Here is a 230,686-nt window from a genome sequence, read left to right as displayed (position 1 = left end):
ATCATTGGAAGCAGGATCACAAAGAAGGGCCTCGTCACTTCCTGGATATGGAAGCCTACGGCAGTCCGGATCAGATCTCCCTCTCGCTGGATGAGGCGCAGGTCAAGCTCGGCGGCGACTTCTACCGCCAGGGCGTGGTGCCCTGGATCATCCAGGACCGCTGGCGGGATCTGGTGGATGCCTTTCGCGGCGGCGATCCCGCCGAGGTCGCGATGGCCACCGCCATCCTGGGCCACTACATCGCCGATGCCCACGTACCCCTGCACACCACCGTGAACCACGACGGAGAACTCACTGGCCAGAAGGGTGTGCACAAGCGCTGGGAGACCGGCCTGGTGGAACGCTTCATCGTCGAGGATGACCTGGCCGCCCTCCCGGCCCAACCCGATGCGGCCCTGCTCGTCCGCCCCTGGGCCTGGCTGCGCGCCTCCCATGCCCTGGTGCCCCAGCTCCTGGAAGATGACCGCGCCGCCGACCGCACCACGCCCGTGGGTGGGCGCGGGAAACAGCGCACCGACGCCTACTGGGCGATCTTCTGGACCAAGCAGCGGGCCGTCGTGAAGCAGCAGCTACAGACCGCGGGCCAACACCTCGGCGACGCCATCCTCAGCGCGTGGATTCAGGCGGGCCGGCCCGCCCCCCGGGTGAAACCGGTCCACTGAAACCGCCCAGGCAAGCGCCCAGTCAAGCTCAGGGCGCGGTTTCCCAACGCCGCCGGTCCAGCCAGACCTGCTCGTCCTTGCCTCGCGGATCCTTGCCCCGCCAGTGGAGCTTCAGGGGGCCCTGGGCGTCCTTCTTCGTCACGGAGACGCCCGCGCCTTCCCCCGTGCGCAGGAGCTTCAGCAGGGCCTCCACGCTGGGGATCTGGGGCAGGAAGGGCAGCGGCAGCTGGGACAGCGAGGCGGCCCGCTGATCCACCTTCTGCCGCGGCACCTGCAGGCGGTAGCCCGAGGCAGCGTCTCCTTCGAGCAGGAGCAGCCGTTCGCCGGGCGCGTGCAGTTCGATGACGAGGCGGCCGCTGACGGGCTCCATGAGCAGGCTCAGGGTGCCGACGCCCTCGCCGTCGGGGCCTGCGTAGCCCCAGCCGTACTGGGCCCGGATGGGCGCCGGGGTCATGGGAGCGGGGGTGGACAGGGCGGGCGGCGCCTGCAGGAAGATCACAGGTCATCCTCCTCATCGTCGGGCTTCAAGGTGGGCGCCGATGGAGGAGGCGCGACCATCTCCAGCTTCCGGGCCTGCTCCTTGGCGATGCGCACGCGAAGATCGCCCAGGCGCTTTTCCAGGGCCGTCCGATCGGGGAAGACGAAGGCGAGGGCTCGGTCCCACTGCTCGGCGGCCTCGGTGAGCTTGCCCTGTTTCACCAGGACTTCGCCGAGGTGCTTGCGCACTTCGGGACTGAAGGGATTCAGCTCCGCGGCACGACGAAGGGTGGCTTCGGCCTCGGCGAGGCGGCCCAGCTTGAACTGCGCCCAGCCCAGGCTGTCCACCACGTTGCCGTTGTCCGGGGTGGCCTTGGCGCTGGCCTCGATGAGGCTCGCGGCCTCTTCGAGATCGCGGCCCTGTTCGAGCAGCGAGTAGCCGAGGTTGTTCTGGACGAGGGGGTTGGTGGGCTCCAGGGCCTGGGCCTCGCGCAGCACCGCCAGGGATTCCACCTGATGGCCCAGCTGATCGTAGGCCTGGCTCAGGGTGATCAGCATGTCCACGCGGCGCACCGGCGAAAGGCTGCGGGATTTTTCGAGGGCTTCGAGGCACTTGTCCCAGCGTTGGAACTCCTGCCACAGGGCCGCCATGCCTTCCAGATGCAGCTGCTCCAGGGCGGCGCGGGTCTCCTTCCGATGGAAGAAGGAATACTCCAGATACTTGGGCGGCAGCTTGGCGGCCTGCTGGAAGAAGGGCACCTTCGGATAGAGGGCGATGCCCTCCTTCAGGGCTTCGAGTCCGCTCTTCCAGTCGTTGAGGCTGATGAGAGCCTGGGTCTTGAAGACCTGCGCTTCGCCATCGGTGGCGGGGCGCGGGCGCCGCTCCTTCAGGAAGGCCAGCAGCGCCTTCCCCTTGCCCTGCAGCAGCAGGGATTCCGCGTACAGCATCGGCGCACCGTCCGCGACCCGCTGCGGCTCGACCTCCTGATTCACGATGGTCTTGAGGCGCTTTTCCGCTTCTTCGAACCGCCCCAGGTTCATCAGGGCGCTCGCCGTGTTGAACGTCAGGGCCGGACTGGGTTTCAGCGCCTCGGCCTTGGCCAGGGTTTCAAGCGCTTCCGAGAACCGGGAGGTCTGGAGACGCACGAGGGACACGTTCTCCCAGAGCCCCGCCTCCTGGGGCAGATGGCTGGCCAGCAGGAGGAAGCTTTCTTCGGCATGGGCGAGGTAGCCCAGCTGGATCTGCTCGCGCGCCAGTTCCTCCAGCATCCGCAGGTGCCGGTCTTCGGGGTTCCGCGCATTCAACGCCAGCAGCGCTTCGCGCTTGCCCTCGTAATCCTGGGTGGCCCGGGCATGAATCAAGGCGCGCTCCCAGGCTGGGGCGAAGCTGGGCCGCAGGCGGCCCAGCCGGAGCCAGGCCCGCAGCGCCCCTTCGTTGTCCTTGGTCTGTTCGGAGACCTCGCCGAGGCGGGCCCATAATTCGGGATCCTGGGGCAGCCGCAGCGTCGCGGTCCGCAGTTCCCGCACGGCTTCGGGGGCGAGGCTGGCGTCCTTCTGCGCACGCTGGTACTGAAGCAGGGCCAGGTGCGCCTGGGCTTCGGCGTTCTGCGGCGCCAGTTCCACGGCCTTGCGCGCCGGAGCCACGGCCGCATCCGCATCCTGCGCTTCCTGCAGCGATTCGGAGAGGCGGAGATTCGCTTCGGCGCTTTCGGGAACCTGGGCCAGCACACGACGGTAGAGCGCCGCGGCGGCTGCCGGATCGGCGCCTCCGCCCCGCAACTGGAGGGCCCTCGCCTGCAGCATGAGGGCGCGCACATCCTCGGCGGCAAGGGGCGCCGCCGCGAGCGACAGCGCAAACAGGGGAAGCAGCATGGCAGCGCGCATGGGGAATCGGCGATCAGGCACGGACACCCTCCTGGTGGAGCGTGGACAGAAGCCGGGCGTGGGCGGATTCCCAGGCCTGGGGCGGCAGGGCCCGCTGCACGGCGGGTTCGCCGGGGCGCGGGAGGACGCATTGGATCTGCGTGACGGCCGTTTCGCCGTCCGCATGGGCGGCGCGCACGGCCTTCTTGTCCCGGGCCAGCAGCGGCAGGCAGTCGGCCCAGGGCGCCACCAGCGGCGCCAGGTGCGTCAGCCGGCGGGCCAGCAGGTCGAGGAGGCCCGCAGGATAGGACTTCAACCCCTGTTCCTCCGCGAGGAAACAGGATCCCAGCAGGCCCAGGCCCACCGATTCGCCATGGAGGAGCTGGTAGCCCGAGGCCGCCTCCAAAGCGTGGCCCAGCGTGTGGCCCAGGTTGAGCAGGCGCCGTTCGCCGGACTCCCGCGGATCCCGGTGCACGACGCCGGCCTTGAAAGCGAGCGCGCGTTCCACCCAGGCGAACTTGACGGGGCCCTCCTGCAGCATCTCCATGGCCCAGCCCATCTCGCCCATGATGAGGGCGGTCTTGATGAGCTCCCAACGGCCATTTTCGAGGTGGCGCTCCGGCAGGCTGGTCAGGAAATCCGTGCAGGCCACGAGGCGGCGGGGCGGATGGAAGGCACCCACCAGGTTCTTGCCCGCGGCGAGATCCGCACCGGTCTTGCCTCCCAGCGCCGCGTCCGCCATGGCCAGGAGGGAGGTGGGCCAGACCTGCCAGGCCACGCCCCGCAGGAAGAGCGAGGCCGCAAGCCCCGTGAGGTCCGTCAGCACACCGCCGCCCAGCGCGACCACCGTGGCGTCGCGATGCAGGGGCACACGGGCCCAGTGCTCCAGCCAGGGGATCACCGTGCGCAGCCGCTTTTCCTCTTCGGGCACCGACACCCAGAGCGCGTGCTCGGGCTCGGGCATGCCGGCCCGGGTCCAGGCCTCGCGCAGACGCTCGTCACCCACCAGGGTCCAGGCGCCTTCGGGAAGCAGCGTCTGATCGGGCTTTTCGAGGAGGAAGACCTCGGTGGCGAATCCGGATGGTGTGGCGAGCCTCATGGACGGCCTTTCAGAATCGCTTCGGCTTTCATCAACGCATCGCCCCGAAGCCATTGGATCACGGCCTTGTCTCCGGGCTTGAAGGCCCCGAGCGCGCCCATGAAGTCGTAGATGTTCTTCACGGGCTTGTCGCCGAACTGGATGAGGATGTCGCCGGCCTGCAGGCCGATGCTTTCGGCCGTGGAGCCCCTGGACACGCCGTTGATGCGGAAGCCCTTCGGATTGTCGGCGTAGTCGGGAATGGTGCCAAAGGCGATGCGCATGGGCCCGCGGTCGCCCATGGGCGGCAGCTTGGCGGTCTCGGGATCGAAGGCGGGCACCTGGTCCGCGTTGGCCAGATCGAGCGCCACGGCCCTGCTGAAGGCCGCGAGCCGGGCCATGCCGGCGTAGTTGATTCGGTCCGCCGTGTCGCTTGGGCGGTGGTACTCGCCGTGGAGGCCCGTGAAGAAGAAGAAGGTGGGGATCTTCGCCTGGGAGAAGCTCATGTGATCGGAGCCACCCACGCTGGCGCCCACGTCGGCACTGACGGAGAAGTCCGCCGGTGCGAATTTCCGGGCCGCTTCCAGCGCGGTTTTCGGCGCGCCCAGACCACCCATCAGCAGCTTGGGGGCGCGCGGATCGAGCCGGCCCACCATGTCGAAATTGAGCATGAACTTGACGGATTCCAGTGGGTGGGTCGGATGCTGCACCCAGTACTGGGAGCCCAGTAGGCCCTCTTCCTCGCCGGCGAAATGCAGCAGGAGGATGGATCGCCGGGGCCGCGACCGCTTCAGTTCCCGCGCCAATTCCACCACCATCGCCGTGCCCGAGGCGTTGTCGTCGGCCCCCGGATGCACCTGCCCGCGCGCCTCCGCGCCACCCAGGCTGTGGCGTTCGCCCAGGCCCAGATGATCCATGTGCGCGCCGAGCACGATGAATTCCTTGCGCAGCTTGGGATCGCGGCCCGGGATCTCGGCCACGACATTGGGCATCCGGGCCTCGATGCGGCGCAGGCCCAGCTCCAGAGACAGCGTGGCCTGGCCCGCTTCCTGACTGGCGGGCCGGCCCGATTCCCGGATGGCCTTGAAGCGGGCGGGCAGGTCACCGAAGACCCCGCCCAGGGCTGATTCCGTGATGCCGAGCACGGGAAGGTCCACCTTCACCGGACCCTCTTCGCGCTGCAGGGGACGGAGCCCCGCATCCTCCAGCACGAGGACGGCGGCGACCTTGGCGGATTCGAGTTTCTTCAGGCGGGCCAGGAGGCTCCGCTCCCCCCGCGGCAGGTGGGCGAAGGCATCCAGGTCGGGCACGGTGCGCGCGATCACCACCACGCGGTCCTTCAGGTCGAGGCCCGCGGCATCGTCATAGCCGCCGGGGATCTGGAGACCGTACCCGAGAAACAGAATGGGCTTGGCCTTGAGATCCGCATCACCGCTCAGGCCCAGGGCTTCGATGTCCCGGCCCCAGGCGAGGGGACGCGGGGCACCATCCTGCGTCAACACGGCCTGCTGCCGCTCCCGCACCACCTGGGCGATGAAGGGGAAGCGCTGGACCTGCGTCTTGAGGCCGAGGGTCTTCAATTCGCCTTCGATATGCCGGGCGGCCGCGTCGAGTTCCGGATAGCCGTTGCCGCGGCCCTTCAGCTCGGGCGAGGCGAGGAAGCTCACATCCTTCCTCAGCCGCGTCTCCACGGCGGCCGTAGCCTCAGCCTTGGACGCCGGAACCTGAGCCTGGGCCACGAGGGCGGCGGCAAAGAGGACAGGCAGCCTGGAACGCATCAGGTCTCCGGGGGATCCTCCAGTTTACATGAGGCCGGCGGGCAACTCCCGGCCCCGTTCTGACGCCGGATCCTGGGCCACTTGCGCAGAAGCCGCGGGATAATCCACGCAGTGTGGGAGAATGGCCCCATGTCCGAACAGGGAGCCTTCTTCCAACCCGATCGCGTGGACGAGCGCCCCATGCGCCACGCGCTGCTCTGGCGCCTGGCGAGCTACCTCCGCCCCCAGTGGGTGGCCCTGCTGGCCCTGCTCGCCCTGATGGCGCTGGGCGCCTTCCTCGAGGTGATGCCCTCCGAGCTGACGCTGCGCCTCATCAACCGCTTCATGGGCCAAGGTAGCCTGAGGGGCGCCGCGCCGCTCATCGCCGGATTCGTCGGCGTGCTGGTGGCGGGCTTCCTCGTCAGCTTCGCCCGCTACTTCCTGCTGGCCAAGGTGGGCCAGAAGGCCATGCTCGACCTGCGGGTGCAGCTCTTCGAGCACCTCATGGGACGCAGCACGGACTTCTTCCACCGCAATCCCGTGGGCCGCCTCATGACCCGCGTGACCAGCGACGTGCAGAACCTGAACGAGATGTTCGCCTCGGGCTTCGTCGCCATCGTGGGCGACGCGCTGTCCCTGCTGGCCATCGTCGTCTGGATGTTCTGGACCCACGCCGGCATGGCCCTGGTGGCCCTCGGCATCCTGCCCTTCCTGCTGGTGGCCACCGAGATCTTCCGCCGCCGCGCCGGCGAGGCCTTCCGCGAAACGCAGCGCCGCTACGCCTCCATCAACGCCTTCCTGCAGGAACAGATCTCGGGCATGGGCCTGGTGCAGATCAACGCCCAGGAGGCGAGCAGCAACCGGCAGTTCCGCGTGCTCAACGAGGACTACTTCCAGGCCTTCCTGCGCACCATCTTCGCCTACGCCGTGTTCTTCCCCGTGGTGGAGTTCATCACCTCGGGCACCCTGGCCGCGCTCATCTTCTACGCGGGCTTCAAGCTCAAGGCGGGGGCCATCACCTGGGGCCTGCTGCTGGCCTTCATCCAGCAGTCCAGCCGCTTCTTCCGTCCCATCCGCGAACTGGCCGAGCGCTACAACGTGATGCAGACGGCCCTCGCCTCCAGCGAGCGCATCTTCCGCCTGCTGGACAACCGCGAGGAGATCCACGAGGCCCCCGGGGCCCAGCCGGCTTCCTTCGCGCACGAGATCCGTTTCGAGGACGCCACCTTCGCCTACGAGGAGGGTGGCCGCCAGGTGGTGCGCGGCCTCAGCGGTGTGATCCCCAAGGGCAAGCGCGTGGCCGTGGTGGGCCATACGGGCGCCGGCAAGAGCACCCTCATCAACCTGCTCATGCGCTTCTACGATGTGAACGAAGGGCGCATCACGGTGGATGGCGTGGACGTGCGGAACCTGCAGATCCGCAGCCTGCGCAGCCTCTTCGGCCTGGTGCTGCAGGATGTCTTCGTCTTCTCCGGCAGCCTGCGCGACAACATCGTGCTGGACCGCCCCCTGGATGAGGCCCGCATCGCCTCGGTGCTGGAACAGAGCCAGCTCAAGGATCTGGTGGGCCGCCTGCCCGAGGGCCTGGAAACCCAGGTGGGCGAACGCGGCCAGAAGCTCAGCGCCGGCGAGCGGCAGCTGCTGGCCTTCGCCCGCATGCTCTACCTCGAACCGGCGGTGCTGCTGCTGGACGAGGCCACGGCCAACATCGATTCCGAAACCGAATCCAAGATCCAGACCGTCATCGAGCGCGTGAGCCACCGCCTCACCACCTTCACCATCGCCCACCGGCTCTCCACCATCCGCGAGGCCGACGAGATCTGGGTGATGGACCAGGGTGTGCTCGTGGAACGCGGCAACCACGACAGCCTCATCGCCCAGGACGGCGTCTACGCCAAGCTCGTCCGCCTGCAGTTCGCCGAGGAGGACGCGGCCTGAATCCCTCAGGTGGGGAATGGAGCAGCTGGCCTCACCCCTTGGGTGCGCCTTCGCCGGGCTTGGCGGGCTGATAAGGGCGAGTGCGCCTCATGCCTCCGTCGGTCGTTGGAGTCTGCGGGGAAGCCGTCCGGGCAGCCACGGCCTCTCGTGTTCGAGGCTCGCCTTTGCCCGGCCGGATGACCTGAATGCGGTGCGTGGCGACAGACCGCGGAGGCTCGGGTTGGACCGCAAGGGCTGACAGGTTTCCCGCCAGCAGGAGGAGCGTGGGCACCACATTCAAAACCAGTCGCATGGTGGACTCCTAATTCACTTGGAGGGTGGTCACGGCCCCGGAGGTCACGCTGAAGGCCGGGGGGTACGCCAGGTTCCCGTTCGAGAACACCACCTTGAGGTCGTAGGTGCCCGGGGAGACTCCGGTCAAGGTCAGGGTCTGGAGATCGTAAAGGGGCTGGTCTGCCTGGTTGGGACCCCAGGTGCTGGCGGTGGACAGCGTGAGATAGATCCCGGTGATGGTCAGGCCTGAGTTATTGAACACGGCCACCGAGCCATTGCCCGTGTCCATCATGGTGAGTACGGTGGTCACCCCATCCTGAATCTGCACATCGTAGACCCTGTCGAGGCTGCCGTCGGAGAACCGCGCCTCCACGTCGTAGGTGTCTGGGTACAGGCCGGTCAGGGTCAGGGATTCTCCCGGGAACAAGGTGGCGGGAGCGAGCTGGTCCACGCCCCACGTGGAGCTGACGCTGCGCGTGACATGGAGGTTCCACATGGCGAGGTTGCCGCCGTTGTAGACCCGCAGATTGCCTTCGGGAGGGGGAGGAGGAGTGCTCCCACCCCCACCGCAGGAAAGCATCAGGGCGACCAGGAGGACGCTGACGAGGTACCCCAGGTTTCGCCAGTTGGGGAAGAAGGTCATCGAACACCTCAAGCGAGAATAACTGTAAACAAGGTTGGAACGACTCAGGCCGCTCGAACTTAAACATCCACCAGTCGCATGATTCGCGCCAGTCTGGAAAGCGCGTGACGTGAAACACTTCAAAGGGCATTCAAGCTTTTGAAGGTGGAAGAGTCATCAGATTGATGGACCATCCCCTTCCATTTGAACGGCTCGGGGCGTTTCTGGCCTTTCCGCGATCGTGGATACCTCCGCCAGGCTGGCAGACTAGGGTCATGCTCCACCTGCCGCCCCTCTATCCCATCACTGATGCCACGCTCGCAGAACCGCTGTCGGCGCAGATCCGGCGACTGGGCGAGGCCGGTTTTCCGCTGGTCCAGTTCCGGGGCAAGCCCCTCGACACACAGACGCAGTGGGCGGAGCTGCGCCAGGCCTTGATGGAAGCCGCCGCCAACGGCGGCTGGCCCTTCATCTGCGTCAATGACCGCGCCGACCTCGCCATGCTCGCGGCCCGGGAAGGGCTCGCACCCTGGGGCCTGCACCTGGGCCAGGAGGACCTGCCCGCCATCGAGGCGCGCCGTCTGCCGGGCCTCGCACAGGTCCACATCGGCGCCTCCACCCACGAGGCCGGCGAGTTCGAAGCCCTGGATACGGCCTGCGATCACGCGGGTGTCGGCCCCTTCCGCGGCACCGCCACGAAGGCCGATCACGCCGCGCCCATCGGGCTGGAGGGGCTTCGCGCGGGCTGCACGGCCCTGCGGGCCCGGGACATCGCGCCCATCGCCATCGGGGGCCTCGGTCTCGCCGATGCGGAAGCCTGCTTCGAGGCGGGCGCCGAATCCCTGGCCATGGTGGGGGAGATCCACCGCGCCGCCGATCCCGCCGCCCTGGGCTGGGAAATCCAGCGCCGGCGCTGGCGCGTGCGCCCTCCGTTCGCCCGCGGTCAGGGCCTCGCCATCATCGGCGGCAGCGGCGCGGGGAAATCCACCTTCGGCCGGCAGCTCGCCTTCGCCCTCTCCCTACCCTTCCACGATCTGGACGCCGTCATCGAGGACGGCGAGGGGCGCCCCGTGGCGGAGATCTTCGCGGCTTCGGGCGAGGCGGCCTTCCGGGCGCTGGAAGCGTCCCACCTGCCCACGCTCCTGGGTCGCCCCGCCGTGGTGGCCCTGGGCGGCGGAGCCTGGGAATCGCCCGGCAATCGGGCGGCCGTGCGGGCCGCGGGCTTCGTACCCCTCTGGCTCGCCGAAGCGCCGGCCCGCGCCTGGGAACGCGCGGGCCGCGATCCCAACCGCCCCCTGGCCCAGAGCCGTGAGGCCTTCATGGCCCGTACCGCCTCCCGGATGGCGGCCTGGTCGCAGGCGCCGATGCTGCTCGCCTTCGGTCACAGTTCCGCGGAGCTGGTGTCGGCCTTGCTAGACTAGGGCCACTCCCCGGACTCCCATTGGACCTCATCCTTTCCGATCTGCATTCGAATTTGCACGCCCTCAGGGCCGTGCTGAGGTTCGCGCGCCGCCGTGCCATCCACCGCTTCGTGCTGCTGGGCGATCTCGTGGGCTACGGCGCCAACCCCAACCAGATGCTGGACAAGGTGCGCGAGCTGCGGCCCCGCTTCATGGTGCGCGGCAACCACGACAAGGTCTGCGCCGGGCTGGAGCCTGACGGCACCTTCAGCCTGCCTGCCCGGCAGGCGGCGGACTGGACCCGGGAGCGGCTGCGCCAGGACAACTGGCGCTTCCTCGCCGAGCTTCCGGTGGGGCCCCTCTGGGTGGGCGAGGACTATCAGATCTCCCACGGGTCGCCCATGGACGAGGATGCCTACCTGCTCCACATGCGTGAGATCAGCCAGGCCTTCGACGCCTTCGAGGGCCAGCTCTGCTTCTTCGGACACACCCATCTGCCGGGCTGCTTCGAACTGGATGAATCCGCGGGCCAGCTGAACTGGATCTGCCTCGAGCCGGGCGAATGGTTCCAGCTCCAGCCCCACTGCCGATACCTCGTGAACCCGGGCTCCGTGGGCCAGCCCCGGGACCGGGATCCGCGCGTATCCTTCATGACCTTCGATCCCAAGCGCCGGTGCATCCGTCTGCACCGGCTTGAATACGACATCAAGGGCGCGGCCAAGGCCATCCTGGCCGCGGGCCTGCACCACAATCTGGCGGATCGACTGAGCCAGGGCATTTGAAAGGCAGTTTCTCCATGGGTCACGCATCGCAACTATCCGCTTCCGTCCTGGAGCAGTTCCTCATCCAGGCCCGGCTCACGAAGGCCGTGGCGAGCCTCCGGCTGCAGGGCCCCAATTCGCGCCTGCTGGGCGACCTGCACATCCTGGCCTTCCGCATGGGCGCGGTGCTGGAACTGGCGGGCCTCCACGTGCGGGATTCGGTGCCCCCCGGCGGCACGCCCGTGACCTTGACCCTCCTGCTGGGCGAAGAGGTCCTCACCCTGGAATCGACCCTGCTCTCGCCGGCCACCGACGAGACCGGAGCCACCCTGCTCCGCCTCGCCTGGCCGCAGGAACCCGCGCGCCTTCACCGCCGCCGGGACGTGCGCGTGGCCGCGCCCGACCAGTCGCCGCTGAAAGTGCGGGTGGGCCTCGAAGGCCAGCAGCTGGACGCCCTCCTGGTGAACCTCACGGAAACCGGCGTGGGGCTCGCCTTCGACAAGCCCCTGATCGTGGACCTGCACGCCACCGTCGACATCGACGCCGAACTGCCCGATGGCGCCATCCTGCACTGCCCCGGCGAGGTGCGCCACCTGACCTACCTCGAAGGGCAGGACTATCCCACGCGCCTGGGCGTCGTGCTCCAGCCCCAGGAGGATACGGATATGGAATCCGTGCACCGCTTCATCCAGGCGCGGCGCACCGATCGCTCTCAGAGTTTCCGGAAGAATTGACCGGGTCAGGCCTTCCGCAGGCTGACCAGCGTTCCACCCGCCCCCAGGATCAGCATGATCACCGCCTGCACCATGGTCTTGTACGAGACCTCGGCGCCGCCCCAGATGGAAGAACGCAGGAAGAGCAGGCCCGCCACGAGCAGCAGGGCGTAGATCCCGAGCATGACCTTCCGCGCCTTCTCGTTCGTCGCCGGCGTGTCCTGGGCGAAGATGCGGTCGTAGACGATCAGGCCCACGGCCGCGGCGATGTTGAGGGCCACGAAGATCAGCCAGAAGGTCCGCGCCACCGCGGCCGCGCCGGGCTGCCCCACCACGGGCTTGAGCATGGCGCCGTAGAGCGTGCCGCCGAGGCTCGAACCGATGAGGCTGCCGATCACGCCGTAGAGGAAGGCGTAGCCCATGTAGACGGCCTTCTTGTCCGCGGGCGCCACCAGGCCCACATAGCTGTAGTACTTCGGGTGGGCGGTCATCTCGCCGATGGCGAAGACCGAGAGGCCCAGGATGAACACCCAGATGTGCGTGGACGCGGCGAGACAGAGGAAGCCCAGCGTGCCGATGACGATGCCCGCCACCATGGTCGGCAGGGGGCGCAGGTTCTTCACGATCCGGCTCACGAGCACCTGCAGCAGGATGATGGTGCCACCGCTGATCACCGTGACGTGCTCGGCGTCGAACTTCAGGGGCACGCCGAAGGAGGCGAAGAAGGCGTTCACCGGGGCCGTGTCCACGAAGTCGCGCAGGTACCAGAGGACGGATCCGAAGGTCTGGAAGTAGAGGATCCAGAAGCCCGAGTAGACGACGATCATCAGCATGAAGCGCGCGTCGCCCAGCACCATGGCCGCGCCGTGCACGACTTCGCGGAAGCGCTTCGTGTTCTCGGGCCGCGGCGGATCCTTGAAGAGGAAGATCGCCGGCAGCATCATCGCCGCGCAGTAGGTGGCCGAGGCGATGAAGACGTAGCGCCAGGAGAAGCCCTTCAGCACGCTGACGGCGAGGGGCGCGAGGAAGGCGCCGATGTTGATCATCCAGTAGTAGATGCCGAAGCCGAATCCGGAATTCTCTTCAGTGGTGGTGCGCGCCAGGGTGCCCGAGATGATGGGCTTGAAGAGGCCGGCGCCCGTCGCCATCAGCAGCAGGGACGCGAAGACCGCCCCGTAGACCGTGACGCTGCCGGCGATGAAGTAGCCCGCCGTCATGATGGAGAAGGCGAAGAGCAGCATCCGCCGGTAGCCGTAGCGGTCCGCCAGGGCGCCGCCGGCGATGGGGATGACGTAGGTGAAGGCGTAGATCAGGCTCTGCAGGAAGCCCACCGACTGCTCAGTGAAGCCCAGGCCGCCCTCGGAGATCTTGTTGGTGAGGTAGACGGCGAGCACCGAATTGAGGCCGTAGTAGGCGGCCCGCTCGAAGAGCTCCATGACGTTCGCCAGCCAGAAGACGGGCGGGAAGGAGCGCAGCATTCCGGAGGAGCGTGACGTCGACATCCGCCGATTATACAGGACGAAGCGGTCATCCATGCCCCTAGAGAAACCGTCGGGGCCTATCCGCCCCCACGGAGGAAGCCCCGATGGAAACGGACCATGAAGGCCGCGGCCTCTTCGTCGGAATAACCCTCCAGACGAAGTTCCACGCGGTGGCGCGGCAAGTTCACGCTGCCCACGTGCTGATCGGCGAGGGGACAGAGGCGCAGCGTCCAGCATCGTCTTCCATCGGATGCGCCGAAGGTCCCGGCCTCCTCGATCGGCACGGATCCCACGGCCCCGGGCAGCAGGCGCAGGAACTCCGCGCGGCTGAGGCTCATCTCCAGGATCTCCAGATGCGCCATCTATCCGCCCGCCACCGGGGGCCAGATGGCCAGGGCCTCCCCCTCGACCAGCACCCGGCCGGAACGCTCGGTCGGTCCCACCCACACCCCATCCACCAGCACCATGGCGCATTGGGCCTCGGGAATGCCCTGGCGGCGGATGACCTCCTGCACGGTGGTGCCAGGCTCCAGTTCCAACTCCACGCGGTGCTGGACGCGCGCCTCGACGGGCAAGTGAGTCGCCAGGCTGGCGAACAGCTTGAGCGTGATCCTCATGCCACGCGGGGCCCGGCCGCGAGGTAGGCCTGCATGATCTGGGCGGGATCCTCCATCAGGCGCTGCTTCCACACGCCCAGCCGCACCCGCCCCTCGATGAGACCCCGCAGGGCGCCGATGTGATCGGAAAAGCCCACGCAGTTGGCCCCGATCAGGCGCTCTCCTTCGAACTGGAGATTCAGGTAGCGGAAGCGTGCCTCATCCAGCACCTCCGTGGATTCCCCGCCCGCCACGCCCTGCCACTCGCCGAAGGACGAGGACATCAGGCCGAGGGTGGTGAGCACGTTGAACACGAAACCGCCCTTGAACCGGGCGGGCAGCCCGGCCATGTTCAGCGCCGCGATGCGGCCCTGCTCCACGGCGTTGGGCTGGATGGCGTTGATCCGCCGCTGCCCGGTCAGGCAGTCCGCGGCCTCAGCCACGTCGCCAGCGGCGTAGATGCCCGGCACGCTGCTCTGCATCGTGGCATCCACGAGGATCCCGTGACCGATCTCGATGCCGCTGCCCTCCAGGAAGCCGAGGTTCGGATCGACGCCGACGACGCTGAGGTAGAGGTCCGCGGGCAAGGACCGTCCCTCCGGCAGGGCGACCCGAAGGGCGCCCTCCGCCGCCGAGATCCCCAGGGGCTGGGTGTGCGTGAGGATACGCACGCCCTTGCCCTCGCACCAGCGGCGGATCAGCCCGCTGGCCGTGGGATTCATCATCCGCCGCACCATGTAGCCGCTGCGGACGAGGATGGTGAGCTCGACCCCGCGCGACAGCAGGCCCTCCATGATGATGCAGCCCACGAAGCCCGCACCCATCTGCACGATGCGGGTGCCCGGCCGGGCCTGGGCCAGGATGGTGCGGGCATCCTCGAGGGTCCAGCAGCTGTGCACCCCCGGCAGGTCCATGCCCGGGATCTGCTCATGGCTGGGGCGGGATCCCGTGGCGATGAGCAGACGGTCGTAGGGCAGGCGCCGACCATCCTCCAGGCGGACCTGGCCCTGGGCCGCGTCGAGGGCCGTGTCGAGGGCCGTGTCGAGGCCTACCGCGCGGGCCTGCACCAGCTGGATGCGCAGGCGCGCGTAGTGGTCCGCGTCCTTCCGGATGTGAGTGCCCTCTTCGTCGATCTCACCCTTCAGCAGGTAGGGGATGGCCATGCGGGCATAGGGGGGGCCGGCCTCGCCGCAGAGCAGCGTGATCTCTGCGGCGGGGTCGGCCTTGCGCAGGGTTTCCGCAGCCACGACGCCGGCGGGCCCGCTTCCGATGATGAGGTGTCGCATGGGGATCAGCGCCGTTCACACGCCGAGACGCGTTCGCGTCTCGGCGGTAGGAACGCCCTCAGGCGTCCAACCCCGGACCCGGTAGTACTCCGGCAGCATCTGGGGCAGCTTCGAGACCGCGCCCTTCTGGGGCCCCGTCTTCGCGGGCTCCTTCAGGAGGCGGGGCGGCAGGGTGTCGTCCTTGCCCGTGAGGCCGGCGGCGAGGTTGAATTCGCGCTCCAGGTTCCAGATGCGCTCCCCGACCAGGAGCAGGCGCTCCTCGGACCAGTCGCCTTCGCAGGCGGCCTGGATCTGCGGCTGGATGTCCGAAAGCCCCCAGGCGAAGGTGGTGAAGAGGCAGAGGCCGCTGGAATCCACCACGGCCGTAAGGTCTTGGAAGGCCTTCAGCATGGCGGGCTTCCCCTCGGTGGCCTGGGGCTCCATCTTCACGGGGATGCCGAGCACCTCTGGAGACACCATGTAGCCGCGGAGGTGGCAGGCGCCGCGGTTGCTGGTGGCGTAGGCGAGACCCATGCCCTGCAGGCCGCGCCCGTCGTAGGCCGGGAACTCCTGGCCCTTGACGGTCATGGACAACTCGGGCCGCCCGTACTTCGCGCAGAGCCGCTTCGAACCCAGGCCGATCTCCTTCCCGAACCCTTCGCCCCGGGCCGTCAGTTCCGCCAGCTTGACCATGGCCTCGGTGGAGCCGAAGGGCAGCTCGAAACCCACCTGCTCCTTGGTCAGCAGGCCCAGTTCGTAGAGCTCCATCGCCGCGCCCACCGTGGCGCCGAAGGAGATGGGATCGAAGCCATCCTCGTTGCAAAGGAAGTTGGCGTAGGTGAGGGTCTCCAGATCCGAGACGCCGTTGGCGGCGCCCAGGGCCCAGGCGGCCTCGTACTCGACCCCACCGGAAGCCCCCTGGTACTGCGGCTTGTCCTGGATGCTGAAGTGGCTTGGATCCATGCGGGAGATGCGGCCACAGGCGATGGTGCAGCCGAAGCAGGCGCCGTTGGTGACCAGGTTGGCCTTGCCGTCAGTGGGCCGCTTCGTGTGCATGGCCTCGCCGGAAATGGCCTGGGCTCCCTCGAACTGGATGTCGCGGTGGTTGCGCGTCGGCAGCGCGCCCAGTTCGTTGATGACGTTCATGAGCACCTGGGTGCCGTAGGTCGGGAGCCCCTGCCCTGTCACGCCATTGGCCGCCAGTACCTGCTTTCCGGCTTCCGTGGCGCGCATGAAGGCCTCGGGATCGGCCATGGTATAGGCGTCGGTGCGGGTGCCGCGCACGGCCACCGCCTTGAGGTTCTTCGAGCCCATCACCGCGCCCACGCCGGATCGCCCCGCGGCCCGGTGCAGGTCGTTGACGATGCCGGCGTAGAGCACCCGGTTCTCGCCGGCCCGACCGATGGCCGCCACACGGATCTGGGGATCCTGATGGAAGCGCTTGAGCATCTCTTCCGTCTCCCAGACGGTCTTGCCCCACAGGTGGGCGGCGTCCACCAGCTCGGCCTTCCCGTCCTGGATGAGCAGATAAACGGGCTTGGGCGACGCACCTTCGAAGATCACCATGTCCCAACCGGCGAACTTCAGCTCGGCGCCGAAGTAGCCGCCGGAATTGGAACAGGCGATGGCGCCCGTGAGCGGGCCCTTGGTGACCACGGAGTAGCGCCCGCCGGTGGCGGCCATGGTTCCCGTGAGCGGGCCCGTCACGAAGATGAGCTTGTTCTTCGGGGAGAAGGGATCGACCTTCGGGTCGATCTCCGACACGAGGTATTTGGTGGCGAGGCCCCGCTGGCCCAGGTAGTCCTGGGCCCAGGCCAGATTCAGCGGTTCCGTGGTGCAGGAGCCGGTTTCAAGGTTCACGCGAAGGACGTTCTTGGTCCATGCCATGGCAGTCGCTCCTCACACCGTCGCCGGGTTGGTGTCGGTCTTGCCGGCCCACTGGCGCATCTTCCCGAATCCCGTCCAATCCGAATCCACGTAGGTGATGGCCCCCGTGGGACAGGCCTTCGCACAGGCGGGCGCGCCGCCGCAGAGGTCGCACTTCTGCACCTTGCCGGTCTGGGCCACATAGTTGATGGTCCCGAAGGGGCAGGCGATGGTGCAGACCTTGCAGCCGACACAGGTGGGTTCCAGCACGATCTTCGCGCCCGTCTCGGGATCGAGGCGGATCGCGTCCACGGGACAGGCCGTCATGCACCAGGCTTCGTCGCACTGGGTGCAGGTGTAGGGCACGAAGCGGCCTTCACGATGGAACGTGAAGACCTTGATGCGCGACTTGGCGACCGTGAAGCTGCGGTAGTTCTCCCAGGCGCAGGCCATCTCGCACTGCAGGCAGCCCGTGCACTTGTTGGGATCGAGGTGGAGGGACTTCTGCATGGCGGAACCTCCTCTGAACTGAAGCCTGTCAACGGTGTGGGGTGGTGTGCGGCGATGATCATAGATCGGATAACGGGGTGCGCAGCCCCTTTTCCATCGGCTTTTTTCAGGCGCTGGAAACGCAGGAAACAAGGCGTTTTTAGAAGCTTAAGCACAAGAGTCTCCGTCGCATTTCGAGCCACCTAGCCACCTCCATCAGACCGCTCCACGGCCCGAAACGCTTGTGGCGGCGGTTATTCGCGGGTGCAATGGAAGCTTCAAGGACACCCCATGAAAGCCATCTCCCTCCGCGTGGACGTCGACACCCTCGAAGGCTCGATCAAGGGCATTCCGACCCTGCTGCGCCTGCTGGACAAGCACCAGATGCGCGCCAGCTTCTACTTCAGCTTCGGGCCGGACAACAGCGGCAAGGCCATCCGGCGCATCTTCCGCAAGGGCTTCCTCGCCAAGATGCGGCGCACCAATGCCCCCAAGCTCTACGGCTTCAAGACCATGATGTACGGCGTGCTGCTGCCAGCCCCCATCATCTGGAAGCGCGCCGCCGCCGAGATGCGAGCCGCCAAAGAAGCGGGCCACGAGGTGGGCATCCACGGCTGGGACCACGTGCAGTACCACGATCTGCTGGACCGGAAATCCCGCCGCTGGCTGTCGGATTGGTACGCGAACGCCCATGAGGCCTTCAGCACCGTCTTCGGCGAAAAGCCCCTGGGCGCCGTCAGCCCCGCCTGGCGCTGCAACGACACCACCCTGGAGCTGCAGGACGTCTACGGCCTCACCTACGCCGGCGACTGCCGCGGCTTCGCGCCCTTCTACCCCATCGTGAAGGGACAGACACTGCGCACCCTCCAGATCCCCACCACCCTGCCCACCCTGGACGAGCTGCTGGGCCTGGACGGCCGCACCCCCGATCAGGTGAACCGCGAAGTGTGGGATCTGGTGCGCGAGGACGCCCTCAACGTCTACGCCCTCCACACCGAAGTGGAAGGCGGCGCCCTCTTCGAAACCTTCGACGCCTTCCTTACCGGCCTCAATGCCCGCGGCGTCCAGGCCCGCACCCACGCCGACTGGCTGCCCGAACTGCTGGCCGCGAATCCCCCCGCCAAGGAGATCACCCGCAGAGAGATCCCCGGTCGAGCCGGCTGGGTGAGTTGGGAAGGCTAGCCTTCGAGCATCCGAATGGCTTGTTCAGAAAAAAAGAAGAAGCCCGGCTCAGCCGGGCTTCTTCGCGGGGGTCTGGGGGGAGGCTCCATCTCCACGAGCCATCGGGCGAGTGGGAGCCACGCACAGCGTGGCGTCAGATGGAGGCGCGCAGCGCGGAACCCCCGGAGAACATCAAGCGTGTTGTTTCAACTTGTCCTTGCCGCCGAACCACTGGTCCCAGTACACCACCACGGGCGCGGCGATGTAGATGGACGAGTAGGTGCCGGTGATGACGCCGATGACCAGCGGGAAAGCCAGGTCTCGGAGGGCCGGACCGCCGAAGAGCCAGAGGCAGACCGAGACGAACAGCACGGACAGCGAGGTGAGGATCGTCCGGCCCAGGGTCTGGTTGATGGAATCGTTCACCAGCTTGGTGACGCTGACGCGGCGGTAATCCTGGCGGTGGCTGTTCTCGCGGATTCGATCGAACACCACGATGGTGTCGGCCATGGAGTAGCCCATCAAGGTGAGGAAGCTCGCCACCACGGGGACGTTGAACTCATAGCCGAAGGCCGCGAAGAGCCCCAGGGCCATGAGCAGATCGTGGACGAGAGCGACGATGCCGCCCACGGCGAAGCTCGCGGTGAACCGGAAGATCACGTAGGCCAGGATGGCCAGCATGGCGAGGCCGACGGCGGTGAGGGTCTTGGTGGTCCACTCGCCCGAAATGCTCGGCGAGAAGCTTTCGTTCTTGCGGATGCCCACGGCGCCGAGGCGGTAGGTCGTCTGCACCGTGTCCTTCACGGCCTGGGGCAGATCCTGGGGCAGCTCGCTGTAGGCGTGGTAAAGGCCCGAAGGCAGGCGATCGCGGGTGGCGATGACCTTGTCGGCCAGGGGCCCGTAGGTCGCGGTGAGGACGGCCTCGTCGTTGGCGACGTGCAGCGGGTTGGCCTTGGTCAGGGCGTCCGCCAGGGTCTTCGAACCTTCGAGGTTGAGGGCGGGCAGCGGGCTGCCGGCGGCCTCGGGATCCAGCTGCTTGAAGATGCCGCGCAGGATGTTGGCCTGGATGGTGCTGTCCTTCTGATCGCTGTCCTTGGCCGCCTTCACCTTCACGGAGAAGTCGCGGACAGACTTGTCCGAGTTTTCATAGGGCACCACGGTGGCATCGGCGAAGCCGTTCTTGGCCAGGGCCGCCCGGATGGTCTCGGGTTCCATGGCGCCGCGGAAGCGCACCGTCATGTCATTGCCGCCCACGAACTGCATGCCCAGATGGATCCGCTTGTTGTGCGTGAGGTTCCAGGGCTGCACGAAGAGCAGGCTGAGGACGATGATGCCCCAGCTGATGGCCAGCGCCTGTCCCTTGTACTTCATGAAGTCGAAGGAGGCACCCTTGAAGAAGGTGTGGATGCCCACAGACAGGGTCTTGGTGCCGGGATGCTGCTCCAGCACCCAGTCGTAGATGAAGCGGCTGATGTAGATGCTGGTGAACAGCGAGGCCACGACGCCCACGGTGAGGGTCACAGCGAAGCCCTTCACGGGGCCCGTGCCGAAGATGAAGAGCAGCAGCGCCGCGAAGAGCTGGGTCACGTGGCTGTCCACGATGGTCCAGAACACGCGGTCGAAGCCCGCGTCGATGGCGCCGGGCACACTCTTGCCCAGGGCCAACTCTTCCTTGATGCGCTCGAAGATGAGGATGTTGGCGTCCACGGCCATGCCCAGGGTCAGCACGAAGCCGGCGATGCCGGGCAGGGTCAGGGTGGCGCGGAAGGAGCCCAGCAGGCCCATCATCACGATGACGTTCACCGTCAGCGCGACGATGGCGTTGGCGCCGGACCAGCGGTAGAAGAAGACCATGAAGCCGATGATGGTGATGAAGCCCACCAGGGCCGAGGTCACGCCCGAGCGGATCGAATCCTGGCCGAGGCCGGGGCCCACGACGCCCTCTTCGAGGAACTTCATGGGCGCGCGCAGAGCGCCGCTGCGCAGCTGGCTGGCGAGATCGTCGGCCTCCTGCGCGGAGAAGCTGCCGCTGATGCGCACGGCACCGCCGATGATCTTTTCCTTGGCGCTGAGTTCGGTGACGATCTTGCGGTCCAGCACGATGGCGATGAGGCGGTTCTCTTCGGCCGCGGTGCCGGTCAGGCGCGCGAAGTCGTCATCGCCCTTCTTGTTGAGGGTGAAGTTGACTTCGTTGGCTTCGGTCTGCGAATTGGAGGCGCGGTGCGAATCGATGATGTCGGCGCCGTCCACCGCGACGCGGCTTTCCAGCAGCACCCAGCGGCTGATCTTCTCTTCGCCGGCCTTGGCCTTGACCACGGGCTGGCCCGCGCGGCGGGCCTGGCGCTCGCTTTCGATCTCGGGCAGCAGTTCGAATTCCTGGGGGATCTGTCCCTTGTAGGCGGCGAGCGCCTCGTCCTTCGACGCGAAGTAGATCTGGGGCGCCTTCGCGAGCAGGCGCTGTTCGAGCCGGCCCGGCGTGGACAGCAGGGCCTTGATGCGCTCGCGGTCACCTTCCTCGATGCCGGGGATCTCGACGACGATGCGGTTGCCTTCGGTGCCGCTGGCGGTGATCTCGGGCTCGAGCACGTTGGCGGGGTCGATGTCGCGGATGCGCTTCTCGATGACTTCCAGGGCCCGCTTGTTGGCGTCGTCCTTCAGCTGCTTCTGGTAGGTCTCCTTCTGGGTGAGGCGGAAACCGTCCCCATCCACCGCGACGACGTAGCCGGGGAAGAAGTCCTTGGCTACCTTCTCCACCGTCGCCTTCTGGTCGGGACCGGTGCCTTCCACGCGCAGGGAAGCGCCATCCACGCGCACCGTGGCGGTGGGGAGGCCCTTCTCGCGGAGGCGGGAGGCCAGGCGGTCCTTGCCATCGCGCAGATCGGCGGCGAGGGCCTCCTGGCCCTGGACCTCCAGCTCGAAGTGGACGCCGCCCCGAAGATCGAGGCCGAGCTTCACTTTGGAAAGGGGCAGGAAGAAGTATCCACAGCCGAACAGCACGGCCAGGACGATGACGAGGCGCCAGAGGCTCCGTTTGGTCACGGGGCGCTCCTTAAGGAAGCGGGCTGGCATCGGACGAACAAGGGCGCCGGCCCGGAAGGTCCAGGGAGATCAGTTCTTCTCGGTTTCGGGCTCGGTGGCCAGCGCAGCGACGGCCGTGCGACGGGCCTTCACCACGGAGCTGCCCAGCTTGACCCAGATGTGCTTGTCCTCGACGCGGTCGATGGTGGCGTAGAGGCCGGAGCTGAGCACCACTTCGTCGCCGGCCTTGAGCTTGGACAGGCGGGCCTCCATCTCCTTGCGGGCCTTGCTCTGGGGCCGGATGAGGAGGAAGTAGAACATGAGGCCCATGCCGCCGATGAAGATGAACTGGGTCCAGCCCGGAGGGCCGGCTGCGGGGGTCTGCTGAAACAGGGCGAAAGTCATTCAAGGCTCCTCGGTCAACCATCCGGCGCGTGTGGACTGGGCGAAGGCCGGAAACCGGTTCTCCAGCAGGGCCTGCCTCGCGGCTCGGGTGAGTTCCACAGTGTAGCTCAGGTTATGGATCGTGTTCAGCGTGAAGCCCAGCAGCTCCCCGCAGCGGAACAGGTGGTGGAGGTAGGCCCTTGAAAAGGTGCGGCAGGTGTAGCAGGCGCAGTCGGGGTCGAGGGGCCGGTCGGCCTCGCGATGCCGGGCGTTCTTGAGGTTGAGTCTGCCCTTGCTCGTGAGGATCCGCCCGTGGCGGGCCTCACGAGTCGGCAGGACGCAGTCGAAGAGGTCCACCCCGTGCTCGATGCCGAAGATCAGGTCTTCCGGCGTGCCCACGCCCATGAGGTAGCGGGGCCGGTCCGCGGGCAGCTCCTTCACGAATTCCGCCAGCACGGCGTTCATCTCCTCCTTGGGCTCGCCCACGCTGAGCCCGCCCACCGCAAAGCCTTGGAAGGGCGTCCTGGCGTCGAGTTCCAGGGCCTCCGCCAGGTGGCGCCGGCGCAGATCCAGATGGGTGCCGCCCTGGTTGATGGCGAAGAGCCCCTGGTAGGGCTGCAGGGGCACGGCCCGGCTGCGCGCCAGCCAGCGGGTGGTGCGGGCCATGCTGAATTCCAGCTTCGTGCGCTCCATGCGCCCCGGCGGGCATTCATCCAGCGCCATGCAGATGTCCGAACCCAGGTTGCGCTGGATCTCCATGCTGCGTTCCGGCGACAGGAACTGGGGGCTGCCATCCACGTGGCTTTGGAAGGTGACTCCGTCCTCGGTCATCTTCCGCATGGAAGCCAGGGAGAACACCTGGAACCCCCCCGAATCCGTGAGGATGGGTCCGTCCCAACCCATGAACCGGTGCAGGCCTCCCAGCCTGGCGACCAATTCATCGCCCGGCCTCAGCCCCAGGTGGTAGGTGTTGCCGAGGATCACCTGCGGACCGATGTCGCGCAGCTGCACGGGCGTGATGCCTTTCACCGTGCCTTGAGTGCCCACGGGCATAAAAGCCGGGGTCAACACCTCCCCGTGGCCGGTCCGAAAATGCCCTGCACGGGCGGGTTCTGCCTGGCCTCCGGACTCGCACCTGAATGTGAAATCCGAAGTTGTGATTTGGAGCATGGGCCAACCTGACTTTCTTAACAAGATTTAACAATTCCACCCTTTTGCCGGCTCAAAGGATGTTGCGGTATTCATGAAAAAACAGTGGAATGCCGTATCCACGGGGGCTTGCAACCAGCAACAAGGCTTGACCAACCGCTTCCCCTTTGCCATCTTAGCCGCTGGGCTCGCCCCAGTTCTTTACCCCAATCGTTGTGGCCGAACCAGTGTTCCCGCTGGCTCGGCTTGATTTTTTTCTTCCTGGATCTTTCAAGGGAGTCGCATGAGCAAAGATCCCCAGAAACCCGTTCCCGCCAAGCCGGCAACTCCCGAGTCGTTGGAGGACGCTGTATATCGCTCCTCTCTGTCGGCTGGGAACGATGCCATCAAGCGGGGCAACCCCTTGGTCACCATCCCGACGACGGTGGCCATGTACGCGCTCTTCGGATTCGTCGCCCTCCAGCTGGCGAAGCAGTCGTCAGTGGTCAAGGAGAAGCTGAAGACGGTGGGGATCGACATCTCGGAGCAGAAGCCCGACGATGCGCCGCCGCCGCCTCCTCCTCCCCCGCCGCCGCCGCCGCCGCCGCCGCCGCCGCCCATGGCCGCGGCCACCAGCAAGGCGGACACGACGCCCATCGATCCCCGGCAGGAAGTGGTGCCTGAGCAGGCGCCCAAGGAACTGCCGAAGACGGATCACTCGCTGGGCGGCGTTCCCGGTGGTGTTCCCGGTGGTGTTCCCGGTGGTGTGATCGGCGGTGTCGTCGGTGGCGTCGTCGGTGGCGTCGTCGGTGGCCAGGGCAAGGTGATCGACTTCGACTTCAGCCAAATCAAGGTGAAGTACCAGCCGCCTCCGCCGCCCTACCCCCCCCTCGCCAAGATCGCGAAGATCCAGGGCACGGTGGTGGTGGAAATCACCGTCGGACCTGACGGCGTGCCGACCTCGGCCGTGGCCAAGGAAGGTCCTCCCCAGCTCCGTCCCACGGCTGAATCCTATGCCATGCAGTGGAAATTCGAGCCTGCCATGCTGAACGGCGCGCCCCAGTACGCCCGCTTCAAGCTGACGATGCCTTTCCGCCTCCACTAGACTTCACCCTCACCCTGTCATCCACCATCTTTCTTCCCTCATAAGGAAATCTCATGAACCTGCTTTCCTCTCCCCTGGTGCTCGCTCTCGCCGAAGGCGGCCACGACAGCTTCTCTCCCGTCGAGCTCTTCAAGGCCGCTTCCCCCGCGAACAAGGGGATCATCATCATCCTCTTCATCCTGCTGGCCTATCAGATCTACGTGACCGTCGAGCGCTTCGTCACCTACGCGCAGAGCAACGCCGCCTCCGACAAGTTCCTCAAGCTCTTCATGGACACCCTCCGCCGCGGTGATTTCGAAGCCGCCAAGCGCGCCGCCACCACCCACAACAAGAGCCACGTCGCCCTCGTCCTCAAGCACGGCCTGGACATCTTCCAGTACGAGAAGCAGCTCAAGACCATGAACCCCAACCACGACGCCATCCAGCCCGTGGAGCGCGCCATCCAGCGCGGCACCGCCGAAGTCCTCGAGCTCCTCAAGAAGGGCATGAGCGGCCTGGCCACCATCGGCGCCCTGGCCCCCTTCATCGGCCTGCTCGGCACCGTGATCGGCATCATCAAGGTCTTCTCTGATCTGAAGACCAAGGGCGCTGGCGACATCAACGCGCTGGCCGGCTCCATCGGTGAGGCCCTCGCCACCACCGCTCTCGGCCTGATCGTCGCCATCCCCGCCGTGTGGATCTACAACCTGCTCACCAACAAGCAGGACGTGGTCGTCACCAACATCAACAATGCCGCTTCCCAGATGATCGACGAGTTCATCCGTCGCGAAAGCCAGAGCTAAGCAGACTTTCCACCCCGTCCGGGGGCGCAAGCCCCCGGGCCATTCAGAGGAGAACACACCATGGATGCAGGTGGTGGCAAGAAGGGTGGCGTTAAGTCCGACATTAACGTCACGCCCCTTGTGGACATCGTGCTGGTGCTGCTGATCATCTTCATCGTGATCACGCCCGCGGTGAATGACGCCGTGAAGCTGCCGTTGTCCAAGCACGCGCCCAAGGTCGAACAGCAGAATGAGGGTGGCGAGAAGTACCTCACCCTGATGCTGACGTCCAAGCGCAACGACAAGTACGAAGTCATCGGCCCGGGCCCCGTGCTCATCGACGACAAGGATGCCAAGGACCTCCGGTTCTTCATCGACAACGATGCCCAGCGCCAGAAGCTGGAGGACTTCATCAACCGCAACGTGAGCGCCCACATGGACAAGCGGGTGTTCATCAAGGCTGACGCCCAGCTCCCGTTCCGGTACATCAACGAGCTCTTCCAGTCCTGCCGGAAAGGTGGCGCCGACGAGGCGTCCATCGTCACCAGCGAAGACAAGAGCGAGAAGAAGGAAGGGGGTAACTGATGGATGCCGGTGGCGCCAAAGGCAAGCAAAAATCCGATATTAACGTCACCCCGCTGATCGACATCGTGCTGGTGCTGCTCATCGTCTTCATCGTGATGGTGCCTGGCCTCAGCAAGGCGATGAAGGTGGTGGTGCCCCAGGTCGTTCAGACCAGCGCCCCCCAGAAGCCCGATCCGAACAACATCCTGATCCAGATCGAGCAGGATGGGACGATCACCCTCCAGCAGGACAAGGTCGACGCCCAGGGCCTCAAGGACAAGCTGCCGGACGCCGTCCTGCTGCAGCCCTTGGGCTACCGCAAGGTCTTCCTGAAGGTGGATGAGGACGTCCAGTTCCAGTCCATGGTCGACGTCCTCGACGCCGTCCGGGTCGCCTCGGAAACGGCGAAGAAGAAGTCCCTCGAGCAGGTCGACAAGTTCCAGGGCCAGGATGGTGGCGACGTGAAAGTGGCCGTCTCCCTCCGGAAGCGCGCTGGCGCGGTCGCTCCGGTCAGCTAGGTTTATCCGTTTCACGAAAAGGGCCCCTCACGGGGCCCTTTTTCATATCTTCAAATACACGTCGGAGCCGATTTCAGGGGTTGTAGGCGCCCTGGGGCAGGTTCAGGCCCGCCGTGTGGAAGGCCGACTGCAGGGCCCCACCGCGGAAGGCACCGCGGTCCGCCGCCTCCAGGTGGTCCAGCAGATGGGACAGGTTGGCGCCGCTGGGCACCGTGGGCACGCCCAGGTCCGAGGCCAGCTGGGGCAGGGTCAGATCATCCAGGAAAGTGCCTTCCTCGCGCACCACGGCACCCCGCAGCGTGTACTGGTCCGTGGGCCCCGTGGTCGTGCGCAGGCTGGCGGAAGGTACCACGACGGCGTCCACCCAGTCGCCCCTTCCGCCCTTGGCATCCCGGTCGGCGTGGGCGGCGTATTTCAGATCCTCGCCGCAGAGCAGGCCCGCCACGGTGACGCTCTCCCCGAAGCTGAAGTTCTTCGCCGGAACGACGCGCAGCTGGCTGCCCACGGCGCGGTTCAGCTCCGCCGCCACGCGGCTGAGGGTGGGCGCGAAGCTCGAGCCCGTCAGCAGCAGTACGCGACGGCCTGCGAAGCCCTTGGCGCGCGGGCTCTTGATGAAGCGGCGGCTGTGCTCGAGGAAGCGCCGCACCAGGCCCACACCATTTTCCAGCTGGGCCCAGGAGCGCGAATAGAAGGCCCGGCCCGGCACCTCGATGCCCGCCCGGGTGAACCACTCGTCCGCCAGCAGCAGCCAGGGCTCACCGTCGTTCGCCTGGGCAAGGCGCCGCACTTGCGGTGTCCAGTGGGCCACCCAATCGCGGGCGAATTCGGGGCCCACGTCCTGCACGCTGGGCAGGTTCTCGCGATGAGCCGTGAGGCCCACGGGCACGCAGGACAGGCTCAGCACGCTGCCCCGCCCTTCCCTGCGGCGGGCCCAGAGATCGTCCAGCGTGCGCTGCCAGATCTCGCCATCGTTGAGGCCCGGCGCCACCACCGCCTGGGTGTGGACATCGATGCCGCCCGCCAGGAGGCGGTCGATCTTGCGGAGGATGTCGCCCTCGCGGGGATTGCCGACCACCTTCACCCGAGCCACCGGATCCGTGGCGTGCACGGACACGTGGATGGGGCTCAGCCGCTCGCGCACGATGCGGTCCAGCTCGGCGTCGTCGCTGCTCGAGAGCGTCGTGAAGTGCCCGTAGAGGAAGGACAGGCGGACGTCCTCGTCCTTGAGGTAGAGCGACTTGCGGAAGCCCTTGGGCATCTGGTGCACAAAGCAGAACACGCAGTTCTGCTTGCAGACCTTCACCTCATCCTGGGCCAGGTCCACGCCGATGCCCTCGCCGCCGTTCTCCACGAAGGCCTCGAAGGTGCTGCCGTCCGGCCGCTGCAGGACGAGGTCGGCCTCATCCTCGCGGGTGATCAGGTACTGGTAGTTCAGCTGGTCCAGCACCGCCTCGCCGTGGATCTCCAGCAGTGTGTCGCCGGGGCGGATCCCCGCCTCCTCGGCGAGACTGCCGGGTTCGACCGCAATGATCTGAACGCCTTTCTGGGCCAAGGCAAATCCCCCCGACCTTCCAGTCTGGGGGGATTTGGTTGACCGGGCAAGTCAGGATTAGAACAACAAGCCCAGCCCAGAGCCCAAAGACGGGGATTAATAAGAAGAAGCCCAGCTCAGCCGGGCTTCTTCGCGGGGGCCCGGGGGTGTGCGCGCAGCGCGCCACTAGATCCTTGCGGCGCATGCGCTGCAAGGGGAACCCCCGGACAGCATCAGGCCGTGGTCTTCGCCTGCTTCCTTGCCTCGACCACCTTGTCGGCATCCCGCCCGATCAGCTCCTGCAGGTGGTGGAACGCCCAGGTGAAGGAACCGACACCCATGGTGAGGCTGCGGAGTTCCACCACCACGTCCCCCATCTCGGCCTGGGGGATGTAGGCCGACACCACGTCCCAGCCCGTCCAGCCGGGCCTGGCGTCAAAGCCGAGCACCTGGCCGCCGCGCCTTCCGGTGACGAGGCGCTGGGCCTTGGGCGTGAACTCGCTGGGCACGCAGATGTTCACCTCGCAGATGGGTTCCAGCAGCACCGGATGGCAGACATTGCCGGCCTCGGTCATGCCGATGCGGGCGGCGGTCTTGAAGGCCATGTCGGAGCTGTCCACCGTGTGGTAGCTGCCGTCCACCAGGGCCACGTAGATGTCGACGACGGGAAATCCCAGGGGGCCGCGCTTCATCCAGTCCACGATGCCGTGCTCCACGGCGCCGAAGAAGTTCTTGGGCACCACGCCACCCACGATCTTCTCTTCGAATTCGAAGCCTTCACCGCGCTGCCTCGGCTTCACCTCCAGCCACACGTCGCCGAACTGGCCGTGGCCGCCGGTCTGATGCTTGTGGCGGCCGTGCACCTTGGCGGCCTTCGTGAAGGTCTCCCGGTAGGGAACCATCGGCGGGTGCTGCAGCACATCGAGGCCGAAGCGGCTCTTGAGCCGGTCCAGCGCACACTTGAGGTGCACCTCGCCCTGACCCCAGAGGATGCGCTCCTGGGTCTCGGCGTTCTGCTCCACCTGCAGGGAGGCGTCCTCCTCGCAGAGCTTCTGCAGGGCCAGCGAGAGCTTCACATCGTCACCGCTCTTGGTGGTGTGCAGGCTGAGGGCCAGCATGGGCTGGAGCGGTTCGGGCCAGGCCAGCTCAACCTTCGCGGCCGGGGTGAGCGCTTCGCTGGTCTTCACCTCATCCATGCGCCCCAGGGCCACGACCTCGCCCGCGGTGGCCTTCTGCTGCTTGATCTGCTGGGCGCCGAAGAGCTTGTTGATGCCGCTGATGCGGTTCCCGGCCATGGAGGCGCCGTCCACCACCTCGCCGCGCCACACGCGGGAGATGCTCAGCTTGCCCACATGCTGCGCGTGGACCGTCTTGAAGACCTGCACGAGGGCATCCTTGCCTTCGGGGATGCCGAGGCGGGCCGCCGTGGCATCCACACGGGGCGCCTCGTCACAGAGGGCCTGGAAGAGGCGGCGCACGCCGGAATCCCGGTCGGCCGAGCCGAAGAGCACGGGCACCAGCAGGTCCTCCTGCACATCCTTGGCGAGATCCTCGCTGACCTCCTCCAGGGGCGGCACCACGTCGCTGAGCAGTTCCTCCATGAGGTGATCGTCGAAGTCGGCGAGCTTTTCCAGCATGAGCTGGCGGGCCTCGTGCTCCTCGGGCAGGACGGATTCCGGCAGCTGCATAAGGTCCGCGTCCTTGCCGGCTTCGTACTTGTAGGCGTGCTCGCTGATGAGGTCGACGTAGCCCGTGACCTGGTCGCCTTCGCGGATGGGGATCTCCACCAGCACGAGGGGGCGCTCGGATACCACCTGCAGGGCGTTGAGCACGTCCTTCAGCTTCCCGGCGCTGCCGGCGGCCTCCATCTTGTTGATGAAGACCACGTGGGGCACCTTGTGATCGTCGAGGAACTTGAGGGTGGGCGCCACCATGAGGGCGCGGTTGGGGTCGGGATCGCAGACCACCACGGCGATGTCGGCGGCCATCAGGGCGTGGGCCGTCTCCTGGCTGAATTCGACCGACCCGGGGCAGTCGATGAGGGTCCAGGCCTCACCCTGGTACGAACAGGCCGCAAGGCTGGCCTCGACGCTCATCTGGCGGGCCTTGGCCTCCATGGACGCATCGCCGACGGTGTTTCCCTCCTTGACGGAGCCCTTACGCGGCAGCGCGCCTGCCACGAAGAGAAGACTCTCCATCAAGGAGGTCTTTCCGGAGAGGTAGGGACCCACGATGGCCGCTACGCGTGGAGTTGACTGAGAATTTCCGCTCACAGTGCCTCCTGATTGTCTGGTTCCGATGTGGACCGACCCAAGTGTTCCGACGTTGTTACACGCTGGCAACAGCGAAAAAAAGCCGCCCGGGAAAAGGCGGCTTAAGTCACAAAATGGCGAGGGTTGAAACTAATTGCGCAGGGGCTTGCCCGTCTTGAGGATGGCGTCCATGCGGGCCTGGGTCTTTTCATAGCTGCACAGGCGGGCGAAGGCCTGGCGTTCCAGTTCGAGGATGCGCTCCTCGCTGATCTCCTGGACCGGGCTCACGTCGCCACCCGTGAGGATGGTCGCCAGTTCGCCCATGATGATGCCGTCGTGCTCGCTGGCGAGGCCCTGCAGCTTGAAATCCCGCACGGCGAAGTTGAGGGCCTCGGCGCCGCCGCGGCCCGGCAGGCGCAGGGTGCGCTCCTTCACGGGCTGGAAGTCCGCGGCCATCTTGAGGACTTCCTGCTTGGCCTCGTTCAGGAGGAAGGCCTTGTTCATCACGCGGCGGTCCGTGCGGCGCAGGTAGCCGTTGCGCTGGGCCTCGTCGAAGCTGGTGTGCACGGTGGCGGTGCCGATGCCCTGGAAGCTGGCCTTCACCTTGGGCATGGGGCCCAGCTCGCCCTTGGCCGCCATGGCGTCTTCCATCCTCAAAAGCATCTGCAGGCAGCCGCCGCCCGCGGGGATGACGCCCACGCCCACTTCCACCAGGCCGATATAGAGCTCGGCGTGGCCCACCACGCGCTGGCAGGCCATGGACATCTCGCAGCCGCCGCCCAGGGCCAGGTTGAAGGGCGCCGCCACCGTCGGGAACGGCGCGTAGGTGAGCATGCGGCCCGCGTACTGCAGGCGCCTCGCCACTTCCTCGATCAGATCGAACTGCTTGTCCTTGGCGGCATTCAGCACCATCACCAGGTTGGCGCCGGCGCTGAAGTGCTGCCCCTGGTTGCCCACCACCAGGCCCTTGAAGCGTCCCGGCACGTGCTTCTGCACGGTGTCTTCCATGAGGCCGATGATGCCGTCGTCCAGCGCGTTCATCTTGCTGCGGAAGGCGAGGCAGGCCACATCGTCGCCGAGGTCGATGAGCTGGCAGCTGCCGTTCTCCGCCACGACTTTGCCCTTGCCCTCCTCGCGCTTGAGGATGATCACCCGCTTGTCTTCGAGGATCGCGTCGAAGGCCAGCGTCTTCGGGTTCAGCTGGGCCACGGGGACGCCGTGCTCCCAGCGGTAGAAGCTGGTGATGCCTTTGGCGAGCATCTGCTCCACGAGAGGCGGAAGGGGCTGCTCCTCGAACCTCATGCGGGCCGCGACGCGCTCCACGCCGAGCGTGTCCCACAGTTCGAAGGGCCCCAGCTCGAAGGCGAAGCCGTTCTTGATGGCGCGATCCACGTTCAGGGGGCCGTCCGTCACCTCGCCCAGGCGGTTCACCGCGTAGGTGAGGTTGGGCGCGATGCAGCGCCAGGCCAGGCGGCCCGCTTCGGTATCGCTGGTGAGCAGCGTCTTCACCTTTTCCGCAGGATCGTCGATGCCCTTCAGTTCCTTCAGAATCGGCCAATCCTTCTTCACCTGCGGGACGTACTCGCGGGTATCGGGATCGATGGCGAGGAAGGTCTTCTTGCCCTTGGCGTCCTTGGGGCCCTTCTTGAAAAATCCCTGCTTCGTCTTGTTGCCCAGCAGCTTGTTGTCCAGCATCCACTGGAGGAACTCGGGGAACTTGAAGACGTCGCGCACCTCGTCGTTGGGGCACAGGTCGTAGACGTTCTTCGCGGTGGCGGCGAGGATGTCCACGCCCGCCAGATCCGCCGTGCGAAATGCGGCGCTCTTGGCGCGGGCCGCGGCATCGCCCAGCACCAGGTCCAGCACCTCGAAGGGGATCTTCTCGGCCAGGGCCAAGTGCATCGTGGCCATGATGCCGTGGATGCCGATGCGGTTGCCGATGAAGGTGGGGCTATCAAAAGCGGGCACCACCTCCTTGCCGAGGCCTTCTTCCAGCCAGGTGCGGAAGGCCTGGGCCTCGGCCTCATCGACCTCGGGGCCCTTCACGAATTCCAGCAGGCGCAGATAGCGCACGGGATTGAAGAAGTGGGTGATGACGAAGTGCTTTCGGAAGGCGTCGCTGCGGCCTTCCACCAGCAGCTTGAGCGGGATGCCCGAGGTGTTCGAGCTGATCCAGGCACCGGCCTTGAGCTTGGGCTCCAGGCGACCGTACAGCTCGCGCTTGATGGCCAGATCCTCCTTCACCACCTCCACCACCCAGTCGCAGTCCGACAGGCGATCCAGGTGATCCCGCAGGTTGCCCGGACGGATCTTCTTCAGGAACGAAGCGTGCATGGCCAGCGCGGGCTTGGACTTCGCCAGCGCGGCCAGCGCCCCTTCGGCCAGTTTGTCCGGCGCCGCCTCGTCGATGACGATGTCCAGCAGCTCCACCTGACAGCCCGCCGACGCCACATGCGCCGCGATTCCCGAGCCCATCACACCCGAACCCAGTACGCCGATCTTTTTGATATTCATGTCCAACCTCCAGTCTCGTGTCGTGTGGTTGGATCAAATCTTTTCGATGATGGACGCGATGCCCTGGCCGCCGCCGATGCACATGGTGGCGATGCCGTACTTGCCACCGTCGGTTTCAAGGCGGTTGAGCAGGGTGGTGAGGATGCGCGCGCCGCTGGCGCCGAGGGGGTGGCCCACGGCGATGGCGCCGCCCCAGGCGTTCACCTTGGCGGGGTCGTAGCCGCCTTCGCGGATCACGGCGAGGCTTTGGGCGGCGAAGGCTTCGTTCAGTTCCATGGCATCGATCTGATCCAGCTTGAGGCCGAAGCGGTCCAGCGCCTTCTTCACGGCGGGCACGGGGCCGATGCCCATGCGGTCGGGCTCGACGCCCGCCACGGCGCCGCCGAGGATGCGGGCGCGGGGCTTCAGGCCGAGCGACTTGGCCAGGCCTTCTTCCATCACCAGCAGGAAGGCCGCGCCGTCGGTCACGGGCGAGCTGTTGCCCGCCGTGACGTTTCCATCCACCAGGAAGGCCGCCTTCAGCTCACCCAGCTTCTCCAGGCTGGTGTCGGCGCGGACGCACTCGTCCTGCTGCAGGGTGACGGGCTTGCCGTCGAGGCCCTTGGTCTCGAAGCGCACCACTTCCCGTTCGAACTTTCCGGCCTTCCAGGCCGCGGCGGCCTTCTGGTGGCTGTTGAAGGCGAACTCATCCTGATCCCGGCGGCTGATCTTGTATTCCTTCGCCAGGTTCTCGGCGGTGATGCCCATGGAGCAGTAGGCCTCGGGATAGTGCTCGCTGATGTAGGGGTCCACGCTGGGGTTGAAGCCCATCATGGGCACCTTGGACATGCTTTCCACGCCGCCCGCGAGGAAGAGGTCACCCTGGTTCGTCATGATGGCCCGGGCCGCCATGAGCATGGCCTCCTGGCTGCTGCCGCAGAAGCGGTTGATGGTGGCCGCGCCCGCCGTGATGGGCAGGCCGGCGCGGAAGCTGATGAGGCGGGCCATGTTCATGCCCTGTTCGCCCTCGGGCATGGCGCAGCCCACCAGCACATCCTCCAGACCCGACCAGTCCTTCAGCAGGGGCTTGATCGTTTCGAGCACGGCGGCGCCGAGGGCTTCGGGCCGGGTGGCGGCGTAGGCGCCCTTGATGCCCCGACCGATGGGCGTGCGCTTGGCTTCGACGATGACGGCAGATCGCATGGGTCCTCCAAAATGGGAAGGGGATGTCTTGGTTTTTTAGGAGCCTAGCATCCGCTGAGACCGGCGTAAGCACTTACCGTGGGTCATGCACACCTACCAGGGGTCAGCGGAACCTCCGGCCGCCCCTCTATGGGCGGAGATCCCGCTGCGATATCGCTGGCCTCGCGTTCCCAGGGATCTCCCTCGGTCGCTGCGAGGTCCATGTCCATGCGGGCCCGCGGACCGCAGGCCCTTTCCCAAGGACCGCTCGCAGGGAGGAACCCATCAGCCTTTCGGCATCAGCGTCGAAGGAACGAACCTTTCAGGCCCCCCGATCCGGGCGAAAACAAGGCCGGTTTTCATGCCTCCACATACGCAGAAGTTCCCCGCGAATGAATGTGTAAAATCTGTAGCTCCAGGCCTTTTACAAGAATTTTATGCACCGATCTCTTGCGCGAATGTTTCAAATTCCAGTCAAGATGGGTAAGACCTACGGGATACCACATGGCCGCCCCCTTCGCCCACGACCTGGAACCGCTTCTCGCCGAATGCCGAAAGGTGATCGTGGGGCAGCCGCAATTGCTCAATCGCCTCCTGGTGGCCCTGCTCTGCCGCGGCCACGTGCTGCTGGAAGGCCTGCCGGGCCTGGCGAAGACGCGCACCATCAAGACGCTGGCCGCAGCCAGCCACACCAGCTTCAACCGCATCCAGTTCACGCCGGACCTCCTGCCCAGCGATGTGGTGGGCACGCTCATCTTCGATCCCAAGCAGCTCACCTTCACCCCGAAGCGGGGCCCCATCTTCGCCAACCTGGTGCTCGCGGACGAGATCAACCGCGCGCCGTCGAAGGTCCAGGCCGCGCTGCTGGAGGCCATGGAAGAACGCCAGGTCACGCTGGGCGATGAAAGCTTCCGGCTGCCCGATCCCTTCCTCGTGCTGGCCACCCAGAACCCGCTGGAACAGGAGGGCACCTTCCCCCTGCCCGAGGCGCAGATGGACCGCTTCCTCTTCAAGCTCCGGGTGGACTACCCCAAGCAGGAGGAGGAGGTCGAGGTGCTCCGCCGCGCCCACCTGAACGGCGACGACGTGCGCCCGGTGGTGGATGCCACCAGCCTTCTGGCCGCCGGCCGCGAGGCCCAGCAGGTGCGCCTCGACGAGGCCATCCGCGGCTACATCGTGCGGCTCGTGCAGGCCACGCGACCCGGCCACGGCAAGGTCTGGAAGGGCAAGGAACTGCTGCGCTGCGGCGCCAGTCCCCGGGCCTCCCTGTCGCTCCAATCCTCCTCGCGCGCGCTGGCCTTCCTGCAGGGCCGCGATCACGTGCTGCCTCAGGACGTGGTGGACCTCGCGCCCGACGTGCTGCGCCACCGCATGTTGCTCACCTTCGAAAGCGAGGCCGACGGCGCCACCACCGACCAGGTGATCGCCCAGCTGCTTCAGGCCGTTCCCCGGCCCTGACCAGGGCCCCATTCCAACCCCACTCCGAAGGAGGCCTCATGGCCGCGAACCGCCCCCGGATCACCGGCATCACCTTGAACGTACTCATGCCCGATGGCACCACCCGTGTGCACACCATCGACCCCAAGGCTGCCGAGGCCCTCGCCTGGAGCGACCGCGCCGTCCAGATCCTCGGGAAGTACTACGACAAGGGCGGCCCGGCCGAAGGCAAGCAGATGGCCCGCGAGGAATTCCTGCAGCACTTCCCCCACGGCGCGCCCATCATCGGCGAGCAGCCCCACCTGACCGTGACCCCGGATGTCGTGAACCAGATCTGGAACCATCCCAAGGAAGATGGGAACACCCCGGCCTATCTCTGCAAGTCGCCGGTCAACATCGTCAACGGCTGATCCATAGCGGGTCAATTCACCTTCTTGAAGTCCCGAACCCTGCTGTGCGCCCGCTCTCTGGCTGCCGCAGCAGGGTTTCCGCATGCTTCGTGAAACTGGGCCAAGGCGGTCCAGAAATCTGGATCGATCGGATTCAACCGGAGCAACTTTTTTGCGAGCCCCTCACCCCGATTTTTCAATTGAGCGGGTTGTGGTGAATACCCCAAACGTAGCACCAGAGCCAAGTAACGAAGCCTGATCGATCCCAGTTCCACCGGATCTTCCGGTGTGGCTACGAGGTGCGGCAAGAGATTGTCGGCCTCTTCTAGATACGGGGATGCATCCCCTTGTTGTTCTGCGAGGAACGTGGCTCCTGATACAAGCGCATCCATAAAATAGGGTGCAAGGGTCGCCATAGGCACGTGGGCTTCCTGGGCTTTCTCGAAGGCAGATCGCGCCTGATCAATCCTGGTTTTTGGATTCTGCTTATCCCGAGCGAGAGCCTTGGCCTGAGCCGCACGAGCCAGAAGGATGCCTCGGTGAAATCCGACATGACGAGGCTGTGTTTTCAATCCCGCTTCATAGGCTCGCACGGCTTCTTCAGCTTCTACCGTGGGATTCCCACCGGAAGCGACCTCTGCCCGAGCTGCTGCCTGTGCCAAGCCCCCGAGATTTGCGAGGAAGTAGGCCTCTTCCGGGTGGGCATCCGCCATTTCCCGCGCCTCCCGAATGTAGGGCGCCACAATAGCCGCATCGTAGGTGCCCCTCAGGCGAGTGCCATCAATCCAAAGCAGCAGGGCCGAGTAGCGAATGTTCCGAAGGACGATGTGGCCGGGGTCCAGCCGCAGACCTATATCCGACACCGCGATGGCTTCCTTCAAACGCGTCGTGGGATCCTCGCCCCGGCTTAGCTTACGAATGCCTTCCGTCCTCAATACAGAAGCCTCGGCCGTGCAGGCCTCGACCTCCTTCGGGTCCCGCTTCATGGCCTCCGACGCATCCGCTTTGGCCTGAGCCAACCAGGCGGCCGGGTCGATCTCCCTCAAGGCCAGGTACCGCGCCATCTCACCACGGGCGCGGGCGCGCCAGGCGAGGGGTTGGGCGGCGGTGGGTTCGAGTTGGGCCCAGCGATCCGCCACCGCCACTTCCGCCAGCACGGGGACCTTGGGATCGGCGCCGGACTGCCAGCCCAGGGCCACCACCTCCTGCCAGCGCCGCATGTCGAGGCGCAGCAGGTCCACGTCGCAGGGGGCGCGCAGCTCGGCCTCCGCCAGCAGGCGGCCCGCGGTCTGGATGGCCGGTTCGGCTTCGCGGGCCGTGGGCGCGCCGTGGGCTTCCGCCAGCCAGGCTTCGGCCTCCAGCCGCAGGGCCTCGTAGAACCAGGGAGCCTGAGCCTGGGCCTCGCGGGCCAGCTTTGCCGCGGCATGGGGCTGGCCTTCCATGAGCATGAGCAGGCCCGCGCGGAAGGCGGGCGGCTCCAGGCTGGCGCCGGCGCCGCGTCGCAGCCAATCCGCGGCGGGCATCCGCAGGGTCTTCTTCAGATCGTCCAAGCGCTTCTGCCGCAGATCTGGATCCGGCAGCGCATAGGCCTTTCCGAGTTCGACCTGGTAGATCGCCGCCAGGGCGCGCCCCAGGGCATGCGCCGCTTCGGGTGCGTGGAAACCCATGGCCCAGGCCCGATCCAGCTGGGCGCGGGCGCCGGCGGGATCATCCAGGGCCAGGCGGGCACGCCCCAGGGCGTAGGCGCCCGGCGCTTCCGCGAGGGGGCCCGCCGCGAGCACCTCCCGAGACAGCGCCTCCACGCGGGCTCGCAAATCAGCCTGATCCCGCGTCAGATCCCGCGCCGGCTGCAGCCGCAGGTAGCGCGCCAGGGCCTCGATCCGCTCCGCCGCCTGGGCGAAGCGCTGGGCGTGGGCGGCCCGGGCGCTGGCCCGCAGGCGCTCCCGCACGGCAAAGCCCCCGAAGATCACGATGGAGAGGAACACCGCCGCCGAAGCCGAGACGAGCACCTTGTGCTTGCGGGCCCAGTGCGCGAGCCGTTCCAGCGGCGTGGCGGCGCGGGCCTGGATGGGCTCGCCGTCCAGGATGCGCTGCAGGTCCTCGCCGAGGGCCCGGGCCGAGGTGTAGCGCTTGCGGGGATCCTTCTGCAGGCAGGTGAGCACGGCGGTGTCGAGATCCGCCGGAAGGGTGGGGATCTTCCGGCGCAGCGGCACCGGATCATCCTTCACGATGCGTCCCATGCATTCGAGCCCGTCGCCACCGAAGGGCGGCGCGCCGGTCAGCAGCGTGTAGAGGGTCGCGCCCAGCGAGTAGACGTCGGAGCGGCGGTCCAGCAGGGCCGTCTGCCCTCGCGCCTGCTCGGGGGACATGTAGCTCACGGTGCCCATCACCCGGCCCGTCTCAGTGAGCCCCGCGCCCTCGGCGCCGCGGGCCAGGCCGAAATCCAGCACACAGGCGCGGGTGGAGCCGTCCTCCAGGCGGTCGATCATCAGGTTGGCCGGCTTCAGATCGCGGTGGACCAGGCCCACCCGGTGCGCCGCGTGGACGCCTTCGCAGACCTCGACCATGTGCCGGAGCAGAGCTTCCAGGGGCAGAGTCGGGGCGGCTTTCTGCAGTGTCTCGCCCCGAAGGAACTGCATGGCGATGTAGGGCTGGCCACGCCATTCGCCCACTTCGTAGACGCGGCACACGTTGGGATGATCCACCCGGGCCTGGAGCTGGGCCTCCTGCAGGAAGCGCTGGATCAGATCCGGATCGTCGCGGCGCAGCAGTTTCAAGGCCACATCTCGCCGGAGGCGCGGATCCACGGCCTTGAAGATGCGGCCCATGCCGCCTTCGCCTAGGAGTTCGAGGTGCTCGAAACGGCCCCAGCGCTCCAGGGTCTGGGCCCGGAACACGCCGCCCTGGCGGAAGCCCTTGGTGGGCATGGAGGGGTCGGACATGGGCGTCGGAGGCCCGGGATGGGTGAAGTCCGAATCCGGATGGGTGGGGGCCTGGGCCGTGATTTCCATGGACCAGTGGCTGGCTTCGTCCGCCTCCAGATCCGCCAGGTCCTGCTCCAGCAGGTGCCGGTCGGCCTCGGACAGACGCCCGGAAGACACGAGCTCTCCCAGCTCGGCGCCGTGGACCTCGCCGGGCTCAAGCAGTCCACGGGCCACGGCCAGGGCGAGCACCCGCTCGTCAGAGGTGGCCATGACCGCCCTTGCCCATGCTTGTGACTCCCATGTGAACAATCCATGGTGAGGCCGCCGGGGCCTTCCGAGAAGGTACTCTGGGTTGACCGGGCTGGGGCCGAAGGGCAGACTGACCTTGGCCTAGAAGGCGGAAAGGAGGTTCCATGGGACAGCAAGCCGACTTCTCCGAACCTCCGTCGAGTCGCGCCGCCCGCTGAGGCGGCATCCTCCGCTCTTTCGCTCCCCGAATCCGCACCCTGAACGGGATGCCGGCCCGCACCCGCGCGCCGCGTCCGCTCCTCCGGAACGGCCATGATGCACCGCTTTCTCGACACCATGTGGGGGCAGGCCAACGCCCTCTTCGCGCCCCTGCGGCGACGGCGCTGGGTGGACCTGCTCCTCGTCGCCGCCGCCTTTGGCATGCTCTACGGGCTGATCCTCCTGGGCCGGCAATGGGCCGATATCCAACGCCCCGTGCTGGAGATCGACCTCTCGCCGATGGCGCTTCCCAAATACACCTTCTTCTCGATGATGCGGGGCCTGGCGGCCTACCTCATCTCGTTCTTCTTCACCCTCGCCTACGCCTACTGGGCCGCCAAGGACGCCCGCTCCGAGCGGCTACTGGTGCCCCTCCTGGACATCCTGCAGAGCATCCCGGTGATGACCTTCATCGTGCCTCTGATGCTCGCCCTGGTGGCGGCCTTCCCCCACAGCAATGTGGGCATCGAACTCACGGCCATCATCGCCATCTTCACAGGCCAGGCCTGGAACATGACCTTCAGCCTCTACCACTCGCTGAAGAGCGTGCCCGCCGAGCTGCAGGAGGCCGGCACCGTGTACCGCTTCAACTGGTGGCAGCGCTTCAAGTGGATCGAACTGCCCTTCGCCACGACGGGGCTGGCCTGGAACAGCATGATGAGCATGGCCGGCGGCTGGTTCTTCCTCATGCTGGTAGAGGCCTTCAAGCTGGGCGACAAGGATTTCCGTGTGCCGGGCCTGGGCTCGTACATGAGCATGGCCGTCGAACATCACGACGTGCGGGCCCAGCTCTGCGCCGTGGCGGCGATGATCATCATGATCGTGCTGCTCGACCAGGTGCTCTGGCGGCCCATCGTCGTCTGGGCGCAGCGCTTCCGCATCGAGGACACGGTCCAGAACGCCGATTCGCAGAGCTGGTTCCTCAACCTCATCCGCGGATCGCGCCTCATCCGCCGCTGGGATCGCTGGCGCGCGAAGCGGCGCCGGAAGCAGCAGCACCGCCATCCGGCGAAGGAAAAACCCCAGGGGGACAAGGGTGCCGAAAGGGCCGCCCATGTGGCACCGTTGCTCGCTCTCGTTGCACTCATCATCCTCTCGGGCTTCCTGGTGCTGGGCGGCTTCGGCGTGGTGCATCTCCTGAACCGCCTCCACTCCGGCGCCTGGTGGACCCTGCTGAAGGCCGCGGGCCTCACGCTTTCCCGCGTGATGGCCTCGATCCTCATCGGCCTTTGCTGGACCCTGCCCGCGGGCCTCGCCATCGGGCTGTCCCAGCGCCTGTCCCGCATCTTCCAGCCCATCGTCCAGGTGGCGGCCTCCTTCCCCGCGCCCATGCTCTTCCCCGTGGTGGTGGCGATCCTCGCCTCCTTCAAGATCGGCCTGGGCTGGGGCAGCATCGTGCTCATGCTGCTGGGCACCCAGTGGTACATCCTCTTCAATGTCATCGCCGGGGCCAGCGCCATCCCCAGCGACCTCCGCGAAGTGGGCACGGCCTTCGGGTTCAGCCGCTGGCAGCGCTTCCGCAACCTCTACCTGCCCGCCATTTTCCCCTACCTGGTGACCGGCTGCCTCACGGCGGCAGGCGGCGCCTGGAACGCCAGCATCGTTTCCGAGTACTACAACATCAGCGGCCCCACCTTGCAGACCTTCGGCCTCGGCGCCATCGTGAGCCAAGCCGGCGAATCGCGGAACTTCCCGCTGCTGGCGGCCTCCACGCTCGTCCTGGCCGGCACTGTGGTGCTGTTCAACCGCCTGGTCTGGAAGCCGCTCTACAAGATCGCCGAGACCCACTATTCCCTGTCGAAGTGAGGCAGCCATGAAGCACGCCATCCACGCCACTCACGAAGTCATCTGCGAACTGAAGGGCATCCAGAAGTCCTTCGACCGGGAGACCGGCCACGCCCTGCGCGTGCTGGAAGACATCAACCTCGACATCCGCGCCAACGAGGTGGTCTGCCTCATCGGCCCCTCGGGCTGCGGCAAGTCGACCATCCTGCGCATCTTCGCGGGTCTCATCAAGCCGACGAAGGGCAAGACCTTCTACCACGGCGAAAAGATGGAGGGCCTCAACCCCGGCGTGGCCATCGTCTTCCAGAACTTCGCGCTCTACCCCTGGATGACGGTGGAAGCCAACGTGAAGACCGTGCTCCAGGCCCAGGGTCTGGACGACGAGACCATCAAGGCCAAGGCCCATCGCGCCATCCGCCTGGTGGGCCTTGAGGGTTTCGAGGAAGCCTATCCCCGCGAGCTTTCCGGCGGCATGAAGCAGCGCGTGGGCATGGCCCGCGCCCTCAGCGTGGATCCCGAGATCCTCTTCATGGACGAGCCCTTCAGCCACGTGGACGCCCTCACGGCGGAAGGCCTCCGCGCCGAAATCCTCGACATCTGGGACGACGCCGAGCGCAACCCCTCGTCGATCCTCATGGTGAGCCACGACATCAAGGAAGTGGCCTACATGGCCGACCGCATCGTCGTGCTGTCGGCCAATCCCGGCCGCGTGCGAACCATCGTGGAGAACCCCCTGCCCCGGCCTCGCGACATGCGCAGCCCCGAGTTCCTCCGCCTGGTGGACCAGCTGCACGACATCATCACCAGCGCCGAGCTGCCCGACATCGAGGTGAGCGCCCCCGAGCCCAGCCTCCTCGTGGACCTGGTGGAACCCCTGCCCAACGCGCCTTCTTCGGACATCCTGGGTCTGCTTGAATACCTGGAGACCCAGGGCGGCACCTCGGATCTCTTCCAGGTGGCCACGGCCACCCACGTGACCTTCGAGAAGGTGCTGGCCTCCGTGAAGGGCGCCGAGATGCTCGACTTCGTCGACACGCCCAAGCGCCAGGTGATCCTCACGGCCCTGGGCCAGCGCTTCATCCGCGCCAACATGGACGACCGCAAGGACATCTGGAAGGCCCAGCTCCTCGAACTGCGCCTCTTCCGCCTGGTGCAGGAGCTCATCGACCTGCACCACGGCGAACTCAAGGAGAACGAACTCCTCTCCGAGCTGCAGCAGCGCCTGCCCATGGAGAACCCCGAACAGACCTTCGAGACCCTGGTCACGTGGGGCCGCTTCGGCGAACTCTTCGCCTTCCGCGAAGACCGAGGCGTGCTCACGCCGGAGTAGCAGCAGCGCCAGGCCCCACCCGACTACCGCCCCGATCGCACGCGACATTCAGTCGCGTGCTCCCGCTCCTCGCTTCGCTCGGTCGCGGAGGGGGCCCCGTGGGGCCGCTTCGGCGAACTCTTCGCCTTCCGCGAAGACCGAGGCGTCTTGACTCCGGAGTAGGCCGAACTCGTGCCAGACCGAGGTGCCTTAAAAACATTGAACCGCGAATGACGCGAAAGGTTTGCTTCGCAAGCCACGCGAATGGGGTCGTTCTGGATCAAGGCGCCACGGCCGTTCTGGTACCCCTTTCGCGGCCCGCGAAGCGGGCATTCGCGCCATTCGCGGTTACATTTTTTATCTTCACTAAGGCGGGATCAGAACTGCGCGTGCAGCCTCAGGGCCAGGAGGTTCACAGGGCCGCGGTCCCGGTTGTAGCCGGGGTTCCAGATGCGCTGGGCGTCCAGGGAAAGGGTGAGGAAGCGCCCCATCGCCGCGGCGTAGTAGGCCTCGAAGATCCGCTCGGAGCCGTAGTTCAGGCGACCATCCCCCAGCAGGAACCCGAGGCCGCCGGCCGCCAGGTAATCGCGGTGATCGGGGCTCAGGCCGTTCTGTACGAAGGCGGCGCCCAGGCGATCCTGCGAGCGGGCCCAGGCGCTTCCCTTCCAGGTGAACCCCGCGGAGACGGAGCGATCCACTTCGGTGAAGGCCCAGGATTCCGTGCGACCGTCGCTCCAGCTCCAGCGTGCGAAAGCCCCCAGATCCGCCGTGAGGCCCTGCTCCAGGTTGAGGCCCCAACCCTCCTTCACGCGGCCGTAGGCACGGGTGGCGGTGACATCCGGCGCGGCGGGCGATTCGGCGAGGCTCTGGCGGTAGTCCCCCATCCGCGTGGTGTTGCGGAAGACCATCACCCGCACGGCGCCCGGCTGATCGCCGAGGACATGATCGTGCTCCGCTTCGGCCACGTCGCCGTGGGCCCGCGCGAAGCCGTGATCCATGGCCAGTTGGTTGGCCTCCAGCGGCTCGGCGAAACGGCCGTAGCGGAGGGCCCAGGCGTCCCAGTACAGCTCGGCGGCGCCGCCCCAGGTGTAGCCGCGGGTGTCGGCGGGATAGTCCCAGGCGCCGTGGCCCATCAGAGTCCAGTTGAGAAACTGGGCGCGCGGATCGTGGGCGTGGGCGTTGGCATCGAAGACATCCATCACGCTGAACTTGCCGACGTGGAGAACGATCCGGCGCGAATCCCGCACCCCGGCCACCTGGTGCGCATCATCTTCGACCTTCTGGGACTCGCCGCCCAGGTTGAGCGTCTGGCGGATCAGCACGCGGGCCACGGCCGCGCGGAAATCCGGATTGCCCACGCGGTAGGTCTCGCCATTGGGCGCCCCCGCCAGCCCCAGCACGCTGCTGACGCCCTTCCCTGCGGCGCCTTCCAGATCCACATAGGCCTCGGTGCCCTGCCAGGGCCGCCACCCCGCCATGAGCGTCGTGGTGAACGACGTGGCCCGCTCGGCGCCCGGACGCAGAGAGTTGGGTCCCTGGTAGGGAGACGTGAAATCGCCGTGCGACTGCGTGACGACCGTCGCCTGGCCGTGGAGGTTCCAGGCCTCGGGGGCCGGATCGGCAGTCTGGCCCATCAGGCCCGCACCACAAGCCAGAAAGAGGGAGATCAGCGAGACACGAAAGGTCGATCGAGGGCAGGACATGGAAACACCGTGACAGGAAGGAAGGTCCGAGCCGTGACGAAGCCGTGAAGGCCGAGGCACGGAACACGCTCAAATCAGGCCGCCACGCTGCGATTGCGCGAGAAGGCTAGCCCAGGTGCGTGACGCACGACGGAGGTTCAGCGAGCGCAGATATCGTCTTCATCGCAACCTCCTTTCGGCCAGGCATTGATTCTACCGGACGGCATCGGCACCATCCAGACTCAGCATTGGTGCGGCTTCTGATGGATCCGGCGACACCTCAGGCCGGGCTCTGCACCGGCGGCGCGAAGGCACAGAGGGCGATGCCCGCGAGGACCAGCAGCGTGCCCACACCCTGCAAGGGGCGGACGGATTCCGAGAGCAGCAGCCAGCCCAGGATCACCGTGGCCACGGGCTGGACCATCAGGCCCATGGCGCCCAGGTTGGTGGGCACGTGGCCCAGGCCCCAGGTGATGAACCACCAGGCCACCACCTGGACGAAGATGCCCAAGCCCAACAGGGCCCACCAGGACCTTGCGGGATACCCGTAGAAGGCCTCGCCCCGGGCCCAGCCGAGGGCCCCGAAGAGCACCGTGCAGCACAGCACCACCCAGAAGAGGGCCTCGGGCGCGCTGAGGTCGCGCCGCGCGCGGCCCAGGGCCAGCGTGAAGGCGCCGTAGGCGAGGGAGGCCAGGGCCCCCAGCAGCTCGCCCAGGCCCGTGCCCCAGCGGGCGCCCTTGGCGAGGCCCAGCACGAGGGCCCCGGACATGGCCAGCAGCACGCCCATCCAGAAACGGCGCCGCAGCTTCGCGCCTAGCCACAGCACCGACACGACGGCCACCCAGATGGGCGCCAGCGTGACCAGCAGGGTGGCGTTGGCGGCGCTCGTATGGTGGAGGGCCGAGTGCCACATCCACAGATCCAGCACGAAACAGGTTCCGGCGAGCAGGGCCCAGATCCGCGCACGGCCCGTGCCAGGCCGGGCCGTGTCCCGGGCCATCCAGGCCACGAAGGGCAGCGCGAAGGCCATGCGGTAGAAGCCTACGGCCAGGGGCCCGGCCGGCGTGGCCCAGCGTACGAGCATGGCGGCGAAACCGAGCAGGGAGGCCCCCAGGATCAGGGCTGCGAGGCCCCGCGGATCCGGCGTTTTCTTTGAACTCATGGGACCAGCCTTCCTGCCATGCCGAGGACGATTCAGGCCTCGATCGTCTCCGCTACCTTGGCCGCCAAGGTCGCCGCATCCACCGGCTTCAGCAGGAATCCCGAGATGCCGAGCTGCTGCACGGTCTGCAGGGTCGTGTCATCCCGGTGGGCAGACACCACGAGGATCGGCAGGTCCTTCAGCACCGCGTCCTCGCGCACAGCCCGCACCAGGGTCTCCCCCGGGCACTCGGGCATGAGGACATCCACCACCAGCAGGTCCAGCGGGCGTTCCCGCAGCTGGTTCAGCACGTCGAACAGCGAGGTTGGCGCCACCTCCACGACTTCGAAGCCCTTTGCCCGCAGAGCCGCCGCGGCGAAGGCCCGGACCAAACGGCTGTCGTCCACGATGGCGATGCGGTGCATGTCCACTCCTCTGGCTCTCATCGTCCTCCAGAACCTGGGGATCAACAATGGGCCTATGGGTGCTGGATGGGGCCTGAAGGTTCTAGTTGGCCCAGCGCGAGACCTGCTCCCAGATGTCCTCGTCGTGGCAGGGGCCGTTGAGCACGATGGCGAAGACACGGACCTCGCCGTCCAGCCGCTGCACATAGCCACAGAGGCTGTTGACCTGGTCCAGGTGCCCGGACTTCACGCGCACCCGGCGCGTCAGGTTGGGATCCTTGATCTTCAGTCTCCAGGGTTCGCCCCCGATGATCTTGAGCGACGACACGAATTCCGGCCCCACCTCGAAATCGTGGTAGGCACCCCGCAGGATGATGGCCAGGGTGCGCGCCGAGAGGCGGTTCTCCTTGCTGAGGCCCGATCCATCCGTGATGTGGATGTCCTCGGGTCCCAGGCCGAAGACGCTGCGGTAGAAGCCCTGGATCCGCTGCACGCCGCGGGACCAGGAGCCCGCGCCATACCGGCGCACGAGCATCTCGACCATGAAATTGTTCGACCACTTGTTGATGTCGAGCACCAGGGCTCGCAGGGGCGGCGAAGTCCAGGCCATGAGCTTCCGCGGGGCCCCGAGCCCATTGGGCCTGCCTTCGAAATTGGCCCGGCCTTCGATGGCGATGCCGGCCTCCTGGAGGGTGCGCTGGATGATCTCCCGGGACTGGCGCTCAGGATCCGCCACCAGGCGGCCCGCCTCGTCCCGGTTGAAGTTCACCGAAAGCGGAAGCACGGGCGGCAGGGTATCTGTCGAGGTGTTCTCCCAGCCCGGCGGCTCCCGCTGGCTGTCGAAGGCGCTCTGGTCCAGCCGGATGCTCCCCGTGATCCGCTGGACGCCCAGGCGCTTGAGGGACTGGGCGATGAGCCAGATGCGCTCGCTGGTGAGCAGCGGATCGCCGTCCCCCTTGAAGGTGAGGTCGCCCTGCACCACGCCGTCCTTCAGATCGCCCCAGATCTCGGTATCGATGGTCGAATCGGGCTTGAGCGTCTTCAGCAGCGCGTAGGTGCTGACCACCTTGGTGGTGCTGGCGGGAATGAGCGCCAGATCCTCGCGATGCCGCTCGAGCACCTTGCCTGAGCCGACCTCCCAGAGGCCCGCAGATACGCTGACGCCGCGCGCCTCCAGGCGCCGGGCCCAGCTCTGGATATCCTGGGCGCCGAGGGCCAAGCCCGACACCGCGAGCAGAGCGACAAGGCTCAGCCTCCGCACTACTTCGGCTCCGCGGGGTTCGGGGTGGATCCGGGCTTGGTGCCGCCGGGGGGGACGATGGGGCTGGACCCCGGTGCCGCGCCGTTGAGCAGGTTCTGGGCCTTGGAGAGGTCGTCCGTGATGCCCAGCAGGTTCTGTTCGGCGGCGAACTGCCAATCCCGGACGAGCGTCTTGTTCTGGTAGATGTGGATGCTGTTCAGCTGGCTGTGGCTGCGCACGCCCACGATGGGAAGCCCGGCCTTGCTGCCGGAGGCGCCGGGCTGGACCTGGGTGATGTAGTCCCACTCGCCGTCGGGCGTCATGGGATCCAGGTATTTCTGGCGGAGGATGCGGGGGCGGACCTTCATCACCTCGTCCAGGTTCTGGGGATAGTGGCCCATCTTGGCGCCGTAGATCCGCAAGGCGTTGGCGATGGCCTCTCCCCGGAAGATCAGTTCGGATTCGTTCTCGCGCTGCACCTCGGCGATCACGCTGGGCGCCGCCTTCAGCAGCAGGATTCCCATCACCACCGCCATGGCCAGGGCCAGGGCCATGGTGAATCCGCGCTGGGATCGGGGGAAGGACATGCGCACTCCGAGTCTTCAGGGTACTACCCCTGTTCACCCTTGCGTGCCATGAGTTCGCGGAAGGCTTCCACCACCTTGGGATCGAACTGGGAACCGGCCTCGTTCTCCAGTTCCGCCAACACTTGGCGGAACCCCTTGGGACGCCGGTAGCCCTTGCCGCTCGTCATCACCTCGTAGGCTTCGATCAGGCCGATGATGCGGCTGCCGATGGGGATACTCGTTTCGCGCAGTCCCTCAGGGTAGCCGCGGCCATCCCAGCGCTCGTGGTGGTGCCGGATCATCTTCACCACGTCGAAGGGGAAGCGCAGATCCTTCAGGAACACGGCGGCCATCTCAGGATGGCTGCGGACCTTCTTCAGCTCCTCGGCGCTCAGTTCGGGCTTGTTGAGCATGGCCGGATCCAGCATGAGCAGGCCCACATCGTGGAGGATGGCAGCGATGCTGACGGCTTCCACCTCCTCGGTGGTGAGTTCCAGCTTGAGGGCCAGGTCCCGCGCCAGCCGCGCCGTGGCGAGGCTGTGGGGGCGCAGCGTGGGGAGGCGGCTTTCGCTGGACTGGAGGATCCGGTGGCTCACCGACAGGAAGGCGTGGTGGTACCGCTCGTGGAGGCGGGCCTCCTGCATGTGCAGGCCCAGGATGCGCCCCAGCTGCTGGATGGCCTCGATCTCGGCGATGGAGAAGGAGTGGTCCTCCTGCCGGAACACCAGCAGCAGGTCGTGGCCCTGCAGGGTCTCGTTGAGCAGCAGCGGCATGTAGGTGGAGAAGGCCCCGGTGATCGGCGCCGACTCGGGCATTTCGGCCCGCGTGATGAGCCTCAGGTCCTGCTCCCGCACCGTCGGCAGGTGGAAGGTGGCGTGGGCCAGGATCTGCTGCTGCAGGTCCGGCGACAGGGGCAGCGTGCTGTAGGCGAGGATGGGGCGGATCTCTTCGGGATCCTCGATCCACAGCGCCACCGCCGAGGCCGACAGGATCTGGCTCAGCAGGCCCGCGATCTCCCAGAAGAAGAGCCGCTGCTCGGGCGGCACCATGCCGCGCTTGCGCTCGGGGTTCACGGGCGGGGGCGCTACCCAGCCGCTGAGCGTGCGGTCCGCCTCCCAGGGCAGCGCCGTGTAGCCGTCCTGCCCACCGGGAAAGCCGTACATCCGCTCCCGAGCGCTGGGGCCGCCTGATGGGATGTGGACGCCGGTCGTGTGCATGGGCGGCGCCGTCATGGGCGCGGGGGGCAGCAGGCGCTCGGCCATGGGCGCCACTTCGTCGATGATGGCCGAGGCCGTGGGCAGGCCCTCGGGCACGACGCCCGGGCCCACGGCTGACCCCGTGTCAGACCCCGCACCTGGCCCCGCCGCGGGCGCCTCGGATGCCGGAGGCGGTGCGGGCACGGATTGGGGCGTCGCCCCGTACAGCCGGAATTCGCGCAGGGCCTGCACCAGGTCCCCGCAGATGGCCAGGGTGGGCGGTTCGTCCCGGTCCACGTTGAAGGTGCCGCCCTTGATGAGATCGCGCTGGATCAGCAGGCCCACCCAGTCCCCCGCCAGGTAGACGGGCGTGATGAGGTAGCGCGGCCATTCGCCGCCCTGGCCGAAGGCCGCGAGCTCGGGCGATTCCGAGGCGTCGTTCACCACGAAGGTGCGGCGCATCCGCTGGGTGTGGATCACCAGGGGATGGGTTTCGGGAATGGAGACCGGCGGCCGGGTGCCCCGGGGCCAGCCGTAGAAGCTCACCACCTCGAAGCCGCCCTGTCCCGGTGCCCGGAGGTAGAGGGCCCCCTTGGTGCTGCCGACTTCTTCCAGGCAGCGGTAGAGCACCTGCGAGCACCGGTTGGCGAGGGCATCACCAAGAATCAGGGTGGAGGGCGACATGGCGGAAGGATCCTGGTCGGTGGAGGTGGGATTCCCAATCATGGCAGAGCGGAGCACGGACGATCCAACGAATCGCCTCTTCCCCCGAACGTCTTTTTCAGGGTGATTCTTTAATGAGGTTAGTCCCTAGCAGGGCCGCGCCTGGAGGCTGGTCACCGAAAGGCTCCGCTCGGCCCAGCGGGTCAGCCCCGTCAACTGGTTGCCGTGACCGCATTCGGCCAGGGGCGCCCCCAGCGAGCGCAACCGCGCCACGACGGCCAGCCAATCCACCGGCAGGGCCACCGAGGCCACCCCGTCATCCCAGGCTTCGGCCCCCGTGTTCAGCAGCCTGCCGTCGAAATGGGAAATCAGGGGAAAGGCCGGCGGAACGGGCTTCACCGTCGCCAGGCGCCGGCTGATGGCCGGGAGGAGCGCCGCCATGTGAGGGCCATGCAGGGGATGTTTCACGGGCAGCAGCCCGGCCTTGAGAGCCGAAGGCCGCAGCGTCTCCACCAGGGGCTCCAGCGCCGCGACGGGCCCTGAAATCGTGAACTGGGCCTGGCCATTGCGGTTCGAGAGGGCCAGCTCAGGATGGGCCAGCAGGGCTCGGCGCAGGTCCAGTTCGGGCACGCCGATGGCGAAGGCCATGCCCATGGGCCGGTCCGCGAAGGCGGCCCCACTCAGATCCTCCACCGCCGAGATCAGATCCAGCGCGGCTTCCAGGGGCACCACGCCGGCCGCCACCAGGGCCGAATAGAAACCCATGCTGTGCCCCGCCGCCGCCACGGGAAGGGGCATCCCCGCCGCGCGCCAGGCCCGGAACAGGCCCACCGAATGGGCCAGCACCGCGCAGGGGGCGTGGCGCTGGAAACGGAGCGCCTCCAGCGGGCCTTCGGCCATGAGGCGGCGCAGAGGATAGCCCGTGTGCGATTCGGCTGCCTGCAGCGTGTCCACCCAGGCCCCGTGCGATTCCCAGCCCGAGGACATGCCCACGGCCTCCGTGCCCTGGCCGGGGAAGAGGAGGACGGAGGGCATCGACGCGGACATATCCGACAGCATAAATCGAGTACTGTGTCCCGATGACCCCCGCATCCACCTGGCAGCACGTGGCCTGGCACGAGCGCCGCTCCTATTGGGAGCTGGCGGAAGACGAGCGCCGCGATCTGCGGGAGGCCCTGGAGCGGGAGGCCGCCGGATTGGCGCGCCGGTCGGAGCAGGCCCTGGAGGTCTATGCCGGCTTTTCCGGCACCCTGGAGGGCCAGCTCGTGAACGGCGACGTGCTCGCCACCCTGCTGCCCAGCCTGCGGCGCAACCCCACCCAGGGCTACGAGGCGCTGGAAGATCCCGCCGGCCGCGCCGCGGTGCACCTCAACTTCCTGGGCAAGCGCCTGCGCGATCGGGCCCTCGCGCGGGCCCAGGGCGACCCGGTGATCATCTTCATGGGCGGCCAGGCCACGGGCAAGACGACGGGCGCCCTCGCACTGGGCCCGGCTTTCGGCGCCGTGTTCGACGCCCCCCACACGGATCCCGAAGGCGTGGCCTTCCTGCTGGGACGCATCCGCCAGGCGGGTTGCCGCGAAGTGCACCTGGCCTACACCGACCGGGATCCCGAAGGTTCGCTGAAGGCCATGCTCGCGCGCTCAGAACGCGAGGGCCGCTACGTGCCCCTGGACCGCATGGCCCGGGCCCATGCCTGGGCGCCCTTCACCTTCCTCGGCCTGGCGCCGCGGGTGGGCCGCTCCCTGCAGCTCTACCACGTGCGCGTGGACGAGGAGGGACCGGGCCGCATGACCGAGGGCCAGGACGCGCTGGACAGCGTGCGCGCCAAGCCCAAGCCCGCCGAATCCGTGGTTGCCTACCAGCTTCAGACCGCTTACCTTTCTCTTCTGAGGAACCCCACCCATGACCCCCAAGCCTGGTACCCGCGAGATGTGCTCGCAGGACTCAACCGAACAGTCGACCCTTGGCGCCGAAGCGAGGCCGACCATCTCCTTCGCCGATTTTTCCAGGCTGTGGCTGAACGAAGTGCCGAAGGTGATCCAGGCCCACGAGGAGCATCGCCTGGAAGTGCGGCGGAACCTGGGACTGGCCTAGGCTGAATGCAAAAGAATTGAACCGCGAATGACGCTAAAGGCTTGCTCCGCAAGCCACGCGAATGAACTGCTCTGGCACCTCGACCTTGCCGTGGCTCGGCAGTACGGGCTGTTCTTTCGCGGCCCGCGAAGCGGGCATTCGCGGCTCCGTTTTTACGTTCAAGATGCCGACTCGATCACTCGTGATAGCCCATCACCACGAGCAGGCAGGGCCCCTCGGCGATGACGGACATGCCCAGGGATTCGGCGGTACGGATGGCCGCGTCGCTTTCGGCGCCGGGCTGCATCCAGATGTGTGAGACACCCGCGGCGGCGGCTTCGCGCACCACCTGCTCGGTGGCGGCCGGCGGCGTGATCACCGAGATGGCCTTCACCTTCGCGGGCAGCGAGGCGAGCGACGGATAGGCCTTCAGGCCTTCGACGTCGGGGGCCTTCGGATTGATGGGGTAGACCACCCTGCCGTGCTGCTGGTAGCAGCGCAGCACCTTGTTGCCGTACTTCGAGCGGTCCGTGCTCGCACCCACGACGGCGAAGGAATCCGCGCTCAAAAAGGAATCGATCTTCTGCTGGATGCTGCTTGCCATGGGGCCTCCTCTTTTTTGATGCCGCGGCCTTCCGCAGCGTGACAGGCTCAGGGCCTCAGGCTCCGCCGGGCGGGAAGTGCATCCGCAGGATCAGTCCCTTCCCTTCCCCGCTCAGGATATGGAGGCCCGCGCGGTGGGCCCGGAGGATGCCCACGGCGGCCGCCAGGCCCAGGCCGCGCCCCAGTTCCTTCGTCGTGTAGAAGGGATCGCAGATGAGGTTGAGCTGGTCGGCCCGCAGACCCGGTCCCTCGTCGAAGATCTCGAGACAGACCGTCGCCGGGCAGTCCGGGCGCGCCAGAGGCCAGACTCCGGGCGAGGTCGGCCCTGGATGATCCTCGCCGAAATCCGCGCGCAGCCGCACATGCGCGCAGCCGCCCTCGCCCCCGGCGGCCTCCCGCGCGTTGTCCACCACGGCCTTCAGGACCTGCTCCAGCTTGGACGGATCCGCATCGATGAAGGGCACCGATTCGCAGGCCAGGTCCAGCTGGAAGTTGGGCGGCAGTTCCAGGTGCAGCGTCGCCAGACAGGCCGGCAGCCAGGTTTCCAGATCCAGGCTTTCCAGCCTCATGAGCCCGCGACCGGAGAAGTCCAGCATCTTCCAGGAAAGGCCGATGGCCTTCCGGAGGGTGTCTACCGCCTTGTTGAGCGTGCGCACCAGGGGCGCATTGTCGCCGGCCTTGGAGGTCGCGATCTCCAGGTAGCCGAGCACGCCCTGGAACAGGTTGTTGAAGTCGTGGGCGATGCCCCCGGCCATCAGCACCAGGCTTTCGGCCTTCCGAGCGCGGAATTCGCTGTTCCAGACCGCGGCCTCCGCGTCTTTCAGATCCTGGATGTCGATGCCTGCGCCGATGTAGCCGAGGAAACTCCCGTCGGCGGCGAAACGCGGCGTGCCCCGGTCCGAGATCCAGCGGTAGGCCCCGCTGTGGTGGCGAAGGCGGAATTCCAGCGTGAACGGTGCCTTGGCCTCGAATTGGGCGGCAGCAGCCTCCGCGCAGCGCGGCAGGTCCTCCGGATGGATGAAGGCAGCCCATCCCTTGCCGTAGGCGAGTTCGGGATCCAGCCCCGTCCAGGCGATCCAGCTCTGATTGAAGTAAGTGCAGAGGCCATTCGGATCCGACAGCCAGATGAGTACCGGGGCCGTGTCCGCCAGGCTGCGGAATCGAGCCTCGCTTTCCACCAGGGCCTCGGTGGCCCGCTTGCGCTGGCTGATGTCCTGGACGAAGGCCATCACCGCCGGAAGCCCTCCGTAGACGATGGGCCGCCCCTGCACTTCGACGTCGAGCACCGTTCCGTCCAGCGCCAGGAGCTGCTCTTCTCCGACCGGCTTGGGCTGCCCTGTCCGGACGGCCTCGGACACCCGGCTCCGGACCAGTTCCCGGCGCGCGGGGTGGACGCGCTCGATCATCGAAGTCCCCAGCAGATCCTCGGGAACGCGGGCCTTCATCAAGGCCACCCCGGCGGGATTGACGTAGATGAATCGATCCTCACGATAGACGAAGATGGCCACGGGGCTTTCCTCAGCCACCGTGCGGAACCGGGATTCACTCTCCCGGAAAGCCGCTTCGGCCGCCTTTCGTGGGCCGATGTCCTGGGCGTAGACGAGGGTGGCCGGTTGTCCTTCGTAGATGATGGGCCGGGCCTGGACTTCACCGGTCATCACCTCGCCGTCCAGCGTGAAGAAGCGCTCCTCCATGGGCGGCGCGACCTGCCCCTGCTCCGCCCCGAGGCGCATGCGCTCCCGCACGGCTTCGAGGTCTTCGGGGTGGATGCGGTCCAGCACGCTCTGGCCCACGAGGTCTTCGGGGCGGCTGGCGCGGAGCATCGCCGTGGCCGCCGGGTTGAGGTAGACGAAGCGGCCTTGGCGGTGGATGAAGAGCGCCACGGGGCTTTCCTCCACCACCGTGCGGAAGCGGGCCTCGCTCTCCTGCAGCGACGCTTTCATCGTTTCCTTGAGCGTCTCGTCCCGGAGCACCACCACCAGGCAGCGCTCGTCGCCGACCTCCGTCACGCGACCGTTCACTTCGGCGATCAGGGGCGTTCCGTCCTTTCGCCGCAGGTTGAGCATCACCGTCGAAACCGCGCCGCTTCTGGAGATCTGATCGAGGAGGGCCTGGCGATCCTCCAGGCGGGCGTAGACACCCAGATCCCCTGTGGTCCGGCCCAGCGCTTCTTCCCGCGTGAATCCGAACATCGCTTCCCAGGCGGCGTTCACCTCCACCAGGGTCCCGTCCCGCAGGCGGGTCACGCTGATGCCGTCGGGACAGAGGTCGAAGAGTCCCTGGTACCGCCGCCGGCTCGCATCCAGGGCCTGCCGCGCCACCGTCGCGTCGGTCATGTCGCGGGCCGATACGTAGAGCAGTTTCTCCCCATCCAGTTCGATGCCCGTGGCGTTGAGCTCCACATGGCGCAAGGTGCCGTCCTTGCGACGGTGGACTGTTTCAAAGCGCTGCGGCGCATGGATGGCCGCGGCGATCTTCTCAAGGAGTTCGGCCTCGCTCCACTGGTGATCCCAGTCGAACACCCGCAGGCCGGGGGCCTCCGTCTCGGAGTAGCCCAGATGTTCCAGGAAAGCGGGGTTCCATTCCCGCAGACGCCCCCGGGGATCGATGACATGGATCGCATCCCTCGACGTGGCCAGGAGCCGCGCATAGCGCTTCGCCTGTCGCTCCAGGCGGAACCGGCTCTCCTCAATGGCTGCCAGGGCTTGCTGCTGTTCCGTGATATCGATGGACACGCCATCCCAGATCACGGCGCCGCCAGCCTGGGCCCGGGGCATCGAGCTCACGCGGAGCCACCGCCGGTCCCCGTTCGGCCCCTTCTGGCGGAGGTCCATGATGAAAGGGGTGAGTTCGCGGGAACTGGCAGTGGTGGCCTCCCGGAAGGCCGCCACCTGGTCCGGGTCCATCAGGTGGAAGAGGCGCCGGGGATCCTCCAGCGCCGCCTCGACGGTCACCCCGCAAAGCCTTTCCACGCCGCTGCTGAGGTAGGTGAACCGCGAAGTTCCTCCGGGCACCTCGAGGAACGTGAAGAGGAAGCCATCCGGCAACTGGTTTCCCAGGGTCCTGAGCCTCGATTCGCTGTCCTGCAGCGACCGCTCCATCTCCATGAAGGCGGTGACATCCTTGCCCAGCATCAGGACCAGGTCCTCGTCTCCCAGGCGGAGAGCCTGCGCGGTCACCAGCACATGGCGCTCGGATCCTCCGCGGTGGCGGAGCAGGGCCTCCCGCCCCATGACCCGGCCGCTGACGCGGATCTCCTGAATGAGGCTTTCCCGCGCCTCTGCCTGGGGCCAGATCCCCAGGTCCGTGAGGGGGCGTCCCAGCGCTTCCTCCAGGGGGATGCCCGTGAGGCCGCACCAGGCGGGGTTGGCCATGACCAGGGTGGCGTCGGATAGCCGGGACAGGGTGATGGGATCCGGCGAAAGCTCGAACATGCCCTTGAATCGCTGCTCGCTGGCGCGCCGCTCCTCCTCGGCCTGGTGGGCCAGGGAGATGTCTTCCACCACGGCGAAATGCCTCGGAGGCTGCCCGGGCTCCGTGGGCAGTTTGGCCATGGTGAGGCGGCCCCAGACCACGTGGCCATCCTTGTGCAGGTAGCGCTTCTCCTTCTGGACTTCGGCCACGGTGCCCAGCGCCAGCTGGTGTGCGGATTCGAGGTCAGCCTTCAAATGATCGGGATGGGTCACATCCCGGAAGGTGCAGGCCAGCAGCGCTTCATGCGAGTAGCCGAGGATCTCTCCCAGGCGCGGATTCGCGGACAGGAACTGGCCCGTGTTCGAATCCACGATGGCCATGCCCATGGGCGCCTTCTCGAACAGCGCGCGGAACCTGGATTCCGTCGCCAGGAGTTCGTCCGCCCGCCGCTGGGCCAATTGGCGGGCCCGGCTTTCCGAACCCATGACCGCCACCAGGCCGGCGAAGAGCAGCAGGCTTCCGGCGCACCCCCCGATCAGGATCTCCCAGTGGTGCTTCCGTCCCGCTTCTTCGAAGAAGAGCGCGTTGGGGCGCATCCGAAGAATCCAGGTGCGACCCGCGACCTCGATGGACTCCTCCGTGGCGGGCACCGGCCCCTTCGAGGCCGCCACGGACTCTGAATCGAAGAGGGGCGCGTCGGCCACGGCGCGGTCCGACACCCGCAGATCGCTCAGCTTCAGGTTGCGAGCCAGCACCGCCGTCACCAGATCCGACATGCGGAGGGGGAAGTAGGCCCAGCCCCTGAAGGCCTTCCGGCGGTCCGCCACGGTTTCCAGGGGCGCCCCTTGGCGGTAGACCGGCGCGAAGAGGAGGGTTCCGGCCTGGACCTCGGTGGCGGTTTCCTGGAACAGCGTGACGGGTGCGGAAAGGGAGACCAGATCCTGGTCCCGGGCCCGGGCCATGGCCTCGCGCCGGACCGTCTCTCTGAGCATGTCCTTGCCGAAGGCCGGCGGGTTGCGGGCATCCATGGGTTCGAGGTAGATGATCGAGCTGCACCCATCGGGATCTTCCGGGAGTGGCCCGCCAGGTAGGACGCGGTAGTCCGGAAAGCCTTCCTTCCGGAGCCGCTCGATGTGGGCATTCAATTCAGAGCGGGGGATCCATTCCGCAAAGCCCATGCCCTGGATGCCCGGATGGAAGGTCGTCAGTCCCAGATGCTCGACGTAGGCGCGCCACTCGGCGCGGGTGGGCAGGCTGCCCCTGCCCAGGTAGCCCGAGGCGCTCCGGAGCAGCAGCGTCATGTCCTCGGTACGGGCCTGCAGCTGCCTGGCCATGGCCGTGGCCTGCGCCGCCTGCAGGTCGTTCAGGCGGTCCCGCTCGGCCCGCCGGACCACCTGCCAGACCAGCAGCGTGAGCGCCAGGCTGATGCCCAGGCCCAGCCAGGGCCACGGCGACCGGAGGGGCCGGCGGAGCACCGTAGATGTCGGATACCCGGAAGCTGCCACGGATCACGCCCAATCGGATGGCGAGGCTATACGCTATGTGCTTAACGACCCTTGGGTCAAATTAATTAATCCGGTCCGGACCCAGCCCTTTCAATCGGACTGGCTCAAAGCGACTGGATGGCCCGGACCTTCATCTCGCCTCGCAGCGTCTCGACGGCCTCGCAGGCCGCCAGGGCCGCGCTGAGGTTCGTGAGGCAGGGGATCTTCAGACGCAGGGCCTCGCGGCGGATGGCGCTTTCGTCGAAGAAGGCGTCGCGGCCCAGGGGCGTGTTGATGACCCACTGCACCTCGCCGTTCTTCAGCAGATCCACCGCGTTGGGCCGGCCCTCGTTCACCTTGAAGATCTTGCGCACCTTGATGCCGACCGCATCCAGCGTGCGGGCCGTGCCTTCGGTGGCGCAGAGGCCGAAACCGAGGGCGACCAGCTTCTGGGCCAGTTCGGGCAGTCTCGCCTTGTCCGCATCGTTCACCGTGAGGAACACCGTGCCCGACAGCGGCAGCGGAATGCCCGCCGCCAGCAGGGACTTGGCGTAGGCCTCACCGAAGGTGTCGCCGATGCCCATGACCTCACCCGTGCTCTTCATCTCGGGGCCGAGCACCGGATCGACGCCCGGGAACTTGGCGAAGGGGAAGACCACGCCCTTCACCGAGACGGCGCGGGGCACGCCGTCCGTGATGCCCTGGGCCTTCAGGCTCTGGCCAAGACCGATGCGGGCGGCGACGCCCGCCCAATCCACGCCCGTCGCCTTGCTGACGAAGGGCACCGTGCGACTGGCCCGGGGGTTGGCCTCCAGGCAGTAGGCGATGCCGTCCTTCACGGCGAACTGCAGGTTCATGAGGCCGCGCACACCGAGATCCAGAGCCAGTTTCCGGGCATAGCCCTTCACGGTCTCCAGGATCTCTTCGGGCACGCCCAGGGCCGGGATCACCGCGTAGCTGTCGCCGCTGTGGATGCCCGCCTCCTCGATGTGGGCCAGCAGGCCCGCGATGGCCACGTCCTCGCCGTCGCAGACCACGTCGATGTCCAGCTCCTGCGCGCCGTCCAGGAAGCGGTCCAGCAGCACGGGCTGGTCGTTGCTCACCGCCACGGCCTCGCGCATGTACTTTTCCAGCCCCGCATCGTCGAAGACCACCGCCATGGCGCGTCCCCCCAGCACGAAGCTGGGCCGCACCATCACCGGGTACGAAAGCCGGTGGGCCACATCCTTGGCCTGCTCGAAGCTGGTGGCCATGCCCCACTGGGGCGCCGGGATATTCAGGCGCTTGAGGGCCTGGCCGAAGCGCTCGCGGTCTTCCGCGTCCATGATCGTATTCAGCGGCGTGCCCAGCAGCTTCACGCCCGCCTCGTGCAGGGGCGAGGCCAGCTTCAGGGGCGTCTGGCCGCCGAACTGGGCGAAGACGCCCAGCAGCTTGCCGCCCGCGGCTTCGCGATCCACCACGGCCTTCACATGCTCGTAGGTGAGCGGCTCGAAGTAGAGGCGGTCGCTGGTGTCGAAATCCGTGCTCACCGTCTCGGGGTTGCAGTTGATGAGGATGGCTTCGACCCCGCTGGCGCGGATGGCTTCCACCGCCTGCACGCAGCAGCAGTCGAATTCCACGCCCTGCCCGATGCGGTTGGGCCCGCTGCCCAGCACGATGGCCTTCGGGCGGTCCGTGGGTTCAGCCTCGCTCGTCTCTTCCCAAGTGCCGTAGAGGTAGGGCGTCTCCGCCTTGAACTCGCCCGAGCAGGTGTCCACGCGCTTGTAGGCGGGGCGCAGGCCCAGGGCCTCGCGCCGGGCGGCGACTTCGGCCTCCGTGCCCGAACAGAACACGGCGATCTGGTTGTCGGCGAAACCCGCGCGCTTGGCCTTCTCCAGCAGTTCCTCCGGCAGGCGGTCCACGGGGAAGCTGCGCAGGCGTCCTTCGAGCACAACGATCTCCTCGATCTCGCGCAGGAACCAGGGCGTGATCTTCGTGAGGCGGTGCAGCTCCTCGACGCTGTGGCCGGCCTTGAGGGCGTGGTAGATCCAGAAGATGCGCTGGGAGCCGGGAATGATCAGGTGTTCCTTGAGGCGGCCCAGATCGAGCTTGCCTTCGAGCGCGCCGGAAAGGCCCTTGTGCCCCTCCTCCAGCGAGCGCACGGCCTTCTGCAGCGCCTCCTGGAAGCTGCGGCCGATGCTCATCACTTCGCCCACGCTCTTCATCTGCGTGCCCAGCACCTTGTCGGCCTGGGGGAACTTCTCGAAGGTGAAGCGCGGGATCTTCACCACCACGTAGTCCAGCACCGGCTCGAAGGCCGCTTTGGTCATGCGCGTGATGGCGTTGGGCAGCTCCCAGAGCCGGTAGCCCAGGGCCAGCTTGGTGGCCACCCAGGCGATGGGAAAGCCCGTCGCCTTCGAGGCCAGCGCGGAGCTGCGGCTCACGCGGGGGTTCATCTCGATGACGATGATGCGGCTGGTCTCGGGCTGCAGCGCGAACTGGATGTTCGATCCACCGGTCTCCACGCCCACCGCGCGGATGACAGCCAGCGCGGCGTCGCGCATCTTCTGGTACTCGGGATCCGTGAGCGTGAGCGCGGGGGCCACCGTGATGCTGTCGCCGGTGTGGATGCCCATGGGATCGAAGTTCTCGATGGAGCAGATCACTTCGACGTTGTCGTCGAGGTCGCGCACCACTTCGAGCTCGAACTCCTTCCAGCCCAGGATGCTCTCCTCGATGAGCACCTGCTTGGTGGGGCTCAGATCCAGACCGCGGGCCACGATGGTCTCGAACTCGTCGACGTTGTAGGCGATGCCGCCGCCGCTGCCGCCGAGCGTGAAGCTGGGGCGGATGATGGCGGGGAAGCCCGTGAGCTTGAGCAGATCTCTTGCCTCGCTCATGTTGTGCGCGAAGCCGCCGCGGCAGGTCTCCAGGCCCAGGTCGTCCATGAGGGCCTTGAAGAGCTGGCGATCCTCGCCGCGCTTGATGGCCTCGGGCTGGGCGCCGATGAGCAGCACGCCCGTGCGTTCCAGCAGGCCGCTCTCGTGGGCTTCCATGGCGAGGTTGAGCGCCGTCTGGCCGCCCACCGTGGGCAGGATGGCATCGGGCTTCTCGGCCTCGATGACCTTCTCCAGCACCGCCAGCGTCAGGGGCTCGATGTAGGTGGCGTCGGCGCGGTTCGCGTCCGTCATGATCGAGGCCGGGTTGGAGTTCAGCAGGATGGTGCGGATGCCCTCTTCCCGCAGGGCCTTCAGCGCCTGGGTTCCCGAGTAGTCGAACTCGCAGGCCTGCCCGATCTGGATGGGCCCGGAGCCCAGCACCAGCACACTCTTCAGATCCGTCCGCTTAGGCATGGTGGAACTCCTTGAGCAGGGCGACGAAGCGATGGAAGGCCGGGTGCGCATCATGAGGCCCGGGGCTCGCCTCGGGGTGGTGCTGCAGCGAGAAGATGGGCAGCTTGGTGTGCCGCAGGCCCTCGACGGTGCCATCGCTGAGGTGCTTGTGGGTGACCACGAGATCGCCGGGCAGGCCGTTCTCGTCCACGGCGAAGCCGTGGTTCTGGGCGGTGATCTCGATGCGGCCGGTCATCAGGTCGTGCACGGGCTGGTTGGCGCCGCGGTGGCCGAACTTGAGCTTGAAGGTCTTGCCGCCGAAGGCCTGGCCCAGCAGCTGGTGGCCCAGGCAGATGCCGAAGATGGGCAGCTTCCCGATGCAGGCTTCGACCTCCTTCTGCATGCCGGGCAGCGCCGCGGGGTCGCCGGGCCCGTTGCTGAGGAAGAGGCCGTGGAAGCGCTTGTCCGTGAGCTCGCTCGCGGGCGTGTCCCAGGGGAAGACTTCGAGGTTCAGGCCCACGCCCACCAGCTGGTTCAGGATGCTCAGCTTGATGCCGCCGTCGAGCACGGCCACCTTCAGTGCGCCGCCGGGGTTCAGTTCGTAGCGGTCCCTGCAGCTCACCTCGCCGCAGAGGGCCTGGCCCGTCATGTCCGGCAGGGCCTTCGCCTTGGCCACACCGGCGTCGAGGCTGCCGTCCACCTCGGTCCAGATGAGGGAGGGCTGGGAACCCTGGTCACGCAGGTGCTGGGTCAGCGCCCGCGTATCGAGGTCGGTCATCACGGGGATGTGGTGGCGCTTCAGCCAGCTCGGCAGATCGCCTTCGCAGCGGTGATGGTCCGGCGCGAAGGTGAGGCGCCGGCAGAGCAGGCCCGTGGCCCAGGGCCGCGTGCCTTCGTTGAGGTCGGCATGGATGCCGTAGATCCCCTGCTCGGGGAAGGTCATGCAGACCATCTGCCCCGCGAAGCTCGGATCCGTGAGGATCTCCTGGTAGCCGGCCATGGCGGTGGTGAACACCGCTTCGCCGCCCCCGCCAAATCCCAACGGCGCCCGTCCCCGGAAAATGGTTCCGTCCTTCAGGATCAGGTGCGCGCGCATGTGCCTCCTTCGTTGTCAGACCGAGCCCGGAGGGCCTCGGGAACAGCGTGAGCTGGCGGTCCCCCACGGACCATGTCAAAGCCTCTGCAAAAACCCCGCGAGGGCCAGGCCTTCGCGGGGTCGTGAGAATGACTCGGTCTTAGGGACCAGAAGTGAGTGTAGCGACCCCTAAAAACGAGGATCAGCCTTTTTCTTCAAGGGGAACTCAGGCATACTACTCCTTTGTTTCCGACGTACCGAACGGACTTTCCTGGAATCACGGCCCGACCAGGCCCGGATCCACAGAACAGAACCTGGGCGCGAGACTTTCCGACTCCAGATGATGGTTGGTGCCAGATGGTCTCCATCGAGTGGATGGGGCCTGATTCAGCCACCCTGCTCCTTTGCTCCCAAGGTGCCTGATGGGCTTTTTCGTTCGGCCGGAGTCTGGCGGCTGGAGATTAGAGGCACTGATGTCTGCTGCGGTGGCATGCGCCGCGTTTTTCGTTCGGTCCAGGCGCCGACCCAATTCCTTGGTTCGGCATCGCGACGAGCCTTGGAATTGCTCACTTATGCCGACACGCGATGGATGACATGCGTGTCTTCGGAAATATCCACGAGAAGCGAGGTTTCCGTATCTTCAGCGCAAGACGTCTCCAAACACCTCCAGCGACTGACCATGCAGGGCGCCTAACAATTCAACGGGATCGATCGCCTCGGCCAGTGCCAACGCGCCACTGTGCCGGTACGAGGGCGACAGCAAACGCAGTCCGGCTTGGATCACGATGGGCGCCGTCACGGCATAGATGTCCTGCCCACGCACCCTGGCTGTCTTGATCACGCTACCTTGCACGAGTCGCACCTCCAATTCGAAACGCTGCGCCGAGCGCCCGCTGTCGTCCACGGCAGTGGGCGGTGGCGTCGTACCATCGCGGATGTCGTCAAGCGCAGAGCGGTTGAGGAGTGACCGAATCGAGCCGACCTTCAGGTGATGGGCCAAGGTGATGATCTCGCTGAACGGCATTTCGACCATTGGCTGATGACCCAGCACTGGGGAGAAAACCCAGTCCGGCACCTCCGCCGGGGGTATCAGAGGCACAAGCTTCCCGTGCTTCACCACCACACGAGGCACATTGTTGCGCTCACCTGTCCTGCGCGTACCGGCGGTGGGCCACCAGCGGTCGAGCGCAATCGCAACTGTGATCTCGTCGATGTCACCGTCAGGTGCCAGTGCGCTGGCCAGCAGATCAGCCAGGCCGCCATAAAAGCCGGCCCCAGGAATCACGACCCGGCTGGCTGCGCGCGCCGGCGCATCGAAGTCGGCGAAGGTGGCTTGTGCGCTGGCCTGCTCTGCCGTCACGTCGATATAGTGGCAGCCGGCTTGTAGCGCTGCCCGCGCCAAAGGCGCTGCGGTGTCGAGAAATGGACCTGCGCAGTTAATGACCAACGCACAATCGGCGAAGGCCTGCTCGAGACTGACCGGGTCGTCGAGCGCTGCCACGCGCCGGGTAACGGCCAAAGGAAACACCGCATTGAGCCGCGTGGCGCTGCGCCCGATCGCCACTACCGACAGCCCTCGCCGCCGCGCTTCTTGGACGACAAATTGACCGGTGTGGCCGCTGGCGCCATATACGGCAACGGACTTTGCTGTGGAATGCATTGGGGCCCTCCGAAGACAGATACAGACCTGTCTGTTCTTCACACATTACAGACAGGTCTGTAGCATGTCAAACATGCGCATTGCATCGACCCATACTCCGCGAAGTCCTGCATCGACCGGCCGCACCCTCGCAGCGACGAAACGCTCAGCGAGAGCAGCGGCCAAGCCAGTGCTCGACATCCGAGAACACATCCTCGAAACCGCTTCCACCCTCTTCTATCAGCGCGGCGTGCGCGCGGTCGGCGTCGACCTGGTCGTGCAGGAAGCCGCAGTAGCGAAGACAAGCCTGTATCGCTACTTCCCCACCAAGGATGACCTCGTCGTCGCTTTCTTAGAGCGCGAGGACCTCGAGTTCTGGGCGCAGTGGGACGGCGTGGCCCAACAACACCCTAACGACCCCGTCGGCGAACTCGACGCCCACATGCGCTGGATCGGCGAACGCCTTGCCCGCTCGAATTACCGCGGATGCCCCCAAATCAATGTGGCCGCCGAGTTTGCTGAACAGGACCACCCGGCGCGCCAAGTCTCGAAGCGACACATGCAGGTGCTGCGAAACCGCCTACACGACATTGCCAAACGGCTGCGCGTCCCCCGGCCCGACCAACTGGCCGCACAATTGGCGTTGTTGATCAATGGCGCCTTCGTCAGTTCGGCCCTGCTCAAACCAGAGGAAGCCACCCATGTACTGCTTGGATGTCTAAAGGCGGTGCTGGAGGGGGCGCGAGTTGGCCGTTGAGTATCGCGGCGTTGAGCCCAATCACATCAGATTGGCCCAGCACATTCCTCGCCCACCTTCAGTCTCTCGACTTTCTTGCCACACTATCCCAATCATGTGGACCGGTGACGACATCTACTTCATGAAGCTCGCCCTCGAAGAGGCCGAGAAGGCGGACCGCCTGGACGAAGTGCCCGTGGGCGCCGTGCTGGTCTCCGAGGGCGCCCTGCTGGGCCGCGGGCACAACCACCCCGTGAAGCTGAACGATCCCACCGCCCACGCCGAAGTGCTCGCCCTGCGCAGCGCCGGCGCCTGGGCCAAGAACTACCGCCTCACCGGCGCCACGCTCTACGTCACGCTGGAGCCCTGCCTCATGTGCTTCGGCGCGCTCATCCACGCCCGCGTGGGACGCGTGGTCTTCGGCGCCTCCGATCCCAAGGTGGGCGTCAGCCGCTGGCTGGACACCCTCGACGGCGCGGCCCTGAACCACCGCTTCGAGTTCCAGGGCGGCCTGATGGAGCCCGAGTGCCGCGAGCAGATCCAGGCCTTCTTTAGGCGACGCCGATCGTCATGACGGTCACGGCTCCTCGCCAGTGATCCTTGGGACGTTCGGTGGCGCTCGCCGACTCCGGTCACCTCAGGGGAAGCTGGGACCGGCGCCGAATCCAGGACCCTCCGCATCTGCATCGCCGAATACCGAGGGGGTGGAATCACGCCAGGCCTCGATCTCCCAGGCCGATGGGTCCCTCTGCCAGGCCGGCTGGGCGGAACCACTGGCCAGAGAAACGGGTCCCGGCTTCAACGCTCCGTCAGCGTCCGGACGGCGAAGGTCGCGAGCCAGTGCTCTCCCTCGTAGCTTCCCGAAGCCAGGTGCGGCAGGGAGGCCCGGGCATGGCGGTCAGCCAGCCGTTTCAATCCGGCCGAACGCGGATCGGCTGGGCCCAGCACGGCGGCGATACGGAGCAGGGCCCGGGCTCGGCTGAGGTTGAGGCCATCGAGATGAACGATCTTCGGATCCGTCCGATCCGAGACCGTGGCAGGCACGAGGCCAGCGGGGAAGCCGGGCAGGAAGCCCGTCAGCCAGCGGCCATAAGCCGGGCGCGGCAGCACGCGGGACATGAGCGCCGCCTCCTCCAGGCAGGGCGAGAGGAAATCCTCGCCTCCGGGTTCCCAGGCCAACGGCCCCTTGCGATCCGCGCCAAACCAGGACCGGGCCCGCTCCAGGATCATCGCCTCCAACTTGGCATCCTTGATGGCGCGGGCATAGTCCAGGGCCAGATCCAGGCTGAAGGCCGTATTGGGGTGGACGCCCGTGCGGATGGGATAGGTCGCCTTGGACAGGAAGGATGTCCAGCGCAGGGCCAGTTCGTCCGCCAGGGGCTGGAGGGCGGTTCCCCAGCGCAGCGCGTTGGGATCATTCCAGGTGCGCAGCTCCGCCGCCAGTTTCAACAGCCAGGCCCAACCGTAGGTGCGTTCGAAGCTCCGCCGGTTCTCCTGGCCCAGGTAGGCCACCTCCACAGCCATGCGCTCTGGCCTGAGATTCTCATCCAGCACCTGGCGAACCTCGGCTGCCCGGGCCATCCCCGGATGCTCCCGCAGCAGCTTCACCAGCATCCAGTGGCCATGCACCGAGGAATGCCAATCGAAGCAGCCATAGAAGGCCGGGTGCAGCTCCTTCGGCCCCTTCACCTCCCCTGCCCCGTTCATCACGTGATCCAGCTTGTTGGGGTATTCCTGTCGCACACACTTGAGCGCCAGCGCCGCGAAACGGTCCGCCTGCGCGTCCGACTGCACCAGATCCACATCCTGTGCCTGGGCCACCGCAATCATGGCCAAACCCGCCCCAAAAGCCCTCGCCCATCGCATACGGCCCCCTGAGGCTGGATTCTAGCGGCCAGTTTGCTAGAATGAGCGTTCCGGAGAGATGGCCGAGTGGTTGATGGCACCGCACTCGAAATGCGGAGACGGGGAAACCTGTTCGGGGGTTCGAATCCCTCTCTCTCCGCCAGCCGGCGCCCCGCGATGCGGGGCGCATTCATATCCCGGCGGAGAGGGATTCGAAGTCACAGAATCGCTGGCAGGTAGCCGCAGGCGGAGGCAGTCCTGTGGACTGCCGGAGACGTGAAGCGGCGTGCCAGCGATTCGTGCGGCCGGAAGGGACGCCGCGGTGGCCCTGGAGGGAATCCCTCTCTCTCCGCCAGCGGGATCGCCAAGATGTCGAAAAACAAACATCTTGGCGATCTGTCTTTCTATTACCCATCTTCTTACCCACGAGCTTTCGAGCCTTCAGGTCATAGCCCATGTGGACGATACCGCCCGTCCACATGCCCTCCTTCTTGGAGGCGGCGATCTTGTCGCGGATGCGCTCTCCCGTAAGCCCTGATGCCGATCAGATGATCGGTTTTCTGCTTTGCGGGTCAGCCAAATCTGATTTTTGCAACAAGAACCAGGGCGGCGAGAATCAGCGTGATTCCGTTGGCCAGGACCACCGGAAGGGAGTGGATGGCGAGGCCGAAGATAAACCATAGGGCGACACCCAGCACAAACAGGACGTACATCCCGAGCGAGATATCGTTCACGCTTCGGGTTTTCCAAACCCGCCAGACCTGCGGGAGGAAGCTTGCTGTCGTGCAGAAGGCTGCCATAAAACCGATCCACTCACTCATTGGGCGCATCCATGAACCCATCAGGCCAATAAGGCTTTGGCGGTTTTCACCACGTTGTCCACGGTGAGGCCGAACTGCTCGAAGAGGATGTCCGCCGGGGCGCTGGCGCCGAAATGGTCCAGACCCATGCAGGCTCCCCGGGTGCCGGTGTAGCGCTGCCAGCCCGTGGTCACGCCGGCTTCGATGGAGACGCGTGCGGTGACGGAAGCGGGCAAGACGCTCGCCTTGTATTCGGCGCTCTGGGCCTCGAACAGCTCCCAACAGGGCATGGAAATCACGCGGGTGGGCACGCCTTGGCCTTCCAGCACTTTTCGGGCTGCAACAGCCAGGTGGACTTCCGAGCCCGAGGCCAGAAGGAGCAGCCGGGGCACGGCACTGGCTTCCTCCAGGATGTAGGCGCCCCGGGCGGCGCCCTTGGCCTTTTCGGCGTCCAGGGTGGGCAGCTTCTGGCGGGTGAGGGCCAGGCCCACGGGGCCATCCGTCTTGGACACGGCGATGGACCAGGCCTGGACGGTTTCGTTGGCATCCGCGGGGCGAATCATGGTGAAGCCGGGGATGAGGCGCATGCTCATCATCTGCTCGATGGGCTGATGAGTGGGGCCATCCTCGCCCACCCCGATGGAATCGTGGGTCCACACGTAGGTGACAGGTATCTTCATGAGCGAGGCCAGACGCACAGTGGGCCGCATGTAGTCGCAGAAGATGAAGAAGGTGGCGCCGAAGGCCTTCACGCCTCCATGGAGACACATGCCGTTCAGCACGGCGCCCATGGCGTGCTCGCGGATGCCGAAGTGGAAGTTGCGGCCACTCTCCTGGGGACCGAAATCGCCCCCATCCTTCAGGTGCGTGTTGTTGGATGGCGCCAGATCGGCACTGCCGCCGATGAGGTTGGGAATGACCGTCGCCAGGGCGTTGAGCACCTTGCCGCTGGCTTCCCGCGTGGCGAATGTGCCGGTGGTTTCGAAGGTGGGCAGGGCATGTTGCCATTCCGCAGGCAGCTCGCCTTTGAGGAAGGCTTCGTATTCGGTCGCCAGCTCGGGGTAGGCCTTCCGGTAGGCTTCGAAGCGGACCTTCCAATCGAGCTCCGCCGCAGAACCGCGGGAGGCGCACTGTCCGCGCCAATGGGCTAGGGCTTCTTCAGGCACGGCGAACCGGACGTCGGGATCGAAGCCGAGGATTTCCTTGGTGGCGCGAATTTCGGCGTCGCCCAGGGGCGCGCCATGGGCGTGGTGGGTGTTCTGCTTGGTGGGGGCGGGGAAGCCGATCACCGTGGTGCAGTCGATGAGGGTGGGCTTGCCGCAGGGCTTTTCCTGGAAGGCCTTCACCAGGGCCTCGAGATCCTCGCCATCGGACACCTTCAGGACGCGCCAGCCCATGGCTTCGAAGCGGGCTGGAACGTTCTCACTCCAGGCCAGGTTCGTTTCGCCTTCGATGGTGATCTTGTTGTTGTCCCAAAGCACCAGGAGCTTTTCCAAACCGAGGTGGCCCGCCAGGCTGATTGCCTCATAGGCGACCCCCTCCATCAGGCAGCCATCGCCCGCGAAGGCGAAGGTACGGTGGTTCACGATTTCGTGGCCGGGGCGGTTGAATCGGTCCGCCAGCCAGCGCTCGGCGATGGCCATGCCCACCGCGTTCCCGATGCCCTGCCCCAGAGGGCCCGTGGTGGTTTCGATGCCCACCGTATGTCCAAATTCCGGATGGCCGGGAGTCTTGGACCCCCACTGGCGGAAGGCTTTCAGATCATCGAGTTCCAGGCCGTAGCCCGCGAGGTAGAGCAGGCTGTAGATGAGCATCGACGCGTGGCCGCAGGAAAGCACGAAGCGGTCCCGGTCTGGCCACTGAGGATTCCCGGGGTTGTGCTTCAGCACCTGCGTCCAGAGGGCGTAGGCCGCAGGAGCCTGGGCCATGGGGGTGCCCGGATGGCCACTGTTGGCCTTCTGCACGGCGTCCATGGCGAGGCAGCGGATGGTATCGATGCAGAGCTTGTCGAGATTGCTCACAGCTACTCCTGTCGGTTTGTTGTTGATCATCAAGAACGTCATGTCATGGCCTTCCACGGCCCGATCCAAGCTACGGACCCACTTACCCACCAACTCTCAGCATCACGCAGCCGTGCCCAGCCAGCATGGCGCGGTAGCGCTTCTGATGGCCGTGATTCTTCCGGGCCCAAAGATCGCGGAGATTCGCTTCGGCGATGGGGGCCTCGCCAGGGGACAGGCTCAGCGCGATGGAGCGCCCTCCCTTCCGGAGTGCCGCTTGGATGGCTTCCACCTCGGCAGTGGAATACGCGCCGTTGATTTGGGACAGATCGTCCACCTTCACAGAGTCCACCCCCCAGGCGGCAACGTGCGCATAGAGGGCGTTGTACCAAGCTTTTCCGGCCTCTGTGGCGGCATCGACTCCCCACACGTCCCGGTTCCAGGGGCAGGCCCGGACAGGCCTTCCGGAAGCCCCGCCGCCGAAAATCGGATGGGCCACTCACCCGTGACGGAAACCCGGTGGAGGAGTGGGCTGCCAGGACGAACGCCCGCCCGAGACGCCCCGTGGAAGGCTGGCGCCGCACCCTCCTGGGCTGCGGCCACCATGGCCGTGTGTGCCGCGCTTAGCGGTTCAAGAGAGCTTTGCTCCTGGAATGCGGCCTTCTGCCGACTCGGCTCGGCTCCGGGGTAATCCAATGGAGCGCAGGACCATTCCCCAGCGGAAAGAAGAGGCACGGCACACAACATCGCAACAAGAAGCCTAGTGCGCATGGGCACTCCAAAATGAATCCACCATCTGGCCGAGGCACCGCGCGGCATTCCTCCAAGGAGTTGGGGAATTCTCAAGAGGATACTTGACCACCTACTCTCGGACCAGTAGATTGGTATCGGTTTCTGAAACCGATTTCATTTCCATCGAGAATCTGCTCCACCCGCCTGATTCAGGTCGGGTTTTTCTCTGTACGACTGGCTTCCAGCCAGGGAGAGGCAAAGATGAGTGCGCGCCATGATTTGAAGGTAGCCGCCTGGGACGCGAACATGCAGCTCCAGCAGGATGGTCTGGTCATCCAGACATTCGGAAACGTCAGCGCCTTCGATCCGGCGGAGGGCCTTTTCGCCATCAAGCCCAGTGGCGTACCCTACGCCCACCTGAAACCCACGGACATGGTGGTGGTGGATCTGGATGGCCGGGTGGTGGAAGGATCCCGCCGGCCCTCCTCGGACACCAAAACCCACGCAGTGCTGTACAAGGGCATTCCCAACATTCGCGGGGTCGCCCACACGCATTCCACCCACGCCGTGGCCTGGGCCCAAGCCCAGCGATCCATCCCCCTCCTGGGCACCACCCACGCAGACCAGCTCCCCGCCTCCATTCCCGTCACCCCGCTCCTTTCCGACTCCGCCATCCAAGGCGACTACGAAGAAGAGACCGGAAAGCTAATCCTCAAGACCCTGGACGCCCTGCCCCAACCTCACCCCCAGATGATCCTGGTGGGCGGGCACGGCCCCTTCACCTGGGGCTCCACCCCGATGCAGGCGGTTCTGAATAGCGGCGTGCTGGAAGAGATCGCCCGGATGGCCCTGCTGACGCTGCAGATCAACCCCAACATCGCGCCCCTGAAGGATTCCCTGGTGCAGAAGCATTTCCAGCGGAAGCACGGCAGCGGCGCCTATTACGGCCAGAAGTGAGACTCCCATGACCATCTACTCAATCGGACTGGATTTCGGCACCAACAGCTGCCGTGCCCTGCTGGTGGATCTCCACACCGGAGAGGAAAAAGCCACCGAGGTATTCAACTACCCATCAGGCGAAGCAGGCATCATCACCCACCCCAGGGACCCGCATCTCGCCAGGCAGAACGCCTCGGACTACCTCAATGGAATCGAAGTGACGGTCCGTTCTATCCTGGCCCAAGCCCAGGAGCAGGATCCGGATTTCGATCCGGCCTATGTGGTGGGCCTGGGTGTCGACACCACGGGAAGCAGTCCCATGCCCATCGATGGCCACGGCGATCCCCTCAGCCTCCAGCCGCGGTTCAAAGACAATCCCGCCGCCTACGTTTGGCTCTGGCGCGATCACACCTCCTTCGAAGAGGCGGCCCAGATCACAGATCTGGCGGCCCGGATCCGCCCGGAGTACCTCGCACAAGTCGGCGGCACCTACAGTTCCGAATGGTTCTGGAGCAAGATCCTGCACTGCAGCCGCGTGGCCCCAGAAGTCTTTGAGGCCGCTGCCACCTGGGTGGAGATCTGCGATTGGCTTCCGGCCGTGCTCACGGGCAACCAGCAACCCGATCGCATCGTGCGCGGCATCTGCGCAGCCGGTCACAAGGCCATGTTCAATCCCAAGTGGGGCGGTCTGCCTGACGAGGACTTCCTCCGCCAGCTGGATCCGGCTCTCGCGGGCCTGCGCCCACACCTGTTCTCGGAAGCCCATCCCGCGGACCATCAGGCGGGCGGGCTCAGCCCTGAGTGGGCGGCCCGCCTGGGTCTCCGTGTGGGCATCGCCGTGGCGGTGGGCGCCTTCGACGCTCACATGGGCGCGGTGGGCGCAGGTGTCGGTATCGGCAGCTTGGTGAAGATCATGGGCACCTCCACCTGCGACATCATGGTCTGGCCGAGCGGCCAGCCCCTGGCAGACATCCCGGGAGTCTGCGGCATCGTGGATGGATCCGTCCTGCCCGGGTACTACGGCATCGAGGCCGGCCAGTCCGCCGTTGGAGATCTATTCCTGTGGTTCGTGCGCAATCTGGCGCCCGACACATTGGGGACCAGTCTCGACGAAAAGTTCAGGGCCCTCGAAGAATTGGCTTCCCAGCAGGGCCCAGGAGAAAGCGGCCTCATGGCCCTGGATTGGAACAACGGAAATCGCACCATCCTCGTGGATGCCCGCCTCACGGGACTCCTCCTGGGTCAGACGCTCCACACCAAGCCACACGAAATCTACAGGGCCCTCATCGAGGCCACCGCCTTTGGAGCCTTGACGATCATTGAGCGCATCGAGGAATTCGGGGTGCCCATTCATGAGGTGGTGAACTGCGGCGGACTCGCAGCCAAGAACGCGTTCCTCATGCAGGCCTACGCAGATATCACTGGGCGGCCCATGAAGATCACGCGGAGCGAGCAGACTCCGGCGCTCGGAGCCGCCATCTTCGGCGCCATGGCCGCGGGCGCCTTCCCCTCCATCCGCAAGGCCCAGGAATGCCTCTGCGGGATCCGCAAGATCTATCAACCCAATCCCCAACATCATGCCGTCTACCACGACATGTACCGCCTCTATCGCCAGCTCCACGACGGTTTCGGGACAGTGTCCTGGAACGGCTCCATGGCCAACGTCATGAAGGAGCTCCTCACCATCCGGGACCAGCAGTGCCAACCCCAGGAGCAAGCATGATCGACTTGAAGAAGCAGGAAATTTGGTTCGTGACCGGAAGCCAGCACCTCTATGGGCCGAGCACCCTCGAGAAGGTGCGGGCGAATTCCCAGGAGATTGCCCAGGCCCTCGACGCATCCCCGCACATTCCCACCAGGGTGGTATTCAAGCCCGTGCTCACCACGCCGGAGGCCATCACCGCGTTGTGCGAGGAGGCCAGCAGCGCCCCCGCCTGCGCGGGTCTGGTGCTGTGGATGCACACATTCTCGCCCGCCAAGATGTGGATCCGCGGACTGTCCGTGCTGCGCAAGCCCTTTCTGCACCTGCACACCCAGCACAACCGCGACGTGCCCTGGGCCACCATCGATATGGACTTCATGAACCTGAACCAGGCCGCCCATGGGGACCGGGAATTCGGCTTCATCGCCACGCGCATGCGCAAGGAGCGGAAGGTGGTGGTGGGGCACTGGACCGAGGCTTCGGTCCAGGAAGAAGTGGGCGTGTGGGCCCGGGCCGCCTGCGCCTGGCAGGATGCCCAAGGCGCGAAGATCGCGCGCTTCGGCGACAACATGCGGGAAGTGGCCGTCACCGAAGGCGACAAGGTGGAGGCCCAGATCCGCCTCGGCTACTCCGTGAGCGCCCACGCCATGGGCAGCCTCGCCGCCTCGGTGCAGTCCGTGGCCGACGCCGAGGTGGAACGCCTCTGCAGGGAATTCGACGACCAGTACGAACTCATGTCCTGCCTGCGTCCCGGCGGGGAGCGGCGGGCTTCGCTTCAGGATGCGGCCCGGATCGAATTGGGCATGCGGGCCTTCCTGGCCGAAGGTGGATTCAAGGGCTTCACCACCAATTTCGAGGATCTGCACGGGCTGAGCCAGCTCCCTGGATTGGCCGTGCAGCGCCTCATGGCTGACGGCTACGGCTTCGGCGCCGAAGGCGACTGGAAGACGGCGGCCCTGGTCCGGGCCATGAAAGTCATGGGCGCCGGCCTCCCCGGAGGCACCTCGTTCATGGAGGACTACACCTACCACCTCGATCCCTCGAGATCCCAGGTGCTCGGTGCCCATATGCTGGAGGTCTGTGCTTCAATCGCAGATACGCCGAAGCCCGCCCTGGAGATCCACCGCCTGGGCATCGGAGGCAAGGATGATCCGCCCCGCTTGGTCTTTGGCACGCCTTCAGGCCCGGCCATCAACGCCTCCCTCATTGACATGGGTAACCGCTTCCGCATGATCGTCAGCGTCCTTGATGTCGTGAAGCCGCAGCACGCCCTGCCCCGCCTACCGGTGGCGCGCGCCCTGTGGGAGCCCCGCCCGAACCTGAAGGTCGCGGCGGCCGCCTGGATCTACGCAGGTGGAGCCCATCATGCGGCTTTCAGCCAGGCGGCCCACGCCGGCCACCTTGAAGATTTCACGGCCATGGCAGGCATCGAGTACCTCTGCATCGACGAAGCCACCCGCATCCCTGATTTCAAGAACCAGCTTCGCTGGAATGAAACCTCCTTCCGCTAGCAGCATCCACACACCCACCAGCCTCCCCGAAGGAATCCGCCATGTTCCTCTCATTCATCACAGGCGATACGGCCACGGCCTTGACTCAATCCAGATCAGCCCTGCAAGCGCTCGACTGGTTGGTCATCGCCCTCTACTTCAGCGTCCTCCTCGCCGTCTCCTGGTGGGTGATCCGCAAGAACCGCGAAACCACGGACGATTACTTCCTGGCCGGGCGGAACCTGAGCTGGTGGATCATCGGCGCTTCCATCTTCGCCTCCAACATCGGCTCTGAACACGTGGTGGGGCTGGCGGGATCCGGAGCCACGGATGGCGTAGCCATGGCCCACTACGAACTGCATGCCTGGTGCCTCCTGGTCCTGGCCTGGGTGATGGTGCCCTTCTACATGCGAAGCCGGGTCTACACCATGCCGGAATTCCTGGAGAGGAGGTTCTCACCCGCCTCGCGCTGGATGCTCTCCATCGTCTCCCTGGTGCTCTACGTGCTTTCCAAGGTGGCGGTGGGCATCTTCGCCGGCGGCGTGGTCTTCGGCTTCCTGCTGCCGGAAATGCACCTGAACCTCGGCTTCATCTACCTCGACAGTTTCTGGGTGGGATGCCTCACCCTGCTGCTGCTCACGGGCATCTACACAGTGATCGGGGGCATGCGCGCCGTGGCTTACACCGAGACCATCCAAGTGGTGGTGCTCATCCTCGGCTCCCTGCTCGTCACCGTCCTGGGTCTGCACAAGCTCGGGGGCTGGCACGCCCTCCACCAGGCGCTGCCTGCGGACATGTTCAACCTCTGGAAGCCCATGGTGCCCCATGGCGTGCAAAGCACCTGGGCGCCCGTCATCGAAGCCAACCAAGCAGGCGTGGTCACCCGCATGGCCTGGTACTTCAACGGCCACTACCCCTGGCTGGGCATGATCGTGTGCGCCCCCGTCATCGGCCTTTGGTACTGGTGCACCTGCCAGTACATCGTTCAGCGCACCCTGGGCGCCAAGAACGAACAGCATGCCCGTCGTGGCTCCATCTTCGCCGCCCTGCTCAAGCTGCTTCCCGTGTTCATCTTCATCATCCCCGGGATGATCTGTTTCGCGCTGGCCAAGGGCGGTTCCGTTCCCGCCCTGAACGGCATGATCGACGCCACGGGCCAGCCCGTGCGGTCCCAGCTGCAGTACGCCTTCCCCTCCATGGTGGCCTATGTGCTGCCCGTGGGCGTCCGCGGCCTCGTGGTGGCGGGCCTCATCGCCGCGCTGATGAGTTCGCTGGCGGGCGTGTTCAACGCCAGCTCCACCCTGTTCACCCTGGATTGCTACGCCAAGATGCGGCCCCAGGCCAGCCAGCATTCCCTGGTGCGCATGGGACGGACGGCCACCATGGTGATGGTCCTCATCGGAATCATGTGGATCCCCGTCATCAAGGGCTCCCACGGTCTCTACGATTACCTGCAATCGGTGCAGGGCTACCTGGCGCCCCCCATTTTCGTGGTCTTCTTCATGGGGATCTACTGGAAGCGCCTCAATGCGAAGGGCTGTCTGGCCGCGCTCACCATCGGCTTCATCCTCGGCCTGTTCCGCCTGGCCGTGGATACGCCTGGGGCCTTGGTCCACGGCTTCAGCTACGCCCCTGGCTCCTGGCTCTGGATCATCAATCACATCTACTTCCAGTACTTCAGCATGATCATCCTGGTGGTGAGCGCCGTCGCCATGGTGGTGGTGAGCTATCTCACCGCAGCACCTGACGAGGCTCAGCTCGTGGGCCTCACCTTCAGCACCATCACGGGAGAGCAGCGGGCGGAGAGCCGCAGCTCCTGGAGCCGCCGCGATGTGGCGGTCTCCCTCCTGGTGGTCGCGCTGATCGCGGCTGCGTATCTGTATTTCCGGGGTTGATGCCTCACCATCCAACCTAGGAGCCTGTCTTGGATCATCTCAACCCCATCCTGGCCGTGATGTTCGATCACGATGGCACCCTCGTCGACTCCCTCCCCACGGTGGTCTCCGCGTCCAATGGCGTGTTGAGGGAGATGGGGCTTGCCCCGGCGTCCTGGAGTCAGATCATCGCGGGCATGGTCCATCCGACGGCTCAGCGGCTGGGCCTGCTCGCAAAAGAAGAGAGTCGATTCATCCAGGAACAAATGGCTCATCGATACAGTCAGCTGGCTCTCGAAAACGCGGTGCTGGCATCGCTCTATCCGGGCATCCCGAAGTTGCTTCAAGCCCTGTCCCGCCGGGATCTCCTCCTGGGCGTGGTCAGCAACAGCCGCGGAGCCTTCATCCGCAGCATCCTCGACCGCCTGGGTGTGGCCCCTCACTTTGCCGTGATCGTGGGCGAAGATGACATGCCCGCCCCCAAGCCCGATCCACGGGGGCTCCTTGCCGCCCTGGGGGCCATCCCACCTCAACGAGCCGTCTATGTCGGCGACAGCTCTGCGGACCTGGCCACGGCCCGGCACGCCGGAATGCGGGCCATCGGTGTGACCTGGGGCACCCATTCCAGGGCGGAGATGGAATCGCTGCCTTTTGATGCCCTCGTGGACACCCCCGACGAGTTGGCCGCCCTCATTCAGGTATGACATTCCCCGAAACCCATTCCCTGCCTCTGTCACGAGGCTGACCACGCACAGGAACCCCACATGAAATTCTTCATCGACACCGCCAATGTCACCGAGATCCGCCGGATCAGCGAATGGGGCATCCTTGATGGTGTCACCACCAATCCCAGCCTTATCGCCAAGGAATCCGGCCGCCCCTTTGAAGCGATCATCGAAGAAATCTGCGCCATCGTGGATGGCCCCATTTCCGCGGAAGTCATCGCCCTCGACGCGCCCGGAATGATCGAGGAAGGCCGGAAGCTGGCGAAAATCCACCGGAACATCGTGGTGAAGGTGCCTCTGACCTCCGAAGGGCTCAAGGCCACGCGGGCCTTCCAGGAAGAAGGCATCAGGACCAACGTGACGCTTTGCTTCAGCGCCACCCAGGGCTTGATGGCGGCCAAGGCAGGCGCCACCTATGTATCCCCCTTCATCGGCCGGCTGGATGACATCAACCTCCCGGGGATGGATCTCATCGCGGAACTGACGGCCATCTTCGCGAACTATGATCTGCCCACCCAAGTCCTCGCCGCCTCCATCCGCAGCCCCAGGCACGTAACCGATGCGGCCCTCGCGGGGGCGCACGTGGCCACCATTCCCACCAAGGTGTTCGATCAGATGCTGGCGCACCCCTTGACCGACAAAGGCATTGAAGGCTTTCTCGCGGACTGGAAGAAGAGCGGCCGCTAGGCCTTGAATTTCACGTATTCCACCAGCCTGCCCCAGTCTCCAAGCGGAGAAGCGGGCCCAGCCACAGCGATGGAACAACGAAGAAACGCACTTCAAAAAAATAAGTAAAAAAGACTGTTGACCTGGGCGCTGGTTTGAGCGCAATAATGAAACCGATTTCAGAAACCGATTGCATTTCGCGAGATCCTTCCCAGCCCCATGAAGTCGGCGCTGTGTCCCACCGGACACGCGCCTGCACAACTTTGCGGCCCGAGCCTTCAGAAATGGGCCGGCGCCGGCGCTCCATGCCTAAGCGGATTCCCCACCAGCATCAATCCCTCACCTGCACTAATCCCCCGATGGCGGCCATCCCAACGGTCCCGTTGTCCCTTTTCCTCCACCCCACTCACCTCGGAGGTTCCACATGACCACCCGCGTTCGAATCGCGGCTTTCAGCCTCGCACTGGCGGTAGGCTTGGCCCTGCCAGCCAAGGCGCAATCGTTTCCCGACATTTCATTCAAAATCCGGGCGGGCAACCTCTCCGGCCCGGTGTCGAAGGATTCCCTCGGCAACCGCACCACCGGCTTCGGCGTGGAGGCGGCCTTCCCCCTGAGCAAGGGGCGTTTGACCACCGAAATCACCTACGACGTGTTCAACGGCTACCGCCGGGACACCACGCAGTACGGATCGGCGTTCTACGCCGCGAACCAGGATCCCTGGAACCCCACCGGCATCACCCGAACCTACTCGGATGGGACCAACTCCTTCCCCGTCGTCATCGGTCCGGAAATGTCCCTCCAGGGCGAATCCATGACCTTCAAGGGTTTCGGGCTGAAGGTGGGCTACCAGGCCCCCCTTCCCTTCTCCTGGGCCGAGGGCTGGGACTGGCAGGCGGGCCTCAGTCTCGACTACCGCCAGACCCACCACGAAATCTTCATGACGCTGACACCGGGGTACTACGACTCGACCCACACATTCCAGGTCATTCCCCGCACAAGCGGCTATGGCGACTGGTACTACTACGAGGGCGCGAACTACTCCAAGGACGTAAAGAAGGTCCAGCCTGGCGCCTATGCCGGCGTGAGCAGGACTTTCTCGGACATCTTCCGCCTGGAGCTGAACCTCCGCGAAACCACGTTCAACGGCATCTACTACCACCCCTTCTCCACGACCGGCGCGGCGCCCAGGTACAGCGAGTCCACCAAAAATGGACTGGTGCTTGAAGTCGCCTTGGGCGTCCGGCTCTGACCCGCGGCCACCCGGCTCCCACTCAAGGAGACATCCCCATGCGCCCATTCTCTCGCTTCTCAACCCTCACCCTCATCCTGGCCGGGGTCACTTCCCTCATGGCACAGGAAACCGTCGGCACCCTCGTCGGCACCATCACGGATCGGAAATCGGGTAAACCGATCCAAGGCGCCCGCCTCGTCTTGAAATCCCCCAAGATCCTGACCGACAGGACGGTAATCACCGATGGCGAAGGGGGTTACCGCATCCCCCTCTTGCCAAACGGCGAGTATTCCCTGTCCTTCTCGAAGGATGGGTACGTATCCGGCAGCACCAAATGTTTTGTGAGCCCCGGACAGACCGTCCGCCAGAACATGCGCGTGGACGTCCTGGACACCACCGTACAGCAAGCCGTGGTCGAGGTCGTTTCGCTTGCTTCACAGGTCGACAAGACAGAGACGGTCACCCAGTCGGTCTACCCCATGGAAGCGCTCACGACACTGATGCCCGCCTCGGACTTGCTCTCTATCACCTCCATCGCTCCAGGCATCACAACGGATAGCAACGACAAGGGGACCACCGTCCACATTCGCGGCGGCAACACTGTGGGCGGCAAATTCCTCGTGAATGGCATGTCCGCAGGTGACGCCGGCTGGGGAAATTTCAAGGGCGACCAGCTCATGGTCACGGACATGATCGAATCCGTGTCGCTCATCCAATCGCCTCTCAATGCACGCTACGGCAACACCGAAAGCGGCATGGTCTCGTACGTCACCACCCGCGGCACCAACGAATTCAAGGGCACCTTGCGTGCCAGCTACGGCCGATCGACCCTCGGGGCGACGGCCGATCCCGGCTATCCCGGACGTCAGGTCTCCAGATTCGGTTCCGACTGGAACACCCACCAAATCACTCCGGGTGATGACGCCATCAATCGAACCTATGAAGCCACGGTGAGCGGACCGCTCTGGAAGGACCACATCACCTTCGCCTGGGGCGGCCGATTCAAGCCCAACGTGAGCAGCAGCAATTACGTCCCCCGATGGTGGTCCGATTATAACGGCGGCAGCAACGCCATCAGCCACGACTACGCCAACTCCACCGACGGCACTTTGTTCGTGACTCCGGGCGGCGCACAGATCCGCAGGGCGAATCTATGGGACCAGGGGAAGACTTACCAAACCAGCCAAGAGGACACCTTCAACCAGTATTCCCTGTTCTACCAGATCACCCAGGATCAAACCCTGGAGTGGTCCTACTCTCAGGCTCGAAGCGCCACCACGGACATGTACAACCGGGACTGGAATGCCTCCATCAGTCCAGGCCTTTACGGCAACACCGGCGAGGCTAATCGCGTCTGGAACCTTGGCTACAAGGGTGTCTTCGGCACCCACCTCGTGGAAGCCCGCCTAGCCAGACACACCAGCGAAACGATCGTTCCTCCCAGCAGCGGATACCTGGTCACCTCCGGTTCGAACCGCACCTGGGAGAACGGCCACTATTCCGATGGGGCCAGCGGCATTCCCGGCGCCTTCCTCCACCCCGGCAGCCCCACTGCCACGGGAGCCTGGTATCCCTACACCAATCTCCTCCAGGCCCGCCACATGCAGGGCTGGACGCGGGATGAAGCCGTGATGGGCAGCCCCTACGACCAGGGGGACAAGAAGTCCAACACGACCTTCTACGTCAACGTGCAGTCGCTCCTCGGAGACCATCAGATCGACTGGGGCGTGAACTACGAGCGCACCGACTGGGATACCTCCACCGGGGCAGCCCCCAGGCAGTTCTACACCCCGGGCGGCCAGATCTCTCCAAACCTCACCGCAGCCGACATCCTCTACCCGACAGGCTACACGGGGCCCCAACCACTTGACCCCTCCGCCTACGCCGGCAAATGGGTCATGTGGTCCGCCCACGCCAACCTCACCACCCTATGGCCCGGCACCACCGATGCCGTCTCCGCGAGCCGTCCCTACGCCTATCAGTGGTATCAGGTCGCCAGCATGCGGAACTTCATGGGTCCCGACAGCGGCAGCTTCAACCAGCCCACCACAAGTCTCTATGTCAACGATCGCTGGGCCTTGAATTCCAAATTCTCCATCATGGGCGGCGTCCGCTACGATCGCTTCAAACTGGGCGACGACACGGGCAGCGTCCTCTCCTACAGCATCCTGACCCCGCGCTTCGAAATGAAATGGGATCTCGGGGGTGATCAGAAGCGACTCTTCAGCTACTCCTTCGGCCGCTTCCACAACCGCATCCCCGCGGCCATGTACATGGCCTTCGTCCACCGCCGCAAACCTTATGTCGCCAACTACAGCTGGGATCCCACCACCAACGGCCAGCCCTATGACGGCACCAACCTGGCCAACGGCGGATTCACCCTGGCCACCACCTCGCAGCTGCTGGATCCATCCAACTACACCTACTTCCGCAGCCTCTGGTCGCCCGATTTCATCAAGCTCGATCCCAATTTCAAGGCCGAATATTCGGACGAGCACAGCATTTCCTTCCGCCGCGCCTACGAGAACGGATCGAGCATCCGGTTCACGTTGGTGCGAAGGGACTGGAAGAACAACTACCAGTGGCTGGCCGATCCCTACCAGTACTCCGTCAACAACGCCTACACCAACGGAACCACAGTCAGCAGCTACCGGAACCTCCTGGCCAATGATCCCGGCCTCTACCACGACTACACCTCGGCGGAACTCGAGTGGGACTTCAGGCTTACCAAGGATCTGACCTTTGGCGGCAACTACGTCTACAGCCGCAACCATCAGAACCTCCAGTACTGGTCTGCCCAGTCCAACCTGCGCGTGGATAACATCGGCACCAACCACTGGGTCTGGGGCCTGAGGTGGGAGGACCTCTGGAAGCGCTTCGGCTACAACACCGAGGACATCACCGAGCCCAGCGTCACCACGAACCAGGTCACCAATTTCTGGTTCTCTTACGACCTCAGCCACGGTGCGGTGAAATCTTCCGTCGTGCTTCGTGGCAAGTACACCACGGGTAGCACCTACACCCAGCAGGAGCAGTGGAACCTCGATCCCTACTCCGCGGCGTACCAGGCGGTGATGGCCAATGCCCCGGCGAACTACGCCACGACGAACATGATCAATGGCGGGGCGGGCACCTACATCTTCAAGGCGCAGCGCGGCACCTCCGTCGGGGGCTTCCAGTATCCGGATTCCATGGAACTGAACCTCCGCTACAACCTGGAGATTCCCATCGGCCCCCTGGTCCGCTGGTGGCTCGGCGTGGAGGTCTCCAACCCCTTCAACCATGTCTACAGTCAGAACCAGGTGGGAGATACGGGCGCCACCCTCGGCGTCGGCCCGAACATGGCCGACGGAAGCCACCCCGCGAACATGTACGGCAAGAACGGCTACTTCATGGATCCTTCGGCCATGCAATACAAGGGGCCCTATTACGCCGGCATGCCAGGGGGACGCTACTTCACGGTTGAAACCGGAATCAAGTTCTGAGGCCTGAGGAGATCAACATGAAACGAACTGCCATCATGATCGCGGGGTTGGCCCTGGCCGCCGCCGCCACTCCCCTCTTCGCTGAGGGACCGCTCAACCTGTATGTCAAAGGCGGCCTGGTCAGCAGCCAGGGCGATGCCCGCGATATGACCAACAATGGCCACGGCTACACCCTCGAGTTCGGGTACACCGGGGCGCCTGAGTCCTGGAAAGGGCTGCAGTACCGAGTCTATGCGGGCATGGTAACCATGCCGGGGGATGCCGGATTCAAACCCTGGCTCCGGGTGGACCAGGGGAACGGCAGCGAAGTCATCCCCTATTCTGAATACCAGGCCATGAGCGCCAGCCAGCAGAGTTCCATGACCGTCTTCGAGCAGAAGTTCTCGTACGACCTGCGCGGCAACTTCTTCGGCTTCGACATGATCCACCCCTTCACGGTGGGCAGCCAGTCCTTCACGGCCTTCCTGGGCCCCTCCCTCCATCAGTGGTTCGTCACGCGCGTGAACCCCAACGCGACGCAGGGAGATCGGAACTGGCGAGCCGGTTGGCGCTTGGGCCTCGGCTATCCCGTCACCAAGGATGTCGACCTCAACCTGGCCTACGTCTTCACGGAGTGGCGCTCCAAGAATTCCGCCACGATGACCTACGAGAAGGGCGGCAATCCGAGTCGTCCCGCTTACCTGACGCTGACGGCGTCCTACCACTTCTAGATGGCCTCAAAATGACGGGAAGCGCTTCGGTCCTTCCCGTCATTCTTTTCTGATTCGGCCACCCCGGCCGGGCGACAAGGCTGCTCGTGAGATCCCCCTTCTTTGCGCTCCTCTTCGTATTGGCGGCAAGCATTCCGTGGCTGGCGGCCCAGGTTCCAAGCCAGCATCCACGCGTGCCCGCAGCCACTCTGACGGTGGATGCACACCAACCCGGCGCCGCCATCAACCCCGCCATGTGGGGTGTTTTTTTTGAAGACATCAATTTCGCCGCGGACGGAGGCCTCTGGGCCGAGCTGGTGAAGAACCGCTCCTTCGAATTTCCCCATCGCCTCCAAGGCTGGTTCGAGGTGAGAAGGAAGAATGCCCGCGGCACCCTGACCATTCATGAAGATTCACCGGCCATTCCCGAAAATCCCCACTATCTCAGGATCACATCTCAGGCTCCGGGCGAAGGGTATGGAGTCGGAAACGAAGGCTTTCGAGGCATGGGAATTCGAGCGGGGGAGGGTCTTCGCTTTTCCTTCTGGGCCCGCCGTGGCCCCGATGCGTCCGTCGCCCTTCGGGTGGCCCTGCGGGGCGCCGAAAACCGCCTCCTGACCGAGGGAAGCATCCAGGTCGACAAGACCGCCTGGACCCCGTACAGCCTGACCTTGAACCCCACCCTCACCGACCCTGGGAGCCGGCTGGAACTCACGCTGGAACACCCGGGCCAGGTGGACCTGGATGCAGTTTCCCTGATGCCCACCACAGCCACCCACGGCTTCCGCCCCGACCTCATGGGCCTCCTCAGGGACCTGAAGCCCGGTTTCGTGCGCTTCCCCGGGGGCTGCGTCGTGGAAGGCCACGACCTCGCCAACCGTTACCAGTGGAAGCGCACCCTGGGGCCCGCCGATGCCCGCCGTCCCATGCCCAATCGCTGGCTGGACAACATGGCCGGCGAAGGGCGCTTCGCCCCGGACTACCAGCAGTCCTTCCAGCTGGGCTTCTTCGAATTCTTCCAGCTCTGCGCGGATCTTGGCGCCGAGCCCCTGCCCGTGCTCAGCTGTGGCATGGCCTGCCAGTTTGAATCGGGCGAGATGGTGCCAGCCGAAAGCCTGGACCCCTTCATCCAGGATGCCCTCGATCTCATCGAGTTCGCCAACGGCGCGCCCGACAGCCCCTGGGGAAAGGTGCGCGCCCACATGGGCCACGCGGCGCCCTTCGGCCTGAAGTTCCTGGCCGTGGGCAACGAGCAATGGGGCCCCGAATACCTCGACCGCTTCCAGCGCTTCGAGAAGGCCATCCGAGCCCGGTATCCGCAGATCCAGATCATCGGCAGCTCCGGCCCCTGGAGCGGCGGCGCCGATTTCGACACCCTCTGGGCGGGCATGCGGGAACTCCGCGCCGACCTCGTGGACGAGCACTACTACGCGCCGCCGGGCTGGTTTCTCGCCAATGCCCATCGCTACGACCATTATCCCCGCAGCGGGCCGAAGGTGTTCGCCGGCGAATATGCGGCCCACCCCGAACGGCCCGCCCCAGGCACCCCCAGGCCAAACACTTGGGAAGCCGCGATGGCGGAAGCGGCCTTCATGACGGGTCTCGAGCGCAACGCGGACGTGGTGCGCCTGGCCTCGTACGCGCCCCTCTTGGCGAATGTGGACGCCTGGCAGTGGTCGCCCAACCTCATCTGGTTCGACAGCCTACAGGCCGCACCGACCCCCTCTTACTGGGTCCAGCAGACCTTCTCCAGGAACCGCGCCAGCCGCATCCTCCCGGTCCAGCTCGCCATCCCCCCTTCCGCCACGGCCACCGCCGCCCTCTACGCCTCCGCCGCGGTGGATGATGCCACCGGGGAAGTGGTGCTCAAAGTGGTCAACGCCGCCAGGCGTCCCGCGGATCTCGATCTGCGCATCCAAGGCGTGCAAGGCCTGGGCGGAACGGCACGGAAGACCGTGCTGAGCGCCGGGCTGGCCGATGAAAATTCCCTCGGCGCGCCTCCCAAGGCCACCCCCGTGACCAGCGACGTGTCCGTGCCGGGCCCCGCCTTCTCTCAAACCTTCCCCCCCTATTCCCTGACCGTCCTCCGACTCTCTATGAAGCGAGCCCATCCATGAAGGCCATCTTCCCGATCTTCCTGGTCACCCTCCTGGCCTCGGCCCAGGGGGTCCACCCCATCCAGCCCGTCATCGCCGATGTGGCGCGGCCCCTTCCTCTTCAGGATGTTCGTCTCACGGGCGGCCCCCTCAAGCATGCCCAGGATCTGGATGCCGCCTACCTGCTTCGGCTCGAGCCGGATCGCATGCTGGCCAACTTCCGCAAGCGCGCCGGGATGCAGCCCAAGGCCCAACCCTACGGAGGCTGGGATGGGGATGGGAAGAACCTCTCCGGGCACATCCTGGGCCACTACCTGTCTGCCGTCAGCCTCATGAGCAGCGCCACGGGCGACCCGCGGTTCAAGGCACGGGTGGACACCATCCTTTCCGAGCTCAAGGTGGTGCAGGACAAGCAAGGCGATGGCTACCTCGGCGCCCTGGAGCAAGGCAAGGAGCGGTTCCAGGAAGTTGCGCGAGGCGACATCCGCTCCGGCGGCTTCGACCTCAACGGCCTCTGGTCGCCCTGGTACGTCCAGCACAAGATCTTCGCCGGGCTGCGTGATGCCTACCGCTGCACGGGGAACCCGCTGGCCCTGGCCATCGAGATCGAGTTCGCGGGATGGGCCGAGCGCACCCTAGCCGGATTGAACGAGGCCCAGCTCCAGAAAATGCTCAACACGGAATTCGGTGCCATGAACGAAGTGCTGGCGGATCTCTACGCCGATACCGGAGACCGTCGCTGGCTCGATCTTTCATATAAGTTCGAGCACAAAGCCGTACTCGATCCCCTGAAGCGCCACCAGGACAAGCTCAGCGGTCTGCACGGCAACACCCAGGTGCCCAAGCTCATGGGCAACCTGGCCCGCTACGCCTACACCGGCGATCCCGGTGACGGCTATGCGGCCTCCTTCTTCTGGGACCGGGTGGTGCAGCACCACACCTTCGCCACCGGCGGCCACGGCAAGAATGAATACTTCTTCGACGCCGACCGCATGTCCGACAGCGTGGATGGCCGCACCGCCGAGACCTGCAACGTCTACAACATGATCAAGATGGCCCGGAAGCTCTTCGCCCTGCGGCCCGATCCCTATTACGCCGAATTCCACGAGCGGGCCCTGTTCAACCACATCCTGGCCTCCATGGATCCCCAGGACGGCCGCACCTGCTACATGGTGCCCGTGGGACGCGGCGTGCAGCACGAGTACCAGGACATGGAGGAGTCTTTCACCTGCTGCGTGGGATCGGGCATGGAGAGCCATGCCCTGCACGCCTTCGGCATCTACTACGAGGCCGGAGACCGGCTCTGGGTCAACCTCTATGCCCCCTCCACGGCCACCTGGGCCGCCGCGGGCCTGAGCCTGGCCACCACCACCGATCTGCCCATCGGCGATGAGGCCTCCCTCGCCTTCACGTTGAAAAAACCGAAGACGTTCACGCTCAATCTGCGCCGCCCGGCCTGGGCCCACGAAGGGTTCCAGGTCCAGGTCAACGGGCAAGCTGTCGCCTCCCTGGCCAAGGCGGGCGATTACGTGGAAATCACCCGCACCTGGAAGACGGGAGATGTGGTGCACCTGGTCTTGCCCAAGACGCTGCGCCTGGAGCCCCTGCCGGACAATCCGCGCCGCGCCGCCATCCTGTGGGGACCCCTGGTGCTGGCTGGAAACCTGGGGCCCGAGGAAGACTTCGAAACCTGGAAGGAAGGCAGCGTGCCCGTCCTGGTGGCCGCGGAACGCCCCCTGGATCAGTGGCTCAAGCCCGTGGCCGGAAAGCCCGGCCATTTCCGCACCGAAGGCGCGGGCAATCCCCACGAGGTGGATCTGGTGCCCTTCTTCCAGCTGCACCGCCGTTCCTATGCGGTCTATTTCGATCTGTTCACGCCCAAGGAATGGCAGGCCCGTTCCGCCGAGTACGCCCAGGCCATGGAGCGGCAGCGCAAGCTCCAGCTCGCCACCGTGGCCTATGCCCAGCCCGGGGAGATGCAGCCGGAGCGCGACTTCAACTTCAAGGGCGAAGGCCTGATCCTCGATGAAATGCGGCGCATCCAGGGCCGTCCCTTCCGGCACTCGAAGCAGTGGTTCTCCTTTGACATGCCCGTGGACGCGGCTCATCCCGCCGCTGTCGTGCTGACCTATTTCCAGGATGAGTGGCGCAAGCGCACCTTCACGATCCAGGTGGACGGCCAGAAGATCGCCGACGAAGTCATCGACCGGGGCGGCGTGCCGCATTTCTTCGATCGCGAATACGCCATTCCCCCTGCGCTGGTCCAGGGCAAGAAAACCGTCACCGTCCGCATCGAAGCCGCCAAGGACAGCGAAACGCCGGCCATCTTCGGCGTCCGCACCATCCGTTCCGATTCCCAGCGCTGACCGCCGAATCCCCCTCGCTCCGGAGTACCGATCATGCCCTTCTCCCTGCCCACCTTCCCTCGCCTATCAGGCAGAGCCTGGGGTACCGCCCTCACGCTCTGCGCCACCTTCGCCCCCGCCGCAGACTATCCGGTCAAGCCCGTACCGTTCACGTCCGTGCGCATCACCGGCGGTTTCTGGCAGCCCCGCCAGGAAGTGAATCGCCGGGTAACCCTGCCCTTCGCCTTCGAGCAGTGCGAAAAAACGGGACGCATCAAGAATTTCGATCAGGCCGCCGAGGTCATGAGGCGGCGCGCGGCCGGTGAGAAGGACTTCCAGATGAAGCCCCTCACGGAATACACCTTCGATGATTCGGATGCCTACAAGAGCATCGAGGGCGCCGCCTACGCCCTCAGCATCCAGCGGGATCCCGCCCTCGAGGCCCTTTGCGACGGCATCATCACGCGCATCGCCGCCGCCCAGGAGCCCGATGGCTACCTCTACACCTGGCGGACCATGCATCCGGATTCCCCCGCCCATCCCTGGATCCATGAAAAGCGCTGGCTCAACGACCCCGACCTCAGCCACGAACTCTACAACCTGGGCCACCTTTACGAAGCTGGCACGGCCTACTTCCAAGCCACGGGCAAGCGGGCCCTGCTGGACGTCTGCCTCAAGAGCGCCGAACTCCTCTGGAAGGATTTCGGCAAGGGTGACCTGAAGATCGCGCCGGGCCACCAGGTGGTGGAGATGGGCCTGGCCAAGCTCTATCGCCAGACAGGAGACGAACGCTGGATCAAGCTGGCCAAGTTCTTCCTGGATGTGCGCGGCCCCGGCGGGGACACCTACGCCCAGATGCACAAGCGCGTGGTGGACCAGGACGAGGCCGTGGGCCACGCCGTGCGGGCGGGCTACATGTACTCGGGCATGGCCGACGTGGCCGCCCTCACCGGCGATCCAAGCTACCTCAAGGCCATCTCGCGGATCTGGGACAACGTGGTGGGGCGCAAGCTCTACCTCACCGGCGGCATCGGCGCCCGGGGCTCAGGCGAGGCCTTCGGCGACGACTACGAATTGCCCCAGCGCGCCTATAACGAGACCTGCGCGGCCATCGCCAACCTCATGTGGAACCACCGCATGTTTCTCATGACCGGCGAATCCCGGTTCATCGATGTGTTCGAGCGGACGCTCTACAACGGCTTCCTCAGCGGCGTCTCCCTCAGCGGCGACCGATTCTTCTATCCCAATCCCCTGGTCTATGACGGCAAGAGCCGGAACAACCACGGATACGCGGGCCGCGCGCCCTGGTTCGGCTGCGCCTGCTGCCCCCCCAATGTCCTGCGCACCCTGGCCGCCCTCTCGGGTTACATGTACGCGACGAAAGAGGATCGCCTCTACGTGAACCTCTTCGCCCAAAGCCAGGCCACGACCGAGGTCGCGGGCACGGCCGTGAGCCTGAACCAGACCACGGACTATCCCTGGTCCGGCCGCATCCGCCTGGGCGTGGACCCCGTGCGGCCGGGCGTGTTCAGCGTCTGCATCCGCATCCCCGGGTGGACTCAAGGCCACCCCCTGCCCAGCGACCTCTACACCTACCGCGATGCGAAGGCCGATGGGTGGCACATTTCGATCAACGGAAAAGCGGTGAAGGCCGAACTGCGCGACGGCTACGCCGTTCTCACGCGTACCTGGCAGAAGGGCGACGCGGTGGAGGTGAACCTGCCCATGCCTGTGCGCACGGTCCTGGGCCATGCCCAGGTGGCGGCGACTCGCGGCCGCATCGCGCTGGAGCGAGGCCCGGTGGTCTACTGCCTGGAGGGCAGCGACAACGGCGGAGATGTCTTCGATGTGACCGTCCCCTCCCTCCAAAAGGTGAAGCCTGTGAGCCGGCCTGAACTCCTGGGTGGAGTGACCGTGCTGGATATCCAGGGCGCCCACCGCGTCTCCCGCCTCAAGGATGGAGGCACCAGCTCGGCGACGGCGTCCCTCACGGCCATTCCCTACTTCGCCTGGGCCAACCGCGGGCCTTCCCCCATGCAGGTCTGGCTTCCCACTTCCGAAAAGGACGTACCCCTGCCACCCAAACCCACCCTGGCTTCGGAAAGCAAGGTCACGGTTTCCTTCGCCCGCGAGGGCATGGGCACCGAGGCCCTGAACGATCAGCTGGTACCCCAGAACGCCACGGATGGCTTCGCGCCCCACTTCGATTTCTGGCCTCACAACGGCGGCGTGGAATGGGTGGATTACCAGTTCAAGGCCCCCGCCACCGTGTCCCATGTTTCAGTCTGCTGGTTCGATGATCAGCCCTCGGGAGGCGGTTGCGCCGTGCCGGAATCCTGGCGCCTGCTGTATCGAACCAAGGATGGTGCCTGGCAGCCCGTGGAGGCGAAGGCGCCTTATGCCACCACACGGAGCGCCGTCCTCACCACAGCCTTCACGCCAGTGACCACATCGGCGCTGCGCCTGGAACTGCGCCTCAGGCCTGGATTGTCCGCAGGCCTCTACGAATGGGCCGTGCAGTAGCGGCTATCTTGGCGATTTCTGATTGGAGATTCGGCGTGAACATCCCCCGGCCCATCCAGGCGGCTCTGCTCGCCCTCGGCACCACTTTTTCCGGCCTGGCTCAAACGCCTCCGGTGGTCATGGCTCCCACAGAAAAAATGTTCATGAAGGTGGATGTCAAATTCCGGGAGAACGCCCGAACCTTCTACCGGAAGGCGCTGGATATCGAAGGCATGCCGGTGCTGGCGGGCGAGGCGGTGGCCGACGAGGCCCTGCAGCGCACCTATGACATCGTCACCCATGTCCTGGCGGGGCGACCCGACATCATCCGGGCCATGTCCGACTTCGGCACCCGGCTGGTGATCATCGGCAAGGATCAGGTCTATACGGATCTTCCCGACTACCGCGACACCCCCGACCCCGCCTTCTGGAACGAGCGGGTGCGCGGTACCGGGGGAGATGACGTCACCAGCTTCGGGGAAGAGAACCTGCTGAACCTCGCCAACGACCGCTACGACGACATGAGCGTGGGCCTCCACGAATTCGCCCACACCATCGATGCCACCCTCACCCGCATGGATCCACGGTGGCAGAAGGAGCTGGAGGCCCTCTATCGACGGGCCGTCGCCCAGGGCCTCTTCCACCACACCTACGCCGGATCCAATGCCACTGAGTACTGGGCGGAGCTGGTGACCATGTACTTCGATTGTGAGCGGGCCAACAACTGGAACCATGGCCCCGTGGTCACCCGTGAGGAGCTGAAGCGTTACCAACCCGAAGCCTACGCCTTCGTCCACCGGACCTTCCGCCTCAGTCCCACCCAGGATTGGCGGCTCCGCCCCCTGCGCCGCCAGCCCTCCGTTTTCCCTCCGCCGCCCGCCTTCGGCGCGGATGCCACGTACACCAAGTTCACCTACGCACGCGAATTCCCGGTGCTGGGCACCGCCAAGGTGAGCGACGCGGCCCTGCTCAAGGCCAACGACACCATCCGTAAACTGTTCGCCTACCGGCACGACATCCTCAAGGTGCTCATCAGCCAAGGCGCACGCCTGGTGGTATTGGGCCGGGGCGAGCGGCTGAGCGACCTGCCGGAGTTCAAGGGGCGTAAAGACACCCTTGATTTCGACGAAGTGCGCTACCTCGATTACACGCCAGAGCTGAAGCTGCTGGTGGTGCCCGAAGAGAACGTGCTCAACCTGCCCGGCGACCCCTTCTCGGGGGAATGCATGACCCTCAGCGTGTTCGCCAAGGCCATGTACCTTGCCGCCGGCCTGAGGCCCATGGACCCAGCCTTCGCCAAGAAGGGCGACAACGTTCAGCAGTACGAGCTGCGGGTGCAGCGCATGGACACTCGCTTTGACCGCCAGGTCCAGGCCGCCTTTTCCCGCGCCGCCAAGAAACGGATCTGGGCTGGCACGCCAGCTGCCCAGGATCGCTTCACCTACTGGACCGCGGGCGTGGTGGCCTATTTCGATGGCTCGGGTGACGGCTTCGCCCCCGTGGGCGCGCACCGGCCCATCACCACTCACGAGGCCCTCAAGGCCCATGATCCCGAACTGTACAAGATCGTGGATACGACCATGGCCTATCACGAACACGTGGACTGGCGCTTCCAGCCCTGCCCTCGTCATCAGGAGTAGTCCATGCCCGCCCTTTCCCGCACCGCCTTGATCATGGCGCTGGGCTGCGCCCTGGCTTCGGGCCAAGCCAAACCCCAGGCCAAGCCCCAAACCCAGACCTGGCCCCACCCCATCCCCGCCCGCGTGAAGGACGGCAGCAACGGGGATCTGTTCGTCATGACCCTCGGCGATGTCCAGACGCCCCTGTCCCAAGGCAGCTACGACCCGACCAAGGACGAGCTCACCTTGTTGGACGGAACCCTGCTGCCGCACTACTACCGCGACACGTTGAAGCTGAAGTTCTTTCGGCCCCTGGATAAATCCATCTTCCCGGTGGCGCCCTCGGGGTTCTGCACCTGGTACTACTACTATCAAAACCTCGATGAAGGAGAGGTGCGGCGCAACACCGATTGGATCGCCCAGAACCTCAAGGATTACGGCGCCCAGATCATCCAGATCGACGATGGCTGGCAGGCCGAGAAGGCCGATGGGGGCCACGGTTCCAGGGATTGGAGCAGCATCGACCGCCACTTCCCCAGCGGCCTGGCCAGCCTGGCGCACTACATCAAAAGCAAGGGCTTCACTCCCGGCCTTTGGATCGCGCCCCACGGCCAGTCCAACGACCAGGTGGTGCAAAGCCTCCCGGGTGTGTTCCTGCGCAAGCCCGATGGCACCAGCCCCTCCGACACGTGGGAAGGCAAGTGGCTGGTGGATCCCTCTTCGGAAGCCTCCCAGGCCTACCTGAAAGACCTCTTTTCCAAATTCACCGCCTGGGGCTACGACTACCTGAAGATCGACGGCCAGCCCATCGTGGTGGACGAGTACGGCAAGACCCAGGCCTTCATGCAGCATCCCGCGGAGCCAGACAAGCTCTACCGCCACACCCTGGATGCCATCCGCTCGGGCATCGGGCCCAAGCGCTACCTCCTGGGCTGCTGGGGCCTGCCCGTGGAGGGTATGGGCCTCATGAACGGCTCTCGCACGGGCGGCGATGTGGTGCTGGGCTGGGAAGGCTTCCTCACGGCCCTGGCCCCCACCCTGCAGTCCTACTACCAGCACAACATCGCCTGGTACACCGATCCCGACGTGATGCTGCTGCGCGCGCCGCTCTCCCTGGATCAGGCCCGCGTCTGGGCTTCGCTCCATGGCCTCACGGGCCAGGCCCTGTTCGCCAGCGACCGCCTTCCCGATCTGTCGCGGGAACGCGTGGACATCCTGCACAAGGTCTTCCCCGCCACCGATATCCGCCCGCTGGATCTCTTCCCCGCCGTGCGGAACAAGCGCATCTGGGATCTCAAGATCCAGCACCTGGGCCGCGGCTACGACGTGGTGGGCGCCTTCAACTTCCGCCAGGACAGGCCCGACCCGCTCTACCTGAACTGGCAGGAACTGGGCCTGCCCGCGAACGGCCCCGTCCATGTCTTCGATTTCTGGAACCAGGAATACCTGGGCGCCTGGGAAGCCGGCCTGGCCCTGGATCTCGCGCCGACGAGCTGCCGTGTGCTCAGCCTCGTGCCCAGCGACGGACAGATCCAGCTGGTATCCACCAACCGCCACCTCACCCAGGGCTGGGTGGATCTGCAGGCGCTGCACCGCACGGGCAGCGGCTTTTCCGGCCGGAGCAAGGTCATCAAGGACGATCCCTACGAGCTGCACTTCGCCTTTCCGCGGGGCCAGAACTTCGAGATCAGCCAGGTTTCGGCCCGCTCATCCTCCGGGGCGCTGCCCGTGCGCATCACCAACCACCAGGGCTGGGCCACCCTCCGCATCGCCTCACCAAGAACGCAGGAGGTCAGCTGGAAGGTGACCTTCAAACCCGCCGGGTTCTACCGCTATCCCACTCAGACCCCGGTGGGATTGCAGGTGGAGCCGAGGGGCCTCGATGGCGTGGATCTGCTGTGGAAGGACCAGTACTACCTCAACGCCGGCTACCAGGTGTACCTGGATGGCCGCCTGCTCGGCCACAGCGGAAGCCCCCATTTTCCCCTGCGTGGGCTGGATCCCGCGCGGAGCTACACGGCCGAGGTACGCAGCGTCTGGGAGGATGGAACGGAGAGCAAGGGACTCAAGAAGGCGGAGCTGACCTTCACCCTCGCCGCCCTGCTGCCCGACACGACCAATCTCGCCCAACTCGACCCCGTGCGAGCCGAGGGCCGCGGCGCCGAGCCCCGCACCTTCTCCGTGGCCACTCGCCACCGGGAGGGCCTGACGGCCCATGCGGGTTCCGAAGTGGAATTCGATCTGAAGGGGCTCTTCAGCACCTTCTCGGCCCAGGCGGCCTTCGATGATTCCGACCGCGGCAAGACCCCCGTGACCTTCGTGGTGCTGGGGGATGGCCGTGAACTTTGGGCCAGCGCAGCCCTGCCCAAAACCGCGGGCCCCAAGCCCTTCAGCCTCGATGTCAGCGGCGTGAAGCGGCTGGTGCTGCGCGCCACCGCCAAGGATGCCGCCCCCGAGGACGACGACTGGCTGAACGCGCCGCACGCGGCCTGGCTGGATCCCGTTCTCATGAAGGCGAGCAAATAAAGGTCTTCGATCTCACCGTTGGAGCTGCCATGGAAAGCACCCGCCGATCCTTCCTCACGTCCTGCACGACGGGCCTCTGCGCCTGCGGCTTTTCGCGCCTGGCCGCTGCCTCGCCGGTGGGGGCCGCTGAAGGAGAGGTCAAGACGGTCAAGGACCCCATGCCCTCCAAGTGGATCGCGGCGCTGCTGCCCCAACTGGAGCGGAACATGGATCGCGGCACGGCGAAGTCGGTTCTGAAGGGCTGCGCCGGGGCCCACTTCGACCACATCGACATGGGTAAGCAGCTCGCGCCATACGTGGGGCGCCTGGACGCATTCCTGGTCTTTCTTTCCGCCGAATGGGGCTGGAAGATCGACCACGACAAGGCCGCGGGCTTCATCGACATCGACGAGGCCAAGTCCTATTGCGTTTGCCCCCTGGTTCACAAGGAAGCAGGGCTGAAATCCACCCTGCTTTGCGACTGCTCCGAAGGTTTCGCCGAGAAGATGTTCTCCGCGGTGGTGGGCAAGCCCGTGAAGGCGGAAGTGGTGGCCTCCATCCAGCGGGGGGCCAAGAGCTGCCGGTATCGAATCACCTTGTGACCACCATCCTAGAGCCTGTTTTCAACGTGGATCACGCGAGTTTTGTTCCCCTTCTTCTTCTCACGAATCCACGGTTCCACCCGTCGTCTCGGCGAAGGCGGAGCCCGTTGGTTCATTCGATAGGCCACCTCATCACCCATAGGAGTGAACATGGGCAACCTCGGTCTCATGGAAATACTGCTTGTCCTGATTGCCATCGTGCCTGGGGGTGTTCTGACCGTAGGCGGCATTCTCGGGTTCCTCGCCTTCAGGAAGGTCAGCGCCCTGGAGAAAGCGCTTAAAGCCAGGAACCTCCTTTAACGTCGTAGGCGGCTTGATGCTGAACATGGTCCCATTCATCCGAGCGATCGTTCCTGCGCTCCTGACGGCAGGGCTGGCCTCCGGCCCGGTGGCCGCTCTCGCCGGACCTCCCATGAACGTGAAAACCCAGGGCGGCTTCCTCCTTAGCCTCAGGGGCCCGAAGACCCACCACGGCATGGAGTACCTCGCCCCGGGGAAGCGGCTCGGGGATGTGCAGCTGAGCTACCAAACCGCGGGCGGGGAATGGCACGAAACCATGAACGGCGGTCCCGATGTATCGGTGGAAAGCCGATTCGAAAAGAAGGGTTCGGCGCTCCTTTGGTCCATCACGCTCAGGAACCGTGGGGACAGGGCCGTGGAAGTGGGGGATCTGTCCCTTCCCCTTCCCATGCGTACGAATTTCAGCAGGGAGGGCTCCGAAAAGGAATCCGTCCTCAAGCACAGCTTCATCTCCGGTTCCGGTTCCTTCCTGTTCTGGATGCGGCCCGACAGCGCCAAGCCCTTCCTCACCCTGACCCCCACGGGTGACACCAGCCTGGAGTATTGGGAGAAGGAGGAAGGCTACCGTGTCTTCATCCATGCCAAGCGCAGCCTGGATCTTCTGGCAGGAACAGGGACCTGGCGCCAACCCGGCACCAGCCTGAATCTCAGGCCCGCGGGGTCCGTGGGCGACAGCCACACCTACAATTTCAAATTCCAGTGGGCAGATGGCTATGACGGTGTCCGCCAGGTTCTCGTGAACGAAGGACATGTGGACACCCAGGTCGTCCCCGGCATGACCATCCCCAGCGATCTGACGGCCACCGTGGCCCTGCGCTCGAAGGCCCCCATCCACGCCCTGGAGGCGGAGTTCCCGACCACCACCACCATCGAGGATCTGGGCGCCAGAAACGACGGTACACGGCTCTTCCGGATCCGGTTTTCGAAGCTGGGGGAAAACCGCCTGACCGTGCGTTACGGAGACGGGCGGCACATCTACCTGGAGTTCTTCAGCACAGAACCGCTGGAGACCCTCATCCAGAAGCGGGGCAGCTTCATCGCCCGCCACCAGCACCGCGACCCGAGCAAGTGGTACAACGGCCTCCTGGCCGAATGGAACATGGAATGCCAAACCCTGCTGGGCCCCGACAACTACGATCAGATCAAGGGCTGGCGGATCTACGAAGTGACCTGCGACGATCCCGGCCTCAGCAAGCCCGCCTTCCTGGCCACCAAGCTGGCCGAGTACCCCGTGCAATCCGAAGTGGATGCCCTCGACGACTACGTCCAGCACTTCGTGTGGGGCGGCCTCCAGCAGACCGAGGCCGAGCCCTTCCCGTATGCCATCTACGGCATTCCCGACTGGAAGCAAAACCGGGAAAGCCCGGATCCTGGCCCCAAAGGACGGCAGCATGTCTGGCGGGTCTACGACTATCCCCACATCGTGGCCATGTACCTCGGGCTCTACCGCGTGGCGCGAAACCATCCCGCGATCCACACCGCCCTTCCCGCCGAAACCTACCTCCGGAGGGCCTACGGCACAGCCTTGGCCATGTTCACGATCCCCATGGCCATCGCGCAGTGGTCCCCCTACGAGACCGGGTACTACAACGAGATCGTCATACCGGAGCTGATCGGTGTGCTGGAAAAGGAGGGGCTGAAACCGGAAAGTCGGACCCTCAGCCAGCATTGGGATCGGAAGGCCCGGCATTTCGTCAACGGCAAGCCCAATCTCTTCGGGTCGGAGTACCCCTTCGATTCCACGGGTTTCGAGTCGACCCACGCGTTGGCCACATACGCCCTCAAGGCCTCGATGGAGCGTCATTCTCCAGCGGGACCGGTCTTCACAAGGGCCAAGGCCATGGCTTTCCTGCAGCGGCAATTGCAGGCCAACCTCTTCTGCCGAGGATGGGTCGAGCCCGCCTACTACCTGCTGGGGAGCGACTACCGGGCCACGGCTGGCGAGGACTTCACCCTCTCCTACATGTCGCCCATGGGCGGGGGTTCCATCCTGGACTACGCCCTGAACCACGCCCAGAATCCCGCCCCCTACCTACGCCTGGGCTACGCCTCCATCCTGAGCGCCTGGGCCCTCATGAACACAGGAACGAAGGAATCCGGGTTCGGTTACTGGTTCCCGGGAGCCGCCAACGACGGCGGAGTCGGCGGTGGATTCGAACCCGCGGCGAAGGGCCACACCTGGCTGGGACAGACTCATCACCGGGGGCCCTGGTACTACAGTTCGGAATCGGATCTGGGTTTCTGCGGGGCGCTGCGGAATGCATCGACGATCCTTGCGGATGATCCCCTCTTCGGCCGGATCTGCTACGGGGGCCTCTGGCGTGCGGCCGGCGGCTTCCTGGAGGTCGAGCCACGGGATGGTGTCCGCAGGCGCTTCCACGCCCTCTTGGGGAATCGAAAGCTGCACGTGCTACTGGAGGGTGATCGCTTTGCAGCCACCAGCCCCGTGCTGGTGAAAGAAGACCTCTCAGTGTTCCGCTTCCAACTTGAGAGCGACAATCCGACCCAGCACAGCATCGGATTGCGGCTCTCGGGAGACGCGGGTCTTTACCGCATCGAAAGGCCCGATGGCTCGAGGGATCTGCTTCGGATCAGACCTGGTCAAGAGAAGACGGTCGAGCTGCCTGTCTCCTCCACGCCGGCTGGGTTCTATGCCATCACCCGGCTTCCCATTCGGAGTGATCGAGGTGTTTCAGAAGCGAAAATGAAACCGATTTCATTTGTTGACCATTTGCGCCATCATGGCCACCGGAGCAGCCTTCGCGACCTCGCCCCACGTTCGATTGGAGAAACCCAATGAGCACCCCTGGTTTGGCCACCACCTGCCGCACCGCGGTCACCACCGTCCTGGCCGGGCTTTGCACGGCCATCAGCATGGCCGCGCCACCTGCACCAAGCCCCTTCGGAACCACGAAGGACGGCGTCCCCGTGCAGCTCTACACCCTCACCAACCGCAATGGCATGAAGGCGGAAATCACCAACTACGGCGCGACCGTGGTGAGGCTGCTCGTCCCTGACCGGAACGGAAAGCTGGATGACGTGGTGCTCGGCTTCCCCACGCTGGACGGCTACACCTCTGAGGCCTTCCGCAAGAGCAATCCCTACTTCGGGGCCATCGTGGGCCGCTACGGGAACCGCATCGCCCACGCCTCCTTCACCCTGGAGGGAAAGACCTACCAGCTGGCGGCCAATAACACGCCCGGCGGCCTGCCCTGCTCCCTCCATGGCGGCACGAAGGGCTTCGATCAGGTCGTGTGGAAGGCCGCCTGGGTCACCCGGAAGGGCACGGACAGCCTTGAGATGCGCTATGTATCGAAGGATGGCGAGGAAGGCTACCCCGGCACCCTGGATGTGACCGTGTCCTTCTCCCTGACGGCCAGCAATGATCTGAAGATCCAGTACCGCGCCAAGACGGACAAGGCCACGCCCGTGAACCTCACCCACCACGGCTACTTCAACCTGCGCGGCGAAGGCCGCGGCGATATCCTCGGCCACCAGCTCACGCTCAAGGCCAGCCGCTTCACGCCCGTGGACAAGGGACTCATCCCCACGGGTGAACTCCGGTCCGTGAAGGGAACGCCCTTCGATTTCCTCGCGCCCCACGCCATCGGAGAACGGATCGGAACCCAGGATGAGCAGCTCGGTTTCGGCGCAGGTTACGACCATAACTGGGTGATCGACCGGAAGACGAAGGCCCTGGCTCTGGCTGCGAGCGTTTTCGAACCCACCTCGGGGCGCACCATGGAGGTGTTCACCACCGAACCCGGCATCCAGTTCTACGCGGGAAACTTCCTGGACGGCACCCTGGTCGGCAAGGGCGGCCAGCCCTATCCCAAGCGCAGCGGATTCTGCTTGGAGACCCAGCACTATCCGGATTCCCCCAACCAGCCAGGGTTTCCCACCACCATCCTGCAGCCCGGCCAGGTGTATCGCTCCACCACGGTCTATCACTTCGGCACAAAGCCGTGAAAATGTCGTAGATTCACGCATGGTCAAGATTCTGGTTTGCCACGGATGAAGGGGCAGTGAATTGAAACAAGCTGTTCACCCAATCAAGATGTCGACGATCACCGATGTGGCTGAGGAAGCGGGGGTTTCCAGATCCACGGTCAGCCGGGTTCTTTCGGGCAGCGATGCGCCGATCAAACCCGCCACTCGCGAAAAGGTTCTGGAGGTCGTCGCGAAGCTGGGTTTCCGTCCCAATGCCGTGGCCCGAAGCCTATCGGGCAAGCGCACCTACACGGTGGGCGTCCTGGTATCCGACATCGGCAACCCCTTCTACGCCGACGTCATCAAGGGCGTGGAAGACGCTGGCCTTCCGGAGGGCTACAACCTCTTCCTGGGCAACACGAACTTCGATCTCGAACGCGGAACCACCCTCATCCATTCGCTCATCGACCGCCGGGTGGATGGCGTGATCATCCTGTTCAGCCGCACCTCCAAAGAGTGGCTCACCACCTTGGCCGGGCACAACATCCCCGTCACCGTGGTCGATCCCGATGCCAGCCTTCCCACTCTGGAGTCGGTGTCCATCAAGGTGGATTTCCGCCCCGGCATCCGCGCGGCCGTGGAGCATCTGGTGGGCCTGGGGCACTGGCGCTTCGCCCATGTCAGCGGCCCCCTCGACCTGCAGACCAGCCGCCACAGGCGGGATGTGTTCCTGGAAGAGCTGGCAGCCCGCGGCATCAAGCCCAGCCACATCCAATGCGAGGAGGGGGATTTCCATATCGAGGGCGGACGCGAGGCCGCTCGCCGGCTCTTCGACCGGAAGACATGGCCGACGGCGATCTTCACCGCCAACGACCTCATGGCCCTGGGGGTCCTGGGAGAAGCCCACGCCCGGGATCTGCGCGTGCCTCAGGACCTGTCGGTAATCGGCCTGGACGACATCTGGCCCGCCGCCCATTCGACCCCTCCCCTCAGCACCGTGGCCATGCCCCGCTACCAGATCGGCTTCCAGGCCATGAGCCGACTCATGAAACACCTGAAGGAAGCCAAGCCCAAGCGGAAATCCTCCCAGGAGATCAGCCTCGCCACCCAGCTCGTCATTCGGGAATCCACCGCCCCTCCCCGTCGTTAATCCAACGTGCGTCTTTCTGTACTGTTTCTCATCCATGGCGATGGGATGGGCGTCGCTGTGCCCCTTTCTACCCGTCGGAGATGACCGATGACTCCAGCCCCTGACCGTCACCCTGCGGGCCTCTCGACCCTCTTCCTCACCGAGGTCTGGGAGCGACTGGGCTTCTACATCCTCATGGCCGTGCTCACGCTGCACATGGACAAGGAGATGGGCTGGAGCGATGGAACCAAGGGGGTGGTGTACGGCGTGTTCCTCGCCGGATGCTATTTCTTCCCACTGGCCGGAGGGTGGCTGGGCGATCGCGTGCTGGGCCAGATCAAAACGGTGCGCCTGGGCGCCGCGCTCATGACCCTCGGCTACGTGGCCCTGGGCCTGTCTTCCCGCGCCCACGTGGCGCTCTTTGGCGCGGGATTGTGCCTGATCGCCGTTGGCACCGGCATCCTCAAGGTCAACATCTCGGTCCTGGTGGGCAACCTCTACGTGGATCGCCTGCACCTGCGCGATGCGGGTTTCAATTTTTACTACATGGGCGTGAACATCGGCGCCGCCATCGCACCCATCGCCGCCACCGCATTGGGATTCTGGTTCGGCAGCTACCGTCCTTCGTTTTGGGTGGGCGCTCTCGGCATGGTCATGGCCCAGGTGGTTTTCTACCGTGGCAGGGGCCGCCTCATCCAGGTCAATCCCCTGGCCGCGGGGGCGGAGGATTCCACCGAGACCATGCTTCCGGCTGAATCGAGGCAGCGGGTGCTGGTCCTGCTGGGGCTGTTCCTGGTGGCGGCCCTGTTCTGGACCGGGTTCTACCAGAACGGCTTCGCCATGACCCTCTTCGCGGAGCGATCCACGCGCGTGGTGCCGCTGTTGCGCCCAGAGACCTATCAGTTCTTCCAACCGGCCTTCATCCTCGTCCTCACGCCCCTGATTCTGGGCGTCTTCACCCTGCTTCGGACGCGAAGCTCGGAGCCGTCCACGCCGCGGAAGATCCTGCTGGGGATGCTGGTCATGGGCCTGGCCATGCTGATCATGAGTCTGGCCAGCCGGCTCGGCGGCAACCTGGACCGGCCCATCATGTCGCCATCCTGGCTCATCGGCGTCTACGGCATCATCACGGTGGCCGAGGTGCTGATATCACCGCTGGGGCAGTCCTTCGTCACCAAGGTGGCCCCGCCGCACCTCCGGGGCAGGATGATGGGCGGCTGGTTCGCGGCCACGGCGACCGGCGGCTACGCCTCCGGCCTCATCGGCAGCTTCTACGGGCGCATGCCCCACCACCACTACTACCTGCTCCTGGTGGGCCTGCTGGGTTGCTCAGCCCTGCTGGCCCTCATCCAGTTGCCGCGCCTGGAACGATACACCGCCTGAAGGGGCCGCCCATGATGATCAAGGAGAAAATCCAGCAGGCCGCGAAGGCGCTCTCCGAATGCGGATTGGATTGCTGGATCACCTTCACCCGGGAAACCGAAATCAACGGGGATCCCATCCTGCCCTTCCTTGTTCCGGGCCCCCTCACCTGGCATTCGGCCTTCATCATCACGCCCGATGGCCGGGCTCGTGCCATCGTGGGCCGCTACGACCGCGCCACGGTGGAAGAGACCGGGGCCTACGACGAAGTCTACGATTTCGTCACCAGCTTCCGGGAGCCCTTCCTGGACTGCATCCGCGCCATCCAGCCTGCGAGCATCGCCCTGAACTACTCCGAGGGCAGCGAGATATGCGATGGCCTCACCCACGGCATGTTCCTCACCCTCCAGGGGCTGCTGGGAGAACTGGGGATGGCTGATCGGATGGTGTCCGCCGAGCGGATCGTCTCCGCCCTGCGGGAGCGGAAATCCGCAGGAGAACTTGCGTCCATGCGGAAGGCCATCCGCCAGGCGCAGGAAATCTTCCAGCTGGTGCAGGCGCAGATCGTCCCCGGCCGCACCGAGCGGGAGATCGCCGCCTTCATGCAGGCCGAAGTGCATCGCCGCGGCCTTACCTTCGCGTGGCATCCCGACACCTGTCCTTCCGTGTTCACGGGCCCCGACACCGCCGAGGCCCACTACAGCCCTACCGATAGAGCCGTCGAACCGGGCCACCTGGTGACCATGGATTTCGGCGTCCGCGTGGATGGCTACTGCTCCGATCTGCAGCGCACCTTCTACGTGGCGCGGCCCGGTGAAACGGCGCTGCCCGAGGCCGTCCAGCACGGTTTCGACACCCTGCGTCGGGCCATCGAGGCCGCCAAGGCCGTCCTGAAGCCGGGCGCCAAGGGCCTGGATGCCGACACCGCCGCGCGGCAGACGCTCCTGACGCATGGCTACGAGGAATACCCCTTCGGCTTGGGTCACCAGGTGGGCCGCTTCGCCCACGATGGCACGGCCCTGCTGGGCCCCGCCTGGGCCAAGTACGCGGGCAAGCCCTTCAAGCCGCTGGAGGCGGGCATGGTCTTCACCATCGAACCTCGGCTCAGCGTGCCAGGCCACGGCATCGTCTCCATCGAAGAGATGGTGCTGATCACCGACTCGGGCGCGGAATGGCTGAGCGATCCCCAGGTGGAATTGCCCGTGTTGGCGGGAACGCGCTGAGCCTTCCCGCAACGGACTCGAACGAAACATTCGAATACATGGAGAACCGAATGGCCACGAAAGCCACGATCCTCGCCCTGCTCCTGGGCAGCGTTCTGAGCGCCCAGGGCACCCAGGCGGATTACCAGCGCGCCGCCAAAATGAAGGAGCTGGTCTCGGCGGAAAACAAGCGCCTCGCCCTCGATCCCACCTGGATGGAGGATGGCGCCTCGTTCTGGTACCGCCATGGCCTGCCCGGCGGTAGCCAGGAATGGCTGCGGGTCCAGGCGCGCACGGGCAGGGAGGCGCCCGCCTTCGATCACGCCAGGCTGGCCGCGGGCCTGGCCAAGGCCCTGGGCAGGCCCGTGGATGCCGCCAAACTCCCCATCGAAAACCTGTCCTTCCCTGGTGATGGCGGCCACCTTCTCTTCCGCACTGAGGAGGGCTGGTGGCGCTTCACGCTGAAGACTGGCCTGCTTGAAGCGGGCAGCCCCCCGAAGGTGGGGCCAAAGCCGCCCCAGGTCGACGACGACGAGCCCTCCCAGCGCACCACCGACCCTGTTCTCAGTCCCAATGGACGCTGGTCGGCCCAGCTGCAGGATTCGAACGTGGTGATCCGATCCGGAAGCAAGGAGGTCTACCGCACCACCGATGGCACCACGAGCGACGCCTACACCGGCGCCTTCCTGTGGAGCCCGGATGGCCAGAAGCTGGTGGCCCAGCGCGCCAGCCAAGTGCCCATCCACAAAGTGACCCTGGTGGAATCCTCGCCCAAGGATCAGCTGGAACCCAAGGTGCACGTCGTCGACTACGCCAAGCCCGGCGATCCCCTGCCGGTGATCAGGCCCGTGTTGATCAACCCCGCGGCGCGAAGCCAGAGCACCGCGGATCCGGCCCTGGCACCCACACCATACAACGGCTACGGCGAGGATCTGCGCGTCATCTGGGCCAAGGATTCCAGCCGCTACCTCTACGTGTACAACCAGCGGGGCCACCAGGTGCTGCGCGTGATCGCCGTGGATGCCGCCTCGGGTGCATCGCGGGTCGTGGTCGACGAGCACAGTCCCACCTTCATCGACTACTCCGGCAAGCAGTTTCTCGAAGTGCTGGGCGACACCGATGAACTGATCTGGATGAGCGAGCGCGACGGCTGGAACCACCTCTACCTGGTGGATTCCCGCACGGGCGCCGTGAAGAACCAGATCACCCGCGGGAACTGGGTGGTGCGCAGCGTGGTGAACGTGGATCCCAAAAAGCGGGAAATCCTATTCATGGCCGGCGGGATCCTTCCCGGCCAGGATCCCTACTACCTCCATCTGGCCAAGGTCGGTTTCGATGGCACGGGTTTGAAGGTACTCACGGCGGGAAACGGCACGCACACCGTCACCCTCAACAAGGACCGCTCGGCCTTCGTCGATGTGTGGTCCCGGGTGGATCAGCCGCCCGTGGCCGAACTGCGCCGCGTCGCGGACGGAGGCTTGATCGCCGAACTGGAACGCTTCGAGGTGAAGGACCTGCTCGAATCCGGCTGGCGCGCGCCGGAGCGGTTCGTGGCCAAGGGGCGAGATGGCCTCACGGACATCCACGGCGTCATCTATCGTCCCAGCACCTACAACCCCGCGAAGAAGTATCCCGTCATCGAATTCATCTATGCCGGGCCCCAGGATTCATTCGTTCCCAAGAGTTTCACGCGCCTGCCCCTGCACTGGGACATGGTGGAGCTGGGCTTCATCCTGGTCTCCATCGATGGCATGGGCACCAGCAACCGCTCCAAGGCCTTCCACGATGTCTGCTGGAAGAACCTGGGCGACGCGGGATTTCCCGATCGCATCCTGTGGATGAAGGCCGCGGCCGCCAAAGATCCCGCCATGGACATCACCCGCGTGGGCATCTTCGGCGGCAGCGCCGGAGGCCAGGACAGCCTCCGCGGCCTGCTGGCCTTCGGAGATTTCTACAAGGCCGGCGTGTCCGACTGCGGCTGCCACGACAACCGCATGGACAAGGTCTGGTGGAACGAGCAATGGATGGGCTGGCCCATCGGCCCCCACTACGCCGAGCAGAGCAACGTGACGAACGCGGCCAAGCTCAAGGGCGACCTGCTGTTGCTGGTGGGCGAGCTGGACAGCAACGTGGATCCGTCCTCCACCATGCAGGTGGTCAACGCCCTCGTGAAAGCGGACAAGGATTTCGAGATGTTGGTGGTGCCGGGATCCAACCACGGCACCATGCGGATCCCCCACGTGGAGCGCCGCGTGAAGGATTTCTTCGTCCGCCAGCTGCTGGGCGTGAAGCCTCGCGCGAACTGAGTCCGAACGGTCGTTAAAGATCCACCACGGAGACACGGAGGAATGGCACGGAGGAGCACTGAGACCTAGGGGTCATCGCCGTGCTCTTCCTTGCCTTCTCGGCACCGGCTTCGCCGGTACGCGAGACGAACAGAAATATCGTGGCGAACGTCTCTTTGCCTGGGATCAGCCGCGCCTGGCCCTCAGCAGATCGGCCAGGCGCGCCTTCTGGGCGGGGGTGGCGTTTGGGTTCGGCTCAAGTTTCCAGGTGGGCTTGGCGGGGTCTGGAGAGGTCGCGAAGCGCAGGCCGAAGCAGTCCAAGGCCTCGCTGTAATCCAGTTCCTCGGTGGAGGCCAGGTGTTTGCGGAACCAGGCTCGGAGATCCACGCCAGCCACCTCTTCCGCCGTCGCGCGGAACTGGGCTTCGGTGAATCCCTTCTCGCCGCCATAGCGCTGGAAGGCCAGACGCATGAGATCGTCCAGGCTTCGCCGATCCTGGCTGGCCATGCGGATGCGGGCATCCAGCAGAAATCCCACCACGGGGCCCTTCACGTAGTAGCTGATGCCCTTGGTTGGATCGCCGCCCACACCGGAACCGCCCTCCTCCCAGACATCGAGGGAGGACCGCTCCAGGGTCTGCTTCAGGCGGCCGGGCGCGCTCTGGAGGCCACGGATTTCGCCGCTGAGTTCCGCGAGGAAATCTTCGGGCCTTCCCAGCCCAGCCCGGACCGCCATCACGGGACCGTAATAAGTGGTGAGGCCCTCAGCCACCCAAAGCCCGGTGGTGCGCGGCGGATGCTCGTAGTCGAAGGGCCCCAGTTCCACGGGACGCAGGCGCTTGACGTTGTAGCCGTGGAAGAACTCATGGCTCACGTACGTGTACCAGCGGAAATCGGCCTCGGTGGATCCCGCGGGAGGCGGCATGGAACTGAGCATGGTGGAGTTCTGGTGTTCCAGCCCTCCGGCGCCTGGACCAAAAACATTGAGGAAGACGTATTTCTTGTAGGGCAAGACACCCCAGAACCGCAGGTTTTCCTGCACCACGGCTGCGAGTTTCTGACTGACCTTGGCGCCGTCCCAGGTCCCGAAGGAACCGATGTCCACCAGGTCATTACGGGTGCCCGCCACCACGAAGGAGTGAGTGGAAAAGGTGCCTGCGACGATGGGACAGTCCAGCAGAGTGTCGTAATCCGGGGCCACGAAATGCCCCGCCTTCTGGTCGGGTGCCCCCTCCAGGCCCGTGGCGCAATGCTTCCACCCTGCGGGGAGATCCAGCCACACGTCGTAGGACCCTTTCAAAGAGGTGGTGGGCGTAATGAAGGTGGCGGGCCCATTCAGAACGGCCAGATCTTCGGTCACCAGATTGGTGGTGACGAAATGAGATGGGCAGGCCAATCGGTAGGAAAGGGCCACTGAACGTTCACCCTCGCTGTGAACCCGCCAGCGGTTCGGGGCCGGATGCTCCACGGCCAACGGCTTGCCAGCTGGATTCACAGCCACTAGATCATGAACCTGGCCTGCGTAATCCTGCATGGCGTAGTAGCCCGGCGACCAGAGCGGCATCATCAGATCCAGGCTGGCCCGGCCTTCCGTGGGGATCTTCACGCTCACTTCCGCCTGATGGTCCGCAGGCCTGGAAATCCGGATGGTGTAGGCCAGGGGCTCAGAAGCCCAGGCCTGGGCGGAGCCCGCGACGATCATATAGAGGAGCAGTCGGACTGGACGCAAGGAATCTCCCGGTTCGATGGAATCTTCGGCGAAGGAACCTGCGGGTTTCACCGGGCCGGCCTCACGCCTCGCAGGCAGCGCCCACCCCGATGAAGCAGGTCGACAGACCAGTGATCCGGCGGTCCGCAGCTCCGGTTGTCACCACTATTTTCGCCCGTTTCCATGCAACCCTTAATGATTTTTTTCAACAGGAATGCACCTTCGCATCTCGCGTTTCATCACATCAGGTTTCCAGCAAGACATCCCCCGGCAGAGCCGGGGGCTTTGGAATGTGAGCCACTCAAATCAGTTCGACTCCGCGAAGGGATATCAATGTTCTTGCTGATTACCACCTTTACACATAGCCATCAGGCCCATGCCCCCAGAAGCCCGTGCCTTTAACGCCGGCGGACCTCGACGTACTGGGGCGACCGGAAGGCTGCCTCGTTTTCTTTCAGGTAGGCCATCAGCCTCCTGGGTGCGCGTCCCGTAAGGCGCTCCACGGTTTCGAGCACCATGGCGGTGGCGCCGTTGACCTTGAACAGGTGGTAGAGCGTGATCATGCCTTCGGCGAGCCAGGGGGAGATGCCCATGCTCACCATGGACTGGCGGGCGGCGCCGTCCGGCACGTTCACGTACCGGATCTGGCGGCCCAGCATGGTGCTCAGGCCTTCGGCCACGTGCGTGTAGGAAAGTGATTCCGGCCCGGTGATCTCGTAGACCAGGCCCTCGTGGCCCTTGGCGGTCAGCACCGCACCCGCCACCGCGGCGATGTCACGGGTATCCACCCAGGGCATGAGGGCCGCCCCCGCCGGGGCGTAGAGCGTGCTTTCTGCGGATACGGTGGGCCCGATGAAGGGCACCAGGTTCTGCATGAAGATGGTCGGCCGCAGAATCGTCCAGTGCAGGCCGCTGTCTTCGAGCTGGGCTTCGGCCCGGCCGTGGTTCCTGAGAAGGGCAGAGGAAGCCCAGGGATTGGCCCCCACCGCCGAAACCCGGACCACCCGTTCGATGCCCATGGATTTGCAGGCCGTCAGGAATTTCCGCTCCATGGCGACGCTGTCGGAGCTCGGCGCCGTCAGGAGGAACACCGTCTGGACGTCGGACAGGGCCGCACCATAGGTATCGGGGCGCTCCAGGTCCCCCTGGACCGCGTGCAGTCCTCGCGCCTCGAAGACCCGCACCGTCTCCATGGATCGAACCAGGGCCCGGAAGGGCGTCTGCCGTGCCGACAGGTCCAGAATGAGTTCCCTGCCGATCTTTCCAGTCGCGCCAGTGACGAGGATCATAGGACCTCCTTTGCTTGGATGGCGGACCCTTGGATTCCCCGGAGGGGCGGCCGTGACAGCTTTCAGCCCCGATCTGCGACTGAAGCCACCGCACCAGGACTCAGATCCGGCCCGGAGGACGTCGATCAACGGATCCAAGGTGAAGCCATGCGATTCCACCTCGATCCGGAAGGGAGGTCTCCCTCGGCACTCAGCCGGATCCTGGTCATCGGCCTGGTCCTCTTCGACCTCCTGATTCTCGCCCTCGCGGGATGGAGCCTCCGCCAGAGCCGCCGGCAGCACGTGGAACGGGCCGAGACGGCCACCCACCACCTGGCGCAGGTGCTAGAACAGAACATCCTGGCCACGGTGCACGAGGTCGACCTCTCCCTCCTCGCCGTGAAGGACGAGGCTGAGCGGAACGACCTCCCGGAGGGACGCAAACGGATCCAGGACCATCTGGAGGCCCAGGTCTCCCGCGTCCAGATCCTGCACGGACTCCGCACGACGGACGCCGACGGCCTCGTCACCCGCGGAACGGCCCTGCCCGCCGGACCGCCGCTCAGCGTGGCGGACCGGGACTACTTCCAGATCCAGAAGGACAGCCCGGCCACGGGCCTGTTCATCTCACGGCCCAGCATCGGCCGCCTGACGGGAAAATGGGACCTCCACCTGTCGCGGCGCATCGAGCGACCGGATGGACGATTCGCCGGAATCGTCTACGGAACCATCACCCTCGACGAACTCAGCCGGAGCCTCAATCAGATCGATGTGGGGCCCCACGGTTCGATTTCACTACGCGGCGAGGACCTGAGTCTGCTTGTGCGATACCCCGCCCTGACGGGCCGGGAGGAGATGCTCGGCAACCGGACGGTCTCGGGCGATTTCCTGAATGCGATCCGCTCAGGCCAGGCCATCGCCCATTTCACGGCCCCTTCCGTGCTCGACGGCGCCATCCGCACCTACACCCTGCGACGGATGAACAACCCCCGCTTCCACATCCTCGTGGGGCTCTCCCAGCAGGATTACCTGGAAGATTGGCGGCGTGAACGGCTCATGGCCGGACTGGCCGTCTTCGGCGTGCTGGCCCTCTCCGTGCTGATCGGCTGGACGGTCCGATGGGCCTGGCGCCAGCAGGTGGCGGATCGAGCCCAACTGGCGAGGCAGGAGGAGAAGTACCGGATGCTCGCCGAGAACGCCCTGGATGTCACCTGGACCGCCGACGCCGAAGGGTTCCTCACCTACGTCAGCCCGACCCTGGTCCACCATGGCGCCATGCCACCCGAGGTCGATGGGGGCACCAGCGGGAGCCAGACACCCCTGGGCCGCGTCCACGCACAGCTGTGGTCCCGCCTGGACACGGTCCGCACCCTGCCGCCCGGTTCACAGCCCTTCAAGCACGAGGTGCTGGAACTAGCCTTTCAGACCAGGGAAGGCCCCCTGCTGCACACTGAAGTGCGCGTGCGGGTGCTCTGGGGGCCCGATGGACGGGTCCAGGGTTTCCAGGGGGTCACCCGCGACATCACCGAACGGAAGGCGGCCGAAAAGGCCCTGCGGGAAAGCGAAGGTCGCTTCCGCACGCTCTTCTACGACGCCCCCGTGGGTCATGCCCTGAACCGCCTGTCGGACGGATGGTTCCTCGCGAGCAACGATGCTTTCGCAGCCATCACGGGGTACACCACCGATGAACTCAACGCGCTGAACTACTGGGACCTGACCCCCAAGGACTACATGGAGCAGGAGGCCGCGCAGCTCCAGAGCCTGAAGACCACCGGACACTACGGCCCCTACGAAAAGGAATACCTCCACAAGGATGGCCGGCGCATCCCCGTGCTTCTGGAGGGCAGCCTGGTCACCGATCCGGATGGAACGGATCTCATCCTTTCGGTGGTCTCCGACATCACCGAGCGCAAGCAGGGAGAGCTGGCCCGCGAGGCGCTGATCCGGGAGCTCAAGCAGGCCCTGGAAGACGTGCGCACACTGGGTGGCCTGCTACCCATCTGCAGCAGTTGCAAAAAGATCAGGGATGACCACGGCTACTGGAACCAGATCGAAGCCTACATCTCCGAACACTCCGAGGCGGAGTTCACCCATGGCATCTGCCCCGAATGCGCCGAGAAGCTCTATCCGGGCATGGGGCCCAAGCACCCCTGAGTTCCCGTTCCGGGATTCCCAACTCACCCAGGCGATGCCTTCCTACTCTCCGCAGAAGCATTCAATGGCATCCTTTGGGGAGGGAAGGGCTCCGATTCACCGCCGAGGCATCCCGCATGGCCAAGCAACCCGAACGCCGCAGGACGCGAGGCATGGATCTCGCCGGCATTTCAAAGGAGGCCGGTCTGGCGCATTTTGCGGCCGAGTCCCTCTACGAACGGGTGCTGGGCAAGTTCCTGGAATCCAAGTCCCATGCGGCCGAAGAGCTCCGCACCGATCTCGCCCGGGGAGACCTCGAAGCGGCCGAGCGGGTGGCGCATTCCATGATCTCCGCGGCCGGCATCATCGGCGCGCTGGAACTGGCGGCGGTGTCCCAGGCCCTCCAGGACGCCCTTCACGGGGAAAAAGCCACCCTGACGGAGGCCCTCCTCTCCGCCTTCGAAAGGCAGCTTGAAACCGTGCTCGAAGGGTTGAAGACGCATTTCGAAAAGGTCTGAGCGGCCACCACCGGAATTCAAGCCGATTTGCGCATCCACCGAAGGGAAGCCCATGACCCTCCTGCCGAATGGGGCTCCCTCCCCTTCTGCCGATCTCGCACCGGCGGGTATCGATGCGCCGCAGCGGGTGATGGTGATCGACGACAGCCCCACGGCCCTCCTCATGGTGGAGGGGCTGCTGAAGGATTCGCACTTCGAGATCCAGGGATTCAGCGACGGCCCGAGCGCCCTCGAACAGATGGAGACCTACCAGCCGGACCTGGTGGTCCTCGACATCCTGATGCCCGGCATGGACGGCTTCGAGGTCTGCCGCCGGATCCGCGCGATGGAAGGCGGCATGGGCCTGCCCATCCTCTTCCTCACGGGCGATGAACGCACCCAGACCCAGGCCGAGGCCATCGCTGCCGGCGGCGACGACCTGGTGTACAAGCCCGCCATCCAGCGCGAACTCGTCATCCGCGCCCGATCCCTGCTCCGCATCCGCAAACTCCAGACGGCGCTCGAACGGGAATCCCGCAGCCTCAAGGACCTGCAGGCCCGGCAGGAAGGATTGTTCCGGTTCATCGTCCACGACCTCAAATCCCCCCTGCAGACCATCCTTTCGGGGGCCGAGATCCTTGCGGAGGACCCGGCGGCACCTGCGGAAACGCAAAAGATGGCCGGGCACATCCTCCAGGGCTCGCTCACCATGGAGCGCATGGTCCAGGACATCCTCGTGGTGTGCCATCAGGGCAACCTGACCCCCCTGCATCAGCCCATCCGCCTCTGGGAAGCTCTGGATCAGTGGGCCGAGGGCGTCCAGACCAGCTTCCGGCGGCGCAAGGTGACCCTGCGGAACGAAGTGCCGCGGGACCTGGTGGTCCAGGCCGATCTCGAACTGCTGCGGCGCTGCATCCTCAACCTCCTCGACAACGCGGCGAAGTACGGCCCGCCCGGAAACGACGTACGGATCGAGGCGCGCCTGGATCCGCAGACCTGCGAGCTGAGGATCTCCGATCAAGGCCCCGGGATTCCGCCGGGGATGGAAGAAATGATCTTCGATCCCTTCGCGCGGCTGGAACGGGACGCTCCCCTGGCCCGGGTGAGCAGCGGACTCGGGCTGGCCTTCTGCCGGGAAGTGGCCACGGCCCACGGCGGGAGGATCTGGGTGGAGCCCGGAGAACCGTCTGGAGCCGTCTTCTGCCTCACCCTTCCCCACCGGGAATGAACGCCTAGGGGATCCTCATGCGACCCACCCGGTCCTGGCACAAGATCCTGCTGGTGGTGCTTTCGGCGGGTGTGATCCCGGCCCTGCTGAGCCTGGCCCTGGCCTCCCGGTTGGGGCACGTCCCTCATGTGCAGGAGACCTTTCACGAAGCCCTCGAACTCATCGGCAGCTGCGCCGGACTGGCCGTGGCCTTCCTGCTCTGGGCCCGGGCGCGGCAGGGGGACCCCTCCCCCCACCTGCTCTGGGTGGCCGCGGGACTGGTGGCCATGGGGCTGCTGGATGGGGTGCACGGTCTTGCCTCCTGGGACGCCGTCCCGGGCTGGGGTTGGCTCCGACACAGCGCCACCTTCCTGGGCGGGTTGGGATTCGCCCTGGTCTGGGCGAAGCCGCCAGCCCTCCTCCGCCATCGAAGCGGAAGGCTCATCCTGCTGGCTGCCGTTCTCGCCCTGGCCTGCGCCGGGGCCATTCTGCGGTGGCCCCAGGCCCTGCCCCCGCCCCTTCTGCCCGGGGGCTACTCCGTCCTGGCGCAGGCGACCCATGCCCTCGGAGGGCTCGGTTTCGCCGCGGCGGCAGTCTTCTTCTTCCGCAGGTACCAGGCCCGCACCCAGATAGAGGATCTGCTCTTCGGCGGCCAGACCGTACTGTTCGCCCTGGCGGGCCTCCTTTGGGGGAGTTCGCAGCCCTGGGATCCCGCCTGGTGGTTTTGGCATGTCTGCCGGATGCTGGCCTACGGCATCCTGCTCTTCGCCGGGTTCAACGCCGTCAACGCCAGCTTCACGAGGGTCCGCGACAGTGAGGAGCGGTTCAGGGTGCTCATCGAAAGCACCAACGACCTGATCTGGTCCGTGGACCGGGACTACCGGATGATGGCTTCCAACACCGCGCTCTCCGACCTCCTTCGGACCGGCTTCGGCACCCCATCCACGCCCGGCACCGGCCCCTCGGATCACTTGCCGCCCCCGCTGGCCAGCCGCTGGCCCCCGCTCTATGAACGCGCCATGGTGGAAGGCCCCTTCCACATGGAGCATACAGCGGTGGACGGCCGCATCCTCGAAATGGCCTTCCATCCCATCAAGCGCGGCAAGGAAACCATCGGTGTCTCGGTCTTCGGCAAGGACATCACCGCGCGCAAGCAGGCCGAGAACGAGCTGAAGCGATGGGCGCACATCTTCCAGCACGCGAAATGGGGCGTGGTCATCGGCAGCGCAGACGGGAAGCGCCTGGAAACCATGAACCACGAGTTCGCGGCCATGCACGGGTACACGGTCGAAGAACTGGCGGGCAAGCCGATTTCCGAGGTTTACGCTCCGGAATGCCGCGAAGAACTCCCCGAAAAGATCCGCACAGCACATGCCCTCGGACATCACCATTGGGAATCCGTGCACCTCCGGAAGGACGGCACCACCTTCCCCGTGCTGATGGACGTCACGGCGGTGAAGGACGAGGCCGGAACCGTCCTGTACCGCGTCGTCAACGTGCTGGACATCACCGAGCGCAAACGCGCCGAGGATGCCTTTCAGAAGAGTGCGGCCCAGCTGCAGACCCTCCTCGACACCATTCCGGACCTGGTCTGGATGAAGGATCCAGACGGCCTCTACCTCGCTTGCAACCGGCGCTTCGAGCAGTTCTTCGGCGCCCGGAAGGAAGCCATTCTCGGCAAGACGGATTACGACTTCGTGAGCCGCGAGCAGGCGGATTTCTTCCGGGAGAACGACCGGAAGGCCATCCAGGCGGGCAAGCCCACCCTCAACGAGGAGAGCGTCGTCTTCGCCAGTGACGGCCACGAGGAATACCTCGAGACCATCAAGACCCCTGTCTTCGCCAGCGGCGGTGAACTCCTCGGCGTGCTCGGCATCGGGCGCGACATCACGCAGCGGGTGCGCACCGAAGCGGTCCTGAAAGAGCAGGAGGAGCAGTACCGCAGCCTCTTCGAGTACATGTTCAGCGGCTTCGTCCTCATGGAGGTGATCCTGGATCCGGAGGGGAAGCCGGTGGATCACCGCCTGCTCCAGGCCAACTCGGAATTCGAGCAGATGACCGGCCTGAACCGGGCCAAGGAGATCGGCCTCACCTCCGAGCAGCTCAGCTTCAAGTGGCCGCCCGAAGTGGCCCAGGCCTACTACCAGGTGGCCCTCGGTGGCAAGCCCCTGCACTGGGAGCGCTTCAACGAATCGCTCCAGCGGTACTACGAGGTCAGGGTCTTTTCGCCACGGCACGGCCAGTTCGCCCTGCTCTTCAACGACATCACCCTGCGCAAGGTGGCCGAGCAGGAACTGGAAAAGTACCGGGAGAATCTGGAACGGCTGGTCATCGAACGGACCCAGGAGCTGGATCAGACCGTCCGCAACCTCGAACAGGCCAAGGCTGCGGCCGAGGCCGCGAACCAGGCGAAGAGCACCTTCCTCGCGAGCATGAGCCACGAACTGAGGACCCCCCTCAACGCCGTGCTGGGTTTCTCCCAGCTCATGGCACGCGAACCTGGGCGCGAACCGAAGGACCTGGCCAAGCTGGAGAAGATCCTCCGCGCGGGAGAACACCTGCTGGACCTCATCAACGATGTCCTGTCCATTTCGCGCATCGAGGCCCACCAGCTGGAACTGCACACGGCAGGCTTCGACCCCAGGCTTTGCCTCGAAGGCATCCAGGACATGATCCAGGTCCGCGCCGAGTCCAGAGGCCTCGCCTTCGAGGTTGTCGTGGATCCGCGGATTCCCGGCCTGGTCACCGGCGACGAGGGGAAACTCCGGCAGGTGCTCCTCAACCTCCTGGGCAATGCCGTGAAGTTCACCGAACGCGGGGGCTTCAGCCTGAAGGTCAGGAAGGGCGAAGGGGACCTGATCCGCTTCGAGATCCGCGATAGCGGCCCCGGCATCACACCCGAAGAGATACCCCAGATTTTCGGAAGCTTTGTGCAGGCCGAATCCGGCCGCCGCTCCGCCGAAGGTTCGGGGCTGGGGCTGAACCTCAGCCAGGCCCTCGTCCGGCTCATGGGCGGCGAGATCCAGGTCGAAAGCAGACTCGGGGAGGGAGCCTGCTTCAGCTTCGAGATTCCGCTGGGGGCCGCCCACCTCGCGCCCGGGTCCCCGACGGTCGACCGGAAACGCCTGGTGCTCGCCGCGGGCCAGCCCGACCTGAAACAGCTCGTGGTCGATGACAAGGCCGACAACCGGGAGCTCCTCGCCGGATTCCTCGAAGCCGCCGGATTCCACGTCCGCGCCGTCGCCGACGGCCAGGCGGCGCTGGAAGCCTGGAAGGCATGGCAGCCCCAGGTGGTCTGGATGGACATGCGGATGCCGGTCATGGACGGCTACGAGGCGGCCCGGCGCATCCGCGCCCTGGAAGCCGAAGGCCGTCTTCCCCGAACCACCATCCTGGCCATCACGGCCAGTGCCTTTGAGCAGGACCGGGAACGCATCCTCGCGGCGGGCTGCGACGCCATCCTGCACAAGCCCTTCCGGGATCGGGAGCTCTTCGAACTGCTCACCCGATCCACGGGCCTCCACTTCGAGGAGGACGCCGGGCCGCGGGACGCCGCACAACCCCTCTCTCCGGACTTGGTGGCGGGGCTGGACGACACCTGGCGCGCGGCCTTGTCCCGCTGCCTCAGGGCCGGCGACGTGGAGGCGGCACATCGCCTGATCGACGAGCTGCCTCCCTCCCAGCGACCCCTTTCGAACGCGATCCAGAAAGCCCTTCGCGAATTCAGGCTGGATGAACTTGAGCGCCTGCTCTCCCCACCGGAGGCCCCATGAACGACCTGCGCCCCCAGCACGACATCCTCGTCATCGATGACAATCCGAGCAACCTCGGGGTGCTTTCCGACCTGCTCCGCGATCAGGGTTACCGCGTCCGTGTGGCCCAGAGCGGCCACCGCGGCCTGGAGGCGGCTCAAATCGCCAAGCCGGATTTGATCCTGCTCGATATCACCATGCCCGACATGGACGGGTTCGAGGTCTGCACCCGGCTCAAAGCCGATCCAGAGTTGGCGGCGATCCCGGTGGTTTTTCTCAGCGCCCATGAGGGCACCCTGGAGAAGCTGAAAGCCTTCGAATCCGGCGGTGCCGACTACGTGCAGAAGCCCTTCCAGGTCCAGGAGGTGCTGATGCGTGTGCGGCTCCAGCTCCGCCTCGCCTCCCTCCAGGGGGAACTCCAGGCGAAGAACCAGGATCTGGAGGCATCCAACAACAGCCTGCGCGAGCAGGCCGAGCTCGTCCATCACGCCTTGTTCGAGGCGAAGGCGCTCAACCGCGAACTGATCGGCCTCAACGAAAAGCTGCGCCAATCCGAGGAGATCCAGAGCCGCTTCCTCGCCAGGATGAGGCATGAGATCAACAATCCGCTCAGCGCCATCATCGCTTTGGCGGACCAGGCCCTTCAGGCAGCCTTCAGTCCCGAGCAGATCCATTCAGCCTGCGCGAGGATCAAGGCCGAGGCCTCGTACCTGGATTTCCAGATCCGCAACCTGTTCGCCGCCGCGGATCTGGAAGCCGGCGCGGTCCAGCCTTCGGTGACCCAGGTGGACGTGGGGTCCGTGCTGCGCAACGTGATGGAGGCGTTCTCCCACGAGGCCCAGGCCAAGGCCTTGACGGTGCGCCTCGAAGGCGGTTCCGGCCCGACGCCCCTCGTTTTCGGCACGGATGCGGCCATGCTCCGGATCATCACGGCGAACCTGCTCGCCAATGCCATCGAATACAGCAGCGAGGGGCAAACCATCCGCCTGCGCGCGGCCCTGGAGGAAGCCACCCTGCGGCTGGAAATCGAAGACGAAGGCATCGGCATCCGCCCCGAGGACCGTTCCCGGATCTTCGATCGGTTCAAGCAGCTGGAGGAGGGGCCCACGCGCGCCCACCGCGGCCAGGGCCTGGGACTCCCCGTGACGAAGGCCCTGGTGGACCTCCTGAACGGAACCATCGATGTCGGAGGGGAGGTCGGAAAAGGCGCGGTCTTCACCTGCCGCCTGCCCCGATTCACGGCCATGGACGAAACCAGCACCTCCTCCTTCGAAGGCAACATGTTCATTTTCGAAAGCCCAGAAGAGCTGTAGACATGGCCCCTTCCCCGCCTGGTCCGAGGAAACACTTCCTGAATCCGTGCATGTTCTTCGCGCACCGGGAGGAGCACCTTATCTCGACCTTGCTGGGATCCTGCGTATCGGTCTGCCTCTGGGATGCCAATCTCCGCTGCGGCGGCATGAACCACTACATGCTGCCGCTCTGGAACGGCAAGGGGCTTCCCACTCCGAAATACGGCAACATCGCCATCGAGAAGCTTGTTAAACACCTTTTGGCCCTGGGCTGCCGAAAAGGGGATCTGGTGGCCAAGGTGTTCGGAGGGGCCAGCGTCATCGACCTTTCCCAGGACCTCTATTCAGTCGGGGAACGCAACATCCAGCTCGCGGAGGAAGCCTTGAAGATGAATGGCATTCCCATCCTCGCCTCCGAGGTGGGCGGCACCCAGGCCATGAAGGTCGAATTCAACACGAAGCTCGGGTCGGTGCTCGTGAGGAAAGTCGTCCGGCAGGATTGGGTGCGACTGCCCCTCCCCGAGGGGAACCTCCCGAAACGAACCTGACCTTGCCCTCCCATCCGGGAGCAGCCCCATGAATCAGACCTTCCCCATGCCCGACATCCTCGTGGTGGACGACAACCCGAACAACCTCGGGGTGCTGTCGGACATGCTGCAGCGGCAGGGCTACCGGGTCCGCGTGGCCACCAACGGACGGCGCGGGCTGGACGCGGCGCGGCTGGCGAAGCCCGATCTGGTGCTGTTGGACATCACCATGCCCGAGCTGGACGGGTTCGAATTCTGCTCCCTGCTGAAGCAGGATCCGCAACTGGCCGACGTGCCCGTGATCTTCATCAGCGCCCAGGATGAAGACATGCTGAGGGTCAGGGCCTTCGAGGTAGGTGGCGCGGACTATGTACAGAAGCCCTTCCGCCTCCAGGAGGTCACCGCGCGGGTCGGGCACCACCTGCACCTCGCGGAATTGCAGCGGGAACTCCAGGCGAAGAATCGCCACCTGGAAGACACCAACGGACGCCTCGAATGGCTGGTGAAGGACCGCACACGTGAGCTTCAGAACCGGTTCGAGGCCCTGCAGATGAGCGAAGAGCAGAACCGCGTGCTTTTCGATAACGCTCCCGAGGCCATCCTCGTCTTCGATGTCGACAAGCATGTGATCGTGGATGCCAATCCCCGGGCCGAGGAGCTCTTCGGTGTGGCGCGGAACCAGCTGCTCGGCAGTCACCCGGACCACTACTATCACGAGGAGCAGCCTGACGGCCTGCCCATCGCCGAAAGCATGGCGCGGAACAACATTCTGGCCAAGGAGCAGAGCATCATCCTGTTCGAGCGGCTCATCCGCACGCAGGACGGCAGCACCCGTCTCTGCGAAGTCCGCCTGTCCCACGTGGCCATGCATGGACGAAACCTCAATCTGGCCACCTTCATCGACATCACCGAACGGAAGCAGCAGGAGGATGAGCTCCGGGCCTACCGCAACCGCCTGAAAGCCACCCTCGACGCCGTTCCCGACCTCCTCTTCGAAATCGGACTGGACGGCCGCTACCACGACTTCCATTCGGAACGCGAAGACCTGCTGGCGGCACCTCCAGAACAGCTGCTCGGCCACACCGTCCAGGAAGTCCTTCCGCCCGAAGCGGCGGAAGTGGTCATGCAGTCGCTGCGAGAGGCCCACGACACGGGCAAATCCCTGGGCCGACAGATCGAGCTGAACCTGGCCCAGGGCAGGACCTGGTTCGAGCTCTCGGTGGCACGCAAGGCCACGGAGCCGGGCGAAGACCCGCGGTTCATCGTGCTGTCCCGGGACATCACCGAGCGGATCCGTACCGACCAGGAGCGCAAGCTGCTGGAAAGCCAGCTTCTCCAGTCCCAGAAGATCGAATCCCTGGGCCTGCTTGCGGGGGGCATCGCCCACGACATCAACAACATGCTCGGCGCCATCATGGGCCACCTGGAGATGTTGCGGGACGAGGTGCCTGCCACCCCCCGCGTGAACCGGCACCTGGAGGGCATCCAAGCGGCGGCGGATCGCTCGAAGGACATCGTGCAGAAGGTGCTGGCCTTCTCCCGCAAACAGGTCATCGCGCCCCAGTCCCTCGATCTGAACGGACATCTCAAGGCCACTCAGCAGACGCTCGCTCCCCTGATCGGCGAGGACATCCAGCTGTCCTTCTGGCCGGGCGAGAACCTCTGGCAGATCTTTGCCGACGCCTCCCAGATCGACCAGATCCTCATGAACCTCGTGATCAATGCCCGGGATGCGATGCCGAACGGGGGAAGCATCAGCCTCGAAACGAGGAACCAGCACGTGGACGAAACCTTCTGCCGCGAATGCCCCCAGGCCACGGTGGGTGATTACGTCGTCATCTCCGTGCAGGACACGGGCAGCGGCATCGATCCGCTCACCCTCACGCGGATCTTCGAGCCCTTCTTCACCACCAAGGAGCTGGGCGTCGGTACGGGGCTGGGCCTGCCCACCATCCTCGGCATCGTCAAGCAGAACGAAGGGTTCGTCACCGTGACCAGCGAACTGGGCCGGGGCAGCCGCTTCCAGGTCTACCTGCCCCGCATCGCGGAGGTGGAGCTGGCCGCGCCCGAATCCAAGGTCGCGCCGCCGAGGACCTGCCTCGGCGGGACCATTCTCCTCGTGGAGGATGATCCCCTGCTCCGGAACGTCATCACGACGGTCATCCAGAAACTCGGCTACGAAGCCCTCGCGGCGGATTCGCCCGAGGAGGCCCTCGAATTCGCCGCTCGGAAAGACCTCCCGATCCACATCCTGCTCACGGACGTGGTCATGCCCGGAATGAACGGGAAGGAGCTGAAGGACCGCTTCGAGGCGCTGCGGCCGGGCGTCCCCACCCTCTTCATGTCCGGCTATACCGCCGATGTCATCGCCAAGCGCGGTGTGCTGGAAGAAGGCTTCAACCTCATCAAGAAGCCCTTCACGCTCGATCAGCTCGCGGCCAAGCTGCATGGCCTGGGCATCGAGTCGTCCCCCGCCGACCCCCTGCTTCCCCGGTCCTGAGGCACAGGTCGCCCCCTGCGGAGAGTCAGTCTCAACGGCCTTTCCACGCCGATCAGCCGCCCTAGAATTTGAGAAGCCGACCCGCCTGGCCGTTATGAGAAAGTAACGGAGGCTAGGCATGATCGACCTTCATTCCATCAAGGTCCGGCTGCTTCTCACGACCTCGCTCGTGCTGCTGGTGACCTTGGGGGTCAGTTCCTTCGTCTACCTGACCAGCACCAGCGACTTCGTCAACAAGCGCATCGAAACCTCCGAGATGCCCGCCATCCTCGGGTCCATCCGCCATGAGGTGGAGCAGCAGATCGCGGGCCCATTGGCCGTATCCCGTTCCGTCGTGAGCAACCCCTTCCTCATGGATTGGGCGGGCGGGGGGGAGTCCGCCGGCGGACTGGCCATCTGGAAACGCTACGGCGAGGAGATGATGCGGCTCAACGCCGCCGATTCCATCACCTTCATCCCCATGGAGACGGGGCACTACTACAGCCAGGTCGGCCTGTTGAAGACCATGAAGCGGGGCAATGCCGACAGCGGCTGGCTGTACGGGTTCCTGGACCGGGGCGCGGATTTTGAACTGAACGCCGATGCCGACGAGCACAAACCCACCGAGATGATGCTCTACATCAACGCCCGTGGCCGAGACGCCAAGGGGCGCCTCTTCGTCGGCGGCCTGGGGCTCAGCGCCAACCGACTCGCCGAGCAGATCCGCAAGGTGCAGGTGGGCCAGAGCGGCCAGGCCATGCTGGTGCGCAAGGACGGCACTTTTCTCGTACACCGGGACAGTGCCCTCATCGCCAAGAAGAAGCTGGAGGATCTTCCCGGCCTGAAAGCCGCGGCTCCCGGACTTCTGAAGGAGACCGATTTCAATTTCGATCGCTATCCCGCTGCCGATGGCACGCGGCTGGTGGCCTCCTCCTTCATTCCTTCGCTCAAGAGTTTCGTCATCGTGGAACTGCCCGAATCCGAGGTTCTCGGTCCGGTCCACGCCATGCTTGCCAAACTCGGACTCGTCATGGCGTGCATGCTGGTCCTTGCCCTGGCCGTCATGGTGTGGATCGCGGGAAGCATCGCCAACCCCATCGGTGCCATTGCGGCCTCGCTGGAAAGGATGTCCGAGGGCGACCTGGCCCTCGACGTGTCTGTCACGGCCCAGGGCGGTGAACTGAAGGTGCTCCAGACCGCCATGACCCGCATGGTCTCCAAGCTGGCCGAGACCATCGGCCAGGTGTCGGCCAACGCCGGAAAGCTGGTGGACGCCTCGGACCAGCTCAGCACCACGGCCCAGTCCCTCAGCCAGGGTGCCAGCGAGCAGGCCGCCAGCGTCGAGGAGACCAGCGCCGCCATGGAGGAGATGAGCGCCTCCATCGCCCAGAACAACGAGAATGCCAAGGTCACGGGCGGCCTCGCCACGCGCACCTCCACCGAAACCGTGGCGGGCGGACGCGTCGTGATGGAAACCGTGGGAGCCATGAAACAGATCGCCCAGAAGATCGCCATCATCGATGAGATCGCCTACCAGACCAACCTGCTGGCCCTCAACGCCGCCATCGAGGCGGGACGGGCCGGTGAACATGGAAGGGGCTTCGCCGTCGTGGCCGCCGAGGTGCGCAAGCTGGCGGAGCGCAGCCAGGTGGCGGCCGAGGAAATCAGCCAGCTTGCCAAGGGCAGCGTGGTCCTCGCCGAAAAGGCCGGAACGTTGCTGGAGACCATCGTGCCCTCCATCCAGAAGACCTCGGACCTGGTACAGGAGATCTCGGCCGCCTCCGAAGAACAGAACACCGGCGTCAACCAGATCAGCCAGGCCATCACCCAGATCAGCCAGGCCATCCAGCACACGGCCGCGTCGTCGGAAGAGCTGGCCTCCACCGCCAGCGAACTGAGCGCCCAGGCCCAGGAACTGCAGACGACCATGACCTTCTTCCAGCTGCCCTCAGAACTCACGCGCCCTTCGACCCGGAGCCCCCGTCGCGCTTCCGCTTCCAGGCCACGGTTCTAGCCCCGCCTTCCCTTCCCCGACGCTGTTTCAAGCCACCCCCTCCGGAGCGATTCATGAACACACTCCCCATCAAGGCCCTGGCCCTCGTCCTCGCCGCGCTTCCCCTCGCCGCCGCCGACTGGAGCGACACCTGGGCCGGTTGGCGGTACGGCACCCAGTTCCGCGAACCCGGCCTGGCGGGAACCATCGAGAAGAACATCTTCCAGCTGACCCACGTGAGCGGATGGGAATACGGCACCAACTTCTTCAACGTGGACATGCTCTTTTCCAGCAACCAGGATCCGGCCCAGAACAGCAACGCCCCCAACTTCGGGGCCGGCCAGCCGGGCAACGGCGTGACGGGCACCAACGAGGTCTACGTCGTCTACCACTCCGCCTTCAATCTCAGCAAGGTGTTCAAGACCAGCCTCGCCGCGGGCCCCATCCGCGACATCTCGCTGACGGCGGGGCTGGAATTCAACGCCAAGGCCAACACCTTCGGCTCCCGGAAACGCTTCATCTCCTTCGGCCCCACGGTGAACTTCGCCGTGCCCAAGGGTTTCCTGGACGTGGGCATCTGGGCCTGCCATGAGCAGAATTTCAACGGTGTCGTAATGAAGCCCGTGGACTTCAAAACGACCTTCGAGATTTCGGCCGCCTGGGGCATCCCCTTCTCCGTGGGCCCGGTGGACGCGGAGTTCAAGGGTTTCGCCAACTACCTCGGCACCAAGGGCAAGGATGGCTTCGGCGTCGAGACCAAACCCGAAACCCTGTCGGACATCGCCCTCATGTTCGACATCAGCTCGGTGTTCGGCCGCAAGCCCAAGGCCGTCTACCTGGGTGCCGGCTTCGAATACTGGAACAACAAGTTCGGCGGCGAGAACAACACGGCTCCGGCCAGCACCCCCTGGCTGAACAACCAGCGCGTCACCGCCCCCATGGTGCAGCTGGAAATCCACTTCTGAGGCCGCTGTAGGATTCACCACGGAGACACGGAGGACGCGGAAAAGACAGGGAGAAAAACCTGTTTCTTTCTCCGTGACTTCTCGTGCGCTCCGTGCCTCCGTGGTGGATCTTTTCGAGCGATCGCGGGGCGGATTCACCGCTCCAGCACCTCGGGGATCTCGCTCAGGGACAGCACCCGTTCGGCCGCCCCCATGCGGATGGCCTCCTTGGGCATGCCGAACACGACGCAGGATTCCTCGTCCTGGGCAAAGGTCCGGGCCCCGGCCTCCCGCATCTCCAGCAGGCCCCGGGCGCCGTCGTCGCCCATGCCCGTCATGATCACGCCCTTGGCGTTGGCCCCGGCCGAATTGGCCACCGAGCGGAAGAGCACGTCGACGGAAGGGCAGTGCCGGTTCACGGGCGGGGCACCGATGACATCCACGTGGTACTGGGCGCCGCTGCGCTTGACCACCAGGTGCTTGCCGCCGGGCGCAATGAGGGCGAGGCCGGGCATGATGCGGTCCCCGGTCTTCGCCTCGCGCACACGGATCTCGCAGAGGTTGTCCAGGCGTTCGGCGAAGGCCGCCGTGAACCGCTCGGGCATGTGCTGCACCACCACCAGGCCCGGGCAGGTCCTCGGCAGGGCCGACAGCACGTACTCGAGGGCCTGGGTTCCGCCCGTGGAGGTGCCGATGGCGGAGAAGCGGTCCGTGGTGACGGCCATGGCGCCCGTGGAAGCCGCGAGCACCGCATCGGCCGAAAGCTTGGCGGTGGGCTTGTGCAGGGCCAGGCGCGGGATCCTGGAGACCCGGGCTGCCCCGGCGGCGCGCACCGAGGCCACCAGCTCCTGCGCCGCCTCCTGAAGGAAGCTCTTCACGCCCATGGTGGGTTTGGTGAAGATGGCAAAGGCTCCCGCGCCCAGGGCCTGCATGGTGGTTTCCGCCCCCTTTTCCGTAAGGGAGGAACAGATGATCACCGGCGTGGGGTGCTCGACCATGATCTTTTTCAGGAAGGTGATGCCATCCATGCGGGGCATCTCGATGTCGAGCAGGATCACGTCCGGCCACTGCTTCTGCATCCGGTCCATGGCGAAGATGGGATCCATCGCGTGGCCGATCACCTCGATGTCCGGCGCCTTGTTCATGAGCTCCGCCAGAACCTGGCGGACGACGGCGGAGTCGTCGACGATCAGGACCTTGATGGGCTGGGGTCGATTCATCGGCGCTCCATCAGGTCCGGATTGAGGCCGACGCCGTGCTGCACCTGGACCCGCCCCGTCAGGATCTCGAAGGTGACCTTTCGGCGCATCTCGCCCGCCACGTCTTCCTCGGCCAGACTGAACCCGAAGGCCTTGAGCAGACGCCGTCCTGCGGCGATGTTCTGTTCACCGATGAGGGTTTCCTTCTGGGGGAACTGCATGGGAAACATATTGCCACCCCCGAACATGCGGATTTCCATATCATCGGCCCGCAGCCCCATGTCGATAAACCGGCCCGCGATGGCCGGGAGCGTCTCCTCCGCGTAGCAGCCGAGGCTGCTGTGCTCGTTGTTACTGGGCCGGGTGGGAAGGATGTAGTGGCACATGGCCCCGAATTTCCACCGGGGCACCCAGAACGTGATGGCGACGCAGGAGCCCAGCAGGGTCTGGAGGACCGTGCCGCCCTCGCCGAACGCGTAGTCGCCCGGATTCAGGGTGATGAGCTTGACGGAGGACTCAGGGGACACGGTACACCGTGGGCTGGATGGCCTGGAACCGGTCCGTGAGACCGGTCAGGGTTTCCGAATGGCCGATCAGTAGCAGCCCGCCGGGCTTCATCCGGCTGGCGATGGCCTCCACCACCATGCGCTTTTCGGAGGGCGCGAAGTAGATCAGGACGTTGCGCAGGAACACCACGTCGAAGAGCCCGAGGTTGGGCAGCGGCCGGCAGAGGTTGGCCTGGCTGAACCCCACCCTGGACCGGAGTTTGCGGTCGATGAGGAACATGCCCTCGTAATGCCCATGGCCCTTCAGGCAGTAGCGGCTCAGCAGCTCCTTCGGGATCGTCGTGCTGCGTTCGATGGGATAGACGGCTTTCCGGGCCCGTTCCAACACGCGCGTACTGATGTCCGTGCCGTGGACTTCCCACTCGGCCTGGCCCAGGGTTTCGGCCAGGGTCATGGCGATGGTGTAGGCCTCTTCGCCGGAGGAGGCTGCGGCGCTCCACACGCGGAAGGGCAGCGGTACCGGGCGCAGGCTGCGGATATGGTCGCGCAGGACCGTGAAGTGGATCGGTTCGCGGAAGAAGGAAGTCTCGTTGGTGGTGATGAGGTCGATGGCCGCCTGCAGCTCATCGCCTTCTTCGGGGTCCGTGATGATCCGGTAGTATTCGCTGAAGGTCCGGGCCTTCCGGTGACGGAGCCGGGAGCCCAAACGGGAGACGACGAGAGCCTTCTTCAGATCCGAGAGCGTGATGCCCGTGGCGGTTTTCACGAGGGTCTGGAATCTCATGAACTCGACATCCGAGATGTCCAGCACCAGCCCCGAGGAAGGGCCCGTTTTCGAAGCGGCGTCGGTGGGCATCAGAAGGTGGGTTCCTGTGGGGTATCCGGCCAGGGCCGTGCGGGTTCAATGGGGCTTGGTGGAGGCTCTGGCGGCGCCGTGGGGATGCATGCGTTCAGCCCTGGGCCCCTAGAAACGGGAAAAGTTGCGTTCGTCGACCGGGTCCTCGGGTGAAGGCCTGGAACGGACGGAAGGGGTCACGCCCAGCCCCTTCCTTTGGGCGCTGCGGCGGGCCGGGGCCTTCGAAGGCTCGTTGGCCAGGGTGAAGAACTCCATCATGCCCATGAGCTCCTCCGCCTGGGCGCTCACCTCTTCGGAGGAGGAAGCCAGTTCTTCTGCTGCTGCGGCATTCTGCTGTACGGCTTGGCTGATCTGGGAGAGGGCCCCGTTGATCTGGCCCACGCCGCCGTTCTGCTCGCCCGAGGCCGCCGCGATCTCCTGCACCAGATCCGAGGTCTTCTGGATGGAGGGCACGATGGTTTCCAGCAGAGTGCCGGCCCGCTCCGCGAGCCCCACGCTGCCCTTGGCCAATTGGCTGATCTCTTCGGCGGCCACCTGGCTGCGCTCGGCCAGTTTGCGCACTTCGGCCGCCACCACTGCGAAGCCCTTGCCGTGCTCGCCGGCCCGACCCGCTTCGATGGCCGCATTGAGAGCCAGCAGGTTCGTCTGGTACGCGATGTCATCGATGATGGCAATCTTCTGCGCGATCTGATGCATGGCCGCCACGGTCTCCTTCACCGCCGCCCCGCCCGTGGTGGCATCCCCGGCCGACTTGGTGGCGATATCGCCGGTGACCTTGGCATTCTCATTGTTCTGCGCGATGGAAGCGCTCATCTCTTCCATGGCCGCGCTGGTCTCCTCCACGCTGGCCGCCTGCTGGGACGCCCCCTGGCTGAGGGACTGGGCCGTGGAGCTGAGCTGTTCCGAGGCCCCAAGGAGATTGCTCGCCGCATCCCGCACCTGAGCAATGGTGGAGGCAAGCTTTTCATTGGTTTCGTTGCAGGCATCCTTAAGCTGGCCAAAGGCACCGCGATACTCGGCCCGGATCCGCTCCCTGAGATCTCCCTGGGCCATGGCGCCAAGCGTACGCTCAACATCACTCAGTCCCCTGTGGCAGGTCTCGGTAAGTTGGTTGAGACCCACACCCAGGTCGTGGATGTATCCCTTTTTCCCGGTGACATCGATGGACTGGCCAAAATCACCCCGCCCGGCCGCCTCCACGATCCTCTTCGTATCCCCGACCACTGCAGTAAGCGATTCGATCATGGTTTTGATGGCCGCCACCATGCTGGTGGTATCCCCGTCGGCGAGAACCACCTCCACAGACAGGTCCCCCTCAGCCACCCGCCGGGCGATGCGAGAGGCATCCCCAGGCTCGCCCCCCACCTGCTTCTTGATGACGCCGGTGACCAAGAGTCCCAGGCCGATGGCCAGGAGCACGCCTAGGACCATGGCCACCTCCATCTGCCGGGTGGCCGCAGCGGCGATCTTGGCGTTGTTTTCGGAAATGGTTTTAGCCGCTTCCACATTCTCCCGGATCATTTTGTCGATGAGTTCATTGAGTTCGGTGGTGATCTTAGAGACGTTGGTGCTGAAGGAAATGGCCAAGGCCTCGCTGACCTTTCCCGCCTCCGCGGCCTTAACCAGGGGCAGGGCCACTTCCCGATCGTACTGGTCCACGAGTTCTTTAAGGCGGGTGAGGTTCGACCTTTCCGTGAGCGTCTTCGCCTGTGAAGTGTAGGCAGTCACGGCCTCTTCCATCAGTTTCCAGTGGGTTCGGTATCTCACCGTGACGGCTCCCAGCTTCTCCTTGTCCGAGGCCGAGACCGTCTTGCTCAGGTAGTTCCGAACCAGCTGGAAGTTCCCATTGATGGCGTCCAGGTTCTTCATGGGAGCCGCCGCATCTTCGTACATCGCCTTGTCGCTGGCGGCCAGCTTTTCCAGGTTCTGGATGGCGATGCCCCCAACGACCCCAGCAATGAGCGCCACCAGAATGAAGGCCGTGATGAGCTGGGTGGCCAGTTTCAAATTCCTGAACCAGTCCATGTTATCTCCTGTAAGAGTGCCTCTGATTTAGCGTTAGCATTCTCTACCTTCAGCCACTTGCAGGAACCTCGCGGCCACCAGCCAGTGCCGCCATCTCCTGAATGGAGAGGACGTGCTGAACATCCAGGAGGATGACGAAGCGGCCGTTGACCTTGCCGACGCCGCTGATGAATTCGGTGCGGATGTCATGCCCGAAGGAAGGCGCCGGATCGATCTCGGACGGGGCGATTTCCAGCACTTCGTTCACGCTGTCGACCATGATCCCGATAACCGAAGTGCCATCGGTGCTGGGAACTTCCAGGATCACAACGCAGGTGCGCCGGGCCACTTCGGTACCATTGCGGCCCAGGCGGACGCCCAGGTCGATGACCGGCACCACCGAACCCCGGAGGTTGATGACACCCCGGATGAAGACGGGCATGAGCGGCACTTCCGTGAGACCGCCGTACTGGATCACCTCCCGCACGGAACGGATGTCCATGGCGAAGGTCTCTCCGCCGCTGGAGAAGGCCAGGTACTGGATGCGGACCTCCGAGGCCGGCGTACGCCCGGAACCTCGAAGTGCGTGGCTGGGAGCTTTGATGAGTTCGTCCATGGCGACCCCCTAGAACCGGGTGAATTCGCGCTCGTCCACCTCGTCGCCAGGCAGGTGCTTTTGCCGTGCGGCGGGTGAGGAGGAACGCATCTTGGCCGGGGCGGACCGGCGTTGGGCCGAGGCCTTCACCGGCTCGTTGGCCAGGGTGAAGAACTCCATCATGCTCATGAGCTCTTCGGCCTGGGCGCTGACCTCTTCCGAGGAGGAGGCCAGTTCCTCGGCGGCGGCGGCATTCTGCTGCACGGCCTGGCTGATCTGAGAGAGGGCACCGTTGATCTGGCCCACCCCCCCGGTCTGCTCTCCGGAGGCCGCCGCGATTTCCTGCACCAGGTCCGAGGTCTTGTGAATGGAGGGAACGATGGTCTCCAGCAGCGTTCCGGCCCGCTCTGCAAGCCCCACGCTGCCCTTGGCCAGTTGGCTGATTTCTTCCGCCGCCACCTGGCTGCGCTCGGCCAGCTTCCGCACCTCGGCCGCCACCACCGCAAAGCCCTTTCCGTGCTCGCCGGCCCGGCCCGCCTCGATGGCCGCGTTGAGCGCCAGCAGGTTGGTCTGGTAGGCGATGTCATCGATGATGGCGATCTTCTGCGCGATCTGGTGCATGGCCGCCACGGTTTCCTTTACGGCGCCGCCGCCCGTCGAGGCATCTCCGGCGGACTTGGTGGCGATGTCGCCCGTGACCTTGGCGTTCTCGTTGTTCTGCGCGATGGAGGCGCTCATCTCCTCCATGGCCGCGCTCGTCTGCTCCACGCTGGCCGCTTGTTCCGAGGCACCCTGGCTGAGGGACTGGGCCGTGGAGCTCAACTGTTCGGAGGCGCCCACGAGGTTGCCGGAGGCTTCCCGCACCTGGCCCATAATCTCGCCCAGCTTGGCCACCACCGCCTTGATGGACGCAATCATGCTGTGGGTGTCGCCTTCAGCGGAGTGGATGTCGACGGCGAGGTTGCCCGAGGCCACCTGTCCCAGGATTTCCACGGCGTACTTTGGTTCGCCGCCCACCTGCTGTTTGATGACGCGCGTGACGAAGAGGCCCAGTCCGGCGGCGAGGGCCATACCCAGGGCGATGGTGATGAGCATCTGCCGATCGGAAGCGTTGGCGGTGGCGGTATTTTTGTCCGAGGTTTCCTTGGCCGCCTTTACATTTGATTCCACCACCTTGTCGAGGAACTCGGTGAGAGCGAGGGCCGGCTTGCGAAGGTCATTTTCGATATAGACAAGGGCCTCTTTGTCCTTCCCGGCCAGCTTCAGTTCCAGGACCCGCGCCTGGGCCTTGTCGAAGGCTTCAAGGTCAGCCTTCATTTTCTTCCAGTTGGCCTCGTCCTCGGCATCGATGAAGGTCTTGGCATACCCTTCGAGGTTCTTCTGGATTCCCTTCATCAGATCCACACTGCGCTCCATGGCCTTGATCGCTTCTTCCTTGGTGGGCGATACGGCTGTCCGGTAGTCGGCCACGCGCATACGGTTGAAGTTACCCACGATGACGGCCATCTGACCTAGGGGCACGGTGGTCTTCTCGTAGAGGAAGGTGTCCGCGTCATTAATGTTGTGGATGTTCCGGTAGGCCACAAGGCCGACGAACCCGGCGATGAAGGCCACCACGAGGAAGGCGGAGATGAGTTGGGTGCCGAGCTTGAGGTTCCTGAACCAGTTCATGGGATCTCCTTGAATAGCGGTTCGCTCAATTGACCGTGCTCGAGAGGGTGGGACGTCGATTCGCGGTGGCCACCAGCTGGATGAGCTGGGGCACGTCGAGGATGAGGGCGACTTCGCCGGAACCAAGGATGGTGGACCCCCCGATGCCTCGGATCTGGCGGAAGAGCTCGCCCAGGGGCTTGATCACGGTCTGGAACTCACCCAGCAGGCGGTCCACCACGATGCCCGCGCGGGTCTCGCCGTAACGCACAACCACCACCTGCTCGCGGGGGGGCAGCGCGCCATGGACCCCGAAGATCTCCCGCAGGCGGATGAAGGGCAGCACCTCGCCGCGGAGGTTCACCAGATGATTCTCGGCGGATTCCAGGAAGGGCCCAAGGTCCACACATTCCTGCACCAGCTCGAGCGGCAGCACGTACGATCCCGCCCCAACGCCAACCCGGAAGCCATCGATGATGGCCAGCGTCAGCGGCAGGCGGATGCGGAAGGTGGTGCCGGCGCTTTCGTAGGATTCGATCTCGATGGACCCGCGCAGATCGTCGATGTTGCGGCGCACCACGTCCATGCCCACGCCGCGTCCCGAGATGTCGGTGACGGCCGCGGCGGTCGAGAAGCCGGGCTCGAAGATGAGCTGCCAGACCTCCTGATCGCTCAACACCTCACCCTCGCGGATCAGGCCCTTCTCCTTGGCCTTGGCGAGGATGCGCTCGCGGTTCAGGCCGCCGCCATCGTCGCTGACTTCGATGACGATGCTGCCCGCCTCGTGGGTCGCGGCCAGCGTGAGGGAGCCGGTGTCCACCTTGCCCCGGGCCCGGCGCACCTCCACGGGCTCGATGCCGTGGTCGATGGCGTTGCGGACGATGTGCATCAGCGGATCGCTGAGCTTCTCCACGATGGACTTGTCGAGTTCCGTGTCGCCGCCCCGGATCTCCAGTTCGATGGCCTTGCCGGTCTCGCGCGATACGTCCCGCACCACCCGCCTGAACCGGTTGAAGGTCTCCCCGATCTGCACCATGCGCAGGCTCAGGGCGTTGTCGCGAATCTCCTCCACCAGCTTGTTGATGATGGCCGTGGATTCGATGAGGGCCGGCTCCTTGGTGGCCGCGGCCAGCACGTGGGCCGAGGCGCCCGCGATCACGATCTCGCCCACCAGGTCCACCAGACGGTCCAGCTTGTCGGCCTGCACCTTCACGACCTTGCTCTCGATCCCCTGGCGATCCGCGGGACGGCGCTGCTTGTCCAACGCCGCAGCCACGACCGCGGGCGGAACCGACTGCTCATCCATCAGGATCTCGCCCAGGCGCCGCTGCATGCTGCCGGGCGTGGTCAGCTCCTTGCCCTGGATCTGCAGGGCCTCCCGCAGGTCATCCCTCGAGATGCACCCGCATTTGACGAGGATGTCCCCCAGCAGGTCGCCGCTATCGCCGGCCTCCTGGATGAGGGCCACGTACTCACGGATCTTGGCGTGGGGCGGGATGAGGCGGATGACACTCTCCTCCCGCACGAATTCGAACACCTCCTCGAGGGTCTTCCGGTCGGCGGCGGTGTCGAGTTCGATTTCCAGCCCCAGGTAGCATTCTTCGGGGTTGAAGGCATCGCCTTCGGGCAGATGGATGAGGCTGAACAGGTGGCTGATGGTGCCCAGGGTGCCCAGGTACCGCAGACAGGCCAGAGGGTCCATGCCGTCCTGCATGACCTGGCGACCGAAGCGGATGGAGAGGTGCCAGCAGTCCGCACCATTGCCGCCGCCCAGCGCGGGGGCGCCTGCCGTTTCCGCCACCGGCGCGTCCACCCGCACGACTTCAAAGGCCGCCACCTCCTTGCCTTCCAGCAGAGGCACGAGTCCTTCCAGCAGCTGCCGACCGTGTGGATCCAGATCCGGCGAACCCTCGGGCTGGGAGGCCAGATCATTCACCATGCCCGCCAGGTGGTCATGGCATTCCAGCAGGTGGCTGATGGAGGCCCGATTCAGGGACACCTCGTGATTGCGCACGCGATCCAGCACCGTCTCCAGCGTGTGGGCGAAACGGACGATGCCCTCCAGGCCGAACAGTCCGGCGCTGCCCTTGATCGTATGCACGGCCCGGAAGATGGCGTTGATGGATTCTCCGGGATCGGCCTGGTCCTCGAAGGCGAGGAGAGCGGATTCCATGGAGGCCAGCAATTCCAAGGCTTCCTGGATGAAGGTCTGCTTGGCGAGATCCATGTCCATGGGAAATCCTCAGGAATGAGGCGGGGCGATGAGGATGGGGTCGCCCAGGGTGCCGGCCAGGTTGAGCAGGTCGAGCACCTCCACCACGGCGGGGCTGTGGAAGGCGAAGGGAATGCTGCGGCCGCGCAGCGCGGCCTCCTGCTTGATCCAGAGAAGCACCTGCACGCCGGCCGTATCGATCTCGTCCACCCCGCTGAGATCGACTTCGGGCGCCGCGTGGACTTCGAGGGCGTCCGAGAATTCCTTGCGTGCCTGGACCGCCGTGTAGATGGTCAGCGCCCCCACCAGTTTGATGAGGACCTTGCCTTTCTGTTGGGTGCTCTCGAAGGTGAGCATAGGGGCCTCGTGGGAATCCCCGGTCAGGGGAGGATCAGCTTGGAAACAGCGACCAGCATCTGCTCGGGGCGGAAGGGCTTCACCACCCACGCCTTGGCGCCGGCGGCCTGGCCCTCCTTCTTCTTGTCCTCGCCCGCCTCGGTGGTGAGCATGATGATCGGCGTGAACTTGTAGCGGGCATCCTCCTTGGCCGCCTTCAGGAAGCTGATGCCGTCCATGTTCGGCATGTTCACGTCGCAGATCATGAGATGGATCTTGCGACCGTCGAGCTTCGTGAGCGCGTCCCGGCCGTCGACCGCTTCGATCACGTCGTAGCCCGCGTTGGTCAGCGTGATGTTCACCACCTGCCGCAGGCTGGTGGAATCGTCGATGATGAGGATCGTCTTGGCCATGGGCTCACTCAAAAGAAGGTGATGTCCGAATCCTCGTCGGCCTTGGCCGCCGAGGTTCCCCGGTGGAGGTGCTTCTCCTCCGCCGTGGTGTAGGTCGTCTCCAGGTTCCGGAGCCAGACGTCGATCTCCGCCTTGCCCATCACCACGCTGTCCCGGGCCTCGAACTTCTGCATGTCCCGGATGATGTTGCGGAGGATCTGGCAGACCCGGTCCTGAAACTGCAGTTGGAAGAGTGTCTCCTGGATCTCGGTATTGACGTTGGCGTTCACGGATTCGAGACGAGAGGCCGCGGATTCCAGTTCACCGGAGGCCGAGCTGAAATCGGACACCACGCCCAGGATGGTCGCCTCCGCATCCTGGATGAGCGAGGACTGCCGCGCCTCGAAGGCCTCGACCGCCTCCAGCGTCTTGCGGAGGGACTGGTCCATCCACTGGATCTTTTCGGTGATCAGCTGTCCCGCCCGGCCGGAGCGTTCCGACAGCTTGCGGACCTCCTCGGCCACCACGGCAAAGCCCTTGCCGTGCTCACGGGCATGGGCGGCCTCGATGGCCGCGTTCAGGGCCAGCAGGTTGGTCTGATCCGCGATGGCCGTGACTTCCACGGACATCTGCTGGAGTTCCTCGGTGAACCCCGCCAGTTCGCCCACCTTGGAGATCAGTTCGACCTGTTCGGCCAGGGTCGTATGCAGGGAGTCGACGATGACCTGGAGGCGGGTCTGGTTGCCCGTGATGACGGTCGACAGGCTGTTCTCGCCCTTCAGGGCCACACCACCGGCGCTTTCCAGCAGCAGCCGCTGCATCCCGGAAAAGCGGGTGGTCAGGTCGGTCACGGCCTCTTCGGTCTGATCGTGCACGGACTGGGTCTGGCGGCGCCAGACCGGAACCACGGCGAAGGAAAGGGGATCTTCCGTGGCCGGCGAGGTGGAGTGATGGGCCAAGGGGGTGGGCTGGGCCAGAACCTCGCCGGCCCCAGAACGGTCGTCCGCTCCGGTCCGGCCGAGGACCCAGGCCCCCGCCGCTGCGCAGAGCAGGCCCCATACCCAGCCGGCCGCGCCGCCTTTCGCGGCCAGCACGGGGCCGAAGAACAAGATGGCGAGGAGGAGCCCTCCGAGGGGGGTCCACAAGTGGTTGGACTTCCATTGGCCAGACAAGGAGCCCTCTTGGGATGATGTGCCTCCCTCTTTCGTCCAAGTCCGGAACAAGAATGATTTTTGATGGATCGGGTCCCGGCCCGGCCAGCCCCCCCCGAACCAGGTCCGCCCCAAAGGACTCCGACCGGGCCCAGCAGCGCCAGAGCTTCAGGCCGAAGTCCTGTCAGGGCGGCCCGGTCGTCGCCGGGGGTTGGATAAATCAGCTCCATTTCCCGCCCCAATAGACCGTTCAGAGGCAGAAACTTCGATTTGAGGCGGGTTTCCCCTTATCATGCACAGTCATCGTGATGCACGTCACGCCTGCCCGGAGAGGCCCCCGGTACCCTGAACCGTGGCCCCGATCCCCGCGCGGGCTGACGACGACCTTTTGGGAGGCCCTGTGAACGCCTTGCTCGAAACCCTCGAACCGAAGACCTTCTGGTCCTACTTCCTCGAGCTCTCGAAGATCCCCCGCGGTTCGAAGAACGAGGCCGCCGCCGCGGACTGGGTGGCCGACCAGGCCAAGGCCCTGGGTTGCGAGGTCGAGCGCGATGCCGTCGGCAACGTGATCATCCGGAAGAAGGCCACGCCCGGCAAGGAAGGCCACCCCACCGTCTGCCTCCAGGCCCATGTGGACATGGTCTGCGAGAAGAACGAAGGCACCGACCACGACTTCACCCGCGATCCCATCCAGGTCTGGCGCGATGGCGACCTCCTCCGCGCCAAGGGCACGACCCTCGGCGCCGACAACGGCATCGGCGTCGCCGCCGCCATGGCAGTGCTCTCCAGCGAGGAGATCGCCCACGGCCCCATCGAAGTGCTGATCACCATCGACGAGGAGACGGGCCTCACCGGCGCCAACGGCCTGCAGCCCGGCCGCCTCCAGGCCAAATTCCTGCTCAACCTCGACAGCGAGGAGGAGGGCTTCCTCACCATCGGCTGCGCCGGCGGCGAGGACACCATCGCCACCCGCAAGCTCACCCGCGTCGCGGCCCCTGCGGGCAGCCGCGCCTTCCGCCTGAAGGTGTTCGGCCTCAAGGGCGGCCACTCCGGCATCGATATCAACGGCCACCGCGGAAACGCCATCCGCATCCTGGCCCAGGTGCTCGGCGCCCTGAACCCGGCCTTCGGCTTCGGCCTGGCGGGCATCAAGGGTGGCAACAAGCGCAACGCCATCCCCCGCGAAGCCTCGGCCACCCTCCTGCTGGACCCCGCCAAGGAAGCCGCCTTCCGCGAGGCCCTGGCCACCCATGAGGCCCACTGGCGCGCCGCCCTCGGCGCCCACGATCCGGGCCTGCACTTCGCCCTTGAGACGAGCGAAGCCAACCAGGTCATGTCCGAGGCCGACGCCACGGCCCTGATGCGCCTGCTGCTCGCCCTGCCCCACGGCGTCGAGGCCATGAGCCCCGACATCCCGGGCCTGGTGCAGACCTCCACGAACATGGGTGTGATCGACACCCGCGAAGACGAAGTGGAAGTGAACCTGCTCACCCGCAGCTCCATCAACGCCTCGCGCACCGCCCTCTCCGAGCGCATCGCGGCCACCTGCGCCCTGGGCGGCTTCGAGTCCTACGTCACCGGCGGCTACCCCGGCTGGAAGCCCGAGCCCAAGGCCTCCCTCGTCCAGATCGTCAACGACACCAACCAGAAGCTCTTCGGCAAGCCGCTGGAGATCATGGCCATCCACGCCGGCCTGGAGTGCGGTCTCATCGGCGAGAAGTACACCAGCATGGAGATGGTCTCCTTCGGTCCCAACATGTGGGATGTCCACACCCCCGACGAGCACGTCAGCGTGCCCTCCGCCGCCAATTTCTGGAAGCTGCTGGTGGCCGTCCTCGAGGCCGTGTAGCCCCCCTCATACCGGCCCTTGGCGCAGGCCAGGGGCCGTGGTAGCCTTGTTGTTTCCGCGGTTTCGCGGAGCCATGGAGAGTTGTCCGAGTGGTTTAAGGAGCACGCCTGGAAAGTGTGTGTAGGTCAAAAGCTTACCGGGGGTTCGAATCCCCCACTCTCCGCCAGATCGAAGCCGCCGCAAGGCGGCTTCTTTCGTAAGTGGGAAGGGTGGGGGAATTCGACATCACAGAAAGGCTCGAGGAAACGCCGCAGCTTGGCGGTCCCGGAGGGAAGTCCCCAGTCCTTCGTCACGAATCCGGGATCTCAGCCTTCCAGGTCGAGCCTGTGGATCAAGGGCTGTTCGGTGGATCCGGCATGGTGAAGGTCGCCGTGTTCGCCGTAGGTTTCCGGCGGCTCGCATTCGGGCGGACGAACCGGAGGGGGGACCCTGCGCCCATCCAGGGTTTCCTGCCTCTGTTCGCGGCGCTGGGCGGCCAACCCGGCCGGGACCAGGCGCCGGCGCAGTGGCCGCCAGACCCGCCGGGGAATCCGTACCGGGCGCAGAGCCCGGACTCGCCGTACCGCCCGGACCGGTGGCACATCCTTCTCATCGAATCTCGTCATAGGTCCCCCTCTCATCGACCCTGGGAGCTCGGCTGGCGTTGAAGGGTTGCTTCAGAAACCGGAGCCGACTGGAACACCGTGGACCTTTCGAACGAAAACGGGCCCCCGTCCCGAAGGTCGAGGGCCCGCTTCGCCTGGGCTGGCTCGGCTACTTGAACGTCACCAGCTGGATGATCCAGGGCGCGCCGCCATTCTGGGTGGCGGTGGCGTTGTAGGTTCCGGGCGTCGTGGCCACGCGATCCTGGATGATGTTGCCCCAGTCCGACTGGAAACGCTGGGTGTACCCGGTGCCGGGGGCATCGGTCCACCAGGGCACGTTGGTGGCGCTGAAGAGGAGTTCGTTGGGCGAATCCGTCGTGACGGCGCCGCTGTCCAGGGTGACGGTGCTGCCGATGGCCGCGGCGGTGGTGCCCAGGGAGCGGACACCGACATAGTCCGCGATGATCACGTCCGGGTAGGCGGCGGGACTGTCGAAGGTGACCGTCACCGTGTTCGCCCCGGCCTCGGCCGACCGGATGTTGCTCGCATAGTAGATGGCCTGGGTGCCCGGCTGGTCCGGGTTCTGAGTGGGCCCCACCGCCAGGGTGTAGGCGTTGCCGCTGGAATCGGTCACCGAGGTCACGTGGGCCGAGGTGTCCTGCCACTGGACCGCCAGGACGTTCAGATCGCCCGCCACCTGCGCGGAGGCGTAGGTCGCCTGGAGGGATGTGGCCGCATCGACATAGGTGCTCTCGTTGGCCTGCACGAAGGTGGGACTCGGCGCAACGACCGAAACCTGGAGGGGCACATGGACCGTGCGCCCTTCGGAGGAGGCGGTCAGGACGACCCGCCCGCCCTCGCGCTCATGCGCTCGATCCTCGTGGCGCGTCTCCGGGGAAGAGGCGAGCGTGAGGGTGGAAGACACGGCGGAAGCCCCCGAATCGAAGGTCACGGGATTGGGCGAGAAGGTCGCCGTGACGCCGCAGGGCAGGCCCGAGATGGCCAGGTGGGTCGGCGAGCTGAAGCCGTTCAGGCTCAGGACCGTTTCCTTCGTCTGGGTGCCGAAGCCCCGCATCACCTCGATGGAGGATGAACGGGGCTCCAGCCTGAAGGCCGGCCGGCCCTCGGTGGCCGTGATGGCGCTGACCACGGCCTCGGGCAACAGGCTTCCGGCCGAAGCCTTGAACTCGACCAGGATCTGGCCCGACGCGTCGGCCTTGGCGGTGAAGCTTCGGGTGATCGCCTTATGCGCTGCGCCGGCATGCTTGAAGATATCGAAGCGGCCGAGGACTTCTCCTCCGTTGATGAAGACGTCCTGCAGCCTCTGGCCGCGGGCCGTGGCGGAGTCCTCCACGAAGTGGAGCCTGACGTGATACTCCGCGTTCGGCAGGAATCCAATGAGGTTGTACTGGAAGTGGCTCCCCTTCCGAAGGTTCTGGTAGACCGCCTGGGGCGCCGGGTTCCGGACATCCGAGGCGTCCACGGGCGCGGGGTTGCTGCGCATCTGCGAATCCCCGGCCACATCCTTCCAATAGCCGTCGGGCTCCCAATTGCCCTGGGCGTTCGCGTTGCCGCAGCCGAGGAAGTAGGGGATCACGATGGGCGCTTCCGCCGCCGACGGCGCGTAGCTCACGGCCTCCCATTCCGCCTGGGTCCTGGTGGCGGGGTCGGTATCGGAATGGAACCGGAAACCCTGGGAGCTGGTCAGGATCTGACCGAAGTCGGGCCGATTGCTTTGCGAGGGTTGATCGCCCGGGGGGATGTTGAAGATCCATCCCCCGGTGAGGTCCGTCCATCCCCCACCCGCTGAATACATCCAGGCGTTGCTCATCGTCGCCGTCCGATTGCCCCAGGTGTTGGCGTAGTTCTCGGCGAAGGAGTAGAACCGATCCGTCTGCAGCGCCGTCCCTCCCGTGTTGGCGCGGTACGTCACGACATAGACCCAGGTGCCCAGGCTCGCATCGTAGAAGAAGGCATTGAAGCGGAGGTGGATCCCATCCGGCTCGGGGAACACGCGGTAGGCGCAGCGGTAGTCCGTGCCGTACTGCCAGTCGTAGTGGAAGAGGAACTGGGCCCCCGTGCCCTCCCCGCCGAAGCGCCCGTGCTTCTTGATGTCCAGCGTGGCGTTGTAGGCATACTCCGTCGTCATCTCGGTCGTGTCCCAGATCGAGAAGATACCGGTCCGGGCCGTGACACTGTCGTTCATCTGGATGCCGCCATAGCCCCAGGCGTTGCCGATCATGCCGTAGTAGGTGCCGGGCACCGCGGCACTGACATTGATCTGGTTCTCGAAGATGAGCGCAGAGCCCTTCCCGCCGTTGTAGGCGAGATCCTGGGCGCCGGCCTGGCTGGCCGAAACGCACAGGCCCGCCACGATGGCGAGGGTCCTCCAGTGGTTCAGCGCGCGTGGAAACCTCGGTTCAAAAGCCATTGCTTCTCCTGTCGAAGACCGGGAAGGCTCCCGGCGGGTTCATCGAGACAAAGGAACGCGATCTGCGGCCCCCTTCCTGGAGGCGCTCCGGCCGAAGAGACCGACAGCCGAACCCTGAAGACTTGAAGATCGGAACGGGGCTGGGAATATATTTTTGAGCAAACAAAAGAATTCAATTGTCAAAGAATTTTCTGTAGCATATGGACACACTTAAAAGGGGTCAAGAAAAATATTGTGTCATCGATATTTTTAATCTGCCCTTCGGCTGAACCCGGCCGAAGCGCCAGGGATTGCCCCCGCATCCGGCCTGGAGCCTGTGGCGACGCCGGCTAGGACGGCTTCTCGGTCCGTTCCCAAGCCCACTTCCGGTAGGCGGCCGGACTCAGGCCCACGACCTGTTTGAAATGGCGGCTCAGGGCGGCCTGATCGCAGAAGCCCACCTCATCGGCGATGGCGGCGATGGGATGATCGGAGTCCGCCAGGGCCTGGGCCGCGGCCTGGATGCGCACCTTCATCACGTACTGGCCGGGGCTCAGGTGGAAGAGCTTCCGCATGCGCCGCTCGAACTGGCCCAGGGACAACCCGGCCAGGGCGGCCAGTTCTTCGAGGCGCAGCCCCTCGGCGAAGTGCCCGTGGATGTGATCCACGGCGGCGGCGAAGGGCGCGTCGATGAAGCCCGCGCGGCTGGGCTCGGGCAGGTCCGTGCTGAGGCAGGCCAGGGCCACCACGCGCCCACCTGTGTCCTTCAGGGGCACCTTTTGAGTCAGGCACCAGCCCGGCCGCAGATCCGGATAGAGGGTCAGATCCAGCGCGTCCACGATGGGCCGGCCTGTGCGGAACAATCGGGCATCTTGCTCGGCGTAGCGCCGGGCCATGTCCGCGGGCCAGAGGTCGAAGGCCGATTTGCCGAGGGCCGCCTCCTTGGAGGGCAGGCCGCAACGCTCAACGCCGCTCCGGCTCATGGCCAGGTAGCGTCCCTCGGGATCCTTCACGGTGAAGACCGCGTCGCGGACGTGATCGAAGAGTTCCTCCACGAACCCGAGGCTGTCGAGCCGGCTCAGGAGGGCATCCAGGCCCGAGACGCGAGGGAGAGGCATGTCAGGCAGTCTAACCCGCCTGGATGCACCTCCGGTCCCATCCTTGTCTCATTCGCCGGTCATGACAGGAGAATGAGACAAGACCGCCCGCACCCTATAACGACAAGATGAGGCCTTCCCCTGAAGGAACGTCCATGGCCAGTCGCTTATCCATCTGCGTCGTCGATAGCCATACCGGCGGCGAGCCGACCCGCGTGGTGCTCGAGGGCGCGCCCGATCTCGGCAGTGGCCCCCTGAGCGAACGCCGCGAACGGCTCATGACGGTCCACGACGCCTGGCGCCGGGCCGTGGCCTGCGAACCCCGGGCCTCGGAAGTCCTCGTGGGCGCCCTGCTGGTGGAACCCCATGAACCCGGCTGCGACCTCGGCATCATCTTCTTCAACAACGTCGGCGTGCTGGGCATGTGCGGTCACGGCACCCTCGGCGTGGTGGAGACCCTGCGCCACCTGGGGCGCCTGCAACCTGGCCGCCTGCGCATCGACACCCCCGTGGGCGTGGTGGAGGCCGAGCTGAGGGTGGACGGCACCGCCGTGGTGATCAACGTGCCATCCCATCGATACCGGCGCCAGGTCCCGGTTCAGGTGCCCGGCCTCGGCCTCGTTCACGGCGACGTGGCCTGGGGCGGCAACTGGTTCTTCCTCGTGGAGGACCATGGCCTCGACCTGCGTCCTTCCAACCTGCGCCGTCTGCAGGAGGCCGCCTGCGCCATCCGCGAGGCCCTCGGCCCGGCGAGCATCACGGGCGAGCACGGCGCCGAGATCGATCACATCGAACTCACGGGGCCGGCAGCCAACCGCGCGAACCACGGCCGGAACTTCGTGCTCTGCCCCGGCATGGAGTGGGACCGCAGCCCCTGCGGCACGGGCACCTCCGCCAAGCTGGCCTGCCTGCTCGACGAAGGCAAGCTGATCGAAGACCAGGTGTGGCGCCAGGAGAGTCTGGTGGGTTCGGTCTTCACGGGCTGGATGTCCAGGGTGAACGGGCAGGTGCTCCCCCACATCCAGGGACGCGCCTACATCACCGCCGAAGCCATCCTGATCCTCGACCTCGAGGATCCCTTCGCCTTCGGGATCCCCTCGTGAACCCGGACGTCCTCATCGTGGGCGGCGGCGTCGTGGGCGCCGCCTGCGCGCAGGCCCTCGCGACCGAGGGCTGCCGCGTCACGCTGCTTGAGGCCGAAGGCCTGGGTGGCGGCGCCACGGCCGCGGCCATGGGGCACCTGGTGGCCCTGGACGGTTCCGACGCCGAACTGGCCCTCTGCCGCCTGGGCCAGGCCCGCTGGAACGCGCTGGCCCCAGATCTGGGCGCGGCGCTGGAACTGGATCCCTGCGGCACCCTGTGGGTGGCGGCCGACGAGGAGGAGATGGCCCTCGTGAAGCCCCGCTGCGAGGCCTACCGCGCCGCGGGCATCGAGGCGGAACTGCTCGATGCCCGCGCCCTGCACGAAGCGGAACCCCACCTGGCCCCGCACCTGCCCGGCGGCATGCGCGTGCCCGGCGATTCGGTGATCTACCCGCCCGCGGGCGCGCGCCTGCTGGCGGAAGCGGCCCAGCGCGCGGGCGCGCGCATCCTCACGGGAATCCGGGTGGCCTCGCTGGAACCCCATGGCCTGCGGCTGGCGGATGGCACCGCCCTGTCGGCCGGATGCGTGGTGCTGGCGGCGGGCAGCGCGTCGAAAGCCCTGATCCCGAGGCTTCCCCTCGTGCGGCGCAAGGGCCACCTGGCCATCACCGAACGGCGTCCCGGCTTCCTCCACCACCAGCTGGTGGAACTCGGCTACCTCAAATCCGCCCATGGTTCCGACACCGACAGCGTGGCCTTCAACCTGCAGCCGCGGCCCAATGGTCAGCTGCTCCTGGGATCCAGCCGCCAGTTCGGGGACGAGGCGCCGGATATCCGCACCACCCTGCTGCGGCGCATGATCGAACAGGCCCTCTCCTACGTACCTGACCTCGCCCAGGTCTCCGTGGTCCGCGCCTGGACGGGCTTCCGCCCCATCACGCCGGATCACCGCCCGCTCATCGGGCCCCTGCCCGGCCACCCTGGCGTCCTCCTGGCCTGCGGCCACGAGGGCCTGGGCATCACCACAGCCCCCGCCACCGCCGAACTCATCGCCGCCGAAGTGCTCGGGCGGAAGCCGGCCATCGATCCCGCGCCCTACCTGCCTTCGCGCTTCCCGGAGCTGGCCCATGCCTAGGGTGATCCATGCCTAGAGTCATCGTGGATGGCCGGCCCGTCGACGTGGCCGAAGGCGCCCTGCTGGTGGCGGCCCTGGGCCTTCCGCCCGTGGCCTGCCGCAGCCTCTCGGGCGAGCCGCGCGGCCCCCTCTGCGGCATGGGCCAATGCTTCGAATGCCGCGTCCAATTGGAAGGCCGCGAGGTGCTGGCCTGCCTCACGCCCGCACGGGAAGGCATGGAGGTGCGCCGTGGCTAGGGCGCCGCGGATCCTCGTGCTGGGCGCCGGTCCGGCGGGCCTCGGCGCCGCCCTGGCCGCCGAAGCGCTAGGCGCCGACGTCACCCTCGTGGATGCGCTGCCCGAGCCCGGCGGCCAGATCTGGCGCGGGCTCTGGCGCAAGGACGCGCCCGGCAAGGCCGGGGCCCACTTCCACGCGCTGCGCACCAGCGGGGTCGTCCTGCGCATGGGCTGCCGCATCGTCACGGCGCCCGGGCCCGGCAGCCTGGGCCTCATCGGGCCCCATGGCCCCGAGGTCCTGTCCTACGACCGCCTCGTCCTTGCCAGCGGGGCGCGCGAGCGCTTCCTGCCTTTTCCCGGATGGACGCTGCCGGGCGTGCTCGGCGCAGGCGCCCTGCAGGGGCTCGTCAAAGGCGGCCTGGAGGTGAGGGGCAAGCGCGTGGTGGTGGCGGGCAGCGGCCCCCTGCTGCTGGCGGTGGCTTCGCACCTGCGCAGCCAGGGCGCGCGCGTGCTCACGGTGGCCGAGCAGGCGCCCAACCGTGCCCTGGTTTCGCTCATCCCCGGCCTGCTCGCGCGTCCGAAACTCCTGCTCCAGGCCCTGCCCTTCCTGAGCCTGCCCACGCAGGCGGGCGCCTGGGTGACCCGCGCGGAAGGCGAAGGACGCCTGGAACGCGTGCACCTGAATACGCCCAAGGGAGCCCGTGTGCTGGAGGCCGACCTGCTCGCCTGCGGCTTCGGACTGGTGCCCAACCTCGACCTGGCCCGCCTCCTGGGATGCGCCATCCACGAGGGCGCGGTGGCGGTCGATGAGCTGCAGCGCACCTCCGTGGCCGGCGTGTTCGCCGCCGGGGAATCCACGGGCATCGGCGGCGTGGACAAGGCCCTGACCGAAGGCCATCTCGCGGGCCTTGCGGCCACCGGGCTTGAGGACGAAGCCCGGCGCCACATCCCCGCCGCTGCGCGCAGCCGCGCCTGGGGACGGGCCCTGGAGGCGGCGCACGCCCTGCGTCCCGAGCTGCGCGGACTCGCCACGCCCGAGACGATGCTCTGCCGCTGCGAGGACGTGAGCGTGGGCGCACTCCAATCCTTCGCCCGGGGCCGCGACGCCCGCCTGCACGCCCGCTGCGGCATGGGTCGCTGCCAGGGCCGCACCTGCGGACCCGCCGCGGAATTCCTCTTCGGATGGGCCCCGGGCGGGCCCAACCAGCCCCTCGTTCCCACCACCTTCGCCGACCTCGTCGGCGCCCTTTCACCCACGGAGCAGCCATGAATCCCTTCCAGGGCGTCATTCCCGCCATCACCACGCCCTTCCTCGCCGATGACACGGTCAACTTCGCCGTCATGGACGCCCACGCCCGCTGGATGCTGGCCAACGGCTGCTCGGGCCTCGTGCCCTGCGGTTCCCTCGGCGAAGGCGCCACGCTGAGCTTCGACGAGAAGGTCGAGGTCATCCGTACCTGCGTGCTCGCCGCCGGCGACAAGCCCGTGATCGCGGGCATCGCAGCCCTCAGCACCGCCGAGGCCGTGCGCCTCGCCAAGGCCGCCGAGGCCGTGGGCGCCAAGGGCCTCATGGTGCTTCCGCCCTACGTCTACGTGGGCGACTGGGCCGAGATGCGCGCGCACCTCGATGCCGTCATCGACGCCACGCCCCTGCCCTGCCTCCTCTACAACAACCCCGTGGCCTACAAGGTCGACTTCCTGCCCGAGCAGATCGCCGAGATGGCCAAGCGCCACGCCAACCTCGTGGCCGTGAAGGAGAGCAGCACCGATGCCCGCCGCATCGCCGCCATCCGCGCCCTCATCGGCGACCGCCTCGTGCTGGGCGTGGGCGTGGACGACTGCCTCATGGAAGGCGTGGCCATGGGCGCCTCCTTCTGGATCGCCGGCCTCGTCAATGCCTTCCCCAAGGAGAGCGTGGAGCTCTTCGAACTCAGCCGCGCCGGCAAGTTCGACGAGGCCTTCCGCCTCTACGCCTGGTTCCTGCCCCTGCTGCGCATGGACACCGTGCCCAAGTTCGTGCAGCTCATCAAGCTCGTGCAGCAGGAGATGGGCTGGGGCAGCGAGCGCATGCGCGCCCCCCGCGCGGCCCTCGTCGGCGCCGAGCGCGAGGCGGCCCTGGCAGTACTGAAGCAGGCCCAGGCCACGCTGAACGAGGCGCTGCCGACCCGCGCCTAGGCCCTTTCAACCGCTTTCCTCCCTCAGGTGACATATGCTCCAAGGCCTCTCTCTTCTCGGTTCTGAACCCGGCCAGCGGGGATCCGCGACCTTCCAGGCCGTGAATCCCGCCACGGGCGAGGCCCTGGAGCCCCTCTTCCACAGCGCCACCGAGGCCGAGGTGGATCGGGCGGTGGCGCTGGCCCAGGCTGCCGCGCCCACTTTCGGCGCGCTGCCTGGAAGCAAGCGGGCCGCCCTGCTGCGCGCCATCGCCGAGGGCCTCGAAGCCGCGGCGCCAGACCTGGTGCCCCTGGCCATGACCGAAAGCGGCCTGCCCGAGGCCCGCGTGCGCGGCGAACTGGGCCGCACCTGCTTCCAGCTGCGTCTCTTCGCGGACGTGGCCGAAGAGGGTTCCTGGGTCGAGGCGCGCCTCGACAAGGGCGATCCGGCGCGCGCGCCGCTGCCCAAGCCTGATCTGCGTTCCGCCCTGCAACCCCTCGGCCCCGTGGCCGTCTTCGGGGCTTCCAACTTCCCCCTGGCCTTCGGCGCCCTGGGCGGCGACACCGCCTCGGCCCTGGCCGCGGGCTGCCCCGTGGTGGCTAAGGCGCACCCGCTGAATCCCGGCACCAGTGAACTGGTGGCACGCGTCACGCTGCGGGCCATCGCGGCGCTCGGCCTGCCTTCCGGCACCTTCAGCCTGCTCTTCGATGGGGGCCATGCCGTCGCCGCCCGGCTCGTGCGGCATCCCGCCATCCGCGCCGTGGGCTTCACGGGTTCCTACCGCGGCGGCAAGGCCCTCCTGGATCACGCCGCTTCGCGCCCCGAGCCCATCCCCGTCTACGCCGAAATGGGCAGCGCGAATCCGCTGACGGTGCTGCCGGCGGCGCTCTCCGGTCGCGGCGAAGCCATCGCCAAGGCCATCGGCGCCTCCGTGCTGAATGGCGTCGGCCAGTTCTGCACCTGCCCGGGCCTCGTCGTGGCCGTGAAGGGACCGGGTTTCGACGCGTTCCGCAACGGCCTCGCGGAAACCCTGAGCGGTGGCACATCCGGACCCATGCTCGGCGAAGGCATCGCACGCGCCTACCGCGAGGGACGCGCCGAACGGGAGGCCGCCGGCGCCACCTTGGCCTTCGCACCCCAGGGGACCTCGTCGCGTTTCGGCGCCCCCGCCCTGCTGGAAACCAGCGCCCGCACCTTCCTCGCCACGCCTTCCATGGCCGAGGAGGTCTTCGGACCGCTCACGCTCCTCGTAGCCTGCGAGGACGAAGAAGAACGGCGCGCCGTGCTCGCCTCCCTGTCGGGCCAGCTCACGGCCACCCTCTGGACGGGCGACGGCGATGAAGCCCTCGCCGCGGACCTGCTGCCTCTGCTCAGCGCCAAGGCCGGGCGCGTGCTGTTCAACGGCGTGCCCACCGGCGTCGAAGTGGGCCATGCCATGGTGCACGGCGGCCCCTGGCCCGCCACCAGCGCGCCCCAGACCACTTCCGTCGGTACCCGCGCCATCTCCCGCTGGGCCCGGCCCGTGTGCTACCAGGACACGCCCGAGGGCCTGCTCCCTCCCCCGCTGCGCCAGGACAACCCGCTCGGCCTCTGGCGCCTGCGGGACGGCGTGATGGGGAAACATTGAACCCGAACCTTCCCGGCTCGCGCCGCATACCCTGAAGGGGTCGCACCCGCGACGCAAAGGAAGCTCACCATGCAGATCGGAATCCCGAAGGAAATCAAGGACGGCGAAGCCCGGGTGGGCGCCACGCCCGAGGCCGTCCGAAACCTCGTCGAGGGCGGGCATTCCGTGTGGGTGGAAACGGGCGCGGGAGCCCGCGTCGGCTTCGGGGACGAGGCCTATGTGGCGGCCGGCGCGCGCATCGTCGTCGCGCCCGAAGAGGCCTTCGCCTGCCCCCTGATCGTCAAGGTGAAGGAGATCCAGAAGGCCGAGTACGCCCGGCTGCGGGCCGGGACCATCGTGGCCTGCTACCAGCAGTTGGGCCGAGATCCCGAGCTGCTGGACGCCGTCCTCGCCAGCGGCATCACTTGCCTCGCCTACGAAGGCGTCACCGCCTCCGACGGCAGCCGCCCCATGCTGACGCCCATGAGCGCCATCGCCGGGCAGATGACGGCGCAGATCGCCGCCTGGGCCCTCCAGCATCGCGAAGGCGAGCTCTGCGGCAGCGGCATCCTGCTCTCGGGCGCCGAAGGCGTGCCGCCCGCGCGCGTGCTCGTCGTCGGTGACGGCGTCGTGGGCCAGGCGGCCGCCAGGGCCTTCCTGCGGCTCGGCTGCCCCGTGACCGTGCTCGGCGTCGCCCTCCCGCAGCTGAAGCAGGTAGAGACAAAGCTGCTGGATGTTTCCGGGGGACGTCTGGAGACGGCGCTGTCCACACCCGCCACCCTGGCCGCCCGGGTGGCCCAGTCCGATGTCGTGATCGGCGCCATCTCCATCCCCGGCCGCCTGACGCCCAAGCTCATCACCCGGACCATGCTGAAGACCATGCGACGGGGCTCCGTGCTCATCGACGTGGGCATCGACATGGGCGGCCTCGCCGAAACCTCGCGGCAGACCAAGCTCTCCAACCCGCTCTACGTGGAGGAGGGCGTGCTCCACTACGGCGTGTCGAACATCCCGGCCCTCGTGCCGCGCGCGGCGACCCAGAGCCTCGTGGCCGCCACCCTGCCCTTCATGCGGCTCATCGCGGACCGGGGCCTGCAGGGCGCCGTGTCGGAGGCTCCGGGCCTGCTGGGCGGCCTGCTCGTACAGGGCGGCCGCATCGTGAGCGCCGCCTTGGCCGAAGATACGGGCCGGCCCTGCAGTCCCCGCGAGGCGCACCCCGTGCGTTGAGCCCTTCAACAGAAGGCCACCTGAAGGCACCGACATGACGTCAACCCCTTCCATCCATGTTCTTGACATGCACACCGGTGGCGAGCCGGTCCGCATCGTGCGCAGCGGGTACCCGCCCATCGAAGGCGCGACCATCCTCACCAAGCGCCGCCATGTCCGCGAGCACCTCGACCACCTGCGCAAGCTGCTCATGTTCGAACCCCGCGGTCACTACGACATGTACGGGGCGCTGCTGGTGCCGCCGAGTCTTCCTGGCGCGGATCTGGCGGTGCTGTTCATGCACAACGAGGGCTACAGCACCATGTGCGGCCACGCCACCATCGCCCTCGGCCGCTACGCCGTGGACCACGGCCTGGTGCCGAAGGTGGAGCCCATCACCGAAGTGGGCCTCGAATGCCCCTGCGGACTCGTGAAGGTCTACGTGGAAGTCAGGGATGGCAAGGCCGGACGCGTGAGCTTCGACAGCGTGCCCGCCTTCCTGCTGGCCGAACAGATTCGGGTGGAGGTTCCGGGCTTCGGACCGGTGACGACGGACGTGAGCTATGGCGGGGCCTTCTACGCCCTGGCGGACGCGGGCCAGTTCGGCCTCGATGTGCGAACCAGCCGCGTGCGGGATCTGGTCGATGCCGCCACGGTCCTCTCCGCCGCCGTCAACCGCGCGATTCCCATCGAGCATCCCCTCGAGCCGGACCTGGGGTTTCTCTACGGCAGCATCCTCACGGATGGCCGCGAGCGCCCGGAGGAAGGCCCCTCCGCCAACATCTGCGTCTTCGCGGATGCGGAGGTGGACCGCAGCCCCACCGGATCGGGCGTCACCGCCCGCATGGCCGCGCGGTTCCAGCGCGGGCTCGTGCGTGCCGGGCAGGTCTGCGAGATCGACAGCGTCACCGGCGCCCGTTTCACAGGGGAAATCCGAACTGAAATCGCCTGTGGCTCCAAGCCCGCCGTCACTGTCCGCGTGGGCGGATCGGCCCACTACACCGGCGAGGCCCGGTTCTGGCTCGAGGATGGGGACGAGATCGGGAAGGGCTTCCTCCTGAAGTAGACCGGCCCGCGAAAGCCCTGGGTTCCGGGATCGTTTGGAGTTATATCTGATGTATTAGTCCAGAATGACCGTGTCGACCAGACCGAATCAATCCTGGCGGCACCGCATGGGGGATCCGCATGAAGCTTCCGCACCCGACCCTTCGTGGCATGGCGACGTTCCTCCTTTTCGCAGGGATGTCGCTGAGCGCCCAGAGTCCCCTGCCCAAGCCGGACTTCGCCCGCGCCGCCGGGCTCCGGACCCTCGTCGACCACAAGGTGCGCCACGGCGACCTCCGTCCCCTGTGGCTGCCCGACGGCAGCGCCTTCCTCTACCGGGATGAGCTCGGGGATGGAACCTGGGCCTGGGTGCTCATGGAGGTGCCCTCGGGCTCCAAGCAGCCCGCCTTCGATCAGGTTGCGCTGGCCAAGGCCCTCGGCACGGCGCTCGGACGCAGCGTCGAGGCAGGCAAGCTCCCGATGGAGGACCTGAGCTGCCCCTCGGCCACCAGCCTCCGTTTCCGCGTGGAGAAACAGATCTGGATCTGCGACCTGAAGGACTATGCGCTGCATCCCGAACCCGACAAACCCAAGCGCGAAGACGACAAGCCCGGTGATCCCAAGAGCCCGGACGGGCGATTCGTGGCGGCGCTGCGCGGTGACAACGTCGCCGTCCTCCGCGTGAAGGAGGGCACCGAAGTCTTCCGCAGCCGCGACGGCAACCTGGGCGACGCCTACACAGGGGAATTCCACTGGAGCCCCGATTCCAAACGGCTCGTGGCCCTGCGCGCCACCAAAGTGGAACAGCGCAAGGTGACCCTCGTGGAATCCACGCCCAGGGAACAGTTCCAGCCCAAGACTCAGATCAACGAATACACCAAGCCCGGCGACCCCCTGCCCCGCCCCAGGCCCCAGCTTTTCGAAGTCGAGACGGGCCGCCAGATTCCCGTGAAGGATGACCTCGCGCCCAATCCCTACGAGGTTTCCGAGGTCCGCTGGAGCAAGGACGGCAGCCGTTTCACCTACCTCTACAACGAGCGCGGCCACCAGCTCCTGCGCGTCGTTTCGGTGGATGCGGGAACGGGCGACTCCAAGGTGCTGGTGGAGGAGCGCAGCGCGACCTTCATCGACTACTCCGGGAAATTCTTCCTGGAATTCCTGGACGACACGCACGAACTCGTCTGGATGAGCGAGCGGGATGGCTGGAACCACCTCTACCTCTACGACAGCCAAGATGGCCGTCTGAAGGGACAGATCACCCGCGGCGCCTGGCCCGTGCGCGCCGTGGAGCAGGTGGATCCCAAGACCCGCCGGGTCACCTTCACCGCCGGCGGCCTGCACCCCGGACAGGATCCCTACTACCTCCATTACGCGTCCGTGAACCTTGACGGCAGCGGCCTGCGCATCCTCACCGAAGGCGATGGCACCCACCGCGCCACCTTCAGCCCGGACCGTCGCTACTTCGTGGACCTGTGCTCCCGCGTGGATCTGCCGCCCGTCGCGCGGCTCTATCGCGCCGAGGACGGAGCCGTCCTGGCCGAGGTCGAAAAGGCGGATTGGACCGCCCTGCTTGCCACAGGCTGGCGGCCTCCCGAACGGTTCACCGCCAAGGGACGCGACGGGAAGACCGATATCTTCGGCGTCATCTTCCGGCCCTTCGCCTTCGACCCCGCCCGGAAGTATCCCGTGATCGAATACATCTACGCGGGCCCCCACGACAGCCACGTGCCCAAGGCCTTCCGCGCCTACCACTCGCCCCAGTTCTTCGCCGAGCTCGGCTTCATCGTCGTGCAGATGGACGGCATGGGCACCAGCAACCGCTCCAAGGCCTTCCACGACGTCTGCTGGAAGAACCTGGGCGACTCGGGCTTCCCCGACCGCATGGCCTGGATCCGCGCGGCGACCGCGGCCCATCCCGAGATGGACCTCAGCCGCGGCGTGGGCATCTACGGCGGCAGCGCCGGCGGGCAGAGCGCGCTACGGGCCCTCCTGGCCTTCGGCGATTTCTACACCGTCGCCGCCTCGGACTGCGGCTGCCACGACAACCGCCTGGACAAGATCTGGTGGAACGAGCAGTGGATGGGCTGGCCCATCGGCCCCCACTACGAAGCCCAGAGCAACATCACCCAGGCGCACAACCTGAAGGGCAAGCTCCTCCTGACCGTGGGTGAGATGGACCATAACGTGGATCCCGCCTCCACGCTGCAGGTGGTGGACGCCCTCATCAAGGCCGACAAGGATTTCGAGATGCTCGTCGTGCCCGGCGCGGACCACTGGCTGCTGGAGAACCCCTACATCCGCCGGCGCATCGGCGATTTCTTCGTGCGCAACCTGATGAACGCCCAACCCAAGAGGTGATTACATGAAGCAGCCCCTGCTCCTGCTCTGCGCCATGCTCGTGGCGTCCGCCACCCTCCGGCCCTGCACCGTCATCGCCGCGGGCAAGAAGGCGACGAAGGATGGATCGGTGATCCTCTCCCACACGGACTGCGGGCCGGACTCGCGAATCCGCGTCGTGCCCGCCATGCGCTTCAAGCCCGGTGACCAGGCCGCCATCTACTGGGGCCTGCAGGATCCTTCGCAACCCCTGGATCATCCGCGGGAGGTGCTCGGGCACATCCCCCAGGTCACGCAGACCTACGGCTACTTCCAGTCCGCCTACTCCCACATGAACGAGCACCAGCTCGGCATCGCGGAAAGCACCACGAGCCAGCGCCCAGAGCTGATCGTGACCAAGGGCGCGGGCGACCAGATCATGACCATCGAGCAGGCCCAGATCTTCGCCCTCCAGCGTTGCCGCAAGGCCAAGGACGCGGTGCGCCTCGTGGGCGAGCTGCTCGAAACCCACGGGTTCCTGCCCTCCGCGGGCGATGGCTCCGAAGCCCTCGTCATCGGCGACACGGAGGAGGCCTGGGTCTTCGAGGTCTTCGCCGTCGGCCCCGGATGGAAGAAGGCGGGTGGAAAACCCGGCGCCATCTGGGCCGCCCAGCGCATTCCCGATGACGAGGCCGTGCTCATCCCGAACTGGAGCATCATCAAGGCCATCGATCCGGCGGACAGCACCCGTTTCCTCGTTTCGAAGAACTACAAGCAGGAGGCCATCGATCGCGGCTGGTTCGATCCTGCCTCGGGTCGCCCCTTCATCTGGCAGGAGGCCTATGCACCCCTGCCCGACGAGGTGGCCACCGGCCGAAGCTGGCTCTTCGCCACCACCTTCGCCCCGAGCATGCGCCCCGGCGGGCACCCCTGGCCCAACCGCAGGCTCGGCCCGGAGGATCCCGCCAAGGGCCTCAACGCCTACTTCCAGACGGTGGAGCCGCTCTCCATCTATCCCTTCTCACTGAAACCGGAGAAGAAGATCTCCGTGCAGGATGTCATCGCCTTCCAGCGCTCCACCATGGAAGGCACCATCTACGACATGGCCTCGGACCCCGCCTGGCGCGTCCCCGACGGCAAGGGCGGCCTGGTGCAGAGCCCCCTCGCCACGCCCTTCCCAGGCAGGGATTTGCGCGCGCTCCTTCGGATCACCTACCGGCGCCCCGTGGCCCGTCACCGCGGCTTCTACGGCATGGTGTGCCAGCTGCGCGGCTGGTTGCCCGATGCCATCGGCGGCCTCTACTGGGTCTATCTGGACAACCCCGCCATCAGCCCCTACGTGCCCATGTACGCGGGCGTCACGGCCACCGCCCCCAGCTACCAGACCTACGATCCCGAGGCCTACAGCGACGCCAGTGCGCGCTGGACCATCGACTTCGTGGACAACCTCGCCAACCTTCGCTACCAGGAAGCCATCCGGGATGTGCGGGCAGCTCGAGCCCCCTTCGAGCAGGCCATCTTCGACCGCCTGCCCGCCCTGGAAGCCGAGGCGCTGGCGCTTCACAAGAAGGACCCGGAGGCCGCCAAGCGGCTCCTCACGGATTACTGTGTGGGCCTCCAGAACGCAGTTCCCGCCTTCTACATCCGGCTGCGCGAGAAGCTCATCACGAAGTACACCAACAACCGGGAGTAGGTCCCCTATAACAGACGCCTACTCGGGGAGATCCGTCAGGTAGTAGACGCGGATGAAGTCCTCCTGCGCGTCGAAGCACCAGTGCACCTCCCGCAGCAGGGCGCCGGCCTCCTTGTAATTCCCGGCCTCCAGGAGCGCGATGAGATCCTCGTGATCCTTCACGAGGCGCACTTCCCAGGTCTTCAGGAACACTTTGCGGCGCGGCCAATCGTAGAGGCGCTGCTTGAGCGACTTGATGAGCGCGGCCATGCGCGGATTGGCGCAACCGTCCAGAAAGACCCCGTGGAAGGCGGAGTTGTGGAGGTAGAACATCCCATAGTCCTGGGCCTGGATGGCCCGGTAGATGCCCAGGTTCTCGGCCTTCATCTTCGCCAGGCCGGCCTTCCCGATCCGCGGCCCCGCGATCATCACCGCCGCGGATTCCAGCGCCCCCACGATCTGATAGATGTGCCGGATCTCCTCGATGGTCAGCATCTTCAGCCGGAATCCGCGCCGGGGCTGGATTTCCATGTAACCCTCGACCTCCAGCTGCAGCAGCGCATCGCGTAGCGGCGTGCGGCTGATTCCGAGGCGCTGCGCGATGGCATTGAGATCGAGAAAGGCTCCAGGATCCAGCCCCCCCCGGTTCATCTCCGCGCGGAGGTAGTCATAGACCTGCTCGCGCAGGGACTTGGTCTGAAGGAGCGGCGTCCTGGAAGGGAGTCGGGTGTCCCCAGAACGAGGCGACATCACGGCGACATCGGGCGCAGGTTTCATCGGCAGCTCGCGACCAAGGGAGCCCTGGTCCGGCCAAAGCATGGGTGGCCCGTCCCGCCAGTGCCTCCGAACTGACGACCCTGGGGCCCCCTACCGGAATGCCTCCAGGCAGGGGCATGGATGGCACCGCCTGCCTTCAAGCTCGCCCCAGATCGTTGCCACGAAAAAAACGACACTTTAATTTTTTTTCTCATGTTTTGTCTACTCATAAAATTACAACACGCCTGAAATCAACAAAATTCATGGCCAAACAAGGGAAGAGGCTCAACTCAGAAGATGGCTGTAGATTTTTATCTTGAAAACCTGATGTATTAGATCTCAAATACAGCACACCGTGTTCCTTCGATTTTGACAGCTTTCGACTACCCCGTCTCCCCCTTCCAACTCGGCGAGCTCTGACAAGACATCGCCACCTTTCCCAGGAGGAACTCTCCATGTCGCACATCAAACTCGGGCGCTTGCTTCTCGCAAGCGCCGCCATCCTGGCCCTGCCCCTGGCAGCCAAGGACGGGTCGTTACTGAACCCAGAGTTCAAGATCCGGTCCGGGCTCACCGCCGGTACCCTGGCCAAGGACACACAGAACAACCAGGCTTTCGGCTTTGCCTTGGCTAACACATTCCCCTTGGGCGGCGGCAGGGGCATCAGTGTCGAACTGTGCTACGACTTCTTCCCCGGGAACACGCGAGATCGGATGCAGTCCCCCAGCACCGTGTATGCCGACGTTCCTGGTTACGGCATCGTCACCAAGGACCCGAGCACCCAAAATCCGCTGGTGATCAGTCCCATCAATTCCACGGATTCTCGCGCCCACAAGATGGAAGGATTCGGAGTACGCACCTCATATCTGAGCCCCATTCCCGGCATCGAGGGACTCTCCTGGCAGGCAGGCCTGAGTCTCGACGCCTACAAGTCCAGTAATGAGTTCCTGATTGACCTGCGGGCCGTCTGGTTCGATGCGAATGGCAACTGGCATTCGATGAGCAGGTACTTCCCTCGTGATGCGAATGGAAACTTCGTCACTGCTCACGAGGGCTACGCGGGCCAAAGCAATCGAACTGTGGTTGGCATTGGCGCCCACGTAGGTCTGGCTTACCAGTTCTCCAAGGAATTCAAGCTCGAAGGCAACCTCCGGAACATCGGCTACGGCATCAAGGACTACACCCCCCTCGCCTACTCTGGCCAGCCCGGAACTCTGAGCAACAAGAACGGCCGAGGTTTCGTATTCGAGATCGGCCTGTCCATGAAGCTTTAACCCCCATTGATTCTAGACAGGAGCCTTCTGATGAACATGACACGAAGAATGACACCCCTGGCGCTGCTCATTGCCGCCAGTGCCCTCATGGGCCAGGAGACCACCGGTACCGTGACCGGCCGGGTCACCTCCAAGGCTGGAGCCCCGCTTCAAGGCGCCGTGGTGCGCCTGAGCTCGCCCGCACTGTTGGGCGAGCGAACGGCCATCACCGATGCCAAAGGTGGCTACCGCATTCCCCTGCTTCCCGGCGGCGAATTCACCGTCACGATTACCATGAAGGACTTCGCGACTTCCAAGGGGAACTTCCGAGTTGTCGCGGGCCAGACCTCTCACGAGGACGGCGTTCTGACGCCCATGAATGAAGTCGCAAAGGAGCAGGCTGCTGTGGTGGTGGTGGAAAGCACCATGGGCCAGCGGGACAAGACCGAAACCGTCACCCAGAGCATCTTCTCTGAAGAAGAGATGATGAAAATCACTCAGACGGATATTTTCGCCCTGGCCTACCTCGCCCCCGGCGTGACCGCAGACGGGAAGAACATCAATTCACCCAGTATTCGGGGCGGCTCCAACGTGGGCACCAAGATCCTGCTCAACGGCTCCCAGGTGAACGACGGCGCCTTCGCCAATTGGACCGTCAACCCCACGATTCCGGACATGCTCGAATCCATGGCCGTGATTCAGTCACCTCTGAACGCCAGGTACGGCGGCACGGACAGCGGCATCATGAGCTGGGTGACCACCCGCGGCAGCAACGAATTCGCAGGCACCCTCCGTCGCAGCTACAGCCGAAACTATTGGAATGGTGCCAACCTGTACACCAATCCGGACCGTCTAGGAAACGTTTACGCCAAACCTCAGGCTCCTGAGGGCCAGCAAAACGGCGAATGGCAGGCCACCCTCCGCGGCCCCATCTGGAAGGATCACATCACCTTCGCCTACGCGACTCGCATCTTTCCCGACAACAACACGCCCATTTCCCGCAACTATTACCCGAACAGCCCCACGGATCTCCACTACACCGGCTTCACGATCCCCGGCACGACGACGACCATCGGCAATGCCAACCTCGGGGACTTTGATGGCAAGACGCTTCCCTACCAAGGCACCAGAAGTTGGAACCAGTACGTTTTGTTCGCCCAGCTCAATGAAAACCACCAGGTCGATTTCAGCTACACGCAGGATAACCAGCGCTACACGGACTACCGAAGTGACACACCCGGTGGCACTGGCACCGACCGGTACTGGACCAGTTTCCTGAGCATCGGTTACAAGGGCATCATTGGCAGCTCTGGGGTCCTCGATGCGCGCTACGGCCAGACCAAGCGCACCTGGAGCTACCCCGTGAGTTCCGATCCGAACGTCACGGCCATGGTCGGCCAGCAGATTAATACCGGCAGCGGTTGGGTCAATCCTTCCAACGTCCTGCAGGTTTGGAATGAACCCATCTACACGCCCTTCATCAACGTGAGCGGGGCGCCGACAGATCCCTTCGACGGTCAGTGGGACACCACGACGGACCTGAACTACCAGCACATCCTCCAGACCAGTCATGGGAGCCACATCATCGATGTGGGTTTCACCCATCACAGGTTTGAATGGGATACGCCATCGCCCCACGGATACCGTGCTCCCGACCAGTTCCAGACCCCCGGTTCAATCTCTAAAACCTACCCGGACCCCAATCTCGCTGGGAAATTCATCGTGTTCCCCTACACGGCGACCCTCAATGACATCTGGCCAGGTGCTGGAAACGCGCAGATTTGGACGGATCCTTACAATTCTCCGATCATTCCTGAACACTTCATCGCTTCTGGCCTCGCCCACGGCTGGTACCAGGTGGACACGGATTCCGTGTACGTGAATGACCTGTGGTCCATCAACAACAATCACAGTGTGATGCTCGGTCTTCGCCAGGACAAGCTCAAGGGCTCGGACGTCAAGCACACCGTAATTAGTTACACCCAGTTTACGCCCCGCTTCGAATACAAATTCGACATCGGCGGCGACCAGAAGCGGGTGATCAACGTTTCGTATGCGAAATTCCACCAGCCCCTGAATGGCGGCGTCATTCTGCCTTTCATCGAATCCCGGAAGGCCTACCAGCGCGGCTACTACTGGACAGGCGCGGCGGACCCCAGCCCCAACGCCGCCAACCCGAACGCGCCCTATCTCGTTAGCTTGGCGCAGCTCACCAACCCCGCCAATTACACCCACCTGGCTTACTACTCCGCACCTGGGGTTGATCAAATCGATCCCAAGGTGAAAGGCATGACCGACACCGAATGGACCGTTGGGTACCGGCGCAATTTCGATAACGGTGGTTCGATCCGCATCACCTATATCAATCGCAATTGGGAGAATCTCTATGACTGGTTCCCCGACACAAAGGGCACGGTCTTCCAGGATCCATCGAACCCCAACGATCCGAATGCCCAGTTCACCGCACTCCGACGCACTCTGGCCATTGATTCCAATGCCCACCGCCGCTACAAGGCCCTGGAACTGGAATGGAACCTTCCCCTTGCCCATCGTCTGACCTATGGGGGCAACTACTCCTATGCCAGATTCACGGGGAACGACAACGAGAACCTCACCAGCAACCCCGACTCGAGCGTCCGGTACGATCCTTCAGAACAATCGAACTGGAACAGCCTCTACTACAACTACTACTACGCCCAGGCCGGAGCCGTTCCGAATCCCGATCAGCTCCGCCGCTCAGTGCACCATCTGAACGGTTGGTTCGTCTTCGATTGCGGAACCGCGAAAGTCAAACAGTCCGTCACCCTCCGCTTCAACTACACCAGTGGTTCGCCCTTCTCACCCACCCAGGCCTACGCGATTCCCGGCATCAACGACACGCCGACGCCGGGAGGGGTGACACCTGTGAGCGGCTACGATGGCAACCGCCTCCCCAGCAACAGAATGTATCTACCGATCGGCGGCAACAACCAGTTCACCTACCAGGGCTCGTACGGATTCAACCTCCATTACGCCCTCGAGGTGCCCGTCCACCGCAGTTTGGTGTGGTTCTTCAACGGCGATATTGGCAACGTCTTCCAGCATATCGTCACCAACGGCTACACCCCTGGCAACTACTACGACTACCCGCCGACGTGGAACCCAACTGGCGCTGTATCGCCCTATGTCGGCGGTTGGCGCGTCGGCGACACCACCGGCGCTGCCAGCAAGTCGGGCTTCCGCTCCATGAGCATTGAATCTGGCTTCCGCTTCTAGGGTTCAGGAGGATTTGACATGAAGAAACTTACGCTTCTGCTGGTCGGCCTCGCCACCAGCCTCGCCTTCGCCCAAGATGGCCCCCAGCTCACCTTTGGGCTGCTCGCGTCCCAGGGTGATACGTCCACCATGACCCGAAAAATCTGGGGTGGGCACACCTTCGAGCTCGGATATCAGGTCACTCCAGAGGGCTATGGCATTTCCATCCGCCCTAACCTGGGTTGGGGTAATCTGCCCGGAAATCAGAATGTCCCGGATCGGAACACACTCTCTGTCTGGGGCCCGAATTCCTACCAGCTGAATTTCTGGAAGGTCGGGTGTGATTTCATTTTCACCCCCTTCGATGGCCAGGCGCTGAAAGTCATCACTGGCCCTTCAGCCCATCTATGGCAGGTCAGGCGCGTGGACGGCGTTAATCCCCGCATGGGCGAGGCCAACTGGCGTGCCGGATGGCGCCTGGGAGCCGAATACCCTGTCACCAAACTCGTGAACGTGGGCGTGAACTACACCCTCACGGAATGGGCCAGCAACCGCGCCGAAGCCAAAAAGTGGGCGGGCTACATCAGTGACAACGCGACCCCGACTGGGATTGACGGGGTCAACCCCAGCAAGCCGGCCTACTTTACGGTCTACGCCAGCTATCACTTCTAGTTGTAGAACCACACGAGAAGGGGTGAATCCAGTGGATTCACCCCTTCTTTTTTGGAAATGAAACTGTCGCTGAATCATTCAATGCATCTGAAGCTGGAGAGCGCCGAACACGGTTGACCCTACTCCGGGCTATCCGACAAGTAGTAGATGCGGATGAAGGATTCCTGCGTCTCGAAAGACCAGTGCACATCCCGATGAAAAGCCGCGGCTTCGTCGAACCGGCCTGCTTCAAGAAGCGTCACGAGGTGGGTGTGCTCCTTCACGGACCGCTCTTCCCAGGCCTTGAGAAAGACCTTCCGCATCGGCCAGTCGTACAGCCGGTGTTTCAGGGATTGGAGCAGGGTCACCATCTGAGGGTTGTCGCATCCATCGATGAACACCTGGTGAAAGGCCGTGTTGTACGAGTAGTAGAGTTCGTAATCTTCGGCCTTGATGGCCTGTAGCATGGCCTTGTTGGCCGCTTTCATCTTGGCCAGGTCCTGCTTTCCGAGTTTCGGCCCCGTGGTAGCCACGGCAGCGGATTCGAGGGCGCCGACAATCTGGTAGATGTTGCGGATCTCGTCCATGGTCAGAGGCTTCACCCTGAAGCCGCGACGGGGGAGGATCTCCACCAGTCCTCCAACCTCCAACTGCAACAGCGCGTCACGCAAAGGGGTGCGACTAACGCCAAGGCGTTCGCTTAAGGCGTTGAGATCCAGGAATGACCCGGGCCTCAACCCGCCCGTGTTCATCTCCGTGCGGAGAAACTCGTAGACCTGTTCCCGCAAGGAGCGGGTTTGGAGAAGGGGGGTCTCAGAACCCGATCGTGTGGCAGTAGCAGAGGTGGGGCGTTTGGTAGGCATCGGGCGCTTGACCTCATGAGGTGGGGCGAAGAATGGTTCGCTTGGATTTTGATTCCGCTAGAAACCAGGGTACTCCATCGCATTTGGGCATTAGGCCTAATCTTCGCTCATTCGCCGTGGAACCCAAGAGAACCAAGGGCCAAAGACCGTCGGACGACCACCGTCATGCCGGTTCAACCTAACTGAAAAAGCAAGGGATACCACGACTACACCGCTCGTGAGTCCGTCCCGGATGCCGAAGACCTGGAAAAAGTTTCCCATAAAGCACTTGACACATCAGTCTTGATACATTAGATTTCTATCGAATCACCTTGAAAAATGTCAGCCTTCACTCTTGAGTCACGGCTCTTCTTGAACCCCCGGGCATCATCGGCGCAGCCAGCTGTCCATCTCTGGCATGGTTGGTAATTTTTTTGAATTCATTGATGTATTAGATTTCTAATTTTAGATTTAAAGCTAACCCATCCAAATTTCACCACATCCCGCACCTTCCAGCCCTTTCGGCCTGCATTCCACCAAAGGAGATCCCATGAAATCCCTGCCTCATCTCGGGTTGTTGACCCTCGCCCTCGCGAGCGGATCAATGGCCTACACCCAGACCACAACGACCGGCGCCATCATCGGAAAGGTGACCGATAAGACGGGAGCGCCTTTAGCCGGCGCCCTTGTGAGGGCCATCTCCAACCAGGTCACCCGCTCGGCGACCACCGACGCGAACGGCGCGTTCCGTATTTCCTTGTTGAACCCCGGAGCCTTCCAAATCGCGGTGTCTTTAAACGGGTACCAGACCCTCGATCGGCAGACGATTCAAGTCAATCTCAATGAAGTCGCCACACCGTATTTCAAGTTGGCCAAAGTGCAGGAGACGATCGTTGAAGTCGTCGCTGCCTCCCAGACCGTCGACACGACCTCATCCCAGGTCGGCACGGCCTTTTCCATGGATACCATTGCGAAAATCCCCACAGGACGTTCCATGGAATCCATCGCGCTGCTGGCCCCTGGGGTCGTGGACAGTGGCATGGGTGGATTATTCGGTTCCTCGATCAGCGGTGCATCTGGCGCAGAGAATGCCTACTACATCGATGGCGTGAACACCACGGATAGCCGCTATGGCGGCAGCGGCACCAGTCTCGTGACGGACTTCATCGACCAGGTAGAGGTTCAGACTGGTGGGTTCAAGCCGGAATACAACGCCCTGGGCGGTGTGATCAACGTCGTCACGAAGAGTGGCACCAATGACTTCAAGGGCTCCGCCTGGGCGACCTGGGATCCTCGGGGCATGGTCGCCGCCGCCAAGAAGACGGAATGGGCGACGCAAGCGAACCCCCTGGGTCGCTACGATGTCGGTGCAGAAGTCGGTGGCGCCATCATCAAGAACAAACTGTTCTATGAAGTGGGCTTCGACAGCGCCATTACCACCAATCCCGAGGTCAACACCAACTTCGACGGGCTCTCGGGCACATCGGTCCGCAACACCCAGCTCCAGTTCTTCGGGAAGATGAACTGGTTCGCCACCCAAGACCTCCAATTCACCTTCTTCCTCACGTCCAACCCTTACAAGCACGACAATGATCGCGACGTGCCGACCTATGGCGACGCCAACACGGCCTACCGGCAGAAGAACGGGAACACGGCCTTCAGCCTTTCGATGGACTGGAACCTGCGATCCGACATGATCCTCAGCGCCAAACTGGGTCAAAGCGGCAACACCGTGGACACTTCGCCCGTGGATCCCCGGCTGCGGGTGGATGATTTCCGCTGGTACGTCTATGGTCCCGGCAAAGGGGCCACCGTGCCCTCAGGTACGGCTTACCGCCGAGGTGGCGGTGGCTACAACGAGAGTTCCGACGCCAAGAGCAACCAGGCTCGGCTGGACTTCACGTGGTTCCTCAATTCCCACCAGCTGAAGGCGGGCCTTTCGAGTGTCAGCTCCACCTTCAAGCAGAATTCCTGGATCGGGGATCAGCCGGTAGCCGATACCTACGCTGGCATGGGCGGCTACGTGATCATCCGGGCCAATGGAAGTGCCACGACTGCCCCAGGCATCCGCACCCTCCAGGAAGCCTTCTTCAATGCCGAATCCAAATCCAAAGTGGAGGCCTTCTTTGTCCAGGACACCTGGGACTTCATGAATGGCATCAAGGCTTCGTATGGCGTTCGCGCTGAGAACCAGGAGCTGACGGATGCCAACGGCATCACCTTCCTCAAGTTCGGATTCCAGGATGAACTTCAGCCCCGCCTCGGCCTGATCTGGGACCTGAACAATGACGGCCGATCCAAGCTGACGGCCAATTACGCGCAGTACAACGAAGTCTTCCCCCTCCGTTACGCGCTTCGCTACCGCGGGGGTCGGTATCTCTACAAGCGGGCAGGCGTACCCGCAGGCGCACCCGGAACGACTTACGACGATTCCACCGGCGCGTACAGCTTCGATCGCAGCGCGCTGGGCTTCAGTGCGGATTATTCGTCTCCCTACAACGACCCGCCGGTGCAACAGGGCGTGAAGCCTCCAAAGCGGACCGAGTGGGTGCTCGGTTTTGAACGCGCCATCGGACAGCACTGGACCTTGACCGCTCACGGCACCTACCGCAAGTTGACCAACGCTGTGGAGGACATGACTCCCGTGGACAGCACCGGCGCCCCCATTGATGGAGGCAGCACCGGTGGAGGCCAGGCCGTTCTCGGCAATCCCCGGCCCGGTGTCTGGCGCTGGACAGCCAATGCCAACAGCCAGACCACGCCGGGCCAGCTGATCACCTGGGACAGCTCATTCCCCGCGGCCTACAACATCTACCGCTCGGCCGATGCCTCCATCGAGTGGAAGAACTCGAACCACTACCTGCGCCTGAGCTACACCTGGAGCCGCCTCTACGGCAACTACGAGGGGGTCGTCAGCGCCAGCAACGGTCAGATTGATACCAATGGCACGGCCGCCTTTGACTATCCCCTCCTCGTGGGCGAGGGACTGCTTTCCACCGACCGCACCCACGTCGTGCGCCTCCTCGGGTCTCACGGATTCTCCCTTGGCAACGGGCTGCTCACCCTCGGCTACAACTGGTCCTTCCAGTCCGGCCTGCCGCTGAGCCAGTACACGGGCGATCCCACCTTCTCCGGTGGGCCCGCAGTGGGCAACTGGACCAAGCCTGCCCCGCTGGATTACACCTACTACGGTGCCGCCATCCCCACCGACTTCCGCGTGGGCCAGTTCGGCCGCTCCGCGTTCACCAACAAGCTTGATCTGCACATCGACTACGCCTTCAAGGCCGCAGGCATGCAGGTGGTCCCAAGTCTGGATATTTTCAATGCTCTGAACGAACGCGTGGAAACGGGGCTCCGGAGCGCCTACATCGGGGATGGCGTGATCCTGGATTCCTGGGGCAAGCCCAGCGGTTACCAGTTCGGGCGCTCCGTGCGTGCCGGCGTGAAGCTCAGGTTCTGATTTAACAGGAAGGGTTGCGTCTTGAAGCCAATGGTCGGGGCCCGCCTCCGACCATTGGCTTCCTTCTCGATCATTCACCGAGCCTCTGCGGCGGGCTCTGCAATGTCTGTCAAGCCACCACCTGGCGATGCCACCTCGGCCCACAATTCGGATTGGATGGGCCCCTCGAAAGCCCCATCTCTCCTTTTCTCGACCACCCTTACGGAGTCTTCCCATGAAGCGCGTTCTCCTGGCGGCAGCGGTTCTCTCCTGCCCGCTCCACCTCACGGCGGAAACCGGCGACCGGGCAGAGGCCTGGCTGGCCTCGGCGTCATCGACGGTATCGCCCGAGCAGGCGCTCCTGCTCAAGCGCTCGCAGGCGACGCTGATGGGCAACATCGTGCGCTGCGAGGCCTGGAAGCCTTACCGAGGGATCATGCCTTCCCTCGGAACCTACCGGGGCGTCTGGAACTGGGATTCCGCCTTCCACGCCGTAGCGCTCGCCAAGTGGGACGCGCCCTTCGCCCGCGAGCAGTTCAACATCCTCTTCGACAAGCAGCAGCCCAACGGCATGCTTCCCGACGTCATCTGGGAAGACGGCTCCATGGTGATCGACTTCACCAAACCGCCCGTGATGGCCTGGGCTGTGGCCGTGGTAGACCGCCGCGCTCCAGACCTGGATTTCCTGCGCGGCATCTACCCCAAACTGGAAAAGCTCGGCGACTTCTGGGTGAAGGAGCGGGGTGGCGCAAAGGACGGCCTCTTCTTCTACGCGGGCACGCACGCGGGCAACGAATCGGGCTGGGACAATGCCATCCGCTGGGATGGCGGTTATCAGAAGTCCCGCAGTGACGACCAGCGACTCTGGACCATCGATCTCAACTGCTACATGGTGTCGCACTACCGTGCCATGGCCTACCTTGCGGGTCGCCTGGGCCTCACCAAGGAGCAGAAACGGTGGATCTCGGAGGCCGACCAGCTCGCCCTCCGCATCAATCAGAAACTATGGGATGAAGCCCGGGGATGCTACGTCGACGTGGACCGCCGGACCGGAAAACCCAGTGCCGTGCTTTCGCCGGCCTCCTTCATGCCCCTCTTCGTCCAGATCGCCCCGCCCGACCGGGCCGCCAAACTGGCCACCCTCGCCGCCGATCCCAAGAAGTTCTTCCCGGGCATGCCCACCGCGGCCTACGACACGCCCGGCTTCGACCCCAGGGCCATGTGGCGCGGGCCGGCCTGGCTCAACACCTCGTACTTTGCCCTGAAGGGACTGAAGGACTACGGTCACACCGGCGTCTCCGAACAGATGCGGAGGACCCTGCTCGGCTGGGTTTCCAAGAACGCCGATTCCATCTACGAGTACTACGAGCCCAAGACCGGCCAGGGCCTCGCCGCCAAGTCCTTCGGATGGTCCGCAGCCTTCACCATCTCCTTCATCCTCGACTGGGATAACGACAACCTGACCTGGCTGTTCCAGAGCCATCACGCCCCTTCCGCCAGCCTCTACCGCACCCTGGGCTCCAACCGTCTGCCCTTCTGAACCTGAATGCGAGAATCCCCCTGAGCGGCCACGCCAGGGGGATTCTTTTATCGCGGCATCCTTCCGATCAGGGAAGCTTGACCTGCAGGCTCTCCCCCGCGGGAAGCGTCTGGTCGAGGATGGCCCGACCCTTCTGCATGACCCGAACCGAGAGGCGGTCCTTGGCCGCGCGCCGCACCTCAAGATCGAAGGCCGATCCGAAGGCCCGCACATTCCGGAGGGCCATGTGGTCCCAGCTGGCGGGTAGGCTGGGCTTGAGTTCAAAGCTTCGGAATCCGCGAGGCGTGATCCCGAAGAGCCCCTCGGTCACCACCCGCACGTAGAGCGCGCTCTCAGCCGAGAGGTGGCGCCCGTTGCCCTCGGGATAGGCTTCCACCACGTAGGGCACGTGGTCGCCCAGGAGGCGGCGACGCGAAAGCGCCCTGAAGGCCGGCAGGGCCCGGTCCGGTTCGTTGGCGTAGAAGATCCCGCGCAGGGCGTAGAGGGTGGACCGATCCCAGAACGTGGTGGAACCTTCCGCCGTCAGCAGGCCGTCGGGCGTCCACAGGCGGGGCGAGAACAGGGCCTCGATGGTGCCCTGCTTCCGCGTGTCGATGCCCATGGTCAGAGGGATGCAGATCCAGGCGCGCAGCTCGTCCAGGCCGTCGTGGTAGCGGTAGGTGTGGAAGCCCCGGACCTCGGCTCCGAAATACCGCTCCATGGCTTCGCGGAGCGCCTCGGACCGCTTTCGATAGGTCGCGGCAAGATCTTCTTCTCCTAGCTCGTGGGCGAGGTCCGCCGCAGAACGGAGGCCCCCGTAGGTGAGCATGTTCGTATTGAGGTTGACGGTACCGCTGGAGAACCGGTGCTCCAGCTCATCCGCGTCCGAGGCGATGACGCCGTCCTTCGTCTTCTTCCGCTCGCAGTATTCCAGGCTCCACTTCACCAGGGGCCAGTGCGTCTTCGCCTCGGCGCGATCACCGAGGGCCAGCAGGAAGCGCGAGACGCCGAAGGCGAACATGGCCTGGTCACCGCGGTCGCCCGCGCCATTCCAGAAGTCCGTGCCCTCGGCCACGATGGAGCTGGGAATGGGCTGGAATCCGGGGTTCATGTAGCGCGCGAAATGGGAGATGGCGTTGAGCGACGCCGCATTGCCGTAGGCATAGCCCGTGAAGGGGTAGAAGGGCGCCACGTACTCGATGGTGTCGTTGGCCCAGATGGCGGCGTAGTAGCTGCCACCCCCCGGCGCGTGCAGGGGGCCGTGCTTCGTTTCCACGATGCTTTCGCAGGCCCGCAGCTTCGAATAGTCGAAGAGCGATTCCAGGACGGGATCCGGACATTCCAGCCGGAGCGCGTCCCGCAGGCCCTGCACCAAGGCGATGCGCGCTTCGCGCTCGCGGTCGAAGGCGACGGGGAGCACGGGCTCGTCCGCGCGCTGCGCACGGAAGGCCAGCCCCACCGACACGGATTCACCCGGCCGGATCGGGCGATCCGGAATCCCCTCGCAGTCGATGGAAATGCGGTAGCTGCCTTCGCGTGTGATCGGCGCCGGCGCGGGCTGACCCGCCATCTGAAGGCCCTTGTCGACGAACGAGAACGGCAGGCTGGTCACGACGTGAAGGCTCTCGACGCCCGCCACGCGGGGCTCTTTCCCCGGGTTGCAGAGGGTCCACCGTTCGAGAAGGGCCGTGCCTTCCCCACTGGGAAAGATTTCCCGCACCAGGCTCAGGCCACCGTTCAGATCCGTTTCCAGTCTCAGGATGCCGTTCTGGTGCGCCGCACGGACCAGCCGCTCCCGGGGCGGCACGGGGCCTTCCACGTGCACCCGGGGCTCGAAGCGCGTAACACCGGACACTGGAAGGGCCTGGTTGCGGCCATTCAGCCAGAGTGGAGCCTGGTCCCGGCGGAACCGAACCATGAGAGAGGCGTGGGTGTCGTTGGGTGCCACGCGCAGCGTCGGCCAGACGCAGGTGCGCTCGAGCAGGAGGTTGCGTTCGGCGTCCGCCCCGTACGAGACGATCCCCGCCACCCGCCGCCCCGCCATCTCGATGCGATCCGAGTGGGGCAGACGCTGATCGGCGGCGACATCCCAGCTGACGCGGCGCTCCGCGGCATCCAGCTTCCAGCGGTCGGGGGCCGCGGGTCCCTGGGCGGCCAGAGTCAGGCTGGCCAGCAGGCCGAGGATCTTGACGGGCAGGAGGCTCATGGCTGCTCCTCTTCGAGGCTGAAACGGTAGCGGGTACGGCTCGTCCACTCCACACCGGGCCGGAGGATGGTGTCCGGGAAGGCCGGCTGGTTGGGGCTGTCGGGAAAATGCTGCGGCTCCAGGCAGAAGGCGCTGCGGAAACGGTGGGCCGCCCGCCGGCCCCGGTCCGGGCCATCCAGGAAGTTGCCCGAGTAGAACTGGAGGCCGGGTTCGGTGGTGTAGAGGTCCATGCGGCGACCGCTCGCGGGATCGACCACCGTGGCCGCCAGCTGGGGTTCCGCCGCGAGGCCGGCGTCCAGCACGTAGTTGTGGTCATAGCCACGGCCATGTTTCAGCTGGGGATCGTCATCCCCGATGCGGGCCCCGATGGCGCAGGGGGTGCGGAAATCGAAGGGACTTCCCGCCACGGCGCGGAGTTCGCCCGTGGGGATGAGCGTGGCGTCCACGGGCGTGAAGCGTTCCGCGAAGATGGCCAAGCGGTGGTCCAGGATGTCCCCCCGGCCCGCCCCGCGCAGGTTGAAGAAACTGTGGTGCGTGAGGTTGATGGGCGTAGGCCGGGTGGTCCAGGCGCGGTAGCCGATCTCCAGTTCGTTCTGATCATTCAGCGTGTAGGTCACGCGGCATTCCAGGCGGCCTGGGTAGCCTTCCTCGCCATCCTCGGCGGTGTAGGCGAGCTCGATCCCTGCGAAATCCTCCCCGCAATGCTCCACGGCATCCCAAAGCACGTTGTGGAAACCCTTGGCAGGGCCGCCGTGCAGCGCGTGTGGGCCGTTGTTCGTCGCAAGCTGGTATTCCCGACCATCCAGACTGAACCGGCCGTGGGCGATGCGGTTGGCGTAGCGGCCGACGATGGCGCCGAAGTAGGGGTTGCCATGGACATAAGCCGCGTAGGTGCCGTACCCCAGCACGATGTCCGCCACGTGGCCCTGCCGGTCCGGAACCCTGAGGGAGACGAGTTTTCCGCCGAAATTCGTGAGGCGCGCTTCCACGCCCCGGGCGTTCCGCAGGGTGAATAATTCGACGATGCGGCCCTCGGCGGTGCACCCGAAGGCGCTCCTCGAGAACATCGGCACGGGCGCGGCAATACAGGATTTGTTCATGGTCTTCCGGGTAGGCGTTCGTTGGGGTTTCTGCAGGGGCATCGAAGTCACTTGGCGGCGCTGGCTTTCAGGAGCACCACTCCATGGGGTGCGACCCGCGTGGGAAGGCGCCCGGAAGCCGCGCCCAGCGCCTTCTGCCGCCAGAGGTCGCGGACTTGCTGCCGGCCCTTCAGTCCCAGCTTCGCCAGATCCACCGTGTAATCCGCGGGCGTGTTCCCGAGGTTGAAGATCCCGAAAGCCCGGCCGCCGTCGGCCAGTTCCTTCACCCAGACCTGGATCTCCCCCTCCATGAGGACTGGAACCGCCTGGCGGCCCAGACGATCCTGATCCACCGCGAGCACCTCGTCATTGGTGAGCAGGTTGAGGGTGAAGTCATCCAGGCGCGTCATGTCGCAGCCGATGAGCAGGGGCGCTGAAAGCAGAGACCAGAGGCTGAGGTGCGTGTACTGCTCGTCGGCCGTGAGGCGCGACATGTGAAGGCTCGGGCCCCAGCCCACCCAGCCCACCACGAGCATGTCCGGATCATTCCAGTTGCCGGGCTTGGCGAAGGGCGAACTCACCGCCTGGGCGAAGCCGATGTCGCTCATGCTCTTCCAGGTGTCCTCGATGTCTTCCGTCGTGCGCCAGAGCTGGCCGCCCACCTGATCGCCCCATTCCCAGACCTTGCCCATGCCGTACTGGCACAGGCTGTAGACGATGTCGCGGTCCGTCTTCGCGAGGGCCTCGTGCATGATCTGGTAGGGCTTCATCAGCTCGGCCTTGGACTGGTCCTTGGCGATCTGATCGTACGAGCACCAGTCGTATTTCAGGTAGTCCACCCCCCAGCTCGCGAAGGACCGGGCATCCTGGACCTCGTGCTGGTAGCTGGCTGTGTACTGGCCGCAAGTGAGCGGCCCCGGCGAGCTGTAGATGCCGAATTTCAGGCCCAGGTCGTGGAGCCGGTCCCCGAGCCGGGCCATATTGGGAAACTTCTCATTCACGCGGATGGTGCCGTCGGGAAGACGTTTGGGTTCAGGGGAACTCCCCTTGATCTCCCAGCCGTCATCGATGTTCACGTAGCCCCAGCCGTGGTCTCGAAGGCCCTTGGCCACGAAGGTCTTGGCGCTGGCCACCACCTTTTCCTCGTCCACCGCCAGGCCCCAGGCGTTCCAGCTATTCCAGCCCATGGGCGGCGTGAGGGCCAGGCGATCCCCGATGGCAAACTCCAATTCGCGGACAGCACTTCCCTTCGCGTTGCGGGCAGTGAAGGTCACCTTGTAGGTTCCGGCCGCGGGTGTGGTTCCGCGGAGAATGCCCGTAGCCTCATCGAGCTTCAATCCCGCCGGAAGCCCCTTGGCCTGGATGCGGATCGGGCGTTCTCCGCTCACGGGAACCGTGAAGATGAAGTCGCGACCCGGGCGGGCGCCCACGACGGCGGGACCGTTGATGCGCGGCGCCGCCGAAACCTTGGGTGTGAGGAGGTAGGGCGACGTCTCCGAGCGCACGGCCCGGTCTCCGCCCAGGTCGTAGGTGTAGGTCACCAGGCAGGACTGCTCCTGGTTCCCGAGGACGACGGGCACCTCCATGAACGCGCCCGGCGCCAGTTCCAGCGGAAAGGCCTTGTGAAGCACGGCCGCGCCCGACAACACGCCCTTGGCATCCACCGTGAACGTGCCCTTCAGCCTCCGCTCCTGTGAGGTGTTGCTCACGCGCAGGGTTTTCTTCAACCCCTTGGCCGAGAACTCGAAGGCAGAAGTCCGGGGCTCCATTTCCACGGAATCGGACAGGCGGATCATGCGCACGTTCTGACCGCCGTTGAACATGCCGCCCAACCCGCCCTCGTCGTAGACGCGGATGGCCAGCACGTTTTCCGCGCCCCATTTCAGGCGTGGATCATCCACCGGGATCACGTAGAGACGTTCCTCGTTCAGGAGGGTGCTTGGCGCCTTGATGTAGTCCGGATCTGGCGCTTCGTTCAGGGCCGCCACCTTGGTGTTGCAGCCCAGCAGCTGCCCGTTGAGGTAGCTCTGATCGAAGTTGTTCACCTTGCCCAGATCGAAGCGGACGCCGGCCTTCAGTGTGTCGTCCTGCCGCATCTTTTCAGGCAGGACGAAGCGGACGCGGTACCAGGCGTAGCCATCCAGCTTCTCGTAGCCCTGCTCCTCCCAGACCCGGTCCACCTTCAGCGACACCCAGGCTGAATCGTCGAAGTCCGGCTGGCGGTAGGCGGCGTTGTCGCCCGGAATGAACTTCCACGGCCTCTGCAGGTCGATGACTGCCTGTGCGGAGAGGGAGGGTGCGATGAGCAGGGCCGCCACAAGGGCCATGCATGAAGAAGGGATTGCCATGAACGCTCCTGGTGGCAAAGAACGGATCAGCCCTGGGGCTGCCACTGCTTGTAGTGAAGGTCGGGAAGCTCCCGAAGGGCCGCCGCAGCGGTTTCGGGCGTGATGTCCCGGCCGGGCATGCCGAGCATTTCATAGCCCACCATGAACTTCTTCACCGTCGCGCCCCGCAGCAGGGGCGGATAGAAGTGCAGGTGCAGCACCCATTCCGGATGGTCCCCGTCGTCGAAGGGGGCCTGATGGAAACCCATGCTGTAGGGGAAGCTCACCCCGAAGAGGTTGTCGTACCGGGTCGTGAGGCGCTTGAGGAGGTCCGCCAGGGCGAGCCGCATCGCGTCATCAAGGTCGAGGAGGGTTCGCACGGGGCGCTTGGGAAGCACCAGGGTTTCGTAGGGCCACATGGCCCAGAAGGGCACAAGGGCCACCCAGGCGTCGTTCTCGAGGACGATTCGATCGCCCTTCTCCCGTTCCTGAGCCAGGTAATCCATCAAGAGGGGACGGCCATGCTTGGCGAAATAGGCCTCCTGACGACCGAGTTCCTTGACCATCTCGGTGGGGAGATGCTCGTTGGCCCAGATTTGGCTGTGCGGATGGGGATTGGAACAGCCCATCAGCTCGCCCTTGTTCTCGAACACAAGCACTGAGCGGATCCCCGGATCCGCGCCGAGGCTGCGGGTCTCCTCGGTCCAGGTGCGCAGCACCGCATCGATTTCGGACACGCTGAATTCCGGAAGGCTCAGATCGTGGCGGGGCGAGAAGCAGACCACCCTGCAGGTGCCGCTTTCAGAGTCAGCGACCAGCAGTTCGTTTTCCGAATGCGCCTCGGCGCTCGCCCCGTGGGGCGATAGGGCTGCGAAGTCATTGGTGAAGACGAACGTCGAGACGTAGTCGGGGTTCCGGTGCCCCCCTGCCCGCGCGTTCCCTGCACAGAGGTAGCAAGCCGGGTCATAGGCGGGACGCGTATCCGATGGCCGGGCTTCCACCTTGCCTTGCCAGGGCCGCTGGGTGCGCTGCGGGCTCACCAGCACATGCTCTCCCGTGAGCAGGTTCAACCTCCGATGGGAACGCGAAAACATGCCTTGCTCCTCCGTGCCTGGGGACGTCACCGGGGCCGTGCTCATTCGACCGAAGCCGTTCCGCCCGTGAGGCGGCACTCATGGATCCTCGGTTCCGTGCCGAGGCCCTTCCGGTAGATGTCGGCCATGCACACGGAGAAGTCGGTGAGGGCGCCCTCCTCCACCAGGCTGATCGTGCACCCCCCGAATCCGGCGCCCATCATGCGGCTGCCCAGCACGCCCGGAATGGTCCGGGCCCCATTCACGAGGATGTCCAGCTCCGCGCAGGAGACTTCATAGTCGTCCCGAAGCCCGTCGTGGCTGGCGTTCATGAGGGCTCCGAATGCTTCGAAATCGGATCGTCCCAGGGCCTCGCATGCCTCGAGCACGCGGCCGTTTTCGCGCACGACATAATCGCAGCGGCGGAAGACCACGGGATTCAGCTCCTTCCGGTGGGCCTGAAGCATGGCGGGCGTCACATCCCGGAGGCTCTTCACGCCCGGATACTGGCCTGCGAGGAGCGCGACGCCGGTTTCGCACTGGGTTCGGCGCACGTTGTATTCGCTGCCCGCCAAGGTGCGACGGACCCGGGAATCGCATAGCACGACCCGCAGATCCGACCGCTCGAAGGGCGCGTATTCGAAGGAGAGATCCCGGCAGTCCAGTCGGATCAGGCGCCCTTCCCGTCCCAGCAGCGAGGCGAACTGGTCCATGATTCCACAGGCCACACCCACGTAGCGGTTCTCGGCCCGCTGCCCCAGCCGCGCCAGGGCCAGACGGTCATACCCCAGATCGAAGAGTTCGTTGAGGCCGAAGGCGAAGCCGCATTCCAGCGCCGCCGAGGAGGACATCCCGCTGCCGATGGGCACATCTCCGCCGAACGCGCAGTCCACGCCACCCAACGAACGCCCATCCGCCAGGAATTCGGTGATCACCCCCAGAAGGTAGTTGGCCCAATGGTGTTCGGAGCGGGCCAGATCCTTCAGGTCCACCTCGCAGGATTCATTGAGGTCCACGCTGTGGAAGCGGCAGCGACCGTCCGCGCGCGGGCTCATGGCCAGCCAGATGGCCTTGTCCACGGCGGCGGGCAGGACGAAACCCAGGTTGTAGTCGGTGTGCTCACCGATGAGGTTCACCCGCCCCGGCCCCCGCACGATGAGCTCCGGCTCACCGAAATGTTCGAGGAAGGATTCGCGGATGCGCGCAGCGCCGACCTTAGCCATGGTCGTCATCATCGATGTGCCTTTCGGTTGGAGCGGAATACGAAGCCCAGCATCACCAGTCCAAAGACGAGCAGTGCGAGGCCCCAGTCCAGGTTCACGTTAATGCCCAGCGAGGCCTGGTACAGCTCCTGGGAGGTGGTGAGCCCCAGAACCACGAGGATGGTTCCGAAGAGGGTGAAGAGGATTCCAATGGGAACACGAAGGTCGAAGTTCATGCGTCACCTTAGGCGAAGAGGATGTTCAGAACCACGGCGATGGCGAGGATGACGAGGCCCAGGTACAGCGGCCGCTTGTACCAGGGCAGGTGCCCTTCGGCGTGCCGCTCGGTGAGGCTGTAGACGAGGCCGCGCAGCTCCTCGTCGCTCTTCGTGCGGCGGGTCGCGAGGCTGATCAGAATCGTGACGATGAAGCAGGTGCTCCAGGACCAGATGGCCGTCCAGAAGTTCTGCGCCATTTCGCTCGGGTAGACGTGCAGCACATGGCCGATCCAGCCGCCCTTGAAGAGGCTCTCGGCGCCGATGGGAACGGTCAGTCCGTGGTGGAGCGCCGCCGCCGCCGTGCCCGAGAGCAGGCCGAAGAAGGCGCCGTGGCCCGTCGTCCGCTTCCAGAACATGCCCAGCAGGAAGGTCGCGAAGAGCGGCGCGTTCACGAACGCGAAGATCAGCTGCAGCATGTCCATGATGTTGTTGAAGTGCACCGCCATGTAGGCCGTGAGAATCGACAGCAGGATGCCGCCCACCGTCGCCATGCGGCCCATCCAGAGGTAGTGGCTGTCGCTCTTGTCCTTCGCGATGTGGTTCTGGTAGATGTCGTAGGTCCACACCGTGTTGAAGGCCGTCACGTTGCCCGCCATGCCGCTCATGAAGCTGGCCATCAGCGCCGTCAGGCCCAGGCCCAGCAGCCCCGTGGGGAAGTAGTGCTTGAGCATGAGCGGGATCGTCATGTCGTAGTCGTAGGACGCGCCCTTCACCGGCAGCGCGAAGCCCGTCTGGCCGCTCTTGTAGGTGAGGCCGATGGCGATCATGCCCGGCAGGATGACGAGGAAGGGGAAAAGCATCTTGGGCACGGCGGCGATGAGCGGCACCTTGCGCGCCGCCGTTTCGTTCTCGGCCACCATGGCCCGCTGCACGACGAGGAAATCCGTGCACCAGTAGCCGAAGGACAGCACGAAGCCCAGGCCCATGGCCATGCCGAACCACTCGACGCCCATGGGGTTCGCGCCGGGCGTGCCCATGTGCCGCCAGGTGCTCACCCAGGCGCCGCCCGCGTAGGCCTGGCCCTGCAGGTTGTGGCTCTGCCCCGCGACGAGGTTGAGGCGCTGCACGAGCCCCGCCCATCCACCGCAGTCCTTCAGGCCGAGGAAGACGAGCGGCGCAAAGCCCAGCACGATGAGGAAGAACTGCATCACCTCGTTGTAGATGGCCGACGTCAGGCCGCCGAGGAAGATGTAGGCCAGCACGATGGCCGCGCTGATCCAGAGCGAGACGTTGAAGTTCCAGCCCAGGAGCAGGTTCAACAGCTTGGCCATGGCGTACATCGAGATGCCGCTGGAAAAGACCGTCATGATGGCGAAGCTGAAGGCGTTGAAGGTGCGCGTCTTCTCGTCGTAGCGCAGCTTCAGGTATTCCGGCACGCTGCGGGCCTTCGATCCGTAGTAGAAGGGCATCATGAAGACGCCGACGAAGACCATGGCCGGCACGGCGCCCACCCAGTAAAAGTGGGCGGTCATCATGCCGTATTTCGCGCCCGAGGCCGCCATGCCCATGACCTCCTGCGCGCCCAGGTTCGCGCTCAGGAAGGCCAGGCCCGCGATCCAGGCGGGGATCGCATGACCCGACAGGAAGAAATCCGTCGAATTCCGCATGCGCCGCTTGAGGGCGACTCCGATCCCCACCACGAATGAGAAGTAGAGGATGAGAATCAGCCAATCGGCGACTCCCAGATGAATGCGGGTGAAGCTGGGCATGACCCCTCCGGAACGACTCTTAGGAAACACACATTCTGAAATATCACATACAACACTACGCTCTATATTCGAATTAACCAAGGGTGTTCCGATAACTTTTTGTAGGAATCGGGTCACCCTTGAAATCCCGCGCGGCGAATCCGTTCCACAAAACAAGACCCGATTCAACGAAGGACTCTCAATAAATTACGCTCAGCCCCCTGAGGAACAAGAAAGGAGACAGGTCAAAGTTTGTAGAAATCGGGTCACACCTCGGGTGGCCCCTCGAACACTAAGCCGCCTCCACCAACATTGACTTCTATGGTTTTAACAAGACCCGTCACCACCCATTGGCCATTCAAGAGGTCGTCGGCTTCGGGACCACCCACTTAAATCCGGCGAAAGGTCTCTGCACCGCCCTTCAGGTGTCAATGAGGGCCTTCGTCACAACTTGTCCGAAGAACCTCGAGCTCCCTTCCAGACCTCCTGCGCTCGCCCTCAGACCGCGGTGTACCCGTCACCCACCCCAGGAAGAGCACCTTCAGCAAATTCCCATCGGATAAAGGGTGGATCTGAGTTCAGGAATCGCGCCATGGCCTCGAAGGTTTCACGGCGCCCGATTTCAACATTCCACAGTCATCTGAAAAGCATGTCACTATTTTTTGTTTCTCGAAAAATCATTGTTTCATTTACAAGCACTAATGATGTGTATGTTTCAAAATGCGTCTCTGCATGCATTTGAGCCTCATTCACTCGACCTCTTCCATTCTCATTTTTTTGGACTGATCTGCCACTCGTGGCAGGTAGAAAAGTGATAAATTTGAGTGTGATGTTCAGTGGCCATCTAGCGACCGGAATCGGCCACGCGCATTGAGGAGCAGATCCCATGAGCCAACCCTTCACATCGTACGTCACCGGCATTGCGCAATTGATGGAAGAGGCACGATCGGTGCCTCTCGGTGATATTCCGCCCGCTGCGGCGCCGGTGCTCCGCGAAGATGCACCGAGGGCACTCGTGTTCTCCCCCCATCCCGACGACGAATCCATCATCGGAGCGCTGCCCCTCCGCCTGCGACGCGAACTCGGTTACGACGTGCGCGTCGTGGCCGTGACTCAAGGAAGCCGCGCGGACCGCCAGGCTGCGCGTTTCGAAGAAATGCAGGGCGCATGCAATTATTTGGGATTCAAGCTCGTTCCCACCTGCCCCAATGGCCTGCTCAACATCAACCCCAAAACGCGGAATGGTAATCCCGCGGAGTGGGCCGCGGCAGTCGGCATCATCGCCAAGATCCTCATCGATCACCAGCCAAGCGTCTTGTTCATGCCCCATGACCAGGATTGGAACAGCACCCACATCGGCACCCATTTCCTCGTCACCGATGCCCTGAAGACCCTTGGCCCCAGCTTCAAGTGCCGGATCGTCGAAACCGAATTCTGGCGCGCCATGGCGGAACCCAACCTGGTCATCGAATCCACCCCCGAAGAAGTGGCGGATCTGGTCGCCGCCATTTCCTTCCACAAAGGCGAAGTGGTACGCAACCCGTACCACCTCACCCTGCCCGCCTGGATGGCGGACAATGTGCGCCGAGGCGGAGAGATCGTGGGTGGCCAGGGCGGGGCGGCACCGACCTTCCCCTTCGCCACCCTTTATCGGGTTCGCGACTGGCTGATGGGCGCCTTCGATACCGCTCCGCGCGCCGGTCAGGTCATCGCCAGGGACGGTGATCTCGCGGGACTCTTCAAGTAATCCAGAATCTCAACCCCCAGTGAAAAAGGCGCTGATCTGCGGAGATCAGCGCCTCTTTCTTTTGGACCTTCCTGGGATCTCAAACCAGGTTCTGGAATTCCGCCCACTCAGGCTCATTGGCGAAGACCCAGCGGTGGTACTCGATCTCCTTCAGTTCCGAGGCGGCTTCCTCATCCACCACCACCTGGCAGCGGGGGTGCAGCTGCAGGGCTGAGGCCGTCACCATCGCGGAGATGGGACCCTCGACCGCTTTGGCCAGAATGGTGGCCTTGGATTTGCCCGTGACGAGCATGAGGCAGCGGCGCGAATCGAGAATGGTCCCCACCCCCATGGTGATGGCACGACGCGGCACGTTGGCGGGATCACCCCCGAACATGGGCGCATTCTGCTCGCGGGTGGCCGGTGTGAGCGCCTTTTCGCGCGTGCGCGAACGCAGCGAGGACAGGGGTTCGTTGAACCCGATGTGGCCATCGCTGCCGATGCCCACCAGCTGAAGATCAATGCCGCCGGCCTGGGTGATGGCGGCCTCGTACCGCAGGCACTCGGCCCCGAGATCGGATGCCATGCCATCGGGAAGGTGGGTGTTCGCCTTGGCGATGTTGACGCGGTCGAAGAGGAGTTCGTTCATGTAGTGCCGGTACGAACAGGGATGATCGGCCGGGATGCCGATGTATTCATCCAGGTTGAACGTCGAGCAGAGCGAGAAATCCAGGCCTTCCTTCTGATGCATGTCCACCAGCAGGCGGTAGACAGGCTCCATCGTCCGGCCTGTGGCCATGCCCAGCACCAGCCTGGGATGGGCCTTCAGCTCCTTCGCGAGAATTTGTGCCACGAGGTAGGCGGCCTTCTGCTGGTTCGGGAGAATGATCACTTCCATGAGGGTTCCTTAGGGACGGACGGCAGAACCTGGGCCTTCACTTCTTGCCGACGAAGTGGGCCTCGATCTCTTCCAGCGTTTTGCCCTTGGTCTCGGGGAGGAAGAAGAAGGCCGTGATGAAGTAGACGACCGTGAAGCCGGCGAAGAGGAAGAACATCGTGCCGTATCCGTACTTGCCCACAGTGGGGAGAAAGACGGCGGCGATGGTGGTGGACACGGCCTGGTTGATGAGCAGCGCGATGCTCATGCCGTTCGAGCGGATGCGCGTGGGCATCAGCTCCGACAGGGCCAGCCAGACGCACACGCCCGGCCCCATGGCGAAGAAGGCGATGAAGATGAAGGTGAACAGGGCGACGAGCCAACCGTTGGCGGCGCTGGGCACGGGCGTGATGAGGGCCGCCTCGATCTTGAGCGGCGCCGTGCGGGCCGCCTGGGCGTCGGCCGTGGGGTTCGTGATGCGCGCCGCCAGGGCGCCCGCCTTGTCCTTGGGCACGCAGGATTCGCGGGTGATGGCGATGGCCGCGCTGAGGTCCGTGGAGCGCACCACCTTGGTGGCGGCCCGGAAATCGCCATAGCTGTAGATGACGATCAGCGTGGAGGGCTTTCCCGCCACCTTCGCGCCCGCCGCGCCTGCGCTTCCCAGCAGGTGGTCCGCAGCCTCCGGCGTGTATTTCAGGGTCACGGACTGGTCCCCGTCCACCAGGGCCTGGATGGCAGGAGCCACATCCACGCGGTGCTGCTCCGTGCGCCGGAAGAGGAGGCCCGTTCCCAGCAGGGCCACGATGATGCCGGCACTGCCGACGCTGAGCAGGAATTTGCGTCCCTTCTTGTCCACCAGGGCGACCGCCACCATGGTCATGAGGAAGTTGACGAGGGTGAGCAGCACATAACCCAGGTGGGCCGCGTTGTCGCCGAGGCCCGCCTGGATGAGGATCGTCGCGTTGTAGCCGATGACGCTGTTGATGCCCGTGGCCTGGTTGCAGGCGAGGATGACGCAGGCCAGCAGGAAGGGGATGACGTACATCCGGCTCAGGAGGCTTTCCTTCGCCTTCTCGCCCATGCTCTTCTCGGCAGCCCGGGCGCTTTCGTCCATCTCCTTCAGTTCGATCTCGGTCACTGCCTCGGTCCGCGTCTTGCGCAGCGCGGCGCGGGCTTCTTCCTTGCGGCCCCGACGGTGGAGCCAGCGGGGGCTCTCCGCGACGAAGAAGGCCCCGATGACGAAGAACAGCCCCGGGAGGATGCTCACCCAGAAGATGCTGCGCCAGGCCAGATCCTTGAAGGCGAAGAGGGCCTCGGCGTTCCCGGCCTTCTCGAGGTGTTCCACCTTGAAGCTGAAACCCCAGGCGATGAGGGCCGCCGCGAAGATGCCGAGGGTCAGCAGCCACTGGAAGACGCCGGTTCCCCTGCCCCGGTTGGAGGCATCCAGGCATTCCGCCAGGTAGAGCGGCACCACCACGCCCACCAGGCCCGCACTCACCCCCTGCAGGAGGCGGCCCAGCACCAGCGGGCCGAAGCCATGCGCCAACGCGATCATGGGAATGCTCAGCACGAAGCATAAGCCGCTGAGGATCATGAGCTTCTTCCGGCCCATGAGATCGGCCAGCATGCCGGCGAAAAGTGTTGAGATCACGCTGCCCAGCAGCACGGCCGCCACGATGATCGAGAGCTGGTTGCTCGTGAGCCCCGAAGTGGCCTCCAGGTACGGGAGCGCGCCCGCGATGATGCCGACATCGATGCCGTAGAGGAGCCCTCCCAGTCCCGCGATGAACAGCAGGTAGCGGAGGTTCCGGACCAGGGCCGGAGAGGCGTCGGGGGCGGGTGTGGTCATGGGCATCACCTCGGTTCAGTCAGGTTCCAGTAATTTTAATGATGTATCAATATTATATCGATATGGCCGCAGGAACGTCCAGGCAAAGGGCCGCGGCGCCGAGGATGGCGATCTGGGGTTCCTCGCTCACCTCGATGGAGAGCCGCTTCAGGGACTGCTGGAAGGCGAAGGTCCGCAGCTCGGCCCAGACCGTCTCGCGGAAGAAGGGATAAGCCTTGGATACCGAACCGCCGAGGAGGATCCGGTCCGGGTCATAGGCGTAGATTGCGAGGGCGATGGCCTTCCCCAGATCCCGCCCGAAGGCCTCGAAGATCTGAAGCGCCTCGGCCTCGCCGCGCAGCGCGGCCTCGTACAACTGACCCCCGTTGCGTCCGTGCTCCCGCTGGAAGCGCGGTCCGCTCACGTAGTATTCGTAGGTGTGATCCCGGTAAGGGAGGCTGCCGATCTCGCCGGCCCCGCAGTTCACGCCCGAATAGAGGCGGCCGTCGAGGACGAGCCCGGCGCCCAACCCCGTGCCCACGATGAGGCCCACCAGGCTCTTGGATCCACGCCCCTTGCCGAAGTGGTACTCGCCGAGGGCGAAGCAGTTGGCGTCGTTGTTGACGCGAACGGGTAACTGGAAGCGGTCTTCCAGGATCCGCTTGAGCGCCACTTCCCGCCAGGAAGGGATGTTCTCCACGTCGTAGACGATGCCCTGCTCCACGTCCACCACGCTGGGCACGCCGATGCCGATGGCGGACACCTCGGGGCTCAGCACGTCTTCGATGCTGCGGACGAGGTCCGCCACCACCACATCCGCCTCGGCCTTCGCCGGTGTGGGGCGGGCCGCCAGCTTCACGATGCGGTGGTTCTCCACCCGGCCCGCGCGGATGTTCGTGCCGCCCAGGTCCACACCGATCAAGGTTCGATTCGCCATGTCCGACCTCACGCGCGTTCGGGCTGGGCATCCTGCTTGCCCAGCGTGGCGTTGCTGGTCAGGGGATTCGCCCAGAAGCCGATGAAGAGCAGGTAGGTGAAGGTGCCCAGCACCGCCAGCAGGCCGTAGCGCAGCCCCATGGGCCCGGCATGGTCCGCGATCAGGCCGATGAGAGGCGGCAGGATGGCGCCGCCGAGGATACCCGTGCAGAGAATCCCCGCGAAGGTGCCGTGGTGCCTGTCCAGAGAGTTCAGGGCCAGGGCGAAGACCAGGGGCCAGCCCACCGAGCACCAGAAGCCCATCATGGGGAGGGCCACCAGGGCCGTCGGGCGGTTGCCGAAGAGCGCCGCCAGCAGCGTGAGCATGCCGCCCGCCATGAAGGCGACGAGGATCTTCTTCGCGTCGAAGAGCTTCAGGAGAACCAGTCCCACGGCGCATCCCAGCGTCATGGCGCCCCAGAAGCCCGACACCGCGACGCGATTGGCCAGGTCCGGATCCACCTGGTGGCAGTTGATGAGGAAGGGCTTGATCTTGGTGGCGAGCCCCTGCTCGGTGCCCACGTAGCAGGCGATGCCGACGAAGTAGAGCCAGACGGTCCGGTTCTTCAGGAGCAGGAGGATGGTCTCGAAGGAGCCGACCCTCTCGTCCTCGACCAGTTCCACCTTGGGCAGCCGCACACAGGCGATCACCACCGTCATGGCGGCGAGCAGCGCCGCGAACACCCAGTACAGGGCCACCCAGGACAGCCCCTCGGGCACCAGCCGTGTGAGCACGCCGACGAGACCGCCCTGCTGGCGCCCGTTGATGCCGCTCACGAGGTAGACGTAGAGGTGCGGGCTGAGGGTGGAGCCCAGGGCGAAGATCATCTGGGACAGGTTGCCGAAGAAGGCGTAGTGCTCCTCGCCGCCCGAGATCCGCAGCAGTGGGTTGATGACCACCTGCAGCATGGCGAAGCCGACCCCGATGACGAACAGCGAAGGAAGGGCCACCGCGTACGAAGGTCGCGCGGCGAAGGCCAGGGCGCCTGCCGCCGACAGCAGGAAGGCCACCATCAGGACCGCCTTGGCCGAAAAGCGCTCCACCAGCAGGCCTGCGGGAATGGACATCACCGCATAGGCGAGGAAGAGCGCCGAGGCCAGTGTGCCCACCTGAGCTTCCGTCAAGCGGAAGGAGGCCTGGACGTCCGTGCCCATGGGATCGAGGATGTTCGTCACGAAAGAAATCACGACGAAGATCAGCATGATCAGGCCGACCTTGAAGAGGCTGCGATGCATGGAGGCTCCTCAGTCCCGGGGGACCACGTTCCAGCCGTGAAGGGTGAGATGGGGCCGCTCGCCGTGCAGGTCTGTGGGATCGAACTGCACCCGCACGGTGCGCGTTTCGTGGGGCGGGATGGAGAGGCCGTTGTCATCCCAGAGCGCCGAAGCGATCGGTTTTTTGGAACCGGCGCGGACCAACCCAAGGTCCAGGTAGAAGGCGAGGCGATCCGAGGAATTGGTCAACGTGATGATCCCTTCGCCCTTCTCAAAGCGGGAGGTCACCTTCACCTGAGCCTGAGGTAGCGAACGCAGGCCCGTAAGATCCGCGAAGGCGGTGTTGGGCGTCATGAACCAGTTGGAATGGGCCTGGTCCAAAGTCTCCGGCTGGGTGGAGAGCCAATAGAAGTTGTCCGCGAGGGTCCCACCCTTGCCGCTCAGGCGCAGGTCGAGGAAGTACGTCGAGGTCGCGGGCTTCAAACTCTTGAGGTCCAGCGCCAACGCAGAAGCGCCCGCGGGGCAGGAGACTCGCACCTCCTTCTCGAAGACCTTGGCCGAGCCGGCGTCAAAGACCCGCGCTTTCACAGTGACGTTCTCCAGGGCCTCGCGCGTGTCGTTCACCACGTGCACGGTCTTCGCGGCCCGATCATAGGCCACGGTGCGCGGCTGGCAGCCCTTGCGGGCACCGTAGTAGGCGCCGGTGGGCACCAGGTCGTAGTCGTAGAGCTGCCAGTAGAGCTTGGGCCAGGAGGCGTTGAGCATCCACTGCACCACCCCCGTGGCCTGGGGTTGGCGGATGCCGAAGGCCTCGAACATGGCCTGCACACCCTCGTAGTTCATGGCCTGGGCGCGGAAGGCGAAATCCTCCACGGAGGAAGCCGCACCGTAGCGCTGGTTGAAGGCGTTCAGGTAGCGATCGAGGGTGTTGAAGGCGTGGCGCCCGCAGTGGAAGTCCCAGGTCTTGTTGATGGGCCACAGCTCGGCTGCGGGAATCATCTTCTTGAGGCTGGAGAGGGGTGGGATCTGCGGCCCGGGCCCCGTTTCGGTATTGAAGCCGTAGGCGCCGCCGTGGCTCGTGTCCTCGAACCAGTAGTTGGGGGTCACGTAATCGTAGGGCCCGAGCATCTTCACGCCCGTGGGGCCGCTGAGGGTGCTGGTCCAGCCCTTGGTGGCGGCCAGGTAGGGGCGCGCCGGGTCGAGCGCCTTCAGATCGGCGGCATACTGTTTTTCCGCCTCGGGCCAAGGCAGCTTGTCGCTGCCCAGCACCCACACGAGGATGCTCGGATGGTTGCGCAGCCAGCGCACCTGGTCCCGCAGGTACGAGGCCACCAGCTGGATCTCAGCCGGCGTTTTCGCGGCACCGTAGGTTTCGTCATCCTGGGGCGTGCCGAGGTATTCGACCCATTCCCACTGGCAGCTGATGCCCACCATCACCAGCAGGCCTGCGCGATCCGCGAGCTCGTACAGCTTCTGGCTGCTGCCCCAGAATCCCTCGAGACGCACAGTGTTCAGGTTCAGGTGCTTGATCCGTCGGAACTGCGCTTCCAGCTTCCTAGGGTCCTCGCGCAGGAAGAGGTCGTCCACCCAGCCGCCACCGCGGATGAGCACCTTGCGCCCGTTGACGATGAAGCCGCGATGCCCCTGTTCGTTGAGATAGGTGCCCACCTGACGGATGCCGAAGGTCGTGCTGAAGGCATCGCTCGCGCCCTGCCCTGCCCGCGCGCGGAGCTTCAGCGTGTAGAGCGCGGGTTCGCCCAGGTTCACGGGCCACCAGAGTCGGGGATTCCGGATGCGCAGACCCGGCACCTGCTCCGGGGAGAAGACGAGCGCTTTCCGCTCGTGGGGCTGGAGCGTGTAGGCGACCTTGAAATGAAGGGTCTCGATCTCGCCGGTGACCTCGCCTGAAACCACCCGACCCTCGTGGTTCACGAGGTCTGCCGTGATGGTGAGCGCGGCCTCCTTCAGGGTCTGGAGGTTCACGTCGCTGCGGACGTAGACGTTCTCGAGGGATACGGCGCCAGATCGCCGCAGCTTCACCTCCCGGAAGAGGCCCATGTTGCGGTCGGGCGGCTCGGGATTCCAGTCCACGAAGCCCATGGTGAAGTCGCCCTTGCGGGGCGGGTGGACGAGGATGGCGAGGGCGTTGGCGCCTGCTTGCAGGTGATTCGTGATGTCCAGATCGAAGGTGCGGAAGGCACCGGTCAGCGCGTCCTGTCCGGCGATCTGCCTACCGTTCAGCCACACGTCCGCCCGGTAGTTCACGCCGTCCAGCAGCAGGCGGGTGTGCTGCCTGAGCTGGGTCGGGCTGACCCGGAATTCCGTGCGGTACCACCAGGCTTCCTGAAAGGGCTCAGGGGAGATGGCGTCCAGGTTCTGCCCCAGAAAGGGATCCTTGTAGCGACCCGCGTCCACCAGCGCGCCCAGCACCGTGCAGGGCACCTGGGCCTGGACCCACGCCTTGGTATCAAAGCCGGGAGTCGAAAGATCCCGGGCCGCCCCCCCCACGGACGCGGCCCGGATGGCCCAACCCCGGCCCAGGACGGTGGTGTCGGAGGCCGGTGCGCCGCCCATGAGCAGCGTCCCGAACATCGCCAGCGCCACCACCATCCATGTCTTGAACATGTGTCTCCTCGTGGATTCGGTCGAGGTCAGCCGAGGGCGGGCAGGCTGGCCGCAGCCACGGCCTGGCCCACCCGGCGGCTCTTCTCGTCGGGAAGGAAGATGGAGATGGCCTTGGCGAGTTCCGGGAATTCCGCCGCCAGGACAGCCTTCGCCCTGTCGAGGATGATCTCGCCGCCCTTGCCCGAGGTCACCCGGCCCAGGATCATGGCATGCTCCATGTCGTAGAACTCGGCATACCAGGGCAGCGTGTAGCCGAGGTAGGTGCCGATGGTCTCGAAGATGGCGCGGGCCGCGGGATCTTCCTTGGCCATGAGCGCCTGCACTTCCTTGAGTCGCTCGGGCAGGCCCATGTCCGAAGGGAAGCTGAGGCCCGCGGGGCCCGCCAGCTTGTCCACCGCCTGCTGGGAGAAGTAGGCCGCGCCCACGCCGGGATTGCCGGACCAATCATCCGTGCCCGCGGTGGGATTGGCGTCCACGGTGCTGAAGGCGAGCTCGTTGAGCCAGCCGGTGATCTTCCCATTGCGATCGAGGAAACCCACGGCCTCGCTGGATCCCAGGGCGATGCCCAGGATGCCGTTCTGCTCCAGCGACAGGCCGCCGGCCAGGGCCGTGACGTCGCCGTCGTTGATGACTTCGAGCGGCACGTTCCATTCCTTTCGGAGCTTCAAAAAGATCGGGCTCACCTCGGCGGCGAACCGCTCCTTGGGCACGGCGCGGAAGAGCGAGGCCACCATCACCTGGTTGTCCACGAGGATGCCCGCGGAGGAACCGCCGATGGCGTCCAGGCGCGGCAGGTGTGAGGCCGCGAGCTTGAAGCCCTCGTTGATGCAGTTGTAGTGGTAGGAAGGATCGGCTTCCGTCTTGGGCGTCCAGGGGATCTCGGTGCTGAAGACCACCTCCCCATCGATGACCGCGGCCACCTTGTAGTCGCTGGCACCCAGATCGAAGCCGATGCGGCAGCCTGTGAGGTTTCCGCCCAGGGCCAGGGCGCCCTTGCCTGCGGGGGGAATGGCGGCAGGATCCATCACCGCCACTTCGAAGGGACGGTTGAAGGCCTGGCCCATGATCTCGCGTTCGAATTTCCAGGGCCCGTCGGCACCGTACTCCGCGACAACGGCTTCGCACAGGGCCTTGGGTCCGCCCACGGAGGCGCGCCATCCGCCGCACACCCAGAGGAGGCCGTTCAGCATCCACGACACGTAGCGCAGGTTGTCCTCGTCGCGCCCCGCACCGGCGGGAAAGACCTTCAGTTCGAGGCGGGCCACGGGCCCGGCGTTCTGCTCCAGGCCCACCACCACGGTCTCGTGGCTGCCGTGGGCTTCCAGGGCCTTTCGGAAATTCCGGACGCCCAGGGAGAGGGGGCGGTACTGCGGATCCAGCGCCAGCGGCTGGTCCAGGGGAACGTTGAAAAGGCTGCTGGCAAAGGTTTCGTGGTGGAACATGCTCACCTCACTGGGCGGTTGGGGTGGTCGCCGGTTGGGCATGCAGCTCGTAGCCCTTGGGACCATTCAGGGGGCGGTAGTTCACGTCCAGCACATCCAGGCGCTGAAGGTGACCGCGGAGACGCGAGAGGAAAGCCCCAGTATCGCGGCCTTCCTTTGGGGACCACAGCACTTCGGCCAGGGCCGCGAGGCGGGGCCAGAGCATGTATTCCACGTGCCGTGGCGTGGGCTGGTACTCGGTCCAGATTTGGGCCTGGGCGCCGAGGATGTGCCGCCGCGCGGCTTCGTCGAGGCCGGCCGGAATGGGCTCGTAGGCGTAGACCTGTTCCAGGGTCAGCAGACCGCCGATGGTGTATGGCTCGGGATTCTTGCTCTGGTAGTGGTCGAAGTAGGTGGTGCCGATGGGCGTGGCCACCACGTCGTGGCCCTCCTTCGCCGCCTGGGCGACGATATCGCCGCGGTTCCAGGCCATGATCGCCGCCGACTGATCGATGCCGCCTTCCATGATCTCGTCCCAACCGATGATGGCGCGGCCCTTCGAAGCCAGGTGCTGCGCGGCCTGGCGGATGAACCAGCTCTGCAGCTTGAGCAGGGCGGGGTGGTCCACCGATTCGCCTTTCTCGTTGGTGGTCGGCTTCAGATCCGCCAGGGTGGCCTTGGCGTCCACCAGGCCGAGGGCCTTCATCCGCGCCAGGGCGGCTTCGCTGCGGGCCCACTCGCCCTTGGGGCACTCGTCGCCACCGATGTGGATGTAGTGCGAGGGGAAGAGGGCCACCACCTCGTCCAGCACATCCCGCAGGAAGGCCTGGGTGCGGTCGCTCACGTTGAAGGTGCTGGGGAAGACCCCGAAGTTGCCCACCACTTCCACCTTCTGGCCCGGGAAGTTTCCCAGCTCCGGGTAGGCTGCCACGGCGGCGCTGCTGTGGCCGGGCATCTCGATCTCGGGGACGATGGTGATGAAGCGGTCGGCGGCGTAGCGCACGATCTCGCGCACGTCGTCCTGGGTGTAGAAGCCGCCGTGGGGCACGTTGTCGTAGGGCAGCAGGGTCTGGTGGTCGTCCCGGTTGGCCCAGGGGATCACCGTGGCCTTGCGCCAGGCGCCAACTTCCGTCAGGCGGGGGTATTTCTTGATCTCCAGGCGCCAGCCCTGGTCATCGGTGAGGTGCCAGTGGAAGACGTTGAGCTTGTGCAGGGCCATCAGGTCGAGGTGCTTCTTGACGAAGGCCTTCGGCATGAAGTGGCGGGAGACGTCCATGTGGGAGCCGCGCCAGGCGAAGCGGGGGCCGTCTTCGATGAGCCCGCAGGGCAGCGTCCAGGCCAGGCCCGGCACCACGGATTCCCGGAAGATCTGGGGCGGCAGCAGCTGGCGGAGGCTCTGGATGCCATAGAAGAGGCCGGCCGGTTTGGGGGCCAGGATCCGCACCCGCTCGGGGCGAACCTCCAACCGGTAGCCTTCGGCACCGAGGGCGCCGAGGGCGGGATCCAGGGCCAGGACGATGTCCCCCCGCCCTTCCTTCTCCACCAGGGGAAGGTCCAGCCCGGTGGCCGGCCGGAGGTACTGCCTCAGGCGGTCCCCCAGGGGTTTGGCCTCACCCCGGGCCGAAATACGAGTCCCCGGACCCAGGCTGAAGGTGCCCTCCAGGGGGGTCAGCGCGCGGGGGATCGGGAGGATCGCCTGAGCCCGAAGCCCTGGTGTCAGAGAAAAAACCGTGATTATTGAAATAGCGAAATTCTTTATTAACTTATGCTTAGATTTAGTTGACCAAAAGTTCCACAAAATTTTCATGGGGCACCTTTTTTGTTTGACTTGCCTCTTCCTGTCTATAAGATTGTTTTCACTTTCAAATCTACTCCATTAGTAAGTTCAATGCACTAACAAAACTCGAAAATTTTTTGCCGCCAGGACGTCATGAAAAAAGCCACCCACCAAGCCACCAAAGAACACAACACGACCCTCGTGTTGAAGACCATCTACCACAATGATCAGATCAGCCGGGCGGACATCGCCCGCATGACGAGCCTGACCCGCACCACCGTATCGGAGATCGTCACCGAGCTCATGGGCCTGGGCCTCGTCCGGGAGACGGGCTTCGGTCCCGCCACCATCGGAAAGCCGCCCATCCACGTGGATTTCGATGCCGGCGCCCGCCAGCTCATCTGCGTGGACTTGGGCGAGGAGGAGTTCCACGGCGCCCTGGTCAACCTGCGGGGGGACGTGCTCCAGCGCCACTCCCTGCCCCTGGGCGATCGCAAGGGCGAAGCGGCCCTCCAACTGGCCCACCGGCTGGTGGAGGGACTCTGGGCCCAGGTCACCGCGCCCATCCTGGGCATCGGCATCGGCACCCCGGGCCCGGTGGATCCCGACAAGGGCATCATCCGTCAGGCCGTGAACCGCGACTGGACGAACCTGGACCTGAAGGAGATCTTCGGGGCCCGCTTCAACGTCCCCATCCACATCGCCAACGACAGCCACGTGGCGGCCCTGGCGGAATGCGCCTACGGCGGCCATGGACGCACGCCGAGCCTGGTGCTCATCAAGGTCGGCGAGGGCATCGGCTCGGGCATCGTGCTCGGCGGCAACCTCCACACGGGCGAGGGCTTCAGCGCCGGTGAAGTCGGCCACCTCTGCGTGGAGCGCGGCGGCCTGCCCTGCACCTGCGGCAACCACGGCTGCCTCGAGACCGTGGCCAGCACCCCTTCCCTGCTCCGCCTCGTCCGAGCCGAGGCCGAGCGCGCACCGGACTCACCCTTCGGCCGGGCCCTGGCCGCCAGGGGCGCCTCGCTCGAACTCCTGAGGGAATTCAACGAAAGCGGCGATCCCCAGGCCCGCGCCCTGGTCCACGACCTGGGCACCCACCTGGGCGTGGTGGCCGCCAGCCTCGCCGGTGTGCTCAACATCCACAAGATCGTGCTCTCCGGCATGCCCACCCTCTTCGGCGAACCGCTCCTGGAAGCCATGCGCACGGAGATCCGCGCCCGGGTGCTCCCCGAGATGGCGCGCGAAACCCAGGTCTGCTTCTCCGCCATCGGCTCGGAAATCGTCATCCAGGGCGCCTGCGCCCTGGTGCTGCGCAAGGAACTCAACCTGCCCTGAACACTCTCCCCCCACCCCTTTTCATTCGAGGCCCCGAGGGCCTTCACCTCACAAAGGAGACACCATGAAACCAAGATTCGGTTCAGCTCTCATGGGCTTGGCCGTGTTCATCCTCGGCACCGCCAGCCTCAGGGCCGAGGATCCGGGCCTGTCCTGTTCCCTCAAGCTGCGGGGCCTGGTCTCGTCCACCTCGTCGGACCAGGGCATGTCGAACGGCGTGCTCGGCAACAACCTGGCCATGGGCGCCGGCTTCGGCCTCGAGCTCGGCTATGCCCTCGGCCCCGGCCGGATCACGGGTGAACTGGGCTACACCGTCCAGTCGGGCGACGCCTTCCTGGGCAACACCGGAGACATGCGCACCTACGGATCCGGCGTCGTCATCGATTCGGCCAATTCCGTGGATTCGCGCAAGAACAAGGTCGAAGGCCTGCACCTACGCCTGGGTTACGAAGCCCCCTGGACCGGCAGCCTCTCCTGGCGCGCGGGCCTCCAGTTCGGCGGCAACAAGTTCACCCATCAGGTGCTCGGCAACGTCAACGGCACTTCCGCCGCGGGCAGCTTCTCGGATTCCTACTTCTACGTAGGTTCCAAGACGGCCTCGACCCCGAGCCCCTTCGCGGGCCTGACCTACAAGTTCGACGAGGCCAGTTCCTTCGAATTCGGCGTGCTCTTCCTCTCCTACACCTCCCTCAGCTACCAGCACGTGGCCAACACCCAGAACCAGTTCGACTCGGTCACCACCAGCGACCGCATCGTTCCGAATCTGGAAATCGCCTACGTGTTCCGCTTCTAACCCGATCCAGGAGGACACAGACATGAGAAGCACGACTCGGTTTACTTCCATCGTCCTCGGGCTGGCCGCGGGATCGGTGCTGATGGCCCAGACCGCCGCCGGATCCCTTACGGGTTCTGTCAAGAGCAAGGCGGGCGCGCCCCTTCCCGGCGCCCGCGTGATCATCAGCTCCAAGGCCCTGTTCACCCCCAGGACCGTCACCACCGACGAAAAGGGTGAGTGGCGCGCCTTCCTGCTGCCCATCGGCGAATACGACGTCGTCGCCAATGTGGACGGCTACATTTCCTCCTCCGCCAAGGGCATCCGCATCGGCATCGCCGGAAACCAGCGCCAGGACCTCAGCCTGACGCCCATCAAGGAGCAGGGCGCCGTCGTCGAGGTGCTTGGTTCGGCCTCCTCCGCGGACAAGTCCGACACCAAGTCGGCCGTGAACTACAGCGCCGAGAACCTGCAGACCCTCGCCACCGTGGGCGGTGACCGCGGCTTCCTTGGCGCCCTCTCCGTGGCGCCCGGCGTCGTCAGTGAAACGCCCAACGGCAACACCGCCACCATCCGCGGCGGCACCATCAACGCCACGAACTTCACGGTGAACGGCGCCGACGTCAAGAACCAGCTCAGCGGCCAGGTCGAGAACGCCTGGTACGTGCAGGACAACATCGAGGACGTGCAGGTGGTGCTCTCGCCCCTGAACGCCCGCTACGGCCGCGCCGCGGGCGGGTCGGTGAACGTCGTCACCAAGACCGGCGGCAACGATTTCTCCGGCTCCCTCCGCTCCAGCTTCAACCGCCAGTCCTGGAACGCCAACAGCGCGCTGTTCCCCGTGACCGCCACGGACAGCCTGCAGCGCTCCTGGGATCTCGTCGTGTCCGGCCCCATCGTCAAGGACAAGCTGTGGTTCAACGTGGCGTCCATCCTCAACCCCAAGTCCGCCAACGGCCAGTCCTTCAACTGGGGCGGCATCGGCTGGCGTGATCCCCGCGCCGTCTACCCCACCCGGAATGCCAACATCGACGCCGTGACCGCCACGGATCTGACGACGGGCGTGCCCCTGGCTGGCAGCAAGGTGCCCGGCGGATATGTCTTCGGCTTCCCCCAGGCCGGTGCCCAGTTCACCCAGAACACCACCAGCAACTACGTGGAAGCCAAGATCACCGGTGCCATCAGCCCGGATCACATCCTGGAATACGCGTTCATGCGCTCCAGCAAGACCACCACCAACGCCGACCCCAACAACGATCTGTGGCACAGCGTGCGCGTCCAGTCCCTGGGTGATCTCAAGGACGACCGCAAGATCGACGGCCTGACCTACCGCGGCACCCTGACCAGCAGCCTCTTCCTGGAAGCCCGCTTCACGGCCAACGAGGACAAGATCACCAAGCCCCAGGGCGACACCAAGTACGCCGGCGGACTGGCCGCCGTGTTTCAGCACGGCCTGGGCATCACGAGCGGCGTGCCCTACACCACCGCCGCCCAGGATGCCGCCGGCGCCAACGCCTACGGCTACCAACCCTTCGGCCCCTGGGTCTCGCCCAAGCCCTCCAAGCAGAAATCCACCTCGTACAACATCGACCTCAAGTGGATCAAGGAATTCGGCATCGGCTCCCACGAGATCGATTTCGGCTTCGACGGCTACACCACCAAGTACGACAACAACGCCGACTTCAACACGACGGACCTGGGTTCCCTGAACCGCCAGTACGTCATCGGCGGCTACTACCAGAAGGCCACGGATCCGACGGATCTCCTCTTCCCCGTCATCGCCTACACCGGTCCAACGGCCCTGAACCGGCAGCCTGAAACCGCCTGGAACAAGTGGACCATGGGCCTGGCGCCGACGATGATCCAGTACACGGGCCCCGCCGGCGGCACCATCGACACGACCATGCAGGCGCTCTACGCCAATGACCAGTGGACCATCAACTCCCACTGGAACATCATGATGGGCCTCCGCTTCGAATCCCAGAAGATCGACGACAGCAACGGATCGGAGCTCATCAAGTCGAACACCGTGAGCCCCCGCCTGCAGGTCCGCTACGACATCAAGGGCGACAGCCGCAACCTCATCACCTTCACGGCCGCGCGATTCCAGGGCGACCTGCCCCAGTCCTTCATCGCCGCCTTCGCCACGCATCCCCAGAACAGCGGCATCTACAAGGGCTTCAGCAGCATCAACGGCACGCCCCTGCCCACCCCCGGCGATCCGGCCGACGGCGGCAACTACGGCGTGCGCTTCGTCGACTGGGCCACGCTCATGAATCCCGCCAACTACGGCGTGCTCATCAACCAGTTCGACAACTCCAAGACCAATGTCGTGGATTCCGGGCTCAAGCCCCCCAGCATGGACGAGTTCACCCTGGGCTTCTCCAAGTCCTACCTGGACGGCTCCAGCGTCTCCATCACCTACGTGAACCGCAGCTGGTCCAACCTCTGGGCCATCGGCTACGACTACGCCCCGAACCAGGTGGTGACCATCACCCCCGATGCCAGCTACGGCATCCAGAAGCACTTCTTCAACAGCAGCGATCTGAAGCGCAAGTACAACGGCCTGGAACTGGCCTGGGACATCAAGACCAAGAGCATCTGGAGCTTCAACGGCAGCTGGAGCTACAGCCGCCTGACGGGCAACGATGAGCAGGGAGACGACCCCACGGGCAACTCCACCATCATGCAGACCAACCCCACGCCGCTGTTCTACAACTCGCAGTTCCTGAACTCCAAGGGCGTTCCCACCAGCGTCTATGCGCCGGACGGCCGCCTGCTCAACGACCTCACCAACCGCATCCGCGTGGGCGCGACGGCCACCATTCCCTTCGGCAAGGGCGGCCAGGTCACCCTCAACTGGATGGCCCACTACGTCACCGGCCAGCCTTACGGCGCCGTCAACTTCGGCAACAGCTCGGGCATCGATCTGAGCGGCTGGGGCCTGAGCGACATCCATGCGGGCGCGAACAACACCACCGTCTCCGGGTCGAGGACCATCCTCGGCTACGTCGGCGGCCGCCGGCCCTTCGAGCAGAACGGCCTGGCCGGCGTGGATTTCCGCGCCGCCTTCAAGCTGCCCCTTCACGTCTGGAAGCTCCAGCTCTTCGGCGACGTGACCATCAGCAACTTCTTCAACCACATCGACAAGGGCTACAACACGTCCTTCAACACGGTCTATTCCGCGACCAATCCTTCGGCCGCGCCCACCATCAACCTGCCCGCGAACTTCGGGGCACCCGGCGCGAACGGCGACTACCGCCAGTTCACCGCGCCGCGCACCGTGCTCGCCAGCCTCGGCGCACGCTTCTAGCGCCCGATCCGTTTCACCAAAAGGGCCGCGAATTTCGCGGCCCTTTTCTTAGGTTCATCCATTCAGCCCAGCAGCTTGTGGGGCAGGCTTTCGATGCGGCCCGCCGGAGAGACCATCACGTAGTTGAGCTTGCGCTGCAGTTCGCGGATGGTGTTTGCGCCCGCGTAGGTAAGGCCGGAGCGCAGGCCCCCGACGATGTCGGCGAGAATCTCCTCCTCGTCCTCGCGGTAGGGGACTTTGGTGGCGATGCCTTCGGCCGTCTTCCAGCCCGTGAGGCCGCCCAGGTGGTCCTCTGCCACCTCCTTGCTGGCCATGCCGCGGTAGACCTTGTGGGAAGTGCCCGTCTTCTCATCGAGGATGGGAGCTCCCGGCGTGGGGCGGGTGCCCGCGAGCATGCCGCCGATCATCACGAAATCCGCACCGAAGGCGAGGGCCTTCACGATGTCGCCCGGGGTGCGGATGCCGCCGTCGGCGACGATGGAACGATCGGCCCGGGCGCATTCCTGGATGGCGCTGAGCTGGGGCACGCCAAATCCCGTCTTGATGCGGGTGGTGCAGACGCTTCCGGGCCCGATGCCCACTTTCACGATGTCGGCGTGCACCGAGGCCAGGTAGTCCGCTCCCGCGTAGGTGGCCACGTTGCCCGCCATGATGCATTCGTTGGGCAGCATCTGGCGCATGCGCTTGATCATCTTGCCCACGTACTTGGCGTGGCCGTGGGCCACGTCGACGCAGAAATACTGGGCGCCCGCATCCTTCAGCGCTTCGATGCGCTCCATCTCGGTTTCCGCCGTGCCGACGGACACGAAGACGGGATGGCGGCAGCGCTTGAACATCGCCACGTTCTCCTCCACCGACACGAAGCGGTGCAGCACGCCGATGCCGCCCCGCTCGCCCACGAAGTTGGCCATGGCGTCTTCGGTCACCGTGTCCATGTTGGCGGTGAGGATGGGCAGTTCCAGCTTCAGCTTGCCGGACTTGTCCGTCATGCCGACGTCGACCACCCGGCGCGACTCGTGGTGATTGTAGGCGGGAATCAGGAGGACATCATCGAAGGTGATGGCGGTCTCGGTCATGCAGCCTCCTCGGGCCAGGCAGCGCCTGTTCCCCTCTTCGGCTCAGACCCCGTAGGTCTTGTAGAAATACCAAGCCGCCAGGATGAAGCCGATGCCGACCACGCCATAGCGGACCGGTGTCCGCCCCACGCGGTGGGCCATGTGGGATCCGAACAGCCCGCCCAGCCCCGCGGCGACGGCCATGGGGAGCACCAGCATCCACTTGACGTTGCCGGGGTGCCGCAGGAACTCCATGGCCATGAATGCGAAGATGGCGATGCCGTTGATGCAGAGGGCCAGCAGGTTCTTCAGGCCGTTCATCTGGTGGATGTCCGTGAGCCCCAGCAGGCTCAGGGCCGCCAGCATGAGGATGCCGATGCCCGCGCCGAAGTAGCCGCCGTAGATGCCCACGATGAACTGGAAGCAGATGGCGGCGGTCCACCAGCCCGCGGTCCGCTCGTGGCCGTGCACCTTCCTCAGCAGCCGCCCGACGGGATCATTGGCCGCCAGCAGCACCGTAGCCGCCAGGATGAGCCAGGGCACCAGCTGGTCGAAGACCTTCTGCGGCGTGACGAGCATGAGCCAGGCGCCCAGGCCTCCGCCCAGCAGGGACGGCGGCATCAGGCGCAGGGCGAAGGCCTTGATGCCAGCCAAGTCCTCGCGGTGCCCCCAGAAGCCGCCGATGGAGCCCGGCCACAGCGCCAGGGTGCTCGTGACGTTGGCCTGCTGGCCCGTGAGGCCGATGCCCAGCAGCGAGGGGAAGGAGACGAGGGTGCCGCCTCCCGCGATGGCGTTGATGGCGCCCGCGAGGAAGGCCGCGGCCATGACGGTGAGGACGTGCCAGATGGTCATGCCCTCTACGATGACAGGCCCCTCTGCCCTTCAAAAGACCGGCGGGCCCCGAAAGAGGCTCAGGAAAGCCGGGACGCGTCCAGCTCCACGAGGATCAGGTCCGCGCCGCCATACCCCGGCACCACCTGCAGGCTGCCTTCGCCGGCCTCCACCCTCAGGGTGTGGCGTTGGCCCAGGTACAGATCCCAAAGCGGGACCGCCGCCGTGCCCCGGGCGACGAAGAGGAGGGTCGTGGCGGCCCGCAGGGGCAGCAGGCAGGACGCGGTCAGCCGGAGGCAGCGGAGGTTCGCCTGGCAGGCCTTTGGATCGACCATGAGGTTGAAATCGGTGCACGGGCCTTCGACCAGGGTGGCCGAGGCGGGCCAATCCCCGCAAAAACGGATGGTTGAGAGCGGCACCGTGAGGTCCCGGCGGCCCCGGGATCCGAAATCCAGTTCGAAGCCCCGGCCCTCCAGCAGGAGCAGCCAGCGCTCCAGGCCCGGAAAGGCCGAAAAGGGCCCAGACACGCCCACCTCCGCCGAGCTGATCCGCCAGCGGAAGCCGGTCTCGAGGGTGGCCCCGGGGGGATCCACCGCCAGTTCCAGCGTCGTGCCCCCGCCGTTCTTCCAGGGCATGAGGCGGCCATCGGCAGGCTTCAGGTGCGTCCAGTCCATGGGTCCATCGTATATCCTGAAGGCATGCATCTGTCCTGGCCCCCGCCTGCGCGACTCGCGCTCGTCCTCGCCCTGCTCTGGGTGGCCTACGTGCTGCTTTGGACGCCCGGTCCCCTGTCCCTCAGGCTCCTCGGCCTCTATCCGAAGAAGCTGGGTTCACGTGTGGTGGGATGGGCCGCCACCCGCCGCCTGCCCGCCTCCTGGCGCGAGCCCCTGCTGGGCCGATTCGCGAACCACTTCGGCATCAACCTGGCCGAAGCCGAACATCCGCTGGTGGACTATCCCAGCCTGCAGGCCCTCTTCACCCGCCGCCTGAAGCCCGGTCTCCGGCCCCAGGAGGCGGCCCTGCCCGGCTTCGTGAACAGCCCCGTGGATGGCCGCATCATCGCCAGCGGCCGCATCGAGCGCGATACCGCCATCCAGGCCAAGGGCCTGCCCTACCGCATCTCCGAACTGCTCAAGCACGATGCGAACGCCGCGCGGTTCGAGGGCGGCCACTTCCTCACCCTCTACCTTTCGCCCAAGGACTACCACCGCATCCACGTGCCGCTGGAGGGCCAGGTCACAGCCCTGAGCCACGTCGAAGGCGAGCTCTGGCCCGTGAACGACGCGAGCACGGGGAACGTGCCGCGCCTCTACGAACGCAACCGCCGGGCGAGCTGGACCGCCACGGGCACGGGCCCCTGCGAAGGTCTCGAAGTGGCCGCCGTGCTGGTGGGCGCGACCCACGTGGGCGGCGTGGTGATCGACGCGCGTTGGCTGGGCGGACGCGTCCTGCCGAAGGATGGAGGATTGCCCGTGGACCACCTGCTCTGTGCGGCGGGCGAGGATCTCGGCACCTTCGAGTTCGGCTCGACGGTGGTGCTCCTGATCGGCGGACCCAAGGCCGCGGACTGGTCACCGCAGATCACGGAAGGCAGCGTGAAGATGGGACAGCGGCTGGGAGCGTACCGGTGAACGATTCCGAGATCTTCCATCAGGATCCCCTCTGGGAAGAGGGCGGCGACCTGCCCGGTGCCCTCGAAGCCCTCTTCACCGCCGCGGGCGAAGTGCTCGATCTGGCGCGGCTTCGCGAGCTGACGGGTCTGGGCGACGGGGCGCTGCAGCAGGGCATCGAGAAGCTCCAGGAGCGGCTCCAGGGCGCCTCGGGCCTCCGCCTGATCGAGGTGGGCGGCGGTTGGCGTATGGCCACCAGCCCTCTCTACAAGGAGATGGTCTCGCGCCTCGTCACGACCACCCGCAGCGGCAAGCTGACGCCCGCGCAGATCGAGGCGCTGGCCATCATCGCCTACCGCCAGCCCGTCACCATCACCGAGCTGAACGCCATCCGCGGCGTCACCAGCAGCGCCAACCAGGTGAAGAGCCTCATGGAGCGCCAACTCATCATCTCCGCAGGCCGCAAGCCCGTGGTGGGCCGGCCCATGACCTACGCCACCACCCAGGCCTTCCTGCTGCACTTCGGCCTCAAGAGCCTGCACGACCTTCCGCGCCTCGAGGATTTCGGCGAAGGCCGCCTCGAAGCCGAAGCCCTGGCGGCCCTGGAGCCGCCCCTCCCCGAAGACGGCCTCTTCGGCGAAGGCGCCATGATCACGGAACCGGAGATCGATCCCGAGATGATTGATCCCGAGCTGCTCGAAACCGAAATGGCGGACCAGGACATGCCTGAATCCGCGCCTGACGAACGGGAACGGCCCGAATCCGACGAAAGCCCCGAACCATGAACCAGACCTCGCTCAGCCTCGAATCCCAGTCCGCGCCCGCCAAGGAGGCCAAGCCCAGCGGCTTCTACCTCCAGAGCTGGCAGAAGGGCGGCCTGCTCGTGCTGCTCTTGGGCATCCTCTACCTCCGCATCTGGGTGCGGAAGCAGGCCAAGGCCGTCTACTGCAGCCACTGCGGAAAAAAGAATCCCCCGCACCAGAACACCTGCCAGAAATGCGCGGCGCCATTGATGCGGGTGGATTAGGTGCGGGTGGATGAGCGGTTCAGGGTTGCCTGAAGCCTAAAACTCGATGTCGATGGATTCTTCGGCGAGGTCGTTCTCTTCGCCCAGCACTTCGCAGGCGGCCCCGTACATCTGCAGCACGGCGGTCTTGCGGTTGCTCAGGCTGGTGAGGAGATCCTTCACCCGCTGCACTTCGGAAGCGATGGTGTTATTGATCTGCGAAACCTCCGAGCGGCAGCGCTCCCGAGTGGTTTCGTAAAAGGCTTTCTGGTCCTGGCTCAGATCCATTGGGAACTCCGGGGGGTGGGAATATGGGGGAGATAAAATCGAGTTTATACCGGTTCAGGACCAAGTGGCCACGATCAGCATGATGATGAGAATCACAGCCATGCCCAGGATCACGGGAAGCAGCCACCGCGGGCGGGCGGGTGCCCGCATGTCGGGCAGCGGAGCCGGGGGGCGTTCGACCTTCGTCTCCAGACGCGAACTGGTCGCGTGGTGGGACGCCGTCACCGTCACGTTCCCACCTGAGGTGCCCGGAGCCGGCATCGCCATTACCCGATGGGTCCCGCTGACGAGGGTGGTTGGAGCCGGGAACTTCGCCGTGATCAGGGCCTCCAGCTGCTCCCGGGTGCCCTTCAGCAGGGTGTTCACGTACTCGGCCACATCATGCTCGGTGATGGGCGTACCCTGGCGCTGGAGGTACTCCCGCAGGTCCCGCTCCATGAACCGCGCGGAGGGATAGCGGTGATCCACGCCCCGCTGCAGGGCACGGCTGACGATGGCCGCGATCTCCTTCGACACGTTCGGATTCGTCGTCGCCAGGTCGGAGATGCGGCCCAGGCGCACCTTTTCGAGCACGCCCAGCTCTGAATCCGCCTGGAAGCAACGCTCGCCCGTAAGCAGTTCGAAGAGGACTAGACCGAGGGAATAAAGGTCCGAGCGGTTGTCCAGGGGCTGGCCCGTGGCCTGCTCGGGGCTCATGTAGAGCAGCTTGCCCTTCAGCGCGCCCGCCACCGTGTGGCTGGCCTTGCTGGCGGCCTTGGCGATGCCGAAGTCCACCAGCTTGACGGCGCCTTCGGTCGACAGGATGACGTTCTGGGGGCTGATGTCGCGGTGGACCAGCTTCAGCTCCCGATCGTCGAAGCCCCGCTTCCGGTGGGCGTAGTCGAGGGCCGCGGCCACCTTCATCACGACAAAGGCCGCCACCTGTTCGGGGATGGGCATGCCGTACTCGCGCACCTTCTTCAGCAGGGTGCGGAGGTCGCGGCCGTTCACGTACTCCATGGCGATGTAGTACGAGCTGCCGGCCTTTCCGAGATCGAAGATCTGCACGATGTTCGGATGGGTGAGCTGGGCCGCCAGCTTGGCCTCGTCGATGAACATCGTGACGAAGTCCTCGTTGTCGCTGAAGTGCGGCAGGATGCGCTTGATGGCCACGATCTTCTGGAAGCCTTGGACGCCGCGCTGCTGGGCCTTGAAGAGCTCGGCCATGCCGCCGACGGCGATCTTTTCCAGCAGGAAATAATTTCCGTACTCCTCGAGGACCTGGGAACCGGCCGGGATCTCAGCCCGCGGAGCCGGAGGCGGCGGCGCCGCTGCAGCCTCACGTCCAGTGGGCGGGTTCGCGGCCGCCCACTCGAAGGGATCGTTCACGCCGGAAATCCCGCTGAGCGTGAAATCCGACGGACCCAGCGGTTCCGCCGTCTCGACGGGCGCCACGGGCTGGGGTTCGGCCACCCGGATCGCATCCACCTTGACGGAGGGAACCGGCAGATTCCCGCGCTCGGGCTCGGTGTTGGTCAGGGATTCGACCTCCTCGATGACGGGACCGAAAATCTCCTCCGCGCTCATGGGTGGTCGAGATGCCGGAACCGGCAGAGCGGCCCTGGGCACGCCGTTGAAGGCCACCACCGGGGTCGCTGCCGGTGCCGGGACTTCGGCCCCTTCGAGATCGGCCAGCAGGTCGCCGAAGATGTCATCGCTGGTGAGTTTCGGCGCTTCGGGACGGTACTTCCGCAGGGTTTCGGCGAAGTCACCCGGAGAGAGCGTCCGGTCCAGGAAGGCCTGGACCTCCAGGGGCTGTCCCAGGGGCGCCGATCCCGCCGTCGAGGCTTCGGAGAGCACGAGCACGGGCAGTCCGGGTTTCCGCCTGCGAAGCGCCTCGGCCACCGCGTAGCCCGAGCCGCCGGGCACGGTATCCAGCAGCAGCAGATCCGGCACCAGATCCCGGCCCAGAAAGGCCCGGGCATCCGCCGATCCGAGCCACTGGAGATCCCAGCCATCCCCCTCCAGGGTGGTGGCTAAGCCGGGAGTCCGAACGGACTCGCCGTCCACGATCAGCAGCATGGGGCGGGACATGTAGCTCCGGAGAAGAAGCATCCAGGGTAACGGGAGGGATTCAACCTCGCCATAACCACGAATTCGGGATACACTTCTCGTTCGGCCCGGTCCTGCCCGGCAGCTCCGGTCGAAATCCACGGGAAAGGAGGTGCATCCACTATGCCTTTGGTCAAGGTCAAAGAAGACGAGACGTTCGAGTTCGCCCTTCGCCGCTTCAAGCGGAAATGCGAGAAGTCTGGCATCCTCAGCGAGCTGAAGAAGCGCCAGCACTACGAGAAGCCCAGCGCCAAGCGCAAGCGGAAGATGCTTGCCGCCCGTAAGAAGACCCTGAAGCGCCTCGCGCAAGAGCGTCGCATGATCGGTTGATACGGCTCGGTGCACCGCACCGCGTGAAAAAGGCCCGCATCCGCGGGCCTTTTGTTTTACTGAACGTTGGATGAACGAAGACAGGCCATGAATCCCGAACTCGAAGCCCTCGAATTTCCCGAAGCCGTCCGCCTGGTCCAGTCGGGTGCGCGGACCGACCTCGCGCGCCGAGCCCTGGGCGCCATGCAGCCTGGAGACGGCCTGGCGGGGCTGCGTCGCCTGCACCAGATGGAGCTGCAGGATCTCTGGGCCGCCTCGCCGGACCTGCTGCCCGTCCTGCCCCTGGACGAGAGCCTGGACGAGCTGCTGAATCCCGCGGGCTGGCTGCTGCCCGAGCACTGGCGGCAACTGCGGGACGGGCTGAAGGCGCTCTCCCGCCTGCTGCAGAGCCTGGCCTCCCTGCCCTGGCCCGAATCCCGCCCCGCGCCGCCGGGCACCCACCTGGGCATTGACCGGCTCCAGGTGACGGCCGCCCTGCTGCCTGATCCGGCCCCGCTCGCCGAGCGGCTGGCGAAGAGCTTCAATGCCGATGGCCAGCTCGATCCCCTGCGCATCCCCGCGCTGGCGAGCCTCCACCGCGTGCGCCAGGAAGCCTTCCAGGCCGTGCAGGCCAAGCTACAGAAGCTGCTCCGGTCCGCGCCCGACGCCTTCAACGAGGCGATGATCGTCGAGCGCAACGGGCGCTTCTGCCTGCCCGTGCGCCAGGAGCGGCGCGGCCTCATGCCGGGCCTGGTGCTGGATCGCAGCGGCAGCGGCGCCACGGTGTTCGTCGAACCCATGGAGGCCGTGCCCCTCAACAACGCCTTCGTCGAAGCCGACCGCGACTACGCCCAGGCCGTCCAGGCCTTCCTGCGGGAGCTGCTGGCGGACCTGCGCGCCCGCCGGGAGGACTTCGTGCGCTGGCGCGACCTGCAGGCCCAGGCCGACCAGGGCCTCGCGCTCCTCCGCTGGGCCACCCTCTGTGATGGCCTCCTTCCGGAACTCGCCACGGATCCCAAGGAGGGCCGCCTCTGCCTGCTGGAGGCCCGCCATCCCCTGCTCCTGCCCGCCGTGCGGGAAGCCATGGGTCTGGAGCCCCTGCCCCACCCGGTGGTGCCCCTCAACCTGGTGCTCGAACCCCAGAAGCCGGGCCTCATCATTTCGGGTTCGAACACAGGCGGGAAGACCGTGGTCCTCAAGACCGTGGGCCTGCTCTCGGCCCTGGCCTCCTGCGGCTGCGCTGTGCCCGCGCGGGAGGGCTCGGCCTTTCCCGCCCTGCCCAGCCTCCACGCGGACATCGGCGACCACCAGACGATCACGGGAAGCCTCTCGACCTTCAGCAGCCATATCTTGCATCTGAAGGAGATCCTGAAAAGTGTTCATGACGGCGGTCTGGTGCTGCTCGACGAGCTCGGCACGGGCACGGATCCGAAAGAGGGCGCCGCCCTGGGCATCGCCCTGCTGCAGACGCTATCACGCCGCCACTGCTGGATCCTCTGCTCCACCCACCTCGGCGAGATCAGCCAGTGGGCGTTACGCCACACGCGCTTCCAAAACGCCTCCGTCCAGTTCGACGAGGAGCGCCTGGCGCCCACGTACCGCCTGCTGGTGGGGCAGCCCGGGCAGAGCCGAGCCCTCACCATCGCGGCGCGGTTGGGCCTGCCCCGTCCCGTGCTCGATCACGCCGACAAGGTGCTGGGCAAGCGCGAACAGGACTGGCGCGATTTCCTGCGGGAGCTGGAGGCCGAGCGCATGCGGCTGATGGAGGAATCCGAGCTTCTCCGCCAGCAGCAGACCGCCGCCGACAAGGACCGGGAGATCCTCCGCCAGCGGGAGGAGAAGCTCCGCCTCGAACGCGAGACCTTCCAGCGGGAATCCAAGGAGAAGGTGGCGCGGGTGCTGGACTTCCTCGATCACGAGGGCAAGCGCCTCGTCCGGGAATTGAAGGATCGGCAGAAGGCTCAGGCCGTGAATGCGGATCGCCTGGGCACCGAGGCCCACGAACGGGTGAAGCAGCTCACCCGCCTCGCCGAGGCCGAACTGCTGCCCGCGAAGGGCCCTGCCAAATCCGCCCCGCCGAAGGAGGTCCGCGAAGGCGGCTACGCGCGGCACCGCGGCCTGGGTGTCGAAGGCCGCGTGGCCTCCCTGAAGGGCGATCGGGCCACGCTGGAAACCCAGCAGGGCCGCCGCCTGGAATGCCGCCTGGGCGAACTGGAACCCATCGGCGCCAAGGAGGCCGCTCCCCGGGCCTCGGGCAAGGTGCGCGTACGCGCCGAGGTGCAGGAGGTCGATTCCGAGATCAACCTCATCGGCCGGGCCAGCGACGATGTCGACAGCGAGATCTACCGCTTCGTGGAGGAGGCCCTGGCGGCAGGCCGCCGCTTCATCCGCATCGTCCACGGCCACGGCACCGGAAAATTGAAAGCCGCGGTCAGAGAAGCCCTGCGCGGACACCCCGGCATCTCCCGGATTGAAGACGCGCCTCAGGCCCAGGGCGGCGCCGGCGCCACGGTGGTCACGCTCCGCTAACCCCCCAAAATTCAACTCCCCAGGCAAAGGGCCGATGGGACGTCACACCTGTTCAGAGGCGGATCATGGAATTCTGGAACAACCTCAACATCCGCAAGAAGCTGCTGTATTCGATCCTGGCCCTCGCGGTCTTGCTCGGACTGGCTTCCACGGCCTTCTCGCTATGGCGGCTCAACTCGGCCCTGAATGACGGACTGAGACTCAAGGGGGAAAGCCTCGCGGTGCTCGTGGCCGACGGCATCCAGTCCGGTGTGCAGTTCGAGGACATGGGCCTGGTCGAACGCGGCCTCGACGGCATGAAGGACGATGCGGATGTCACCCAGGCCGCCCTCGTCAGCCAGGATCCCGCCACCCACGCCACCAAGGTCGTCACCAAGTCCAAGGCCAAGGCCTCCCAGGTGGACCTGGTGCCCTTCGCCGACGCCATGCTGAAGGAAGTCGCGAAGGATCCCTCCAAGGAGCGCCCCGCCTTCGAGAAGGACGGGTACATGGTGATCAGCGCCCTCGTGAAGATCGAAGGCGCCCCCGTGAAGTCCTACCTGATGCTGCTGGTCAACCGGGACCGGCTCCACAAGGACCAGTTGGCCGCATTCGTGGGCATGGCGGTTCTGGGAATCCTGATGATCGCCGCGGGTGTCGCTGCCGCCTTCCTCCTGGGCAACGCCATCGTCACGCCCCTCGAAAACATCCAGAAGCGCATGCGCGACATCTCCGAAGGCGAGGGCGACCTCACGGCCCGCCTGGAGGTGCACGGCAACGACGAAATCGCCGCCCTGGCCGGCCACTTCAATCGCTTCGTGGACAACATCCACCAGATCGTCCAGCAGGTGATGGCCATCTCCACGAACATCGCCTCGGGCTCGCTGCAGATGTCCGCCGGCATGTCGGAAATGCACAGCACCGCCCAGAGCATCGCCCACGCGGCCGAAAGCCAGAAATCCAGCGTGTCGACCACCACCGAAAGCGTGCAGGGCATCGCCGGCGCCTCCCAGGTGGTCAACTCCAACGTGGGCGACGCCCTCGGCGTGTTCGAGCAGGCCCAGCAGGCCGCCGGCAAGGGCGGCACGGCCGTGGGCAGCGCCATTTCGGGCATGCAGGCCATCAACCAGAACTCCAAGCAGATCGGCAACATCCTCACGGTGATCACCGAGATCGCCAACCAGACCAACCTGCTCTCCCTCAATGCCGCCATCGAGGCCGCCAAGGCCGGCGAGCACGGCAAGGGCTTCGCGGTGGTCGCCGAGGAAGTGCGCAAGCTGGCCGAACGCAGCGCCACGGCCGCCAAGGAGATCACGGCCCTCATCCAGACCTCCAACCGCGCCATCACCGATGGCACCAAGATGGTGAACACCGCCGGCGAGGCCCTGAACAGCATCCAGAGCGCCATCACCGACTCCGCCGAGCGCATGAAGACCATCGGCACCCAGAGCGAGACCCAGAGCCGCGACAGCCAGTCCGTCGTGGCCGCCATGGGCAACCTCACGGCCATCGCCGAGCAGAATGCCGCCGCCATGGAACAGATGGCCGCCACCATCAAGGAATCCACCCGCACCGTCGACGAACTCAGCCACCTGGCCGAGCAGCTCAATTCGCTGGTGGCCCGGTTCAGGATCTGATCCTTCGCATTTCTCTTGAAAAGGCCCCGCATCTGCGGGGCCTTTTTGTGCTTGTCCAGATCGGGAGCTCCCGGGGTGTGATGGCCACCATCGCGTGGGCCGCAGGGTTCCCTGCGCGAGCCTTGCGTAGGAGACCTCCACCCGCCGGCGACCCTCATGCAGACAAAACAAAGGCCCCGCGAAAGCGGGGCCTTTGTTTTGGAGCGGGCCTTTAGAACTTGGCGCGGACGCCGAACTGGATCTCGCGAGTCTTCCGGTCCGGCACATTGGTGTAGCCGAAGTCGGAGAACGGCGTGCCCGTGGGGCTGGAAGCGTAAGTGGTGCTCGTGGTCCTCTGGTTGGCCCAGTTGAACACGTTGAAGATGTCAGCGAAGGTCTCCACGCGGAAGCGCTTGGTGATCTCGAAATCCCTGGAGAACCGGGCATCCAGGGTCCTCATGCTGAGCTGGCGGAAGGCGTTGCGGGCATAACCCTTGTCCAGCGCGAAATCGTTGGTGAAGGTATCGCCATTGGTATCGTTGGAGTAGTTTGCACTGTAGGGCCGGCCGCTGCTGTAGCTGTAGTTCACGGAACCGCGGATGCCCCAGATCACGGGGAAGTAGCCGGCGAAGGTGAACCGGATGCGGCGATCATTGTCGCTGTACCCGTAGGAATCCATGGGATTGGCCGGGGTGGCGATGGCGGAGGTGGTCCCGAAGGTGTCGCGCTCGTTGCTGTTGTTGTCCTTGTCCTGGGCGAAGGTCAGGGCCGTCTGGAACCCGTAGCCCGAATCCGAGAACTTGGAGGCCGTGAGGGCCAGGGCCTGGTAGCGGCCTTCGCCATCGTTCTTGGACAGCGCCACATTGCCGAAGCCAGTCAGGTCGAGGAGGTGGCCCCGGACGATCGCCTTGTTCGGGCGGCCGTTGGTCCCGGTGGTGGTGAAGCGGTTCACCTGGGTCTGGAAGCCATTCTGGTACCAGCCATTCGCATTGAAGGTGCCGTCGGCATTGGCCTGCCACGCGTTGATGTTCACGAAGTACTGGAGGTTCTCCAGCATCGTGTAGACGCCCATGATGCCGAGCTTCAGGCCGTTGGCGTACTGGTGCTCCAGCCCCAGGGACATGCGCTTGGCCACCGCCAGCCGGTTGTTCGGATCCCACACCTGGCCGGTCTTGGAGGCGGAAAAGGCCGAGGCCAGTCCATAACTCCCCGGGTTCCTGAGCACGTCCTGCGGAAGGGCCGTGAGGACGGTGCCCGCGTTCGTGACCCGCGTCCCGTAGGAGAGCAGGCCGGAATTGAAGGCCGCCAGCAGCGGCGCCGCGGCCCCCGAACTGGTGATCACAAAGGTGCTGGTCGTGTTGCCATTGCTGTTCATGGTGTTCGAAACGGTCAGGGAGGGATTGGGGCTCGAGAAGTGCCCGTACCCGCCCTTCAGCAGCGTGGTGCCCTTGCCGTCGAGGTCATAGGTGAAGCCGAAGCGGGGATCCTTCGCGGTCGTGCTGTTGGCCTGGTCCAGGCCCTGGAAGCTGGCATTGGGCCGGGGATTCGCGGGCTGGTCCTCCTGGGTGACGCGGAGGCCCAGGCTGAGGTTCAGGCGGCGGTCCAGCAGACCCGCGTACTGGGCCTGCACGTAAGAGGCGATCAGCTTGGAACCGTAGGAGATGGTGCCGTCGTAGTCGCTGTACGATCCTGTGTACTGGAGACGACCCACAAAATTGGCATTACCTGGAGTCGAATTAGCCGTAGTAAAGCCTCCTACAGCCCAGAGGTTGGCGGTCTGGTAGTTGCTGAAGGCGTAAGCACCGTTCTGGTAGCGGTAGAAGGAGTTCACGAAATCGAACTTCTGGTAGTCGATACCGCCCTTCAGGGTCCAGTCACCCTCGTTCCAGGTCAGGTTGTCGATGAACTGCCAGGTCTTCTCGTCCAGGCCGTTGGGCAGGAAGTTGGTCTGGCCCCAGGTGAAGCCGCTGGAGACCTGCACTTCAGGCGTGGCGGTGGTGTTGGCGTAGCGGGGTCGGCGCTCGATCGCCCGCTGGAGACGTGCTTCGTTCACCACATTCGTGCCGAAACTGCTGTTCAGTTCCAGAACCCAGGAGAGGCCACTGTCCTTCTCGGTGCCCTGGTTGGACACGCCGGTGGTCGGCGCGAAGGTGGACTGGAGGCTGGTGGTGCCGTTCAGCCACTTCAGATCCTGGGCGTTCACACGCAGGGTGGCCCGGTGGCTTTCGTTGATGGTCCAGTCCAGGCGCCCGAAGTAGGTGGTGTTGCGCTGATCCGACGTGTAGGGGCTACCGCTTTCCGAGGCCAGGGTGTGGCCGTCGTTACCGACGACGAGCTTGCCAAAGGTGGGCAGGAAGGTCTGGAAGTAGGTATCGCTGTTGAAACCGGTGGACGCAGTCGCGAAGCTGGGCGTCATGTTCTCGGTGTAGTGGAGGGTTTCCACGCCGATGAAGAAGTGCAGCTTGTCCTTGATGATCGGACCGCCGAACACGAAATTCATCATGTCCTGCTTGAACTCGCGGGTCAGGGCAGTCTGGGTGTTGACCGTCCCCAGGCGGTCATAGGGGACCGGGCGGATCTTCGAGACCATCGAAGAGGGGCGGATCTGGTAGAGCACCGAACCGCTGAACTCGTTGGTGCCCGTCTTCGAGACGGCGTTGATCACCGCGCCCGCCGCGTTGCCGTACTGGGCGTCGTAGGCGTTGGTGATGATCTGCAGTTCCTTGATGGTGTCGGCGCCGAAGGTGAAGGGAATGCGCGTCGAGCCGCGCTGCTCGCCGAAGAAGTTCGACTGGTACGAGGCACCGTCGATGGTCAGGTTGTTCTGGATGCCGCGGGCGCCGCCGACGGACACCCGCGTGCCGTCATCGTTGGGGGCGGACATGGGCGTCAGGTTGACCAGGTCGGTGAAGTTGCGGCCATTGAGCGGAATGGATTCCACCATCTTGCTGTCGACGGCGGTGACGTTGTTCACCTGGGTGGTGTCCAGGGTCTGGCTGGAGGCGACGATTTCCACGGTGGCGGAGGCTTCGGCCTTGTCCAGGCTGAAGTTCGCAACGGTGTTCTGGCCCAGGGATACCTGGACGCTCGTGTCCTTCAGAGCGCGCATGCCCGAAGCGGTCACGGTCAGTTCGTAGTTGCCCACGGGCAGGAGACCGATGTGGTACTCGCCCTGGACATCGGAAACCGCGGTCCGCGTGAAACCGGTCTCGCGGTTGCGCAGCAGCACCGAGGCGCCCGCCACCGACTTGCCGCCCTTGTCCTTGATCTGGCCCCGGACGGCGCCACTGGTGGAGGAGGTCTGGGCCGAGGCGACCATCGTGCAGGCCAGCGCCGTCAAAGTCAGGGTTGCCAGTCTTCGATTCATGCATGTCTCCTGGGGCCCGCAGGGGCCGTGATCAATCTGCACGGATGCACTCTGGGGGGAGGGTAATCCATGGTCAGAGGAATACCCCCAGCATTCCCGATCCCGGGCAGGCGGCTCAAGTGTCTTTTTCGCCCGACAAGTTCCCAAAGATTTTCAACGAGCAACATTCATTCGTTACTCGGAATGCTTTCAACGCTTGGGAGCTCAGGCGAGGTTCCGGGCCTTCAAAAAGGTCACGAATCCGAAGTCGCCATCGCTGATGTGATGTTTCAGCCAGCCTTCCATGAACGTCGGGACGAGCATCGCCATGGCCTGATCGCTCTCCTGAAACTTGGCCAGCAGTTCATGGAGGCTCGTGAGCATCGTGGCGTGTTCGGACACATGCTGCGTGAGGTCCGGGTAGCCGTACCGGGCCATGATGCCTTCCTCGGTGGCGAAATGCCGTTCGGAGCACGTCACCAGGTCCTCCAGGAGGGCCTCGACCTCGGTCCGCCTGGTCCCGTCCTGGACCATCCGGCGAAGCGCCTCAACAATCCGGAACAGCTCCTGGTGCTGCTCATCGATGATGCGGATGCCGGTGTCGTACCGCGTGTTCCACGAGGTGTCCATGATCCCGGGGCTCCCTTGTCCTTGAATGTCTCACAGATACAGGATGGTCGAACAAATGCTCGCCCAGGCAGCCAAAGCCACCAGTTGAAGGTAATTTCAATTGACCTTGTGATCAAGTGAATTCGCCCTGCGGGTAGACGTTTCATCCGCGACTTCGAGTCCTCCCACCACGAGGAAAGGCCCCTTCGGGGCCCTTGATTGGTACCGGTGGTCGGACTCGAACCGACACTCCTTTAGGGGGAAACGGATTTTGAGTCCGTCGCGTCTGCCATTTCGCCACACCGGCCAGGAGGGCCAGGATATCGCAGGGACGCGGGTTTTCAAAGCGCCGTGAGCGGAATGCGCCGTCCGGCGCCGAAGGCCTTGGGGCTCACCTTGAACGCGAAGGGCAACTGGCGCCGCTTGAACTCGGTGCGACGCAGCAGGCCCAGGATGCGCGGCAGGGCCGCCCGTGCCTGGGCCAGGGCCTCGCCTTCCAGCATCAGGGCGAGGTCGTCCGCCAGGCTTTCTTCGGGTCGCTGGGCTTCGAGGGCCGCGCCGAGGATGGCATCGAGCTGCGCGTAGGGCAGCAGGCTGGCCTCATCGGTCTGGCCGGGCCGCAATTCCGCCGTGGGCGGACGATCGATCACACCCCGAGGCACGGCCGGGCCCAGATCCCGCGCCAGCGCGTAGACGCGGGCCTTGAGGCAGTCCCCCAGGGGTGCGAAGGCGCCGATACCGTCGCCGTAGAGGGTGAAGTACCCCGTGGCGGCCTCGCTCTTGTTGCCGGTGTTGAGTACCGCCACCCGCTCGGATCCCAGGCGCTGCTGGATCTCCGGTTCGGTGGTGAGGGCCATGAGCAGACTGCCGCGGCTGCGGCTCTGCAGGTTCTCGTCCGTCAGGCTGAAGCTGCGGCCTGGCAGAGCCTTCGCCAGCGCCGCACCGAAGCCCGCGAAGGGCGCGTCCGCATCCAGCTTCAGGAAGCCCATGCCCAGGTGGCGCGCCTGCTGCTCGGCGAAGGCGGAGCTCTCCTCGCTGCTGAACCGCGTGGGCAGAGCCACGCCGAGCACCCGATCCGGTCCGAGGGCCTCGACGGCGAGGGCCGCGGCCACGGCGCTGTCGATGCCGCCGGACAGGCCCAGCACCAGGGCCTGGAGCCCCTGCTTCGCCAGGTTGTCCCGCAGGCCCGTCACCAGGGCCTTGTGCAGCCAGGGGCCCTCCTCCTTGGCGCGCCAGGCCTCCCCCGGCGCGCCGGGATCGACCATGAAGGTGCCCTCCCGGAACACCTCCCCGCCCTGCCAGCGCCCGTCGGGCAGGGCCAGTCCGGAGCCGCCGTCGAAGAGGAGCCAGCTTTCCGCGCCCACACGGCTGGCATAGGCGATGGGGATCCGGTACTTCTGCGCGAGTCCCGGCAGAAGGCGGCGGCGCTGGGCATCCTTCGAGGGGATCGCCCAGGGCGCGCTGCGGCCCTCGGGCAGCCAGCTGCCCAGGGCGCTGGGACTGGCGCTGGCGTTGAGGATCAGCGTGGCGCCGGCCGCGGCCAGATCCGCGATGGGATCCACGCCGTATTCCACCGGCACCTGACCCAGCGAGGGATCGGCCCAGAGGTCTTCGCAGATGGACAGCCCGATGCGGTGGTTGCCGAAGGCGACAAGCGGCTGGTGAGACGGATCCGGCTCGAAGTAGCGATGCTCGTCGAACACGTCATAGCTGGGCAGCACGCGCTTGCGCGCGCAGTGGCGCAGGGCGCCCCGCTCGCACCACCAGAGCTCGTTCCAAAGACGGCCCGAGGGCGCGGGATGGGCCGTTCCGAATACGAGCGGCACTGGACCCGCCAGCGCGGCCAGGCGCATGGATTCCGCCTCGATGCGCCGGCGCATGCCGGGCTCCCAGAGGCGGTCTTCCAGCAGGTAGCCAGGAATGGCCAGTTCCGGCGCCAGCACCAGGTCGGCCCCGCCGGCGACGGCTTCCGCGTAGGCCGCCTCCACCTTGCGGCCGTTGCTTTCGGGATCACCGAGGCGGGCGTTGAGCTGAAGGAGCGCGATCTTCATCCCACCACGTTACCAGCCTCCTACCAGCGGATCTCCGCGCAGGTGCCACCTTCGGGACGCATGGTGAGGCGCAGGTCCGCCCCCTGGGCGTTGAGCCATTTCAGCGCCAGGGGAAGGCCCAGCCCCGTGCCGTCCGGGCGCCCGCTTTCGAAGGGACGCAGCATGCGAATGGCCGTGTCCTCGGATAGGCCCGGCCCCTCATCCAGGATGTCCAGCCGTCCCTCGGCGATCCGCACCAGCACGCGGCTTCCGAAGGGGGCGGCCGCGCACGCGTTCTCCAGCAGGTTCACGAGGGCCTGGTGCAGCAGCACGGGATCGCCTTTGGCCCCGCCCCGGCCCTCGCACAACAAGGTCTTTCCCTGGCTGACGGGCCGTCGTTTCAACTCCGAGACCGCCTGGGCCGCCACATCCTCCAGGCGTAGCGCCTCGGCGATGGGTTCGAGGGGCTTGGCCCATTGGAGGAAGCGCTGGACCAGCCGCTCCAGATCGTCCGTCTCCTCCAGCAACACTTCGGCGGCATCGCCGTGCCCCGCCCGCCTCAGCAGCTGTCCCTGGCCCTTCAGCACGGCCAGCCCATTCTTCAGCTGATGGGCCACGCCGGCGGTCATCTCGCCCAGCTCAGCGAAGCGCTCCCGCAGCTGGCGGCGCCGTTCCTCGGCTTCGGCCTCAGTGATGTCCTCGAACTGGATGAGGGCGCCGATGCGATCCGGCGCCTCGATGCGCTGGACGCGCCAGCGCCGTCCCAGGGCCTCCACCCGGTGGGCAGGTCCAGGTTCCCGATCCAGGGCCTCATGCAGCCAGGGGAAGGGTTCCAGCACGAACGCCGCCTGCAGGCCGATCACGCCGGGGGTCACGCCGAGCAGCTCCTGACCCCGCCGGTTCATGGCGGCCAGGCGCTGCCGCTGGTCCACCCAGATCAGGCCCGTGGGCAAGGCGTCCAGAAGCCGCTCGTGGACCGTCCTCAATTCGCCCAGGGAGGCCGCCAGTTCGCCGCGTTCCCTCAGGCTGCCCGATACGGCGGACAGGACCAGGGAATCGGGATCCGCCGGCGTCCGGCGCTTGATCCGGGCCCAGCGGATCAGCATCAGCAGCAGGCCGCCGATCACCGATCCGACGGGGAGGGCCAGAATCAGCCAGGCGAAGACGTGGGGTGACATCCCCTCAGGTTATGCTGGTTTTCATGGACAGGCAGCCCATCTACATCGTGTCCGGAGGATCCGGGGAGACCGCCCACCGCATGGTGCAGGCCGCCCTCACTCAGTTCGCCAAGGGCGAAAGCTCCGCCCTGGTGCGCCGATTCCAGAACGTGCGGTCCCAGGAGGACCTGGACCGGGTGCTCTCCGCGGCTTCAGAGAAGCGGGCCGTCATCATCCACACCACCGTCTCGCGGGAGATGCGGGACTACCTCGACCGGCGCTGCTCGGAGCTGCGCCTGACCCAGGTGGACCTCTTCGGCAACCTGCTCGACACCCTGGCCCTCTACCTCCGGGAACGCCCCGAGGAGCTGCCCGGCAGCTTCCACGCGGTGGGCGACAAGTACTTCCGCCGCATCGAAGCCATCGAATTCGCCCTGAAATACGACGACGGCATCGACATGGGCGGGCTGCCCGAATCCGACATCGTGCTGGTGGGCATCAGCCGCACGAGCAAGACCCCGCTCTCCATGTATCTGGCCATGGAAGGCTACAAGGTGATGAACGTGCCGCTCGTGCCCGGCGTGCCCCTGCCCCCCGAGCTCGAGACCATCCCCCAGGGGCGCATCGTGGGGCTCACCATCCAGGCGGACCGGCTGCAGGAGATCCGTGCCTACCGCCTGAAACGCCTCGGCGCCTCGGGAAGCGCCGACACGTACAGCGACATGGGACACATCCTCGAGGAATTGAGCTACGCCGACGGAGTCTTCAAGCAGCACCGTCGCTGGCCCGTGCTCGATGTGACGGGACGCAGCATCGAGGAGACCGCGGGCCTGGTGCTGGACCGCGTCTTCGGCAAGGAAAGGGCGGTCTAGGCCATCACTCGGTGGCCAGGATGACGTTCGAGGCCTTGATGACGGCCCAGGCCGTGTCGCCCACCTTGAGCCCCAGGTGCTCCGCCGAACCCTTCGTGATCGTGGAGACGATTTCCACGCCGGGCGAAAGCTCCAGCACCACCTCGGACTCCACGACCCCGTGGGTGACGGCCTTCACCTTGCCCTTGAGCATATTCCGCGCGCTCAGTCTCATCATGGCCTCCTCGCTGGTCTGGAAGGTCGGCCCCCGGCGCCTTCCGGTCAAGCTCCAATTGAAGCCCGAGGCCCGAGGCTGCCTCGGCACCGCTCCTATTTCGTGTCCCGATCCATGAAATCGTGGATGAGACGGTAATAGCCGGGCAGCGCCTGGTGGAGCTTGGCCCGCCCCTTCCTGGTCAGTCGGACCTGCTTGGCCCGCAGATCCTGATCGTGGGTCTGCAGGGTCAGCAACCCTTCTTCCACCAGCGCCTGGAGGGTGCGCGTCATGACCGGACGGGACACATCCAGCCGCTCGGCCACCTCGCTCGCCAGGAGGCCATCCCGTTCGAATTCGCGGTCCAGCACCACCAGGATGAGATACCGCAGTTGGGAGAGTCCCCGCGACGCGAAATATTCCTCCAGTTCGCGCATGAGGAGGCTGGCCTTCCGCAACATGTGAAGGGCCTCATCCACCTTGTCCACGTCCATGGCCGTGAAACGCTCGCGGTAGGCTTCCAGGGTCGTGCGGCTGGGCAGGTCTTTGAGAAAGAACATCAGGCCCCCGAATGCAGCTGGCCGATCAGGTCCGTCGAACTGATCCGCCCCCCGAAATGATGCACCACCTCGCGCAGCACATGCTCGTGTTGCGCCCGCGTGAAGGCCGCGCAGCCGTCCTCGACCACCCAGGCGTTCAGGCCGAAATCGTGGGCTTCTCGCAGCGTGGATTCGACACAGACGTGGGTCGCGAAACCGAGAAGCAGCAGCGTGTCGATGCGGTTGTTTCGCAGGAAGGCGTCGAGATTGGAATGCTTCAGCACGCTCGCGCCCGAACGTCCGAGGGTGCTGAATTCCCCCGGCAAGGGCTCGAAGGGCGCCACGTGCTCGGCGCCCGCGCCCGTCCAGGTGCCGGCCCTCGGGATGGCCGCGCGAAGCCCCAGCACATCCTTCCCTCCCGCGAACAGGCGGTAGGTCGGATCCCCGCGGAAATCGAGGCCGGCATGCACGATGGGCCAGCCGCCCTGGCGGGCCACATTCAAAACTTCCGCGGCCCGATCCACCGCCGCGCGGAAGGCGGCCTTGTCCTCCACGAGACGCTCGTACAGCACCCCCCGGCCTCCGATCCACTCGGCCTGGAACTCGATGAAGACGAGCGCCGTGCGTTTCTTGTCGAACGTCGTGAGGGGGTGCGTCATCGGGTGCTCCTTGAATATAGTTATCATGGTAATCATTTAATTCAATTCGTCAACGCCCCCTCCTCGACCGCCCCGACAAGGGCCTTCGGCGCAAGCCTAGAGCGCATCCTCCAGCCGCTGCACAAGCGTCCTGAGGATCTTGATCCGCCCGTAGTACTTGTTCTCGCTTTCCACCAGGGTCCAGGGCGCGATCTCGGTGCTGGTGCGGTCCAGCATGTCGCAGATGGCGGATTCGTAGGCGGGCCACTTCTCGCGGTTGCGCCAATCCTCTTCGGTGATCTTGAAGCGCTTGAAGGGCGTGGTCTGCCGCTCCTCGAAGCGGCGCAACTGCTCCTCCTGGCTGATGGACAACCAGAACTTCTGCTGGATGGTGCCGTTGCGCGCCAGCTGGTCCTCGAAATCGTTGATCTCGCTGTAGGCACGCTGCCAATCGGCTTCGGAGCAGAAGCCCTCCACACGCTCCACCAGCACACGGCCGTACCAGCTGCGATCGAAGATGGCCACCTTCCCGCGCCGCGGCAGGTTCCGCCAGAAGCGCCAGAGGTAGGGCTGGGCACGCTCCTCCTCGGTGGGCGCCGCCACGGGATGGATGCGGTAGGTCCGCGCGTCCAGGGCCTGAGTGATGCGCCGGATGCCGCCGCCCTTCCCCGCCGCGTCCACGCCTTCGAAGACCAGCACCACCGAGTGCTTCTTGAAATTGCGGTGCCGCGTCAGCAGGTTCAGCCGGCCCTGCAGCGTGAGCAGTTCCTCCTCGTAGTCCTTTTTGTCCATCCGCTTCGAAAGGTCCAGGGCCCGCAGGATGTTCAGGCCGTCCAGGGCCGCCGGCGGCGGCAGCACGAGGGGCGCGGGGCGGGGCTCGGGATGGTCCAAGCGGGCCCGGATCTTCTCCAGGACGAGCTTCCCCACGGTGAGTTTCTGGTAGCGGGGATCCGTGGCCTCCACCACGATCCATGGCGCGTCGGCGCTGCTCGTGGAGCGCAGGGCCCGCTCGGCGACCTGACGGAAGGTGTCGTACATCTCGAAATGCTTCCAGTCCCGCGGCGTCACGCGCCAGCGGGTCTTGGGATCCTTCTCCAGCCCCTTCAGCCGTTTCTTCTGGGTCTCCTTGCTGAGGTGCATCCAGAATTTCAGAACCAGGGCCCCCTCGTGGATGAGCATCTGCTCGAAGCGGGCGATGCGGCCCATGTCCTGATCCAGGTCCGAGGTCTTGATGCGGCCGTGGGCCCGCTCGAGGATGGGCCAGGAATACCAGGAGCCATCGAAGATCCCGATCTTGCCCTTGGGCGGCAGCATGCGCCAGTAGCGCCACATGTGGGGCCGTTCCCGCTCCTCATCGGTGGGTTCATCGAGGCCGTGGGTCTGGATGTGGCGGGGGTCCATCCATTCGTTCAGGGTGTTCACGGTCTCGCTCTTGCCCGACCCGTCCACGCCCGCTACGAGGATGACCACGGGGAACTTCGCGGCGGCGAGGTCGTACTGCGCGTCCAGCAGCGCCTCGCGAAGCGCCGGGATCTCCTTGTCCCAGACCTCCTTGGAGACCTTGTGGCCGAGTTCCGCGGATTCGAACATGGTTCCTCCGGGCCGGATGCCTTTTCTTTCGGCGGGAAAGCCACGATAGCTGATTTCCAGAACCCCGCCCGTGGAATGCCCGTGAAATGATGGGGCCATGGTTTCCATCACCGATCCCATCTCACCGGCCATCGCCCATGCGAAGCGGATCCTGTTCGAGCCTTTCGACCTGCGGAAATGGTTCGTGCTGGGCTTCTGCGCCTTTCTCGCCAACCTAGGCAGCGGGGGTGGATCCTACAACTACAACGGCAACCCCTTCGACCGGACGAACCGGGGCGCCCGGCCAGACTTCCAAGCGGTGACCTCCTGGATCGGCGAGCACCTGCCCCTGGTCATCGCCCTAGGCATCCTGCTCTTCGTGGTCATCCTGGCCCTGACGGTGCTGTTCCAGTGGCTGAGCAGCCGGGGCCAGTTCATGTTCCTGGATGGCGTGGCGCACGATCGCGCCGAGATCGCGGAACCCTGGACGCGCTTCAGGACGCCCGGCAACCAGGTCTTCCGGTTCCGCCTCATGCTCATGCTGGTGGGCCTCGCGCTCTTTCTCGTCTGCGGCGGCCTCGGCGTGCTCATCGCCCTGCCCGACATCCACGCCCGCACCTTCGGGAGTTCGGCCCTCACAGCCCTTGTGGGCGCCGGAGGGCTGCTGGTGCTCGGCAGCCTGGCCCTCGGAGTCCTCAGCCTGCTGCTCCGGGATTTCGTCGTGCCGATCATGTACCGCCGCGGCCTGGACACCTCCGCGGCCTGGGCGGTGCTGAGGGAGGAACTGCTGCCGGGCCACACGTGGCACTTCGTGGGCTTCTACCTGATGACCCTGCTGCTCTGGATCCCCGCCTCGCTGCTGATCCTGGTGGCCTGCTGTCTCACCTGCTGCGTGGCCCTGCTGCCCTACCTCAGCTCCGTGGTCTGCCTGCCCCTCTTCGTCTTCTTCCGCTGCTACTCCCTCGGCTTCCTGGAGCAGTTCGGCGACGATTGGCGCATCATCGAAACCACCGAACCTCAGATCTAGTATTCATTCGCCAGATCGCCCGCCCGCACCTGCTTTTCGAAGGGCTGGAAGACGGGAGCTCCCGCAGTCTGGGCGATCCATTCGGCCACGCGGATGCCATCCACCGCCGCGGAGGTGATGCCACCCGCGAAGCCCGCGCCCTCACCGCAGGGGTAGAGACCGCGATGGGACACGGATTGTCCATCCTCGCCCCGCAGCAGCTGGATGGGGCTGCTGGTGCGGCTTTCGATGGCCAGCAGGATGGCCTCGCGGCTGGCAAATCCATGGATCTTCTTATCGAAGGTGGGCAGCGCGCCCGCCAGCTGTTCCTGCACGAAGTCCGGCAGACAGGTGCTGAGGTCCGACGCCACCGCGAAGGGGCGGAAGCTGGTGCGGGGCAGTCGACCCGTGGCCCGGCCCTTCAGGAAATCCTGCACGGCCATGGCCGGGGCGCCGTAGGTCTCGCCCGCCGCGCGGAAGGCCGCCTGCTCCCATTTGCGCTGGAAGTACATGCCCGCCAGCAGGTGGTCGCTGCCGAAATCCGCCGTGTTGACCTTGGCCACGAGCCCCGAGTTGGCGAAGCCCGAATCCCGCTTCTCGTTGCTCATGCCGTTCACCACGACGCCGCCTTCCTCGCTGCTGCACTGGATCACCTCGCCGCCTGGGCACATGCAGAAGCTGTAGGCCGCGCGGTTCAGACCGAAGTTGCAGACCAGCTTGTAATCCGCGGCGGGCAGCGCGGGATGGCCGGCGCTGGGACCGTACTGGGAGCGGTCGATGAGATCCTGCGGATGCTCGACGCGCACGCCCATGGCGAAGGGCTTCTGGCGCATGGCGACGCCGTGGCGGTGCAGCATCTCGAAGGTATCGCGGGCGCTGTGGCCCGGGGCCAGCACCAGGGCCTCGCAGGGGAGCTCCTCGCCGGTGTCGAGCACGGCGGCGCGAACACGGCCTTCCGCGTCGAAGCGTACGTCGGTCAGCCTGGCGCGGAACCGGTACTGGGCACCGCGGCTCTCGGCTTCCTTGCGGATGAGCACCGCGCAGCGGCGGATCACGTCGGTGCCCACGTGGGGCTTGGCCAGGTAGAGGATCCGCGGGTTCGCGCCGAAGCGCACGAAGGCCTCCAGCACGTAGCGCGTGGCGGGATGGCCGATGCGCGTGGTGAGCTTGCCGTCGCTGAAGGTGCCCGCCCCGCCCTCGCCGAACTGGGCGTTGGCCTCGGGATCCAGCACCGCATCCTTCCACAATGTCGAGATGGCCTTCACGCGCTCGCCCATGGCGGGCCCGCGCTCCAGCACGATGGGCTCGATGCCGTAGTCCAGCAGGCGCAGGGCGCAGAAGGTGCCCGCGGGCCCGCTGCCCACGACCACCACGCGGGGCCGGCGCGGAGGCGGCGCCACGGCATAGGGCGTCGGGGCCGGCGCCGGATCAACCTTCAATCCCCCCGGGAGGGGGCCGATTACGAGATTCCGGTCCGTGTCGAAGCTGAGGGTGGTCAGGAACCGGATGGCCCCCTTGTGGCGGGCATCCAGGCTGCGGCGCTCCAGCCTGACGTCGCGGTAGTCCTTCGGCGCGCCGCCCAGGGCATGGGCCAGCGGCTTCGCCAGATCCAGCGCCTCCTCGCCCAGGTTCAGCGGCAGATTGGAAAGCAGGTAGCGCATGGTCGCCTCGGCGGAAGGAGTCCACGGGACTCAAAGCCAAGGCCCAGGATACCTGGAAGGGATCACCTCCCCAACCGGTCCCGGCCTCCTGCGAGGCCAAGCACAAAACCTTTATGCGCCTGTCCGAGACTCAGACTTCCACGGTGTTTCGATCGTGGTCCCTGAGCTTCCCGAGCCGATCCTTCATCCGGATCCCGAGGTCTTTCAAATCGCCCCGGAGTTGCGGCCCAGTCTTTGGTGTGGTGAGGGCGACGACCAGGGCCCCGAGGGCGGCCCCCGCCAGGAAAACGATCATCGAGGTACTCGCCATGCCACGTTCATCACTCATGTGGTCCCTCCTTTGCAGCGGCTCTCTGCCGACGGAACAAATGTAGGACGCTTCGCAGGCCTGTCAGGAGGGCCTCGAGGATATTTGGCCTCCTTTCGTGGCCCCCAGTCAGAGCGGATGAAACCTGCATCAGACTGATGACGATCTGCGCTAGTCCGGAAGGATGATCCAGGTTGTGGGCGACGCGCTGGGTCAGGCCTTCCACCTCCGTGCGCACGGCGTGGATATCCTCCGCGATGCGGTCCAGATCCTGGGAGGAGCGCTCCGCCAGCCGCTCCAGGGCCAGGGCGGTCCGGCGCGCCTGGAAGAGGAAGGGAATCAGGAAGGCGACGACCGCCAGAATGGCCAATCCAAGGATGATCTGAAGCGCCATGGTCATGGTGCACCTCGACTTGGGCCCTCGTAGTATGGGGCGCTCCGATGGAAGTGGCCCATTTTTTTGCCCGTCACGGACCTTCCACCGGAGGATGCACTCCGGATCCGGGACTCAGCGTTCCAGAAGCTTGATGAAGGCGATCACGGCGCCCTGGGGATCCTTGGCGACGCCGAAACGCCCGACGGTGGGGATGTCCTTGGGCGGCACCAGGCAGACGCCTCCCATCCGGGCCAACGCGGCCGCCGCTTCATCGGCATCCTTGACCGCGATGTAGGGCATCCAGGCGCTGGGCACGCCCTCCCATTCCGGCCCTTCCATGCCCATCATGCCACCGATGGGCGCTTCCCCGGCGTGGAACTCGGTGTAGGTCATGCCGAAGTCATTCTTGGTGACGGCCCGCCATCCGAAGAGCGCCGTGTAGAAGGCGATGGAGGCGGCCGTATCGCGCGAGTAGAGCTCCGTCCAGCAGAGGCCCCCGGGGCGGCCGAAGAGGCCCGCGCCACGGTGTTTGCCGGACTGCCAGAGGGCCAGCGAGGCCCCGTCCGGATCGCGCATGAAGGCCATGCGGCCCACGTCGGGGATGTCCGTGGGGGCCATCAGCACCTGAGCGCCCAGCTCCTGCGCCCGGGCACAGCTGCGGTCGGCGCTCTCCACCACCACGTAGGAATTCCAGTGGGGCGGCGCGCTCTGCTGCGGGCCCATCTGGTAGCCGGCCGCCGCATCCAGATCTCCGGCCCTGAAGATCGTGTAATTGCCCATGGCCGAAGGCACGTCGAAGGCCGACCAGCCGAAGAGGGTGCCGTAGTAGGCCTTCGCCGCGGCGATATCCGTGGTGGCAAGTTCCGGCCAGCAGAAGTGGCCGATGGGTGCGAACTGAGGTTCGGACATGGGGGCCTCCGGGAATCGGCGCCCAGCTTACTCCCGTTTCCCGGGCGGTATATCGTGGGAACCGGTGGCGCCATGAATGAGTCGGAATTGAATCAGGTGGTGGTGGCCGGGGGTACGGGCCTGGTGGGGCGGGCCCTCGTGAAGGCCCTGCTGGAGCGGGGTTCGCAGGTGACCGTGCTGACCCGGAACCCCGGGCGCCAGCCGCTTCCCGCAGGAGCTTCGGCTCATGACTGGGAGGATCTGCCGGCCCTGCTGGAAGGCGCCGACGCCGTCATCAACCTCGCGGGCGAAGGCATCGCGGATCGGCGCTGGAGCCTGGCGCGCAGGGCCGCCATCCTCGACAGCCGCATCGGCGCCACCGCGCGCCTGGTGGCGGCCATGCGCGGCTGCAGCCGCCCGCCCCGGGCCCTGGTGAACGCTTCGGCCGTGGGCTACTACGGAAGCCGCGACGAGCAACCCGTGGACGAAGCCGCCGACTCGGGCCTGGGATTCCTGCCGGAGGTGTGCCGCGCCTGGGAGATGGAAGCCCTGGCCGCCGGCAGGCTAGGGGTTCGCGTGGCGCTCATCCGCATCGGCGTGGTGCTGGCGAAAGAGGGCGGTGCCCTGCCGAAGATGGCCCGTCCCCTGCGCTGGTTCCTCGGCTGCAGGCTGGGCACGGGCACCCAGGGCCTCAGCTGGATCCACCTCGACGACCTGGTGGCCATGTTCATCGAAGCCGCGCGGAACCCGGCCTGGGTGGGCGTCTTCAACGGCACGGCACCGCAGCCCCTCGGCAATGAGGCCTTCACGCGGGTTATGGCGGCGCGGCTCCGCCGCCCCGTGCTGCCCGTGCCGGCCGGCCTGACCTCCTTCGGCCTGCGGGTCCTGCTGGGCGAGATGGCCGAGGAACTGCTGCTCCGCGGCGCCTACGTAGTGCCGGCGCGGGCCCAGTCCCTGGGATTTGATTTCCGGTTCCCCACCGCGAAGGGCGCGCTGGACGATCTCCTGGCTGATTGAGCTGGACGGCCTACCAGGCCCGGCCCCCGACGAGGAGCGCGAGCACCAGCCCGCCCGCGGCCAGGCCCGCCGCCAGCAGTTTCGGCCCTGAGAGCCGGGTCCACAGCAGCGTGCCCGAAAGGCTGAGGAAGACCAGGGCCCCGGCGAAGGCATCGGAGACCAGGATCCAGGCGACCTGGCCGCCATCCCCCTTGTGGAGCCGCTTCAGGGCCTGGATCAGGTTCGCGTCGCGCTGTTCCAGTTCCACCGTTCGGTTGCCCGGCGCATAGGTGGCCGTGGCGAAGTGCGCGTGACCGAGGAAGACCACGGTCCACTGCTCGGCGACCTGCACCGGCGCGCCCCCCACGCGTCCCGGCCTGGGCGTCTTGACGAGCCACTTCACGCGGCTCGTGGGCACGTCGAAGCGGGCCGCCAGCGCCCGGGCCAGGGCTTCGGGACTGGCCGGCGCCTCGGCGAATGCCACGGTGACTCTGCGTTCCTGGATCTGCCCAGCCTCGATCTTCAGGACACCCCGGTGGTTCAGCAGGAAGCCGGTGAGGCCGAACAGCAGGCCGAACGCAGCACCACTGAGTCCCACCCAGGCGTGGAGCTTGCGAAGTCGGCGCAGGAAGGCCCTCTGCTTCGCCCGCGGAACGCGCCGGAAGCCTGCGGCATGAGGGGAATGACTCGAAGCGTCCACCGGATCAGACTCCATCAGAAGCGGCAGGACAAGGTGAGCTGCGCCCGGCGGGGAGAGCCGACCACGATGTTGTAGTCGTTCCCAGCGGTCGGGTAGTAGCGGCGGTCCAGGAGGTTCTCGAGGTTCAGGGAGAGCCGGTTCTGCTTGCCGAAGCTGAAGTAGACCGCCGCATCGGCGCGGATGAAGGCGGGCAGGATCACCGCGTTGGTCGTGCTGGCGAAGCTGCTCGACTGGTGGATCAGACCCAGACCCAGCGCCCACTGGGACGTGAGCTCCACCTTGTTCCAGCAGGTTGCCGCGCGGCGCGGCACCAGCGGAACCTGGGTGCCCGCGGGCACGGCCGCGCTGGTGGCGCTGCCGCCCGTGGCCTTCACGACGCGCGCATCCAGCTGCGCGAAACCGCCGTAGACCTGCCACCGCTCGGTCACCTGGCCCTGGAAGCCGAGCTCCAGGCCATCGGTCCGCTGCAGGCCCGACAGCACCAGCTTGGTCGGGTCGTTGGGATCCTTGCTCTTCACATCGGCGCGATCCAGGCGGAACAGGGCCGCCGTGAGCGCGAAGCCCGGGCTCAGGTCCCACTTCCCGCCCAGTTCCCAGTTGGTGGCCTTTTCGGGCTTCAGGTCCGCGTTGCTGGCGCTGAGGGAAAGCGTTTCGCTGCTCGGCAGGAAGGCGTAGCTGTAGCTGAGGTAGTAGGAGGAAGCCTCGGTGGGCTGGTAGATGAGCCCGGCCCGCGGCGAAGCGGCCTTGTCCGTGTGGGCGAGGTCGACATTGGCCGCGTTCCGGTCATCCAGGGCGACGGCGAAGCGGTCGTAGCGGAGACCCAGCACCGCCTTCCAGTGGGAGGAGAGGCTGATCTGATCCTGCAGGTAGAGGGCCGCCAGGTTGGCGACGACTTCGTTGTTCGTGTCGCTGCTCGCGGCGGCCCAGCGGGTGACCGAGGCCCGGGGATTCGCGGCCCCCACCGTTGCGGTGGTGGCGGTGCCGGCGGCGCCGAAATAGCCCGTGAGGCGCGTGTTCTCGCTGTCCTGGTGACCCAGTTCCAGGCCCGCCAGCAGCAGGTGGTCCATGCCCGCGACCCGGCCCCGCCATTCGAGTTCGGTCTGATCGAACAAGTTGATCCGGAGGTTGGCCTGACTGTAGGCCGAGATCCTGAGCCGCCCCGTGGCGGGATCCACGACGCTGTTCGGCTGGACATTCTGCCGCAGGGTGTCGTAGCGCGTGGCGCGCAGGGTGCTGCGCAGCAGGACATTCGGCGCGAGGTTCGATTCCACTCGGGCGGTGAATGCGTCCACCACGGCGGCGCTGGGGCTCTGGGCCGGATCGCCGAAGAAGCGCTCCCGCGGGGCCTCGTAGGGACGACCGTTCAGAGCCGGAAGGCCGCGATCCGTCGTGCGCCGATCCTCGAAATGCTCCACGCTCAGCAGGGCCAGGGTGTCGCTTCCCGGAGCGAACTCCACCACGGGGTTGAGGCCCGAGCGCCGCAACTGGTAGCCCTCCCGGAACCCCTTGGCGTCCTCGGCCACGCCGTTCACGCGATACCGCGCCCCGCCGAGCTGGCCACCGAGATCCACGGCGCCGCGTTTGTCGTCCCAGCTGCCCAGGCTGAGTTCGGCCTGGGCCAGGGGCTGATCGAGGGGCCGCTTCGTCACCCGGTTGACCACGCCCCCGCCGCCGCCCCGGCCGAAGGTCATGCCGCTGGGCCCCTTCAGGATCTCGATGCGCTCGGCGTTGTAGGGATCGCGGAAGTAGAGGGCGTCATCCCGCAGGCCGTCCACGAAGAAATCCGACGAGGTGCTGATGCCGCGCAGCACGGGCTGGTCGCGTCCGCCCTCGCCGGGATTCATGGAGGCCCCCGGCACGTAGCGGATGACCTCGGCCATGCTCTTCATGCCCTGATCCTTGACGAGGCTTTCCGGCACCACCTGCACGGACTGGGGCAGGTCGGCGAGGGGCGTGTCGGTCTTGGTGAGCGTGGCCGAGCGGCGCGCCCGGTAGCCCTTGACGGGGCCATCGGCCCTTTCCTTCGACTTGGCCTTCTTCCCCTTCACCTTCACCTCAGGAAGGGCGGCCTCGGCCGCTGGAGGGAGCTGCGCAGGGCTCTCCTGGGGTGACAGACACGCGAGCAGGGACAGCAGAAGCACGTGGGACATGGGGTTCCTTTCAGACAGAGGCATCCCGGGCCCCGCCGGGGCCGAGACTCAGAGGAGGGGGAAGGTCAGGCGTCGAGCTGGAACGAGAGCGGCACCAGTACCCAGGCGGCGAGCCGCTCTGAGCCCCGGCGCGCGGGGGTGAAGCGCCAACGGCGGACGGTGCCCAGGGCCGCCTGGTCCAGCCGCGCGTGGCCGCTGCTCTGGCGGACCTCCACCTGCTCGGGCTGGCCCTCGGGATTGACGAGCACGCGGAGGATCACCCGGCCTTCTTCCCCGAAGCGCTTGGAGAGGGCGGGATAGGTGGGCTCAGGATTCTGGAGGTAGGCGGCGTCGAAGCGCGGCGGCGCGACGGCCTCCGTGATGCCGCCAACTAGCCCTCCGAATTGCCCTCCGGCCTGGCCCCCGACTTGACCGCCGGTCACGCCGCCCGGCTGTCCGCCAGGGTGCCCACCGGAGAGGCTGCCGGACGGGAGGACGGGCACAGGGTTGGCCACGGTGTCCATGGAGGACAGGGCCTCGACGGCAGGCTGCACGGGAGCGACTTCCTCCGCGCGCGGCTGGGCGGAGGCGTGGCTGGTCTCAGCCCCGCCCGCAGGCGGTGGCGGGGCTGCGGGCAGGTCTTCGAAGCTGTCGAGCGACAGGGTGACGATCCTGGGGGGAACGCCTTGGCGGGGCGGCGCCACGGCCATGGCCACGCCCGCCGCCAGCAGGCCCGCGTAAGCCGTGGCCGACACAGCCCAGATGCGGGTCCTGGGGCCCTTCGGCAGGGTGCCGAGGGCCGGCGGTTCCGCCAGAAGGCCGCCGGCAGAAGCCGCCGCGGGATAGGAGGGTGCGGGTGTGGGTGCGGACGCGGGCGCCGGGGCGACGTGATCGCGCAGGGGGATCGAAAGGACGGTGGAGGCGAGGGCGTTTCCCATGCGTCCAGCTTATACGTTTTGAGATTAGGTCTCAATATCTTTTGTGGTCAAAATCACAGGCCCTGCGCCCCTCAACCGCGCTCCAGCCCTCCAAAGCGGGCCATGATGCGCTTGTCGCCACCGTGATCGAAGCGGACCGTGTAGGTCAGCCCGTCTCCGCGTCCCGAGGCCGCGAGGATGGTGCCCACCCCGAAGCGGGCGCTCTTAACGCGGGTGCCGGGCGCAAAGGCGTTGGGATCCTGCTTCTCGGCCGGTTCGGGTTCGTGGGTGGGGTCCGCCTCATGGGAAGACGGCGTCGGCACCTCCTTCACTTTGTCGAAGAAGCTGCGGATGCGCTGCAGCTCGGTGGCCACCGAGCCGCCGCCGGCACCGCGGCTGAAGGAGCTGCCGGGCCGCACACCCTCGCCGGCCTGGTAGATCTCGGTGCCCCAGCGGATGGGCGCCGTCAGGGCCTCGGAGGGCAGTTCCCGCAGGAAGCGGCTGGGCATGGAGAGCATCTCCGTGCCCATGACGCGGCGGCGCCGCGCGGCGCTGAGCGTGAGGCGGCGCTGGGCCCGGGTGATGGCCACGTAGAAGAGGCGGCGTTCCTCTTCCAGGCCCTCGGGGGTTTCGCGGGCGTTGCGGTTGGGGAAGACGTCCTCCTCCAACCCGATGACGAAGACGTAGGGGAATTCCAGCCCCTTGGCGCAGTGGATGGTCATGAGGCTGAGGTGGGCGGCCTCCTCGATCTGATCCGTGTCCGCGGCGAGGGTGATGCGGTCGAGGAATTCCGATAGGCGCAGGCCCATGGATTCGGTTTCGGCGGCGGCGCTGAGGAATTCCTCCAGGTTGCGGATGCGGCCTTCGGCTTCGAGTGTGGCCTCGTCCTCCAGGCTCTGCAGGTAGCCGCTCTCCTGCAGCACCCACTTCACCAGGCCCGCCAGCCCCAGGGCCTCGCGCTCGGTTTCGGCGCGGCGGAACAGCTCCAGGAACTTGCCCAGCTCGCGTTGTGCGCGGCCCTTCAGCTCGCCGGAGCGCAGCAGGGCGGCCAGGCCCTCCAGCGGCGTGCCGCCTTCGGGAATGGCGGCCTCTATCTTGCCCAGCGTCGTGGGGCCGACGCCGCGGGTGGGCGCGTTCACGCAGCGGCGGAAGCTCACAAGGTCAAAGGGATTCGAGATGAGCCGCAGGTACGAGATGAGGTCCTTCACTTCCTGGCGCTCGTAGAACTTCACGCCGCCCACCAGGCGGTAGGCCATGTTCTGGGCGCGCAGCGCCTCTTCCATCTGCCGCGACTGCCAGTTGGCGCGGTAGAGCACGGCGACCTTCGCATCGGGATCCAGGTAGCGCAGCTCCTGGATGCGCTGCACCACCCACTCCGACTCGAGGCGGCCCTCGTCGGCGAGCTTGAAGTGGATGGCCTCGCCCACGCCCAGGTCGGTCTTCAGGGCGCCCTTCCCCTCCACGCGCTGGGAGTTGTTGGAGATCACCTGGGAGGCCGCGTCGAGAATCTTTTCCGTGGAGCGGTAGTTCTGCAGCAGCTCGATGCGCACGGCTTCGGGGAAATCCTGCTGGAAGTCGAGGATGTTGCGGATATCGGCACCGCGCCATCCGTAGATGGACTGGTCCTCGTCGCCCACCACGCAGATGTTGTGGTGATGCCGCGCGAGGTGCTGCACCAGCAGGTACTGGGCGCGGTTCGTGTCCTGGTACTCGTCCACCAGGATGAACTTGAAGCGCTCGCCGTAGGCCGCCTGCACGACGGGATCGCGGAAGAGGCGCTCGGTCCAGAGCAGCAGGTCGTCGAAATCACAGGCGCGGTGGTTCTTCAGGCCCTTCTGGTAGAGGTCGTAGGCTTCGAGCACCCGGCGGGTCCAGGGGTCCAGGGCCTCTTCGCGCGCTTCCTCCGGCAGCAGGCAGCGGTTCTTGAAGTCGCTGATGAGCTCCAGCACCTTCTTCGGGTGGTACTGCTTCTCGGGCAGCTTCAGCTCGGCGAGCACCTGCTTGATGAGGCTCTTCTGATCGGAGGGATCGAAGATGACGAAGTCCCGTCCCACGGGCGTGCGCTCGCCCTCGCGGCGGAGGATGCGCGTGCAGAAGCTGTGGAAGGTGCTCACCCACATCTGCCCCGCGGGCACCGAGACCAGGCGCTCCACGCGCTCCCGCATCTCCTCGGCGGCCTTGTTCGTGAAGGTCATGGCCAGGATGGACCCGGGATGGACGCCCTCCTCCTCGATAAGCCAGGCGATGCGCCGGGTGATCACCGTGGTCTTGCCCGAGCCGGCGCCCGCGAGGATCAGCAGGGGCCCGCGGGCATGGCGGACCGCCTCCCGCTGGGGGGCGTTCAGGTTGTGCAGCAGGGGATGGTCGATCGGATCGGAAGCGTGGCCAGGCATTCATCCATGCTACAGGGTGTGCCGCGCGCCCAGGGGATCAGGGCCGTTTATGCGCGGCTAGGGGTCTGATCACATCGGAAAGCATCCGGCGCGCCTCGGCTTCGCTGAGCTGGCGCCGGAACCCGGGCATGGCGCCGCGGCCCTTGAGGATGGAGGCGGCCAGGTCCGCTTCCTCCTGCTTGGCCAGCCAACGCGCATCCAGGAGGTTGCGCCCGCCCAGCCGCGCCCCGTTGGGCCCGCGCCCGGAACCGTCAGCCCCGTGGCAGACCGCGCAGCGTTCCTGGAAGAAGACCTTCAGATCCCGGGCCTGGGCGGCCAGGGGAAGACAGGGGATCGCCAGCAGGAATGCCGCGCTGCGGAGCTTCATGGGTCGAACCTACCATATCCGGCCTTCTCGCATCGGATGGGCTCCCAAGGCGCGCGATTGGGCGGCAGAGTCAAGCCATGGCCGGATGTGACGAAGAGATCCTGTGGGCGCCGTGACTCTCCCCGGATCCTGAGCCCCGAATCGACCCTGGCCCCATCCGAGACCCGAGCCCAACCGCCGATGATGTCGCACCCCTTGTTCACGCAGAGTCCAAGGCTGGCCTTCCTCAGGAAGCTGGTGGCGGAGCATGCGGACCTGAGCCTGGATCGCACGGATTTCGGGCGGGTGTTCGGCGCCCTCGACGCCTACTGCAAGGAGCACTTCCCGACGGAAGAGCGGGGCGGCTGGTTTTCACCGCTCTACCTCGGCGGCATCCCGATCCGGCACACGCCGCCGCACCTGGTCTATGCCGTCTTTGCCATTTACCTGGATCTGATGAAGGGTCCCCTGGAACCCGTCCCCTTCCGGGCCCGCCCCTTGGACATGAGCGGCACCCTGGCCATCCAGATCGATCCGAGCGAAGGCTTTCTCGTGGAATCCATCGACGGAGTGGCTGCGCCCATGACGGACATCCTATTCGTCATTCCCCTCACGATGCCCGAGGCCTGGACCTCGGACCTCTACGGTCTCCCCAAACTCCACGAGGAGATCGTCCGGATCGCCTGCCACGCGGCGGCCGTCTCCTGCCCGACCGCCCTCACCAGCGCGCACCTCCTGCTGCATCCCGCTTCCAAGCGCGTCCTCAGCCCCCTGGCGGATTTCACGGAATCCGAGAAAGCGTTGTTCTTCGCTGAGCCGGTCAATGAATCACGGCTGGAGCGCCATCGCGAGCGCCTATTCGAATCCTTCGGCACTCCCGCCGACGTGTTTTTCCGCAATCACGACCACGTGAAACGTGTGCTCGAAGCCTGCCTGGCAGACCAGCCCTGAACCGTCGCCCCAATTCTGGGCAGCCACTCTCCGGCAAGTGTTGGTAGGCTGGAAGCTCGCGCCCGTGGCGGAATGGCAGACGCCAGCGACTTAAAATCGCTTGCCGTAAGGCGTGCCGGTTCGAGTCCGGCCGGGCGCACCACCGTTCAGAGGGAAGGCGAGCCTTCCGCGAGCGTCCATTCCGGCGAAGAGGTTATGTCCTGAAGTGCTGCAGCAGGGAGGTGAGGCCCTCGGCGGTGCGGGACAGTTTCTCGGTGGTGGCGGCATTGCTGTCCACGGTGCCCGAGAGCTGGATGCTTGCACTGGCGTTCTGCACGGCCTGTTCGGCACTGAGCTCCACCTGGCTGGCCACCTCGTCGCTGGCCTTGGCCTGCTCGCTTGAGGCGGCTTCGATCTGGGTGGACATGGCGGCCACTTCGGAGATGTGATCGCGGATGGCGGCGAGGGACTCGACGACTTCCTGGACCGTGGCCTTGCCCTGGGCCACGGCCCTGTTGTTGCCTTCGATCAACGCGGCGATCTCCCGCGCGGAGGCGTCACTCCGCTCGGCCAGCTTGCGGACTTCCTCGGCGACCACGGCGAATCCCTTGCCCAGGGTGCCCGCCGTGGCGGCCTCGATGGCCGCGTTCAGGGACAACAGGTTGGTCTGCCGCGCGATGTCCTGGATGACCTGAACCGCCTCCACCATCTGGGTCGTGGCCTCTTCCACACGGTTCATGGCAAGGATCGCGGCCTGACCTGCCGCATCCGCCGAATGGGCGGTCTGGGCTGCTTCCAGGGAGCGCTGATGGCTCGACTGGACGTGTCCGGCCACTTCCCGGACGGAAGCGGAAAGTTCGGTGATGGCCGAGGCCATGCGGTCCGAGGAGGTGCGCTGGTCTTCCGCATTGCGGGCGAGTTCGCGGCTGGTGGTGGCGATCTCGTGGGTGGCCACGGCGATCTCGCCGCTGTTCACCTGCAGCAGCTGGGCGTCGAAACGGATGCGGTTGATCATGTTCTTGAAACGGGATTGCATGCCGAGCAGGGAAGCCATGAGGCTGGTCCTGTCCCCGGGCCGGACGGGGATCTCCGCCCGCAGGTCGCCTTCCGCCACGGCCTTCGCGAGGAGCAGGGCGTGCTTCGGATCCCCACCCAATTGATGGTCCATGATCTGGATCAGCTTCCGGAACACGAGCAGGCCCAGGCCGACGCCCAGGATGGCGCCGCCGGCCAGCACCCACAGGTCGAGACCGGCCCGGGAGGAGGTGTGCCCCAGATTCGTTTCCAGGTCCCGGACCCTCCCGTCCCGAAGCTTCAGGACGTGGGCCGTGACCGTGTCGGAGGCGGCATCGAAGGGCGCCATGGCCCGGTTTCCTTCGGCCAGCCCCTGGGCCTGGTAGGCGGCGACCATGGCCTGCCCGGAGGCATACAGCGCATCGAACTCCCGGATGATTCCATCCAGCTCCGCCTGGCTCGCCCCCTCGCGCGCCGCCCGCCTGAAGCCTTCGGCGGCCTTGTGGAAATCGGCCGAGGCCTTGGCGGCCTCCTGGAGCGCCTCGGGCCTGCGCGTGAGGGCCGCGTCCGTGAGCGTCTGCTGCACCTGCACCACCTGGAAGGCCATCTCTTCGGCGCGGAGCAGGGTCGGCAGGGAGGCTTCCTTCACGGCGCTGATGTCGGCGCGGCTGGCGGACAGCCCGTAGATGTTCAAGGCAGCCACCAGCGAAAAGACCGCGACCACCAGGCCCGCGGCGCCCCACACGCGGTTCCTGAAGGCCATCTCCGGGAAGGGAATCCAGATCTTCCGTTCGGGTTCCGCCATGGGTTGTCCGGCCCTGGCCCGGGCATACATGCGCTCGGCTTCGTCGATCTGGGCGTGGCTGGGTTTGCTGCGGATGGAGACGTAGCCCACGGTCTGCCCCTTCTCCTGCAGGGGGGTCACGTTGGCGTCGACCCAGTAGAAATCCCCGTTCTTGCACCGGTTCTTCACCATGCCCTGCCAGGGCCGGCCCGATTTGATGGTGCGCCACAGATCCTCGAAGGCCGCGGGCGGCATGTCCGGGTGCCTCACCAGGTTCTGGGGCTGGCCAATCAGCTCCTCCTGCGTGAATCCGCTCACCCGGACGAACTCATCGTTCACGTACGTGATCACGCCCCGCAGATCCGTCATGGAGACGATGTAGGCGCCGTCCTGGATCAGGTGCTCCACCTTGGTGACCGGTTGATTCACGCGCATGGGGACCCCCGAGAAACGACCAGACACAGAGAGCCCAGTTCGGTCTGGCGCCGATCATCTGTAACTCGGGACGTTCCCCTGGTCTATTGAATTTTGAGATGGAGTTTCAACAGCGGGATGAGGATCCCGTTGAACCGCTTCCACCCCGACAGATCCCCGTGGACCAGGCGCCGCACCTTGACCCAGTCATCCTCGGCGGCGGCCTTGGGCACACCCTTCAGCATGAAGTCGTAGGCGAGGATCTTGGCTGCGATGCGGGGATCCAGGGCCAGCTCGGGCTGGGCCACCAGGTCCGCGCCCACGAGCTTGCCAAAGCGCGCGTACTCGGAGCGCCCCAGCACGGGCACGAACCCGCGCCCGCAATACTTCACCCCATCGCCGGGTTCGAGGTTGCCGAGGCTGCGGTCGAACTCGTACATGCGGCGAAAATAGGCGTCGGTGCCCGCTTCCTTCTCGGGCGCGAAGACGTAGCTCTCCGATCCGATGCTCGCGATGGCCGCGACTTCCACCGCGGAGCTGTGGATCTCGAGGGACTGGAGTGCCTCCACGACCAGGGGCCAGTGCGCCTCCACGTTGGCCAGGGGGGCGTGAAGGATGGTCGCGATGGTGTCCGCCGTGAACGGCATGGCTTGCTCCCGAGGGAAGGCTGCGTTCGTGAAGGAGGGGGCGCGCCAATCTACCATGGGCGTGCCATGATTTCGGCATGGACATCCATCGGCTGCACCTGGACGGATCCGAAGCCCTGATCGCCCCTGCCGGTGCGGAACTGCAGGCCCTCAGGCTCGGGGGAAGCGACCTGCTCTGGACCGCCGACCCGCTCTGGCCGCGCCATGCGCCCCTGCTCTTCCCCATCGTCGGCGCACTGAAGGATGACCAGCTCAGGCACCGCGGCGCGACCTTCCCCATGCCCAAGCACGGTTTCGCACGTAACAGGGATTTCACCTGGATCGAGCGGGACGCCACGCGCTGCCTCCTCGAACTGAAGGATGACGAGGCGACGCGGAAGAACTATCCCTTCGCGTTCCGACTCCGCGTCGCGTACACGCTGGAGGCCTCGGGACTGCGCATGGATCTGGACCTGCACAATCCGGGCGCGGAGCCCCTGCCCGCCAGCCTCGGCCTGCATCCGGCCTTCCGCTGGCCCCTGGTGCCGCAGATCTCCAAGGCCGCCCACCGCCTCGTCTTCGATGCCGATGAACCCGGTCCGCTGCGGCGCCTCGATGCCCACGGCCTGCTGACCCCTGACCTGCATCCCACGCCCATCCGGGAACGGACCCTGCCCCTGCGCGAAGATCTGTTCATCGACGACGCCCTGCTCTTCCTCGAACCCCGCAGCCGCGGCCTGCGCTTCGAGGCCGAGGGCGGGCCGGCCCTGAGGCTGCGCTGGGAGGGCTTCCCCCACCTGGGCATCTGGACCAAGCCCAATCCGGGCCCCGCCTACCTCTGCATCGAACCCTGGGAGGGCCACGCCGATCCCGCCGGCTGGGATGGGGAGTTCGCTGAGAAACCGGGGAGCTTCCTCCTGCCGCCCGGCAGCACTCGGCACTGGGTCATGACCACGAGCCTGGAACCCTGATTCGTGCTCAAAATGCAAAAAAGGAATCTTTAAAGCTGAGGAAAGCGGAGAGGCAGAGGAGAGCCGAGAAGAAGCAGGGAGAATGACTTCCTTTTCGGTTCTCCGCTTTCTTCAGCGTCTCTGCAACCCTCCGCTTCCAGCATTCCTTGGAGCCCAGACTAGACCAGTTCGGCGCCCAGGAAGTGGGGACTGGCCAGCGTCACGCGGGCCTGCACCAACTCGCCGAAGGGCAGCTCGCGGCCCGGCCCGGCGGCCAGGTGCACGGTCTTCCATTCACCGCTGCGGGCCAGCCACCACCCGTGCTCGTTGGGACCGTGGGTTTCCACGCGGACGGGGATCTCACGACCGAGGAATCGCTCGTTGCTCGCCCGCGTGAGCTCGTTCTGGCGCTGCTGGAGGCGCTTCAGCCGCTCGGACTTCACGTCCATGGGCAGGTCGTCCTTGAGGCGCAGCGAGGCCGTGCCCGGGCGCGGAGAGTAGATGAAGCTGAAGGAGGAATCGAAGGCCACCTCGTCGAGCACCTTCATCGTGGCTTCGAAATCCTCGTCGGTCTCGCCGGGGAATCCCACGATGAAATCCGTGCTGAGCGCCAGCTTGGCGCGCCCTTCACCCAGGTAGCCGAGGCGTTCCAGATACTCGCCCACCGTGTACTCGCGGAGCATGCGCCGCAGCACGCGGTCGCTGCCGCTCTGCAGGGGCAGGTGCAGGAAGGGCGCCACCTTGGGGGTGCTCACCAGCACCCGGGCCAGCTCCTTCGTGAAGTTCATGGGATGGCTGGTGGTGAAGCGGATCCATTCGAGGCCTTCGACCTCGGACACGCGCTCCAGCAGATCGGCGAAGGTGCAGCCCCCCGCATAGCTGTTCACGTTCTGGCCCAGCAGCTCCACCTCGCGGTAGCCGCGTTCCACCAGGCCGCGAACCTCGGCCAGCACATCCTCGTAGGGGCGGTGACGCTCGCTGCCGCGGGTGGTGGGCACGATGCAGTAGGTGCAGGCGTGGTTGCAGCCTTCGGTGATGGTGACGAGGGCCTTGGCCGTATCGCGGCGGCGCGTGACCGAGGGCGGGAACAGGTGGTTGTCCAGGTATTCACCCGTGTCCATCACCTGGGACTTGCCGGCCTGGGCTTCGGCCACCAGCCGCGGCAGCTGCCGCAGGGCCATGGTGCCCAGCACGAAGTCGATGTGGGGCGCCCGCTTGAACAGCGCCGCCTGTTCCTGCTGCGCCAGGCAGCCCGTCACGCCCACCATCAGGGGGCGCCGCTGCTTCTCCTCGCGCAGGCGGCCCAGCTCGGAATACACCTTGTGGACGGCCTTTTCGCGGATGGAGCAGGTGTTCAGCAGCACCAGCTCCGCATCCTCCGCCGAATCCACGGCCTCGAAGCCCTCCGTCGACAGCAGACCCGACAGCTTCTCGCCGTCGTGGTCGTTCATCTGGCAGCCCCAGGTTTGGATGTGGAACTTCATCGACCGCCTCGAACCTGGCGCTGCTGGATGAAGGGGACAACCCCCCGAACGCACAGCGCACTGCGCTGTGCTCCCGCGTGCCCGCTTCGCCGGCCCGCGGAGGGGGCCCCGTTCTGGCAGCCCCAGGTTTGGATATGAAACTTCATGCTTCTCCCGAATCCACCATTCTAACGGTCGATCCGAAAGAGGGCACGTCCTGGTTTAAGCCTAGCGGAGGGCATACACGAAGCCGTCCCCGCTGCCCACGAAGACCATCCCATCCGCCACCGTCGGCGAGGACATGATCGCGCCGAGGCTGAACAGCCGGTCCATGCCGATGACCATGCCGTCGAGCGTGTTGTCGGGGTAGAGTGCGGCATTGTTCAGCTTGCCTTTGGCGTCCACGTACTTCGATGACATTTCGCGCGAGCCCTCGGTCTGGAAGTCGGCCACGACCGCGCCCGTATTCCGGTCGACCAGGTGCAACCAGCCATCCGAGGTCCCGAAGATGGCGCGGGATCCGGCAATCGCGGGCGAGGAAAACGAGATGGCCTTCATGGGCTGGTCGAAAATCACCTTGCCGGTGGCCGCCTCCAGGGCTTTGAAGCGCCTGCCATCCGAGGTGGGGAAGTACACCCGGCCCTCCGTCACGGCAGGAGAAGCGATCACCCAGCCCATGTGATTGTCGTGCTTCCAAAGCAGGGCGCCGGTGTTCGCATCCAGGGCGTAGAAATGGCCATCCCGGCACCCGAAGAAGACCCGCCCATCGGCCACGGCGGCGGAACTGGCGATGCCCATCTGGTTGTGGGTTTCGGGGTCATTGCCCGTCTGGAAGGTCCACAGGATGGTGCCCTTGTCGACATCCAGGGCATAAAAGGTGCGGTCGAAGCTTCCGATGAAGACCTTCCCTCCGGCCACGGCGGGACTGGCGTGGACCACATCCCCGGTCTTCACCTTCCAGCGGAGGGCGCCGGTGGCGGCATCCAGCGCATAGACGTGCTGATCCCCGCTGCCCACGAACACCCGGTCCCCCGCCACCACGGGCGAGGAGAGGAAGACATCG

At 65.6% G+C, this 230,686-nt stretch carries 171 protein-coding genes and 4 tRNA genes (2 of these 175 only partly in view); 82 read left to right on the top strand and 93 right to left on the bottom strand.

Translation table 11 applies throughout. The annotated features are described in order from the left end of the window. Positions 1-662, top strand: partial view of a S1/P1 nuclease gene (locus tag QSJ34_RS01615; RefSeq protein ID WP_285569405.1) — the 3' portion only. The gene continues 202 nt to the left of window position 1, outside the view; 662 of the gene's 864 nt are visible here — the last part of the coding sequence; its start codon lies beyond the left edge, outside the window; the stop codon is at positions 660-662. Between the two features lie 28 nt (positions 663-690). Here QSJ34_RS01615 and QSJ34_RS01610 read toward each other — a convergent pair whose 3' ends face one another. The 4 genes from QSJ34_RS01610 to QSJ34_RS01595 are packed head-to-tail and all read right to left on the bottom strand — an operon-like array spanning position 691 to position 5,858. Beyond that, a complete protein-coding gene (locus QSJ34_RS01610) occupies positions 691-1,161 on the bottom strand; it encodes a hypothetical protein (RefSeq protein WP_285569404.1) in 471 nt (156 codons plus the stop codon). Continuing rightward, positions 1,158-3,044 carry a tetratricopeptide repeat protein gene (locus tag QSJ34_RS01605; protein ID WP_285569402.1) on the bottom strand — a complete coding sequence of 629 codons (1,887 nt, stop codon included), beginning with the start codon at positions 3,042-3,044 and terminating at the stop codon, positions 1,158-1,160. The genes QSJ34_RS01610 and QSJ34_RS01605 overlap by 4 nt, the downstream gene beginning before the upstream one ends. After that, positions 3,037-4,101 (bottom strand): 3-dehydroquinate synthase, encoded by a 1,065-nt coding sequence (locus tag QSJ34_RS01600; RefSeq protein WP_285569400.1) that lies wholly within the window; start codon positions 4,099-4,101, stop codon positions 3,037-3,039. Before QSJ34_RS01600 ends, QSJ34_RS01605 begins: the two co-directional genes overlap by 8 nt. Further along, complete coding sequence (locus QSJ34_RS01595) at positions 4,098-5,858, bottom strand: M28 family peptidase (protein WP_285569398.1); 1,761 nt, start codon at positions 5,856-5,858, stop codon at positions 4,098-4,100. Before QSJ34_RS01595 ends, QSJ34_RS01600 begins: the two co-directional genes overlap by 4 nt. 129 nt (positions 5,859-5,987) lie before the next feature. Here QSJ34_RS01595 and QSJ34_RS01590 point away from each other — a divergent pair, with 129 nt between their 5' ends. Then, positions 5,988-7,775 carry an ABC transporter ATP-binding protein gene (locus tag QSJ34_RS01590; RefSeq protein WP_285569396.1) on the top strand — a complete coding sequence of 596 codons (1,788 nt, stop codon included), beginning with the start codon at positions 5,988-5,990 and terminating at the stop codon, positions 7,773-7,775. 301 nt (positions 7,776-8,076) lie between these two features. Here the strand turns inward: QSJ34_RS01590 and QSJ34_RS01585 are convergent, their stop codons facing one another. Further along, on the bottom strand, positions 8,077-8,691 hold the full coding sequence (locus QSJ34_RS01585; RefSeq protein WP_285569394.1) for a hypothetical protein: 615 nt from the start codon (positions 8,689-8,691) through the stop codon (positions 8,077-8,079). Between the two features lie 254 nt (positions 8,692-8,945). Here QSJ34_RS01585 and QSJ34_RS01580 point away from each other — a divergent pair, with 254 nt between their 5' ends. The 3 genes from QSJ34_RS01580 to QSJ34_RS01570 are packed head-to-tail and all read left to right on the top strand — an operon-like array spanning position 8,946 to position 11,565. After that, on the top strand, positions 8,946-10,091 hold the full coding sequence (locus QSJ34_RS01580; protein WP_285569392.1) for a thiamine phosphate synthase: 1,146 nt from the start codon (positions 8,946-8,948) through the stop codon (positions 10,089-10,091). 20 nt (positions 10,092-10,111) lie between these two features. Then, positions 10,112-10,852, top strand: a complete 741-nt coding sequence (locus QSJ34_RS01575; protein WP_285569389.1) for a metallophosphoesterase family protein — start codon at positions 10,112-10,114, stop codon at positions 10,850-10,852. Positions 10,853-10,866: 14 nt separating this feature from the next. Further along, entirely contained in the window at positions 10,867-11,565 is a 699-nt protein-coding gene (locus tag QSJ34_RS01570) for a flagellar brake protein (RefSeq protein WP_285569388.1), read from the top strand. A 5-nt stretch (positions 11,566-11,570) separates the two neighbouring features. Here QSJ34_RS01570 and QSJ34_RS01565 read toward each other — a convergent pair whose 3' ends face one another. Genes QSJ34_RS01565 through QSJ34_RS01540 form a run of 6 tightly spaced genes read right to left on the bottom strand, consistent with a single transcriptional unit; the run spans position 11,571 to position 17,262 of the window. Beyond that, a complete protein-coding gene (locus tag QSJ34_RS01565) occupies positions 11,571-13,046 on the bottom strand; it encodes an MFS transporter (RefSeq protein WP_285569387.1) in 1,476 nt (491 codons plus the stop codon). Between the two features lie 56 nt (positions 13,047-13,102). Then, the gene (locus tag QSJ34_RS01560; protein ID WP_285569386.1) at positions 13,103-13,387 is read right to left on the bottom strand and encodes a hypothetical protein; all 285 of its coding nucleotides are present in this window, start codon (positions 13,385-13,387) and stop codon (positions 13,103-13,105) included. Then, the gene (locus tag QSJ34_RS01555; RefSeq protein WP_285569385.1) at positions 13,388-13,642 is read right to left on the bottom strand and encodes a MoaD/ThiS family protein; all 255 of its coding nucleotides are present in this window, start codon (positions 13,640-13,642) and stop codon (positions 13,388-13,390) included. Then, positions 13,639-14,907, bottom strand: coding sequence for an NAD(P)/FAD-dependent oxidoreductase (locus tag QSJ34_RS01550; protein WP_285569383.1), 1,269 nt, complete (start codon positions 14,905-14,907; stop codon positions 13,639-13,641). The genes QSJ34_RS01555 and QSJ34_RS01550 overlap by 4 nt, the downstream gene beginning before the upstream one ends. Positions 14,908-14,922: 15 nt before the next feature. Further along, entirely contained in the window at positions 14,923-16,773 is a 1,851-nt protein-coding gene (locus QSJ34_RS01545) for an aldehyde ferredoxin oxidoreductase family protein (RefSeq protein WP_285569380.1), read from the bottom strand. Between the two features lie 12 nt (positions 16,774-16,785). Beyond that, positions 16,786-17,262: a 4Fe-4S dicluster domain-containing protein gene (locus QSJ34_RS01540; RefSeq protein WP_285569377.1), complete on the bottom strand. Its 477-nt coding sequence runs from the start codon at positions 17,260-17,262 to the stop codon at positions 16,786-16,788. Positions 17,263-17,532: 270 nt separating this feature from the next. On the opposite strand from QSJ34_RS01540, the gene QSJ34_RS01535 reads away from it, so the two are divergent. Then, the gene (locus QSJ34_RS01535; RefSeq protein ID WP_285569374.1) at positions 17,533-18,423 is read left to right on the top strand and encodes a polysaccharide deacetylase family protein; all 891 of its coding nucleotides are present in this window, start codon (positions 17,533-17,535) and stop codon (positions 18,421-18,423) included. Positions 18,424-18,594: 171 nt separating this feature from the next. On the opposite strand, the gene secD is transcribed toward QSJ34_RS01535, so the two are convergent. The 3 genes from secD to tgt form a co-directional block, all read right to left on the bottom strand. Further along, positions 18,595-21,441: a protein translocase subunit SecD gene (secD, locus tag QSJ34_RS01530; protein WP_285569371.1), complete on the bottom strand. Its 2,847-nt coding sequence runs from the start codon at positions 21,439-21,441 to the stop codon at positions 18,595-18,597. A gap of 69 nt (positions 21,442-21,510) precedes the next feature. Then, complete coding sequence (yajC, locus tag QSJ34_RS01525; protein ID WP_285569368.1) at positions 21,511-21,825, bottom strand: preprotein translocase subunit YajC; 315 nt, start codon at positions 21,823-21,825, stop codon at positions 21,511-21,513. Continuing rightward, the gene (gene tgt / locus QSJ34_RS01520) at positions 21,826-22,965 is read right to left on the bottom strand and encodes a tRNA guanosine(34) transglycosylase Tgt (protein ID WP_285571567.1); all 1,140 of its coding nucleotides are present in this window, start codon (positions 22,963-22,965) and stop codon (positions 21,826-21,828) included. It lies immediately after the preceding gene. A 271-nt stretch (positions 22,966-23,236) separates the two neighbouring features. On the opposite strand from tgt, the gene QSJ34_RS01515 reads away from it, so the two are divergent. From QSJ34_RS01515 to QSJ34_RS01500, 4 genes are read left to right on the top strand one after another with little or no spacing between them, the layout of a single operon-like run. Further along, positions 23,237-24,037: an energy transducer TonB gene (locus QSJ34_RS01515; protein WP_285569365.1), complete on the top strand. Its 801-nt coding sequence runs from the start codon at positions 23,237-23,239 to the stop codon at positions 24,035-24,037. Positions 24,038-24,090: 53 nt separating this feature from the next. Next, positions 24,091-24,819 (top strand): MotA/TolQ/ExbB proton channel family protein, encoded by a 729-nt coding sequence (locus QSJ34_RS01510; RefSeq protein ID WP_285569363.1) that lies wholly within the window; start codon positions 24,091-24,093, stop codon positions 24,817-24,819. 60 nt (positions 24,820-24,879) lie between these two features. Beyond that, positions 24,880-25,383 (top strand): ExbD/TolR family protein, encoded by a 504-nt coding sequence (locus QSJ34_RS01505; protein WP_285569360.1) that lies wholly within the window; start codon positions 24,880-24,882, stop codon positions 25,381-25,383. Further along, complete coding sequence (locus tag QSJ34_RS01500) at positions 25,383-25,880, top strand: ExbD/TolR family protein (protein ID WP_285569359.1); 498 nt, start codon at positions 25,383-25,385, stop codon at positions 25,878-25,880. Before QSJ34_RS01505 ends, QSJ34_RS01500 begins: the two co-directional genes overlap by 1 nt. 73 nt (positions 25,881-25,953) lie before the next feature. On the opposite strand, the gene QSJ34_RS01495 is transcribed toward QSJ34_RS01500, so the two are convergent. From QSJ34_RS01495 to QSJ34_RS01480, 4 genes are all read right to left on the bottom strand, one after another. Then, positions 25,954-27,432 carry a DUF512 domain-containing protein gene (locus tag QSJ34_RS01495; RefSeq protein ID WP_285569357.1) on the bottom strand — a complete coding sequence of 493 codons (1,479 nt, stop codon included), beginning with the start codon at positions 27,430-27,432 and terminating at the stop codon, positions 25,954-25,956. 212 nt (positions 27,433-27,644) lie between these two features. Further along, entirely contained in the window at positions 27,645-29,684 is a 2,040-nt protein-coding gene (locus QSJ34_RS01490; protein WP_285569354.1) for an elongation factor G, read from the bottom strand. 129 nt (positions 29,685-29,813) lie between these two features. After that, a complete protein-coding gene (locus QSJ34_RS01485) occupies positions 29,814-32,177 on the bottom strand; it encodes a 3-hydroxyacyl-CoA dehydrogenase/enoyl-CoA hydratase family protein (RefSeq protein WP_285569352.1) in 2,364 nt (787 codons plus the stop codon). A 33-nt stretch (positions 32,178-32,210) separates the two neighbouring features. Beyond that, the gene (locus tag QSJ34_RS01480; RefSeq protein WP_285569351.1) at positions 32,211-33,359 is read right to left on the bottom strand and encodes a thiolase family protein; all 1,149 of its coding nucleotides are present in this window, start codon (positions 33,357-33,359) and stop codon (positions 32,211-32,213) included. A 483-nt stretch (positions 33,360-33,842) separates the two neighbouring features. On the opposite strand from QSJ34_RS01480, the gene QSJ34_RS01475 reads away from it, so the two are divergent. Continuing rightward, positions 33,843-34,796 carry an AAA family ATPase gene (locus tag QSJ34_RS01475; protein ID WP_285569349.1) on the top strand — a complete coding sequence of 318 codons (954 nt, stop codon included), beginning with the start codon at positions 33,843-33,845 and terminating at the stop codon, positions 34,794-34,796. A 38-nt stretch (positions 34,797-34,834) separates the two neighbouring features. Next, a complete protein-coding gene (locus tag QSJ34_RS01470; RefSeq protein ID WP_285569346.1) occupies positions 34,835-35,185 on the top strand; it encodes a hypothetical protein in 351 nt (116 codons plus the stop codon). An 11-nt stretch (positions 35,186-35,196) separates the two neighbouring features. Here the strand turns inward: QSJ34_RS01470 and QSJ34_RS01465 are convergent, their stop codons facing one another. Further along, the gene (locus QSJ34_RS01465; protein ID WP_285569344.1) at positions 35,197-38,358 is read right to left on the bottom strand and encodes a serine/threonine-protein kinase; all 3,162 of its coding nucleotides are present in this window, start codon (positions 38,356-38,358) and stop codon (positions 35,197-35,199) included. A gap of 291 nt (positions 38,359-38,649) precedes the next feature. On the opposite strand from QSJ34_RS01465, the gene QSJ34_RS01460 reads away from it, so the two are divergent. Both QSJ34_RS01460 and QSJ34_RS01455 read left to right on the top strand, forming a co-directional pair. After that, positions 38,650-40,401 carry an ABC transporter permease gene (locus QSJ34_RS01460; RefSeq protein ID WP_285569342.1) on the top strand — a complete coding sequence of 584 codons (1,752 nt, stop codon included), beginning with the start codon at positions 38,650-38,652 and terminating at the stop codon, positions 40,399-40,401. A 7-nt stretch (positions 40,402-40,408) separates the two neighbouring features. Further along, complete coding sequence (locus QSJ34_RS01455; RefSeq protein WP_285569339.1) at positions 40,409-41,710, top strand: ABC transporter ATP-binding protein; 1,302 nt, start codon at positions 40,409-40,411, stop codon at positions 41,708-41,710. A gap of 356 nt (positions 41,711-42,066) precedes the next feature. Here the strand turns inward: QSJ34_RS01455 and QSJ34_RS01450 are convergent, their stop codons facing one another. The 7 genes from QSJ34_RS01450 to QSJ34_RS01420 form a co-directional block, all read right to left on the bottom strand. Continuing rightward, positions 42,067-43,323: a carbohydrate porin gene (locus QSJ34_RS01450; protein ID WP_285569335.1), complete on the bottom strand. Its 1,257-nt coding sequence runs from the start codon at positions 43,321-43,323 to the stop codon at positions 42,067-42,069. A 328-nt stretch (positions 43,324-43,651) separates the two neighbouring features. Next, entirely contained in the window at positions 43,652-44,533 is an 882-nt protein-coding gene (locus QSJ34_RS01445; protein WP_285569332.1) for a DMT family transporter, read from the bottom strand. 32 nt (positions 44,534-44,565) lie between these two features. Continuing rightward, positions 44,566-44,937, bottom strand: a complete 372-nt coding sequence (locus tag QSJ34_RS01440) for a response regulator (protein ID WP_285569330.1) — start codon at positions 44,935-44,937, stop codon at positions 44,566-44,568. 82 nt (positions 44,938-45,019) lie between these two features. Beyond that, positions 45,020-46,177: a D-alanyl-D-alanine carboxypeptidase/D-alanyl-D-alanine-endopeptidase gene (locus QSJ34_RS01435; protein ID WP_285569327.1), complete on the bottom strand. Its 1,158-nt coding sequence runs from the start codon at positions 46,175-46,177 to the stop codon at positions 45,020-45,022. Then, positions 46,177-46,743 carry a type II secretion system protein gene (locus tag QSJ34_RS01430; protein WP_285569324.1) on the bottom strand — a complete coding sequence of 189 codons (567 nt, stop codon included), beginning with the start codon at positions 46,741-46,743 and terminating at the stop codon, positions 46,177-46,179. The genes QSJ34_RS01435 and QSJ34_RS01430 overlap by 1 nt, the downstream gene beginning before the upstream one ends. A gap of 23 nt (positions 46,744-46,766) precedes the next feature. Further along, positions 46,767-48,602, bottom strand: a complete 1,836-nt coding sequence (locus tag QSJ34_RS01425; RefSeq protein ID WP_285569323.1) for an HD-GYP domain-containing protein — start codon at positions 48,600-48,602, stop codon at positions 46,767-46,769. A gap of 126 nt (positions 48,603-48,728) precedes the next feature. Beyond that, positions 48,729-49,616 (bottom strand): ACP S-malonyltransferase, encoded by an 888-nt coding sequence (locus tag QSJ34_RS01420; protein WP_285569320.1) that lies wholly within the window; start codon positions 49,614-49,616, stop codon positions 48,729-48,731. Positions 49,617-49,660: 44 nt separating this feature from the next. Between QSJ34_RS01420 and QSJ34_RS01415 the strand changes: the two genes are divergently transcribed. After that, positions 49,661-50,680 (top strand): hypothetical protein, encoded by a 1,020-nt coding sequence (locus QSJ34_RS01415; RefSeq protein ID WP_285569317.1) that lies wholly within the window; start codon positions 49,661-49,663, stop codon positions 50,678-50,680. A 170-nt stretch (positions 50,681-50,850) separates the two neighbouring features. Here the strand turns inward: QSJ34_RS01415 and QSJ34_RS01410 are convergent, their stop codons facing one another. The 5 genes from QSJ34_RS01410 to QSJ34_RS01390 all read right to left on the bottom strand — a co-directional run bounded on the left by QSJ34_RS01410 (position 50,851) and on the right by QSJ34_RS01390 (position 62,201). Next, positions 50,851-51,258: a CoA-binding protein gene (locus tag QSJ34_RS01410; protein ID WP_285569316.1), complete on the bottom strand. Its 408-nt coding sequence runs from the start codon at positions 51,256-51,258 to the stop codon at positions 50,851-50,853. A 55-nt stretch (positions 51,259-51,313) separates the two neighbouring features. Further along, on the bottom strand, positions 51,314-56,146 hold the full coding sequence (locus QSJ34_RS01405) for a PAS domain S-box protein (protein ID WP_285569314.1): 4,833 nt from the start codon (positions 56,144-56,146) through the stop codon (positions 51,314-51,316). 134 nt (positions 56,147-56,280) lie between these two features. After that, on the bottom strand, positions 56,281-59,487 hold the full coding sequence (gene carB / locus QSJ34_RS01400; RefSeq protein WP_285569311.1) for a carbamoyl-phosphate synthase large subunit: 3,207 nt from the start codon (positions 59,485-59,487) through the stop codon (positions 56,281-56,283). Then, the gene (gene carA, locus QSJ34_RS01395; protein WP_285569307.1) at positions 59,480-60,562 is read right to left on the bottom strand and encodes a glutamine-hydrolyzing carbamoyl-phosphate synthase small subunit; all 1,083 of its coding nucleotides are present in this window, start codon (positions 60,560-60,562) and stop codon (positions 59,480-59,482) included. Before carA ends, carB begins: the two co-directional genes overlap by 8 nt. Before the next feature lie 619 nt (positions 60,563-61,181). Continuing rightward, positions 61,182-62,201: a saccharopine dehydrogenase NADP-binding domain-containing protein gene (locus QSJ34_RS01390; RefSeq protein ID WP_285569304.1), complete on the bottom strand. Its 1,020-nt coding sequence runs from the start codon at positions 62,199-62,201 to the stop codon at positions 61,182-61,184. Between the two features lie 64 nt (positions 62,202-62,265). On the opposite strand from QSJ34_RS01390, the gene QSJ34_RS01385 reads away from it, so the two are divergent. Next, entirely contained in the window at positions 62,266-62,937 is a 672-nt protein-coding gene (locus QSJ34_RS01385; protein WP_285569301.1) for a TetR/AcrR family transcriptional regulator, read from the top strand. A 94-nt stretch (positions 62,938-63,031) separates the two neighbouring features. Next, complete coding sequence (gene tadA, locus QSJ34_RS01380; RefSeq protein ID WP_285569299.1) at positions 63,032-63,490, top strand: tRNA adenosine(34) deaminase TadA; 459 nt, start codon at positions 63,032-63,034, stop codon at positions 63,488-63,490. A 224-nt stretch (positions 63,491-63,714) separates the two neighbouring features. Here tadA and QSJ34_RS01375 read toward each other — a convergent pair whose 3' ends face one another. Next, entirely contained in the window at positions 63,715-64,746 is a 1,032-nt protein-coding gene (locus QSJ34_RS01375) for a DUF2891 domain-containing protein (protein WP_285571565.1), read from the bottom strand. An 88-nt stretch (positions 64,747-64,834) separates the two neighbouring features. Between QSJ34_RS01375 and QSJ34_RS01370 the strand changes: the two genes are divergently transcribed. Then, positions 64,835-64,924: transfer RNA gene (locus QSJ34_RS01370), tRNA-Ser, on the top strand. Between the two features lie 409 nt (positions 64,925-65,333). On the opposite strand, the gene QSJ34_RS01365 is transcribed toward QSJ34_RS01370, so the two are convergent. The 3 genes from QSJ34_RS01365 to QSJ34_RS01355 all read right to left on the bottom strand — a co-directional run bounded on the left by QSJ34_RS01365 (position 65,334) and on the right by QSJ34_RS01355 (position 67,991). Further along, positions 65,334-65,582: a SemiSWEET transporter gene (locus QSJ34_RS01365; protein ID WP_285569296.1), complete on the bottom strand. Its 249-nt coding sequence runs from the start codon at positions 65,580-65,582 to the stop codon at positions 65,334-65,336. 20 nt (positions 65,583-65,602) lie between these two features. Beyond that, positions 65,603-67,582: a transketolase gene (gene tkt / locus QSJ34_RS01360; RefSeq protein WP_285569294.1), complete on the bottom strand. Its 1,980-nt coding sequence runs from the start codon at positions 67,580-67,582 to the stop codon at positions 65,603-65,605. Positions 67,583-67,664: 82 nt separating this feature from the next. Beyond that, positions 67,665-67,991 carry a hypothetical protein gene (locus QSJ34_RS01355; RefSeq protein ID WP_285569291.1) on the bottom strand — a complete coding sequence of 109 codons (327 nt, stop codon included), beginning with the start codon at positions 67,989-67,991 and terminating at the stop codon, positions 67,665-67,667. 563 nt (positions 67,992-68,554) lie between these two features. Here QSJ34_RS01355 and araD point away from each other — a divergent pair. The 9 genes from araD (at position 68,555) to QSJ34_RS01310 (ending at position 81,115) form a co-directional block, all read left to right on the top strand. Continuing rightward, complete coding sequence (gene araD / locus QSJ34_RS01350; RefSeq protein ID WP_285569288.1) at positions 68,555-69,250, top strand: L-ribulose-5-phosphate 4-epimerase AraD; 696 nt, start codon at positions 68,555-68,557, stop codon at positions 69,248-69,250. A 7-nt stretch (positions 69,251-69,257) separates the two neighbouring features. Then, entirely contained in the window at positions 69,258-70,955 is a 1,698-nt protein-coding gene (locus QSJ34_RS01345) for a ribulokinase (protein ID WP_285569285.1), read from the top strand. Then, a complete protein-coding gene (araA, locus tag QSJ34_RS01340) occupies positions 70,952-72,445 on the top strand; it encodes an L-arabinose isomerase (RefSeq protein WP_285569283.1) in 1,494 nt (497 codons plus the stop codon). The genes QSJ34_RS01345 and araA overlap by 4 nt, the downstream gene beginning before the upstream one ends. A gap of 41 nt (positions 72,446-72,486) precedes the next feature. Then, positions 72,487-74,319, top strand: a complete 1,833-nt coding sequence (locus tag QSJ34_RS01335; RefSeq protein WP_285569280.1) for a sodium:solute symporter — start codon at positions 72,487-72,489, stop codon at positions 74,317-74,319. Between the two features lie 29 nt (positions 74,320-74,348). Further along, the gene (locus tag QSJ34_RS01330; RefSeq protein WP_285569278.1) at positions 74,349-75,002 is read left to right on the top strand and encodes an HAD family hydrolase; all 654 of its coding nucleotides are present in this window, start codon (positions 74,349-74,351) and stop codon (positions 75,000-75,002) included. A 60-nt stretch (positions 75,003-75,062) separates the two neighbouring features. Continuing rightward, positions 75,063-75,710 carry a fructose-6-phosphate aldolase gene (gene fsa, locus QSJ34_RS01325; RefSeq protein ID WP_285569276.1) on the top strand — a complete coding sequence of 216 codons (648 nt, stop codon included), beginning with the start codon at positions 75,063-75,065 and terminating at the stop codon, positions 75,708-75,710. Between the two features lie 403 nt (positions 75,711-76,113). After that, positions 76,114-76,938, top strand: coding sequence for a hypothetical protein (locus tag QSJ34_RS01320; RefSeq protein ID WP_285569273.1), 825 nt, complete (start codon positions 76,114-76,116; stop codon positions 76,936-76,938). A gap of 38 nt (positions 76,939-76,976) precedes the next feature. After that, the gene (locus tag QSJ34_RS01315) at positions 76,977-80,405 is read left to right on the top strand and encodes a carboxypeptidase regulatory-like domain-containing protein (protein ID WP_285569271.1); all 3,429 of its coding nucleotides are present in this window, start codon (positions 76,977-76,979) and stop codon (positions 80,403-80,405) included. Between the two features lie 17 nt (positions 80,406-80,422). Next, positions 80,423-81,115, top strand: a complete 693-nt coding sequence (locus QSJ34_RS01310) for a hypothetical protein (RefSeq protein WP_285569269.1) — start codon at positions 80,423-80,425, stop codon at positions 81,113-81,115. Here QSJ34_RS01310 and QSJ34_RS01305 read toward each other — a convergent pair. Then, positions 81,112-81,501 (bottom strand): hypothetical protein, encoded by a 390-nt coding sequence (locus QSJ34_RS01305; RefSeq protein ID WP_285569267.1) that lies wholly within the window; start codon positions 81,499-81,501, stop codon positions 81,112-81,114. The two genes, QSJ34_RS01310 and QSJ34_RS01305, sit on opposite strands and share 4 nt — an antisense overlap. 99 nt (positions 81,502-81,600) lie before the next feature. Here QSJ34_RS01305 and QSJ34_RS01300 point away from each other — a divergent pair, with 99 nt between their 5' ends. From QSJ34_RS01300 to QSJ34_RS01240, 13 genes are all read left to right on the top strand, one after another. Continuing rightward, positions 81,601-83,211 (top strand): alpha-L-arabinofuranosidase C-terminal domain-containing protein, encoded by a 1,611-nt coding sequence (locus QSJ34_RS01300; protein ID WP_285569264.1) that lies wholly within the window; start codon positions 81,601-81,603, stop codon positions 83,209-83,211. Continuing rightward, complete coding sequence (locus QSJ34_RS01295) at positions 83,208-85,556, top strand: glycoside hydrolase family 127 protein (RefSeq protein WP_285569262.1); 2,349 nt, start codon at positions 83,208-83,210, stop codon at positions 85,554-85,556. Before QSJ34_RS01300 ends, QSJ34_RS01295 begins: the two co-directional genes overlap by 4 nt. 33 nt (positions 85,557-85,589) lie before the next feature. Continuing rightward, positions 85,590-88,058: a glycoside hydrolase family 127 protein gene (locus tag QSJ34_RS01290; protein WP_285569259.1), complete on the top strand. Its 2,469-nt coding sequence runs from the start codon at positions 85,590-85,592 to the stop codon at positions 88,056-88,058. A 35-nt stretch (positions 88,059-88,093) separates the two neighbouring features. Beyond that, the gene (locus tag QSJ34_RS01285) at positions 88,094-89,677 is read left to right on the top strand and encodes a hypothetical protein (protein ID WP_285569256.1); all 1,584 of its coding nucleotides are present in this window, start codon (positions 88,094-88,096) and stop codon (positions 89,675-89,677) included. Between the two features lie 3 nt (positions 89,678-89,680). Further along, positions 89,681-92,182: an NPCBM/NEW2 domain-containing protein gene (locus QSJ34_RS01280; protein ID WP_285569253.1), complete on the top strand. Its 2,502-nt coding sequence runs from the start codon at positions 89,681-89,683 to the stop codon at positions 92,180-92,182. Positions 92,183-92,211: 29 nt separating this feature from the next. Beyond that, the gene (locus tag QSJ34_RS01275) at positions 92,212-92,763 is read left to right on the top strand and encodes a DUF6144 family protein (protein ID WP_285569251.1); all 552 of its coding nucleotides are present in this window, start codon (positions 92,212-92,214) and stop codon (positions 92,761-92,763) included. A gap of 150 nt (positions 92,764-92,913) precedes the next feature. Then, positions 92,914-93,063: a hypothetical protein gene (locus tag QSJ34_RS01270; RefSeq protein WP_285569249.1), complete on the top strand. Its 150-nt coding sequence runs from the start codon at positions 92,914-92,916 to the stop codon at positions 93,061-93,063. Between the two features lie 112 nt (positions 93,064-93,175). Beyond that, entirely contained in the window at positions 93,176-95,863 is a 2,688-nt protein-coding gene (locus tag QSJ34_RS01265) for a DUF5695 domain-containing protein (protein ID WP_285569247.1), read from the top strand. Beyond that, positions 95,860-97,032, top strand: a complete 1,173-nt coding sequence (locus tag QSJ34_RS01260) for an aldose epimerase family protein (protein WP_285569244.1) — start codon at positions 95,860-95,862, stop codon at positions 97,030-97,032. The genes QSJ34_RS01265 and QSJ34_RS01260 overlap by 4 nt, the downstream gene beginning before the upstream one ends. 88 nt (positions 97,033-97,120) lie before the next feature. Then, entirely contained in the window at positions 97,121-98,143 is a 1,023-nt protein-coding gene (locus QSJ34_RS01255; RefSeq protein WP_285569241.1) for a LacI family DNA-binding transcriptional regulator, read from the top strand. An 87-nt stretch (positions 98,144-98,230) separates the two neighbouring features. Then, positions 98,231-99,505, top strand: a complete 1,275-nt coding sequence (locus tag QSJ34_RS01250) for a peptide MFS transporter (RefSeq protein ID WP_285569238.1) — start codon at positions 98,231-98,233, stop codon at positions 99,503-99,505. An 11-nt stretch (positions 99,506-99,516) separates the two neighbouring features. Further along, positions 99,517-100,707 carry a M24 family metallopeptidase gene (locus QSJ34_RS01245; RefSeq protein WP_285569235.1) on the top strand — a complete coding sequence of 397 codons (1,191 nt, stop codon included), beginning with the start codon at positions 99,517-99,519 and terminating at the stop codon, positions 100,705-100,707. 50 nt (positions 100,708-100,757) lie between these two features. Further along, positions 100,758-102,992, top strand: coding sequence for a S9 family peptidase (locus QSJ34_RS01240; protein WP_285569233.1), 2,235 nt, complete (start codon positions 100,758-100,760; stop codon positions 102,990-102,992). Positions 102,993-103,157: 165 nt separating this feature from the next. Here QSJ34_RS01240 and QSJ34_RS01235 read toward each other — a convergent pair whose 3' ends face one another. Beyond that, positions 103,158-104,699 carry a M61 family metallopeptidase gene (locus QSJ34_RS01235; protein WP_285569230.1) on the bottom strand — a complete coding sequence of 514 codons (1,542 nt, stop codon included), beginning with the start codon at positions 104,697-104,699 and terminating at the stop codon, positions 103,158-103,160. Between the two features lie 377 nt (positions 104,700-105,076). Then, complete coding sequence (locus tag QSJ34_RS01230) at positions 105,077-105,967, bottom strand: SDR family oxidoreductase (protein WP_285569228.1); 891 nt, start codon at positions 105,965-105,967, stop codon at positions 105,077-105,079. Positions 105,968-106,114: 147 nt separating this feature from the next. On the opposite strand from QSJ34_RS01230, the gene QSJ34_RS01225 reads away from it, so the two are divergent. The 9 genes from QSJ34_RS01225 to QSJ34_RS01185 all read left to right on the top strand — a co-directional run bounded on the left by QSJ34_RS01225 (position 106,115) and on the right by QSJ34_RS01185 (position 120,791). Continuing rightward, complete coding sequence (locus QSJ34_RS01225; RefSeq protein ID WP_285569226.1) at positions 106,115-108,100, top strand: PAS domain S-box protein; 1,986 nt, start codon at positions 106,115-106,117, stop codon at positions 108,098-108,100. 116 nt (positions 108,101-108,216) lie between these two features. Next, entirely contained in the window at positions 108,217-108,597 is a 381-nt protein-coding gene (locus tag QSJ34_RS01220) for an Hpt domain-containing protein (protein ID WP_285569224.1), read from the top strand. Between the two features lie 52 nt (positions 108,598-108,649). Then, positions 108,650-109,804 carry a hybrid sensor histidine kinase/response regulator gene (locus QSJ34_RS01215; RefSeq protein WP_285569222.1) on the top strand — a complete coding sequence of 385 codons (1,155 nt, stop codon included), beginning with the start codon at positions 108,650-108,652 and terminating at the stop codon, positions 109,802-109,804. Positions 109,805-109,821: 17 nt separating this feature from the next. Continuing rightward, positions 109,822-113,556: a PAS domain S-box protein gene (locus QSJ34_RS01210; protein WP_285569220.1), complete on the top strand. Its 3,735-nt coding sequence runs from the start codon at positions 109,822-109,824 to the stop codon at positions 113,554-113,556. Continuing rightward, entirely contained in the window at positions 113,553-114,848 is a 1,296-nt protein-coding gene (locus QSJ34_RS01205) for a hybrid sensor histidine kinase/response regulator (RefSeq protein WP_285569218.1), read from the top strand. Before QSJ34_RS01210 ends, QSJ34_RS01205 begins: the two co-directional genes overlap by 4 nt. Before the next feature lie 50 nt (positions 114,849-114,898). Beyond that, positions 114,899-115,375: a chemotaxis protein CheD gene (locus QSJ34_RS01200; RefSeq protein ID WP_285569216.1), complete on the top strand. Its 477-nt coding sequence runs from the start codon at positions 114,899-114,901 to the stop codon at positions 115,373-115,375. 28 nt (positions 115,376-115,403) lie between these two features. Beyond that, on the top strand, positions 115,404-117,854 hold the full coding sequence (locus QSJ34_RS01195) for a hybrid sensor histidine kinase/response regulator (protein WP_285569213.1): 2,451 nt from the start codon (positions 115,404-115,406) through the stop codon (positions 117,852-117,854). Positions 117,855-117,972: 118 nt separating this feature from the next. Beyond that, positions 117,973-119,847, top strand: a complete 1,875-nt coding sequence (locus tag QSJ34_RS01190; protein WP_285569210.1) for a methyl-accepting chemotaxis protein — start codon at positions 117,973-117,975, stop codon at positions 119,845-119,847. A 53-nt stretch (positions 119,848-119,900) separates the two neighbouring features. Next, positions 119,901-120,791: a hypothetical protein gene (locus QSJ34_RS01185; protein WP_285569207.1), complete on the top strand. Its 891-nt coding sequence runs from the start codon at positions 119,901-119,903 to the stop codon at positions 120,789-120,791. 134 nt (positions 120,792-120,925) lie between these two features. Here the strand turns inward: QSJ34_RS01185 and QSJ34_RS01180 are convergent, their stop codons facing one another. From QSJ34_RS01180 to QSJ34_RS01135, 10 genes are all read right to left on the bottom strand, one after another. After that, positions 120,926-121,990 carry a protein-glutamate methylesterase/protein-glutamine glutaminase gene (locus tag QSJ34_RS01180; protein ID WP_285569204.1) on the bottom strand — a complete coding sequence of 355 codons (1,065 nt, stop codon included), beginning with the start codon at positions 121,988-121,990 and terminating at the stop codon, positions 120,926-120,928. Beyond that, the gene (locus tag QSJ34_RS01175; protein ID WP_285569202.1) at positions 121,987-122,496 is read right to left on the bottom strand and encodes a chemotaxis protein CheD; all 510 of its coding nucleotides are present in this window, start codon (positions 122,494-122,496) and stop codon (positions 121,987-121,989) included. Before QSJ34_RS01175 ends, QSJ34_RS01180 begins: the two co-directional genes overlap by 4 nt. Next, a complete protein-coding gene (locus QSJ34_RS01170) occupies positions 122,486-123,331 on the bottom strand; it encodes a CheR family methyltransferase (RefSeq protein WP_285569200.1) in 846 nt (281 codons plus the stop codon). Before QSJ34_RS01170 ends, QSJ34_RS01175 begins: the two co-directional genes overlap by 11 nt. A 108-nt stretch (positions 123,332-123,439) precedes the next feature. Further along, complete coding sequence (locus QSJ34_RS01165) at positions 123,440-125,356, bottom strand: HAMP domain-containing methyl-accepting chemotaxis protein (protein ID WP_285569198.1); 1,917 nt, start codon at positions 125,354-125,356, stop codon at positions 123,440-123,442. Between the two features lie 49 nt (positions 125,357-125,405). Beyond that, a complete protein-coding gene (locus QSJ34_RS01160; RefSeq protein ID WP_285569196.1) occupies positions 125,406-125,951 on the bottom strand; it encodes a chemotaxis protein CheW in 546 nt (181 codons plus the stop codon). A gap of 9 nt (positions 125,952-125,960) precedes the next feature. Beyond that, positions 125,961-127,601 (bottom strand): methyl-accepting chemotaxis protein, encoded by a 1,641-nt coding sequence (locus QSJ34_RS01155; protein ID WP_285569194.1) that lies wholly within the window; start codon positions 127,599-127,601, stop codon positions 125,961-125,963. Positions 127,602-127,626: 25 nt separating this feature from the next. Continuing rightward, complete coding sequence (locus QSJ34_RS01150; protein WP_285569189.1) at positions 127,627-129,813, bottom strand: chemotaxis protein CheA; 2,187 nt, start codon at positions 129,811-129,813, stop codon at positions 127,627-127,629. A gap of 9 nt (positions 129,814-129,822) precedes the next feature. Further along, a complete protein-coding gene (locus tag QSJ34_RS01145) occupies positions 129,823-130,149 on the bottom strand; it encodes an STAS domain-containing protein (protein ID WP_285569188.1) in 327 nt (108 codons plus the stop codon). 23 nt (positions 130,150-130,172) lie between these two features. Further along, positions 130,173-130,541, bottom strand: coding sequence for a response regulator (locus QSJ34_RS01140; RefSeq protein ID WP_285569178.1), 369 nt, complete (start codon positions 130,539-130,541; stop codon positions 130,173-130,175). An 8-nt stretch (positions 130,542-130,549) separates the two neighbouring features. Beyond that, positions 130,550-131,665 (bottom strand): methyl-accepting chemotaxis protein, encoded by a 1,116-nt coding sequence (locus tag QSJ34_RS01135; RefSeq protein WP_285569177.1) that lies wholly within the window; start codon positions 131,663-131,665, stop codon positions 130,550-130,552. 406 nt (positions 131,666-132,071) lie between these two features. On the opposite strand from QSJ34_RS01135, the gene QSJ34_RS01130 reads away from it, so the two are divergent. Further along, positions 132,072-133,520, top strand: coding sequence for an aminoacyl-histidine dipeptidase (locus QSJ34_RS01130; protein ID WP_285569174.1), 1,449 nt, complete (start codon positions 132,072-132,074; stop codon positions 133,518-133,520). A 75-nt stretch (positions 133,521-133,595) separates the two neighbouring features. After that, positions 133,596-133,686 (top strand) — tRNA-Ser (locus QSJ34_RS01125). A gap of 587 nt (positions 133,687-134,273) precedes the next feature. On the opposite strand, the gene QSJ34_RS01120 is transcribed toward QSJ34_RS01125, so the two are convergent. Together QSJ34_RS01120 and QSJ34_RS01115 are read right to left on the bottom strand one after the other, a co-directional pair. Continuing rightward, positions 134,274-136,535, bottom strand: a complete 2,262-nt coding sequence (locus QSJ34_RS01120) for a DUF3472 domain-containing protein (protein WP_285569171.1) — start codon at positions 136,533-136,535, stop codon at positions 134,274-134,276. Positions 136,536-136,864: 329 nt separating this feature from the next. Then, positions 136,865-137,632, bottom strand: coding sequence for an AraC family transcriptional regulator (locus tag QSJ34_RS01115; protein ID WP_285569168.1), 768 nt, complete (start codon positions 137,630-137,632; stop codon positions 136,865-136,867). Positions 137,633-137,766: 134 nt separating this feature from the next. Here QSJ34_RS01115 and QSJ34_RS01110 point away from each other — a divergent pair, with 134 nt between their 5' ends. The 10 genes from QSJ34_RS01110 (at position 137,767) to QSJ34_RS01065 (ending at position 150,063) form a co-directional block, all read left to right on the top strand. Then, positions 137,767-138,714, top strand: a complete 948-nt coding sequence (locus QSJ34_RS01110; RefSeq protein WP_285569165.1) for a proline racemase family protein — start codon at positions 137,767-137,769, stop codon at positions 138,712-138,714. After that, the gene (locus QSJ34_RS01105) at positions 138,711-139,829 is read left to right on the top strand and encodes an NAD(P)/FAD-dependent oxidoreductase (protein ID WP_285569163.1); all 1,119 of its coding nucleotides are present in this window, start codon (positions 138,711-138,713) and stop codon (positions 139,827-139,829) included. Before QSJ34_RS01110 ends, QSJ34_RS01105 begins: the two co-directional genes overlap by 4 nt. Before the next feature lie 8 nt (positions 139,830-139,837). After that, positions 139,838-140,065: a 2Fe-2S iron-sulfur cluster-binding protein gene (locus tag QSJ34_RS01100; RefSeq protein WP_285569161.1), complete on the top strand. Its 228-nt coding sequence runs from the start codon at positions 139,838-139,840 to the stop codon at positions 140,063-140,065. Continuing rightward, positions 140,058-141,314, top strand: a complete 1,257-nt coding sequence (locus tag QSJ34_RS01095) for an NAD(P)/FAD-dependent oxidoreductase (protein WP_285569159.1) — start codon at positions 140,058-140,060, stop codon at positions 141,312-141,314. The genes QSJ34_RS01100 and QSJ34_RS01095 overlap by 8 nt, the downstream gene beginning before the upstream one ends. Beyond that, a complete protein-coding gene (locus tag QSJ34_RS01090; RefSeq protein ID WP_285569157.1) occupies positions 141,311-142,219 on the top strand; it encodes a dihydrodipicolinate synthase family protein in 909 nt (302 codons plus the stop codon). The genes QSJ34_RS01095 and QSJ34_RS01090 overlap by 4 nt, the downstream gene beginning before the upstream one ends. A 34-nt stretch (positions 142,220-142,253) precedes the next feature. After that, positions 142,254-143,825, top strand: coding sequence for an aldehyde dehydrogenase (NADP(+)) (locus QSJ34_RS01085; protein ID WP_285569154.1), 1,572 nt, complete (start codon positions 142,254-142,256; stop codon positions 143,823-143,825). Between the two features lie 69 nt (positions 143,826-143,894). Then, positions 143,895-145,031, top strand: coding sequence for an alanine dehydrogenase (locus tag QSJ34_RS01080; protein WP_285569151.1), 1,137 nt, complete (start codon positions 143,895-143,897; stop codon positions 145,029-145,031). A 34-nt stretch (positions 145,032-145,065) separates the two neighbouring features. Continuing rightward, the gene (locus tag QSJ34_RS01075) at positions 145,066-146,076 is read left to right on the top strand and encodes a proline racemase family protein (protein WP_285569148.1); all 1,011 of its coding nucleotides are present in this window, start codon (positions 145,066-145,068) and stop codon (positions 146,074-146,076) included. Between the two features lie 119 nt (positions 146,077-146,195). Then, a complete protein-coding gene (locus QSJ34_RS01070) occupies positions 146,196-148,412 on the top strand; it encodes a S9 family peptidase (RefSeq protein WP_285569145.1) in 2,217 nt (738 codons plus the stop codon). A 4-nt stretch (positions 148,413-148,416) separates the two neighbouring features. Beyond that, positions 148,417-150,063, top strand: coding sequence for a dipeptidase (locus QSJ34_RS01065; RefSeq protein ID WP_285569142.1), 1,647 nt, complete (start codon positions 148,417-148,419; stop codon positions 150,061-150,063). Between the two features lie 18 nt (positions 150,064-150,081). Here the strand turns inward: QSJ34_RS01065 and QSJ34_RS01060 are convergent, their stop codons facing one another. Beyond that, positions 150,082-150,819 (bottom strand): GntR family transcriptional regulator, encoded by a 738-nt coding sequence (locus QSJ34_RS01060; RefSeq protein WP_285569141.1) that lies wholly within the window; start codon positions 150,817-150,819, stop codon positions 150,082-150,084. Positions 150,820-151,253: 434 nt separating this feature from the next. Here QSJ34_RS01060 and QSJ34_RS01055 point away from each other — a divergent pair, with 434 nt between their 5' ends. The 3 genes from QSJ34_RS01055 (at position 151,254) to QSJ34_RS01045 (ending at position 155,957) form a co-directional block, all read left to right on the top strand. Then, the gene (locus QSJ34_RS01055; protein WP_285569139.1) at positions 151,254-152,072 is read left to right on the top strand and encodes a hypothetical protein; all 819 of its coding nucleotides are present in this window, start codon (positions 151,254-151,256) and stop codon (positions 152,070-152,072) included. A gap of 87 nt (positions 152,073-152,159) precedes the next feature. Then, positions 152,160-155,306 (top strand): TonB-dependent receptor, encoded by a 3,147-nt coding sequence (locus QSJ34_RS01050; RefSeq protein WP_285569136.1) that lies wholly within the window; start codon positions 152,160-152,162, stop codon positions 155,304-155,306. Positions 155,307-155,324: 18 nt separating this feature from the next. Beyond that, positions 155,325-155,957, top strand: a complete 633-nt coding sequence (locus tag QSJ34_RS01045; protein ID WP_285569133.1) for a hypothetical protein — start codon at positions 155,325-155,327, stop codon at positions 155,955-155,957. A 119-nt stretch (positions 155,958-156,076) separates the two neighbouring features. Here the strand turns inward: QSJ34_RS01045 and QSJ34_RS01040 are convergent, their stop codons facing one another. Continuing rightward, positions 156,077-156,799: a GntR family transcriptional regulator gene (locus QSJ34_RS01040; protein WP_285569130.1), complete on the bottom strand. Its 723-nt coding sequence runs from the start codon at positions 156,797-156,799 to the stop codon at positions 156,077-156,079. 529 nt (positions 156,800-157,328) lie between these two features. Between QSJ34_RS01040 and QSJ34_RS01035 the strand changes: the two genes are divergently transcribed. Next, the gene (locus QSJ34_RS01035) at positions 157,329-160,238 is read left to right on the top strand and encodes a TonB-dependent receptor (RefSeq protein ID WP_285569127.1); all 2,910 of its coding nucleotides are present in this window, start codon (positions 157,329-157,331) and stop codon (positions 160,236-160,238) included. A gap of 214 nt (positions 160,239-160,452) precedes the next feature. Further along, a complete protein-coding gene (locus QSJ34_RS01030; protein ID WP_285569125.1) occupies positions 160,453-161,757 on the top strand; it encodes an amylo-alpha-1,6-glucosidase in 1,305 nt (434 codons plus the stop codon). A 67-nt stretch (positions 161,758-161,824) separates the two neighbouring features. On the opposite strand, the gene QSJ34_RS01025 is transcribed toward QSJ34_RS01030, so the two are convergent. The 7 genes from QSJ34_RS01025 to QSJ34_RS00995 are packed head-to-tail and all read right to left on the bottom strand — an operon-like array spanning position 161,825 to position 171,610. After that, positions 161,825-163,942: a glucosidase family protein gene (locus QSJ34_RS01025; protein WP_285569123.1), complete on the bottom strand. Its 2,118-nt coding sequence runs from the start codon at positions 163,940-163,942 to the stop codon at positions 161,825-161,827. Next, positions 163,939-165,042, bottom strand: coding sequence for an aldose epimerase family protein (locus QSJ34_RS01020; protein WP_285569121.1), 1,104 nt, complete (start codon positions 165,040-165,042; stop codon positions 163,939-163,941). The genes QSJ34_RS01025 and QSJ34_RS01020 overlap by 4 nt, the downstream gene beginning before the upstream one ends. Before the next feature lie 47 nt (positions 165,043-165,089). Then, on the bottom strand, positions 165,090-167,369 hold the full coding sequence (locus tag QSJ34_RS01015) for a putative Ig domain-containing protein (protein WP_285569118.1): 2,280 nt from the start codon (positions 167,367-167,369) through the stop codon (positions 165,090-165,092). A gap of 26 nt (positions 167,370-167,395) precedes the next feature. After that, a complete protein-coding gene (locus QSJ34_RS01010; protein WP_285569114.1) occupies positions 167,396-168,442 on the bottom strand; it encodes a UDP-glucose--hexose-1-phosphate uridylyltransferase in 1,047 nt (348 codons plus the stop codon). 41 nt (positions 168,443-168,483) lie between these two features. Then, positions 168,484-169,644 carry a galactokinase gene (gene galK / locus QSJ34_RS01005; RefSeq protein WP_285569111.1) on the bottom strand — a complete coding sequence of 387 codons (1,161 nt, stop codon included), beginning with the start codon at positions 169,642-169,644 and terminating at the stop codon, positions 168,484-168,486. An 8-nt stretch (positions 169,645-169,652) separates the two neighbouring features. Then, positions 169,653-169,859: a hypothetical protein gene (locus tag QSJ34_RS01000; protein ID WP_285569109.1), complete on the bottom strand. Its 207-nt coding sequence runs from the start codon at positions 169,857-169,859 to the stop codon at positions 169,653-169,655. Positions 169,860-169,867: 8 nt separating this feature from the next. Beyond that, on the bottom strand, positions 169,868-171,610 hold the full coding sequence (locus QSJ34_RS00995) for a sodium:solute symporter family protein (RefSeq protein WP_285569107.1): 1,743 nt from the start codon (positions 171,608-171,610) through the stop codon (positions 169,868-169,870). Between the two features lie 865 nt (positions 171,611-172,475). On the opposite strand from QSJ34_RS00995, the gene QSJ34_RS00990 reads away from it, so the two are divergent. Beyond that, positions 172,476-173,336 (top strand): PIG-L deacetylase family protein, encoded by an 861-nt coding sequence (locus QSJ34_RS00990; RefSeq protein ID WP_285569105.1) that lies wholly within the window; start codon positions 172,476-172,478, stop codon positions 173,334-173,336. Positions 173,337-173,415: 79 nt separating this feature from the next. Here QSJ34_RS00990 and nagB read toward each other — a convergent pair whose 3' ends face one another. From nagB to QSJ34_RS00955, 7 genes are read right to left on the bottom strand one after another with little or no spacing between them, the layout of a single operon-like run. Beyond that, positions 173,416-174,213 (bottom strand): glucosamine-6-phosphate deaminase, encoded by a 798-nt coding sequence (nagB, locus tag QSJ34_RS00985; protein ID WP_285569101.1) that lies wholly within the window; start codon positions 174,211-174,213, stop codon positions 173,416-173,418. A 37-nt stretch (positions 174,214-174,250) separates the two neighbouring features. After that, the gene (locus QSJ34_RS00980; protein ID WP_285569098.1) at positions 174,251-176,041 is read right to left on the bottom strand and encodes an MFS transporter; all 1,791 of its coding nucleotides are present in this window, start codon (positions 176,039-176,041) and stop codon (positions 174,251-174,253) included. 52 nt (positions 176,042-176,093) lie between these two features. Continuing rightward, the gene (locus QSJ34_RS00975; RefSeq protein ID WP_285569095.1) at positions 176,094-176,957 is read right to left on the bottom strand and encodes an ROK family protein; all 864 of its coding nucleotides are present in this window, start codon (positions 176,955-176,957) and stop codon (positions 176,094-176,096) included. Positions 176,958-176,965: 8 nt separating this feature from the next. Beyond that, positions 176,966-178,231: an MFS transporter gene (locus tag QSJ34_RS00970; RefSeq protein WP_285569090.1), complete on the bottom strand. Its 1,266-nt coding sequence runs from the start codon at positions 178,229-178,231 to the stop codon at positions 176,966-176,968. 9 nt (positions 178,232-178,240) lie between these two features. Then, entirely contained in the window at positions 178,241-180,835 is a 2,595-nt protein-coding gene (locus QSJ34_RS00965; RefSeq protein ID WP_285569088.1) for a glycosyl hydrolase 2 galactose-binding domain-containing protein, read from the bottom strand. 26 nt (positions 180,836-180,861) lie between these two features. Further along, complete coding sequence (locus QSJ34_RS00960; protein ID WP_285569085.1) at positions 180,862-182,277, bottom strand: hypothetical protein; 1,416 nt, start codon at positions 182,275-182,277, stop codon at positions 180,862-180,864. 7 nt (positions 182,278-182,284) lie between these two features. Then, positions 182,285-184,054, bottom strand: a complete 1,770-nt coding sequence (locus QSJ34_RS00955; protein WP_420798815.1) for a beta-N-acetylhexosaminidase — start codon at positions 184,052-184,054, stop codon at positions 182,285-182,287. 132 nt (positions 184,055-184,186) lie between these two features. Here QSJ34_RS00955 and QSJ34_RS00950 point away from each other — a divergent pair, with 132 nt between their 5' ends. From QSJ34_RS00950 to QSJ34_RS00940, 3 genes are all read left to right on the top strand, one after another. Beyond that, on the top strand, positions 184,187-185,371 hold the full coding sequence (locus QSJ34_RS00950; RefSeq protein ID WP_285569080.1) for an ROK family transcriptional regulator: 1,185 nt from the start codon (positions 184,187-184,189) through the stop codon (positions 185,369-185,371). A 64-nt stretch (positions 185,372-185,435) separates the two neighbouring features. Further along, positions 185,436-186,164, top strand: a complete 729-nt coding sequence (locus QSJ34_RS00945) for a hypothetical protein (protein WP_285569077.1) — start codon at positions 185,436-185,438, stop codon at positions 186,162-186,164. A 22-nt stretch (positions 186,165-186,186) separates the two neighbouring features. Further along, positions 186,187-189,456 carry a TonB-dependent receptor gene (locus QSJ34_RS00940; protein ID WP_285569074.1) on the top strand — a complete coding sequence of 1,090 codons (3,270 nt, stop codon included), beginning with the start codon at positions 186,187-186,189 and terminating at the stop codon, positions 189,454-189,456. Positions 189,457-189,518: 62 nt separating this feature from the next. Here the strand turns inward: QSJ34_RS00940 and QSJ34_RS00935 are convergent, their stop codons facing one another. The 3 genes from QSJ34_RS00935 to QSJ34_RS00925 are packed head-to-tail and all read right to left on the bottom strand — an operon-like array spanning position 189,519 to position 192,016. Further along, positions 189,519-190,532: a guanosine monophosphate reductase gene (locus QSJ34_RS00935; protein ID WP_285569072.1), complete on the bottom strand. Its 1,014-nt coding sequence runs from the start codon at positions 190,530-190,532 to the stop codon at positions 189,519-189,521. A 42-nt stretch (positions 190,533-190,574) separates the two neighbouring features. Further along, positions 190,575-191,363 (bottom strand): sulfite exporter TauE/SafE family protein, encoded by a 789-nt coding sequence (locus QSJ34_RS00930; RefSeq protein WP_285569069.1) that lies wholly within the window; start codon positions 191,361-191,363, stop codon positions 190,575-190,577. Positions 191,364-191,422: 59 nt separating this feature from the next. Further along, positions 191,423-192,016, bottom strand: a complete 594-nt coding sequence (locus QSJ34_RS00925) for a HutD/Ves family protein (protein WP_285569066.1) — start codon at positions 192,014-192,016, stop codon at positions 191,423-191,425. A gap of 24 nt (positions 192,017-192,040) precedes the next feature. Here QSJ34_RS00925 and asd point away from each other — a divergent pair, with 24 nt between their 5' ends. Genes asd through QSJ34_RS00910 form a run of 3 tightly spaced genes read left to right on the top strand, consistent with a single transcriptional unit; the run spans position 192,041 to position 193,979 of the window. Further along, on the top strand, positions 192,041-192,973 hold the full coding sequence (gene asd / locus QSJ34_RS00920; protein WP_285569063.1) for an archaetidylserine decarboxylase: 933 nt from the start codon (positions 192,041-192,043) through the stop codon (positions 192,971-192,973). Continuing rightward, on the top strand, positions 192,970-193,737 hold the full coding sequence (scpB, locus tag QSJ34_RS00915; protein ID WP_285569061.1) for an SMC-Scp complex subunit ScpB: 768 nt from the start codon (positions 192,970-192,972) through the stop codon (positions 193,735-193,737). Before asd ends, scpB begins: the two co-directional genes overlap by 4 nt. Then, on the top strand, positions 193,734-193,979 hold the full coding sequence (locus QSJ34_RS00910; RefSeq protein WP_285569058.1) for a zinc-ribbon domain-containing protein: 246 nt from the start codon (positions 193,734-193,736) through the stop codon (positions 193,977-193,979). The genes scpB and QSJ34_RS00910 overlap by 4 nt, the downstream gene beginning before the upstream one ends. A gap of 36 nt (positions 193,980-194,015) precedes the next feature. On the opposite strand, the gene QSJ34_RS00905 is transcribed toward QSJ34_RS00910, so the two are convergent. Together QSJ34_RS00905 and QSJ34_RS00900 are read right to left on the bottom strand one after the other, a co-directional pair. Further along, entirely contained in the window at positions 194,016-194,246 is a 231-nt protein-coding gene (locus tag QSJ34_RS00905) for a hypothetical protein (protein ID WP_243288001.1), read from the bottom strand. 54 nt (positions 194,247-194,300) lie between these two features. Continuing rightward, on the bottom strand, positions 194,301-196,319 hold the full coding sequence (locus QSJ34_RS00900; protein ID WP_285569056.1) for a serine/threonine-protein kinase: 2,019 nt from the start codon (positions 196,317-196,319) through the stop codon (positions 194,301-194,303). Positions 196,320-196,460: 141 nt separating this feature from the next. Between QSJ34_RS00900 and rpsU the strand changes: the two genes are divergently transcribed. The 3 genes from rpsU to QSJ34_RS00885 all read left to right on the top strand — a co-directional run bounded on the left by rpsU (position 196,461) and on the right by QSJ34_RS00885 (position 200,791). Further along, on the top strand, positions 196,461-196,667 hold the full coding sequence (gene rpsU / locus QSJ34_RS00895) for a 30S ribosomal protein S21 (RefSeq protein ID WP_285569053.1): 207 nt from the start codon (positions 196,461-196,463) through the stop codon (positions 196,665-196,667). An 87-nt stretch (positions 196,668-196,754) separates the two neighbouring features. Beyond that, complete coding sequence (locus QSJ34_RS00890) at positions 196,755-199,175, top strand: endonuclease MutS2 (protein WP_285569051.1); 2,421 nt, start codon at positions 196,755-196,757, stop codon at positions 199,173-199,175. A gap of 65 nt (positions 199,176-199,240) precedes the next feature. After that, positions 199,241-200,791 carry a methyl-accepting chemotaxis protein gene (locus QSJ34_RS00885; RefSeq protein WP_285569048.1) on the top strand — a complete coding sequence of 517 codons (1,551 nt, stop codon included), beginning with the start codon at positions 199,241-199,243 and terminating at the stop codon, positions 200,789-200,791. Positions 200,792-201,002: 211 nt separating this feature from the next. Here the strand turns inward: QSJ34_RS00885 and QSJ34_RS00880 are convergent, their stop codons facing one another. From QSJ34_RS00880 to QSJ34_RS00860, 5 genes are all read right to left on the bottom strand, one after another. After that, positions 201,003-204,137, bottom strand: coding sequence for a TonB-dependent receptor (locus QSJ34_RS00880; protein ID WP_285569046.1), 3,135 nt, complete (start codon positions 204,135-204,137; stop codon positions 201,003-201,005). Positions 204,138-204,341: 204 nt separating this feature from the next. Beyond that, positions 204,342-204,746, bottom strand: a complete 405-nt coding sequence (locus QSJ34_RS00875) for a bacteriohemerythrin (protein ID WP_285569044.1) — start codon at positions 204,744-204,746, stop codon at positions 204,342-204,344. Positions 204,747-204,945: 199 nt separating this feature from the next. After that, positions 204,946-205,032 (bottom strand) — tRNA-Leu (locus QSJ34_RS00870). A gap of 34 nt (positions 205,033-205,066) precedes the next feature. After that, the gene (gene nadE, locus QSJ34_RS00865) at positions 205,067-206,776 is read right to left on the bottom strand and encodes an NAD(+) synthase (protein ID WP_285569042.1); all 1,710 of its coding nucleotides are present in this window, start codon (positions 206,774-206,776) and stop codon (positions 205,067-205,069) included. 20 nt (positions 206,777-206,796) lie between these two features. Further along, the gene (locus QSJ34_RS00860; RefSeq protein ID WP_285569037.1) at positions 206,797-207,933 is read right to left on the bottom strand and encodes a sensor histidine kinase; all 1,137 of its coding nucleotides are present in this window, start codon (positions 207,931-207,933) and stop codon (positions 206,797-206,799) included. Positions 207,934-207,956: 23 nt separating this feature from the next. Between QSJ34_RS00860 and QSJ34_RS00855 the strand changes: the two genes are divergently transcribed. Next, on the top strand, positions 207,957-208,784 hold the full coding sequence (locus QSJ34_RS00855; RefSeq protein WP_285569035.1) for a pyruvate, water dikinase regulatory protein: 828 nt from the start codon (positions 207,957-207,959) through the stop codon (positions 208,782-208,784). A 4-nt stretch (positions 208,785-208,788) separates the two neighbouring features. Here the strand turns inward: QSJ34_RS00855 and QSJ34_RS00850 are convergent, their stop codons facing one another. From QSJ34_RS00850 to pap, 4 genes are all read right to left on the bottom strand, one after another. Further along, positions 208,789-208,998, bottom strand: coding sequence for a TOBE domain-containing protein (locus QSJ34_RS00850; RefSeq protein WP_285569033.1), 210 nt, complete (start codon positions 208,996-208,998; stop codon positions 208,789-208,791). Positions 208,999-209,093: 95 nt separating this feature from the next. Further along, on the bottom strand, positions 209,094-209,537 hold the full coding sequence (locus tag QSJ34_RS00845) for a MarR family winged helix-turn-helix transcriptional regulator (RefSeq protein ID WP_285569031.1): 444 nt from the start codon (positions 209,535-209,537) through the stop codon (positions 209,094-209,096). Then, on the bottom strand, positions 209,537-210,175 hold the full coding sequence (locus tag QSJ34_RS00840; protein WP_285569028.1) for a cysteine hydrolase family protein: 639 nt from the start codon (positions 210,173-210,175) through the stop codon (positions 209,537-209,539). The genes QSJ34_RS00845 and QSJ34_RS00840 overlap by 1 nt, the downstream gene beginning before the upstream one ends. A gap of 96 nt (positions 210,176-210,271) precedes the next feature. After that, entirely contained in the window at positions 210,272-211,744 is a 1,473-nt protein-coding gene (gene pap / locus QSJ34_RS00835) for a polyphosphate:AMP phosphotransferase (RefSeq protein ID WP_285569025.1), read from the bottom strand. Positions 211,745-211,841: 97 nt separating this feature from the next. Here pap and QSJ34_RS00830 point away from each other — a divergent pair, with 97 nt between their 5' ends. Continuing rightward, positions 211,842-212,750 carry a DUF7544 domain-containing protein gene (locus tag QSJ34_RS00830; protein ID WP_285569022.1) on the top strand — a complete coding sequence of 303 codons (909 nt, stop codon included), beginning with the start codon at positions 211,842-211,844 and terminating at the stop codon, positions 212,748-212,750. On the opposite strand, the gene QSJ34_RS00825 is transcribed toward QSJ34_RS00830, so the two are convergent. The 4 genes from QSJ34_RS00825 to QSJ34_RS00810 all read right to left on the bottom strand — a co-directional run bounded on the left by QSJ34_RS00825 (position 212,747) and on the right by QSJ34_RS00810 (position 215,982). After that, positions 212,747-214,390 carry an NAD(P)/FAD-dependent oxidoreductase gene (locus tag QSJ34_RS00825; protein WP_285569020.1) on the bottom strand — a complete coding sequence of 548 codons (1,644 nt, stop codon included), beginning with the start codon at positions 214,388-214,390 and terminating at the stop codon, positions 212,747-212,749. The genes QSJ34_RS00830 and QSJ34_RS00825 overlap by 4 nt on opposite strands. A gap of 130 nt (positions 214,391-214,520) precedes the next feature. Then, a complete protein-coding gene (locus QSJ34_RS00820; protein WP_285569017.1) occupies positions 214,521-214,718 on the bottom strand; it encodes a YtxH domain-containing protein in 198 nt (65 codons plus the stop codon). Continuing rightward, entirely contained in the window at positions 214,711-215,097 is a 387-nt protein-coding gene (locus tag QSJ34_RS00815) for a DUF948 domain-containing protein (RefSeq protein WP_285569014.1), read from the bottom strand. Before QSJ34_RS00815 ends, QSJ34_RS00820 begins: the two co-directional genes overlap by 8 nt. A 108-nt stretch (positions 215,098-215,205) precedes the next feature. Continuing rightward, positions 215,206-215,982 (bottom strand): VOC family protein, encoded by a 777-nt coding sequence (locus QSJ34_RS00810; RefSeq protein ID WP_285569011.1) that lies wholly within the window; start codon positions 215,980-215,982, stop codon positions 215,206-215,208. A gap of 72 nt (positions 215,983-216,054) precedes the next feature. On the opposite strand from QSJ34_RS00810, the gene QSJ34_RS00805 reads away from it, so the two are divergent. Next, positions 216,055-216,978, top strand: a complete 924-nt coding sequence (locus tag QSJ34_RS00805) for a TIGR01777 family oxidoreductase (protein ID WP_285569008.1) — start codon at positions 216,055-216,057, stop codon at positions 216,976-216,978. A gap of 10 nt (positions 216,979-216,988) precedes the next feature. Here QSJ34_RS00805 and QSJ34_RS00800 read toward each other — a convergent pair whose 3' ends face one another. The 5 genes from QSJ34_RS00800 to QSJ34_RS00780 form a co-directional block, all read right to left on the bottom strand. Then, on the bottom strand, positions 216,989-217,657 hold the full coding sequence (locus QSJ34_RS00800) for a PepSY-associated TM helix domain-containing protein (protein ID WP_285569004.1): 669 nt from the start codon (positions 217,655-217,657) through the stop codon (positions 216,989-216,991). A gap of 14 nt (positions 217,658-217,671) precedes the next feature. Continuing rightward, positions 217,672-219,807 carry a TonB-dependent receptor gene (locus QSJ34_RS00795; RefSeq protein ID WP_285569002.1) on the bottom strand — a complete coding sequence of 712 codons (2,136 nt, stop codon included), beginning with the start codon at positions 219,805-219,807 and terminating at the stop codon, positions 217,672-217,674. A gap of 65 nt (positions 219,808-219,872) precedes the next feature. After that, entirely contained in the window at positions 219,873-220,724 is an 852-nt protein-coding gene (locus tag QSJ34_RS00790; protein WP_285569000.1) for an energy transducer TonB, read from the bottom strand. Positions 220,725-220,795: 71 nt separating this feature from the next. Next, positions 220,796-223,096, bottom strand: a complete 2,301-nt coding sequence (locus QSJ34_RS00785; protein ID WP_285568997.1) for an ATP-dependent helicase — start codon at positions 223,094-223,096, stop codon at positions 220,796-220,798. A 37-nt stretch (positions 223,097-223,133) separates the two neighbouring features. After that, entirely contained in the window at positions 223,134-223,463 is a 330-nt protein-coding gene (locus QSJ34_RS00780) for a c-type cytochrome (protein ID WP_285568995.1), read from the bottom strand. Positions 223,464-223,658: 195 nt separating this feature from the next. On the opposite strand from QSJ34_RS00780, the gene QSJ34_RS00775 reads away from it, so the two are divergent. Together QSJ34_RS00775 and QSJ34_RS00770 are read left to right on the top strand one after the other, a co-directional pair. Then, a complete protein-coding gene (locus QSJ34_RS00775; RefSeq protein WP_285568992.1) occupies positions 223,659-224,393 on the top strand; it encodes a hypothetical protein in 735 nt (244 codons plus the stop codon). Between the two features lie 58 nt (positions 224,394-224,451). Then, a tRNA-Leu gene (locus tag QSJ34_RS00770) sits at positions 224,452-224,535 on the top strand. 51 nt (positions 224,536-224,586) lie between these two features. On the opposite strand, the gene QSJ34_RS00765 is transcribed toward QSJ34_RS00770, so the two are convergent. After that, the gene (locus QSJ34_RS00765) at positions 224,587-226,605 is read right to left on the bottom strand and encodes a methyl-accepting chemotaxis protein (protein ID WP_285568990.1); all 2,019 of its coding nucleotides are present in this window, start codon (positions 226,603-226,605) and stop codon (positions 224,587-224,589) included. An 83-nt stretch (positions 226,606-226,688) separates the two neighbouring features. Next, positions 226,689-227,231, bottom strand: a complete 543-nt coding sequence (locus QSJ34_RS00760; RefSeq protein ID WP_285568987.1) for a hypothetical protein — start codon at positions 227,229-227,231, stop codon at positions 226,689-226,691. Positions 227,232-227,308: 77 nt separating this feature from the next. Between QSJ34_RS00760 and QSJ34_RS00755 the strand changes: the two genes are divergently transcribed. Beyond that, positions 227,309-228,181 (top strand): aldose 1-epimerase family protein, encoded by an 873-nt coding sequence (locus QSJ34_RS00755; RefSeq protein WP_285568985.1) that lies wholly within the window; start codon positions 227,309-227,311, stop codon positions 228,179-228,181. Between the two features lie 158 nt (positions 228,182-228,339). Here QSJ34_RS00755 and miaB read toward each other — a convergent pair whose 3' ends face one another. Both miaB and QSJ34_RS00745 read right to left on the bottom strand, forming a co-directional pair. Next, a complete protein-coding gene (gene miaB, locus QSJ34_RS00750) occupies positions 228,340-229,644 on the bottom strand; it encodes a tRNA (N6-isopentenyl adenosine(37)-C2)-methylthiotransferase MiaB (RefSeq protein ID WP_285568982.1) in 1,305 nt (434 codons plus the stop codon). Between the two features lie 207 nt (positions 229,645-229,851). After that, positions 229,852-230,686: the 3' portion of an outer membrane protein assembly factor BamB family protein gene (locus QSJ34_RS00745; RefSeq protein ID WP_285568978.1), read on the bottom strand. 488 nt of this gene lie beyond the right edge of the window; 835 of the gene's 1,323 nt are visible here — the last part of the coding sequence; the start codon falls outside the window, past its right edge; it ends in the stop codon at positions 229,852-229,854.

The organism is Geothrix limicola, from assembly GCF_030268085.1.
Taxonomy (GTDB): domain Bacteria; phylum Acidobacteriota; class Holophagae; order Holophagales; family Holophagaceae; genus Geothrix; species Geothrix limicola.
Note: the sequence above shows the minus strand (reverse complement) of the source record. Positions and strands in the feature narration are given on the sequence as shown.

What these genes read in the sequence shown, in the direction of transcription:
- QSJ34_RS01600 (WP_285569400.1), bottom strand. Translation starts at nt 4,101, where the DNA reads ATGAGGCTCGCCACACCATCCGGATTCGCCACCGAGGTCTTCCTCCTC.
- QSJ34_RS01595 (WP_285569398.1), bottom strand. Translation starts at nt 5,858, where the DNA reads ATGCGTTCCAGGCTGCCTGTCCTCTTTGCCGCCGCCCTCGTGGCCCAG.
- QSJ34_RS01590 (WP_285569396.1), top strand. Translation starts at nt 5,988, where the DNA reads ATGTCCGAACAGGGAGCCTTCTTCCAACCCGATCGCGTGGACGAGCGC.
- QSJ34_RS01585 (WP_285569394.1), bottom strand. Translation starts at nt 8,691, where the DNA reads ATGACCTTCTTCCCCAACTGGCGAAACCTGGGGTACCTCGTCAGCGTC.
- QSJ34_RS01580 (WP_285569392.1), top strand. Translation starts at nt 8,946, where the DNA reads ATGCTCCACCTGCCGCCCCTCTATCCCATCACTGATGCCACGCTCGCA.
- QSJ34_RS01570 (WP_285569388.1), top strand. Translation starts at nt 10,867, where the DNA reads ATGGGTCACGCATCGCAACTATCCGCTTCCGTCCTGGAGCAGTTCCTC.
- QSJ34_RS01565 (WP_285569387.1), bottom strand. Translation starts at nt 13,046, where the DNA reads ATGTCGACGTCACGCTCCTCCGGAATGCTGCGCTCCTTCCCGCCCGTC.
- QSJ34_RS01560 (WP_285569386.1), bottom strand. Translation starts at nt 13,387, where the DNA reads ATGGCGCATCTGGAGATCCTGGAGATGAGCCTCAGCCGCGCGGAGTTC.
- QSJ34_RS01555 (WP_285569385.1), bottom strand. Translation starts at nt 13,642, where the DNA reads ATGAGGATCACGCTCAAGCTGTTCGCCAGCCTGGCGACTCACTTGCCC.
- QSJ34_RS01550 (WP_285569383.1), bottom strand. Translation starts at nt 14,907, where the DNA reads ATGCGACACCTCATCATCGGAAGCGGGCCCGCCGGCGTCGTGGCTGCG.
- QSJ34_RS01545 (WP_285569380.1), bottom strand. Translation starts at nt 16,773, where the DNA reads ATGGCATGGACCAAGAACGTCCTTCGCGTGAACCTTGAAACCGGCTCC.
- QSJ34_RS01540 (WP_285569377.1), bottom strand. Translation starts at nt 17,262, where the DNA reads ATGCAGAAGTCCCTCCACCTCGATCCCAACAAGTGCACGGGCTGCCTG.
- QSJ34_RS01535 (WP_285569374.1), top strand. Translation starts at nt 17,533, where the DNA reads ATGAAAGCCATCTCCCTCCGCGTGGACGTCGACACCCTCGAAGGCTCG.
- yajC (WP_285569368.1), bottom strand. Translation starts at nt 21,825, where the DNA reads ATGACTTTCGCCCTGTTTCAGCAGACCCCCGCAGCCGGCCCTCCGGGC.
- QSJ34_RS01515 (WP_285569365.1), top strand. Translation starts at nt 23,237, where the DNA reads ATGAGCAAAGATCCCCAGAAACCCGTTCCCGCCAAGCCGGCAACTCCC.
- QSJ34_RS01510 (WP_285569363.1), top strand. Translation starts at nt 24,091, where the DNA reads ATGAACCTGCTTTCCTCTCCCCTGGTGCTCGCTCTCGCCGAAGGCGGC.
- QSJ34_RS01505 (WP_285569360.1), top strand. Translation starts at nt 24,880, where the DNA reads ATGGATGCAGGTGGTGGCAAGAAGGGTGGCGTTAAGTCCGACATTAAC.
- QSJ34_RS01500 (WP_285569359.1), top strand. Translation starts at nt 25,383, where the DNA reads ATGGATGCCGGTGGCGCCAAAGGCAAGCAAAAATCCGATATTAACGTC.
- QSJ34_RS01485 (WP_285569352.1), bottom strand. Translation starts at nt 32,177, where the DNA reads ATGAATATCAAAAAGATCGGCGTACTGGGTTCGGGTGTGATGGGCTCG.
- QSJ34_RS01480 (WP_285569351.1), bottom strand. Translation starts at nt 33,359, where the DNA reads ATGCGATCTGCCGTCATCGTCGAAGCCAAGCGCACGCCCATCGGTCGG.
- QSJ34_RS01475 (WP_285569349.1), top strand. Translation starts at nt 33,843, where the DNA reads ATGGCCGCCCCCTTCGCCCACGACCTGGAACCGCTTCTCGCCGAATGC.
- QSJ34_RS01470 (WP_285569346.1), top strand. Translation starts at nt 34,835, where the DNA reads ATGGCCGCGAACCGCCCCCGGATCACCGGCATCACCTTGAACGTACTC.
- QSJ34_RS01465 (WP_285569344.1), bottom strand. Translation starts at nt 38,358, where the DNA reads ATGGCCACCTCTGACGAGCGGGTGCTCGCCCTGGCCGTGGCCCGTGGA.
- QSJ34_RS01460 (WP_285569342.1), top strand. Translation starts at nt 38,650, where the DNA reads ATGATGCACCGCTTTCTCGACACCATGTGGGGGCAGGCCAACGCCCTC.
- QSJ34_RS01455 (WP_285569339.1), top strand. Translation starts at nt 40,409, where the DNA reads ATGAAGCACGCCATCCACGCCACTCACGAAGTCATCTGCGAACTGAAG.
- QSJ34_RS01450 (WP_285569335.1), bottom strand. Translation starts at nt 43,323, where the DNA reads ATGGGCCAGACTGCCGATCCGGCCCCCGAGGCCTGGAACCTCCACGGC.
- QSJ34_RS01445 (WP_285569332.1), bottom strand. Translation starts at nt 44,533, where the DNA reads ATGAGTTCAAAGAAAACGCCGGATCCGCGGGGCCTCGCAGCCCTGATC.
- QSJ34_RS01440 (WP_285569330.1), bottom strand. Translation starts at nt 44,937, where the DNA reads ATGCACCGCATCGCCATCGTGGACGACAGCCGTTTGGTCCGGGCCTTC.
- QSJ34_RS01430 (WP_285569324.1), bottom strand. Translation starts at nt 46,743, where the DNA reads ATGTCCTTCCCCCGATCCCAGCGCGGATTCACCATGGCCCTGGCCCTG.
- QSJ34_RS01425 (WP_285569323.1), bottom strand. Translation starts at nt 48,602, where the DNA reads ATGTCGCCCTCCACCCTGATTCTTGGTGATGCCCTCGCCAACCGGTGC.
- QSJ34_RS01420 (WP_285569320.1), bottom strand. Translation starts at nt 49,616, where the DNA reads ATGCCCTCCGTCCTCCTCTTCCCCGGCCAGGGCACGGAGGCCGTGGGC.
- QSJ34_RS01415 (WP_285569317.1), top strand. Translation starts at nt 49,661, where the DNA reads ATGACCCCCGCATCCACCTGGCAGCACGTGGCCTGGCACGAGCGCCGC.
- QSJ34_RS01410 (WP_285569316.1), bottom strand. Translation starts at nt 51,258, where the DNA reads ATGGCAAGCAGCATCCAGCAGAAGATCGATTCCTTTTTGAGCGCGGAT.
- carB (WP_285569311.1), bottom strand. Translation starts at nt 59,487, where the DNA reads ATGCCTAAGCGGACGGATCTGAAGAGTGTGCTGGTGCTGGGCTCCGGG.
- carA (WP_285569307.1), bottom strand. Translation starts at nt 60,562, where the DNA reads ATGCGCGCGCACCTGATCCTGAAGGACGGAACCATTTTCCGGGGACGG.
- QSJ34_RS01390 (WP_285569304.1), bottom strand. Translation starts at nt 62,201, where the DNA reads ATGCATTCCACAGCAAAGTCCGTTGCCGTATATGGCGCCAGCGGCCAC.
- QSJ34_RS01385 (WP_285569301.1), top strand. Translation starts at nt 62,266, where the DNA reads ATGTCAAACATGCGCATTGCATCGACCCATACTCCGCGAAGTCCTGCA.
- tadA (WP_285569299.1), top strand. Translation starts at nt 63,032, where the DNA reads ATGTGGACCGGTGACGACATCTACTTCATGAAGCTCGCCCTCGAAGAG.
- QSJ34_RS01375 (WP_285571565.1), bottom strand. Translation starts at nt 64,746, where the DNA reads ATGATTGCGGTGGCCCAGGCACAGGATGTGGATCTGGTGCAGTCGGAC.
- QSJ34_RS01365 (WP_285569296.1), bottom strand. Translation starts at nt 65,582, where the DNA reads ATGAGTGAGTGGATCGGTTTTATGGCAGCCTTCTGCACGACAGCAAGC.
- araD (WP_285569288.1), top strand. Translation starts at nt 68,555, where the DNA reads ATGAGTGCGCGCCATGATTTGAAGGTAGCCGCCTGGGACGCGAACATG.
- QSJ34_RS01345 (WP_285569285.1), top strand. Translation starts at nt 69,258, where the DNA reads ATGACCATCTACTCAATCGGACTGGATTTCGGCACCAACAGCTGCCGT.
- araA (WP_285569283.1), top strand. Translation starts at nt 70,952, where the DNA reads ATGATCGACTTGAAGAAGCAGGAAATTTGGTTCGTGACCGGAAGCCAG.
- QSJ34_RS01335 (WP_285569280.1), top strand. Translation starts at nt 72,487, where the DNA reads ATGTTCCTCTCATTCATCACAGGCGATACGGCCACGGCCTTGACTCAA.
- fsa (WP_285569276.1), top strand. Translation starts at nt 75,063, where the DNA reads ATGAAATTCTTCATCGACACCGCCAATGTCACCGAGATCCGCCGGATC.
- QSJ34_RS01320 (WP_285569273.1), top strand. Translation starts at nt 76,114, where the DNA reads ATGACCACCCGCGTTCGAATCGCGGCTTTCAGCCTCGCACTGGCGGTA.
- QSJ34_RS01315 (WP_285569271.1), top strand. Translation starts at nt 76,977, where the DNA reads ATGCGCCCATTCTCTCGCTTCTCAACCCTCACCCTCATCCTGGCCGGG.
- QSJ34_RS01310 (WP_285569269.1), top strand. Translation starts at nt 80,423, where the DNA reads ATGAAACGAACTGCCATCATGATCGCGGGGTTGGCCCTGGCCGCCGCC.
- QSJ34_RS01305 (WP_285569267.1), bottom strand. Translation starts at nt 81,501, where the DNA reads ATGAATGGTCAGGGTGCCGCGGGCATTCTTCCTTCTCACCTCGAACCA.
- QSJ34_RS01300 (WP_285569264.1), top strand. Translation starts at nt 81,601, where the DNA reads ATGGGAATTCGAGCGGGGGAGGGTCTTCGCTTTTCCTTCTGGGCCCGC.
- QSJ34_RS01295 (WP_285569262.1), top strand. Translation starts at nt 83,208, where the DNA reads ATGAAGGCCATCTTCCCGATCTTCCTGGTCACCCTCCTGGCCTCGGCC.
- QSJ34_RS01290 (WP_285569259.1), top strand. Translation starts at nt 85,590, where the DNA reads ATGCCCTTCTCCCTGCCCACCTTCCCTCGCCTATCAGGCAGAGCCTGG.
- QSJ34_RS01280 (WP_285569253.1), top strand. Translation starts at nt 89,681, where the DNA reads ATGCCCGCCCTTTCCCGCACCGCCTTGATCATGGCGCTGGGCTGCGCC.
- QSJ34_RS01275 (WP_285569251.1), top strand. Translation starts at nt 92,212, where the DNA reads ATGGAAAGCACCCGCCGATCCTTCCTCACGTCCTGCACGACGGGCCTC.
- QSJ34_RS01270 (WP_285569249.1), top strand. Translation starts at nt 92,914, where the DNA reads ATGGGCAACCTCGGTCTCATGGAAATACTGCTTGTCCTGATTGCCATC.
- QSJ34_RS01265 (WP_285569247.1), top strand. Translation starts at nt 93,176, where the DNA reads ATGAACGTGAAAACCCAGGGCGGCTTCCTCCTTAGCCTCAGGGGCCCG.
- QSJ34_RS01260 (WP_285569244.1), top strand. Translation starts at nt 95,860, where the DNA reads ATGAGCACCCCTGGTTTGGCCACCACCTGCCGCACCGCGGTCACCACC.
- QSJ34_RS01255 (WP_285569241.1), top strand. Translation starts at nt 97,121, where the DNA reads ATGTCGACGATCACCGATGTGGCTGAGGAAGCGGGGGTTTCCAGATCC.
- QSJ34_RS01250 (WP_285569238.1), top strand. Translation starts at nt 98,231, where the DNA reads ATGACTCCAGCCCCTGACCGTCACCCTGCGGGCCTCTCGACCCTCTTC.
- QSJ34_RS01245 (WP_285569235.1), top strand. Translation starts at nt 99,517, where the DNA reads ATGATGATCAAGGAGAAAATCCAGCAGGCCGCGAAGGCGCTCTCCGAA.
- QSJ34_RS01240 (WP_285569233.1), top strand. Translation starts at nt 100,758, where the DNA reads ATGGCCACGAAAGCCACGATCCTCGCCCTGCTCCTGGGCAGCGTTCTG.
- QSJ34_RS01230 (WP_285569228.1), bottom strand. Translation starts at nt 105,967, where the DNA reads ATGATCCTCGTCACTGGCGCGACTGGAAAGATCGGCAGGGAACTCATT.
- QSJ34_RS01225 (WP_285569226.1), top strand. Translation starts at nt 106,115, where the DNA reads ATGCGATTCCACCTCGATCCGGAAGGGAGGTCTCCCTCGGCACTCAGC.
- QSJ34_RS01220 (WP_285569224.1), top strand. Translation starts at nt 108,217, where the DNA reads ATGGCCAAGCAACCCGAACGCCGCAGGACGCGAGGCATGGATCTCGCC.
- QSJ34_RS01215 (WP_285569222.1), top strand. Translation starts at nt 108,650, where the DNA reads ATGACCCTCCTGCCGAATGGGGCTCCCTCCCCTTCTGCCGATCTCGCA.
- QSJ34_RS01210 (WP_285569220.1), top strand. Translation starts at nt 109,822, where the DNA reads ATGCGACCCACCCGGTCCTGGCACAAGATCCTGCTGGTGGTGCTTTCG.
- QSJ34_RS01205 (WP_285569218.1), top strand. Translation starts at nt 113,553, where the DNA reads ATGAACGACCTGCGCCCCCAGCACGACATCCTCGTCATCGATGACAAT.
- QSJ34_RS01200 (WP_285569216.1), top strand. Translation starts at nt 114,899, where the DNA reads ATGTTCTTCGCGCACCGGGAGGAGCACCTTATCTCGACCTTGCTGGGA.
- QSJ34_RS01195 (WP_285569213.1), top strand. Translation starts at nt 115,404, where the DNA reads ATGAATCAGACCTTCCCCATGCCCGACATCCTCGTGGTGGACGACAAC.
- QSJ34_RS01190 (WP_285569210.1), top strand. Translation starts at nt 117,973, where the DNA reads ATGATCGACCTTCATTCCATCAAGGTCCGGCTGCTTCTCACGACCTCG.
- QSJ34_RS01185 (WP_285569207.1), top strand. Translation starts at nt 119,901, where the DNA reads ATGAACACACTCCCCATCAAGGCCCTGGCCCTCGTCCTCGCCGCGCTT.
- QSJ34_RS01180 (WP_285569204.1), bottom strand. Translation starts at nt 121,990, where the DNA reads ATGAATCGACCCCAGCCCATCAAGGTCCTGATCGTCGACGACTCCGCC.
- QSJ34_RS01170 (WP_285569200.1), bottom strand. Translation starts at nt 123,331, where the DNA reads ATGCCCACCGACGCCGCTTCGAAAACGGGCCCTTCCTCGGGGCTGGTG.
- QSJ34_RS01165 (WP_285569198.1), bottom strand. Translation starts at nt 125,356, where the DNA reads ATGGACTGGTTCAGGAATTTGAAACTGGCCACCCAGCTCATCACGGCC.
- QSJ34_RS01160 (WP_285569196.1), bottom strand. Translation starts at nt 125,951, where the DNA reads ATGGACGAACTCATCAAAGCTCCCAGCCACGCACTTCGAGGTTCCGGG.
- QSJ34_RS01155 (WP_285569194.1), bottom strand. Translation starts at nt 127,601, where the DNA reads ATGAACTGGTTCAGGAACCTCAAGCTCGGCACCCAACTCATCTCCGCC.
- QSJ34_RS01150 (WP_285569189.1), bottom strand. Translation starts at nt 129,813, where the DNA reads ATGGACATGGATCTCGCCAAGCAGACCTTCATCCAGGAAGCCTTGGAA.
- QSJ34_RS01145 (WP_285569188.1), bottom strand. Translation starts at nt 130,149, where the DNA reads ATGCTCACCTTCGAGAGCACCCAACAGAAAGGCAAGGTCCTCATCAAA.
- QSJ34_RS01140 (WP_285569178.1), bottom strand. Translation starts at nt 130,541, where the DNA reads ATGGCCAAGACGATCCTCATCATCGACGATTCCACCAGCCTGCGGCAG.
- QSJ34_RS01120 (WP_285569171.1), bottom strand. Translation starts at nt 136,535, where the DNA reads ATGGCTTTTGAACCGAGGTTTCCACGCGCGCTGAACCACTGGAGGACC.
- QSJ34_RS01115 (WP_285569168.1), bottom strand. Translation starts at nt 137,632, where the DNA reads ATGCCTCTCCCTCGCGTCTCGGGCCTGGATGCCCTCCTGAGCCGGCTC.
- QSJ34_RS01110 (WP_285569165.1), top strand. Translation starts at nt 137,767, where the DNA reads ATGGCCAGTCGCTTATCCATCTGCGTCGTCGATAGCCATACCGGCGGC.
- QSJ34_RS01100 (WP_285569161.1), top strand. Translation starts at nt 139,838, where the DNA reads ATGCCTAGAGTCATCGTGGATGGCCGGCCCGTCGACGTGGCCGAAGGC.
- QSJ34_RS01090 (WP_285569157.1), top strand. Translation starts at nt 141,311, where the DNA reads ATGAATCCCTTCCAGGGCGTCATTCCCGCCATCACCACGCCCTTCCTC.
- QSJ34_RS01085 (WP_285569154.1), top strand. Translation starts at nt 142,254, where the DNA reads ATGCTCCAAGGCCTCTCTCTTCTCGGTTCTGAACCCGGCCAGCGGGGA.
- QSJ34_RS01080 (WP_285569151.1), top strand. Translation starts at nt 143,895, where the DNA reads ATGCAGATCGGAATCCCGAAGGAAATCAAGGACGGCGAAGCCCGGGTG.
- QSJ34_RS01075 (WP_285569148.1), top strand. Translation starts at nt 145,066, where the DNA reads ATGACGTCAACCCCTTCCATCCATGTTCTTGACATGCACACCGGTGGC.
- QSJ34_RS01070 (WP_285569145.1), top strand. Translation starts at nt 146,196, where the DNA reads ATGAAGCTTCCGCACCCGACCCTTCGTGGCATGGCGACGTTCCTCCTT.
- QSJ34_RS01065 (WP_285569142.1), top strand. Translation starts at nt 148,417, where the DNA reads ATGAAGCAGCCCCTGCTCCTGCTCTGCGCCATGCTCGTGGCGTCCGCC.
- QSJ34_RS01060 (WP_285569141.1), bottom strand. Translation starts at nt 150,819, where the DNA reads ATGAAACCTGCGCCCGATGTCGCCGTGATGTCGCCTCGTTCTGGGGAC.
- QSJ34_RS01055 (WP_285569139.1), top strand. Translation starts at nt 151,254, where the DNA reads ATGTCGCACATCAAACTCGGGCGCTTGCTTCTCGCAAGCGCCGCCATC.
- QSJ34_RS01050 (WP_285569136.1), top strand. Translation starts at nt 152,160, where the DNA reads ATGGGCCAGGAGACCACCGGTACCGTGACCGGCCGGGTCACCTCCAAG.
- QSJ34_RS01045 (WP_285569133.1), top strand. Translation starts at nt 155,325, where the DNA reads ATGAAGAAACTTACGCTTCTGCTGGTCGGCCTCGCCACCAGCCTCGCC.
- QSJ34_RS01040 (WP_285569130.1), bottom strand. Translation starts at nt 156,799, where the DNA reads ATGCCTACCAAACGCCCCACCTCTGCTACTGCCACACGATCGGGTTCT.
- QSJ34_RS01035 (WP_285569127.1), top strand. Translation starts at nt 157,329, where the DNA reads ATGAAATCCCTGCCTCATCTCGGGTTGTTGACCCTCGCCCTCGCGAGC.
- QSJ34_RS01030 (WP_285569125.1), top strand. Translation starts at nt 160,453, where the DNA reads ATGAAGCGCGTTCTCCTGGCGGCAGCGGTTCTCTCCTGCCCGCTCCAC.
- QSJ34_RS01025 (WP_285569123.1), bottom strand. Translation starts at nt 163,942, where the DNA reads ATGAGCCTCCTGCCCGTCAAGATCCTCGGCCTGCTGGCCAGCCTGACT.
- QSJ34_RS01020 (WP_285569121.1), bottom strand. Translation starts at nt 165,042, where the DNA reads ATGAACAAATCCTGTATTGCCGCGCCCGTGCCGATGTTCTCGAGGAGC.
- QSJ34_RS01015 (WP_285569118.1), bottom strand. Translation starts at nt 167,369, where the DNA reads ATGGCAATCCCTTCTTCATGCATGGCCCTTGTGGCGGCCCTGCTCATC.
- QSJ34_RS01010 (WP_285569114.1), bottom strand. Translation starts at nt 168,442, where the DNA reads ATGTTTTCGCGTTCCCATCGGAGGTTGAACCTGCTCACGGGAGAGCAT.
- galK (WP_285569111.1), bottom strand. Translation starts at nt 169,644, where the DNA reads ATGGCTAAGGTCGGCGCTGCGCGCATCCGCGAATCCTTCCTCGAACAT.
- QSJ34_RS01000 (WP_285569109.1), bottom strand. Translation starts at nt 169,859, where the DNA reads ATGAACTTCGACCTTCGTGTTCCCATTGGAATCCTCTTCACCCTCTTC.
- QSJ34_RS00995 (WP_285569107.1), bottom strand. Translation starts at nt 171,610, where the DNA reads ATGCCCAGCTTCACCCGCATTCATCTGGGAGTCGCCGATTGGCTGATT.
- QSJ34_RS00990 (WP_285569105.1), top strand. Translation starts at nt 172,476, where the DNA reads ATGAGCCAACCCTTCACATCGTACGTCACCGGCATTGCGCAATTGATG.
- nagB (WP_285569101.1), bottom strand. Translation starts at nt 174,213, where the DNA reads ATGGAAGTGATCATTCTCCCGAACCAGCAGAAGGCCGCCTACCTCGTG.
- QSJ34_RS00980 (WP_285569098.1), bottom strand. Translation starts at nt 176,041, where the DNA reads ATGACCACACCCGCCCCCGACGCCTCTCCGGCCCTGGTCCGGAACCTC.
- QSJ34_RS00975 (WP_285569095.1), bottom strand. Translation starts at nt 176,957, where the DNA reads ATGGCGAATCGAACCTTGATCGGTGTGGACCTGGGCGGCACGAACATC.
- QSJ34_RS00970 (WP_285569090.1), bottom strand. Translation starts at nt 178,231, where the DNA reads ATGCATCGCAGCCTCTTCAAGGTCGGCCTGATCATGCTGATCTTCGTC.
- QSJ34_RS00965 (WP_285569088.1), bottom strand. Translation starts at nt 180,835, where the DNA reads ATGTTCAAGACATGGATGGTGGTGGCGCTGGCGATGTTCGGGACGCTG.
- QSJ34_RS00960 (WP_285569085.1), bottom strand. Translation starts at nt 182,277, where the DNA reads ATGTTCCACCACGAAACCTTTGCCAGCAGCCTTTTCAACGTTCCCCTG.
- QSJ34_RS00950 (WP_285569080.1), top strand. Translation starts at nt 184,187, where the DNA reads ATGAAAAAAGCCACCCACCAAGCCACCAAAGAACACAACACGACCCTC.
- QSJ34_RS00945 (WP_285569077.1), top strand. Translation starts at nt 185,436, where the DNA reads ATGAAACCAAGATTCGGTTCAGCTCTCATGGGCTTGGCCGTGTTCATC.
- QSJ34_RS00940 (WP_285569074.1), top strand. Translation starts at nt 186,187, where the DNA reads ATGAGAAGCACGACTCGGTTTACTTCCATCGTCCTCGGGCTGGCCGCG.
- QSJ34_RS00935 (WP_285569072.1), bottom strand. Translation starts at nt 190,532, where the DNA reads ATGACCGAGACCGCCATCACCTTCGATGATGTCCTCCTGATTCCCGCC.
- QSJ34_RS00930 (WP_285569069.1), bottom strand. Translation starts at nt 191,363, where the DNA reads ATGACCATCTGGCACGTCCTCACCGTCATGGCCGCGGCCTTCCTCGCG.
- QSJ34_RS00925 (WP_285569066.1), bottom strand. Translation starts at nt 192,016, where the DNA reads ATGGACTGGACGCACCTGAAGCCTGCCGATGGCCGCCTCATGCCCTGG.
- asd (WP_285569063.1), top strand. Translation starts at nt 192,041, where the DNA reads ATGCATCTGTCCTGGCCCCCGCCTGCGCGACTCGCGCTCGTCCTCGCC.
- QSJ34_RS00910 (WP_285569058.1), top strand. Translation starts at nt 193,734, where the DNA reads ATGAACCAGACCTCGCTCAGCCTCGAATCCCAGTCCGCGCCCGCCAAG.
- QSJ34_RS00905 (WP_243288001.1), bottom strand. Translation starts at nt 194,246, where the DNA reads ATGGATCTGAGCCAGGACCAGAAAGCCTTTTACGAAACCACTCGGGAG.
- QSJ34_RS00900 (WP_285569056.1), bottom strand. Translation starts at nt 196,319, where the DNA reads ATGTCCCGCCCCATGCTGCTGATCGTGGACGGCGAGTCCGTTCGGACT.
- rpsU (WP_285569053.1), top strand. Translation starts at nt 196,461, where the DNA reads ATGCCTTTGGTCAAGGTCAAAGAAGACGAGACGTTCGAGTTCGCCCTT.
- QSJ34_RS00890 (WP_285569051.1), top strand. Translation starts at nt 196,755, where the DNA reads ATGAATCCCGAACTCGAAGCCCTCGAATTTCCCGAAGCCGTCCGCCTG.
- QSJ34_RS00885 (WP_285569048.1), top strand. Translation starts at nt 199,241, where the DNA reads ATGGAATTCTGGAACAACCTCAACATCCGCAAGAAGCTGCTGTATTCG.
- QSJ34_RS00880 (WP_285569046.1), bottom strand. Translation starts at nt 204,137, where the DNA reads ATGAATCGAAGACTGGCAACCCTGACTTTGACGGCGCTGGCCTGCACG.
- QSJ34_RS00875 (WP_285569044.1), bottom strand. Translation starts at nt 204,746, where the DNA reads ATGGACACCTCGTGGAACACGCGGTACGACACCGGCATCCGCATCATC.
- nadE (WP_285569042.1), bottom strand. Translation starts at nt 206,776, where the DNA reads ATGAAGATCGCGCTCCTTCAGCTCAACGCCCGCCTCGGTGATCCCGAA.
- QSJ34_RS00860 (WP_285569037.1), bottom strand. Translation starts at nt 207,933, where the DNA reads ATGTCACCCCACGTCTTCGCCTGGCTGATTCTGGCCCTCCCCGTCGGA.
- QSJ34_RS00855 (WP_285569035.1), top strand. Translation starts at nt 207,957, where the DNA reads ATGGACAGGCAGCCCATCTACATCGTGTCCGGAGGATCCGGGGAGACC.
- QSJ34_RS00850 (WP_285569033.1), bottom strand. Translation starts at nt 208,998, where the DNA reads ATGAGACTGAGCGCGCGGAATATGCTCAAGGGCAAGGTGAAGGCCGTC.
- QSJ34_RS00845 (WP_285569031.1), bottom strand. Translation starts at nt 209,537, where the DNA reads ATGTTCTTTCTCAAAGACCTGCCCAGCCGCACGACCCTGGAAGCCTAC.
- QSJ34_RS00840 (WP_285569028.1), bottom strand. Translation starts at nt 210,175, where the DNA reads ATGACGCACCCCCTCACGACGTTCGACAAGAAACGCACGGCGCTCGTC.
- pap (WP_285569025.1), bottom strand. Translation starts at nt 211,744, where the DNA reads ATGTTCGAATCCGCGGAACTCGGCCACAAGGTCTCCAAGGAGGTCTGG.
- QSJ34_RS00830 (WP_285569022.1), top strand. Translation starts at nt 211,842, where the DNA reads ATGGTTTCCATCACCGATCCCATCTCACCGGCCATCGCCCATGCGAAG.
- QSJ34_RS00825 (WP_285569020.1), bottom strand. Translation starts at nt 214,390, where the DNA reads ATGCGCTACCTGCTTTCCAATCTGCCGCTGAACCTGGGCGAGGAGGCG.
- QSJ34_RS00820 (WP_285569017.1), bottom strand. Translation starts at nt 214,718, where the DNA reads ATGAGTGATGAACGTGGCATGGCGAGTACCTCGATGATCGTTTTCCTG.
- QSJ34_RS00815 (WP_285569014.1), bottom strand. Translation starts at nt 215,097, where the DNA reads ATGACCATGGCGCTTCAGATCATCCTTGGATTGGCCATTCTGGCGGTC.
- QSJ34_RS00810 (WP_285569011.1), bottom strand. Translation starts at nt 215,982, where the DNA reads ATGTCCGAACCTCAGTTCGCACCCATCGGCCACTTCTGCTGGCCGGAA.
- QSJ34_RS00805 (WP_285569008.1), top strand. Translation starts at nt 216,055, where the DNA reads ATGAATGAGTCGGAATTGAATCAGGTGGTGGTGGCCGGGGGTACGGGC.
- QSJ34_RS00795 (WP_285569002.1), bottom strand. Translation starts at nt 219,807, where the DNA reads ATGTCCCACGTGCTTCTGCTGTCCCTGCTCGCGTGTCTGTCACCCCAG.
- QSJ34_RS00790 (WP_285569000.1), bottom strand. Translation starts at nt 220,724, where the DNA reads ATGGGAAACGCCCTCGCCTCCACCGTCCTTTCGATCCCCCTGCGCGAT.
- QSJ34_RS00785 (WP_285568997.1), bottom strand. Translation starts at nt 223,096, where the DNA reads ATGCCTGGCCACGCTTCCGATCCGATCGACCATCCCCTGCTGCACAAC.
- QSJ34_RS00780 (WP_285568995.1), bottom strand. Translation starts at nt 223,463, where the DNA reads ATGAAGCTCCGCAGCGCGGCATTCCTGCTGGCGATCCCCTGTCTTCCC.
- QSJ34_RS00765 (WP_285568990.1), bottom strand. Translation starts at nt 226,605, where the DNA reads ATGCGCGTGAATCAACCGGTCACCAAGGTGGAGCACCTGATCCAGGAC.
- QSJ34_RS00760 (WP_285568987.1), bottom strand. Translation starts at nt 227,231, where the DNA reads ATGCCGTTCACGGCGGACACCATCGCGACCATCCTTCACGCCCCCCTG.
- QSJ34_RS00755 (WP_285568985.1), top strand. Translation starts at nt 227,309, where the DNA reads ATGGACATCCATCGGCTGCACCTGGACGGATCCGAAGCCCTGATCGCC.
- miaB (WP_285568982.1), bottom strand. Translation starts at nt 229,644, where the DNA reads ATGAAGTTCCACATCCAAACCTGGGGCTGCCAGATGAACGACCACGAC.